At 71.1% G+C, this 226,073-nt stretch carries 206 protein-coding genes and 1 tRNA gene (2 of these 207 cut by a window edge); 110 read left to right on the top strand and 97 right to left on the bottom strand.

Features of this window, described 5'->3' with window-relative positions; genetic code table 11:
* Positions 1-723, top strand: the 3' portion of a protein-coding gene (locus tag ACSQ18_RS13190; protein WP_436037872.1) for a sulfite exporter TauE/SafE family protein. Its footprint begins 21 nt before the window's first position; the window shows 723 of its 744 coding nt (coding positions 22-744); the start codon falls outside the window, past its left edge; the stop codon is at positions 721-723.
* 70 nt (positions 724-793) lie between these two features.
* Here ACSQ18_RS13190 and ACSQ18_RS13185 read toward each other — a convergent pair whose 3' ends face one another.
* From ACSQ18_RS13185 to ACSQ18_RS13175, 3 genes are all read right to left on the bottom strand, one after another.
* Positions 794-1,468, bottom strand: coding sequence for a Type 1 glutamine amidotransferase-like domain-containing protein (locus ACSQ18_RS13185; RefSeq protein ID WP_436037871.1), 675 nt, complete (start codon positions 1,466-1,468; stop codon positions 794-796).
* A gap of 32 nt (positions 1,469-1,500) precedes the next feature.
* On the bottom strand, positions 1,501-2,172 hold the full coding sequence (locus tag ACSQ18_RS13180; RefSeq protein WP_436037869.1) for a VIT1/CCC1 transporter family protein: 672 nt from the start codon (positions 2,170-2,172) through the stop codon (positions 1,501-1,503).
* 757 nt (positions 2,173-2,929) lie between these two features.
* Positions 2,930-3,667: a TetR/AcrR family transcriptional regulator gene (locus ACSQ18_RS13175; protein ID WP_436037868.1), complete on the bottom strand. Its 738-nt coding sequence runs from the start codon at positions 3,665-3,667 to the stop codon at positions 2,930-2,932.
* 117 nt (positions 3,668-3,784) lie between these two features.
* Here ACSQ18_RS13175 and ACSQ18_RS13170 point away from each other — a divergent pair, with 117 nt between their 5' ends.
* Genes ACSQ18_RS13170 through ACSQ18_RS13155 form a run of 4 tightly spaced genes read left to right on the top strand, consistent with a single transcriptional unit; the run spans position 3,785 to position 8,093 of the window.
* Complete coding sequence (locus tag ACSQ18_RS13170; RefSeq protein WP_436037867.1) at positions 3,785-5,065, top strand: extracellular solute-binding protein; 1,281 nt, start codon at positions 3,785-3,787, stop codon at positions 5,063-5,065.
* Positions 5,066-5,071: 6 nt separating this feature from the next.
* Positions 5,072-6,013, top strand: coding sequence for a carbohydrate ABC transporter permease (locus ACSQ18_RS13165; RefSeq protein WP_436037865.1), 942 nt, complete (start codon positions 5,072-5,074; stop codon positions 6,011-6,013).
* 1 nt (position 6,014) lies between these two features.
* Positions 6,015-6,905 (top strand): carbohydrate ABC transporter permease, encoded by an 891-nt coding sequence (locus ACSQ18_RS13160; RefSeq protein WP_144806317.1) that lies wholly within the window; start codon positions 6,015-6,017, stop codon positions 6,903-6,905.
* Positions 6,906-6,926: 21 nt separating this feature from the next.
* Positions 6,927-8,093 carry a family 1 glycosylhydrolase gene (locus ACSQ18_RS13155; protein ID WP_144806316.1) on the top strand — a complete coding sequence of 389 codons (1,167 nt, stop codon included), beginning with the start codon at positions 6,927-6,929 and terminating at the stop codon, positions 8,091-8,093.
* Positions 8,094-8,872: 779 nt separating this feature from the next.
* On the opposite strand, the gene ACSQ18_RS13150 is transcribed toward ACSQ18_RS13155, so the two are convergent.
* A complete protein-coding gene (locus tag ACSQ18_RS13150) occupies positions 8,873-9,475 on the bottom strand; it encodes a TetR/AcrR family transcriptional regulator (protein ID WP_436037864.1) in 603 nt (200 codons plus the stop codon).
* 66 nt (positions 9,476-9,541) lie between these two features.
* Between ACSQ18_RS13150 and ACSQ18_RS13145 the strand changes: the two genes are divergently transcribed.
* The gene (locus tag ACSQ18_RS13145; protein ID WP_436037862.1) at positions 9,542-11,650 is read left to right on the top strand and encodes a beta-galactosidase; all 2,109 of its coding nucleotides are present in this window, start codon (positions 9,542-9,544) and stop codon (positions 11,648-11,650) included.
* Positions 11,651-11,662: 12 nt separating this feature from the next.
* Positions 11,663-12,262: a DUF1349 domain-containing protein gene (locus ACSQ18_RS13140; RefSeq protein ID WP_436037861.1), complete on the top strand. Its 600-nt coding sequence runs from the start codon at positions 11,663-11,665 to the stop codon at positions 12,260-12,262.
* A 103-nt stretch (positions 12,263-12,365) separates the two neighbouring features.
* Here the strand turns inward: ACSQ18_RS13140 and ACSQ18_RS13135 are convergent, their stop codons facing one another.
* The gene (locus ACSQ18_RS13135) at positions 12,366-12,971 is read right to left on the bottom strand and encodes a fasciclin domain-containing protein (RefSeq protein WP_436037860.1); all 606 of its coding nucleotides are present in this window, start codon (positions 12,969-12,971) and stop codon (positions 12,366-12,368) included.
* Between the two features lie 207 nt (positions 12,972-13,178).
* Here ACSQ18_RS13135 and ACSQ18_RS13130 point away from each other — a divergent pair, with 207 nt between their 5' ends.
* Complete coding sequence (locus tag ACSQ18_RS13130) at positions 13,179-14,168, top strand: NADP-dependent oxidoreductase (protein ID WP_436037859.1); 990 nt, start codon at positions 13,179-13,181, stop codon at positions 14,166-14,168.
* Positions 14,169-14,361: 193 nt separating this feature from the next.
* Here ACSQ18_RS13130 and ACSQ18_RS13125 read toward each other — a convergent pair whose 3' ends face one another.
* The 6 genes from ACSQ18_RS13125 to ACSQ18_RS13100 are packed head-to-tail and all read right to left on the bottom strand — an operon-like array spanning position 14,362 to position 20,797.
* Positions 14,362-15,813, bottom strand: a complete 1,452-nt coding sequence (locus tag ACSQ18_RS13125) for a rhamnulokinase (protein WP_436037857.1) — start codon at positions 15,811-15,813, stop codon at positions 14,362-14,364.
* A complete protein-coding gene (locus ACSQ18_RS13120; protein WP_436037856.1) occupies positions 15,810-16,379 on the bottom strand; it encodes a hypothetical protein in 570 nt (189 codons plus the stop codon). The genes ACSQ18_RS13125 and ACSQ18_RS13120 overlap by 4 nt, the downstream gene beginning before the upstream one ends.
* Positions 16,376-18,412: a bifunctional aldolase/short-chain dehydrogenase gene (locus ACSQ18_RS13115; protein ID WP_436037855.1), complete on the bottom strand. Its 2,037-nt coding sequence runs from the start codon at positions 18,410-18,412 to the stop codon at positions 16,376-16,378. Before ACSQ18_RS13115 ends, ACSQ18_RS13120 begins: the two co-directional genes overlap by 4 nt.
* A gap of 9 nt (positions 18,413-18,421) precedes the next feature.
* Positions 18,422-19,261, bottom strand: a complete 840-nt coding sequence (locus ACSQ18_RS13110) for an alpha/beta hydrolase (protein ID WP_436037854.1) — start codon at positions 19,259-19,261, stop codon at positions 18,422-18,424.
* Positions 19,262-19,265: 4 nt separating this feature from the next.
* Positions 19,266-20,432 (bottom strand): L-rhamnose isomerase, encoded by a 1,167-nt coding sequence (gene rhaI / locus ACSQ18_RS13105; RefSeq protein ID WP_436037852.1) that lies wholly within the window; start codon positions 20,430-20,432, stop codon positions 19,266-19,268.
* Complete coding sequence (locus tag ACSQ18_RS13100) at positions 20,429-20,797, bottom strand: L-rhamnose mutarotase (RefSeq protein WP_436037851.1); 369 nt, start codon at positions 20,795-20,797, stop codon at positions 20,429-20,431. The genes rhaI and ACSQ18_RS13100 overlap by 4 nt, the downstream gene beginning before the upstream one ends.
* A gap of 135 nt (positions 20,798-20,932) precedes the next feature.
* Between ACSQ18_RS13100 and ACSQ18_RS13095 the strand changes: the two genes are divergently transcribed.
* Complete coding sequence (locus tag ACSQ18_RS13095; RefSeq protein WP_436037850.1) at positions 20,933-21,931, top strand: LacI family DNA-binding transcriptional regulator; 999 nt, start codon at positions 20,933-20,935, stop codon at positions 21,929-21,931.
* A 210-nt stretch (positions 21,932-22,141) separates the two neighbouring features.
* Here ACSQ18_RS13095 and ACSQ18_RS13090 read toward each other — a convergent pair whose 3' ends face one another.
* Complete coding sequence (locus tag ACSQ18_RS13090) at positions 22,142-23,152, bottom strand: LacI family DNA-binding transcriptional regulator (protein WP_436037849.1); 1,011 nt, start codon at positions 23,150-23,152, stop codon at positions 22,142-22,144.
* Positions 23,153-23,321: 169 nt separating this feature from the next.
* Here ACSQ18_RS13090 and ACSQ18_RS13085 point away from each other — a divergent pair, with 169 nt between their 5' ends.
* Genes ACSQ18_RS13085 through rhaS form a run of 4 tightly spaced genes read left to right on the top strand, consistent with a single transcriptional unit; the run spans position 23,322 to position 28,060 of the window.
* Complete coding sequence (locus ACSQ18_RS13085; protein ID WP_436037848.1) at positions 23,322-24,875, top strand: sugar ABC transporter ATP-binding protein; 1,554 nt, start codon at positions 23,322-23,324, stop codon at positions 24,873-24,875.
* Entirely contained in the window at positions 24,872-25,903 is a 1,032-nt protein-coding gene (locus tag ACSQ18_RS13080) for an ABC transporter permease (protein WP_436037847.1), read from the top strand. The genes ACSQ18_RS13085 and ACSQ18_RS13080 overlap by 4 nt, the downstream gene beginning before the upstream one ends.
* On the top strand, positions 25,900-26,958 hold the full coding sequence (locus ACSQ18_RS13075; protein WP_436037846.1) for an ABC transporter permease: 1,059 nt from the start codon (positions 25,900-25,902) through the stop codon (positions 26,956-26,958). Before ACSQ18_RS13080 ends, ACSQ18_RS13075 begins: the two co-directional genes overlap by 4 nt.
* Before the next feature lie 58 nt (positions 26,959-27,016).
* A complete protein-coding gene (rhaS, locus tag ACSQ18_RS13070; protein ID WP_436037845.1) occupies positions 27,017-28,060 on the top strand; it encodes a rhamnose ABC transporter substrate-binding protein in 1,044 nt (347 codons plus the stop codon).
* Positions 28,061-28,265: 205 nt separating this feature from the next.
* Here the strand turns inward: rhaS and ACSQ18_RS13065 are convergent, their stop codons facing one another.
* Together ACSQ18_RS13065 and ACSQ18_RS13060 are read right to left on the bottom strand one after the other, a co-directional pair.
* Positions 28,266-30,632 (bottom strand): beta-galactosidase, encoded by a 2,367-nt coding sequence (locus tag ACSQ18_RS13065; RefSeq protein ID WP_436037844.1) that lies wholly within the window; start codon positions 30,630-30,632, stop codon positions 28,266-28,268.
* Entirely contained in the window at positions 30,629-31,633 is a 1,005-nt protein-coding gene (locus tag ACSQ18_RS13060) for a serine hydrolase domain-containing protein (protein ID WP_436037843.1), read from the bottom strand. The genes ACSQ18_RS13065 and ACSQ18_RS13060 overlap by 4 nt, the downstream gene beginning before the upstream one ends.
* A 283-nt stretch (positions 31,634-31,916) precedes the next feature.
* Here ACSQ18_RS13060 and ACSQ18_RS13055 point away from each other — a divergent pair, with 283 nt between their 5' ends.
* The 11 genes from ACSQ18_RS13055 to ACSQ18_RS13005 all read left to right on the top strand — a co-directional run bounded on the left by ACSQ18_RS13055 (position 31,917) and on the right by ACSQ18_RS13005 (position 44,534).
* Entirely contained in the window at positions 31,917-33,008 is a 1,092-nt protein-coding gene (locus tag ACSQ18_RS13055) for a Gfo/Idh/MocA family protein (protein ID WP_436037842.1), read from the top strand.
* A gap of 653 nt (positions 33,009-33,661) precedes the next feature.
* Positions 33,662-34,945 (top strand): ABC transporter substrate-binding protein, encoded by a 1,284-nt coding sequence (locus ACSQ18_RS13050; protein ID WP_436037841.1) that lies wholly within the window; start codon positions 33,662-33,664, stop codon positions 34,943-34,945.
* 38 nt (positions 34,946-34,983) lie between these two features.
* Positions 34,984-35,976, top strand: coding sequence for a carbohydrate ABC transporter permease (locus tag ACSQ18_RS13045; RefSeq protein ID WP_436037840.1), 993 nt, complete (start codon positions 34,984-34,986; stop codon positions 35,974-35,976).
* Entirely contained in the window at positions 35,973-36,899 is a 927-nt protein-coding gene (locus ACSQ18_RS13040) for a carbohydrate ABC transporter permease (protein WP_436037839.1), read from the top strand. The genes ACSQ18_RS13045 and ACSQ18_RS13040 overlap by 4 nt, the downstream gene beginning before the upstream one ends.
* Complete coding sequence (locus ACSQ18_RS13035) at positions 36,896-37,588, top strand: hypothetical protein (RefSeq protein ID WP_436037838.1); 693 nt, start codon at positions 36,896-36,898, stop codon at positions 37,586-37,588. The genes ACSQ18_RS13040 and ACSQ18_RS13035 overlap by 4 nt, the downstream gene beginning before the upstream one ends.
* Positions 37,589-37,762: 174 nt before the next feature.
* Positions 37,763-38,890, top strand: a complete 1,128-nt coding sequence (locus ACSQ18_RS13030; RefSeq protein ID WP_436038445.1) for a Gfo/Idh/MocA family protein — start codon at positions 37,763-37,765, stop codon at positions 38,888-38,890.
* Between the two features lie 21 nt (positions 38,891-38,911).
* Positions 38,912-40,162 (top strand): dihydrodipicolinate synthase family protein, encoded by a 1,251-nt coding sequence (locus ACSQ18_RS13025; protein WP_436037837.1) that lies wholly within the window; start codon positions 38,912-38,914, stop codon positions 40,160-40,162.
* 382 nt (positions 40,163-40,544) lie between these two features.
* Positions 40,545-41,420 carry a sugar phosphate isomerase/epimerase family protein gene (locus ACSQ18_RS13020; RefSeq protein WP_436037836.1) on the top strand — a complete coding sequence of 292 codons (876 nt, stop codon included), beginning with the start codon at positions 40,545-40,547 and terminating at the stop codon, positions 41,418-41,420.
* Positions 41,417-42,457 (top strand): LacI family DNA-binding transcriptional regulator, encoded by a 1,041-nt coding sequence (locus tag ACSQ18_RS13015; RefSeq protein ID WP_436037835.1) that lies wholly within the window; start codon positions 41,417-41,419, stop codon positions 42,455-42,457. Before ACSQ18_RS13020 ends, ACSQ18_RS13015 begins: the two co-directional genes overlap by 4 nt.
* A complete protein-coding gene (locus ACSQ18_RS13010) occupies positions 42,454-43,575 on the top strand; it encodes a glycerate kinase (protein WP_436037833.1) in 1,122 nt (373 codons plus the stop codon). The genes ACSQ18_RS13015 and ACSQ18_RS13010 overlap by 4 nt, the downstream gene beginning before the upstream one ends.
* An 80-nt stretch (positions 43,576-43,655) precedes the next feature.
* Positions 43,656-44,534, top strand: coding sequence for a DNA-formamidopyrimidine glycosylase family protein (locus tag ACSQ18_RS13005; RefSeq protein WP_436037832.1), 879 nt, complete (start codon positions 43,656-43,658; stop codon positions 44,532-44,534).
* 142 nt (positions 44,535-44,676) lie between these two features.
* Here ACSQ18_RS13005 and ACSQ18_RS13000 read toward each other — a convergent pair whose 3' ends face one another.
* The 4 genes from ACSQ18_RS13000 to ACSQ18_RS12985 all read right to left on the bottom strand — a co-directional run bounded on the left by ACSQ18_RS13000 (position 44,677) and on the right by ACSQ18_RS12985 (position 49,473).
* Positions 44,677-45,096: a GIY-YIG nuclease family protein gene (locus ACSQ18_RS13000; protein ID WP_436037831.1), complete on the bottom strand. Its 420-nt coding sequence runs from the start codon at positions 45,094-45,096 to the stop codon at positions 44,677-44,679.
* Between the two features lie 263 nt (positions 45,097-45,359).
* Positions 45,360-46,724: a pyridoxal phosphate-dependent decarboxylase family protein gene (locus tag ACSQ18_RS12995; protein ID WP_436037830.1), complete on the bottom strand. Its 1,365-nt coding sequence runs from the start codon at positions 46,722-46,724 to the stop codon at positions 45,360-45,362.
* Complete coding sequence (locus ACSQ18_RS12990) at positions 46,721-48,448, bottom strand: amidase (protein WP_436037829.1); 1,728 nt, start codon at positions 48,446-48,448, stop codon at positions 46,721-46,723. Before ACSQ18_RS12990 ends, ACSQ18_RS12995 begins: the two co-directional genes overlap by 4 nt.
* Positions 48,445-49,473: an agmatine deiminase family protein gene (locus ACSQ18_RS12985; protein ID WP_436037828.1), complete on the bottom strand. Its 1,029-nt coding sequence runs from the start codon at positions 49,471-49,473 to the stop codon at positions 48,445-48,447. The genes ACSQ18_RS12990 and ACSQ18_RS12985 overlap by 4 nt, the downstream gene beginning before the upstream one ends.
* Positions 49,474-49,539: 66 nt before the next feature.
* Between ACSQ18_RS12985 and ACSQ18_RS12980 the strand changes: the two genes are divergently transcribed.
* On the top strand, positions 49,540-50,190 hold the full coding sequence (locus tag ACSQ18_RS12980) for a TetR family transcriptional regulator C-terminal domain-containing protein (protein ID WP_436037827.1): 651 nt from the start codon (positions 49,540-49,542) through the stop codon (positions 50,188-50,190).
* Here the strand turns inward: ACSQ18_RS12980 and ACSQ18_RS12975 are convergent.
* The 4 genes from ACSQ18_RS12975 to ACSQ18_RS12960 all read right to left on the bottom strand — a co-directional run bounded on the left by ACSQ18_RS12975 (position 50,187) and on the right by ACSQ18_RS12960 (position 56,337).
* Positions 50,187-52,007 (bottom strand): hypothetical protein, encoded by a 1,821-nt coding sequence (locus ACSQ18_RS12975; RefSeq protein WP_436037826.1) that lies wholly within the window; start codon positions 52,005-52,007, stop codon positions 50,187-50,189. The two genes, ACSQ18_RS12980 and ACSQ18_RS12975, sit on opposite strands and share 4 nt — an antisense overlap.
* A gap of 31 nt (positions 52,008-52,038) precedes the next feature.
* Complete coding sequence (locus ACSQ18_RS12970; RefSeq protein WP_436038444.1) at positions 52,039-53,400, bottom strand: NAD(P)/FAD-dependent oxidoreductase; 1,362 nt, start codon at positions 53,398-53,400, stop codon at positions 52,039-52,041.
* Positions 53,400-54,770: an aspartate aminotransferase family protein gene (locus ACSQ18_RS12965; protein WP_436037825.1), complete on the bottom strand. Its 1,371-nt coding sequence runs from the start codon at positions 54,768-54,770 to the stop codon at positions 53,400-53,402. The genes ACSQ18_RS12970 and ACSQ18_RS12965 overlap by 1 nt, the downstream gene beginning before the upstream one ends.
* A gap of 79 nt (positions 54,771-54,849) precedes the next feature.
* Entirely contained in the window at positions 54,850-56,337 is a 1,488-nt protein-coding gene (locus ACSQ18_RS12960; protein ID WP_436037824.1) for a CoA-acylating methylmalonate-semialdehyde dehydrogenase, read from the bottom strand.
* 80 nt (positions 56,338-56,417) lie between these two features.
* Between ACSQ18_RS12960 and ACSQ18_RS12955 the strand changes: the two genes are divergently transcribed.
* Positions 56,418-58,022, top strand: coding sequence for a PucR family transcriptional regulator (locus ACSQ18_RS12955; RefSeq protein ID WP_436037823.1), 1,605 nt, complete (start codon positions 56,418-56,420; stop codon positions 58,020-58,022).
* 16 nt (positions 58,023-58,038) lie between these two features.
* Here the strand turns inward: ACSQ18_RS12955 and ACSQ18_RS12950 are convergent, their stop codons facing one another.
* From ACSQ18_RS12950 to ACSQ18_RS12915, 8 genes are all read right to left on the bottom strand, one after another.
* The gene (locus ACSQ18_RS12950; RefSeq protein WP_436037822.1) at positions 58,039-58,497 is read right to left on the bottom strand and encodes a cupin domain-containing protein; all 459 of its coding nucleotides are present in this window, start codon (positions 58,495-58,497) and stop codon (positions 58,039-58,041) included.
* Between the two features lie 12 nt (positions 58,498-58,509).
* Entirely contained in the window at positions 58,510-59,946 is a 1,437-nt protein-coding gene (locus tag ACSQ18_RS12945) for an NAD(P)/FAD-dependent oxidoreductase (protein ID WP_436037821.1), read from the bottom strand.
* Positions 59,947-59,959: 13 nt separating this feature from the next.
* A complete protein-coding gene (locus ACSQ18_RS12940; protein WP_436037820.1) occupies positions 59,960-61,630 on the bottom strand; it encodes an amidohydrolase in 1,671 nt (556 codons plus the stop codon).
* Entirely contained in the window at positions 61,630-62,490 is an 861-nt protein-coding gene (locus ACSQ18_RS12935; RefSeq protein ID WP_436038443.1) for an ABC transporter permease, read from the bottom strand. Before ACSQ18_RS12935 ends, ACSQ18_RS12940 begins: the two co-directional genes overlap by 1 nt.
* 44 nt (positions 62,491-62,534) lie before the next feature.
* Positions 62,535-63,455 carry an ABC transporter permease gene (locus ACSQ18_RS12930; protein ID WP_436037819.1) on the bottom strand — a complete coding sequence of 307 codons (921 nt, stop codon included), beginning with the start codon at positions 63,453-63,455 and terminating at the stop codon, positions 62,535-62,537.
* The gene (locus ACSQ18_RS12925; RefSeq protein ID WP_436037818.1) at positions 63,448-64,635 is read right to left on the bottom strand and encodes an extracellular solute-binding protein; all 1,188 of its coding nucleotides are present in this window, start codon (positions 64,633-64,635) and stop codon (positions 63,448-63,450) included. The genes ACSQ18_RS12930 and ACSQ18_RS12925 overlap by 8 nt, the downstream gene beginning before the upstream one ends.
* Before the next feature lie 57 nt (positions 64,636-64,692).
* Positions 64,693-65,859, bottom strand: a complete 1,167-nt coding sequence (locus ACSQ18_RS12920) for an ABC transporter ATP-binding protein (protein ID WP_436037817.1) — start codon at positions 65,857-65,859, stop codon at positions 64,693-64,695.
* Between the two features lie 255 nt (positions 65,860-66,114).
* Entirely contained in the window at positions 66,115-66,273 is a 159-nt protein-coding gene (locus tag ACSQ18_RS12915; RefSeq protein WP_174236258.1) for a hypothetical protein, read from the bottom strand.
* Positions 66,274-66,468: 195 nt separating this feature from the next.
* On the opposite strand from ACSQ18_RS12915, the gene ACSQ18_RS12910 reads away from it, so the two are divergent.
* Together ACSQ18_RS12910 and ACSQ18_RS12905 are read left to right on the top strand one after the other, a co-directional pair.
* On the top strand, positions 66,469-66,744 hold the full coding sequence (locus ACSQ18_RS12910) for a hypothetical protein (protein WP_436037816.1): 276 nt from the start codon (positions 66,469-66,471) through the stop codon (positions 66,742-66,744).
* A gap of 61 nt (positions 66,745-66,805) precedes the next feature.
* Positions 66,806-67,132, top strand: a complete 327-nt coding sequence (locus ACSQ18_RS12905) for a DUF7882 family protein (RefSeq protein WP_301038137.1) — start codon at positions 66,806-66,808, stop codon at positions 67,130-67,132.
* Positions 67,133-67,202: 70 nt separating this feature from the next.
* On the opposite strand, the gene ACSQ18_RS12900 is transcribed toward ACSQ18_RS12905, so the two are convergent.
* Positions 67,203-67,562, bottom strand: a complete 360-nt coding sequence (locus ACSQ18_RS12900) for a DUF7882 family protein (RefSeq protein ID WP_436037815.1) — start codon at positions 67,560-67,562, stop codon at positions 67,203-67,205.
* A gap of 243 nt (positions 67,563-67,805) precedes the next feature.
* Between ACSQ18_RS12900 and ACSQ18_RS12895 the strand changes: the two genes are divergently transcribed.
* Positions 67,806-68,678: an SDR family oxidoreductase gene (locus tag ACSQ18_RS12895; RefSeq protein WP_436037814.1), complete on the top strand. Its 873-nt coding sequence runs from the start codon at positions 67,806-67,808 to the stop codon at positions 68,676-68,678.
* 39 nt (positions 68,679-68,717) lie between these two features.
* Here the strand turns inward: ACSQ18_RS12895 and ACSQ18_RS12890 are convergent, their stop codons facing one another.
* Both ACSQ18_RS12890 and ACSQ18_RS12885 read right to left on the bottom strand, forming a co-directional pair.
* Positions 68,718-69,419 carry a GTP pyrophosphokinase gene (locus ACSQ18_RS12890; protein ID WP_436037813.1) on the bottom strand — a complete coding sequence of 234 codons (702 nt, stop codon included), beginning with the start codon at positions 69,417-69,419 and terminating at the stop codon, positions 68,718-68,720.
* 163 nt (positions 69,420-69,582) lie between these two features.
* Positions 69,583-70,149 (bottom strand): flavin reductase family protein, encoded by a 567-nt coding sequence (locus ACSQ18_RS12885; protein WP_436037812.1) that lies wholly within the window; start codon positions 70,147-70,149, stop codon positions 69,583-69,585.
* Between the two features lie 151 nt (positions 70,150-70,300).
* Between ACSQ18_RS12885 and ACSQ18_RS12880 the strand changes: the two genes are divergently transcribed.
* Positions 70,301-71,158 (top strand): sulfurtransferase, encoded by an 858-nt coding sequence (locus ACSQ18_RS12880; RefSeq protein WP_436037811.1) that lies wholly within the window; start codon positions 70,301-70,303, stop codon positions 71,156-71,158.
* Positions 71,159-71,322: 164 nt separating this feature from the next.
* Here the strand turns inward: ACSQ18_RS12880 and ACSQ18_RS12875 are convergent, their stop codons facing one another.
* The 3 genes from ACSQ18_RS12875 to ACSQ18_RS12865 form a co-directional block, all read right to left on the bottom strand.
* Positions 71,323-72,690, bottom strand: a complete 1,368-nt coding sequence (locus ACSQ18_RS12875) for a DUF222 domain-containing protein (protein WP_436037810.1) — start codon at positions 72,688-72,690, stop codon at positions 71,323-71,325.
* A 764-nt stretch (positions 72,691-73,454) separates the two neighbouring features.
* Positions 73,455-73,958 carry an NADPH-dependent FMN reductase gene (locus ACSQ18_RS12870; protein ID WP_436037809.1) on the bottom strand — a complete coding sequence of 168 codons (504 nt, stop codon included), beginning with the start codon at positions 73,956-73,958 and terminating at the stop codon, positions 73,455-73,457.
* A gap of 69 nt (positions 73,959-74,027) precedes the next feature.
* Positions 74,028-74,546 carry a DUF4395 domain-containing protein gene (locus tag ACSQ18_RS12865; RefSeq protein ID WP_436037808.1) on the bottom strand — a complete coding sequence of 173 codons (519 nt, stop codon included), beginning with the start codon at positions 74,544-74,546 and terminating at the stop codon, positions 74,028-74,030.
* A 240-nt stretch (positions 74,547-74,786) separates the two neighbouring features.
* On the opposite strand from ACSQ18_RS12865, the gene ACSQ18_RS12860 reads away from it, so the two are divergent.
* From ACSQ18_RS12860 to ACSQ18_RS12850, 3 genes are read left to right on the top strand one after another with little or no spacing between them, the layout of a single operon-like run.
* Complete coding sequence (locus tag ACSQ18_RS12860) at positions 74,787-75,773, top strand: pyridoxal-phosphate dependent enzyme (RefSeq protein WP_301038126.1); 987 nt, start codon at positions 74,787-74,789, stop codon at positions 75,771-75,773.
* Entirely contained in the window at positions 75,770-76,927 is a 1,158-nt protein-coding gene (locus ACSQ18_RS12855) for a cystathionine gamma-synthase (protein ID WP_436037807.1), read from the top strand. The genes ACSQ18_RS12860 and ACSQ18_RS12855 overlap by 4 nt, the downstream gene beginning before the upstream one ends.
* A gap of 19 nt (positions 76,928-76,946) precedes the next feature.
* Positions 76,947-77,927, top strand: coding sequence for a Gfo/Idh/MocA family protein (locus ACSQ18_RS12850; RefSeq protein WP_436037806.1), 981 nt, complete (start codon positions 76,947-76,949; stop codon positions 77,925-77,927).
* A gap of 52 nt (positions 77,928-77,979) precedes the next feature.
* Here ACSQ18_RS12850 and ACSQ18_RS12845 read toward each other — a convergent pair whose 3' ends face one another.
* Positions 77,980-78,570 carry a DUF1992 domain-containing protein gene (locus tag ACSQ18_RS12845; RefSeq protein ID WP_436037805.1) on the bottom strand — a complete coding sequence of 197 codons (591 nt, stop codon included), beginning with the start codon at positions 78,568-78,570 and terminating at the stop codon, positions 77,980-77,982.
* A gap of 120 nt (positions 78,571-78,690) precedes the next feature.
* Here ACSQ18_RS12845 and ACSQ18_RS12840 point away from each other — a divergent pair, with 120 nt between their 5' ends.
* From ACSQ18_RS12840 to ACSQ18_RS12815, 6 genes are all read left to right on the top strand, one after another.
* A complete protein-coding gene (locus tag ACSQ18_RS12840; RefSeq protein WP_144808870.1) occupies positions 78,691-79,293 on the top strand; it encodes a PadR family transcriptional regulator in 603 nt (200 codons plus the stop codon).
* The gene (locus tag ACSQ18_RS12835; RefSeq protein WP_144806267.1) at positions 79,290-80,006 is read left to right on the top strand and encodes an ABC transporter ATP-binding protein; all 717 of its coding nucleotides are present in this window, start codon (positions 79,290-79,292) and stop codon (positions 80,004-80,006) included. Before ACSQ18_RS12840 ends, ACSQ18_RS12835 begins: the two co-directional genes overlap by 4 nt.
* 26 nt (positions 80,007-80,032) lie before the next feature.
* On the top strand, positions 80,033-82,879 hold the full coding sequence (locus tag ACSQ18_RS12830) for an FtsX-like permease family protein (RefSeq protein WP_436037803.1): 2,847 nt from the start codon (positions 80,033-80,035) through the stop codon (positions 82,877-82,879).
* A 135-nt stretch (positions 82,880-83,014) separates the two neighbouring features.
* Positions 83,015-83,875 (top strand): sulfurtransferase, encoded by an 861-nt coding sequence (locus tag ACSQ18_RS12825; RefSeq protein WP_436037802.1) that lies wholly within the window; start codon positions 83,015-83,017, stop codon positions 83,873-83,875.
* A 201-nt stretch (positions 83,876-84,076) separates the two neighbouring features.
* Positions 84,077-85,111, top strand: coding sequence for a zinc-binding dehydrogenase (locus ACSQ18_RS12820; protein WP_436037800.1), 1,035 nt, complete (start codon positions 84,077-84,079; stop codon positions 85,109-85,111).
* A gap of 188 nt (positions 85,112-85,299) precedes the next feature.
* Complete coding sequence (locus tag ACSQ18_RS12815; protein WP_436037799.1) at positions 85,300-85,914, top strand: hypothetical protein; 615 nt, start codon at positions 85,300-85,302, stop codon at positions 85,912-85,914.
* A 124-nt stretch (positions 85,915-86,038) separates the two neighbouring features.
* Here the strand turns inward: ACSQ18_RS12815 and ACSQ18_RS12810 are convergent, their stop codons facing one another.
* The 7 genes from ACSQ18_RS12810 to ACSQ18_RS12780 all read right to left on the bottom strand — a co-directional run bounded on the left by ACSQ18_RS12810 (position 86,039) and on the right by ACSQ18_RS12780 (position 94,360).
* The gene (locus ACSQ18_RS12810; RefSeq protein WP_436038442.1) at positions 86,039-86,884 is read right to left on the bottom strand and encodes an NAD-dependent epimerase/dehydratase family protein; all 846 of its coding nucleotides are present in this window, start codon (positions 86,882-86,884) and stop codon (positions 86,039-86,041) included.
* A gap of 158 nt (positions 86,885-87,042) precedes the next feature.
* Entirely contained in the window at positions 87,043-88,056 is a 1,014-nt protein-coding gene (locus ACSQ18_RS12805; RefSeq protein ID WP_436037798.1) for a LacI family DNA-binding transcriptional regulator, read from the bottom strand.
* Positions 88,053-89,585 carry a sugar ABC transporter ATP-binding protein gene (locus ACSQ18_RS12800; RefSeq protein ID WP_436037797.1) on the bottom strand — a complete coding sequence of 511 codons (1,533 nt, stop codon included), beginning with the start codon at positions 89,583-89,585 and terminating at the stop codon, positions 88,053-88,055. Before ACSQ18_RS12800 ends, ACSQ18_RS12805 begins: the two co-directional genes overlap by 4 nt.
* A 58-nt stretch (positions 89,586-89,643) precedes the next feature.
* Positions 89,644-90,675: an ABC transporter permease subunit gene (locus ACSQ18_RS12795; protein ID WP_174236257.1), complete on the bottom strand. Its 1,032-nt coding sequence runs from the start codon at positions 90,673-90,675 to the stop codon at positions 89,644-89,646.
* Positions 90,672-91,700: an ABC transporter permease gene (locus ACSQ18_RS12790; protein WP_436037796.1), complete on the bottom strand. Its 1,029-nt coding sequence runs from the start codon at positions 91,698-91,700 to the stop codon at positions 90,672-90,674. Before ACSQ18_RS12790 ends, ACSQ18_RS12795 begins: the two co-directional genes overlap by 4 nt.
* Complete coding sequence (locus ACSQ18_RS12785) at positions 91,697-93,265, bottom strand: sugar ABC transporter ATP-binding protein (protein ID WP_436037795.1); 1,569 nt, start codon at positions 93,263-93,265, stop codon at positions 91,697-91,699. Before ACSQ18_RS12785 ends, ACSQ18_RS12790 begins: the two co-directional genes overlap by 4 nt.
* A 114-nt stretch (positions 93,266-93,379) precedes the next feature.
* Complete coding sequence (locus ACSQ18_RS12780) at positions 93,380-94,360, bottom strand: ABC transporter substrate-binding protein (RefSeq protein WP_436037794.1); 981 nt, start codon at positions 94,358-94,360, stop codon at positions 93,380-93,382.
* 259 nt (positions 94,361-94,619) lie between these two features.
* Between ACSQ18_RS12780 and ACSQ18_RS12775 the strand changes: the two genes are divergently transcribed.
* The 4 genes from ACSQ18_RS12775 to ACSQ18_RS12760 all read left to right on the top strand — a co-directional run bounded on the left by ACSQ18_RS12775 (position 94,620) and on the right by ACSQ18_RS12760 (position 100,023).
* A complete protein-coding gene (locus tag ACSQ18_RS12775) occupies positions 94,620-95,618 on the top strand; it encodes a LacI family DNA-binding transcriptional regulator (RefSeq protein WP_436037792.1) in 999 nt (332 codons plus the stop codon).
* A gap of 258 nt (positions 95,619-95,876) precedes the next feature.
* Positions 95,877-97,487 (top strand): xylulokinase, encoded by a 1,611-nt coding sequence (locus tag ACSQ18_RS12770; protein WP_436037791.1) that lies wholly within the window; start codon positions 95,877-95,879, stop codon positions 97,485-97,487.
* 79 nt (positions 97,488-97,566) lie between these two features.
* Positions 97,567-99,069 (top strand): L-arabinose isomerase, encoded by a 1,503-nt coding sequence (gene araA / locus ACSQ18_RS12765; protein WP_144806254.1) that lies wholly within the window; start codon positions 97,567-97,569, stop codon positions 99,067-99,069.
* Positions 99,070-99,072: 3 nt separating this feature from the next.
* A complete protein-coding gene (locus ACSQ18_RS12760) occupies positions 99,073-100,023 on the top strand; it encodes an aldose 1-epimerase family protein (RefSeq protein WP_436037790.1) in 951 nt (316 codons plus the stop codon).
* A gap of 69 nt (positions 100,024-100,092) precedes the next feature.
* Here ACSQ18_RS12760 and ACSQ18_RS12755 read toward each other — a convergent pair whose 3' ends face one another.
* Positions 100,093-100,623, bottom strand: coding sequence for a hypothetical protein (locus ACSQ18_RS12755; protein ID WP_436037789.1), 531 nt, complete (start codon positions 100,621-100,623; stop codon positions 100,093-100,095).
* Between the two features lie 5 nt (positions 100,624-100,628).
* On the bottom strand, positions 100,629-101,039 hold the full coding sequence (locus ACSQ18_RS12750) for a DUF4383 domain-containing protein (protein WP_301038099.1): 411 nt from the start codon (positions 101,037-101,039) through the stop codon (positions 100,629-100,631).
* A 210-nt stretch (positions 101,040-101,249) separates the two neighbouring features.
* On the opposite strand from ACSQ18_RS12750, the gene ACSQ18_RS12745 reads away from it, so the two are divergent.
* Positions 101,250-101,681 carry a YdeI/OmpD-associated family protein gene (locus tag ACSQ18_RS12745; RefSeq protein ID WP_436037787.1) on the top strand — a complete coding sequence of 144 codons (432 nt, stop codon included), beginning with the start codon at positions 101,250-101,252 and terminating at the stop codon, positions 101,679-101,681.
* Positions 101,682-101,693: 12 nt separating this feature from the next.
* Here ACSQ18_RS12745 and ACSQ18_RS12740 read toward each other — a convergent pair whose 3' ends face one another.
* The 4 genes from ACSQ18_RS12740 to ACSQ18_RS12725 form a co-directional block, all read right to left on the bottom strand.
* Positions 101,694-103,502 carry a carbohydrate-binding domain-containing protein gene (locus ACSQ18_RS12740; RefSeq protein WP_436037786.1) on the bottom strand — a complete coding sequence of 603 codons (1,809 nt, stop codon included), beginning with the start codon at positions 103,500-103,502 and terminating at the stop codon, positions 101,694-101,696.
* Between the two features lie 80 nt (positions 103,503-103,582).
* On the bottom strand, positions 103,583-104,395 hold the full coding sequence (locus ACSQ18_RS12735) for a polyphosphate polymerase domain-containing protein (protein WP_436037785.1): 813 nt from the start codon (positions 104,393-104,395) through the stop codon (positions 103,583-103,585).
* Positions 104,392-105,006: a DUF4956 domain-containing protein gene (locus tag ACSQ18_RS12730; RefSeq protein ID WP_436037784.1), complete on the bottom strand. Its 615-nt coding sequence runs from the start codon at positions 105,004-105,006 to the stop codon at positions 104,392-104,394. Before ACSQ18_RS12730 ends, ACSQ18_RS12735 begins: the two co-directional genes overlap by 4 nt.
* An 80-nt stretch (positions 105,007-105,086) precedes the next feature.
* Positions 105,087-105,932 carry an SDR family NAD(P)-dependent oxidoreductase gene (locus ACSQ18_RS12725; RefSeq protein ID WP_436037783.1) on the bottom strand — a complete coding sequence of 282 codons (846 nt, stop codon included), beginning with the start codon at positions 105,930-105,932 and terminating at the stop codon, positions 105,087-105,089.
* Positions 105,933-106,067: 135 nt separating this feature from the next.
* Between ACSQ18_RS12725 and ACSQ18_RS12720 the strand changes: the two genes are divergently transcribed.
* Both ACSQ18_RS12720 and ACSQ18_RS12715 read left to right on the top strand, forming a co-directional pair.
* Positions 106,068-106,757 (top strand): asparagine synthase, encoded by a 690-nt coding sequence (locus ACSQ18_RS12720; RefSeq protein WP_436037782.1) that lies wholly within the window; start codon positions 106,068-106,070, stop codon positions 106,755-106,757.
* 73 nt (positions 106,758-106,830) lie between these two features.
* Positions 106,831-106,903: transfer RNA gene (locus ACSQ18_RS12715), tRNA-Arg, on the top strand.
* 101 nt (positions 106,904-107,004) lie between these two features.
* Here ACSQ18_RS12715 and ACSQ18_RS12710 read toward each other — a convergent pair.
* A complete protein-coding gene (locus tag ACSQ18_RS12710; protein WP_436037781.1) occupies positions 107,005-107,979 on the bottom strand; it encodes an NAD(P)-dependent alcohol dehydrogenase in 975 nt (324 codons plus the stop codon).
* Between the two features lie 61 nt (positions 107,980-108,040).
* Here ACSQ18_RS12710 and ACSQ18_RS12705 point away from each other — a divergent pair, with 61 nt between their 5' ends.
* Complete coding sequence (locus ACSQ18_RS12705) at positions 108,041-108,682, top strand: TetR/AcrR family transcriptional regulator (protein WP_436038441.1); 642 nt, start codon at positions 108,041-108,043, stop codon at positions 108,680-108,682.
* Positions 108,683-108,754: 72 nt separating this feature from the next.
* Here ACSQ18_RS12705 and ACSQ18_RS12700 read toward each other — a convergent pair whose 3' ends face one another.
* Complete coding sequence (locus ACSQ18_RS12700) at positions 108,755-110,536, bottom strand: glycoside hydrolase family 2 protein (protein WP_436037780.1); 1,782 nt, start codon at positions 110,534-110,536, stop codon at positions 108,755-108,757.
* Positions 110,533-111,507, bottom strand: coding sequence for a LacI family DNA-binding transcriptional regulator (locus tag ACSQ18_RS12695; protein WP_436037779.1), 975 nt, complete (start codon positions 111,505-111,507; stop codon positions 110,533-110,535). Before ACSQ18_RS12695 ends, ACSQ18_RS12700 begins: the two co-directional genes overlap by 4 nt.
* 179 nt (positions 111,508-111,686) lie before the next feature.
* On the opposite strand from ACSQ18_RS12695, the gene ACSQ18_RS12690 reads away from it, so the two are divergent.
* From ACSQ18_RS12690 to ACSQ18_RS12675, 4 genes are all read left to right on the top strand, one after another.
* Complete coding sequence (locus tag ACSQ18_RS12690) at positions 111,687-113,015, top strand: ABC transporter substrate-binding protein (RefSeq protein WP_436037777.1); 1,329 nt, start codon at positions 111,687-111,689, stop codon at positions 113,013-113,015.
* Positions 113,016-113,107: 92 nt separating this feature from the next.
* Positions 113,108-114,052 carry a carbohydrate ABC transporter permease gene (locus ACSQ18_RS12685; RefSeq protein WP_436037776.1) on the top strand — a complete coding sequence of 315 codons (945 nt, stop codon included), beginning with the start codon at positions 113,108-113,110 and terminating at the stop codon, positions 114,050-114,052.
* The gene (locus tag ACSQ18_RS12680; protein WP_436037775.1) at positions 114,052-114,933 is read left to right on the top strand and encodes a carbohydrate ABC transporter permease; all 882 of its coding nucleotides are present in this window, start codon (positions 114,052-114,054) and stop codon (positions 114,931-114,933) included. The genes ACSQ18_RS12685 and ACSQ18_RS12680 overlap by 1 nt, the downstream gene beginning before the upstream one ends.
* A gap of 28 nt (positions 114,934-114,961) precedes the next feature.
* Positions 114,962-116,173 (top strand): family 1 glycosylhydrolase, encoded by a 1,212-nt coding sequence (locus ACSQ18_RS12675; RefSeq protein ID WP_436037774.1) that lies wholly within the window; start codon positions 114,962-114,964, stop codon positions 116,171-116,173.
* 30 nt (positions 116,174-116,203) lie between these two features.
* On the opposite strand, the gene ACSQ18_RS12670 is transcribed toward ACSQ18_RS12675, so the two are convergent.
* The 4 genes from ACSQ18_RS12670 to ACSQ18_RS12655 are packed head-to-tail and all read right to left on the bottom strand — an operon-like array spanning position 116,204 to position 121,497.
* Positions 116,204-118,342 (bottom strand): glycoside hydrolase family 2 protein, encoded by a 2,139-nt coding sequence (locus ACSQ18_RS12670; protein ID WP_436037773.1) that lies wholly within the window; start codon positions 118,340-118,342, stop codon positions 116,204-116,206.
* A 6-nt stretch (positions 118,343-118,348) separates the two neighbouring features.
* Entirely contained in the window at positions 118,349-119,215 is an 867-nt protein-coding gene (locus ACSQ18_RS12665) for a carbohydrate ABC transporter permease (protein WP_436037771.1), read from the bottom strand.
* A 3-nt stretch (positions 119,216-119,218) separates the two neighbouring features.
* Complete coding sequence (locus ACSQ18_RS12660) at positions 119,219-120,136, bottom strand: carbohydrate ABC transporter permease (protein WP_436037770.1); 918 nt, start codon at positions 120,134-120,136, stop codon at positions 119,219-119,221.
* The gene (locus tag ACSQ18_RS12655; RefSeq protein ID WP_436037768.1) at positions 120,133-121,497 is read right to left on the bottom strand and encodes an ABC transporter substrate-binding protein; all 1,365 of its coding nucleotides are present in this window, start codon (positions 121,495-121,497) and stop codon (positions 120,133-120,135) included. The genes ACSQ18_RS12660 and ACSQ18_RS12655 overlap by 4 nt, the downstream gene beginning before the upstream one ends.
* Before the next feature lie 77 nt (positions 121,498-121,574).
* On the opposite strand from ACSQ18_RS12655, the gene ACSQ18_RS12650 reads away from it, so the two are divergent.
* The 8 genes from ACSQ18_RS12650 to ACSQ18_RS12615 all read left to right on the top strand — a co-directional run bounded on the left by ACSQ18_RS12650 (position 121,575) and on the right by ACSQ18_RS12615 (position 132,272).
* A complete protein-coding gene (locus tag ACSQ18_RS12650) occupies positions 121,575-122,588 on the top strand; it encodes a LacI family DNA-binding transcriptional regulator (protein ID WP_436037767.1) in 1,014 nt (337 codons plus the stop codon).
* A gap of 64 nt (positions 122,589-122,652) precedes the next feature.
* Entirely contained in the window at positions 122,653-122,844 is a 192-nt protein-coding gene (locus ACSQ18_RS12645; protein WP_144806237.1) for a hypothetical protein, read from the top strand.
* 302 nt (positions 122,845-123,146) lie between these two features.
* Positions 123,147-126,032: a glycoside hydrolase family 3 N-terminal domain-containing protein gene (locus tag ACSQ18_RS12640; protein ID WP_436037765.1), complete on the top strand. Its 2,886-nt coding sequence runs from the start codon at positions 123,147-123,149 to the stop codon at positions 126,030-126,032.
* Positions 126,033-126,087: 55 nt separating this feature from the next.
* The gene (locus ACSQ18_RS12635) at positions 126,088-128,526 is read left to right on the top strand and encodes a glycoside hydrolase family 3 C-terminal domain-containing protein (protein ID WP_436037764.1); all 2,439 of its coding nucleotides are present in this window, start codon (positions 126,088-126,090) and stop codon (positions 128,524-128,526) included.
* Positions 128,526-129,152, top strand: a complete 627-nt coding sequence (locus tag ACSQ18_RS12630; protein WP_436037763.1) for a hypothetical protein — start codon at positions 128,526-128,528, stop codon at positions 129,150-129,152. Before ACSQ18_RS12635 ends, ACSQ18_RS12630 begins: the two co-directional genes overlap by 1 nt.
* Positions 129,149-130,171, top strand: coding sequence for a glycosyltransferase family 2 protein (locus ACSQ18_RS12625; RefSeq protein WP_436037761.1), 1,023 nt, complete (start codon positions 129,149-129,151; stop codon positions 130,169-130,171). Before ACSQ18_RS12630 ends, ACSQ18_RS12625 begins: the two co-directional genes overlap by 4 nt.
* Positions 130,172-130,233: 62 nt before the next feature.
* On the top strand, positions 130,234-130,956 hold the full coding sequence (locus tag ACSQ18_RS12620; RefSeq protein WP_436037760.1) for a LytR/AlgR family response regulator transcription factor: 723 nt from the start codon (positions 130,234-130,236) through the stop codon (positions 130,954-130,956).
* On the top strand, positions 130,953-132,272 hold the full coding sequence (locus ACSQ18_RS12615; RefSeq protein WP_436037758.1) for an ATP-binding protein: 1,320 nt from the start codon (positions 130,953-130,955) through the stop codon (positions 132,270-132,272). Before ACSQ18_RS12620 ends, ACSQ18_RS12615 begins: the two co-directional genes overlap by 4 nt.
* 9 nt (positions 132,273-132,281) lie before the next feature.
* On the opposite strand, the gene ACSQ18_RS12610 is transcribed toward ACSQ18_RS12615, so the two are convergent.
* Together ACSQ18_RS12610 and ACSQ18_RS12605 are read right to left on the bottom strand one after the other, a co-directional pair.
* Complete coding sequence (locus tag ACSQ18_RS12610) at positions 132,282-132,725, bottom strand: hypothetical protein (RefSeq protein WP_436037757.1); 444 nt, start codon at positions 132,723-132,725, stop codon at positions 132,282-132,284.
* Between the two features lie 10 nt (positions 132,726-132,735).
* Entirely contained in the window at positions 132,736-134,667 is a 1,932-nt protein-coding gene (locus tag ACSQ18_RS12605) for an alpha-amylase family protein (RefSeq protein WP_436037756.1), read from the bottom strand.
* A gap of 132 nt (positions 134,668-134,799) precedes the next feature.
* Between ACSQ18_RS12605 and ACSQ18_RS12600 the strand changes: the two genes are divergently transcribed.
* Positions 134,800-135,165 (top strand): VOC family protein, encoded by a 366-nt coding sequence (locus ACSQ18_RS12600; protein ID WP_436037754.1) that lies wholly within the window; start codon positions 134,800-134,802, stop codon positions 135,163-135,165.
* A gap of 24 nt (positions 135,166-135,189) precedes the next feature.
* Here the strand turns inward: ACSQ18_RS12600 and ACSQ18_RS12595 are convergent, their stop codons facing one another.
* Entirely contained in the window at positions 135,190-135,756 is a 567-nt protein-coding gene (locus tag ACSQ18_RS12595) for an AAA family ATPase (RefSeq protein ID WP_436037752.1), read from the bottom strand.
* A 40-nt stretch (positions 135,757-135,796) separates the two neighbouring features.
* Here ACSQ18_RS12595 and ACSQ18_RS12590 point away from each other — a divergent pair, with 40 nt between their 5' ends.
* Positions 135,797-137,269: an L-serine ammonia-lyase, iron-sulfur-dependent, subunit alpha gene (locus ACSQ18_RS12590; protein ID WP_436037751.1), complete on the top strand. Its 1,473-nt coding sequence runs from the start codon at positions 135,797-135,799 to the stop codon at positions 137,267-137,269.
* 272 nt (positions 137,270-137,541) lie between these two features.
* Here the strand turns inward: ACSQ18_RS12590 and ACSQ18_RS12585 are convergent, their stop codons facing one another.
* The gene (locus ACSQ18_RS12585; protein ID WP_436037750.1) at positions 137,542-138,519 is read right to left on the bottom strand and encodes a hypothetical protein; all 978 of its coding nucleotides are present in this window, start codon (positions 138,517-138,519) and stop codon (positions 137,542-137,544) included.
* 438 nt (positions 138,520-138,957) lie between these two features.
* On the opposite strand from ACSQ18_RS12585, the gene ACSQ18_RS12580 reads away from it, so the two are divergent.
* From ACSQ18_RS12580 to ACSQ18_RS12555, 6 genes are all read left to right on the top strand, one after another.
* On the top strand, positions 138,958-139,413 hold the full coding sequence (locus ACSQ18_RS12580) for an Hsp20/alpha crystallin family protein (protein ID WP_144806225.1): 456 nt from the start codon (positions 138,958-138,960) through the stop codon (positions 139,411-139,413).
* A 202-nt stretch (positions 139,414-139,615) separates the two neighbouring features.
* The gene (locus ACSQ18_RS12575) at positions 139,616-140,599 is read left to right on the top strand and encodes a DUF2804 domain-containing protein (protein ID WP_436037749.1); all 984 of its coding nucleotides are present in this window, start codon (positions 139,616-139,618) and stop codon (positions 140,597-140,599) included.
* 14 nt (positions 140,600-140,613) lie between these two features.
* Entirely contained in the window at positions 140,614-141,237 is a 624-nt protein-coding gene (locus ACSQ18_RS12570; RefSeq protein ID WP_436037748.1) for a TetR family transcriptional regulator, read from the top strand.
* A 25-nt stretch (positions 141,238-141,262) separates the two neighbouring features.
* The gene (locus ACSQ18_RS12565; RefSeq protein ID WP_144806222.1) at positions 141,263-141,553 is read left to right on the top strand and encodes a DUF4287 domain-containing protein; all 291 of its coding nucleotides are present in this window, start codon (positions 141,263-141,265) and stop codon (positions 141,551-141,553) included.
* Between the two features lie 58 nt (positions 141,554-141,611).
* Positions 141,612-142,337, top strand: coding sequence for an ABC transporter ATP-binding protein (locus ACSQ18_RS12560; RefSeq protein ID WP_436037746.1), 726 nt, complete (start codon positions 141,612-141,614; stop codon positions 142,335-142,337).
* Positions 142,334-143,068: an ABC transporter permease gene (locus ACSQ18_RS12555; RefSeq protein WP_436037745.1), complete on the top strand. Its 735-nt coding sequence runs from the start codon at positions 142,334-142,336 to the stop codon at positions 143,066-143,068. The genes ACSQ18_RS12560 and ACSQ18_RS12555 overlap by 4 nt, the downstream gene beginning before the upstream one ends.
* 58 nt (positions 143,069-143,126) lie before the next feature.
* On the opposite strand, the gene ACSQ18_RS12550 is transcribed toward ACSQ18_RS12555, so the two are convergent.
* On the bottom strand, positions 143,127-143,558 hold the full coding sequence (locus tag ACSQ18_RS12550; RefSeq protein WP_436037743.1) for a MarR family winged helix-turn-helix transcriptional regulator: 432 nt from the start codon (positions 143,556-143,558) through the stop codon (positions 143,127-143,129).
* A gap of 36 nt (positions 143,559-143,594) precedes the next feature.
* Between ACSQ18_RS12550 and ACSQ18_RS12545 the strand changes: the two genes are divergently transcribed.
* A complete protein-coding gene (locus tag ACSQ18_RS12545) occupies positions 143,595-145,376 on the top strand; it encodes a DUF2207 domain-containing protein (protein ID WP_436037742.1) in 1,782 nt (593 codons plus the stop codon).
* A 75-nt stretch (positions 145,377-145,451) separates the two neighbouring features.
* Here the strand turns inward: ACSQ18_RS12545 and ACSQ18_RS12540 are convergent, their stop codons facing one another.
* Positions 145,452-146,897 (bottom strand): DUF222 domain-containing protein, encoded by a 1,446-nt coding sequence (locus ACSQ18_RS12540; RefSeq protein ID WP_436037740.1) that lies wholly within the window; start codon positions 146,895-146,897, stop codon positions 145,452-145,454.
* 597 nt (positions 146,898-147,494) lie between these two features.
* Here ACSQ18_RS12540 and ACSQ18_RS12535 point away from each other — a divergent pair.
* Positions 147,495-148,151, top strand: coding sequence for an NADPH-dependent F420 reductase (locus ACSQ18_RS12535; RefSeq protein ID WP_436037738.1), 657 nt, complete (start codon positions 147,495-147,497; stop codon positions 148,149-148,151).
* Between the two features lie 26 nt (positions 148,152-148,177).
* Here ACSQ18_RS12535 and ACSQ18_RS12530 read toward each other — a convergent pair whose 3' ends face one another.
* Together ACSQ18_RS12530 and ACSQ18_RS12525 are read right to left on the bottom strand one after the other, a co-directional pair.
* The gene (locus ACSQ18_RS12530) at positions 148,178-148,807 is read right to left on the bottom strand and encodes a hypothetical protein (RefSeq protein WP_436037736.1); all 630 of its coding nucleotides are present in this window, start codon (positions 148,805-148,807) and stop codon (positions 148,178-148,180) included.
* 38 nt (positions 148,808-148,845) lie between these two features.
* Positions 148,846-149,814: a lytic transglycosylase domain-containing protein gene (locus ACSQ18_RS12525; protein ID WP_436037735.1), complete on the bottom strand. Its 969-nt coding sequence runs from the start codon at positions 149,812-149,814 to the stop codon at positions 148,846-148,848.
* Between the two features lie 264 nt (positions 149,815-150,078).
* Between ACSQ18_RS12525 and ACSQ18_RS12520 the strand changes: the two genes are divergently transcribed.
* A complete protein-coding gene (locus tag ACSQ18_RS12520; RefSeq protein ID WP_436037734.1) occupies positions 150,079-152,205 on the top strand; it encodes a glucose PTS transporter subunit IIA in 2,127 nt (708 codons plus the stop codon).
* Here ACSQ18_RS12520 and coaBC read toward each other — a convergent pair.
* Positions 152,202-153,440, bottom strand: a complete 1,239-nt coding sequence (gene coaBC / locus ACSQ18_RS12515; RefSeq protein ID WP_436037732.1) for a bifunctional phosphopantothenoylcysteine decarboxylase/phosphopantothenate--cysteine ligase CoaBC — start codon at positions 153,438-153,440, stop codon at positions 152,202-152,204. The genes ACSQ18_RS12520 and coaBC overlap by 4 nt on opposite strands.
* A 51-nt stretch (positions 153,441-153,491) precedes the next feature.
* Between coaBC and ACSQ18_RS12510 the strand changes: the two genes are divergently transcribed.
* The 5 genes from ACSQ18_RS12510 to ACSQ18_RS12490 all read left to right on the top strand — a co-directional run bounded on the left by ACSQ18_RS12510 (position 153,492) and on the right by ACSQ18_RS12490 (position 156,853).
* Positions 153,492-154,208: an NRDE family protein gene (locus tag ACSQ18_RS12510; protein WP_436037730.1), complete on the top strand. Its 717-nt coding sequence runs from the start codon at positions 153,492-153,494 to the stop codon at positions 154,206-154,208.
* 35 nt (positions 154,209-154,243) lie between these two features.
* On the top strand, positions 154,244-154,912 hold the full coding sequence (locus tag ACSQ18_RS12505) for a YdeI/OmpD-associated family protein (protein ID WP_436037728.1): 669 nt from the start codon (positions 154,244-154,246) through the stop codon (positions 154,910-154,912).
* 371 nt (positions 154,913-155,283) lie between these two features.
* On the top strand, positions 155,284-155,688 hold the full coding sequence (locus ACSQ18_RS12500) for a hypothetical protein (protein ID WP_436037726.1): 405 nt from the start codon (positions 155,284-155,286) through the stop codon (positions 155,686-155,688).
* Between the two features lie 2 nt (positions 155,689-155,690).
* Positions 155,691-156,110, top strand: a complete 420-nt coding sequence (locus tag ACSQ18_RS12495; RefSeq protein WP_436037724.1) for a hypothetical protein — start codon at positions 155,691-155,693, stop codon at positions 156,108-156,110.
* Entirely contained in the window at positions 156,026-156,853 is an 828-nt protein-coding gene (locus tag ACSQ18_RS12490) for a CPBP family intramembrane glutamic endopeptidase (RefSeq protein WP_436037722.1), read from the top strand. The genes ACSQ18_RS12495 and ACSQ18_RS12490 overlap by 85 nt, the downstream gene beginning before the upstream one ends.
* Before the next feature lie 77 nt (positions 156,854-156,930).
* Here ACSQ18_RS12490 and ACSQ18_RS12485 read toward each other — a convergent pair whose 3' ends face one another.
* A complete protein-coding gene (locus tag ACSQ18_RS12485; protein WP_436037720.1) occupies positions 156,931-158,502 on the bottom strand; it encodes an FAD-dependent oxidoreductase in 1,572 nt (523 codons plus the stop codon).
* 66 nt (positions 158,503-158,568) lie between these two features.
* Here ACSQ18_RS12485 and ACSQ18_RS12480 point away from each other — a divergent pair, with 66 nt between their 5' ends.
* The gene (locus ACSQ18_RS12480) at positions 158,569-159,123 is read left to right on the top strand and encodes a helix-turn-helix domain-containing protein (RefSeq protein ID WP_436037718.1); all 555 of its coding nucleotides are present in this window, start codon (positions 158,569-158,571) and stop codon (positions 159,121-159,123) included.
* A 177-nt stretch (positions 159,124-159,300) separates the two neighbouring features.
* Here ACSQ18_RS12480 and pgi read toward each other — a convergent pair whose 3' ends face one another.
* From pgi to ACSQ18_RS12455, 5 genes are all read right to left on the bottom strand, one after another.
* Positions 159,301-160,983, bottom strand: coding sequence for a glucose-6-phosphate isomerase (gene pgi, locus ACSQ18_RS12475; protein ID WP_436037717.1), 1,683 nt, complete (start codon positions 160,981-160,983; stop codon positions 159,301-159,303).
* Positions 160,984-161,059: 76 nt separating this feature from the next.
* Entirely contained in the window at positions 161,060-161,932 is an 873-nt protein-coding gene (locus ACSQ18_RS12470; RefSeq protein WP_436037716.1) for a hypothetical protein, read from the bottom strand.
* Positions 161,929-162,615, bottom strand: a complete 687-nt coding sequence (locus ACSQ18_RS12465) for a LuxR C-terminal-related transcriptional regulator (RefSeq protein ID WP_436037715.1) — start codon at positions 162,613-162,615, stop codon at positions 161,929-161,931. The genes ACSQ18_RS12470 and ACSQ18_RS12465 overlap by 4 nt, the downstream gene beginning before the upstream one ends.
* Positions 162,603-163,889 (bottom strand): histidine kinase, encoded by a 1,287-nt coding sequence (locus ACSQ18_RS12460; RefSeq protein WP_436037714.1) that lies wholly within the window; start codon positions 163,887-163,889, stop codon positions 162,603-162,605. The genes ACSQ18_RS12465 and ACSQ18_RS12460 overlap by 13 nt, the downstream gene beginning before the upstream one ends.
* 194 nt (positions 163,890-164,083) lie before the next feature.
* Positions 164,084-165,253: an RtcB family protein gene (locus tag ACSQ18_RS12455; RefSeq protein WP_436037713.1), complete on the bottom strand. Its 1,170-nt coding sequence runs from the start codon at positions 165,251-165,253 to the stop codon at positions 164,084-164,086.
* Between the two features lie 306 nt (positions 165,254-165,559).
* Between ACSQ18_RS12455 and ACSQ18_RS12450 the strand changes: the two genes are divergently transcribed.
* Complete coding sequence (locus ACSQ18_RS12450; protein WP_436037712.1) at positions 165,560-166,390, top strand: aldo/keto reductase; 831 nt, start codon at positions 165,560-165,562, stop codon at positions 166,388-166,390.
* A gap of 110 nt (positions 166,391-166,500) precedes the next feature.
* On the top strand, positions 166,501-166,692 hold the full coding sequence (locus ACSQ18_RS12445) for a hypothetical protein (protein WP_301038048.1): 192 nt from the start codon (positions 166,501-166,503) through the stop codon (positions 166,690-166,692).
* Between the two features lie 23 nt (positions 166,693-166,715).
* On the opposite strand, the gene ACSQ18_RS12440 is transcribed toward ACSQ18_RS12445, so the two are convergent.
* Both ACSQ18_RS12440 and ACSQ18_RS12435 read right to left on the bottom strand, forming a co-directional pair.
* A complete protein-coding gene (locus ACSQ18_RS12440) occupies positions 166,716-167,684 on the bottom strand; it encodes a DNA-3-methyladenine glycosylase family protein (protein WP_436037711.1) in 969 nt (322 codons plus the stop codon).
* Positions 167,685-167,746: 62 nt separating this feature from the next.
* The gene (locus ACSQ18_RS12435; RefSeq protein WP_436037710.1) at positions 167,747-168,454 is read right to left on the bottom strand and encodes a winged helix-turn-helix domain-containing protein; all 708 of its coding nucleotides are present in this window, start codon (positions 168,452-168,454) and stop codon (positions 167,747-167,749) included.
* Between the two features lie 394 nt (positions 168,455-168,848).
* Between ACSQ18_RS12435 and ACSQ18_RS12430 the strand changes: the two genes are divergently transcribed.
* The 4 genes from ACSQ18_RS12430 (at position 168,849) to ACSQ18_RS12415 (ending at position 170,365) form a co-directional block, all read left to right on the top strand.
* Entirely contained in the window at positions 168,849-169,427 is a 579-nt protein-coding gene (locus ACSQ18_RS12430; protein WP_436037709.1) for a toxin, read from the top strand.
* Complete coding sequence (locus ACSQ18_RS12425) at positions 169,424-169,717, top strand: GNAT family N-acetyltransferase (protein ID WP_436037708.1); 294 nt, start codon at positions 169,424-169,426, stop codon at positions 169,715-169,717. The genes ACSQ18_RS12430 and ACSQ18_RS12425 overlap by 4 nt, the downstream gene beginning before the upstream one ends.
* A 91-nt stretch (positions 169,718-169,808) precedes the next feature.
* Positions 169,809-170,087 (top strand): hypothetical protein, encoded by a 279-nt coding sequence (locus tag ACSQ18_RS12420; protein WP_436037707.1) that lies wholly within the window; start codon positions 169,809-169,811, stop codon positions 170,085-170,087.
* A complete protein-coding gene (locus ACSQ18_RS12415) occupies positions 170,084-170,365 on the top strand; it encodes a hypothetical protein (protein WP_436037706.1) in 282 nt (93 codons plus the stop codon). The genes ACSQ18_RS12420 and ACSQ18_RS12415 overlap by 4 nt, the downstream gene beginning before the upstream one ends.
* A gap of 10 nt (positions 170,366-170,375) precedes the next feature.
* On the opposite strand, the gene ACSQ18_RS12410 is transcribed toward ACSQ18_RS12415, so the two are convergent.
* Positions 170,376-171,212 carry an alpha/beta fold hydrolase gene (locus ACSQ18_RS12410; protein ID WP_436037705.1) on the bottom strand — a complete coding sequence of 279 codons (837 nt, stop codon included), beginning with the start codon at positions 171,210-171,212 and terminating at the stop codon, positions 170,376-170,378.
* 193 nt (positions 171,213-171,405) lie between these two features.
* Between ACSQ18_RS12410 and ACSQ18_RS12405 the strand changes: the two genes are divergently transcribed.
* The 4 genes from ACSQ18_RS12405 to ACSQ18_RS12390 are packed head-to-tail and all read left to right on the top strand — an operon-like array spanning position 171,406 to position 176,173.
* Entirely contained in the window at positions 171,406-171,612 is a 207-nt protein-coding gene (locus ACSQ18_RS12405; protein ID WP_436037704.1) for a hypothetical protein, read from the top strand.
* Positions 171,613-171,670: 58 nt separating this feature from the next.
* Entirely contained in the window at positions 171,671-171,985 is a 315-nt protein-coding gene (locus tag ACSQ18_RS12400) for a DUF2277 domain-containing protein (protein WP_436037703.1), read from the top strand.
* A gap of 55 nt (positions 171,986-172,040) precedes the next feature.
* Positions 172,041-173,195 carry an exonuclease SbcCD subunit D gene (locus ACSQ18_RS12395; protein ID WP_436037702.1) on the top strand — a complete coding sequence of 385 codons (1,155 nt, stop codon included), beginning with the start codon at positions 172,041-172,043 and terminating at the stop codon, positions 173,193-173,195.
* The gene (locus tag ACSQ18_RS12390) at positions 173,192-176,173 is read left to right on the top strand and encodes an AAA family ATPase (RefSeq protein ID WP_436037701.1); all 2,982 of its coding nucleotides are present in this window, start codon (positions 173,192-173,194) and stop codon (positions 176,171-176,173) included. Before ACSQ18_RS12395 ends, ACSQ18_RS12390 begins: the two co-directional genes overlap by 4 nt.
* A 64-nt stretch (positions 176,174-176,237) precedes the next feature.
* Here ACSQ18_RS12390 and ACSQ18_RS12385 read toward each other — a convergent pair whose 3' ends face one another.
* Together ACSQ18_RS12385 and ACSQ18_RS12380 are read right to left on the bottom strand one after the other, a co-directional pair.
* Positions 176,238-176,897 carry a response regulator transcription factor gene (locus tag ACSQ18_RS12385; protein ID WP_301038035.1) on the bottom strand — a complete coding sequence of 220 codons (660 nt, stop codon included), beginning with the start codon at positions 176,895-176,897 and terminating at the stop codon, positions 176,238-176,240.
* On the bottom strand, positions 176,897-178,405 hold the full coding sequence (locus tag ACSQ18_RS12380) for a sensor histidine kinase (protein WP_436037700.1): 1,509 nt from the start codon (positions 178,403-178,405) through the stop codon (positions 176,897-176,899). Before ACSQ18_RS12380 ends, ACSQ18_RS12385 begins: the two co-directional genes overlap by 1 nt.
* 90 nt (positions 178,406-178,495) lie before the next feature.
* Between ACSQ18_RS12380 and ACSQ18_RS12375 the strand changes: the two genes are divergently transcribed.
* Together ACSQ18_RS12375 and ACSQ18_RS12370 are read left to right on the top strand one after the other, a co-directional pair.
* The gene (locus ACSQ18_RS12375) at positions 178,496-179,713 is read left to right on the top strand and encodes a phosphotransferase (RefSeq protein ID WP_436037699.1); all 1,218 of its coding nucleotides are present in this window, start codon (positions 178,496-178,498) and stop codon (positions 179,711-179,713) included.
* A gap of 83 nt (positions 179,714-179,796) precedes the next feature.
* Positions 179,797-180,234, top strand: a complete 438-nt coding sequence (locus ACSQ18_RS12370) for a hypothetical protein (RefSeq protein ID WP_436037697.1) — start codon at positions 179,797-179,799, stop codon at positions 180,232-180,234.
* Between the two features lie 92 nt (positions 180,235-180,326).
* Here ACSQ18_RS12370 and ACSQ18_RS12365 read toward each other — a convergent pair whose 3' ends face one another.
* Positions 180,327-181,256, bottom strand: a complete 930-nt coding sequence (locus ACSQ18_RS12365) for a hypothetical protein (RefSeq protein WP_436037696.1) — start codon at positions 181,254-181,256, stop codon at positions 180,327-180,329.
* 199 nt (positions 181,257-181,455) lie between these two features.
* On the opposite strand from ACSQ18_RS12365, the gene ACSQ18_RS12360 reads away from it, so the two are divergent.
* Entirely contained in the window at positions 181,456-182,043 is a 588-nt protein-coding gene (locus ACSQ18_RS12360; RefSeq protein ID WP_436037695.1) for a hypothetical protein, read from the top strand.
* Positions 182,044-182,102: 59 nt separating this feature from the next.
* On the opposite strand, the gene ACSQ18_RS12355 is transcribed toward ACSQ18_RS12360, so the two are convergent.
* Positions 182,103-184,178: an NAD(+) synthase gene (locus tag ACSQ18_RS12355; RefSeq protein WP_436037693.1), complete on the bottom strand. Its 2,076-nt coding sequence runs from the start codon at positions 184,176-184,178 to the stop codon at positions 182,103-182,105.
* A 117-nt stretch (positions 184,179-184,295) separates the two neighbouring features.
* Between ACSQ18_RS12355 and ACSQ18_RS12350 the strand changes: the two genes are divergently transcribed.
* Together ACSQ18_RS12350 and ACSQ18_RS12345 are read left to right on the top strand one after the other, a co-directional pair.
* The gene (locus ACSQ18_RS12350; protein ID WP_436037691.1) at positions 184,296-187,949 is read left to right on the top strand and encodes a TM0106 family RecB-like putative nuclease; all 3,654 of its coding nucleotides are present in this window, start codon (positions 184,296-184,298) and stop codon (positions 187,947-187,949) included.
* Between the two features lie 34 nt (positions 187,950-187,983).
* Positions 187,984-188,295, top strand: coding sequence for a DUF3467 domain-containing protein (locus ACSQ18_RS12345; RefSeq protein WP_436037690.1), 312 nt, complete (start codon positions 187,984-187,986; stop codon positions 188,293-188,295).
* Positions 188,296-188,350: 55 nt separating this feature from the next.
* Here ACSQ18_RS12345 and upp read toward each other — a convergent pair whose 3' ends face one another.
* On the bottom strand, positions 188,351-188,983 hold the full coding sequence (upp, locus tag ACSQ18_RS12340; protein ID WP_144806176.1) for a uracil phosphoribosyltransferase: 633 nt from the start codon (positions 188,981-188,983) through the stop codon (positions 188,351-188,353).
* A gap of 32 nt (positions 188,984-189,015) precedes the next feature.
* Between upp and ACSQ18_RS12335 the strand changes: the two genes are divergently transcribed.
* Entirely contained in the window at positions 189,016-189,489 is a 474-nt protein-coding gene (locus ACSQ18_RS12335; RefSeq protein ID WP_436037688.1) for a nucleoside deaminase, read from the top strand.
* 20 nt (positions 189,490-189,509) lie between these two features.
* On the opposite strand, the gene ACSQ18_RS12330 is transcribed toward ACSQ18_RS12335, so the two are convergent.
* Both ACSQ18_RS12330 and ACSQ18_RS12325 read right to left on the bottom strand, forming a co-directional pair.
* On the bottom strand, positions 189,510-189,827 hold the full coding sequence (locus tag ACSQ18_RS12330; protein WP_436037687.1) for a hypothetical protein: 318 nt from the start codon (positions 189,825-189,827) through the stop codon (positions 189,510-189,512).
* A gap of 67 nt (positions 189,828-189,894) precedes the next feature.
* On the bottom strand, positions 189,895-191,007 hold the full coding sequence (locus ACSQ18_RS12325) for an alpha/beta fold hydrolase (protein WP_436037685.1): 1,113 nt from the start codon (positions 191,005-191,007) through the stop codon (positions 189,895-189,897).
* Between the two features lie 185 nt (positions 191,008-191,192).
* Between ACSQ18_RS12325 and proC the strand changes: the two genes are divergently transcribed.
* Entirely contained in the window at positions 191,193-192,029 is an 837-nt protein-coding gene (gene proC / locus ACSQ18_RS12320; protein WP_436037684.1) for a pyrroline-5-carboxylate reductase, read from the top strand.
* Positions 192,030-192,039: 10 nt separating this feature from the next.
* On the opposite strand, the gene ACSQ18_RS12315 is transcribed toward proC, so the two are convergent.
* Both ACSQ18_RS12315 and ACSQ18_RS12310 read right to left on the bottom strand, forming a co-directional pair.
* Positions 192,040-192,711, bottom strand: a complete 672-nt coding sequence (locus ACSQ18_RS12315) for a potassium channel family protein (RefSeq protein ID WP_144806172.1) — start codon at positions 192,709-192,711, stop codon at positions 192,040-192,042.
* Positions 192,704-194,134, bottom strand: a complete 1,431-nt coding sequence (locus tag ACSQ18_RS12310; protein ID WP_436037682.1) for a TrkH family potassium uptake protein — start codon at positions 194,132-194,134, stop codon at positions 192,704-192,706. Before ACSQ18_RS12310 ends, ACSQ18_RS12315 begins: the two co-directional genes overlap by 8 nt.
* A 69-nt stretch (positions 194,135-194,203) precedes the next feature.
* Here ACSQ18_RS12310 and ACSQ18_RS12305 point away from each other — a divergent pair, with 69 nt between their 5' ends.
* From ACSQ18_RS12305 to ACSQ18_RS12285, 5 genes are all read left to right on the top strand, one after another.
* Positions 194,204-194,605 (top strand): metalloregulator ArsR/SmtB family transcription factor, encoded by a 402-nt coding sequence (locus tag ACSQ18_RS12305; protein ID WP_144806170.1) that lies wholly within the window; start codon positions 194,204-194,206, stop codon positions 194,603-194,605.
* Positions 194,606-194,744: 139 nt separating this feature from the next.
* A complete protein-coding gene (locus ACSQ18_RS12300) occupies positions 194,745-194,936 on the top strand; it encodes a helix-turn-helix domain-containing protein (protein ID WP_144806169.1) in 192 nt (63 codons plus the stop codon).
* A gap of 82 nt (positions 194,937-195,018) precedes the next feature.
* The gene (locus ACSQ18_RS12295) at positions 195,019-195,117 is read left to right on the top strand and encodes a 30S ribosomal protein bS22 (protein ID WP_003792170.1); all 99 of its coding nucleotides are present in this window, start codon (positions 195,019-195,021) and stop codon (positions 195,115-195,117) included.
* A 408-nt stretch (positions 195,118-195,525) separates the two neighbouring features.
* Positions 195,526-195,789 (top strand): glutaredoxin family protein, encoded by a 264-nt coding sequence (locus ACSQ18_RS12290; RefSeq protein WP_436038440.1) that lies wholly within the window; start codon positions 195,526-195,528, stop codon positions 195,787-195,789.
* A complete protein-coding gene (locus ACSQ18_RS12285) occupies positions 195,786-196,088 on the top strand; it encodes a Dabb family protein (protein WP_301038020.1) in 303 nt (100 codons plus the stop codon). Before ACSQ18_RS12290 ends, ACSQ18_RS12285 begins: the two co-directional genes overlap by 4 nt.
* A 10-nt stretch (positions 196,089-196,098) precedes the next feature.
* Here ACSQ18_RS12285 and ACSQ18_RS12280 read toward each other — a convergent pair whose 3' ends face one another.
* From ACSQ18_RS12280 to aspS, 6 genes are all read right to left on the bottom strand, one after another.
* On the bottom strand, positions 196,099-196,278 hold the full coding sequence (locus ACSQ18_RS12280) for a YegP family protein (RefSeq protein WP_436037680.1): 180 nt from the start codon (positions 196,276-196,278) through the stop codon (positions 196,099-196,101).
* A 95-nt stretch (positions 196,279-196,373) separates the two neighbouring features.
* Positions 196,374-197,489 carry an ABC transporter ATP-binding protein gene (locus tag ACSQ18_RS12275; protein WP_436037678.1) on the bottom strand — a complete coding sequence of 372 codons (1,116 nt, stop codon included), beginning with the start codon at positions 197,487-197,489 and terminating at the stop codon, positions 196,374-196,376.
* On the bottom strand, positions 197,486-198,292 hold the full coding sequence (locus ACSQ18_RS12270; RefSeq protein WP_436037676.1) for an ABC transporter permease: 807 nt from the start codon (positions 198,290-198,292) through the stop codon (positions 197,486-197,488). The genes ACSQ18_RS12275 and ACSQ18_RS12270 overlap by 4 nt, the downstream gene beginning before the upstream one ends.
* A complete protein-coding gene (locus ACSQ18_RS12265) occupies positions 198,289-199,137 on the bottom strand; it encodes an ABC transporter permease (RefSeq protein ID WP_436038439.1) in 849 nt (282 codons plus the stop codon). Before ACSQ18_RS12265 ends, ACSQ18_RS12270 begins: the two co-directional genes overlap by 4 nt.
* A gap of 74 nt (positions 199,138-199,211) precedes the next feature.
* Positions 199,212-200,360 (bottom strand): ABC transporter substrate-binding protein, encoded by a 1,149-nt coding sequence (locus tag ACSQ18_RS12260; RefSeq protein WP_436037675.1) that lies wholly within the window; start codon positions 200,358-200,360, stop codon positions 199,212-199,214.
* A gap of 161 nt (positions 200,361-200,521) precedes the next feature.
* Complete coding sequence (gene aspS / locus ACSQ18_RS12255; protein ID WP_436037674.1) at positions 200,522-201,862, bottom strand: aspartate--tRNA(Asn) ligase; 1,341 nt, start codon at positions 201,860-201,862, stop codon at positions 200,522-200,524.
* Between the two features lie 97 nt (positions 201,863-201,959).
* On the opposite strand from aspS, the gene ACSQ18_RS12250 reads away from it, so the two are divergent.
* The 6 genes from ACSQ18_RS12250 to ccsB all read left to right on the top strand — a co-directional run bounded on the left by ACSQ18_RS12250 (position 201,960) and on the right by ccsB (position 207,485).
* Complete coding sequence (locus ACSQ18_RS12250) at positions 201,960-202,616, top strand: DedA family protein (protein WP_436037672.1); 657 nt, start codon at positions 201,960-201,962, stop codon at positions 202,614-202,616.
* A 75-nt stretch (positions 202,617-202,691) separates the two neighbouring features.
* Positions 202,692-203,336 carry a histidine phosphatase family protein gene (locus ACSQ18_RS12245; RefSeq protein ID WP_436037671.1) on the top strand — a complete coding sequence of 215 codons (645 nt, stop codon included), beginning with the start codon at positions 202,692-202,694 and terminating at the stop codon, positions 203,334-203,336.
* Positions 203,336-203,944 (top strand): TlpA family protein disulfide reductase, encoded by a 609-nt coding sequence (locus ACSQ18_RS12240; RefSeq protein ID WP_436037670.1) that lies wholly within the window; start codon positions 203,336-203,338, stop codon positions 203,942-203,944. The genes ACSQ18_RS12245 and ACSQ18_RS12240 overlap by 1 nt, the downstream gene beginning before the upstream one ends.
* Complete coding sequence (locus ACSQ18_RS12235) at positions 203,941-204,681, top strand: cytochrome c biogenesis CcdA family protein (RefSeq protein ID WP_436037669.1); 741 nt, start codon at positions 203,941-203,943, stop codon at positions 204,679-204,681. Before ACSQ18_RS12240 ends, ACSQ18_RS12235 begins: the two co-directional genes overlap by 4 nt.
* A complete protein-coding gene (gene resB / locus ACSQ18_RS12230; protein WP_436037667.1) occupies positions 204,662-206,440 on the top strand; it encodes a cytochrome c biogenesis protein ResB in 1,779 nt (592 codons plus the stop codon). Before ACSQ18_RS12235 ends, resB begins: the two co-directional genes overlap by 20 nt.
* A 4-nt stretch (positions 206,441-206,444) precedes the next feature.
* Complete coding sequence (gene ccsB, locus ACSQ18_RS12225; RefSeq protein WP_436037666.1) at positions 206,445-207,485, top strand: c-type cytochrome biogenesis protein CcsB; 1,041 nt, start codon at positions 206,445-206,447, stop codon at positions 207,483-207,485.
* Between the two features lie 192 nt (positions 207,486-207,677).
* On the opposite strand, the gene ACSQ18_RS12220 is transcribed toward ccsB, so the two are convergent.
* Together ACSQ18_RS12220 and ACSQ18_RS12215 are read right to left on the bottom strand one after the other, a co-directional pair.
* Positions 207,678-209,909: a YhgE/Pip family protein gene (locus ACSQ18_RS12220; RefSeq protein ID WP_436037665.1), complete on the bottom strand. Its 2,232-nt coding sequence runs from the start codon at positions 209,907-209,909 to the stop codon at positions 207,678-207,680.
* Complete coding sequence (locus ACSQ18_RS12215; RefSeq protein WP_436037663.1) at positions 209,909-212,791, bottom strand: MMPL family transporter; 2,883 nt, start codon at positions 212,789-212,791, stop codon at positions 209,909-209,911. Before ACSQ18_RS12215 ends, ACSQ18_RS12220 begins: the two co-directional genes overlap by 1 nt.
* Before the next feature lie 143 nt (positions 212,792-212,934).
* On the opposite strand from ACSQ18_RS12215, the gene ACSQ18_RS12210 reads away from it, so the two are divergent.
* Complete coding sequence (locus tag ACSQ18_RS12210; RefSeq protein WP_436037661.1) at positions 212,935-213,567, top strand: TetR/AcrR family transcriptional regulator; 633 nt, start codon at positions 212,935-212,937, stop codon at positions 213,565-213,567.
* A gap of 16 nt (positions 213,568-213,583) precedes the next feature.
* Here the strand turns inward: ACSQ18_RS12210 and ACSQ18_RS12205 are convergent, their stop codons facing one another.
* On the bottom strand, positions 213,584-214,579 hold the full coding sequence (locus tag ACSQ18_RS12205; protein ID WP_436037660.1) for an o-succinylbenzoate synthase: 996 nt from the start codon (positions 214,577-214,579) through the stop codon (positions 213,584-213,586).
* 81 nt (positions 214,580-214,660) lie between these two features.
* On the opposite strand from ACSQ18_RS12205, the gene ACSQ18_RS12200 reads away from it, so the two are divergent.
* Genes ACSQ18_RS12200 through metH form a run of 3 tightly spaced genes read left to right on the top strand, consistent with a single transcriptional unit; the run spans position 214,661 to position 219,721 of the window.
* The gene (locus ACSQ18_RS12200; RefSeq protein ID WP_436037659.1) at positions 214,661-215,011 is read left to right on the top strand and encodes a PadR family transcriptional regulator; all 351 of its coding nucleotides are present in this window, start codon (positions 214,661-214,663) and stop codon (positions 215,009-215,011) included.
* Between the two features lies 1 nt (position 215,012).
* Complete coding sequence (locus ACSQ18_RS12195) at positions 215,013-215,993, top strand: permease prefix domain 1-containing protein (protein ID WP_436037657.1); 981 nt, start codon at positions 215,013-215,015, stop codon at positions 215,991-215,993.
* 53 nt (positions 215,994-216,046) lie between these two features.
* Positions 216,047-219,721, top strand: a complete 3,675-nt coding sequence (metH, locus tag ACSQ18_RS12190) for a methionine synthase (RefSeq protein WP_436037656.1) — start codon at positions 216,047-216,049, stop codon at positions 219,719-219,721.
* Between the two features lie 15 nt (positions 219,722-219,736).
* On the opposite strand, the gene ACSQ18_RS12185 is transcribed toward metH, so the two are convergent.
* From ACSQ18_RS12185 to ACSQ18_RS12170, 4 genes are read right to left on the bottom strand one after another with little or no spacing between them, the layout of a single operon-like run.
* Complete coding sequence (locus tag ACSQ18_RS12185) at positions 219,737-220,138, bottom strand: glucose-6-phosphate dehydrogenase (RefSeq protein ID WP_436037655.1); 402 nt, start codon at positions 220,136-220,138, stop codon at positions 219,737-219,739.
* Positions 220,135-220,533 carry a VOC family protein gene (locus ACSQ18_RS12180; RefSeq protein ID WP_436037654.1) on the bottom strand — a complete coding sequence of 133 codons (399 nt, stop codon included), beginning with the start codon at positions 220,531-220,533 and terminating at the stop codon, positions 220,135-220,137. Before ACSQ18_RS12180 ends, ACSQ18_RS12185 begins: the two co-directional genes overlap by 4 nt.
* Entirely contained in the window at positions 220,527-223,439 is a 2,913-nt protein-coding gene (locus tag ACSQ18_RS12175) for an ATP-binding cassette domain-containing protein (protein WP_436037653.1), read from the bottom strand. The genes ACSQ18_RS12180 and ACSQ18_RS12175 overlap by 7 nt, the downstream gene beginning before the upstream one ends.
* The gene (locus tag ACSQ18_RS12170) at positions 223,436-223,978 is read right to left on the bottom strand and encodes a hypothetical protein (protein ID WP_436037652.1); all 543 of its coding nucleotides are present in this window, start codon (positions 223,976-223,978) and stop codon (positions 223,436-223,438) included. The genes ACSQ18_RS12175 and ACSQ18_RS12170 overlap by 4 nt, the downstream gene beginning before the upstream one ends.
* Before the next feature lie 65 nt (positions 223,979-224,043).
* On the opposite strand from ACSQ18_RS12170, the gene ACSQ18_RS12165 reads away from it, so the two are divergent.
* Together ACSQ18_RS12165 and ACSQ18_RS12160 are read left to right on the top strand one after the other, a co-directional pair.
* On the top strand, positions 224,044-224,961 hold the full coding sequence (locus tag ACSQ18_RS12165; RefSeq protein WP_301037997.1) for a 1,4-dihydroxy-2-naphthoyl-CoA synthase: 918 nt from the start codon (positions 224,044-224,046) through the stop codon (positions 224,959-224,961).
* A gap of 64 nt (positions 224,962-225,025) precedes the next feature.
* Positions 225,026-226,073, top strand: the 5' portion of a protein-coding gene (locus ACSQ18_RS12160; RefSeq protein WP_436037650.1) for an AMP-binding protein. 152 nt of this gene lie beyond the right edge of the window; only the first 1,048 of its 1,200 coding nucleotides appear in the window; its start codon is at positions 225,026-225,028; its stop codon lies beyond the right edge, outside the window.

Genomic DNA, 226,073 nt, shown 5'->3' with positions numbered 1-226,073 from the left:
GCCTGGGCGCTGCTGGCGACGGGCGCCGTGATCGTCGGACTGTCGAAGACGGCGATCCCGGGTGCCGGGTCTCTCGCCGTCGCGGTGTTCGCTGCCGTCCTCCCCGCCCGCACCTCGACGGCCACGCTGCTCGTGCTGCTGATCGTGGGAGACGTGCTCGCCCTCGCGCTCTACCGGCGCCACGCTGACTGGGCCACCCTGCTGCGCCTCGCGCCCGCGGTCGTGCTCGGGATCGTCGTCGGCGCCGTGTTCCTCGCCGTCGCCGACGACACGGGGGTGCGTCGCGTGATCGGTGTCATCCTGCTCGCGCTCGTCGTGACGACGCTGTGGCTCCGCCGCCGCGCCGCACCGACCTCAGCGGGTCGCGGCGCGGTCGCCCTCGTCGGCTACGGCACGCTCGGCGGCTTCACGACGATGGTCGCCAATGCGGGCGGGCCCGTGATGGCGATGTACTTCCTCGCCGCACGCTTCGACGTGAAGGCGTTCCTCGGCACCGCGGCCTGGTTCTTCGCGATCGTGAACGTGTCGAAGGTGCCGATCGCGGTGAGCCTCGGGCTGCTCACGCCGCAGAGCCTCCTTGTCGACCTCGTGCTCGTCCCGGCGGTGCTGGTGGGCGGGGCGATCGGCTGGCGGATCGCTGGGCGGCTCAGTCAGCGTGCGTTCGACCGCATCGTGCTCGTCCTGACGACGCTGACAGCGATGTACCTCATCGTCGCGCCGTGACGCCGCGCCCGCTCACGCGGAAGCGGGTGGTGCGGGAGGTCGCTGTGCGGCCAGGGGGCGAGGCGGGGTTTCAGTCCGCGTCGCGGTCGAACCGCTCCCAGGCGCCCTCCGAGACGACGGTGACGGCGTCGCCGTCGACCGAGATCGCTGTCTGGTCGTCGATCGCGTAGGCCGGACCATCGATGCCCGCGGCCCAGCGGTGCGCGGCATCCGTCGTGTTGCCGTCCCACCCGGGATAGTCCAGGTGGGGGAAGATCGAGAAGTCGACGAGGCCCAGCGTGCGGTCGTCGCCGGAGCGCCAATCCACGAACTGGTCGCCGATGCGCGGAGTCATGACCATGCTGCCGGCGCTCACGCCCACCCACACGAGGTCGAGCGCGGGGAGCATCGTGTCGAGGCCGGACTCCCTCATCCAGTGCGCGAGAAACACCGCCTCCCCGCCGTCGACGAGGAGCACATCGGCATCCTGCACCCAGGGAGTCCAGCGCTCCGTGCCGATCGAGGGCAGCGCCGTGAGCTCCAGGATGCCGACGGAGGCCCAGCCGTGCTCCGTGAGGGTCGTCAGACCCGGCCAACGACCGGATGCCGAGCGCCACACCGACTGCGGACCGCACATCGGATGACCCCACTGCGCCGTCGGAACGAACAGCGCGTGCGCCTCTTCGATGGGCTTGCCGAGCAGGCGTTCCAGTTCGGCGCGGATGCTCGCGTTGGTGATCCCCCCGGACGTCAGCAGCAGCTTCACGGCACAACTCCCCTTCGCGCGATGCCGGGGCGCTATGCGATCCCGGTGCCGAACAGCGTACCCACGAGGAACGTCGCACCGAGCGCGATCGCGCCGCCGGTGACCGTGCGGACGACCGCGCGGGCGCGACGGGCGCCGCCGATCCACGCGGCCACGTAGCCGGTGACGGCGAGGGCGAACAGCACGGCGATGAAGGTGGCGACGATCCGCGCCGGCGACGGCAGCAGGAGGATCGTCGCCATCGGCAGCAGGGCGCCGACCGTGAAGGCGACGGCGGATGCCAGGGCCGCATGCCACGGGCTGACCACATCGTCCTGGTCGATGTTCAGCTCCACCGACAGGTGCGCCCGCAGCGCGTCCTTCTCGGTGAGCTCGGTCGCCACCGCGGTGGCGGTCTGCTCGCTGAGCCCCTGCTGGCGGTACAGGCCCACGAGTTCGATGAACTCGGCATCCGGGTCGTCGCGCAGTTCGCGACGCTCCTTCTCGATGAGCGCCTGTTCGGTGTCGCGCTGGCTCGACACCGACACGTACTCGCCGAGTGCCATCGAGATCGCGCCACCGACGAGGGCCGCCGATCCCGCGAGGAGCACCGGAAGCGTCTCTCCCGTCGCGCCGGCCACACCGACGACGACCGCCGCGGTCGACACGATGCCGTCGTTGGCGCCCAGCACCCCCGCGCGCAGCCAGTTGAGGCGCTGCGCCATGCCCGCGCTGTGCGGCTCAGCTGGGTGGCTTGAGTCGGGGTGCGGCTCGGCCGGGTGGCTTGAGTCGGGGTGCGGCTCGGCCGGGTGCGGCTCGCCGGGGTGTGGCTCGCCGGGGTGCGTCGAATCCGTCGTGCTCATGGCCTCACCGTACGCCCGGCGTCGACGGTCCGCCACGAAGGTGAGGCGTCCCTGACCGTCGCCGTTTTCGAGGCCGAGAAGGTGGCGCAACGCGCGGCTTCGCGGCCTCGAAAGTGGCGCGACACGCGGGTTCGCGGCGGGTGTGGCCGCCGATTGCGTCACCTTCGCCGGCATCCGCGCCTTCGCCGCGCGCCTTCGCCCCGCGCCCGCCCTCGGCGAGGTGGCGCAAGGCGTGGGTTCGCGCCCGCGAAGGTGGCGCAAGGCGCGGCTTCGCGCCCGAGAAAGTGGCGCGACACGCGGGTTCGCGGCGGGTGTGGCCGCCGATTGCGTCACCTTCGCCGGCATCTGCGCCTTCGCCGCGCGCCTTCGCCGCGCGCCCGCCCTCGGCGAGAGTGGCGCAATGCGCGGGTTCGCGCCCGAGAAGGTGGCGCGATGCGCGGGTTCGAGGCCGAGAAGGTGGCGCAACGCGCGGCTTCGCGCCCGAGAAAGTGGCGCGACACGCGGGTTCGCGGCGGGTGTGGCCGCCGATTGCGTCACCTTCGCCGGCCGCCCGCGAAGGTGGCGCGATGCGCGGGTTCGCGCCCGAGAAGGTGGCGCAACGCGCGGCTCCGCGACGGGGTTAGCCGCCGATTGCGCCACCTTCATCCGCATCCGCACCCGCACCCGCATCCGCATCCGCATCCGCGCCCGCGTCCGCATCCGCACCCTCGACGGGGGCGGGGATCTCGAGCAGGTGCAGGAAGTCCTCGAAGAGGCCCACCATGTCGACCTGGTCGGGATCGAGGAGCCACTGCAGCTGCAGACCGTCCATCATCGCGGTCACGAGCTGTCCGATGCGGCGCGGATCGAGGTCGGCGCGCAGCTCGCCCTCCTCCTGAAGCCGGGCGAACGCGACATCGTCCTGATGCCGGAGGTTGCGGTAGCGGTCGCGGAACGACGCGTGCGCGGGATGCTGGGGGTCGGTCGCCTCGGCCGACAGCACGACGTGGAGGGCCACGAGCCCGGGGGAGTGCGCGTTGCGCGCGACCTGGTCGCGCATGGTGTCGACGAAAGCGACGCCGTGAGACTCCGCCTCTTCGCGACGCACCCGGTCGATCTCGTCGCGCTCGGCGATCGTCGCCGCCAGCAGGCCCGTCTTCGATCCGAAGTGGTGAAGGAGACCGGCATCCGAAATGCCGACTCGCCTGGCGATTTCCCGCAACGACGTGCCGCGGTAGCCCTGCTCGCCGAAGAGGTCGACGGCGGCGCCGAGGATGCGTTTGCGTCGCACGTCTCCCCGCACGCGGCGCTGGTCGGCGCGGGCGATGGGGGGCGTCTCCGCGTCGGGCTGTGCCGCGCGGACGTCGTCGTCGGTCATTCGCTACTCCCTTGCGAGCGATTGCGTCACAGTCTATGGTGAACAAACTAAGCAAGCAGTTGCTAGGTTTGTTTCGAGGGCAACGATACGCCCTCGACGACTCGATGAGGAGACACCATGAAGATGGGACGGAAGATGATCGCGCTCGGCGCGATCGGCGTCGTCGGGATGCTGGCGCTTTCCGGCTGCGGCCGCACCGACGACACCCCGACCGGCGAAGGTCCGTCGGCCGAGGCGATCGACGACTCGCCCGCCACCGGCGAGATCACGATCTGGGCGATGGGTGAAGAGGGCGAGAACCTCGGCGACTTCGCCGACGCGTTCGTCGCAGACAACCCCGACGCGACCGTCACCGTGACCTCGATCCCGTGGGCCGACGTCATGACCAAGTACCAGACCGCCGTGGCGGCAGGCACGGTCCCGGATGCCATCATGATCGGCTCTTCGCTGTTGCCGTCCATGGTTGCCGCCGGCGGCCTCGCACCGGTTCCCGACGGTGTCGTCGACGCCGCCACGCTCAACGAGACCGCCGAGGAGTCCACCCAGGTCGAGGGTGTCTCGTACGCCGTGCCGTGGTACGTCGAGACGCGTGTGCTCTACTACCGCAGCGACCTCGCCGAGGCGGCGGGCATGTCCGCTCCGACCACGTGGGACGAGTTCACCTCGTTCGCCGAGGGCTTCCGCAGCGAGGGTGCGCAGTACGGCATCCAGCTGCCGATGGGTGACGCCGAGGACTCGACGCAGGTCATCCTGCCCTTCTACGCGCAGGCCGGCGGCGAGGTGCTCAACGATGCGGGCGACGGCTACGCCTGGAACCACGACGCGCTCGTGGCCGCCCTCGACTACTACGGCTCGTTCTTCACCGACGGCCTCGCCCCCACGTCGGGCTACGGCGACTCGCAGACGTCGTCGTTCGTCGACGGTTCCAACCCCGCGTTCATCTCCGGACCGTGGATGGTCTCGGTGCTGGCCGACATGGAGGATGCCGACTGGGTCGCCGACAACGTCGCCACCGTTCCCGTGCCCGCCGGTTCCGCCAACAACGACTCGTACCTGGGCGGCGGTCACCTCGGCGTCTTCGCGGATGCCAAGAACGCCGACGGCGCGTGGAAGCTGATCCGCTGGCTCGCGCAGGCTGACACGCAGGAAGCGTGGTTCGAGCGGACGAGCGGCCTGCCGGCCGTCACGTCGGCGCTCGAGGGCTTCACGTCGGACCCGCGCGTGTCCGTGCTGAACGACCAGCTCCAGAACACCGTCGCCCCGCCGTCGGTGCCGAGCTGGGACGAGATGTCGGCGTTCATCGAGACCGAGGCCGAGAAGGTCGCCAACGGGTCGAGCGCCGAGGACGCGGCCACCGCCATCGAGGCGAAGGCCGAGTCGCTCGGGACGGGCTGGTAAACCACCATGTCGCTCACCGCGACGGGAGGGGCGCCCCGCACGGCGGCGCCCCTCCGCGGAGGGATGGCGGGCCAGCGTCGCCGCACGGCGCTCGTCGCGTGGCTGTTCGCCCTGCCGTTCCTCGTGATCTTCGCGGTCTTCATGCTGGGGCCGGTGATCGGATCGTTCGCGATGTCGTTCACCGACCTCGGCGTGAAAGACCTCCGTTCGCCGTTCGCCGTCAACTTCATCGCGTTCGACAACTTCGTCGCGCTGTTCCAGGACGAGCTGTTCGTCAAATCGATCGTCAACACGTTCTACTTCGTGCTCGTCGGCATCCCCCTGACGATGGCGCTCGGACTGCTGCTGGCCGTCGCCCTGAACTCCGGCATCGAGCGGTTCCGCGGCGTCTTCCGCGTGGGCTTCTACACCCCCGTCGTGACCTCGATCGTCGCGGTGGCGGTCGTGTGGCGGTTCATCCTGCAGGACACCGGGCTCATGAACACCGTGCTGTCGTGGGTCGGCATCAACGGCCCCGACTGGCTCAACGACCCCTTCTGGGCCATGCCGTCGATCATCGTGATGGGCGCCTGGCGCAACATGGGCACGCTCATGATCATCTTCCTCGCCGGCCTCCAGGCGATCCCGCGCGACGTCTACGAAGCCGCCGAGGTCGACGGCGCCGGAGCCTGGCGCCGGTTCACGGGCATGACGCTGCCGCTCATGCGGCCGACGCTCCTCCTGGGCGCCGTGCTCCTGTCGGTCGGCTTCCTGCAGGTGTTCGAAGAGCCCTTCGTCATGACGCAGGGCGGCCCGCTGAATTCGACGCTCACCATCAGCTACTACGTCTACAGCCAGTTCGGCTACGGCGACTACTCGCTGGCATCCGCTGCCGCCTACGTGCTGTTCGCGTTCATCGCGGCGCTGTCGGCGGTGCAGTTCCGACTGCTGCGTTCGAAGGACAACTGACATGGCCACACTCGCCACCGACACCGTCCGCCCGGCCGTCGACACGCCCCCGCGTCGCCGCCGTCGTCCGGCCGGCGCGCAGTGGTCGCGCGCCGCGACCTACATCGCGCTCACCGTGGGGCTCATCCTCACCCTCATGCCGTTCCTGTGGATGCTGCTGGGCAGCTTCAAGACGCAGGGAGAGCTGCTTCAGCGTCCCATCACCTGGTGGCCGGAGCAGGCCACCCTCGACAACTACTCGCGCTGGCTCACCCAGCTGGACTACGGACAGTTCTTCTTCAACTCCGTCGTCGTCGCGCTCGTCGTCGTCGTGGGCAACATCGTGTTCTGCTCGATGGTCGCCTATGCGCTCGCGAAGCTCGACTTCCCCGGGAAGAAGGTGCTCTTCGCGCTCGTCCTCCTGATGCTCATGGTGCCCGGCGTCGTCACCCTCGTGCCGATGTTCGTGCTCGTGGCCAACATGGGGCTCGTCAACACCTACCCGGCGCTGATCCTCCCGTTCCTCGCCGGCCCGCTGGGCGTCTTCCTCATGCGGCAGTTCATCATGGGCGTCCCCGACGCCCTGCTGGAGGCGGCGCGGATCGACGGTGCGGGGGAGTTCCGCATCTTCCTGCGCGTCGTCATGCCGCAGTGCGGCCCGGCCGTCGCGACCCTCGCGATCCTCACGTTCCTCGGGTCGTGGAACAACTTCCTGTGGCCGCTCGTGGTCGCCCAGACCGAGAAGATGTACACCCTCCCGGTGGCGCTCTCGCTCTACTCGGTCGGGTCCAACGGCACCTACTACGGCCTGCTCATGGCCGGATCGGTGCTCGTGGTCACTCCCATCCTCGTCCTGTTCCTCTTCCTCCAGCGGTACTTCGTTCAGGGCATCACCATGACCGGGCTCAAGTAGGCCCAGACAAGGACGTCATCCATGACTTCGCTCTCGTTCCCCGACGGCTTCATCTGGGGCGCCGCGACCGCCGGCCACCAGATCGAGGGGGGCAACGTCAACAGCGACTGGTGGCCTCGCGAGGTGGCCCCGGACACCGACATCCCCGAGCCCTCGGGAGATGCCGCCGACAGCTACCACCGGTTCCGCGAGGACATCGAGCTGCTCGCCCGCGCAGGGCTAGACACCTACCGGTTCTCCCTGGAGTGGTCGCGCATCGAGCCCGCCGAGGGCATGGTGTCGCGGGCGGCGCTGGACCACTACCGTCGCGTCATCGACTGCTGCCACGAGTTCGGCGTCGCGCCCGCCGTGACGATCTACCACTTCACGACGCCCCAGTGGTTCGCCGCCGACGGCGGCTGGCGCAACCCGGCATCCGTCGACCGGTTCGCCCGGTTCGTGGAGATCGTCCTGCCGCTGCTGACGACGGCATCCCACGTCTTCACGATCAACGAGCCGAACATCCTCGCGATGATCTTCGCCGGCAAGGAGGGGAACCAGCAGATCCAGGCCGGGTCGCTTCCCGAGCCGGATGCCGTCGTCACCGAGCACATCATCGCCGCGCATCGTCGCGCCGTCGAGCTCGTCCGCACGACCGGGCGTCCCGTCGGGTGGCCCGTCGCGCCGCAGCAGTTCTACGCCGACCCCGGTGCGGAGGAGGTGCTGCGGGAGTACGCGTACCCGCGCGAGACGATCTTCCTGGAGGCGTCGCGCGGCGACGACTTCATCGGCGTGCAGGCCTACACCCGCACCCGCATCACGAAGGACGGACCGCTGCCGGCCCCCGACGACGTCGAGCAGACCCTCACCGGCTGGGAGTACTACCCGCCGGCGATCGCCGAAGCGGCGCGCCTGGCCCACGACGTCACCGGCCTTCCGGTGTTCGTGTCGGAGAACGGCATCGCGACCGCCGACGACAGCCGGCGCATCGACTACACGCGGGGCGCGCTGCGGGCGCTGCACGCCGAGGTCGAGGCCGGACTTCCGCTGATCGGATACCTGCACTGGTCGCTGCTGGACAACTACGAGTGGGGGTCGTACCGGCCGACGTTCGGGCTCATCGCCTGGGACCGGGAGACGTTCGAACGGCATCCCAAGCCGAGCCTCGCCTGGCTGGGCTCCGTCGCCCGCGCCAACGCCGTCGACTGAGGTTGCGGGGGCCGCGCGGCGGTGATGCGCTGGGGCGGGGGCGCGCTGGGGCGGGGGCGCGCTGGGGCGGGGCATGTCCCAGTTCCGGCAGGGTATGTCCCAGTTCCGGTGGGGTGTGTCCCAGTTCAGGTTGGGCATGTCCCAGTTCCGGTTGCTTTGAGGGGTTTGCATCGACCGAAAGTGGGACATGCAGTCCGGTGCAGGCGCTGATGCCCGTGCGGGATGCCGGTGACCCCTGCCGGCGAGTCGGCTTCCGGTTGGGCATGTCCCAGTTTCGGCAGGGCATGTCCCAGTTCCGGTTGGGCATGTCCCAGTTCAGGTTGGGCATGTCCCAGTTCCCGTTGCTTTGAGGGGTCTTAATCGACCGAAAATGGGACATGCAGTCCGGTGCAGGCGCTGATGCCGGTGGCCGGATGCCGGTGACCCCTGCCGGCGAGTCGGCTTCCGGTTGGGCATGTCCCAGTTTCGGCAGGGCATGTCCCAGTTTCGGCAGGGCATGTCCCAGTTCCGGTTGCTTTGAGGGGTCTTAATCGACCGAAAATGGGACATGCAGTCCGGTGCAGGCGCTGATGCCGGATGCCGGATGCCGGATGCCGGATGCCGGATGCCGGTGCCGATGCCGATGCCGGATGCCGGTGCCGATACCGGGTGCCGGAAGTCGACACCGGATGCCGGAGTCGGCACCGGTTCAGGTGCCGCCCGCCCCAGCCGCCCGCCCCAGCCGGCCCAGCCCGCCCCAGCCGCCGGCCCCAGCCCGCCCCAGCCCGCCCCAGCCTGGGTCAAGCCCCGGCGACCGGGTGCAGGAGCGTCTCCAGGAGGGTGCGCATGGCGGCGACGGGGTCGGTGTCGTCGGCGAGCCACCGGATCTGAATGCCCTCCCACCCGGTCACGACGAGGCCGGCGAGGACGAGCGCATCGCCGTCGCCCGCGAGGCGGCCCGCGCGCCGGTCGTGCTCGATGAGGTCGGCATACTCCGTGACGACGGCGGCGTAGCGGGCCCGCAGCCAGTCGTGCGCCTCGTGGCCCGGGTGGGTGGCTTCGGCGGAGACGATCGAGAACATGCGCACGAGCTCGCGGCGCTGCAGATTGCGTTCCACGATCGCGAGCACGCTCGGGACGAAACCGTCGCGGCGGGAGCGGACCGGGAAGTCGGTGTCGGCGGCATCCTCCTGCTCCAAGACGGCCGACAGCAGCGCCGCTTTCGTCGGGAAGTGGTGCATGAGTGTCGTGAGGCTGAGGTCGAGCTGCTTCGCGATCTGGCGGAGCGAGCCGCCGCGGTAGCCGTGCTCGCTGAAGACGGCGGTGGCCGTCTCGATGATGCCGTTGCGGCGCTCCGCGGTCTTCGCGTAGGGGCCGCGACGGGCGGGCGGGGCATCGCTCATGCGACGAGCGTAACCGGTTCGCGCAGAAACCGTGCAACTGCACGGGTTTTGCTCTACGCTGGACGCGTGACTTCCCCCGCATTGACCGACGTCCGCCCCCGCTGGGTGAAAGACGGCGCCCTCGGCGCCGGCCGCTTCCGCTACGGCGCCGATTACAACCCCGAGCAGTGGCCGCGCGACGTGTGGCAGGAGGACATGCGCCTCATGCGCGAAGCGGGGGTCAACATCGTCTCCCTCGGCATCTTCTCCTGGGCGCTGCTGGAGCCCCGGCCGGGTGAATGGGACTTCTCGTGGCTCGACGAGGTCATGGACCTCCTCCACGAGAACGGCATCGACGTCGACCTCGCCACGGCCACCGCCAGCCCACCGCCGTGGCTCACGCGCCTCCACCCCGAGGTGCTGCCGCAGACCGCCGACGGCACAGTGCTCTCGCCGGGCGCGCGCCAGCACTGGCGGCCCACCTCGCCCGTGTTCCGCGAATACGCGCTGCGTCTGACGCGCGCGATCGCCGAGCGCTACGCCGGCCATCCCGCCCTCGTCGCGTGGCACATCTCCAACGAACTCGGATGCCACAACATCTACGACTACTCCGACGACGCGGCACGGGCGTTCCGGGTGTGGCTGCAGGAGCACTACGGCACCCTCGACGCCCTCAACGACGCGTGGGGCACCGCCTTCTGGTCGCAGCACTACGGCGCGTGGGACGAGATCCTGCCGCCGCGCGTCGCTCCCACGCAGCGCAACCCCGGCCAGCAGCTCGACTTCGAGCGGTTCTCCTCCGACGCCGTGCGCGACCACCTCCGCGCCGAGGCGGCGGTGCTGCGCGAAGTGACCCCCGACGTCGCCTACACGACGAACTTCATGGTCGCCCAGAACGTCCGCGACATCGACTACGCCACCTGGGTCGACGATGTCGACTTCGTCTCCAACGACCACTACCTGCGCCCCGGAGAACTCGGCCGCGACGACCTCTCCTTCTGGGCCAACCTCACCGGGAACCTCGCCGGCGGTCGCCCCTGGTTCCTCATGGAGCACGCGACGAGCGCCATCAACTGGCGCGAGGTCAACCCGCCCAAGCGGGCCGGTGAGCTCGTGCGCGACGCCCTCACCCACGTCGGTCACGGTGCCGACGCGGTCTGCTACTTCCAGTGGCGCCAGTCGCGCGCCGGTGGCGAGCGCTACCACTCCGGCATGGTGCCGCACGCGGGACGCGACAGCCGGGTCTTCCGCGACGTCGTCGCCCTCGGCGCGGAACTCGACGCGCTCGCCGCCGTCACCGGTTCGCACCGCGAGAAGGCCCGCGTCGCCGTGCTGTTCGACTACGAGTCGTGGTGGGTGAGCGGCCGAGACTCCCACCCGACCGAGGCGCTCCAGTACGACGCGGAGCAGCTCGCCTGGTACCGGGCGCTGCTCGACCTCGGCATCCGTGCCGACGTGCTGCCGCTCGCGGCATCCCTCGACGACTACGACGTCGTCATCGCGCCCATGCTCCACGTCGTGACCGACGAGGTGCGCAGGCGCCTCGAGCACGTCGTCCGCGACGGCCGCCACGTCGTCGTCAGCTACTTCTCGGGCATCGTCGACGGCCACGACCGGGTGTGGCTCGGCGGCTACCCCGGCGCGCTGCGCGACCTGCTCGGCGTCACGGTCGAGGAGTTCGTGCCGCTGCTGCCGGGCCAGCCCGTGACCCTCGGGTCCGGTTCCGTCGCCACCACCTGGACCGAGCGGATCGTCCGCCTCGCCGACGGCGTCGACGTGCTCGACACCTACGCCGACGGCGACCTCGCCGGCGCCCCCGCCGTCACCCGCCGCCGCGCGGGCGCGGGCTCGGCCACCTACGTCTCGGCCGACATCGGCCGTGACGGCGTCGCCGGCGTACTCCGCGGTCTCTCCGTCGACATCGACGCGCTCGCCGCAGACCCCCTCGCCGCCGACGGCCGCGTCGAGGTGCTGTCCCGCACGAACGGCGCCGAGCGGTTCGTGTTCCTCGCCAACCGCACCGACGAGTCCGTGCTCCTGCAGCTCGACGGCGACGCGATGGGTTCGACGGAGACGGATGCCGACGGCACACTCGCCCTCGCTCCGCGTGCCGTGGCCGTCGTCCGCCAGGATGCCGCCGTCCTCGCCGCCGCGGCGGCCGACGGCATCCGCTCGTCGTCCACCGCCCGCGCCTGAAAGGCTGACCGCATGAGCCACCACCCCGACGCGATCGAGACCGTCGTCTGGTCCGACGGCACGTGGACGACCCCGCCGGCCGCCGTCCGTGCCGACGGCGACGCCCTGCGCGTGACCGCCGCCGAGGGCAGCGACGCGTGGCGCCACACCGCCTACGGCTTCGTGCACGACACCGAGCACGCGCTCCTGGCGCCGCTGCCGGTCGGGCAGGCGATGGAGGTCGTGTTCGTCGCCGACTTCACCGAGCAGTTCGACCAGGCCGGCCTGTTCGTGCGCGCCGACGAGGAGCACTGGATGAAAGCCGGCGTCGAGTTCGCCGACGGCATCCTCCAGGCGGGCGCCGTGGTCACCGACGTGCGCTCCGACTGGTCGGTCGGCCCCGTGCCGGAGTGGTCCGGGCGCCGCGTGCGCGTGCGCGTGAGCCGCGGCGACGACGCCCTCACCGTCCGCGCGGGCGTCGACGACGAGCCGCTCCGCCTCGTGCGGGTCGCGCCGTTCCGAGGCGACGTCGACGCCTCCGCCGGTCCGCTCGTGTGCGGACCGATGCGGCCGGGCCTCGAGGTCGTCTTCCTCTCGTGGCACCGGACACCCGCCGACGGCTCGCTGCACTGACGCCCGCGCGTTCCGCCTGAGGCGCACGGGTTCGCTTGGACGCACGGTGGCCCCGGCCGGAATCGACCGGGGCCACCGCGCGACGGGGTCGGGCGGGCGGGTATCAGGCGGCCGGGACGAGCACCCGGTCGATCGTGTGGATCACGCCGTTGGATGCCTGGATGTTCAGACCCCAGAGCACGAGACGCGGGTCCTTCAGCGACGGCGTCTCGTCACGCAGGGTGAGGCCGCGCGGCTTCACGATGCCGCCGTTGGCCATCGTCAGCGACTTCGACGTGAGCACCTTGATCGGGCCGAGTTTCTTCCCCGCGACCACGTGGTACAGCAGGATGTCGGTGATCTGCTCGGGCGTGAACGCGCCCACGATGGTCTCGAGCGCTGCCGCCTCCGACTCCGGACGCGTGCCGGTCAGGTCGGTCACCAGCCGCAGGAACGCCCGGTCGTTCGGGGCGAAGACGGTGTACTTCGTGCTGGTGTCGGCCAGGGCGGAGTCGAGCCCGGTCGCGACGACGGCCTGCACGAGGATGTCGTAGTCCCACGGGTTGTGGTCGGGCGTTCCGCCGCCCGACGCGGCCACTGCGACGTCGACGATCGTGCCCTTGGGGGCGGTCGATCCGCCGCTCCCACCCCACGCCTGAGCGGGTGCGGCGGTCAGGGCCAGCGCAGCCGCGGCGATCACGGCGACGGTGAGGCGCACTCGGTTCTTCATCGGTCACTCCTTCGTTCAGATGAGGCGTCCGGGCTCCACGGCCGGGGCGTCAACCGTATGTACGCCGCGAAGCGCCTCGGCGGATGCAGGTCGCGCGATCGAATCTGACTCATTCGTGTGCATCCACCGCAGGCCCCGGCGACGAACAACGGAAGAGAGCGGTCGCCGACACGTCCACTCGGGCCGGCCCGGAGGAAGGGGTACCCCATGAAACGGCACGACGAGAACAGGGTCGTGGAATACGACCGCCCCGGTGATGCGGACGTGCTCGAGCTTCGCGCGCGGCCCCTCCCGGCGCCCGGGCCGGGTGAGGTGACGGTCGAGGTCATCACGTCGGGCATCAGCCACATCGACGGCTTCATCCGCTCCGGCCGGGAGGATGCCTGGGGCGACGACCCGTGGCCGCGCCGATCCGGGAGTGACTTCGCGGGCATCGTCGTCGCGGTCGGCGACGGGGTCACCCGGTGGCGACGCGGCGACGACGTCGTCGGACACGTGCGCGCGGGCGCTCACGCCGCGTACGTCACGGTGCCGCAGGCCACCCTGGTCGCCAAGCCGCGCGGCGTCACGTGGGAGACGGCTGGCGGTCTCTACCTCGCCGGGGCCACGGCGCTGGACACACTCGACGACGTCCGCGTCGGCGCCGACGACGTCGTCGTCATCTCGGCCGCCGCCGGCGGCGTGGGCAGTATCGAGGCGCAGATCGCCCGCCACCGCGGCGCCACCGTCATCGGCACCTGCGGCGACCGCAACTTCGACTACCTGCGCCAGGTCGGCATCACACCGGTGCGGTACGGCGAGGGGATCGCCGACCGCATCCGCGCCGCTGCGGGGAAGCCGGTCACGGTCATGATCGACAACTTCGGACAGGACGGCCGTGCGCTGGCCGACGAGCTGGGCGTGCCCGAGACGCGCTACCGGTCCAGCGAAGACCGACGTCGCACGGAGCTCGGCCTCCTCGCCGACGATGCCGAGGCGCTCTCGCGCGGCACCCGCCTGCTGGAGGAGGTCGTGCGCCTCGCCGAGCGGCGGGCCTTCACCGTGCTCGTGTCGGGCTTCTACCCCCTCGCCGAGATCGCCGAGGCCTATCGCGACCTCTCGCGCCTGCACGCGCGGGGCAAGGTGATCCTCGGCACACGCCCCGTGACGACCGTGCGATCGCTGAAGGCGCGCGACGTGTTCGAGGCCGCCCGCTGAGGGTCTGTCGGGCTCGCGCGCGCCGGTGGCGGCGGGCGGTCGGGGTGTTTCGAATACAGGGAAAACCGGCCTCCGCGGGTGGTGGCGACGGTGGTGGCGTCGGTTTCCCCTGTGCGCGTAACGCCGCGAGCCAGGCACCACCGCGGCGCACGGTAACGTCCGCGGGCGGACCCGGCGGCCCCACGCGAGCGGTTCAGGCGCGCGGCAGGTACCGGCGGGGCGCGTGGGTGCGGGCGACGAGGTCGCGGAGAGACTCCAGCGAGCCCGACACGAGCCCCACGGCACGGGCCTGCACGAGCACGTTGCCGAGCGCCGTCGCCTCGACAGGACCGGCGAGCACGGGGATGCCGGAGCGATCGGCGGTCCGCTGGCACAGCAGCTCGTTGAGGGCGCCGCCGCCGACGATGTGGATCGTCCGCACGTCGACGCGGCCGAGGCGCCCGGCCGCCGCCACGGTGTCGGCGAACGCCTGCGCGAGCGACTCCACGATCGACCGCGTGTACTCGGCGCGGCTGCCCGGGGCGGCGACCCCGTGCTCGGCGCACCACGCGTCGATCCGCGCCGGCATGTCGCCCGGGGGCAGGAAGCGCGGGTCGTCGACATCGAAGACGGGAACCGCGGATGCCGGAACCGCGGCGGCCGCCGCCAGCAGCTCCCCGAGGTCGACCGCGCCGCCGCCGTCGGCGCGCTCCCACCCGCGGACGGTCTCGCTCAGCACCCACAGCCCCATGACGTTGTGCAGCAGTCGCACGCGCCCGTCGACGCCGCCCTCGTTGGTGAAGTTCGCGGCGAGGGCCTCGGGGGTGAGCACGAGGCGGTCGACCTCGACGCCGACGAGCCCCCACGTGCCGCAGGAGATGTACGCGGCGGCGTCGGCCCGCATCGGCACCGCGACCACGGCCGAGGCGGTGTCGTGCGATCCGACGGCCGTGACGTCTACGCCGGTCGGGGCGCCGAGGGCGGCGGCGACCTCTCCCCGCAGCGCGCCGATGCGTTCGCCCGGCGCGATGAGCGGCGGCAGCAGCCGGGCCGGGATGCCGAGGGCGTCGGCCAGCGCGATGTCCCAGCGGCCGTCCGACCAGCGGAGGAGTCCCGTCGTGGAGGCGTTGGTGAGTTCGGCGCGGGCGCTGCCGGTGAGCCAGTAGGCGACGAGGTCGGGGATGAGCAGCGCCGTGTCGGCGAGGCTGCGCACGGCCGGGTCTTCGGCGGCGAACTGGTAAAGCGTGTTGAACGGCAGGAACTGCAGTCCGTTCCGCTCGTACAGTTCGGCGTGCGGCATCGCCGCGTGCACGGCCTCGACACCGCGGGCGGTGCGCTCGTCGCGGTAGTGGAACGGCTCGCCGAGGAGGCGGCCCTCCGCCCCGTCGCGCGCTCCGCGCAGCAGTCCGTAATCGACGGCCCAGGAGTCGACGCCGATCGAGCGGATGCCGTCGGCCCCCGCCTGGGCGAACGCCTCGCGGAGGCCGGCGAGGACCGCGCCGTACATGCCCAGGAGGTTCCAGTGGAGGCCGTCGCCGGCGATGACGGGCTCGTTGGGGAACCGCGCCACGGTGACTGTCTCGAGGGTGTCGGGGCCGACGCGCCCGGCGATGACGCGTCCGCTCGTGGCCCCGAGGTCGACCGCGGCGACGGTCCCGCCCGTCATCGTGCCCCCTCGCGGGGTCGCGTCGTTTCGTCTCGCTCCGCTCGCTCAACGTCCGGCTTGTCCCGGTTGCCGAATCGCAGCGTCTCTTCCCGGTCGTTGAGCGAGGAGCGCAGCGACGAGACGGTACGCGTCGTGCTCCGCTGTGCCCCCTCGCGGGGTTGCGTCGTTTCGTCTCGCTCCGCTCGCTCAACGTCCGGCTTGTCCCGGTCGCCGAATCGCAGCGTCTCTTCCCGGTCGTTGAGCGAGGAGCGCAGCGACGAGACGGTACGCGTCGTGCTCCGCTGTGCCGCCTCGCGGGGTTGCGTCGTTTCGTCTCGCTCCGCTCGCTCAACGTCCGGCTTGTCCCGGTTGCCGAATCGGAGCGTGTCTTCCCGGTCGTTGAGCGAGGAGCGCAGCGACGAGACGGTACGCGTCGTGCTCCGCTGTGCCGCCTCGCGGGGTCGCGTTGTTTCGTCTCGCTCCGCTCGCTCAACGTCCGGCTTGTCCCGGTCGCCGAATCGAAGCGTCTCTTCCCGGTCGTTGAGCGAGGAGCGCAGCGACGAGACGAAACGCGTCGACGCGGTCATCGGAGGAAGGCGGCGGCGACGCCGGAGTCGACGGGGATGTGGAGGCCCGTGGTCCGGGACAGCTCCGGGCCGGTGAGGACGTAGACGGCATCCGCGACGTTCTCGGGAACGACCTCGCGCTTGAGGATCGTGCGGTTGGCGTAGTACTGGCCGAGCTCCTCTTCCTTGACACCGTAGGTGGCGGCGCGGTTGGCGCCCCAGCCGGCGGCGAAGATGCCGGAGCCGCGCACGACGCCGTCGGGGTTGATGCCGTTCACGCGCACCCCGTGCTCGCCGAGCTCGACGGCCAGGAGGCGCACCTGGTGGGCCTGGTCGGCCTTGGTGGCCGAGTAGGCGATGTTGTTGGGGCCGGCGAACACCGAGTTCTTCGACGAGATGTAGATGACGTCGCCGCCCATGCCCTGCGCGATGAGCGCCTTCGCGGCGGCCTTCGCGACGAGGAACGAGCCCTTGGCCATGACGTCGTGCTGCAGGTCCCAGTCCTTCTCGGTCGTCTCCAGCAGCGGCTTGGACAGCGAGAGTCCCGCGTTGTTGACGACGAGGTCGATGCCGCCGAAGGCGAGGACCGTCGCGTCGATCGCGGCCTGCACGCCCTCGGCATCGGCGACGTTCGCCGCGACGCCGATCGCGACGTCGGTGCCGCCCAGCTCGGCGGCGGCGGCCTGTGCCTTCTCGAGGTCGAGGTCGGCCACCACGACGCACGCGCCCTCCGCGGCGAGGCGGGTGGCGATGGCCTTGCCGATGCCGGATGCCGCGCCGGTGACGAAGGCGATGCGGCCCTGATGGGTCTTCGGCTTCGGCATCCGCTGCAGCTTGGCCTCTTCGAGCGCCCAGTACTCGATGCGGAACTTCTCGGCATCCGAGATCGGCGCGTACGTCGACACCGCTTCGGCGCCGCGCATCACGTTGATCGCGTTGACGTAGAACTCGCCGGCGACGCGGGCCGTCTGCTTGTTGGCGCCGTAGGAGAACATGCCCACACCCGGCACGAGCACGATGAGCGGGTCGGCGCCGCGGATGGCGGGGCTCTCGGCCGTCGCGTGCGCGTCGTAGTAGGCCTGGTAGTCGGCGCGGTACGCGGTGTGGAGCTCACGCAGGCGGGCGATCGTGTCGTCGACCGACGCGGATGCCGGCAGGTCGACGATGAGCGGCTTGACCTTCGTGCGCAGGAAGTGGTCGGGGCAGCTCGTGCCGAGGGCGGCGAGGGCCGGCGCCTTCTCGGAGGCGAGGAAGTCGAGGACGACGTCGGCGTCGGTGTAGTGGCCGACGACGGGCTTGTCGGTGGACGCGAGTCCTCGGATCGTGGGGGCGAGGGCGGCGGCCTTCGCACGACGCTCGGGCTCGGGGAGGGCGGTGTAGCCGTCGCGAACTCCTCCGAACGGGTCGGCTTTGCCGTGCTTTTCGAGGTATTCGGCGGCCTTCGCGATGATTTCAGAGGAGTTCGCCTCGGCCTCCGCCGACGTGTCGCCCCAGGCCGTGATGCCGTGGCCACCGAGGATCGTGCCGATCGCCTGCGGGTTGGCGGCCTTGATGGCGGCGATGTCGAGGCCCAGCTGGAAGCCGGGGCGGCGCCACGGCACCCACACGACCCGGTCGCCGAAGATCCGCCGGGTGAGTTCTTCGCCGTCGGCGGCGGTCGCGATCGCGATGCCCGAGTCGGGGTGCAGGTGGTCGACGTGCGCGGCATCCACGAGGCCGTGCATCGCGGTGTCGATCGAGGGGGCCGCCCCGCCCTTGCCGTGCAGGCAGTAGTCGAATGCGGCGACCATCTCGTCCTCGCGGTCGAGCCCGGGGTACACGTCGACGAGGGCGCGCATGCGGTCGAGGCGGAGCACGGCGAGCCCCTCCGGCTTGAGCGTGCCCAGGTCGCCGCCGGAGCCCTTCACCCACAGCAGCTCGACGGGCTCGCCGGTCACCGGGTCGGTCTCGGTGCCCTTCGCGGAGGTGTTGCCGCCCGCGTAGTTCGTGTTCTTCGGGTCGGAGCCCAGCCGGTTGCTGCGGGCGATGAGGTCGGCGACGGCGGAGTTCGTCATGGGGTGCTTTCAGGATCGAGGTGAGGCGGGGATGAGGGTGAGGAGGCGGTCGGCGAACCGGCCGATCGAGACGGATGCCGCGGCCTCCTCGGGACGGTTCAGGTGGCCGTGCTGCGTGCCCGGCTCGGTCACGACGGTGACGTCGACGCCCGCGTCGTGGAGGGCGGCGGCGAAGGCCTCGCCGGAGACGCGCAGTTCGTCGGTGTCGCTGTTGACCATGAGCACGGGCGGGAAGCCGGCGAGCTCGTCGCTCGTGGCGCGTCCCGGGACGGCGTAGACGTCGGCGTCGTCGACCGGGCCGCCGAGGAGGTTCTCGTACATCGCGCGGACGATGTCGGGGCCGAACCGGTCGGCGACGGCGTCGGCATCCAGCGCGGCCCGCAGGGCGGCGTCGGGGGCGGGCTGCACGGCGAGCAGGGTCGGGTAGGCGAGGGCGACGAGCGCGGGAAGGTCAGCGGCGTCGCCGGTGTGGAGCATGCGGAGGGTGGCGCCCGTCGCGAGGTTCGCTCCCGCGCTGGCGCCGCCGATCGCCCACGGCCCGGGGGCGAGGTCGGCGCCGCGGGCCCAGGCGAACGCGAAGCCCACCTCTTCGGAGGCGACGGGATGCCGCACCCCGTCGGCGCCGGGGGTGAGCGGCGCGAGCCGGTAGTCGACCGACACGACCGTGATTCCGCGTTCGGCGAGGCCGCGCGCGACCCCGTCGGCCTCGGGCATGTCGAGGTCGCCCGCCGCGAAGCCGCCGCCGTGCGCCCACACGAGCCCGACTCCGGACGCGGATGCCGGACGGTAGAGCCGCACGCGGAGCGGTCCGTGCGGACCGTCGAGGGTGTCGTCGGTGACCGTCGTCATCGGCTCACGCGCCCCAGCCCGCCTGCGTGCCGCCCACGCGGTCGGCGGCGATCCGCTGCTGGTAGCCGCTCGCGGCGTACGCGGCCATCGGGTCGGCCGGCAGCCCGCGGGAGGCGCGCCACTCGGCGAGGGCGGGGCGGACATCGGTGTAGAAGGCATCCATCAGCACGGCGTTGGCCCCCAGCACGTCGTTGGCCTCCTGCGCGGCGGTGAGCGCGGCGCGGTCGACGAGCAGCGCGCGCGCCGTCATCTCCTGCACGTTGAGCACGGAGCGCATCTGCCCGGGGATCTTGTCCTCGATGTTGTGGCACTGGTCGAGCATGAACGCGACGTCGGGGTTGTTGAGGCCGCCGCCGCGGACGACCTCGACGAGGATCCGGAACAGCTGGAACGGATCCGCGGAGCCGACGATGAGGTCGTCGTCGGCGTAGAAGCGCGAGTTGAAGTCGAACGAGCCGAGCTTCCCGAGGCGCAGGAGCTGCATGACGATGAACTCGATGTTCGTGCCGGGGGCGTGGTGACCGGTGTCGAGGCACACCATCGCGCGCTCGCCGAGCGAGGCCACCTGCGCGTAGGAGGTGCCCCAGTCCGGAACGTCGGTGTGATAGAACGCGGGCTCGAAGAACTTGTACTCCAGCACGAGGCGCTGCTCGCCCGACAGACGCGCGTAGATCTGCTGCAGCGAGTCCTGCAGCCGGTCCTGACGGCCCCGCATGTCGTTCTGGCCCGGGTAGTTCGAGCCTTCGGCCAGCCAGATCTTCAGGTCGCGGGAGCCCGTGGCATCCATCACGTCGATGCACGCGAAGTGGTGGTCGATCGCCTTCCGGCGGATCGTCTCGTCGTGGTGGGTGAGGGCGCCGAACTTGTAGTCCTCGTCCTGGAACGTGTTGGAGTTGATCGTCCCGAGGGTCACGCCCAGGTCTTCCGCGTGACGGCGGAGGGCGCCGAAGTCGTCGACCCGGTCCCACGGGATGTGGAGGGCGACGCTCGGGGCGAGGCCCGTGTACCGGTGCACCTGGGCGGCGTCGGCGATCTTCTCGAACGGGTCGCGCGGGGTGCCCGCCGTGGGGAACACTCGGAAGCGCGTGCCGGAGTTGCCGAACGCCCAGCTGGGCAGCTCGATGCCCTGCTGGGCGAGGGCGGACTGGACGTCGGGGGAGAGCGTGCTCACGATGCGTCGCTTTCGTGGTCGGTGACGGATGCCGTCAGCTGGTCGTGCAGGTTGAAGACTTCGGCGAGGGGGGTCGCGGCCTGATCGGGGCGACCATCGAGGCCCACGAAGAAGGGCGCCATCGATGCCTCCCACTCCGCGGCGACCGGTGAGGCGGCGAGGTAGGCCTGCGCGGCGTCGTCGTCGTCGGTCTCGTAGTAGCCGAAGAGGCGAGCGTTGTCGCGATCGAGGAAGAGCGAGTAGTTGCGGCGACCGGCGGCGGCGATCTCGGCGAGCATCTCGGGCCAGACGGGGCTGTGGCGGGCGACGTACTCGTCGACGCGGTCGGGCGCGATCTGCAGCTGGAAGGCGACGCGGACGGTCATGGCACTCCTTCGTGGCGGTTCGCGGGTGGATCGCGGGTGGTCGGGCGTATGGGCGGTCGAAGGTCGGGTCGGACCGCGATGTGAAACGATTCAAACTGTAGTGTGGGGACCACGATCCGTCAAGACAGGCAGGCCATGGCAGTCAGCGTGAAGGACGTCGCGGCAGCGGCATCCGTGTCGGTGGGCACCGTGTCCAACGTGCTCAACCGTCCGGAGAAGGTCGCGCCCGAGACCGTCGCCCGCGTGCAGGCGGCGATCGGACGCCTCGGGTTCGTGCGCAACGACGCCGCGCGGCAGCTGCGCGCCGGACGGAGCCGCAGCATCGGGCTCATCGTGCTCGACAGCGCCAACCCGTTCTTCGCCGAGGTCGCCCGCGGCGCGCAGGAGCGCGCGGCGGACCAGGGCATCTCCGTGCTCCTGGGCAGCAGCGACCAGAGCCCCGACCGCGAGAACGCCTACCTCGACCTCTTCCGCGAGCAGCGCGTCAACGGGGTGCTGCTGACGCCCCAGCTCCTCGACGAGGCGCGGGCCGAGACGCTCATCGACGCGGGCCTTCCCGTCGTGCTCCTGGATGCCGAGTTCGATGGCGGCGGGCTGCCCTCGGTCGCCGTCGACGATGTCGAGGGCGGGCACCTGGCCGTCGCCCACCTCCTCGCGCAGGGGCGCCGACGGGTCGCGTTCGTCGGCCCGACCTCCATCCGCCAGGTCGCCGATCGTCTCGAGGGTGCCCGCCGCGCCCTCGCCGAGGTCGCCGGCGCGACGCTCGAGGTGATCGAGACCGACGCCCTCACCGTCCTCGACGGCCGGACGGCGGGTGAAGCGATCGCCGGCCGCGCGCGGAACGACAGGCCGGACGCCGTGTTCTGCGCCAACGACCTCCTCGCCGTCGGCGTGCTGCAGGGGGCGGCGATCCTGGGGTCGATCCGCGTTCCCGAAGAGATCGCGCTCGTCGGCTACGACGACATCGAGTTCGCGCAGTCGACCGTCGTCCCCTTGAGCTCGGTGCGTCAACCCGCGCGGGCGATCGGCGCCGCCGCGGTCGACGTGCTCTTCGAACGGCTGGACGACCCGGCATCCGCCCCTCGCCACGTGCGGTTCCGTCCCGAACTGGTCGTTCGCGCCTCGAGCCGCTGAGTCGCGGGCTGTCGCCGCCGCTTGTGCTGGGCGCCGGTGCCGGGCGCATCTGCCGCCGTTCGCTCGAAACCACAACATTTCGCCGAAACCACATCCTGCATGCGCGGGAGGCGTGTTGTTTCGCGGAAGGCGTGTTGTTTCGGTGAAGAGGTGTTGTTTCGGCAGGCGGCAGGCGGCAGACGGCGTGCGGCGTGCGGCGGGCGGCGGTGCTCAGCGGGCGGCGGTGGAGCGGCGCACCACCAGCTCCGGCTGGAACACCGTCTGGCGAGGGATGAGCTCGGGATCGTCGCACTCTTCGAGGAGGATGCGCAGCGCCGTCCGCCCGATCATGCCGCTCGGCTGGCGGATCGAGGTGATCGGCACGGCGGCGGCCGAGGCGAAGGAGATGTCGTCGAAGCCGATGAGGGCGATCTCGTCGGGCACGAGCATGCGGCCGCCGACCACGAGCGACTGCAGCAGACCCAGGGCGATGAGGTCGTTGGCCGCGAACATCGCGTCGGGCCACTCGCGGCGCGGCCGGCTCAGCACCTTCGCGCCGACGGCGACGCCCTGTTCGACGGTCATGGCATCCGTCACGAGCACTTCGAGCTCGACCGGGTCGAGGGCGTTGTCGGCGGCGACGCGTGCGCCGGCCAGGCGGTCGGTGACCTGCCGCATCTCCAGCGGCCCGCCCACGAAGGCGATGCGTCGGCGGCCGGTCTCGATGAGGTGCTCCACGGCCATGCGGCCGCCGGCGACGGAGTCGACCGACACCGAGCTGAACCGGCTCGTCCCGCCGAAGCGGTCGACGAGCACGGCGCGGATGCCACGAGACCGCAGCCGTTCGAGCCGCGGGAGGATGTCGCCGTAGGGGGAGATGAGCACGCCGCGCACCTGCTGCTCCTCGAACAGGTCGAGGTACATGCGCTCGCGGTTGGTGTCTTCGTCGGTGTTGCCGTAGAGCACGGCGATGCTGTGGCGGGAGGCCTCGTCCTCCGCGCCGCGCACGACGTCGGCGAAGAACGGGTTCTGTCCGTTGAGCACGACGAACCCGACGGTCGTGCTCACTCCGGCGCGCAGCTTGCGGGCCGCGTCGTTCCGGACGTAGCCGAGATCCTCGATCGCACGGAGCACGCGCTCCGCCGATTCGGACGACACGGTCTCGGGGCGGTTGAGCACGTTGGAGACCGTGCCGACAGAGACGCCCGCGGACAGCGCGACGTCTCTGATGCTCACCACCATGGGGCGCTCCTTCGCAGCCGGGGAAGATCCGAGGTCGTATCCGGACCGTGACTTGACCGGTGCGGATGTGATGCCTACAGTATCCATGAATCCGACCTGAATCGATTCAGATAGTTTCAGAATCCTTCAGATCGCTTCCGTCCCATCCACCCTCAATGAGGAGGCGCACGTGCCCGTCGCTGACGCACCCGTCGTGCTCGAGCTGTCGAAGGTCGTGAAATCCTTCGGCGCCGTCGTGGCCCTGCGCTCGGGCAGCCTGCGCCTGCAGGCGGGCTCGATCCACGCCCTCATCGGCGAGAACGGCGCCGGAAAGTCGACGCTCGTCAAGATCGTCGCGGGCCTCTATCGCCGCGACGGGGGCGCGTTCCAGCTCGACGGCGAAGACGTCGACTTCACCTCGACCGCGCAGTCCAAGGCCGCCGGCATCGCCGTCATCTACCAGGAGCCGACGCTCTTCCCCGACCTCTCGGTCACCGAGAACATCTTCATGGGCCGCCAGCCCGTCGGACGCCTGGGGCGCATCGACCGCAAGGCCATGCGCCACGAGGTCGAGCGCCTCTTCACGCGCCTCGGGGTGACGATCGACCCCGACCGCCCGGCCGAGGGCCTGTCGATCGCCGACCAGCAGGTCATCGAGATCGCGAAGGCCGTCTCGCTGGATGCCAGGGTGCTCATCATGGACGAGCCCACCGCGGCGCTGTCCGGCGTCGAGGTCGAGCGCCTGTTCGCGATCGCGCGGAGCCTGCGCGACGAGGGGCGCGGGCTCATCTTCATCTCCCACCGCTTCGACGAGGTCTTCGCGCTGTGCGACACCGTCACCGTCATGCGCGACGGCGCCTACATCGCCACGACCCCCATCGCCGAGACGACCCCCGCCGAACTGGTCCGCCAGATGGTCGGCCGCGACGTCACGGAACTGTTCCCCAAGCAGGAGACGGCGATCGGCGAGCCGCTCCTGCAGGTCGAGAACCTCACGAGCCCCGGGGTCTTCCACGACATCTCCTTCACGGTGCGCGCGGGCGAGATCGTCGGGCTTGCCGGGCTCGTCGGCGCCGGCCGCAGCGAGGTCGCCCGCGCGGTGTTCGGCGTCGACGGCTACCGCGAGGGCACGGTCACGATGAAGGGAAAGCGCATCGCGCGTTCGCGTCCGACCGACGCGATGCGGGCGGGTCTCGCGCTCGTTCCCGAAGACCGCCGCAAGCAGGGGCTCGTCATCGAGTCGGGCGTCGGGCGCAACATCACGACCGCGATCCGCCGTCAGCTGTCGAAGTTCGGGCTGCTCACGACCGGCATGGAGAACCGCGCGGCGCGCGAGTGGGCGAGCCGCCTCGAAGTGAAGGCGCACGCGCTCGACACCGTCGCCTCCACCCTCTCCGGCGGCAACCAGCAGAAGGTCGTGCTCGCCAAATGGCTCGCGACCCAGCCCGACGTCCTCATCATCGATGAGCCCACGCGCGGCATCGACGTGGGCACCAAGTCGGAGGTGCACCGCCTCCTCTCCCAGCTCGCGGGAGAGGGCATGGGCATCCTCATGATCTCCTCCGAGCTCCCCGAGGTGCTCGGCATGGCCGACCGCGTGCTCGTCATGCGCGAGGGGCGCATCACGGCCGAGATCGACCGAGCGGATGCCACGTCCGAGAACGTCATGTTCGCCGCCACCCACGCCACCTCCAACGCTGCCGCCGCCAACGCTGCCACGACCGACGCGGGAGAGAACTCGTGACCTTCACGTCCACCACCCGCATCCCCGTCTCGGGCCTCACCCGGCGCATCGGCGCCCTCGGCAAAGCGCGCGAGTTCGGCATCCTCATCGCCCTCGCGATCGTCGTGATCGCCGCGACGGCGAAGAACCCGGCGTTCCTCTTCAGCCCCGACGGCTGGCGCGACCTGCTGCTGACCCCGTCGATCCTCGTACTCGTGGCCGTGGGCCAGGCCTTCGTCATCATCACCCGCAACGTCGACCTCTCGGTCGGGTCGGTGATGGGGCTCTCGGCCTACCTCACGGGGAGGCTCTTCATCGACGTCCCCGGCATCCCGATTCCCGTCGTCGTGCTGCTCGCGGTGCTGTTCGGCGGCGTGCTGGGCCTCATCAACGGTGCGCTGGTCGCGATCGCGCGGGTGCCGGCGATGGTCATCACTCTCGGCACGCTGTATGCCTACCGCGGCATCAACGTCATGTGGGCCGGCTCCAGCCGCGTGAACGCGTCCGACATGCCGCGGGAGTTCCTCGCGCTCGGCACGGGACAGCTGCTGTGGATCCCCGTGCTGTCGATCGTCGCCTTCGTCGTGCTCGCCATCGCCGCCTGGTACATGCGCAACACGCGCGGCGGCCGCGAGTACTACGCGATCGGTTCCGATCCGGCCGCCGCCGAGCTCTACGGCCTGAAGGTGACGCGCCGCGTGCTGACCGCCTTCGTGCTCTCCGGTGCGCTCGCCGGCCTCGCGGGCGTCTTCTACGCCGCGCGGTACGGCTCGGTGAGCTCGCAGGCCGGTGCCGGATGGGAGTTGGATGCCGTGGGCGCTGCCGTCATCGGCGGCGTCGCGATCACCGGCGGGGTCGGCACCGTGTGGGGCGCGGCGATCGGTGCCGTCCTGCTCATGACGATCAACCGGGCGCTGCCGATCCTCGGCATCCCGGACTTCTGGCAGCGCGCCGTCGTCGGCGTGCTCATCATCGGGGCGATCGTGCTGGACCGCTGGCTGGCCGTGCGGCAGAGACAGCGCCTCATCGAAGCGAGGGACGAGTCATGACCACCCAGACCTCTCCCGCGACCGCCTCGGTGCGGGTCGCGCGCGACTTCGAGAAGCCGTTGTGGCGTCGCGTGCTGCTGTCGCGCGAAACGGCGATCGTCGCCCTGCTGGTGCTGGTCGTCGTCGTGTCGGCGGCCACCGTCCGCGGCTTCGCGCAGCCGATCACCGCGAACTACCTCCTGCTCGACATCGCGCCCATCCTGCTGATCGCCCTCCCGATGACGCTCGTCATGATCACGGGCGAGATCGATCTGTCGGTGGGCAGCATGGTCGGCCTCGCGAGCGTCGTCACGGGCGTGGCCGTCGAAGCGGGGGTCCCGTTCGAGGCGGCCGCGCTGCTCGCCCTGCTCGTCGGTGTGATCGGCGGCGCTGTCAACGGCTTCCTCGTGACCGTCGTGGGCCTGCCGTCGCTCGCGGTCACGATCGGCACGCTCGCCCTCTTCCGCGGGCTTGCGGTGGGCCTCCTTGGCACGACCGCGGTCACCGACTTCCCGGAGGCGTGGACGGCGCTCGCGAAGGCGAAAATCGCCGGCACGACGATCCCGTACATCATGGTGCCGTTCCTGATCCTGCTCGTGATCTTCGTGATCGTGCTGCACTTCACCCCGTTCGGCCGCGGCATCTTCGCGATCGGACTGTCGAAGGATGCCGCCCGGTTCTCCGGCGTGCACGTGGAGCGCACGAAGTTCATCCTGTTCGTCGTCGCCGGGCTCGTCTCGGCCTTCGCCGGGATCTACTACACGCTGCGCTTCGGCAGCGCCCGCGGCGACAACGCGACGGGACTCGAGCTCCAGGTGATCGCCGCCGTCGTGCTCGGCGGGGTATCCGTCTTCGGCGGCCGGGGACAGCTGTACGGGGTGGTCGCCGCGGCCCTCCTCATCGGCACGCTCTCCAGCGCGCTGCGCCTGGCCAACGTCACCTCCGACGTCATCAACATCATCACCGGCGTGCTGCTGGTGCTCTCCGTCGTGGCCGCGAGCGTGCTCGCCTGGCTGCAGCGCGTGCGCACCCGCCCCGCTCGCCCCTCGCACTCCGCAGCGCGAACCGCACCATGACCTGCTGCGCGACCCCGGCCGACGACATCCGTCGCGGCGCACCCACGAAAGGAAAACAATGATGTTTGCACGCACACGCGTCGCGGCCGTCGCGGCCGTCGCCGTCGTCGCCGCGCTCGCGCTCGCCGGCTGCGCCGACACCGGCACGACGCCCGCGCCGGGTTCGACGGGCGACGGCGGCGACACCGCCAACCTCGCGATCACGTTCCTGCCGAAGAACCTGGGTAACCCCTACTTCGACACCTCCAGCAAGGGCGGCAAGACCGCCGTCGACGAGCTCGGCGGCACCTTCGCCGAGGTGGGACCGGCCGAGGCCACCCCCGACGCTCAGGTCAGCTACATCAACACCGCGACCCAGCAGGGTGTCGGCGCGCTGGTCGTGTCGGCCAACGACCCGCAGGCGATCTGCGACGCCCTCAACGAGGCGCGCGACGCCGGCGTCAAGGTCGTCACGTTCGACTCCGACACCAACCCCGACTGCCGCGACCTGTTCATCAACCAGGCGACCGCCGACGGAATTGCCAAGATCCAGGTCGACCTCATCGCGGAGCAGATCGGCGACGAGGGCGAGATCGCGATCCTCTCGGCATCCGCCAACGCGACCAACCAGAACGCGTGGATCGAGACGATGAAGGAGATCCTCGCGGCCGACCACCCGAACATCACCCTCGTCGAGACGGTCTACGGCGACGACGACGACCAGACGTCGTTCGACAAGACCGCGGCGCTGCTGCAGTCGCACCCGAACCTGAAGGGCATCATCTCGCCCACCACGGTCGGTGTCGCCGCGGCGGCCCGCTACCTGTCGACGTCGGACTACAAGGGCAAGGTCGCACTGACCGGCCTCGGCACCCCGAACCAGATGCGCGAGTACGTCGAGGACGGCACCGTCACCGCGTTCGCGCTGTGGAACCCGGAGGAGCTCGGCTACCTCGCCGCCTACGCCGCCGCCGCCCTCATCAAGGGCGACATCACCGGCGCGGAGGGCGACAGCTTCGAGGCGGGCGACCTCGGCTCCTACGAGGTCGGCGCGGACTCCACCGTGCTGCTCGGCGACCCGTACGTCTTCGACAAGGAGAACATCGGGAACTTCGACTTCTGAGTCACCCCGCAGCGCCCCCGGATGCCGATCTCGCGTCGGCTCCGGGGGCGCTTCCGCGCGCATGCGCTTCCGCTCCTGCCGACACCGCACGCTTCCGCTCCTGCCGAAACCGCACGCTTCCGCCGAATCCACACCCTTCGCGCGCGGCGAACATGTTGTCTGGGCGGAGACGTGTTGTCTCGGCGGGAGCGGCGGAGAACCCCGCTCACCCGACCGGATGCCACGGCCTGCGGATGCGGAGGGCGACGGCGTCGACGGCCACCAGCGACTCCGCGGCGGCGGCGCGGCGGGCGGCCGCTTCCGGGGGGAGCCACACGGTCGACCTCCTCGACAGGGGGAGTACGCGGAGCGTCAGCACGCTGTCCGGGGTCGCCCCCACGTCGGGGAGCGAGACCGACCAGCGCTCACCGTCCCAGAACCTGTCGTCGACGACCTCGCCGTCCACGCAGAGCTGCGCGACGTCGCCGGCCCAGTCGATGTCGAGCACGGCGTCCCCGTCCCACGCACCGACCTCGAGCGCGAACACCGCGGCGCGCTCCGCGAGCATCTCGGCGGAGGGGGCGCTGTGTCGCCGACCCCCGAAGCCGTAGTCGTCGGGAACGTCGCCCGCGGCGCGCACCGCGGTCACCACGACGGCGCGTGGCGGGGCGGGCGCCAGCGACGGCGCGACGGCGACATCGACCCACGCTCCCGCGACGCGGTCGTACCGGCGGAGCCACGTGGCATCCCTCACCGCGACCCCCGCGTCGCCGGTCGCGAGTTCGCCGTCCGTCTCGAACACCTCGTGGCCGTGCACCCACACCCGGTCCGCGTCGGCGACCACGAGCAGCCGCCCGTCGCCCACCCGGTGCGTCCCGACAGGCACGTCCCGCGGCTCCTCGCCCTCGACGCACACCTCCACGGGGATGCCGGGGGTCGCGGCCACGACGAGCGTCGCCTCTGTGGCGGCTGTGGCATCCGTCGCCGTGGCATCCGTCGCCGCGTGCGGCGCAGGCGGAAGCAGCGTGAGGGCGGATGCCGTCACCCACCGCAGCCGCGTCGCTCCCGGGGCCGCGCCGAGCCGCAGCCCCACGGGCCAGCGCGCGAGGGTGCCGGCGGGGATGTCGATCGGGCGCGAGGGGATCGTGACGACCTCGGTGTCGGTGTCGGTGTCGGCATCCCCGTCGGCCTCGGCGTCGGCCTTGAGTGCGAGCGTGAGCTGCACGCCGCGCACGGCCTCGACCTGTTCGTACGGCTGATGGTGGCTTACGACCACGAACGCCTCGTCGCCGTCGGAGCGCAGCGCCCACCGGAGTGTCGTGCGATCCGCGAACCCGCCGGGGCCCGCGTCCGGAAGCGACGACGTCATGCCGCCGAGGCGGTCGCCGAAGGCCGCGAGGAACGCGTGCTGCCCGCGCAGCTCGTGCGCCGACGTGTGCAGGTCGCCGGACTGACCGATCGGGGCGTGGAAGTCGTAGCTCCACTCCGGCAGGTCGTTCGGGTAGCCGGTCGCCTGACTCTCCTGCAGTCCGGCACGGGGATTCCGGCCGCCCACGTACATGTAGTAGCCCTGCCAGGCCGAGCCGTTGCCGATCTTCACGTGCGCGAGCGCCGCGATGTCGCGTGCCGAGAGCACCGGGCGACGGTGGTAGGCGGTCGCCATCCCGGAGCCCAGCTCACACGTCGCGGGCGGGAAGCCGTGCAGGTCGGCGCGGCGGCTCGCGGCGTGAGCGTCGGCGTCGGCATCGACAGCGGCTTCGTCCCCGTCGACGGCGGCGAAGCCCTGTGTCGCACGCACGTCCTCGCCGACGCCGGGGTCGTCCCAGTCGTGCGACGGGAAGAAGTGCGCGCGGAAGTTCCGCTGCCACCCGCCCTCCGGATCGACCCAGAAGCCGTCGGCGTACCCGCCGAACAACGGCACGACCTCGCCGGCGGGGAGCTGCGCGCCGCCCCACGCCGTCGCCGTCCACAGCGGTGCCGACATGCCGGCCTCGCGGGCCAGGCCGATGAGGGTCGAGATGTGCTCCGGCCGGTCGTAGAGCTCGTTCTCGATCTGGATCGCCACGATCGGACCGCCCGCACGCGCACGTCCGTCCAGGGCGGCCGCGAGCTGGGCGAACCACTCCCGAACGAGGTCCAGATAGGCGGGGTCGTCCGTCCGATGTGCCACGTCGGCATCCTGAACCCAGTCCGGGAATCCGCCGTTGCGTGCCTCGCCGTGCGCCCACGGCCCGATCCGCAGCACGAGCTCGAGCCCGGTCGCGGCCACCTCGTCGATGAAGGCGGCGACGTCGAGGTCGCCGTCGAACCGCGGGCGCCCGCGCTCGGCGACGTGGTGGTTCCAGAAGACGTAGGTCGACGCGAGCGTCACGCCGCCGGCGCGGAGCTGCCGCAGACGTTCGCCCCAGCGGGCCCGGGGGAGTCGGCTGTAGTGCAGTTCGCCCGAGACCGGGACGAACGCCGTGCCGCCCCGCAGCACGGCGCGGTCGGTGAGGGTCAGGCCGCGTGCGACCTCGGACGCGATCGGCAGGGCCGCCGGCGATGCGGGCGCCGGCCACGGGCGGTGCCGCACGGTGTGCGCGGGGAGGTTCATCGCGCCGACACCACCGCGTTGTCGAGCAGGTCGATGTCGACGCCGGGGCGCTCCGCCTGATTGGTGAGGAACACCCACGCGACGCCCGCGGACGGGTGCACCCAGAGCTCCGTGCCCGACCAGCCGCCGTGGCCGTACACGTCGCGGTCGATGAGCCCCGGCGCCCGCGTGCGGAGGTTCCACGTGAAGCCCCAGTCCTGACCGCGCTCGGCGGTGTACGGCTCGAGGCGCGGGATGTCGCCGGTGAGGGGGCGCCGCATCATCTCGAGGGTCGCGGGGCGCAGGATGCCGTCGCCGGCTCCCGCGTGGATGCGCAGCAGCTCCGACCCGACGCGGAGCAGATCGTCCGCGCGCCCCGAGAGGCCGGCGCCCGGTGCGCGGGTCGCGACGAAGCGGGCCATGTCCACCCCTGCCGCCGCAGCGTCGGGCACGGCCACCGCGTCGTCGGGGTCGAGCGTCAGCCCCGTGGCACCGATCTCGGCCGCCCACTGCGCGACACCGGCATCCCACGTCGTTCCCGTCGCGTGCTCGTGCAGCGCCGCGATGCCCTCGAAGGCGATCGTCGAGTAGCGGGATGCCGTGCCCGCCGCGAAGTCCCTCCCGCGGTGCAGGAGCTCGTGGCGCAGCGGAAGGGCCGTGTCGAGGGCGGGTTCGGAGATCCCGGACGTGTGGCTCACGAGGTGCGACAGGCGCACCGTGTCGTCGCGCTCGGCACCGAACGCGGGGAGCGCCTCGGCGAGCGGCGTCTGCAGCGAGAGGAGGCCCCGTTCGACGGCGCGCGCGGCGGCGATGCCCAGGAGGGGCTTGGTCACCGAGAAGAGGCGGAAGGTGTCGTCGACGGTGACGGCGCGAGTGGTGCCGGAGTCGAGTGCCGCCGTGCCGAACGCGTCGAGGGCGACCGTGCCCTCGGCGGTGGCGATGCCGAGCACCGCGGTGGGCAGGCGACCGGATGCAACGTGGCCGCGCGCGATGTCGAAGGCCGCGGCGTAGGAAGTGCTCATTCGCCCAGCCTAGGTCGTTCGCGAGTGCGGCGGATAGCGCTTTCCCGAAGAAGGCTCTATCGTGGACGCGACGACGACGCGGCGCGGTGACGGCGGCGGCGACGGCTTGACGAGGGCTCGGCGACGAAACTTCGGAGAAAACGCAAAAGAGCGGATGCCTCGGCGATATTGCTCCGCTTTTCGCGCGAATCTCCGAAATCCTGCGCGGTCACCGCCACCGCCACCACCACCGCCACCGCCACCGCCACCCCACCCGCCGCCACCACCGCGAGGAGTTCCGCGCATGACCACCACACTCCGCTGCGCGATCGTCGGCACCGGCGCCGTCGCGCACCTCCACGCGCGCGCCGTTCTCGCCCACCCGCATGCGGTCCTGGTGGCCGTGACCGATCAGACGCGGCCCACCGCCGAGGCCTTCGCGGCCGAATGGGCACGCGGCGCCGCGCCGACGGTCTACGACTCGCTCGACGTGCTGCTCGCGACCGAGCGGCCGGATGTCGTGCTCGTCTGCACGCCGCCCGGCGCGCACCGCGAGCAGACGCTCGCCGCGTTCGCCGCCGGATCTCACGTCATCGTGGAGAAGCCTCCGGCGCCGTCGCTCGACGAGCTGGACGAGATGCGCGCCGCCGCCGACGCGGCTGATCGGCGTCTCGCCGTGGTGTTCCAGCAGCGCACGGGCACGGCCGCAGCGCACGTCCGCAGCCTGCTGCAGTCGGGGGCGTTGGGGCGTCCGCTCCTCGCGGTCTGCCAGACGCTCTGGTACCGCGACGAGGAGTACTTCGCCGTCCCGTGGCGCGGGACGTGGGAGACCGAGGGTGGCGGCACGACGCTCGGCCACGGCATCCATCAGCTCGACCTTCTGGGCTTCCTCCTGGGCGACTGGGCGAGCGTGCAGGGACGGCTGTGGCGCCTCGATCGCGACACGCAGACCGAGGACACCTCCACCGCGACGATCACCTTCGCCAACGGGGTCGTCGCGCAGGTGGTGACGAGTGCCGTGTCGCCGCGACAGACGAGCTCGGTGCGCATCGACACGCAACGCGCGACGGTGACGGTCGACCACCTCTACGGCCACGGTCACGAGAACTGGGTGATCACGCCCGCGCCGGGCTTCGAGGACGACGCCGACGACTGGGACCTCCCCGCGATCGAGGAGCGCAGCGACCACGCACCGCTCCTGCGGGACGTCTTCGACGCCCTGTTGTCGGGGTCTCCCCTTCCCCCGACGGCGGAGGAGCCCGCCCGCGCGCTCGAACTCGTCGCCGCGATCTACGCCTCCGCCGCCGCCGACGGCGCGGTCGTGACGCCCGCCGACCTGGCCGCGCACCCGACGCACCGGTCCGGTTTCGCGAGCCCCGTCACCGACATGCGCTGATCGCCGCCGCTGCGCCGCGGGGCGTCTTCGCCGGTGGGGGCGTAGTGGTTCGAGGGCGTCGTTGTGCGGGTGGGTGGCGGTGGCATTCGCGATTCGCCGCGGGTGAAGCGGCTGGCTGGGCGTGGTGGCGGGGGTGTGGTGGTGGTTCGAGGGCGTCGTTGTGCGGGTGGGTGGTGGTGGCATCCGCGATTTGCCGCGGGTGAAGCGGCTGGCTGGGCGTGGTGGCGGGGGTGTGTGGGTTCGGGGGCGTCGTTGTGCGGGTGGGTGGTGGTGGCATCCGCAACGTGGCGCGGGTGAAGCGCGGGCGAGGGCGCGACGGGGCGACGCGACAGGGCGGGCCGCGAAGCGACGCGGGGGAAGGAGTGCGACGAAGGGGTGCGGATGCCACGGCGCGGCGGCCCTGCGGGTCGATACGATGGCGGGGGCTGTGACCGGTACCAGCGGCGCGGAGATCACGGGCGGAAAGCGATTTCCGGAATCTGTTGCAAAACGTTTCAACGCGTAGTACGGTAACCGGCAAGCGCTTTCCCGATCTGGAAACACCTGCACGAGGACTCCTGGAGAACTCGACCCGCACGGGCGGCGCGCACCGCACACAAGGACAACGGACGTCCGCGGCACACGGAACACGGGCGTTCGAAGAGAGGACAAGGATGTTCAGCACCAAGCGGGCCCTGGCCGCCGTCGCCGTCGTGACCGGCGCCGCCCTCGCTCTCGCCGGCTGCGCCGGCACCAGCGAGCCGGCGTCGTCGTTCGACCCCAACGAGAAGGTCACCCTGAACTTCACGTGGTGGGGCAACGACGACCGCGCCGCACGGTACGACGCGCTCATCGCGGCGTTCAACGAGGAATACCCCAACATCACGATCAACGGTCAGTTCACCGACTTCCCGAGCTACTGGGAGAAGCGTCAGACCGAGGCGGCCGGCGGCGGGCTCCCCGACGTGTGGCAGTTCTCCGACAGCTACCTGCGCCAATACGGCGAGCCCGGCTACGTGCTCGACCTCGCCACGGTGGCCGACTACATCGACTTCGACACCTTCGACGAGGCGCTGCTGGGCACCGGTCAGCTGAACGGCACGCAGTACTCGCTGCCGACCGGCTACAGCGCCTGGGCCAACTTCGTCAACGACGACCTCATCGCCGCCAACGACCTGACCGCGCCCGAGGGCGGGACGTCCTTCGAGGACTTCACGGCGTGGATGAAGAGCGTGACGGATGCCACGGGCGGCAAGGTCTACGGCGGCACCGACGTGACGCAGCGCATCCAGACCTTCGAGCTCGTGCTGCGCGCCGACGGCAAGAACCTCTACACCGAGGACGGCAAGCTCGGCTTCACCGAGGACGAGCTGAAGGCGTTCTGGGAATCGGGAGCCGCCGCGCGCGACGGCATCACGGTCCCCCAGAACAAGCTCGAGGAGATCACCCCGAAGTCGGGCTTCGGCGGCAACCTCACCGCGAGCGAGACGAGCTGGAGCAACTTCCTCGGCGGCTACCTCGCCGACTCGGGCGCCTCGTCCATCTCGCTCATCGCACCGCCGACGGCCAAGCAGGGCTCCAAGGACCTCTACCGCCAGGCCGGTCTGCAGATGGCGATCTCCGCCGACACGGAGCACCCGGAGGCGGCGGCCATCTTCCTCGATTACGTCGTCAACAGCGAGAAGGCCGGAGAGATCTTCGGCACGACGCTGGGCTTCCCGGCATCCTCCTCGAAGCTCGCCGGCGCCGTGCTGGAAGGTGCCGACAAGCAGGTCGCGGACTACCTCGACTCGGTCGCCGACCGCATCGGTGACGCCCCGCCCGTGCCGGTCGTCGGCTACGGTGCGCTCGAGCAGAAGTTCTGGGACCTCGGCAAGGCGCTGGGCCTCGGTGCGATCACCGTGGACGACGCCGTCAAGCAGTTCTTCGACGAGGCGAACGTCGTCCTGCAGGGCTGAGCCCCGCCGTCGAGCACGCAGTCGAGTAAGGAGAGATCATGGCAACGGATTCGGTCGCGACCGCGACGCGACAGCCGCAGGCCGAACCGGCCTCCCGTCCGGCGGGTAACCGTCGGACGGGAGGTGCCCCCCGCCGCGGCAGCAGCCTGCGACGGCGCGAGAACGCGGCGGGGTATCTCTTCCTCTCGCCGTGGCTCATCGGGTTCTTCCTGCTCACGGCGGGACCCATGCTCTTCTCGCTCTACCTCGCGTTCACGAACTACAACATCTTCGCCCCGCCGAAGTGGATCGGCCTCGGCAACTTCGAGCGGATGCTGCAGGACGACGTGTGGTGGGACTCGGTGCGCATCACCCTGCTCTACGTCGTGGTGGGCACCCCGATCAAGCTCGCCGCGGCCCTCGGGGTCGCGATGCTGCTGAACTTCCGCAGCAGGGGCACCGGGTTCTTCCGCTCCGCCTTCTATGCGCCCTCGCTCATCGGCGCGAGCGTCAGCATCGCGATCGTGTGGCGGGCGATGTTCTCCACCGGCGGCCCCGTCGACAGCTCGCTGAGCCTGTTCGGCATCGACATCGGCGGCTGGGTGGGCGTGCCCGCGCTGATCCTGCCGATGATGATCCTGCTGGCGGTCTGGCAGTTCGGCGCCCCGATGGTCATCTTCCTCGCGGGCCTCAAGCAGGTGCCGCAGGAGCTCTACGAGGCCGCGTCGGTCGACGGCGCGGGCCCGTTCCGCAAGTTCCGCAGCGTCACGCTGCCCATGCTCTCGCCGGTGATCTTCTTCAACCTGCTGCTGGAGATGATCCACGCGTTCCAGATCTTCGCGTCGGCCTACATCATCGGCTCGGGCACGGGCGGACCGGCCGGGGCGACCAACTTCTACACCGTGTACCTCTACACGCGCGCCTTCACGAACAGCCAGATGGGCTACGCGTCGGCCATGGCGTGGGCGCTGCTCCTCGTGGTCGCCGCCATCGCCTTCATCATGTTCCGCACCTCCAACTCGTGGGTGCACTACGCGGGAGACAACCGATGAGCGCCTCCGTCCAGCCCGCGACGGGCCTCGAGACCATCACGGCCGTGCTGCCCAAGGGCGTCACGCCCCCGCGTCGGCGGTTCGGGAAGCGCAAGACGTGGCAGACGGTCGTCTGGGTGATCGCGATGATCGCGCTGACGGCGATCATCCTCTACCCGCTCGCATGGATGTTCTCGGCGTCGTTCAAGCCGACCGCCGAGTTCGGCGCGAACCAGGGCTTCTTCCCGAACAAGCCGACGATCGACAACTACTTCAAGGTGCTCGCCGGCGTCGGCGGGGTGCCGCTGTGGCAGTTCTTCGTGAACTCGTTCATCCTCGCGATCGGGTCGGTGATCGGCACGGTCATCTCGGCATCCCTCGCGGCCTACGCCTTCGCCCGCGTGAAGTTCGCCGGCAGCGGCGTGTGGTTCGCCGTGATGATCGGGACGCTCCTGCTCCCGTTCCACGTGCTGATCATCCCGCAGTACATGCTGTACCGGAACCTCGACCTCGTCGACACCTTCGTGCCGCTGCTGCTGGGCAAGTTCCTCGCCACCGAGGCGTTCTTCGTCTTCCTCATCGTGCAGTTCATCCGCGCGCTCCCGCGCGACATGGACGAGGCAGCGCGCATCGACGGCTGCGGGCACTGGCGGATCTACTGGTCGATCATCCTGCCGCTGGTCAAGCCCGCGCTGGTGACGGCATCCATCTTCGCGTTCATCTGGAGCTGGAACGACTTCCTCGGGCCGCTGCTGTACCTGAACTCGACGGACATGTACCCGCTGCCGCTCGCGCTCCGGGTGTTCAACGACCAGACCTCCACCTCCGACTACGGGGCGACGGTGGCTGTCTCGGTGCTCGCGCTCCTGCCGATCCTGCTCTTCTTCATCGTCTTCCAGCGCTTCCTCGTCGAGGGTGTGTCGACGCAGGGGCTGAAGGGATGAGCCCGCGTCGCGGCCGCGCGTCCCGACCGGCGCGCGCCGAGGCAGACGGCAGCGTCCTGCGCTGGCCCGGTGCGGCGCAGCGGTTCGCGCTGTTCGGCGAGGTGCTGTGGATCGGCGCGCTCATGGCGGTCGTGTGCCTCCCGGTGGTGACGTGGCCCGCCGCGGTCGCGGCCGGTTCCGCGCACCTGCGCCGCTTCCTCGCGGCCGAGGCCACACCGGCATCCGGGTTCTTCCGCGACGCCGTGCGCGCTCTCCCGGGCGGCATCGGGGTGGGGGTCGTGACGACGGCGCTCGGCACGATCGTCGCCGTCGACGTCGCACTGACGGCCGAGGGCACGGTGCCGGGTGGGATGCTGGTGGCCGTCGTGGTCGCGACGATCGGCCTCGCGGCGCTCGTGGGGGCGACGATCGCGTCGTCGCTGTGGACGCCGGGCGCGTCGTGGCGCGACCTCGTGAGGATCACCCCTCGCGTCGCGCGGGCGGACCTTTCGGGAACGGCGTACACCGTCGTCGCGCTCGGCCTCGCCGCGACGATCGTGTGGCAGTTCCTGCCCCTCGTCATCCCCGTGCTGGGGCTCCTCTCCTTCGCGCTGGTGTCGATCGGGGAGCGCCGCATGGTGCGTCTGACGGCCGCTGCCGCGCGTCGCGACGCCGGCGGCCCCCGAGGCGCAGTGGAGGGCCTGACCTAGTCCCGATTGCACGCCACGGGTTGCGGAAAGCGCATTCCGGATGTCATCATGAGTGAAGCGGAAAGCGCTTACCGATCTTAAGGAACGACCGTGTCAGAGACGACGACCCGACCCACCACCACTTCGACCCCCGCCGCCGTCGACGCCCCCGCCGTGCGCGAGGTCGGCATCATCATGAACGGCGTCTCGGGACGCATGGGCTACCGCCAGCACCTCGTGCGCTCGATCCTCGCCATCCGCGACCAGGGCGGCATCGAGCTTCCCGATGGCACGCGCCTGACGGTCAAGCCGCTCCTCGTCGGACGCAGCGCCGCGAAGCTCGCCGAGCTCGCCGCGCGTCACGGCATCGAGGACTACACCACCGACCTCGACGCCGCCCTCGCCGACCCGCGCTGGGAGATCTACGCCGACTTCCTCGTCACGAAGGCCCGCTCCTCGGCGCTGCGCAAGGCCATCGCCGCCGGCAAGACGATCTACACCGAGAAGCCCACGGCCGAGACGGTCGCCGAAGCGCTCGAACTCGCCAGGCTCGCGGATGCCGCGGGGGTGAAGACCGGTGTCGTGCACGACAAGCTCTACCTCCCGGGACTGCAGAAGCTCAAGCGGCTCATCGACTCCGGCTTCTTCGGCCGCATCCTGTCGGTGCGCGGCGAATTCGGCTACTGGGTGTTCGAGGGTGACTGGCAGCCGGCGCAGCGTCCGTCGTGGAATTACCGTGCCGAAGACGGCGGCGGGATCATCGTCGACATGTTTCCGCACTGGAACTACGTGCTGGAGAACCTGTTCGGCGAAGTGAAGAGCGTCTACGCCCAGGCGGCGGTCCACATCGCCGACCGGTGGGACGAGAACGGCGCCCACTACACCGCCACCGCCGAAGACGCCGCCTACGGCGTGTTCGAGCTCGACGGGGGAGTGATCGCGCAGATCAACTCCTCGTGGACCGTGCGGGTGAACCGCGACGAACTCGTCGAGTTCCACGTCGACGGCACGCACGGGTCGGCCGTCGTCGGGCTGTTCGGTGCGAAGATCCAGCACCGCAACCAGACTCCCAAGCCCGTGTGGAACCCCGACGTCGCCGACGATCACGACTACGACGCCGACTGGGCAGAGGTTCCCACCAACGAGGTGTTCCAGAACGGGTTCCGGCAGCAGTGGGAGGAGTTCCTCCTCTCCTACGCGGAGGGCACCGACTACCCATTCGACCTGCTGTCCGGTGCGCGCGGCGTGCTGCTGGCCGAAGCCGGTCTGCGCTCGTCGGCCGAGGGTCGCAAGGTCGAGCTGCCCACGCTCAGCCTGGACTGAGCCCGGCCCGAGGACACCACCATGACCGACCTCCCCCTCCTCTCGCCCCACGGCGCCGTGTCGGTGATCCCGCTCGCCGATGCGCCCGCGTTCGCCCGGCCGACCGCGCCGCTGCGCACCCGCATCGCGTACGCTGCGGCGCACGTCGTCCCGAAGCCCCACGCGGACAACACCCCCGGTCGCCCGGCCGAGATCGACTGGGATGCCACGCTCGCCTTCCGCCGGCACGTGTACGGGTGGGGGCTCGGCGTGGCCGATGCGATGGACACCGCCCAGCGCAACATGGGACTGGATGCCGCGGCCACGCGCGAGCTGATCGCGCGCTCGGCCGAGGTCGCCCGCGAGGAGGGCGGTTCGGTGGTCGTCGGCGTCAACACCGACCACGTCGACGCGGAACGTCTCACCCTCGCCGAGGTGATCGACGCGTACGTCGCACAGTTGCACTTCACCGAGGAGCAGGGCGCCGGACCGGTGCTCATGGCATCCCGGCATCTCGCGCGGGTCGCCGAGACCGCCGACGACTACCGCCGCGTGTATCGCGCGGTGCTGCGGGAGGCGACGACCCCCGTCGTGCTGCACTGGCTGGGCACCGCGTTCGACCCGCAGCTGGAGGGCTACTTCGGGTCGACCGACTGGCGCACCGCCGCCGACGTGCTCCTGGAGATCATCGGCGAGAATCCCGATCGGATCGCGGGCGTGAAGATGAGCCTCCTGAACGCCGAATCGGAGGTGTCCGTGCGTGAGCGCCTTCCCGAGAGCGTGCGGATGTTCACGGGTGACGACTTCAACTACGTGGGCCTCATCGGGGGCGACGCGTTGTCGTCGGGCGAAGCGGGCGCCGCGGGAACGACGGCGGATGCAGCGGGGTCGCCGGTGGGGGCTGCGGGGTCGAGGTCGGGTGCTGCCCGGGGGTACTCGGATGCGCTGCTGGGCGCGTTCGCGGCGATCACACCGGTCGCCTCCGCAGCGATCCAGGCGCTCGATGCGGGAGACACTGCGGGCTACCTTCGCATCCTCGGTCCGACCGAAGACCTCAGCCGTCAGGTGTTCGCCGCGCCGACCTTCTACTACAAGACGGGTGTCGCGTTCCTGTCGTGGCTGAACGGTCACCAGTCCGCCTTCCAGATGGTCGGCGGGTTGCACTCGGCGCGCAGCCTGCCGCACCTGTCGCGCATCGTCGAACTCGCGAACGCGTCGCAGGCGCTGGAGCGCCCCGAACTCGCCGCGGCGCGCTGGTCGGATCTCCTCCGCCTGAACGGACTCCTGCCGTGACCATGTCCCACTTCCGGCGGCCCATGTCCCACTTTCGGCAGAGCATGTCCCGAGTGGGGTTGACCATGTCCCACATTCGGTTGTTTGACCACCCCCGAAGCGACCGAAAGTGGGACATGCGGCCGGGGCGGCTGCCCCAGACCGACCGAAAGTGGGACATGCCACCCGGGCACCGGCCCCGGAGCGACCGAAAGTGGGACATGCCGCCCAACCGGCGGCCCATGTCCCGAATGCGGTTGACCATGTCCCACTTTCGGCGGCCCATGTCCCGAGTGGGGTTGACCATGTCCCACATTCGGTTGTTTGACCACCCCCGAAGCGACCGAAAGTGGGACATGCCACCCGGGCACCGGACCCGAACCGACCGAAAAGGGGACATGCGATGACGGCCCCGGATCCGCGCCTGTCGATCAACCAGGCCACCATCAAGCACGCCGACCTCGCGACCGCCCTCGCCGTGACGGCCGAGGCCGGGATCGAGGCCATCGGCCTCTGGCGCGAGCCCGTGCAGGAGGTCGGCCTCGCCACCGCCGCGCGCCTGTTGGCCGCGTCGGGACTGCGCTTCACGACGCACTGCCGCGCCGGCTTCTTCACGATGCCCGAAGGTCCGGCGCGCCGCGCGGCCATCGACGACAACCGCCGCGCGATCGAGGAGGCGGCCACTCTCGCCGCGGCGGGGGCGCCCGGATCGACGGCGGTGCTCGTGCTCGTCGCGGGCGGACTGCCCGACGGTTCGCGCGACCTCGTCGCGGCGCGCGGGCGGGTGCGGGATGCGTTGGAAGAGCTTGTCCCGGATGCCGAGGCCGCCGGTGTCACGCTGGCGATCGAGCCGCTGCATCCGATGTTCGCCTCCGACCGCTGTGTCGTCTCGACCCTCGGTCAGGCGCTGGATCTCGCGGCGGGGCTGCCCGCGCACGCGGTCGGGGCGGCGGTAGACACGTTCCACATCTGGTGGGACCCCGACGTGCTGTCGGCGATCGACCGCGCGGGCCGCGAGGGGCGCATCGCGACCTATCAGGTGTGCGACTGGAAGACGCCGCTCCCAGCCGACGTGCTGCTCAGCCGCCACTACCCGGGCGACGGGATCATCGATTTCGCCTCGCTCACCCGCGCGGTCGTCGCCACCGGCTATGACCGCGACATCGAGGTGGAGATCTTCAACGAGGACATCTGGGCGACCGATCCGGCCGAGGCGGTCCGCCGCACCGCAGAGGGCTTCGCGGCGGCCGTGTCGCCGCACCTAGAATCACGAGCATGACCGACGACGCTCCCGTGACCGTGCGCAGCGGCGCCGTCACCCTCGATGACGTCGCGCGCGAGGCGGGGGTGTCGCTGGCGACCGCGTCGCGGGCGCTGAACGGCTCGACGCGCAAGGTCGCCGACTCCTACCGCGCCCGCGTGGAGGCGGCCGCCACCCGTCTCGGCTACACGGCCAACCTCTCGGCGCAGGCGACCGCGCGCGGCACGTCGGCGATCATCGCCCTCCTCGTCGCCGACATCGCCGACCCCTACTTCGGACAGATCGCGTCGGGGGTCGCACGCGGCGCCGACGAGGCAGGTCTCGTCGTGACCGTCGCCATCACGGAGCGCGATCCCGAACGCGAGGTGCGGCTCGTGAGGGCCCTTCGCGGCCAGCGCCCGCGTGGGCTGATCCTCGCGGCATCCCGTACGTCGTCGGAGCTCTCGACGGAGCTGGCCGCCGAAGTCGAGCACCTCGCGGCCAGCGGCGGGCGCGTCGTCGCCCTCGGCGCCGGGGTGCCGGGCGTGCGCTCGGTGACGGTGGACAACCGCGGCGGCGCCCGCGAACTGGGTGCCGCGCTCGCGGACCGCGGCTACCGGCAAGCGGTAGTCCTGGCCGCCGCGGAGGGCACCGTGACGAGCGACGAGCGCGTCGGCGGTTTCGTCACGGGCTTCACGACGGGCGGCGGCGCGGAGCCTCGCGTGCTGCGCGGCACGTTCAGCCGCGAGTCGGGGCACGACCTCATGCGCGACGCGCTCGCCGACGGCGTCGCGCCGGGCACGGTGGTCTTCGGCATCAGCGATGTCGTCGCGATCGGGGCGCTCGCCGCTCTCCGCGAGGCCGGGCGAACGGTCGGTGACGACGTGGCGCTCGCCGGCTTCGACGACATCCCGACCGGACGTGACGTGACTCCGGCGCTCACGACGGTGCGCATCCCGCTCGACGAGGTCGGCTATCAGGCTTTCCACGCCGCGACGGATGCCGAGTGGCAGCCGGCCGATGAGACGCTGCGTCTCGAGGTGCTGCTGCGCGAGAGCACGCCGCCTCGGTCATGACCCGCGTCGTCGTCGCCCTCGACAGCTTCAAGGGTTCGATCGGCGCCGCCGCGGCGGTCGATGCCGTCGCGCACGGCTGGCGAGAGGTGGACCCGGACGCGGTGGTGCGGAGCCGCCCGATGGCCGACGGCGGCGAGGGCACGCTCGACGCGTTCGCCGCCGCCGTTCCCGGCGCGACGCGGATGCCGGTGACGGTGCGCGGTCCGCACGGCCGCGATGTCGCGGCATCCTGGCTGCTTCTTCCCGATCGCAAGGGTGCCGGCGCGAGCGAAGGCACCGGCGCGACCGGGGTCGTCGAGCTCGCGTCGACGAGCGGGATCGAGCTGCTCGGTGCCGAGCGCTGCCCGTGGGATGCCGACACGTTCGGCTTCGGGCAGGCGATCGCGGCGGCGCTGGATCACGGTGTCGACCGGCTCGTGCTCGGGATCGGCTCGTCGGCCTCCACCGACGGCGGTGTGGGACTGCTCGTCGCGCTCGGCGCCGCGTTCGTCGACGCGGACGGGCGTGCGGTCGCACCCGGCGCGCGCGGGATGGCCGAGGTCGCCGCCGTCGATCTGACCGGGCTGCGCCCGCTGCCGCCGGGCGGCGCGATGGTGCTCACCGACGTCACGAATCCTCTTGTCGGGCCGCGGGGCGCGGCGGCGGTGTTCGGTCCGCAGAAGGGGGTGACCGGCGACGAAGTGCCGGTCGTCGATGCCGCTCTCGCCCGACTGGCGGGTGCAATGGGCGGTGACCCTGCGGCACCGGGCGCGGGCGCCGCGGGCGGCACGGGGTTCGCGCTCGCCCGGTGGGGGGCGCGGCTGCGGCCCGGTGCCGACGATGTCGCCGCGCTCATCGGGTTGGACGAGGCGCTCGCGGATGCCGACCTCGTCATCACCGGTGAGGGGTCGTTCGACGGACAGTCGGCCGCGGGCAAAGTGCCCTCTCTCGTGGCGTCGCGCGCCCGCGCCGCAGGGGTTTCCGTCGCGCTCGTCGCCGGACGCGTCGCACCTGATGCCGACACGTCCGCCTTCGTCGCCGTCGTGGCGCTGGCCGAGCTCGCGGGGAGCGCCGAGGCGTCCTTCGCCGATCCCGCGCCCTGGCTGCGCGCCGCCGGCAGGTACCTCGCCTCCCGGTGACGCGCCGCGCACCGCGATTCCCGGACACTCACTCACCGGCCCCGCTGGACCCTGCACGGCCCGCGGGGGAGGATGGGCGCATGCCGGAGTCTCCCGAGGTCGAGGTGCTCGCGCGGTTCGTGCGCGACCGGGCCGCGGGTCGTCGCATCGATGCGGTAGAGCTCGACGAGTTCCGCGCCCTGAAGACCCGCGCGCGGCCGCTCGGAGAGCTCTCGGGGCGCGCCGTGACCGACGTCACCCGTCACGGCAAGCACATCGCGGTCGCCACCGACGGTCCTGTGCTCCTCGTGAGCTTCGGCCGTGCCGGGTGGCTGCGGTGGGAGCCGGCCGGGGAGGCTGCGGCATCCGCGGGTCTGCCGGCCGACGCTGCCGCCGACACTGCCACCGACGCCCCGCCCGCCGCGCCGATCGGCCGACTGACGCTCGACGACGGCGACGCGTTCGTCTTGACGGATGCCGGAACGTGGCTGTCATTCGGGCTCTCGGTCGTCGATGAGGCGGCCGACGTGGCGGCCATCGCGAAGCTCGGACCCGATCCCCTCGGCGATGCCTTCGCCCTCGCCGACCTGGAGCGGGTCGTGGCGGGTCGCCGCAAGCAGCTGAAGGCGGTGCTGCAGGAGCAGGAGTCGCTCGCCGGCATCGGGAACGCGTACTCCGACGAGATCCTCCACGTGGCGCGGCTGTACCCGCTGCGGCATGCGGGCGATCTGGGCGAGGGGGAGCGCGCGCGGCTGTTCGCCGCGATCCGAGAGGTGCTCACGGGGGCGCTGGCCGACCGGTCGGGTGCACCGATCGCCGAACTGAAGGCGCGGAAGGTCGCGTCGATGAGGGTGCACGGTCGCACGGGCGAGCCCTGCCCCGTGTGCGGAGGCGTCGTGGCCGACGTTCCGGGATCGAAGGGCGCGGCGCAGTACTGCCCCGTCTGTCAGCCCGACGGGGAGCACCCGCCCGCGTCCTGACGACGCCTGCTGCCGCTCCTGCCTTCCGGTCAGGCGATGTGCGACGTCACGCGAGCAATGCCCCGCAACTGACGGCGCACGTCTCGCGCCAGGCGTCGTCCTCGGCATCCGAAGAGGGTACGACCGCTCCCGCGACGTCAGCTCACCGGCGGTAGGCGTCGGCGACCCAGCGGGCGTAGGCGTCCCACGGGGGGATGCCGCCGGCCACCGCGGCGATGTGCGCCAGCAGCCGCGGGTCGGCGGTGAACCACTCGCCGCCCTCACGGAGGTCGGCGAACTCCCGGTGCCGTCGCTGTTCGAGTGCGCGGTCGCCCGGTTCGAACGCGAGGAGCTCCTCGTGGAGGATCGCCGCGAGGCGCTGACGCGGCCGGTGCGACGTGCCGATCTTGATCCGCTCCCGCCAGCGCAGGTAGTAGACGACGTCGACGCGCGGCGGCGGCAGGTCGGGATCGGGCGCGTCGCCCACTCGCCAGTCGCAGACGGCGCAGTGCCACTGACCGTCGCGACGGATGCCCGCGGTCGCGCCGCACAGGAGGCAACGCTGCGGCAGGGGGTCATCCACTCGGCGAGGCTAGCGCCGGGCACCGACACGGCATCCGGGGCTCCCGTCCGCGCGCGTTCGTCGCCGAGCATGTAGCAGCTCGGAGCCCGCGGAGTCAACGGGTGCGCTGACACTCTTCCAGGCGCCTAGCCTGGACATGCAACATCGGGTGGGATGCGGTAGAGGCGATGTCGTTCGGGTCGCTGTCGACTCCCGCATCTTCCGGAGAGGGTTCCGCCGTACGGGCTTCGGCGGGGCCCTCTCCTGCATTCGTCCCTCCAGCCTCACGCCGTCGTGTCGAGGATCCTCGTCAGGTGCGCGAAGGTCGTGCGGGGGTTCACGAGCGCGAAGCGGGCGTTGGTGCGCCCGCGGTGACCGCTCGGCGTGACGAACGCGTGCTGGTCGTCGAGGAGCCGCGCCGACCAGGCCTCGTAGTCGGCCTTGTCCCACCCGTCGCGCTCGAACACCACGACCGACAGCTGCGGACGCCGCACGAGGCGGAGACCCGGGCGCCGTTCGATCTCGTCGGCGATCTGCTGTGCGAGGTCGAGGGATGCCGTCACCGCCTCGCGGTACACGCCGGCGCCGTAGGTGGCCAGCGAGAACCACAGCGGGAGGCCCCGGGGACGCCGGGTGAGATGGGCGGCGTAGTCGGACGGGCTCCAGTCGCTCTTCTCGGTGAGGGTGTCGAGGTACTCGGCGTGCTGTGTGTGGGCGCGTCGCCCGAGCTCGGGATCGCGGTAGAGCAGGGCGCACGCGTCGAAGGGCGCGAAGAGCCACTTGTGCGGGTCGACGACGAGCGAGTCCGCGTGCTCGACGCCGGCGAACAGCGGTCGCGCCCGCGGCGACAGCATGGCCGCCAAGCCGTAGGCGCCGTCGACGTGCAGCCAGAAGTCGTACCGCTCCTTGAGCGCCGCGATGCCGGCGAGGTCGTCGACGATCCCGAAGTTGGTCGAACCGGCGGTCGCGACCACCGCGAACACGCTCGCGCCGTACTCCTCCAGGGCCGCGGCCACGGCATCCGCCCGCAGCACCCCGTCGTCGGTGGGAGCCACGGCGACGACCTCGATGTCCATGACGCGTGCCGCCGACGCGATGGAGGAGTGCGCCTCCGCGCTGCACACGACGCGCCAGCGGTCGGGGCGCGGGCGCGTGTCGATCGCGTGGGCGCGCGCGGCGACGAGCGCCGAGAGGTTGCCGAGGGTGCCGCCCTGCACGAACACGCCGCCGGCGCCGGCGGGGAGCCCGAACTCGGAGCCGAGCCACCGCAGCACTTCGTTCTCGGCGTGCACGGCCCCCGCGCCCTCCAGCCACGAGCCGCCGTAGAGGGCGCTCGCCGAGACGACGAGGTCGAACGCCGCGGCGGCCTTCGACGGCGCCGACGGGATGAACGACAGGTACTGCGGGTCGTCGGTCGTGATGCACGCCGGAGCCAGCACGTGCTCGAAGACCGACAGCGCCTTGCGCGCGCCGATCCCGTCCTCGTCGATCGTGCGGCCGGCCAGCCGAGAGAGCTCCGGCGCCGACAGCGGCTTGTCCAGCGGCGTCTCGCGCGAGAGGAGGCGGCGCCGGGAGTAGTCCAGGACGAGGTCGACGATGGTCGCGGCCTCTTCGCTGACCTCGTGCATGCGAACGGCGTCGGCGGTCATGATGTCTCCGTCTTCAGGGTCGAGAGGGGCAGAGCGGGGGTGCGCGGGGGCGCCACACGGCGGCTCCCGGTCGCCTCGAAGGCGATCGCAAGGCGCAGCAGCGCGGTGTCATCGTAGGCGCGCCCGGCGAACGTGAGGCCCACCGGCATCCCGATGTCGGGCAGGAGACCCATCGGGACGGTGACCGTGGGGATGCCGAGGTGGCGGATGGCGAGGTTGCCGTTCGCGATCCACGTGCCGTTGCGCCAGCCCACGTCGGCCGAGGCGGGGTTCACGTCCATGTCGGCCGGCGCGATGTCGGCGACGGCGGGAAAGACGACGGCGTCGAGCCCGTGCGCGTCGAGCCACTCCTCGAGGTCGATGCGGCGGGTCTCTTCGAGTCCGCGGAGTCCGTCGGCCAGTTCCGGCATGTCGTCGAGCGTGGCACCGGGGTGCGTCCGCACCCACTCGGGGTACTCGGCGATGTCGTCGTCGAATCCCGTGTAGCGGTCGGGGAGGGCGCCCTCGGGGTGCGGGAAGATCGCCTCGCCGTCGACGGCGGCGAGCGACGAGAGGGCCGGGTCGCGGTTCGCGGCGAGGAAGTCCTCCCACGCCCACGCCGACAGGTCGACGATCTCCCGACGCAGGTAGGCGGGGGAGACGAGTCCGCGCGTGAGGATCGTGGGGGCACCCGCACGGTCGCCCTCGTAGTTGCTCACGACGGGGAAGTCGACCTCGACGACCTCGGCGCCAGCCGCCTCCAACGCGGCGCGCGCCGCCTGCCACAGGGTGAGCACCGTCGGGCGGGTGACGATGGGCTCGCCCGTCGGACCGCCGACGCCGCGCGAGCCGGTCCCGGCATCCGGGTCTGCGCCGATGTACATGCGAGGGATGCCGAGGCGCACTCCCCGCAGGTCGGCGTCCGCCGCGAGGGTCGGGTACGACGCGGGCCGCACGGTCGAGGCGGCCGGCACCGGCACCCACGGCTGCACGCGCCAGAAGTCCCCGCGGGTGCGGGGGTCGTCGGCGACGATGACGTCGAGCACCTCCAGGAGGTCGGCCATCGTGCGCGTGTGGGGCACGACGACGTCCATCGTGGGGACGAGCGGCCAGTTGCCCCGCACCGAGATCACGCCGCGGGACGGGGTGTAGGCGCACAGCGCGTTGTGGGATGCCGGTCCCCGCCCGCTCGACCAGGTCTCCTCGCCGAGCCCGAAGGCCGCGAAGCTCGCGGCCGTCGCCGTGCCGGAGCCGTTGGAGGAGCCCGACGCGAACGGAGCCGTGAGGTACGCCGCGTTGTACGGGCTCTCGGCCCGGCCGTAGAGGCCGCGCTGCATGCCGCCGTTGGCCATCGGGGGCATGTTGGTGAGTCCCAGGCAGATCGCGCCCGCCGCCCGGAGGCGTTCGATCGTGAAGGCGTCGCGCTGGGCCACCAGGTCGGCGAACGCGGGCGACCCGGCCGCCGCCGTCAGCCCGGCGACGAGGTAGCTGTCCTTCGCGGTGTACGGGATGCCGTCGAGCGGGCCGCGGGTCGCGCCGTGCGCCCGGCGGGTGTCGCTGGCGGCCGCTTCTGCCCGCGCTGCGGGGTTGCGCACGACGACGGCGCGCAGCGCGGTGGGCGTGTCGGGGCCGTCGTAGGCGTCGATGCGGGCGAGGTAGGCGTCGACGAGCTCGACGGCGGTGGTCCGTCCGGCTTCCAGTTCCGCCCGCAGGTCGGCGATCGACGCCTCGACGACGTCGATCACGGGGTGACCGCCGGCTGCTGCTGGGTGATGCAGTGGATGCCGCCGCCGCGGGCGAACAGGGGGCGTGCGTCGACCGTGACGACCTCGCGACCGGGGTACGCGGCGGCGAGGATCTCGACGGCCTGCGCGTCGGCGCGCGGCTCGCCGAACCCGCACGCGATCACCCCGCCGTTGACGACGAGGTGGTTCACGTAGCTCCAGTCGACGAAGCCCTCGCCGTCGCGCAGGGTCTCCGGCGCGGGGAGGTCGATGATCTCGAGACGTCGGCCCGCGGCATCCGTCTGCTCGGCGAGCAGGGCGCGCAGCTCGGAGGTCACGACGTGGTCGGGGTGGCCGGGGTCGCGCTGGTCGTGGAGGAGGAGCCTGCCGGGCGAGGCGAGCGTCGCGACGATGTCGACGTGACCGTTGGTGCCGAAGTCGTCGTAGTCGCGGGTGAGGCCGCGGGGCAGCCAGATCGCTGTCGTGGCGCCGACGGTGCGGGCCATCTCGGCCTCGACCCGCGCCCTGTCGGCGAAGGGGTTCCGGCGGGGGTCGAGCTGCACGGTCTCGGTGAGGAGCACAGTGCCCTCGCCGTCGACGTGGATGCCGCCGCCCTCGTTCACGAGGGTCGAGCTCACGAGCTCGGCTCCGGTCGCGGCCGCGACGAGGCGCGCGTGCTCGGCGGACTTCCGCCACGACGCCCACACCGGGGCGCCCCAGCCGTTGAAGATCCAGTCGACGGCACCGAGCGCGCCCGTCTCGTCCACGACGAACGTGGGTCCGGAGTCGCGCATCCAGAACTCGTCGACCGGCGCGTCCAGGAGTTCGACCTCGCTCGGGAGCATGCGGCGCGCCCGCGCATGCTCGGCGGGATCGACCACCATCGTCACGGGCTCGAACCGGGCCACGGCGGCGGCGACCTCCGCCCACGCCGCGTAGCCCTCGTTGCGCAGCGCGTCGGTGTCGCCGAGGGTCTCGCCCTCGGCGGGGAAGGTCATCCACGTGCGCTCGTGGGGCGCCGTCTCGGCGGGCATGCGCCAGGCCATGGCATCTCCTCGCGGTTCGGACTACAGTATTGATCAAGCGATCAACAAGGGGAGCGTACCGACCTCATGACCGGCCCGTCAACTGCACGCCCCCGTCCTGCACGACCCCGTGCCGCGCGCACGTCTCCCGACCAGCGCCGCGCTCAGGTCGCCGAGGCGGCGCGAGCGATCGCGCTCGAGGCGGGCCTGGATGCCGTCACGCTCCGCGCCGTCGCCGCCCGCATGGCGGTCGCCCCCGCCCTCGTCGCCCACTACGCGCCGCGCATGGACGACCTCGTCGCCGACACCTTCGGCGCGCTCGTGGCGGCCGAGCGGCACGACGTCGCGACACTCCTCGACACCGCCGCAGAGCCTGCGCGACGCCTCGGCATCCTGCTGGAGACCCTCCTCGACGGCACGCGCGACGACATCACGCTCGTCTGGGTGCAGGCGTGGGCGATGGGGGCGCGCTCGGAAGCGCTGGCCTCACGTGTGCGCGACGAGATGGATGCCTGGCAGACCGCGATCGCGCGCGAGGTGCGTCACGGCATGGATGCCGGTGTGTTCGATGCGGGCGACGAGGCGGCGATCGCGTGGCACCTGCTCGCGATGATCGACGGGTTGAACGCCCACTCGCTCGTGCGGTGGAACGCGCATCCCGACCGTCGCGCTCTCACGGCGCGCGCGGTCGCCGGGCTCCTCGGGGTGAGCCCGGACGACCTCGCGCCGCAGGGTTAGGGCGAGACCTGCAACTGGAACGAGATGCGGGTACCGCCGTCGATCATGACGGGGGCCGGCAGCGGGATCGTCCGCGTCGACCGGATGCCGTTGGTCTTGACGTAGGAAGCGGTCCGCTCCACGACGTCGGCGCGTGCGTTGGCGTTGAGCGCGGCGATCAGCTCGTCGAAGGATTCCGCCTCCATCACTGGGTCGTCCCACTGCTCGGTCGGCGGCGACACCGTCAGGGTCATCGTCCGCTTCACCGTCGAGGGGACCGTGACCGAGAACGGCACGTACTGCGTGCCGCTGACGGCGCCCGGAGCGGCCTTGAGCACGGTGCGGAAGTCGTACGTCTTGCCGCGGGTCGCCTTCATGACGCTGCCCGGCGCGACGTTCTTCCACGTCCCGGACTGACGGATCTGCAGCGCCGACACCCGGCCGACGCGATATCCCTCGGCGAAGCGCGATGTCGCCTTGACGCTCACGATCGTGACGTCGTCGAAGGGGTTGGCCTGCAGTTGCGCGATGTCCTCGGAGACGTCCCACCCGACGAGCTCGGTCAGCATCTCGCGGCTGGAGTAGGTGTTGACGTTGTGGAGCGTGGACACGCGACCGTCGCGCTCGTACTCGATCCGCCACGACACCTTCGCGGTGCCTTCCCAGGCGTTGTCGAGCGTGCGCAGCACGTCGGTTCCGAGCTGGGCAGCGACGGCCGGCGCGAGCAGGAGCTCCTCCGAGATGTGGCTGACGGCCGTGCTCGTGTTGCTCCCCGCGATGCTCACCGTGGTGACGGGCACGGTCGGCGCGCCGGCGCCGAGGACACCGCGGATGCCGGCGAGGCGGTCCTGCACGAGGTGGCCCTTCACCTTGCCGATGGCGCTGACCATCTTGTACGACTGGCCCAGGTCGGGAACGATCCGTGCGGCGGAGGCGCCGTGGATGTTCACCGAGAGCGAGGAGTTCTGCTCGTTGGGGTGGCCGAAGGCGTACACGTCGTCGCCGCACACGGCGGTGACCGTGCCGACGCTGGCGGACCCGACCGCACCGTAGCCGTAGGAGACGGCGATGTTGCCTCCCGTGACGATCGGGTAGTCGGCGCCGTCGTCGGCGCCGCCGCCGATCGCGAGACCGCGGGAGGCGACCGGGCGGTACCCGTCGACCTCCTTCGAGAGGCGGCTTGCCACGGCGTCGAGCGTCGCGGCCGTCGTGCCGACGGTCACCCGCACGGGCCGGAGCTGCCGGATCGACGCCGTCGAGGATGTCGTGGGAGCGGGCTCGCCCGCGAGCGTCGCGATCTGCTTCTGCGCCGACAGGGTGAGGCTGCGTGACAGCGGCAGGTCGCCGATCGCCTTCATGTAGGCGGCGGGCGTGACACCGGCGACATTGTCGGCGAGCGAGCTGAAGCCGTACGACACGGCGCCGATGAGGGCACCGTCGGCGTCGTACACGGGCGATCCCGACGCGCCGGCCCACACGCCCGCCGCGGGGGTGCCCGACGCGCCGTCTACCTCCGGTCCGGAGAGCCGCACGAGCAGGAGGTCGCGCGGGTTGCCGTACGCGTCGTACCCGAGACCGTTGTCGAGCTTGCCGATGTACTCCCCGGTAAACGTCGTGGGCGTGGTGCCCTTCACGGTCGACAGCCACGTGACCGCCTGCCCGTCGCTGAGCCCCGAGATGGGTGCGATCGCAAGCTCCTGTCCGGGCACCTCGCAGAACATGTCTGCCGGATCGTCCGCCTGAGCGGGCGCCGCCGTGAGCGCTCCGAGCAGCGCAGCGATGGCCGCGACGGTGGTGGCGGCGCGCAGCCTCGCGCGCGTGGTGCCGGTGGTGGTCATGGTGTCCCCTCGATCGTCACTGACAGGAGTATCAGTGGCCTCGCCCCGATACGACGTCGGCGACGCGAGCCAACGGCGATGTCAGCGTACCGCCCCGGCGCTCCTGTCGATCGGCGACACCGTAGGCGGCATAGAGGCCGCGGACGGCGAGCCACCGCAGGGGCTCCACCTCCCACCGGCGCGCACGTCGACCCACCCACGGGAGGGCGGCGAGGTCGGTCTCGCGGCCGAGCACGAGGTCGGCCAGCGTCCGGCCGGCGAGGTTCGTCGTCGCCACACCGGTGCCGACGTAGCCGCCGGCCCAGCCGAGACCCGTCGCGGGGTCGAGGCCCACGGTCGCCGACCAGTCGCGCGGAACACCGAGCACTCCCGACCAGGCGTGGTCGATCGGGGCTTCCGCCGCGCGGGGGAAGAACTCGCGCAGGAGCGACGTCAAGGCGCGCACCGTCCGCTCCTGCGTGCCGCCGTCGGTGTCGACGCGCGAGCCGTAGCGATAGGGGATGCCGCGGCCGCCGAACGCGATCCGGTCGTCGGCGGTGCGCTGCGCGTACATGTACACGTGGGCGAAGTCGCCGAGGGTCGCGGCATCCGCCCACCCGATCTCGTCCCACACCGCCGCGGGCAGCGGAGCGGTGACGATCATCGACGAGTTCATCGGGAGCCACGTGCGGTGCTGGCCGGCGAGCCCCGCCGTGAAGCCCTCGGTCGCGCGGAGTACGTGCGTCGCGCGCACGGTGCCGCGGTCGGTGACGGCTCGTCCCGGTTCGATGCGCGAGACGGTCGTCTCCTCGTGGATCGTCACGCCCAGCCGCTCGACCGCCGCCGCGAGCCCGGCCACGAGCTTCGCCGGGTGCACCCGGGCACAGTGCGGATGCCAGAGCCCGCCGAGTGCGCCGTCGACCCGCACGTGCGCCGCCGTCCGACGCGGGCCCCAGAGCTCGACATCGGTGTGGGGCCAGGACGCGTCTTCCGCGTGGGCGGCGGTGAGCCGGGCGAGCTGCGCGGGGGTGCGGGCGACGTTCAGCTCGCCGCCCTTGCGGATGTCGGCGTCGATGCCCTCCGCGGCGGCGACGCGGATGACCTCGTCGACGGTGTCGTTCATCGCCGCCTGCTGGCGCGCGCCACCCTCACGGCCGTACTGCGCGCGGCCGCCGGTCACGCTGTTGGTGAGCCAGCCGCCGTTGCGTCCCGATGCACCGAACCCGGCGAAGCGCTGCTCGAGCACGACGACCCGCAGATCGGGTTGGAGCTTCTTCAGGTAGTAGGCCGCCCAGAGGCCGGTGTACCCCGCGCCGACGATGGCGACGTCGGCGTCGCGGTCGCCGGGCAGGGGCGTCCGCGGCGACGGAAGACCGAGCTGCTGCCACCAGAACGAGACGCCGCCGTTGCCCATCATGCCGCGGGCGTCCTCGCCTTCATCGCCTCGTCGGCGACGTCGAGCGCGCGGTCGATGATGTCGAGCCCGCGGACGAGGTCGTCTTCGGAGATCACGAGCGGCGGAGCGACGTGCACCCGGTTGAAGTGGGTGAAGGGCCACAGGCCCGCCTTCTTGCACGCGGCGGCGAACGCCGCCATCGGCGCGGCATCCGCTCCGCTCGCGTTGAACGGCACGAGGGGCTCCCGCGTCTCGGGGTCGGCGACGAGCTCGATCGCCCAGAACAGTCCGCGACCGCGCACGTCGCCGACGGACGGATGCCGGGCGGCGATCTCGGCCAGACGCGGCGCGACGACGCGCTCGCCGAGGTCGCGGACCCGCTCCAGGATGCCGTCGCGCGCGAAGACCTCGAACGTGGCGACGCCGGGGGCGCACGCGAGCGGGTGCCCCGAATAGGTGAGGCCGCCGGGGAAGGCGACGGTGTCGAAGTGCGCCGCGATGGCATCGGAGATGACGACGCCGCCGAGCGGCACGTACCCCGAGTTGACGCCCTTCGCGAAGACGACGAGGTCGGGGGTCACGTCGAACGCCTGGAAGGCGAACCACTCGCCGATGCGTCCGAAGCCGACCATGACCTCGTCGGCGATGTAGACGATGCCGTACTTGTCGCACAGCGCGCGCACACCGGGCAGGTATCCCGGCGGGGGCACGAGCACCCCGTTCGTGCCGACCACCGATTCGATGATGATCGCGCCGATGGTGGAGGCGCCCTCCAGGACGATGGTCTGCTCCAGGTGGGCGAGCGCGCGTTCGGCCTCTTCCTCGGGCGAGGTCGAGTGGAACGGCGAACGGTACGCGTACGGCCCGAAGAACTTCGCGACCGAACCGTCGCCCGGCTCGTTCGGCCACCGGCGCGGGTCGCCCGTGAGCGAGATCGCGGTGCTCGTGTTGCCGTGGTAGCTGCGGTACATCGACAGCACCTTGCGCTTGCCCGTGTACAGGCGGGCCATCCGCACGGCGTTCTCGACGGCATCCGCCCCGCCGTTGGTGAAGAACACCTTGTTCATGCCCTCGGGGGCGACCTCGGCGATGCGCCGGGCGAGGTCGCCGCGCACGTCGTTGGCCATCGAGGGCTGGATCGTCGCGAGCCTGCCCGCCTGCCGCTGGATCGCCTCGACCAGGTCGGGGTGCTGGTGCCCGAGGTTGAGGTTCACGAGCTGCGACGAGAAGTCGAGGTACGTGTTGCCCTGGTAGTCCCAGAAGCTCGCACCCTCGCCGCCCGCGACGGGAAGCGGGTCGATGAGCGCCTGCGCGCTCCACGAGTGGAAGACGTGGCCGCGGTCGTCGGCGCGCACCAGCGCGTCGGCTTCGGGGTCGATGACGGTCATGATGAGGTCCTCTCCGGAATGAGCGAGCGAGCGCCGCCGCCGGTCGTCGAGCGAGCGCGGCGAGTCGACGCGGCGCGGGTCAGTGATTGCTCGGGAACCCGAGGCTGATCTGGCTCTCGCTGGGGTCGGGCCAGCGGGTCGTGACCACCTTGCTGCGGGTGTAGAAGTGGATCGACTCGGGGCCGTAGATGTGCGAGTCGCCGAACAGCGAGTTGCGCCAGCCGCCGAACGAGAACGCGCCCACGGGCACGGGGATCGGCACGTTGACGCCGACCATGCCCACCTCGATGTCGAACTCGAACTGGCGCGCCGTTCCGCCGTCGCGGGTGAAGACGGCGGTGCCGTTGGCGAAGGGGCTGTCGTTGACGAGCGTCACGGCCTCGTCGTAGCTCGCGACCCGCACGACCGACAGCACCGGGCCGAAGATCTCCTCGTCGTACACCTTCATCCCGGGGCGCACGTGGTCGACGAGCGAGACGCCGAGGAAGAATCCGTCGCCGTCGAAGCTCTGCGCCGTGCCGTCGACGACGACCGTGGCGCCCTCGCCCGGCGCGCCCTCGATGTACGAGGCCACCTTGTCGCGGTGCTCCCGCGTGATGAGCGGCCCCATCTCGCTCTCGGGATCGGTGCCGGGCCCGATCTTCAGCGCCGCGACGCGGTCGGCGACCTTGGCCACGAGCGCGTCGGCGACGTCGTCGCCGACCGCGACCAGCACCGAGACGGCCATGCAGCGCTCGCCGGCCGAACCGTAGGCGGCCGACACGGCGGCGTCCGCCGCGGCATCCAGGTCGGCGTCGGGCATGACCACCATGTGGTTCTTCGCGCCGCCGAGGGCCTGCACGCGCTTGCCGTTCTCGGCTGCGCGGGCATAGATGGAGCGGGCGATGGGCGTCGAGCCGACGAAGCTCACCGCGCGCACGGCGGGGGCGTCGAGCAGCGTGTCGACGGCGACCTTGTCGCCCTGGACGACGTTCAGCACGCCCGCGGGCAGGCCCGCCTCTTCGTAGAGGCGCGCGAGGAAGAGGGCGGCCGACGGGTCTTTCTCGCTCGGCTTCAGCACGACCGTGTTGCCGCACGCGATGGCGGATGCCGTCATCCACAGCGGCACCATCACGGGGAAGTTGAAGGGGGTGATGCAGGCGACGACGCCGACGGGCTGCTTCACGGAGTGCACGTCGACACCGCGGGAGACCTGCTCGGCGTGCTCGCCCTTGAGCAGGTGCACCAGGCCCGCGGCGAACTCCACGTTCTCGATCCCGCGGCTGATCTCGCCCTTGGCGTCGGAGAGCACCTTGCCGTGCTCGCTCGTGATGATCGCGGCGAGCTCGTCGGTGCGTTCGACGAGGAGGTGGCGCAGCCGGAAGAACACATCGGCGCGCTTGATGAGGCTCGTCGCCCGCCACGCGGGGAGCGCGGCGGCGGCCGCGGCGATGGCCGCCTCGGTCTCGGCGACCGAGGCGAAGGCGACCTCGTGCTGCGGGCGTCCCGTCGCGGGGTCGAACACCGTCCCGGTGCGGGCGCCGTCACCGGATTCGGTGCCGGCGATGTGGTGGCGGATGAGGGACATGGGGGCCTCCCGGACAGAACGACCGACGTCGTCTAGGCTGTGACGAGTCCCAGTGTTGCAGAGGCAGAGGGGTCGCTACGGTGGCTGAACGTCGCGAAGAACGAGCGATCCAGACGGATCGTCCGACCGCCCACGAGAGTCTCCCGACGGTGCGCGAGGTGCTCACTCTCGACGCGGTCGAGGCGGGGATGCCGGACATCCTCGTCGGCGGCGACCGCCTCGACGCCCGCGTGCGGTGGGTGCACGTCTCCGACAGCGCCGGTGTGGCCCGCCTCCTCGACGGCGGGGAGCTGCTGCTGTCGACCGGCTCGTCGTGGCCCGACGATCCCGCCGAGCTCGCCGCGTTCGTCCGCGGGCTCGTCGAAGTGGGGCTGTCGGCGCTCCTGCTGGAGCTCGGCACCCACTACCGCTATGCCCCGGCCGTCGTCGTCGAGACGGCCCGCGCGCACGGTCTGCCGCTCGTGGTGCTGCGCCGCGAAGTGAAGTTCGTGACCGTCACCGAAGCGGTGCACCGGCGCATCATCGCCGAGCAGACCGCCGCCCTCCGCGCCCGCGACGACGTGCGGGCGCGGTTCACGGCGCTCGCACTGCGCGGGTCGCCCGCCGACTTCATCGTCCACCAACTGGCGCAGACGCTGGGTGCGCCCGTGATCCTCGAGTCGCTCGCGCACGACGTCGTGGTCGCCGACGTGCCGCCCTCCCGCGAGGAGGAAGTCCTGGCGCGCTGGGAGGTGCGCTCGCGCATGGCGCACCGCGACGCGCGCACCGAGTGGCTCATCGTGCCCGTCGAGGCCCGCGGCATCCGTTGGGGGTATCTGATCGCCCTCCCGGGTCCGGTCCATCCCGCCGGGCGGGCGGCGGTGCTGGAGCAGGGCGCCATCGCGCTCGCGCTCGGGCGGCTCACCGACGGTCAGGCCGACGAGTGGGCGCGCATCGGGCAGCGCCGCCTCGTGGACGGTCTGCTCGCGGGCCGGTTCGCGAGCCACGGCGGCGCGCTGGCCCGGCTGGAGGCGGCGGGGCTCCCGGTGGAGGGTGCTCGCCTGCTGGGCGTGGTCGCCGCAGGGGTCGACGTCGACCCGGATGCCGCGGCGGCGGCCCTGTCGGGCGTCGGCGGTCGCGTGCTCCTCGGCGGTATCGTCGACGGCGCGGGGGTCACGATGCTCGTCTCGCTGCCGGCGCGTGCCGTGTTCGACGAGGCCGCCGCTCTGCGGTTCGCGGAGGCGCTGTCTCCGCTGTCGTCTCGCCTCGTGGTGTCGATCGGGTCTCCCGAGCAGGGGGTGGAGGGGGCGCTGGCCTCGTTGCAGGAGGCGATCGATCTCGCGCGGACGCCGCTGCAGCGCGCGGGTCGCGGCCCGCACGTGCGCCGCGCCGAGGATCGGCCGTTGGCGCGGCTCGTGACGGCGCTGCGCGACGACCACCGCGTGCTCGACCACGGAGAGCGGATGCTCGCGCCGCTCATCGAGTACGACCTGTCGCGCGGCGGCGATCTGCTCGACGTGCTCGCGGCGATGCTCGCCCACCCGGGCAACCGCACGGCGGCGGCCACGGCATCCCACCTGTCGCGCTCGGTGTTCTACCAGCGGATCGCGCTCATCCAGGACCTTCTGGGCGTCGACCTCGACGACGGCGAGATCCAGACGGCGCTGCACCTGGCCCTGCTCGTGCGGCGCTCCGCGAGCCGCTGACCTCCGTCAGGCCCCGTCAGGCGAGATAGACCTTGCGGAGTGTCTCGCGCACCGTCCACACGGTCTGCATCCCGGCCTCGAGGCGCACGATCGCCCCCGGCCGGAGTTCGATCGAGGGCTGGGCGGGCTTCACGAACTCGACGGTCGCCGACCCTGCCACCACGACGAACACCTCGTCGATCTCGACGTCGCGCATCGCGCCCGGGGTCATCTCCCAGATGCCGAGCCCCATGTCCTCGTCGAGATCGATCGACCCCGTCGCGGGATCGCCGGCGACGACCTGCGCCGCGGCGACGGGCGTCAGGGGAACGGGAACCGCGGATGCCGTGTACACGACGCCCGGGTCGAGCTCCCCGCCCAGGTCTCCGACACCGCCGGCACCGCCGACACCGCCGACACCGCCGACACCGCCGACACCGCCGTCACCGATGCCTCCCGCATCGCCGCGGCCACCCAGCGAGATCACGTCATTCATGCGACCAGCCTGTCACGAGTCGAAGCCGAGGCCGAGCGCGTCGAGGGTCTTCAGCAGCAGGTTGCGTCGGCCCCCGTTGTGGTCGGCGCGGTCCATCGACCACCGCGTCGCCTGGATGCCGAGGGCGGCGGCCGGTTCGGGCGGGAACGGCAACGGCCGCGTGCGCACCATCTTGAGCGACGTGCGCTCCGAGTCGACGCCGTCGAGGAGGTCGAGCATGACGTCGCCGGCGAACCGGGTCGAGCCGACGCCGAGCCCCGTGAACCCGGCCGCGTAGGCGACGCGGCCGCCGCGGGCCGTGCCGAAGAATGCCGTGAACTGCGTCGAGCTGTCGATCGCTCCCGCCCACTGGTGGCTGAAGCGCAGTCCCTCCAACTGGGGGAACGTCGTGAAGAAATGGCTCGCGAGCTTCTCCCACACGTCGGGGCGGTCCTCGTAGCGGGGGTCGACGCGCCGCCCGTAGTGGTAGAGCGCGTCGTAGCCGCCGAAGAGGATGCGACCGTCCTGCGACGGCCGGTAGTAGTGGAACTGGTTGGCCATGTCGCCGATGCCCTGACGGTCGCGCCAGCCAATGGCATCCCACTGCTCGGGCGACAGCGGCTCCGTCATGAGCGCGTAGTCGTACACGGGCACCGTCATGAGGCGGTTGCGGCGCAGCAGCGACGGGAACACGTTGGTCGCGAGCACGGCGTGGAGGGCGTCGACGCGTCCGCCGTCGGTGACGACCGACACGCCGGTGCTCGTGGTCTCGAGCGCCTTCACACGGGAGCGCTCGAAGATGACGACGCCGCGCTCCTCCGCGGCCCGTGCGAGTTCGGCGGCGAGGCGCGCGGGGTGCACGAGCGCGCACGTGTTCTTCTCCCACATCGCCGCGAGATACGTGGGGGAGGCGACGGAGGCGCGCACGGATGCCTCGTCGAGGTAGACGACGTCGGGGTCGCCCGCGGCCTCCTCGCGCCACTCGTCGAGCCACGCGAGCTGGTGCGGCTCGACCGCCGGGGCCAGCTGCCCCGTGCGCTCGAACTGCACGTCGAGGCCCAGCTCCTCGACGGTCGACTCGATCGCGTCGAGGTTCTCGAGGCCCAGACGTTCGAGCGTGTCGATCTCGTCGGGCCAGCGGCGCGCGCCGTTCTCGTGTCCGTGGGTGAGGCTCGCCTCGCAGAAGCCGCCGTTGCGACCCGACGCGGCCCAGCCGGTGCGGTTGGCCTCGACGACCACGACGCGACGGTCGGGGTCGCGGAGCTTCGCGAGCAGGGCGGTCCACAGGCCCGTGTAGCCCGCGCCGACGATGACGAGGTCGGCGCCGTGCTCGCCGCGCAGCGGCGGCCGGTCGGGTCGGAGGGCGGCGGGCAGGTCGTCGATCCAGAACGACCCGGTGCGCGTGCCGGTGAGGCTGTGCGAGACGACGGATGCCGGTGCCGGCATCCGTTCGAAGACGGTGGTTCCCACGAGAGGTCCCTTCTCAGGCGTCGGAGGCGCCGTACACGCGCGCCCCGTCGACGAACGTCTGGAGCACGCGGGTCGCGCCGATCTGATCGGCGGGCCCCGCGAACGGGTCGCGATCGAGCACGGCGAGGTCGGCGTACTTGCCCACCTCGATGGTCCCGGTCGCCTCGTCGAGGTGATTCACCCACGCCGACCCGGCGGTGTACGCGGTGAGCGACGTGGCGAGGTCGATCGCCTGCTCCGGGAGGAACGGCTCGTAGTCCCCCTCCTCGTAGCCCGGGGCCGCCTGTCGGTTCACGGCGGTGTGGATGGCCGCGAGCGGATTGGGTGAGGAGACCGACCAGTCGCTGCCTGCGGCGAGCACGGCGCCCGCGCGCAGCAGGTCGCCGAACGGGTACTGCCACGCGTCGCGGGGCGCCCCGAGGAACGGCAGCGTGAGATCGACCATCTGGGGCTCCAGCGTCGCCCACAGCGACTGCATGTTCGCCGCGACACCGAGCGTGCGGAAGCGCGGCACGTCGTCGGGGTGCACCACCTGAATGTGCGCGATGTGGTGGCGACCGTCGCCGCGGCCGTTGCGGGCGATCGCGTGCTCGACGGCATCCAGGCACTCGCGCACGGCCCGGTCGCCGATCGCGTGGAAGTGCACCTGGAAGCCGAGGGCGTCGAGCTGCGGCACCGCCTCGTTCAGGATCTCCGGCGTGACGAACGAGATGCCCGAGTTGTCGGTGAAGTGCCCGTGGCCGTCGTGGTACGGCTCGAGCATGGCGGCGGTGAAGTTCTCGGCCACGCCGTCCTGCATGACCTTGACGCTGGTCGCCTGGAAGCGGCCGTGGCTGAAGCGCTCGCGGCGCTCCACGAGCGAGGGGATCTGCTCGAGCCCCTTCGTTCGGTCCCACCACAGGGCGCCCACGACGCGGCCGGTCAGCGTGCCGTCGATCGCGGCCTGCCGGTACGTCTCGCCCTGATCGACGAGGTCGCTGTAGTCGCCGATGATGGCGTCCTGCCAGGCGGTGATGCCGTAGGAGTGCAGGTAGCGCTGGCCCTCGACGAGCGCATCGCGGAGGAACTCGGGCGTCGGGTCGGCGATGAGCCGGTTGACGAGCGACATCGCGCCCTCGTGGAGCGTGCCGGTCGGGTTGCCGTCGGCATCCCGTTCGATGCGCCCGTCCGCGGGGTCGGGCGTGTGCCGGTCGATGCCCGCGCGCCGGAGCGCCTCGGAGTTCACCCACGCGCCGTGGCCGTCGCGGTTGGGGAGGAAGGCGGGCCGGTCGGGCAGCACGCGATCCATCGCGGATGCCGTCGGCGTGCCGCCCGGGAAGGCCGACATCGCCCAGCCCCCGCCGAGGATCCACTCGGAGCCGTCGTCCTGCCCCGTCGGCGGGTGCGCGGCGGCGTAGGCCGCGATCGTCGCCAGGTACTCGTCGGCCGTGGAGCCCTCGCCCAGGTCGCAGCGCAGCAGCTCGAGCCCGCCCGAGACGGGGTGCACGTGCGCGTCCTGGAAGCCGGGGACGAGCAGGCGTCCGGCGAGATCGACGACCTCGGTGCGCGGTCCGATGAGGTCGCGGATGCCGTCGCCGCCGACGGCGACGATCCTTCCGCCGGAGACCGCGACCGCCGACGCACGGGAGCGCACCGTGTCGGCGGTGAAGACCGGGCCACCCGTGAAGACGAGATCGGCGTGCATCAGGCGCCGCCCATCGTCCGGGCGATGTCGGTCGCGGAGTCGCCGGCGCGTCGCAGGACGAGCGCCACGAACGCGAGGGCGATGAGGGTCAGTAGCAGCATGATCGTGGAGACGGCCGCGACCTCGGGACGCAGCCCCGATCGCACGGCGGACAGCACGTACACGGGCCATGGGGTCGTGCCGGAGACCTGCACGAACGCAGCCACGATCGTGTTGTCGAGGCTCAGGGTGAACGCGAGGAGGAAGCCGGCGAGCACCGCGGGCATCGCGAGGGCCAGTGTCACGCGCCGGAACGTCGTGAACGGGACGGCGTAGAGGTCGCTCGAGGCCTCCTCGAGGTTCGCCTCCTGCCCGACGAGCCGGGCGCGGACGAGGTACGACACGACGGCCGTCGCGAACAGCGAGCTGCCGATCGAGAGGCGCACGATGCCGTCGTTGAAGATCGGCATCCCCCAGTCCTGGCCGAGCGTGACGAACCAGGGGAGGAGGGCGACGGCATCCACGATCTCCGGGGTCACCGAGACGAGCAGGAGCAGTCCGAGGAACCACCAGACCCACCGCCCGGGATGCCGCGCCATCGCGATGCCGGCCAGGGTGCCGAGGGTCGTCGCGATGATCGCGGAGATGAGCGCGGTGATGAGCGAGACGCGCACGGCGTTCTGCACGGCGGGTTTGTCGAGGATCGTGCGGAACGCGTCGAGTCCGAACCCGTCGAACGACACGAGGAGGCGCCCCGTGTTGAACGAGTAGATGACGATCACGATGATCGGTGCGAAGAGGAACAGGATGACGAGGACGCCCCAGACGTTGAGGGCGACGTCGGTCCACGAGCGGTGGGAGCGCTTTCCGCTGCCCAGCATCGACCCGTCGCGCTGGCGCAGGATCGTCTCGGTCTTGGTGGTGCTCATCGCGCAGCCTCCTCTCCCAGCACGAGGCGATTTCGGGTGCGGAAAGGGAGCGCGACGAGCCACAGGAGTGCGGCGGCTGCGGCGATCGTCAGGGCGATCACCAGCATGAGCACGACGGCCATCGCCGATCCCAGCGCCCAGTTCTGCGCGGTCTGGAACTGGCTGGCCACGAGCTGGCCGACCATGTTGCCCTTCGCCCCGCCGAGCACCGTCGCGGTGATGTAGTCGCCCATGAGGGGGATGAACACGAGGAGCACGCCCGCCACGACACCCGGCCGCGACAGCGGGAGGGTGACGCGGAAGAACGTCGTCACCTTTCCGGCTCCGAGGTCTTTCGAGGCCTCCCGGACGGCGGGGCCCACCCGGTCGAATGCGACGAACAGCGGGAGGATCATGAGAGGCAGGTAGTTGTACACGACGCCGATCAGCACGGCCGTGCGCGTGTACAGCAGGTCGAGCGGGCCGTTCAGGAGGCCCAGAGTCTGCAGCCCCTGCGACAGCCAGCCCTCCGGTGCGAGGATCACCTGCCAGCCGATCGTGCGGATGAGGAAGTTCGTCCAGAACGGGATCAGGACGAGGGCGATCAGCAGCCCGCGACGCTCGGGGCGCACCTTGAAGGCCATCCAGTACGCGACGGGCGCGCCGATGAGGAAGCAGAGGGCCGTGCCGAGCAGGCCCACCCACAGCGTGTTCACGAACGTCGTGAAGAACGTCGGCGAGAGGGCTTCGACGTAGCGGTCGAGGGAGAGGATGTCGTTGGCGTGCGTGCCGAAGATCCCCGGCTTGTAGCCGAAGCTGAACCAGATCACCATCCCCACGGGGGCGACGAAGAAGATCGCCAGCCACACCCAGGCGGGCACCGCGAGCAGACCGCCCAGCGACCGGCGGGCCGCGGGCGGGGCGGAGCGATCAGGCACCCGCGGCGGCCTTCATCTCGTTCCAGATCTCGACGCGCACCGTCTGGGAGTCGTTCAGCTCCTGCTCGTGCATTGCGGCCAGCTGCTCCTCCGAGAAGAAGATGAGGTCCGTCAGCTCCATGCCGGACTCCTCCGCGGCCGCCTGCATGTCCTTGCCGCCGACGTTGTAGCCGATGTAGTCGAGGTTCAGCGAGAGGTTCTCGGGGGTCATCGAGAAGTTGATGAAAGCGTGGGCGGCTTCGGGGTTCGGGGCCCCGGTCGCGATGGCCCAGTTGTCCATCCACAGCTCCGTCACCGGCCCCGGGAGTACCCACTGCCAGCGGTCGGGGTCGGGCGACTCGAGCAGGCCGAGGCGGGCGTCGCCGTTCCACGCCTGCATGAGCACCTGAGTGCCCTGCGGGATCGCGTTGGTGCCGGGGTAGGAGTCGAACGCGGCGATGTGGGGGGCGATCTCCTCCACGAGGAACTTCCGGCACGCCTCCAGCTGCTCGGCGTCCTGCGTGTTCCAGTCGAGGTCGTTGGCCCAGAAGTAGGCGCCGATGATGCCGGCGGGGTCGTCGGACATGCTCGTCTTGCCGCTGGCCTCGTTCTTGGCCGCGTCGAAGAAGTCGGCCCACGTCGACAGTTCGCGCGTGATCACGGTCTTGTCGTAGACGAAGCCGGTCGTGCCCCACGCCTTGCACACCGAGTACTCGTTGTTCGGGTCCCATGCGCGACCCAGCGCGCTCGGGTCCATGTTCGACAGGTTGGGGAGGAGGTCCTTGTTGAACTTCGTCAGCAGGCCGTTCTCGATCATCTGCGGGATGAACACGCCCGTCGGCACGACGATGTCGAAGCCCGAGGTGCCCTTGGCGGCGATGAGCTTCGCAATGAGCTCCTCGTTGGAGCTGTAGGAGTCGAGCGTCACCTTCGGGCCGAGCTCCGACGTGAAGTTGGCGACGACGTCGGGGGAGTCGTAGTCACCCCACGTGTACACCGACAGCGAGCTCTCCAGCGCGCCGCCGGAGGCCTGCGAAGTGGGGCTGGTGCTCGTGCCGCCGGGGGCGCACGCGGCCAGCAGGGCGCTGCCGCCGGCGAGCGCGGCGAGGGAGAGGAACCGTCGGCGGGACAGTTCGGCGGCGATCCTCGGGACGGCGCTCTCGTGGGCCAGGATGCGCAGCGGGGTGCGGGACTCGGTCATCGGGGGCCTCCAGCTCGGGTTCGGGTGGTGATGCGGGAACGTCTCTTCGGTGGGCTGCTACTCGGTCGGCGGCGCGATGTAGCCGCCGTCGGCGGCGGCGTCGTCGGCGGGGAAGAGCAGCACGTGCTCGGGCGACCACGTGCAGACCACGGCGTCGCCCACGCGCAGGTTCGGCGCCTCCGGTGTGGGACGGCGTGCGATGAGGCTCTGGTCCTCACCGAGCCGCACGAGGTACTGCATGGTCTCGCCGAGGTGCGAGACGCCGATCAGTTCGCCGCGGACGCTGTTCGTGTCGGTCGCGGTACTGGCATCTGCGGGTGCCGCCGCGACGCGCACGTTCTCGGGGCGGACGGCCGCTTCCGCGTTGCCGCTCCCTGCGAGCGGCGTCGCGGAACGGACGACGACGTGCGGGGATGCCACGGCGTCGCCGCCGGTGAGCGTTCCGCGGAAGAAGTTCTGCTGGCCGACGAAGGCGGCCACGTATGCGGAGGACGGGCGCGCGTAGACGGTGTCGGCATCCGCGAGCTGTTCGATGCGCCCTTCGCGCATGATCGCGATCCGGTCGCTCATGGAGAGCGCCTCACCCTGGTCGTGCGTGACGAAGACGAAGGTGATGCCGAGACGCGACTGCAGGAGCTTGAGCTCGAGCTGCATCTCCTCGCGGAGCTGGCGGTCGAGCGCTCCCAGCGGCTCGTCGAGCAGGAGCACCGACGGACGGTTGACGAGGGCGCGGGCGAGCGCGATGCGCTGCTGCTGACCGCCGGAGAGCTGGGTGGGCTTGCGGTCGGCGAACCGTCGCATCTGCACGAGGTCGAGGGCGGCGGTGACGCGCTCGCGGACCTCCGACTTCGGCGTACGGCGCTGCTGCATGCCGTAGGCGATGTTCTCCGCGACGGACATATGCGGGAACAGCGCATACGCCTGGAAGACCGTGTTGACGTCGCGCTTGAAGGGCGGGGTGCCCAGGACGCTGCGGCCCGAGATGAAGATGTCTCCCGCGTCGGGATGCTCGAAGCCAGCGATCATCCGCAGGGTCGTCGTCTTGCCGCAGCCCGACGGTCCGAGGAGCGAGATGAACTCGCCCGGCTCGATCGTGAGCGACAGGTCGTCGACGGCGAGCTGCTCGCCGTAGTGCTTGGTGATGCCGTCCAGCACCACGGCTCCGGCCTTCGCCGGCTCCGCAGAGCCGGGCCGGTCGATCGTCGTTTCGGGTGCCGACGTCACGCGTGCTCCGCTCCCCGCGCCTCGGTGGCGCGTGTGTGCGGCCATTCAATACGTCCGATGGGGAGCGCGCAATGATCGCGTGGCCCCACCGGACGAACCCTCCCGGCATCCGCGCCGCTCCGACAGATCGTCCGGACGGGCGTAACGGCGCGGTAACACCGCCGTCGATCCGGCGACCCGAGCGTGTGCGCGGGCCCGCGGATCACGCGTGGAGTCGCGGGTCAGGCGAATTAGCGGGTCACGCGAACGAGCGGGTCAGGCGTTTCGTCGGACGATGCGCATGAGCCAGGCGATCACCGCGACGATGACGATGACGAGGCCGATCCACAGGAGGATCTTGGCGGCCTCGACGAAGACGCCGACGAGCAGAAGCGCGATGCCGATGACGAGCAGGATGACAGCGAGAGTGGTCATGCATCGAGGATCCGCGTGCAGGGGGTCTCGGCTCAACCCCTTGACAGTGACGCGCCGGGTGTCCTATCCCGGGGATCGCCGGTACCCCCGTGCTGGTGGCCTGTCAAGGGGTGGCGCCCGATGTTCCGCGGGAGTTGACTCGAACCATCCCGCCGACGACCGCGCACAAACGACCGCACGCTTGAGGTTCCTGACATGAAAGACATCCTGATCGACGGCCACCGGCTCCTGACGACGAACGAGATCGCGGATGCGGTGATCGACTACGCGCGGCTCCTGCACGGCACGTTGAGGACGGATGTCGTCGAGTTCCCGACGCTGCACGACGGGGAGTTGTCGCAATGCTCGCTGCTGTTGAGCGCCCACGTGGGCGTCGCGGTGCTCGACGCGGATGCCGTGCTGGCTCCCCTCATGCCGGGGGCGGAGATGGCGTGCGCGGAGATCGAGCGCCGGGCGGCGACTCTGCGTTGAGCCCGAGGTAGGTTACCGTCGCTGTAGCGCGATCATCGCGCGCGCACGGCGGAGGTCACTGTTGGGGAAGTTCATCTACGAGGGCTCGGTGACCGTCGACTTCGACGATCGCGTCCTCGCTCACGTCCAGATCGTCATCGGACAGAAGCTCCGGCGCGGCGAGGCGTTCCACTTCACCTGGCGTGAAGACCCGAGCCTCGGCGACGGCCGCACGTCGGTGTGGCTGCACCCCTCGGCATCCCTCGTCTACAAGTACTTCGGCAGCCGTCAGCCGAGCCTCAACCGTGCGTGGCTCGAGGCGCTCACCTACACGGCGAACTCCACGGGCGGCCTCCACATCGTGCCGGAGCCGCCGGAGTCCAGCGCCTCCGAGCCGACCGTCGACTAGCGAGGTCCGACACCGGGCGGGTCTGGCCGATCCGCGTCAATCGCGCGAGACCGTCAGTCACGCGAGACCGTCAGTCGCGCGAGACCTCGACGGCCTGCGGTGAGGTGTCTTCGGGCTCGTCGTCTCCGTTTTCGATGTGCTCGGCGACGAGCATCATTCCGCCGGACGAGTTGGCGGTCTGCGCGAGCTCTTCGAGCCATTCCCGGCTGAGCTCGGGGCTCTCGGGCTCATCGAACACGAATCTCAGCGGGATCGACGGATGCAGCCAGATGGTGCTGCGTCCTCGCTCCTCGTCCTCCGGGTGCTTCCACGAGAGGGTGAAGCTCTCGCCGCGCCGCAGCTTGGTCGCGACCACGACCTTCAGGTGCGCGAGCGCGCGGTCGTCGATGTGGATCGGTGTCGCCGATCCGCCGTAGTAGATGGTGCCCACGGTCGCACACTCTACGCCGAACGCCGTGTCACGGCCCTCGTGACGCGCTCTCGGATTTCGTTGCGCGACGATACGTCATCCGTCGACCGGCGGCAACCCCGTGCGGAGCACTGCGGGTCGCGGCTTAGCGTGGCACCCCGACGATTGCGGCATCCCGACGGACGCGGCATCCCGACGGACGCGGCATCCCGACGATTGCGGCATCCCGACGATTGCGGCATCCCGACGAGAGGAACCCCGACCATGAGCGATCCCCGCCACGCCTACCACGAGGGCGGCTTCCCCGACCAGGAGCAGGACCAGCCCGGACTGACATCCGAGACCACGCCGACCCCCGACCACGGCGAGGACACCTACCGCGGCAGCGGACGCCTCGACGGTCGACGTGCACTCATCACGGGCGGCGACTCGGGCATCGGGCGCGCGGTGGCGATCGCCTTCGCCCGCGAGGGTGCCGACGTCGCGATCGCGCACCTGCCGGAGGAGCAGGAGGATGCCGATGCGACCGTCGCCCTGATCGAGCATTCGGGTCGGCGCGGGCTCGCCTTCGCCGGCGACGTGCGCGACGAGAAGTTCTCGACCTCGATCGTCAACGATACGGCGGAGGCGTTCGGCGGACTCGACATCGTCGTGCTCAACGCGGCGTATCAGAAGGACCGCGACGGCATCGGCACGCTCGAGACGGCGGAGTTCGATCGCGTGTTCCAGACGAACCTGTACGCGATGCTGTACTCGGCGCGCGCGGCGGTGCCGCTCCTGAAGCCCGGCGCATCGATCATCGTCACGTCGTCGATCCAGGCGTCGAACCCGTCGGCGGGCCTCATCGACTACGCCATGACGAAGGCGGCGCAGGTCGCGTTCGTGAAGGCCGCCGCCGAGGAGCTGGGGGAGTCCGGCATCCGGGTCAACGCCGTCGCTCCCGGCCCGATCTGGACGCCGCTGATCCCCGCGACGGGGTGGGATGCCGAACGCCTCGCCACGTTCGGTGAGGACACTCCGCTGGGCCGTGCGGGGCAGCCTGCCGAACTCGCCGGTGCCTACGTGTACCTCGCCTCGGACGACGCGAGTTTCGTCTCCGGTGCGGTGCTCCCGGTCACGGGCGGCAAGGGGCTGTAGCCGGGAGTCGGCCCGGCGCTGGCGTCGGGCGCGATGTCGTCAGGCGGCGACGATGCGGCCCGGCCGGGGGCCGTGGAGTTCGCCGTGGAGCCGCTCCATCCGCGCGTCGAGTTCGGCGGCGGTCTGCGCGGCATCCTTCAGTTCGGCGAGCAGCCCGTCGGGAACCGCGCCGGCGTACTTGTAGTAGATCTTGTGCTCGAGGCTCGCCCAGAAGTCCATCGCGATGGTGCGGAACTGCACCTCCACGACCACGTCGATGCGTCCACTCGAGAGGAACACGGGCACCTCGACGATCGCGTGGAGGCTCTGGTAGCCGTTGTCCTTCGGCTGTGCGATGTAGTCCTTCACTTCGCGCAGCGTGATGTCGTCCTGCGCGGTGAGCAGGTCGAAGAGGCGGTAGGCGTCTTTCGCGAAGCTCGTCGTGACTCGAACTCCGGCGATGTCGGTGATGCCGGCGCTGATCGCCGGGAAGGTCGGTTCGATCCCCTTGCGCACGACCTTCTCGATCAGGCTGTCGGCCGACTTGACGCGACTCGACACGTGCTCGATCGGGTTGTAGTCGTGCGTGAGGTGGAACTCGTCGCGAAGGATGCCGATCTTGGTCTCGACTTCACGCAGACCGAACTGGTAGCCCAGGAGAAACCGCTGGAACTCGTCGCGCATCGCGCGGAGCTCGTCGGGTGAGAAGGTCGCGACGCCCTCCTCGGTGAGGACGGACAGGGGCCGCGGCGTCGCTTCCATGGTCTGACCGTATCGGGGCAGTTTCAGGAGTCGCTGTGAGTGCGTTGGGGACTCGCCAGGCCGCGATCCGCCGGGTCGGGACTGGCGGTCGGGACTCGCCGGGCCGCGATCCTCCGGGTCCGGACTCCACAGGTCGGGACTCGAATCGGGGAGTGTTCGCCGGTCAAGACTCGATGCGGGAGTGCTCGCCGAGGCGGTGCCACGTGCGGTTGTGGTACACCAGCGCGTCGCCGGGCTCGCCGGGCGTGACGTCGCGCGCGACCTGCGACTGGAGCGCGTGGGCGGCGATGACGGTGGACGACCCGGCATCCATGCGGCCGATGACGGCGCAGCGCACCCACGCGCGGACGTCGTGGTAGACGGGTTCGCCGGTGACGAGACGTGACCACTGGTCGCTGTCGGCGAAGCGGTCCACTCCGCTCGTGGCTCCCAGGCGGGCGACGTCGAGGTCGTGCGCATCGAGGAGGTGGACGACGATCGTCTCTGCCCGGGAGAGCACGTCGGATGCCGACGACAGCGTCGAGATGGAGAAGATCAGCAGCGGCGGATCGGCGCTGACCGACGAGACGGAGGTCGCCGTGAGGGCGACCGGGCCGTCGCCCGCGTCGGCGGTGATGACGGCGACGCCGCCGGGGTGTCCCCGGAAGAGCGCTTTGAACTCGTCGGCGGACAGCGACGACGCGAAGCGGTGGTCGGGGGCGTCGAAGCGTGCGGCGGGCGAGGAGGTCACCCTTCGACGGTAACCCCGCGCGGAGGGGGCGAGGGTCGAGTGTGTTGCCGTGTGACCCCGTGTGAACGAATGTGACGGCGAAGCCCCGCAGCGTGACCTCGTGTTGCGACGCGCCGGGCAGGGGGAGTGGCGCCTCGGGGACCATGAGGTCATGTCGTCCCCCCTCGTCGCCGCCGCACGGCTGCACGCCGAACTGGAGAGCTCCGCGCCGCCGCGTCTCCTCGACGTGCGCTGGCGCCTGAACGAGCCCGAAGGCCGGCCGGCATACCTGGAGGGGCACCTTCCCGGGGCGGTGTACGTCGACCTGGAACGGGAACTGGCTCGCCCGGGCCGGCCGGAGGAGGGCAGGTACCCGCTCCCGGAGCGCGCCGAGCTGGAGTCGTCGGCGCGACGCTGGGGGCTGCAGCCGGGCGAGCGGGTGGTCGCGTACGACGACAACGACGGTGTCGCCGCGGCTCGCGCGTGGTGGCTCCTGCGCGGGTATGGGGTCGACATTCGCGTATTGGATGGCGGTTTCCGGGCGTGGCTGGCTGCGGGGTACGACCTCGCGCGAGGCGATCATGCGCCGCCCCCGGGGAGCGTGCGACTTCCCGCCTCGACGGTCGTGGTCGCGTCGATCCAGGATGCCGCGGTGGCTCCGCGCGAGGGTGTGCTCGTGGACGTTCGTGCGCCGCAGCACTACCGCGGTCAGGTCGCCGGTCTCGACCCCGGTGCAGGACACATCCCGGGCGCCGTGAACATTCCGACGGTGTCGCACATCGCGTCCGACGGGCGGCTGCACCCCCCGGAGCGGCTGCGCGCCGCGCTCGCCGGACACGGCATCCGTCCGGGCGTGAGCGTCGTGCTGTACTGCAACAACGGGATCGCTTCGGCGCATTCTGCGCTCGCCCTCGCGGTCGCTGGTATCGACGCGCGCGTCTATCCCGGCGCGTGGAGCCAGTGGACCCGGTCGCCCGGCCGACCGATCGCCCGCGGCGCGACTCCTGCCGAGGTCATCTCCGCGGTGTGAGTGGGTGGCCCGGTGTGGTGGGCATGCGGTGGGCATGCGGGCGGGGGTGCGTGTGGTGCGGTGGGGGATGTCGTGAGCTCGATCGGCGGGTGGTGCGGTGAGCTCGATCGGCGGGCGAGGGAGTCCCGTCCGCAGAGCAGGGAGTGGGGACTGCGCCGGCCGGGTCAGAACGGCGGCTCGGCGGGTGGATCGGGATCTCCATGAGTGTCGACCCTCTCCGTGGTGAACACGAGGGTGCGGGCGGGGTGGTCGGGGTAGGTGCGTCCGGTGGGGCTGGTCCAGTGGAGGATGCCGTCGGGTGTCTGCCGGACGCGCCACGCTGAGTGGTGTTTCAACGTGTGGTGGCGGCGGCAGAGGTGGGCGAGGTTGGTGAGTTCGGTGGGGCCGTCGTGTTCGCGGGCGGTGGTGTGGTCGATGTCGGACCGGCCGGTGGGCATGCGGCAGCCGGGGAATCGGCAGTGTTCGTCCCTGACGCGGAGGGTGCGTTTGAGGTGGTCGCTGGGCCGGTATCGGTCGATGGCGAGGACGGTGCCGGTGACGGGGTGGGTGAGCACCCGGTCCCACCCTGTGGCGGTGCCGGCGAGGCGGAGGGCGGTCGCGGTGTCGATGGGGCCTTTCCCGATGAGTTCGGCGGGGGCGTCATCGTGTCCAGCCGCGGTGAGGGCGGGGACGGTGACCTGCACCCGCGCGATGATCGCTTCCCCGGCGGGGATCGCGTCGTTCGAGACGTCGGGTGAGGCGTGCCCGGTGAGGAGGAGGTCGGCGAACACGTCGGCCCGCACCTCGCTGACGCGGCGGGTGTCGGTGGGGCGCGTGTTGGTGGAGTTCGTGTCGGGATGGAGGGACCCGTCGGTGGTGCCACCCGGGCTCGCTCCGCCGCCCGCGCCTCGGGCGTCCATGACGCGCCTCGCGTATTGGTCGAGGCGGTCGCGGATGCCGTGGGCGATCGCGGCGGGCAGGATCGCGATGAGTTCGGCCATGCCGTCGTCGAGGTCACGCACCCACACCTCCCGCGCAGTCGCGGCAGCCGTGTGGCGTTCCTGCAGCGGGATCGGGTGCAACCGTGCGGCGAGGATCCGTGCGGCGGGCTTGAGCCGTCCTGGTGTCTCCCGCTGCGCGACCTCCAGCGCCGCGTCTTCGAACACGGCGCGTGCCGCATCGTCCTTTATCGCCGCGCCCGTCTCGACGAGAACCCGCGCATGCCCGCGTGACACGTCCCCAGCGGCCCACGCGGCGAACGTCGCCGGGAACCGTTCGACGAGTACGACGGCATCGGACATGTGCTTCTGCACCGTCCGGTCCGACACGCGCGCGGCGGCCCCGATCTGTGCCGCAAGCGACCGGATCGGGATGTCCGCCACGGACGTCGGGCCACCGGCATCCTGTGCCATCGCGTGGGCGATCTCGACTGCCTCGGCCAGCAGCGCGACCTCACGGGCCTGGGCTGCGGCGGCGTCGCGGCGGGCGTCGGCGAGCGCGTGGAGCAGCGTGTCGATGCGCTGTTGCCATGCGGTCGGCGTGGTTCCTGTCATGCTCCGATTCTTCTCGGGGCCACCGACATTCAGGTCGACAAAACCCAGATCACGGGTGCTTCCTGTGGACAACTGCCGACACGCCGAGGCTGTGGAGGAGGGTGCAGCGTTTCGTCTCGCTGCGCTCGCTCAACGACCGGATGGGCGGGTGCGGCGTTTCGTCTCGCTGCGCTCGCTCAACGACCGGATGGGCGGGTGCGGCGATTCGTCTCGCTCCACTCGCTCAACGACCGGGGGTGACGGTGTGGTCCGGTCGTTGAGCGAGGAGCGCAGCGACGAGACGAAACGTCGATCCCGATTCGGTGCGCCGTTTCGTCTCGCTGCGCTCGCTCAACGACCGGGGGAACGACCGGGCGGGGGCGGCGTTTCGTCTCGCTTCGCTCGCTCAACGACCGGGGGTGACGGTGTGGTTCGGTCGTTGAGCGAGGAGCGCAGCGACGAGACGAAACGTCGATCCCGATTCGGTGCGCCGTTTCGTCTCGCTGCGCTCGCTCAACGACCGGGGGAACGACCGGGCGGGTGCGGCGTTTCGTCTCGCTGCGCTCGCTCAACGACCGGGGGGTGACGGTGTGGTTCGGTCGTTGAGCGAGGAGCGCAGCGACGAGACGAAACGTCGATCCGGGCAGGTGCGGCGTTTCGTCTCGCTCCACTCGCTCAACGACCGGGGGAACGACCGGGAGGGTGCGGCGTTTCGTCTCGCTACGCTCGCTCAACGACCGGATGGGCACCGGCGGCGCTGCGCTCGCTCGACGACCGGGGGTGCATCACGCGAGGGCGTGACGCAGGCGCGGCCACTCGGCATCCGCCCACTCCGCGATGATCTCCGCGCGCCGGTCCACCTGCCCCGCGGGGAACGCGATGCCGCGGGTGGGCACGGACGCCCCCAACTCGACCAGCAGGGGACGCAGCGCCACCTCCACGGCGAGCGCGTGCGCGGGTCCGCCGATCGTCAGCAGCGGCACGGCGGTCATGTGCTGCAGCGATCCCGTGTCGAACCGGTCGAGGAAGGCCTTGAGCAGCCCCGTAAAGGTCGCCTTGTAGGTCGGGCTCGCGACGATCGCGACGTCGGCGGCGAGCACGCGCGCGCGGGCGTCGTCGACAGCGGGGCTCGGATGCCGGAACAGCTCGTCGGCGATCTCCGCCAGTTCGATCGTGGGTTCGACAGTGGCTCCGGAGCGCCGGGCGAGCTCGGCGGCGACCGTCTCGGCGACGGCACGCGTACGCGAGTCGGGCTGCGGGTTGCCGACGACGACGATGACGGATGCCACGACTACGCCCCCGCTCCCGAAGTCGAGCCCGGCGTCGCAGCGGCGTCGAAGGTGTCGGTCACGAGCGGATCAGGCTCCCACGAGTCCGCCCGAAGGGCGAAGGAGGCCGATGCGTGCGAGCCCCAGGTAGATCTGGCAGCCGAGGCAGAACGCGAAGACCGCGTTGAGGAAGGCGGCGACGAACGCGGCTGCGCCGGCGACCGGCAGCGCCCACGGCACGCCGGCCAGGTGCAGCACGAGGCCGATCGTGACGACGACGAAGCCGACGCCCTGGGCGAACCGGGGCGGGCGGGGGTCTTCGAGCTCGGCCGGCGCGGTCAGCCGCGGACGCACCACCGTGCGGAACAGCACGCCCCACGGAGCGGTCGACGGCGACAGGACGCCCCACACGAAGAGGGCGTCGACGAGCGCGAGCACGAGGAAGCCGGGATCGGCGACGCGTTCGGTGAGTGTCGTCCCCGTCCGGGTTGCGGCGCCCAAGAGCGAGAGGAACGTGCCCACGAGCAGCAGCACGCTCGTGATGGCGGCGGTCACGCGCGGTCCGCGCGGGTCGATGCCGGCGGGGCGGGCGGTCGGGTCGGTGGCCATGCCGGAACACTAGGCGACGCCGAGCCGGAACCGGATGCCGGGGCCCCGGCATCCGTCATACAGCGACATGCAGCGCCGGCCGCGGACGCCGGCAGACGACTTGCCCGGTCGCGCGGGGCGGGTTACGGTGGTCGCGTGCACCTGACCTGTCGTTGTTGTCGCTGAGCGCTCGCGCGCACCTTCGACGACCCCGACAACCGCCGTGCCTCTGCGCGCACGGCTCGAACACCAGGACACCCCATGCGTTACGCATCCCACATCGCCGATCTCGTCGGCAACACGCCCCTCGTCCGGCTGAACAGCGTCACCGACGGCATCGGTGCCACGGTGCTCGCGAAGATCGAGTACTTCAACCCCGGCAGTTCCGCGAAGGACCGCATCGCGTCGCGGATCATCGACGCCGCCGAGCGCGACGGGCTGCTGCAGCCCGGCGGCACGATCGTCGAGCCGACGAGCGGCAACACCGGCGTGGGCCTCGCGCTCGTCGCCCTGCAGCGCGGCTACCGGATGGTCTTCGTCGTCCCCGACAAGTTCGCGGGGGAGAAGGTCGCCGTGCTGAAGGCGTACGGCGCCGAGGTCGTCATGACCCCGACGAGCGTGCCGCCCGAGCACCCCGACTCCTATTACTCGGTGTCCGACCGACTGGCGCGCGAGATCCCGGGGGCGTTCAAGCCGAACCAGTTCGGCAACCTCAACGGCCCGCGCGGACACTACGAGACGACGGGCCCCGAGATCTGGCGCGACACCGACGGGCGCATCACCCACTTCGTCGCCGGGATCGGCACGGGCGGCACGATCAGCGGCACGGGACGCTTCCTGAAGGAGGCCAGCGCGGGCGAGGTCGTCGTGGTCGGGGCCGACCCCGAGGGATCGATCTACTCCGGCGGGCCGATCCACGGTTACGCCGTCGAAGGGGTCGGCGAGGACTTCTGGCCCGCGACGTTCGACCCCGCCGTCGTCGATCGCTACGAGCGCGTCGGCGACGCGGAGTCCTTCGCGATGACGCGCCGTCTGGCGCGCGAGGAGGGGCTGCTGGTCGGCGGCTCGTCCGGCATGGCGGTGACGGCCGCGCTGCGCGTCGCACGCGACCTGCCCTCCGACGCCGTGCTCGTCGTGCTCCTCCCCGACCACGGCCGCGGCTACCTCAGCAAGATCTTCGACGACCAGTGGATGACCGACCACGGTCACGACGCCCTCCTCACCGACACGACGGGAACCCTCGCATGACCGCCTCCGACGCCGCCCGCGGATTCGCCAGCCTCGCCGTCCACGCCGGCCAGGAGTTCGACCCCACGACGGGGGCTGTCATCCCTCCCGTGCACTTCTCCACGACATATGCCCAGGACGGCATCGGCGGGCTGCGGCAGGGATACGAGTACGGCCGCAGCGGCAACCCCACACGCACGGCGCTGCAGACGCAGCTTGCGGCGATCGAGGGCGGCGCGCACGCGTTCTCGTTCGCGTCGGGCCTCGCCGCGGAGGACGCGCTCCTGCGCGCCGTGCTGCAGCCCGGCGACGAAGTGCTCCTCGGCAGCGACGTGTACGGCGGCACGCACCGCCTCATCTCCCGCATCCTCGGCCCCTGGGGTGTGCGCCTGCGGGTGGTCGACATGAGCGACGCGGATGCCGTGCGGGCGGCGCTCAGCGAGCGCGTTCCGCGCATCCTCTGGGTCGAGACCCCCTCCAATCCACTGCTCCGCATCACCGACATCGCCGAACTCGCGGCGATCGGCCACGACGCGGGGGCGCTCGTCGTCGTCGACAACACGTTCGCGACCCCGGCGCTGCAGCAGCCGCTCGCCCTCGGTGCCGACGTCGTCGTGCACTCCACGACGAAGTACCTCGGCGGGCACTCGGACGTCGTCGGCGGCGCGCTCGTGCTCAACGACGACGCCCTGGCCGAGAAGATCGGCTTCCTCCAGTTCGCTGTCGGCGCCGTCTCGGGACCGCTGGACGCATGGCTCACCACGCGCGGGATCAAGACGCTCGCCGTGCGCATGCAGCGCCACAGCGAGAACGCGGCCGCGATCGCCACATTCCTCCACGGGCATGAACGTGTCGCCCGCGTGTACTACCCGGGGCTGGAGGCCCACCCGGGCCACGCGATCGCGGCCCGTCAGATGCGCGGATTCGGCGGCATCGTGTCGCTCGCACTCGAGTCGGGGGAGGCGGCGCGCCGCTTCGCCGAGTCGACGCGGCTCTTCCAGCTCGCGGAGTCGCTCGGCGGCGTCGAGTCGCTCGTCAACTACCCGGATGCCATGACGCACGCCTCCGTGCGCGGCACCGAGGCGGCCGTGCCCGTCGAGGTCGTGCGCCTCTCGGTCGGCATCGAGGACGTCGACGATCTCCTCGCCGACGTCGAGCAGGCCCTGCACCCGTAGGCCGCGCTAGCGTGTGGGCATGACCGACCTCGCACGCTGGGCGATTCTGGGCGCGGGAGGCATCGCGCTCGACTTCCTCACGGGACTTCCGGAGTCCCGCACCGGACGGTTGCACGCCGTGGCCGCACGCGATGCGTCGCGGGCCCGCGCGTTCGCCGACGCTCACGGCGCACCGGTCGCGGGCACCTACGCCGACGTGCTGGCGCGCGACGATGTCGACGCCGTGTACGTCGCCACCGTCCACCCCGCCCACGCCGATCTCGTGCACGCGGCACTGGATGCCGGGAAGGCCGTGCTGTGCGAGAAGCCCCTCACGGTGACTCCCGCCGACACCGACGCGCTGCTCGCGCACGCGGCCGCAGCGGGCCTTCCGCTCGTGGAGGCGTTCAAGTACCGGTTCGGTCCGTTCGCCGACCGCGTGCGCGAGGTCGTCGCCGAGGATCTCGGGGAGCTGCGGAGCATCGAGGCGTCGTTCGGCTTCGCGGCGGGCGCCCGCACGGGACGCCTGTTCGACCCGGCCACCGCCGGCGGCGCGATCTTCGACGTCGGGTGCTACCCCGTCTCGTATGCCGTCGGCCTCGCCGCCGTCGCCGGGCGCGACCTCACGGCATCCGCCGTCGTCGAGGCGACGGGCGTGCGCGGCGACACCGGCGTGGACGAGACGGCATCCGTGACGCTCGACCTCGACGGGACGCGCGCCGTGCTGCACACCTCGATCGTCGAGGATCAGACCGCCGCCGCCCGTGTGACGGGTGCGCACGGGGTGCTGGAGATACCCGACGTGTGGGGGAGTCGCTCCGAGAGCCCGACGGCGGCGACGCTGCGCCGCGCCGACGGGACGACGACGCAGATCGTCACGCCCGCCGTGCAGCCCATGGCCGCCGAAGCCGACGCCGTGATCGACGCCCTGCGCGCCGGGCGCACGGAGGCCCCCGAAATGCCCTGGGCGGAGTCGGCGGTCATCGCCCGTCTGCTCGACGACTGGCTCGCCGGCTTCTGACCGCGGTGTTCTCGCTGTCCGTGCCGCCGTGCCGCCGCGCCGCCGTGCGCGGTCAACGGCGTCGAAGCCGGCCCAGGATGCCACGTCGTCGCGGTGCGGGTTCGTCGGCCGGCGGTGGCGTGCGCGCGCTGCGGCGCTCCCGCCACGCGGCGACCTCCTCCTCGACATCGCGCGTCGGGGTGACGACGGGCGGGCCGCCCTGCAGTTGGCGCCGCGCCTCGATCACGCGCCGCGTGAAGTCGGCGACGTAGTCCCGGACGTCCTGCTCCCGGTGCATCGCGTCGACGTGCGCCTCGAACTCGGCGTGCTCGACGCGCAGCCGCAGCGCCGGCGGACCGAGACCGGTGAGCTGCTCCGTCTGGATCTTCCGGCGTATCCACCAGTCGGGGTCGTGGTGGTCGCCCAGGCCCTCGAGCGGCTTGCCGGAGCCGGGGAGATCGTCGAAGTCGCCGCGGCGGATCGCCTGCTGGATCGCCGTCTCGACGTACAGCGCGCGCTCGTGGGCCGTGCTCGCGGCGGCGCCGGCGGAGGCTCGAGAGGAGTCCGCGACAGAGTGCTCGTCGGCATCCGTGTCCTCGCCCGCGGCACGCGCCGCCTGACGTGCGCGGTAGCGGGCGGCCTCCAGCCGCGGATCGTCGGCCATGCCTCCACCCTACGGCGACCCTGAGGCGGCGCGCCGGGGAAAGGCTCGGTTGACGAGGCCATACCCGACATGCATATACTCGGTAATCACATACCGGGTATGCCCATCGAAGGAGACGCCGTGTCGGTACGACAGAGCCTGCTGGCGATCCTCGACCAGGGACCCTGCTACGGCTATCAGCTCCGCGCCGAGTTCGACCGGCGCACGGGATCGACCTGGCCCCTCAACGTTGGCCAGATCTACAACACGCTCGACCGTCTGGAGCGCGACGGACTCGTCGCCAAGGGCGATGTCGACGATCAGGGGCACGTCTACTGGCAGATCACGGATGCCGGTTCCGCCGAGGTGCGGGCGTGGCTGACCTCGCCCGTCGAACGCAATCAGGGCACGCGCGACGAACTCGCGATCAAGCTCGCCGTCGCCGCGACCCTCCCGGGCGTCGACGTGGGCGATGTCATCCAGACCCAGCGGCTGGCGTCGCTGTCGCAGCTCCAAGAGCTCAACCGCGCGAAGTACGCCGGCGCGAACCCGGACGGACCCGAGGAACTCGCCTGGTCGCTCGTCGTGGACTCCATGATCTTCGCCGCCGAGGCCGAAGTGCGCTGGCTCGACCACACCGAGCAGCGCCTCGCGATGCACCCGGGGCACGCGATGGCCCTCGAACTGTCGACGGAGCGCCCCAAGCGTGGACGCCCGGCCGCGGTCCGGGAGGCGCGGGCGTGAGCGGCATCCTGCAGCTCGTCGGCGTCACCCAGCAGTACGGCGAGGGCGCGACCAGCGTGTCGGCGCTGTCGGGCGTCGACCTCGAGGTGGACAAGGGCGAACTCGTCGCCATCATGGGGGCGTCCGGCTCGGGTAAATCCACGCTGCTGTCGATCGCCGGGGGCCTGCAGAAGCCGACGACGGGCGAGGTCATCGTCGAGGGCACCTACCTGTCGACCGCGTCGACGCGCGAACTCGCGCAGCTGCGCCGACGCTCCCTGGGATTCGTGTTTCAGGACTTCAATCTCATCCCGACCCTCACGGCTCTCGAGAACGTGACGCTGCCGCTGGAGCTCGACGGCTTCCGAGCCCGCGCAGCACGCCGTGCGGGTCGGGATGCGCTCGCCTCCGTCGGACTCGACGCGAAGTACGACTCCTACCCCGACGACCTCTCCGGAGGTCAGCAGCAGCGCGTCGCGATCGCGCGCGCCGTGGTCGGGGGCCGCCGCCTCATCCTGGCCGATGAGCCGACCGGCGCGCTGGACTCGGTGACGGGGGAGGCGGTCATGAAGATGATCCGCTCACGCGTGGACCAAGGTGCTGCCGGCATCCTCGTCACGCACGAGGCGCGCCATGCGGCCTGGGCGGATCGCATCGTGTTCCTGCGCGACGGTCGCATCGTCGACCAGTCGCAACGGGCGGGAGCGGACTCGCTCCTGGCGGGCACGCGGTGACACGCCGACGGGAGCGTGCGGAGTCCGTGGGGACGGTTCCGCACGCCCCGGCGTCGGCCGCCCGCACCCGGCGGGAGGGCTCCCGGTGGTCGCGCTGGCGCGTCGCCGTGCGACTCGCGCGTCGTCAGGTGCGCCGTACGTGGGTGTCGAGCCTGCTGATCGCGACGCTCGTGGCGCTTCCCATCGCCGGGCTCGCCGGCGCCGCGGTCTTCGTCGACAGCATGATGGGCAGTCCGGAGGAGAAGGCGTCGGTCGAACTCGGCCGGATGCAGGCGTGGGTGCAGCCGGTGGGCGTTCCCGGGGCGGGTATGTGGCAGATGCCGACCGAGCCGCAGTGGACCGGCTACGCAGCGCAAGGCGAGGCCGGGTGGGTCGAACCGGAGGGCGAGATCCCGACCGACCCGTTCGACGCGCTCCCCGCCGGCACCGAGTCGGTTTACGTCGGTGAAGGCCGGGTGCGCATCGAGACGGCGGCGGGCCTGGCCCCCGTGCAGGCGTGGTCCGGGGCGGTCTGGGACTCGCGATTCGCGGGACGCTACGACATCGTCGACGGGCGCGCGCCCACCGGCGAGCGCGAAGTGATGGTCACCCCGGCGACCCTCGCCCGCGCGGGAACGGCCGTCGGCGGCACGATCACCGACGCCGACTCGGGCGACGAGTACCTCGTCACCGGCACGATCGACGCGGCCACCCTGTCGGATGCCGAGAGCGCGATCGCCTTCTACGACGCCGATCGCTTCCCCGGCCGGTGGTACCTGCCCGAGCTCCGTCTCGACTGGGCCGGCGTGCAGCAGCTCAACGAGGGCGGTGTCATCGCCTACTCCCGCGAGGTGGTGCTCGACCCGCCGGTGTTCTCGCCCGACGGCATGAACGTGAGCGACCCCGAGTACCAGGCGCAGATGAACCGGCTCGCCCTCGTGGCGACGCTCGCCGCCGCGGGCGTCGCCGCCGGCTACATGGTCGTCATGCTCGCCGGGGCCGCGTTCGCGGTGAGCGCGCGACGGCAGCAGCGGGCGCTCGCGATCGCCGCGAGCGTCGGCGCCGACGCGCGCGACCTCCGGCGCACCGTGCGGCTGCAGGGAACCGTGCTCGGTCTTGTCGGGGGCATCGTCGGCACCGCGCTCGGCGTCGGCGTCGCGGCCCTCGCGATCCGCTTCCTCGACGACGGTTCCGCCGTGCGCTTCTGGGGCTTCCACGTGCCGTGGCCGCTGCTGGCCGGCATCCTCGTGTTCGCCGTGCTCGTCGGCACCGCCGCCGCCCTCATGCCGGCGCGCGGCGTGGCCCGATCGGATGCCATGAGCGCGCTGCGCGGCGCGCGTCGCCCGCAGCGGGTGACGGCCGCCCGGCCGCTGTGGGGTTCGCTCATGCTCGTGGTCGGCGTCGGGATCACCGTCGTGTGCGGACTGCTCGCGGCGGCGCTCGCGACGAACTCCACCGTGCCGTGGGACTCGCCCCTGCGGTGGCTCCCTATCGTCGGGATCATCGGCGGGCCCATCCTCGCCCAGCTCGGCATCGTGCTGTCGGGACGCTGGCTCCTGTGGCTCACCTCGCTCGCCCTCGCGAAGCTCGGGATCGCGGCGCGCATCGCCTCGCGCGACGCCGTGGCCAACGGCGCGCGCACGGTTCCGGCTTTCGCGGCGATCGGCGCGACCGTGTTCGCGGGCGTCTTCGCGATGGGCATGGTGAGCATGAGCACCGGCCTGTCGGAGCGCACCTGGACCTACTCGGCGCCCGTCGGCACCGCGATCGGCACGCTCTACTCGCGCGGCCCCGACGCGCTCACGACCGAACAGGCCGACGAGGCGGCCGCCGCGACGATCGACATCTTCCGCGACGTCGGGGTGTCGCAGACGGCGGTGGCGCTGCGTCAGTCGACCGTCTGGGCCGACTCCGAGGACGGCGTCCCCGCCGATCTCGTACGGGCGACCGCCCTCGTACCGCAGAGCGCGCTCCTCGACGCCGACGACGCTCGCGCCTTCGGCGGCTACGGCGAGCTCTCCGACCCGCAGAACAACATCACGGTCCTCGACGTCGACGACATCGAGGTGGCCACCGGCATCCGCCTCGACCGCGCCCAGCGCGCCGCGTACGAGGGCGGAGCCGCGCTGGTCACCCAGCCCGCGCTCGTCACCGACGACACGATCGAGGTGGCCGCCTGGTCCGAACGGCAGTGGCAGTTCGGCAGGGCCCCGAACAACGTGTTCGTCCCGCCCGAAGGGCTCGAGGCCGAGCCGCCGCTGTGGACGAAGACGGTCGACGCCTTCGTCGTGACGGCGCGCGAGCAGGCCATCGTCGTGGCGATGTCGCCCGCCACCGCCGACGCCGTCGGACTCGTGATGCAGCCGCACGTCGTGTTCGGCGCGTTCGACACGCCCCCGACGACCGACCAGCGCGACCGCCTGTTCGCCCTGGGCGAGGGCGTACAGAACGACGCGTACGCGGCATCCGTCTGGATCGAGAGCGGACCGACGGGCGCCGAGGTGTGGATCGTGCCTCTGCTCGCCGCGATGGCGGTGCTCGTCGTCGGGGCCAGCGCCGTCGCGCTCGGGCTCGCCCGGTTCGAGCGGCGCCCCGATGATGCCACCCTCACCGCCGTCGGAGGCACGAATACGCTCCGCCGACGGATCGGGTTCTGGCAGGGGCTCGTCATCGTCGGGTTCGGCACGGCCGCCGGTGCCGTTGCCGGCATCCTGCCGCCGATCGGCTTCATGCTGCAGTCACAGGGCGACATCGGCCGGGAGCTCTCGCTGGCGGACGTGCCGTGGTGGCTGCTCGTCGCCCTCGCCGTCGTGCTGCCGCTCGTCGTCGCCGTCGCCAACGCGATCGTGCCGCCGCGCCGACCGGAACTCACCCGCCGCACGGCCATTGCCTGACGCGGGACGCCGAATCCACACGCTTTCGCCGAAACCACACGCTTCTCGCGTGCGTGGCGTGTGGTTTCGCCGTAAAGGTGTTGTTTCGGATGCCGGCGACCGCCATCGGCAATCGGAGCGCGAACCAGGCGGGGGATGCGGAGTAGCGTCGAGAACGTGACCCACCCCCTCGTCTCCGCCACCGACCTCGCCGACCTGCTACGCGCTGACCGGCCGCCGATCGTGCTCGATGTGCGGTGGCGGCTGGATGCGCCCGACGGCCGGGCCGCGTTCGAGAGCGGGCACGTGCCGTCGGCGCAGTACGTGAGCCTGGACGACGAGCTCGCCGCGCACGGCGAACCCACCGATGGCCGGCATCCGCTTCCGGAAGCGGAGACCTTCGCCACCACGGTGCGCTCGTGGGGCATCGATGAGGGGGACACGGTCGTCGTGTACGACGACTGGCTGTCGTACGGCGCGGCGCGCGCCTGGTGGATGCTGACGGATGCCGGGGTGCCCGCCCGCGTGCTCGACGGCGGCCTGAGCGCCTGGCGGTCCGCGGGACTGCCGCTCGAGGAGGGGCCGTCCCCGGCCCGCCCGGCCGGCACGGTGCAGCCGACGTCGGGCCTCCTGCCGCGGCTGACGATCGACGAGGCAGCCGCCCTTCCCCACGGCGGTCTGCTGCTCGACGTGCGCGCGCCGGAGCGCTACCGCGGCGACACGGAGCCGCTCGACCCCCGGGCGGGCCACATCCCCGGCGCCCTCAACGCGCCGACCGTCGACAGCAACGATGCCGACGGGCGGTTCCTGCCGCCCGAGGAGCTCCGGGCCCGCTTCGAAGCCGTCGGCGCCCAGCGCGACGTGCCGGTCGGGGTGTACTGCGGATCGGGGGTGTCGGCATCCCACGCGGCGCTCGCCCTCACGCTCGCGGGATTCGCCCCGGCCCTCTACGCCGGGTCGTGGAGTCAGTGGTCGAACCACCCCGACCGGCCCGTGGCCGTCGGCGCCCGCCCCTGACCGCCGGCGACCGCCTCCCAGCCCCGTCGCCTCCCTCCCATCTCCGCCGTCTCCCTCCCGTCGCCGCCGAAACAACACTCCTTCTGCGAAACAACATGACTCGCACGCGTTTTGGGTGTGGGTTCGGGCAAAGCGTGTTGTCTCGGCGGAACCAGCGGCGGCGCGGAAGCGGAAGCGGCACGGAAGCGGGAGACTGGAAGCATGCGCGCTGCCTACATGTACGGACCCGGTGACGTCCGGGTGATCGATGCCCCCGAGCCCGTGATCGAAGAGCCGACGGATGCCGTGCTCCGCACCCTCGTCGCCTGCGTCTGCGGCAGCGACCTGCACCCGTATCACTCCATGCCGCCGAGCGAGGACGGCCGCTCGATGGGGCACGAGATGATCGGCGTCGTCGAGGAGGTCGGCGCCGAGGTTCGCCACGTCCGACCGGGCGACGTCGTCATCGTGCCGTTCGTGTGGTCGTGCGGGGTGTGCGACTTCTGCCGCGCGGGCCTGCAGACGTCGTGCCGCGTCGGTGGCATCATGAACGGCCCGCGCACCGGCGGAGCCCAGGCAGAGTATCGCCGCGCGCCGCTGGCCGACGGCACGCTCTTCCGGGTCGACGTGGCCGAAGACGACGAGCGGATGCCGGGACTGCTCACCCTGAGCGACGTCTACGGCACGGGTTACCACGCCGCGGTCACCGGCGGTGTCGTCCCCGGGGCGACGGTGACGGTCATCGGCGACGGCGCCGTGGGGCTGCTCGCGGTGCTGTCGGCGCGGCAGCTGGGCGCCGAGCGCATCGTCCTGATGGGGCGGCACACGGCCCGCACCGACCTCGGGCGCCGCTATGGGGCGACGGACGTCGTGTCCGCCCGCGGCGAGGAGGGCGTCGCCCAGGTGCGCGACCTCACCGACGGCGACGGGACGCAGGTCGTCATCGACGCCGTCGGGCACCTGCCCGCGTTCGAGCAGGCGCTCGGTGTCGTCCGCGACGGCGGCGTCGTCACTCGGGTGGGCGTGCCCCAGTACGAGACCGGACCGATCGGCCGCGAGCAGTTCGCGCGCAATGTGACGATCACGGGCGGGGTCGCGCCGGTACGCGCCTACATCGACCGGCTGCTCCCCGGCATCCTCGACGGCTCCGTCGACCCCGGCGCCGTGTTCGACCGGACGCTTCCCCTGGCCGACACCGCCGAGGGCTACCGTCTGATGGACGACCGTGAGGCGCTCAAGGTGCTCCTCCGCCCCTGAGCCGCTGCCACCGGTTCGGGGTTCTCAGACATTTCCCAGACAGCGGCGTTCTGCCCGTCCTGGCGGGCTTTTCGACACGCGATCGGAGGTGCGCGGACGCCCCTTCGGCGCGCAGGACCCATCCGATCTCTCGGTCCTTCCGGATGACACCACGTGCGGACAACGCACCGAACGGAAGGAAACAACCGATGCACACGAACACGAAGCGAGTAGGAGTCTTCACTGCGGCGGGACTGGGCGCGATCGCGCTCGCCGCAGGTGTTGCACTGCCGGCCCAGGCCGATGACGTGGTGACCAACGACGAATCCTCCACCTCCACCGACGTCGCCGGTTCGCTCGACGCCCTGCAGACGTCGATCCGTGACGCTATCGATGCGGGCCTCACCACCGGAGACCTGTTCGACGGCGGTCTCGTCAACGTCGGCGACATCGGGAGTGGAGCGATCCTCTCCGGCAACGACACCCCCATCGGCTCGGGCAACTCGGTCGACGCGCCGATCGGATCCGGCAACGACGTGAGCGTCGATGCTCCGGTCGGCAGTGGTAACGAGGTCGGCAGCGGGAACGAGGTCGGCAACGGCAACGAGGTGAGCCCCGAGGTCGGCAACGGCAGCGCCAACGGCACCGCCGGTGGGAACAACACGAGTGTGGGCGACGTGGGCGCCGACGTGGGCGACATCGCCGGCGACGTCTCGTCGGAGGTCGGCGACGCGACAGCCGACATCGGTGCGACGGTCGAGGACGCGGTGGGCGATGTCTCCGCCGACGTGGACGACCTGCTCGACGGCGTTCTGGGCGACTGACGCCCGATCCTCAGCGGACAGTGAGCGGCGTCGGGGACATCCCCGGCGCCGCGTCGTCTGTCCCCACCCTCGTCACCGCCCGATCTGTACCGACCGGAGCGAAGCGGGGACGTGGATGCCCGGCTCAGACCTCGTCGCGCCAGGAGTGCTGCGGGCGGTAGTCCAGGAGGCGCTGCGCCTTGGCCGTGGAGAACAGCGACTCGTTGACGCCCAGGTCGCCGCGTACCTCGACGTCCGGGAACACGTCGGCGACCAGGTCGGCGTTCGGCCGCGACATGACGGTGTCCGCGGCGGCGATGAGAAACCGGTCGAAGCCCGCCGGTGCGTTCTCGAGCGCGCGCAGGACCGCCTGGGCGCCGTCGCGGGCGTCGATGTAGCTCCACAGATTCCACTTGCGCAGGCGCGCGTCGGCGTCGAACGAGGGGAACTCCGCGTAGTCGGCGGGCACCATGACGTTCGAGAAGCGCAGCGCCGTGATCGACACCTCCGGATGCCAGCGCACCAGCTCGATCGCGAGCTGCTCCTCGAGGTGCTTCACGAGCGAGTACACCGACTCGGGCCGCGCCGGATAATCCTCGTCGACGGGGATGTAGGGCGGTGGGACGTCGAACGGCAGCCCCTGCACCGTCTCGCTCGACGCGTACACGATGCGCGTGAGACCGAGGCGCAGCGCCGCCCAGAACACGTGGAAGGTGGAGAGGATGTTGTTCTGGAAGGTGGCCACGTCGGGGCGGATGCCGGGGGCGGGCACCGCCGCGAGGTGCACGAGCGCGTCGACGCCGTCGTGCTGGTCGTTCACCGCCGTGAGGGCGTCGACCACCTGGCCGTAGTCGGCGAGGTCCACCTCGACGAAACCGGGGCCGCGTCGCCCCGTCCGGTCGAGGCCGATGACGTCGTGCCCGGCGGCGCGCAGCTCCCGGACGACGACGGTGCCGAGCTTGCCTGAGGATCCTGTGACGGCGATGCGCATGGCATCCACCCTGTCACGATCCACTCCCCGCCGCGCCGTTCGCCCACCCACGCGACGAATCCACGCGACGAAAGTGGCGCAACACGCCGCTACGCGCGAGCGGATGCCGCGGGGTGCGCCACTTTCTCGGGCAGAACTGGCGCCAGAACCGGCGCCCGTCAGTCGACGGGGCGGGTGGATTCGCGCACGATGAGGTGGGTGGCGATGGGCGTGTCCTCGGTGAGCTCGCCCGGCTCCTCGACGGCCAGGAGCGCCTTCTGCATGATGAGCTCGCCGAGCGCCTGGAAGTCCTGACGGACGGTCGTGAGCGGAGGCAGGAGGTACGCCGCTTCGGGCACGTCGTCGAAGCCCACGACGCTCACGTCGTCGGGCACGCGCAGTCCGCGGCTCCGCAGCGCCGAGACGAGACCGATCGCCATGTGGTCGTTCGCGGCGAACACGGCGGTGCCGCGCTCGACGTCGAGCGAGGTGCCGATCTGGAACCCGCTTGCGGCGGACCAGTCGCCGTGCGGCGGCTCGACCGCCACGAGTCCCCGGGCGGCGAGCTCGTCGCGCCACCCCCGCAGCCGCTCGAGACTGTCGGGGTTCGACGGGGGCCCTGCGAGGTGGAGGATGCGAGTGTGCCCGAGCTCGGCGAGGTGCCGCACGGCGGCCCGGGCGCCGCGGTACTGGTCGATGGAGACGAGATTCGGATGCCGGCGCTGCGTCGCGGCGGCGGCCACCACCGGCACGCTGAGCTCCAGTCCCCGCACGACCTCCAGCACGCCGATGTGGTTGACGATGAGCACGATCGCGTCGACCCGCTGACGAAGGAGGCCCTCGATCACCGTCCGCACCGAGGCGGGATCGGGGTCGGGGGAGGTGACGGCATCCACGGAGTAGCGTTCCGCGCGCGCGGCGACGTTGAAGTGCATCGCGATCGACGTCGGCCCGAAGTCCGCCGTGCCCGGGGTGACGAGTCCGATCGTGCGGGTGCGGCGGGTCACGAGCGCGCGCGCCGCCGGCGACGGGCTGTATCGCAGCTGCGCGATGGCCTGCTCGACACGCGCGCGGGTGGCGGGGCGCACATTCGGCAGGTCGTTGAGCACGCGCGACACCGTCTGGTGGGAGACGCCCGCGAGGCGCGCGACGTCGAAGATGTTCGCGGACTTCGCGCCGCGCTCCTCGCTCACGGAGTGTCCTCCGGGCGGGTGACGAGCGCGAGGAGCGAATCGACCGTGAGCTCGTCGGCCGGGAGCGTGTCCACGATCCGCCCGCCGCGGAGCACCGCGATGCGGTGCGAGACCCGCAGCACCTCCTCGAGCTCCGCCGAGATGAACACCACCGACAGGCCGTTGTCGGCGAGCTCGCCGACGAGGCGCTGGATCTCCACCTTCGCCCCCACGTCGATCCCGCGGGTCGGCTCGTCGAGCACGAGCACCCGGGGCGACAGCGCCAGTAGCCGCGCCAGCAGCACCTTCTGCTGGTTGCCGCCCGACAGGGTGCCCGCGGGCCGGTCGGGGTCGGCGGGACGGATGTCGAGCGCCTCGATCCAGCTCTGCGCGAGCTCGCGCCGGCGAGCGGTCCCCAGGCGGTGCAGCATGCCGCGCTCGGCCTGCAGTGCGAGGGTGATGTTGTCCTGGACGCTGAGGCCCTCGATGATCCCCTCGGTGCGCCGGTTCTCCGACGAGTAGACGACCCCGAGCGCGATGGCCTCCCGCGGCGCGCGCGGCTCGACGGTGCTCCCGGCCAGGCGGATCTCGCCGGCATCCGTCGGGTCGACCCCCGTGAGAGCGCGCGCGAGCTCAGTCCGGCCCGAGCCGAGGAGCCCCGCGAAGCCGAGCACCTCGCCCTCCGCGAGGCGCACGTCGGCATCCAGGATGCCGGCCCCGGCCGTCACCCCCGTCGCCTCCAGCAGGGGGGTGCGTCCTGCGAGCGCCGCTTCGCCGCGGTCGTGGACGGCCATCTCCTCCGCCGACCGGCCGAGCATCTTCTCGACCAGGCCCACCCGCAGGAGCTCCGTGGGCACGTACTCGCCGATGAGGCGGCCGCCGCGGAGCACCGTGATCCGGTCGCAGATCTCGTACACCTGGTCGAGGAAGTGCGAGACGAAGAGGATCGCGACCCCCCGTTGGGTGAGCTCGCGCATGACGCGGAACAGCTCCGCCACCTCGTCGAGGTCGAGGCTCGACGTCGGCTCGTCGAGCACGAGCACCTTCGCGTCGATCGACACGGCGCGCGCGATCGCGACGAGCTGCTGCACCGCGAGGGAGTGGGTGGCGAGCACCGACTGCGGGTCGATGTCGACGCCGAGGTCGGCGAGCGCCTCGCGGGCACGGGCGACCATCGCGCGCCAGTCGACGGCGCCGAACCGGCGGGGCTCGCGGCCGAGGCAGATGTTCTCGGCCACCGTGAGGTTCGGGAGGAGGTCGATCTCCTGGTAGACGGTGCTGATGCCCGCCGCGATGGCGCCCGCCGGGGTCGTGTACCCGGCGCGCTCGCCGCCGACGCGGATGACGCCCGCGTCGAGGTGGAGCACGCCGGTGAGCGCGCGGATGAGGGTCGACTTGCCGGCGCCGTTCTCGCCCATGAGCGAGTGGACCTCGCCGGGGAACAGGCGGAAGTCGACGCCTTCGAGCACGGTCTCGGCCCCGAAGCGCACGGTCGCTCCGGTGACCTCGACGACGGGGGCGATGCCGCCCGCGTGCTCGCGTGGATCCATGGTGACCATCATGCCCGGCGTGCGAGGCCGCGCGCGTTCACGGGACGCCGCCGCGCCGTCAGCGCCGCTGGGCGCCGGTGCGCGCGACGATCACCCGCTGCATCACGACGAAGACGAGCAGGATGACGCCGATGATGATGCGCGTCCACGACTGCTCGGCGCCGAGGAAGGAGATGACCGTCTTGATCGTGCCGTAGACGAACACGCCGATCATCGACCCGAGCACGAAGCCGCTGCCGCCCGACAGGAGGGTGCCGCCGATCACGACCGCCGCGATCGTGTCGAGCTCGGTGCCGACGCCCGTCAGCGGGTAGGAGGCGCCCGTGTAGGCGGTGAAGACGACGCCGGCCAGGCCCGCGCACACGCCGCTGATGACGTAGACGAGGAGCTTGGTGCGCACGACGGGGAGCCCCATGAGGCGGGCGGACTGCTCGTTGCCGCCGATCGCGTAGACCGTGCGTCCGAAGCGCGTGTACTGGAGCACGAGGATGCCGATGAGCACCACGGTGAGGGCGAGGATGCCGGTCGGGGTGAGGTAGAAGGTGCCCGGGGCGCCCTGCAGGCGCGTGGACTGCAGCCAAAGGATGGCCGGGTCCTCGACCTTGATCGACGACAGGCTCACCATGAACGCGAGACCGCGGGCGGCGAACATCGCCGCGAGCGACGCGATGAAGGGCTGCACGTCGAAGAACTGCACGAGCACGCCGACGGCGAGGCCCAGGAGGGCGCCGAGCACGATCATGACGGGCACCACGACCACGGTCGGGAAGCCCTGGCTCAGCAGGCTCGCGCCCATCATGCCGGTGAAGGCCATGACGGCCCCGACGGAGAGGTCGATGCCGCCCGTCAGGATGACGAACGTCATGCCGACCGCGAGGATCAGCAGGTAGGCGTTGTCGAGCAGCAGCGCCGACAGCACGCGCGGGGTGAGGAAGTTGCCGAAGTAGGCCTGCGCACCCACGAGCATCGCGACGAAGATCACGAGCGCCGCGAAGACGGGGATCCACGAGGCGTGGCGGCTGCGGAAGCGCCGTACGAGGTCGACGACGGGGGATGCCGTGGCGGCGGGCTCAGCGGTCAGGGTGCTCACGAGGCCACCGCCTTCGAGTCGGTGCGGACGGTTCGGACGAGGCGCAGCAGGTGGCCGCGCGTGCGGGGCGACTGGACGAGCACCACGACGACGACCACGACGGCCAGGAAGAGCGGGCTCACCGCGGGCGGGACGCCGAGGAAGGTGATGGTCGACTTCAGCGTCTGGATCGTGAAGACGCCGACGACGGTGCCGGCGAGGGAGAACTTGCCTCCCATGAGCGAGGTGCCGCCGAGCACGACGGCGAGGATCGCGTCGAGCTCGATGTACAGGCCGGCGGCGTTCGCGTCGGCGGCCATGATGTTCGAGCTGTAGAGGATGCCGGCCATGCCCGCGAGCAGTCCGCTGGCGGCGTAGGCGCCCCAGATGATCCCGCGGGAGCGCACGCCGGCCAGCCGGCTCGCCTCCGGGTTGATGCCGACCGCCTCCGTCAGCACGCCCAGGGCCGTGCGGCGCTCCAGGAGGGCGACCACGGCGATCGCGATGACCGACACGAAGAAGGCGAACGGCAGTCCCAGCATGTAGCCCTGCGCCATGAACTTGTAGGGCTCGCTGTTGATCGTGGTGATGAAGCCGCCCGTGATGAGGAGCGCCACGCCGCGGCCGGCGAGCATGAGCACGAGGGTCGCGATGATCGGCTGGATGCCGACCACGGCGACGAGGAACCCGTTCCACACCCCCAGCACGAGGGCGACGCCCACGCCCAGGAGCACGGCGATGATGACGGTCGGGATGCCGTTGGGGTCGTCGGAGCCGGCGATGAAGGTGAGGGCGACGGCGCCCGACACCGCCATGATCGCGCCGACCGACAGGTCGATGCCGCGGGTCGCGATGACGAGCGTCATGCCGAGCGCGACCAGCATGAGCGGCGCGCTGTTGCGGAGGATGTCGATGAGGGGCCCGTAGAGCTGCCCGTTCTGCACCGTGATCGAGATGAAGGACGGCCGCGCGATCGTGTTGATCACGACGAGGGCGAGCAGGGCCGCGACCGGCCAGAACAACCGGTGCTTGAGGATGGCGTTCATGCCGCGTTCTCCGGCTTCAGCTGAGACGGCGACGTCTCAGCGGTGATCGAGGGGGCTTCTTGGGCGATGACCTCGACGAGGTCGTCGACCTGGATTCCGGACGAGTCGAGTTCGCTGATCTTACGACGATCGCGCAGCACGACGATGCGCTGCGAGATGCGCACGACCTCCTCCAGTTCGGAGGAGATGAAGATGACCGACAGTCCCTGCGCCGACAGTTCGGCGACCTTGCGCTGGATGTCGGCCTTCGCGCCGACGTCGATGCCGCGGGTGGGCTCGTCGAGGATGAGCAGCTGCGGTGCGGTGGCGAGCCACCGCGCGAGGAGCACCTTCTGCTGGTTCCCTCCCGACAGGTTCTTCAGGAGCGCGTTCGGGTTGGCGGGACGGATGCCGAGGGCGGCGATGTACTCGTCGACGATGGCATCCTGTTCGGCCTTGCCGATCTTGCGGAGCGCGCCGCGCTGGGCCTGCACGCCGAGCACCATGTTCTCGGCGACGGTGAGGTCGGCGATGATCCCCTCCGCGCGGCGGTCCTCCGACGAGAACGCGATCTTGCGGTCGATGGCGTGCCGGGGGTTCGTGATGCGGGCGTTCGTCCCGCGGACGGCGACGTCGCCGGCATCCGCTCGATCGGCGCCGTACAGTAGCCGGACGAGCTCGGTGCGGCCCGAGCCGAGGAGGCCGGCGATGCCGACGACCTCGCCGTCGTACACGTCGACGTCGACCGGCTCCAGCACGCCCTTGCGGCCGACACCGGCGGCGCGCAGCACCGGGATGGCGCTGCGGTCGATGTCGCGGTCGGCGGCGCGGGAGATCGCGTCGAGCTCGTCGAGCTCCCGGCCGATCATCTTGGCGATGAGCTCGCCGCGCGGGAGTTCGGATGCCAGGTGCTCGCTCACGAGGCGGCCGTTGCGGAGCACGGTCAGCCGGTCGGAGATCTCATAGACCTGGTCGAGGAAGTGGGTGACGAAGAGGATGGCGACGCCGCGGCCCCGGAGGTCGCGGACGACGGCGAAGAGCTGCTCGACTTCGCCGCGGTCGAGGCTCGAGGTGGGCTCGTCGAGGACGAGCACGCGCGCGTCGGTGACCATGGCGCGGCTGATGGCGACCAGCTGCTGCACGGCGATGGAGTGCGAGCCGAGCGCGGAGTGGGTGTCGATCGTGACGCCGAGCGCGCTGAGGTGCCGTGCCGCTTCGCGGTGGGTCGCGCGCCAGTCGATGCCGCCGAGTCGCCGCACCTCGTGGCCGAGCATGACGTTCTCGCCGACCGACAGGTTCGTGCAGAGGTTGACCTCCTGGTACACGGTGGAGATCCCGGCGGCCTGCGCGTCGGCGGTGGACCGGAAGACGCGCTCTTCGCCGGCGACGACGATGGTCCCGGCCGAGACGGAGTAGACACCGGTCAGCGCCTTGATGAGCGTCGACTTGCCGGCGCCGTTCTCGCCCATCAGCGTGTGGACCTCGCCGGCGCGGAGGGTGACGTCGACGTTGTCGAGCGCTTTCACTCCGGGGAATTCGACGGAGATCCCGCGCATCTCGACGACGGCGGGGGGAACCTCGGTCATGGCAGCAACTTCCTGTCCGCGTGGGCGGTTCGACGTAAGGGGAGGGAGGAGGGGGCCGGCCGGAGCCGGCCCCCTCGTGGTGGGGATCCTGCGGTGAGGACCCTCAGGTGAGGATCAGTACGGACGCGAGTCCAGGACTTCCTTCGCCTGCTCCTGCGTGAACGACTGGTCGGGCACGATCGTCTTCTTCTCGACGGTGTCGCCGGCGATGACCGCCTTGACGAGGTCGGCCGCCTTCTCGCCGAGCAGCGGGTTGCACTCGACGATGAAGTTGAACTCGCCGTTGGCGAGCGCCGTCATGCCGTCCTTGACGGCGTCGATCGTGACGATCTGGATGTCCTTGCCGGGGGTGAGACCGGCGGCCTTGATGGCATCCAGGGCGCCGAGACCCATGTCGTCGTTGTGGGCGAAGAGGACGTTGATGTCCTTGCCGTACTTCTGGAGGTAGCCCTCCATGACCTTCTTGCCGCCGTCGCGGGTGAAGTCACCCGTCTGCGAGTCGAGCACGTTGATGTCGGTGCCCTCGATCGCCTCGCCGAAGCCGGTGGCGCGGTCGAGTGCCGCGGACGAACCCGTCGTGCCCTCGAGGATCACGAGGTTCGCGCCCTTGCCGTCGAAGTTCTCCTTGACCCACTCGCCGGCCGTACGGCCCTCCTGCTCGAAGTCGAGGCCGACCCACGACGCGTACAGGTCCTCGCTGGCGGAGACCGTGCGGTCTTCCAGGATCACGGGGATCTGCGCGTCCTGCGCCTCCTTGAGGACATCGTCCCAGCCGTCGACCGTGATGGGCGCGATGACGATGGCATCCACGCCCTGGTTGATGAAGCTGCGGACGGCGGCGATCTGCGCCTCCTGCTTGTTGTCGGCGGCGTTGAAGACGAGTTCGAAGCCGTTCGCCTCGGAGAACGCCTCCTTCATCGACTCGGTGTTCGCCGAGCGCCAGCCCGACTCCGAGCCGGTCTGTGCGAAGCCGACCTTGATCAGGTCGCCGTCGCCGGTGGTGCCGCCGGGCTCCTCGGTCGTGGTGGAGCACCCGCTGACAGCCAATGCCAGCGCGCCCAGCAGGGCGACGCCGGCGAGCATCTTCTTGTTCATCCCAGAAACCTCCTCGTTCGGGACCGACGGTGCGACGTCGGTGTCGTAGTACAGGTCTGCCGTGACCCTGTGCTCGGAATGTTAGCCTTCACAATCCACATCGACGCAACATGTGAGCGATAACATTCTGGTAACAGAGGCGCACCTCGGGGTGGTTGCGGTCGGGCTTAGTCCTGGCGGATAGTGCGTGTGAGTGAGCGATCACATTTGACGTTGTGGTGACCGTGGCATCCGTCGTGTGCGCGCTAGCCTGGCCCGCATGAGCGATCGAGGCGCGCGGGGTGCGCGGGTGGGAGTCCGCGAGGTCGCCGCCGCGGCGGGGGTGTCGACGCAGACCGTCTCCCGCGTCCTGAACGGTCACCCCCACATCCGCCCCGAGACGCGCCGCCGCGTCGAGGAGGCGATCGCACGCCTCGACTACCGCATGAACAACGCGGCCCGGGCGCTGGGCACCGCCACGACCCGCACGCTCGGCATCGTCGCCAGCGACGCCGCCCTCTTCGGACCCGCCGCCGGCATCGCCGCGCTCGAAGCGGCCGCGCGCGCGACGGGTCGCTGGATCACGACCGCGTACGCAGACGGCGCGGAGCCGGATGCCGTGGCCGAAGCCGTCGACCACCTCCTCGCGCAGGGCGTCGACGGGATCGTCATCGTCGCCCCCCACACGGGCTCCTTCGAGCGGCTCGCGCGCGCCGGCCTCGGCGTGCCGCTCGTGGCCCTCCACGGTGGCACCGGAGCCGAACGGCAGGCGGCCGGCGCCGCTCTCGCCGTCGATCACCTCGTCGAGCGGGGGCATCGCCGCATCGCCGTGCTCGCAGGGCCGGCGGCGTGGAGCGAGGCGACCGTGCGCGCCGACGGCGTGGCATCCGCTCTGGCCCGACACGGCCTGACCGCGGTCGCCACGTGGGAGGGCGACTGGTCGGCCGAGAACGCGGCCGGCCGCGCGGCCGAGGTGGCGGCGGCCGTGCGGTCGCCGGAGGGGCCGACGGCGATCGCGGTCGCGAACGACCAGATGGCGCTCGGCCTCATCGCGGGGCTCCGGGAGCACGGGGTGAGGGTGCCCGACGACGTCAGTGTGACCGGCTTCGACGACAATCCGGATGCCGGCTTCTACCTGCCCGCGCTCACCACCGTGCGCCTCGACCTCCCCGGCGAGGCCCGCCGCTGCGTCGACGAGCTGCTCGGCGTCGCCGAACCCGCCGACGGACGCCCCGCCGAGCTCGTCGTCCGCGCCTCCGTCGCCGCGCCCGCCGCGTGAGCGGGGCGCCGCGGTTCGCGCGCCGAAACCACACGTTCCCGCCGAAACCACATCACCGCCGCGCGCAAGGGGTGTGGTTTCGGTGGAGGGGTGTGGTTTCGGTGGCGGGGTGTGGTGTCGATGCGGAGCCGCCGCGCCGTCCGCACTAGCGCCTGCCGTGTGTTACCGGTAACATCACCCCAGGGCCGCGCGCGACACACCGCGCGCCGAGCCCGCGAGACCCACCGCACGACCCCGCACGAGACCAATGGAGGAACCGTGACCCCGCACGAGCAGGATGCCGACGGCACGCGCCCGCTGGCCGACACCGTCCGCACGGGACGCACGGCCCTCGGCATCGAGCTCGGGTCGACCCGCATCAAGGCGTGCCTCGTCGACGCCGACGATCCGTCCCGCGTGCTCGCCGTCGGCGCGCACGAGTGGGAGAACGCGTACGTCGACCGCGTGTGGACCTACGCCGTCGACGATGTGTGGGCCGGCGTGCAGGCGGCCTACGCCGCGCTCGCCGCCGAGGTGCGCGAGCGCTCCGGCGAGGAGCTGCAGACGATCGGCGCGATCGGCGTGTCCGCGATGATGCACGGCTATCTGGCCTTCGACGAGGCGGGCGAGCTCCTCGTCCCGTTCCGCACGTGGCGCAACACCTCCACCGGTCCGGCCGCGGCGGAGCTCAGCGACCTGCTCGGTACGAACATCCCGCTCCGCTGGTCGATCGCCCACCTGCGTCAGGCCGAACTCGACGCGGAACCGCACGTCCCCCGCATCCGTGCCCTCAACACGCTCGCCGGCTACGTCCACGAGCGGCTCACGGGACGTCGCGTGCTGGGCGTCGGCGACGCGTCGGGCATGTTCCCGATCGACTCGGCGACAGCCGACTACGACGCCGAGCTCGTCGCGCGCTACGACGCCGTCGCGGCCACGCCGCCGCTGACCGAACTGCTCCCGCAGGTGCTCGTGGCGGGGCAGGATGCCGGTGCGCTCACCGCCGCCGGAGCCGCGCTCCTCGATCCCACCGGCGCGCTCCAGCCCGGCATCCCGTTCTGCGCGCCCGAGGGCGACGCGGGCACCGGGATGGTCGCCACCGGCGCCGTCGCCCCCCGCACCGGCAACGTGTCGGCGGGCACGAGCATCTTCGCAATGGTGGTGCTGGAGCGTCCGCTGGCCGCGCAGCACCACGAGCTCGACCTGGTCACGACCCCCGCGGGCGACCCGGTCGCGATGGTCCACTGCAACAACGGTGCGAGCGAGCTCGCCGCGTGGGCGGGACTGTTCACGCGGTTCGCCGAGGCATCCGGTGCGCCCCGCGACCCCGACGAGGTGTACGGCACGCTGTTCGCGGAGGCTCTCGACGGAGAGCCGGATGCCGGTGGTCTCCTCGCCTACAACCACCTGGCGGGGGAGCCGATCGTCGGCACCTCGGAAGGTCGTCCGCTCGTGGTGCGCACGCCCGACAGCCGCCTCACGCTCGCGAACTTCATGCGCGCGCAGCTGTACGGCGTGTTCGCGACCCTGAGCCTCGGCATGCGCGTGCTCGACGGCGAGGGCGTCGCCCTCGACCGTATGTTCGCCCACGGCGGCATGTTCCGCACCGCGGGCGTCGCCCAGCGGTTCCTCGCCGGGGCGCTCGGCGCGCCGGTGGCCGTCGACGCGACCGCCTCCGAGGGCGGCGCGTGGGGGATCGCGGTGCTCGCGGCCTACCGCATCGCCGGCGGCGACGCCGCGCTCGGCGACTACCTCACCGACACGGTCTTCGCGTCCGCCGACGTGCGGGTCGTCGACCCCGACCCCGCCGATGTCGCGGGCTATGCCGCATTCCTCGACCGCTACGCCGCCGGCCTCGACGCCGAACGCGCTGCCGTCGCCGCGCTCTGACCGGCATCCCCCCCGTCACCTCCCCTCCACCGACGCTCGATCCACTCCGACCCACCCCGGCATCCCGAAAGGACCCGCCATGCCCCTCTCCACCTCTCTCGATGCCTACACCGTGTGGTTCGTCACCGGCAGCCAGAACCTCTACGGCGAGGAGACGCTCCGCCAGGTCGCCGAGCAGTCGCAGGCGGTCGTCGCGGGCCTCGACGGCCTCCCCGTGAAGGTCGAGTGGAAGCCGGTCCTGAAGGATGCCGACTCGATCCGCCGACTGGCGCTGGACGCCAACGCCGACGACTCCGTCATCGGCGTCATCGCGTGGATGCACACGTTCAGCCCCGCGAAGATGTGGATCTCCGGCCTCGACGCGCTCGACAAGCCGCTCCTCCACCTGCACACGCAGGCCAACGTGGAGCTGCCCTGGGCCGACATCGACTTCGACTTCATGAACCTCAACCAGGCCGCCCACGGCGACCGCGAGTTCGGGTACATCCAGACGCGCCTCGGTGTGGCCCGCAAGACCGTCGTCGGCCACGTCTCCAACCCGGCCGTGCGCGGACAGATCGAGGACTGGGAGCGCGCCGCCGCCGGCTGGCAGGCCGTCCGCACGCTCAAGCTCGCCCGCTTCGGCGACAACATGCGCTACGTCGCGGTGACCGAGGGCGACAAGACCGAGGCGGAGCTGCGGTTCGGCGTGCAGGTGAACACGTGGGGCGTGAACGAGCTCGCCGAGGCGGTGGCCGCGGCATCCGACGCCGACATCGACGCGCTCGTGCAGGTGTACCTCGACGAGTACGACGTCGCCGACGAGCTGCTGCCGGGAGCGGAGCGCCATCAGTCCCTCCGCGACGGCGCGGCGATCGAGATCGGCCTCCGCACGTTCCTCGAGGCGGGCGGCTTCGGCGCCTTCACCACGTCGTTCGAAGACCTCGGCGCCCTCACCCAGCTGCCCGGTCTCGCCGTGCAGCGCCTCATGGCCGAGGGCTACGGCTTCGGCGCCGAGGGCGACTGGAAGACCGCGATCCTCGTGCGCGTCGCGAACGTCATGGGGGCAGGGCTCCCGGGCGGCGCGAGCCTCATGGAGGACTACACGTACGACCTCGTCGCCGGCGACGAGAAGATCCTCGGCGCGCACATGCTCGAGGTGGCGCCGTCGCTCACGACCGCCAAGCCGCGCCTGGAGATCCACCCGCTGGGCATCGGCGGCAAGGACGACCCGGTGCGCCTCGTCTTCACCGCCGACCCCGGCCCCGCCGTCGTGGTGGCGATGAGCGACATGCGCGACCGGTTCCGCCTCGTCGCGAACGTCGTCGAGAACGTCGAGGCCCCCGACCTGCCGCAGCTGCCGGTGGGCCGGGCCGTCTGGAAGCCGGCGCCCGATTTCGCGACGAGCGCGGCGTGCTGGCTGACGGCCGGCGCCGCGCACCATACAGTCATGTCGACGGCCGTCGGCATCGAGGTGTTCCGCGACTTCGCCGAGATCGCCCGTACCGAGCTCCTCGTCATCGACGAGGCGACGACGGTCCGCGACTTCCAGCGGGAGCTCCGCTGGAACCAGGCCTACTACCGACTCGCACAGGGACTCTGACGCATGGCACGCACCCCCCTCTCCGGCACGCAGCACACGCTCCGGGCGGGTGACGACGCGGCGGTCATCGCCGCCGTCGGCGCCTCGCTGCGGTCGTACCGCCACGACGGCCGCGACCTGGTGGTGCCCTTCGACGCCGACGAGGTGCGGCCCGGCTATCGGGGCGCCACGCTCGCGCCGTGGCCGAACCGCATCGTCGACGGGGCGTACGCGTTCGGCGGCACGTCGTACCGGACGGCGCTCACCGAGCCCGAGCGCGGGCAGGCGCTCCACGGGCTCGCCGCCTGGCTCGACTTCGTGGCCGTCGACCTCGGACCCGATCATGTGACCCTCGCCGCGACGATCGAGCCCCAGCTCGGCTACCCGTGGCGCGTGCGGATCGAGACGACCTACGCGCTGTCGGCGACGGGCCTCACCCAGACCGTGACCGCCACGAACGAGGGAGTGGATCCCGCGCCGTTCGGCACGGGTCCGCACCCGTACCTGGTGGCCGGGCCGAACCCGCTCGACTCGTGGACGCTGACGCTTCCCGCCGACGAGGTGCTGGAGACGACGCCCGACCGCCTCTCACCGACGGGCCTCGCCCCCGTGACCGCCGACGCCGAGCGCTTCGACTTCCGCGAGCCGCGCCGCATCGGCGCCGTCGAGATCGATCACGCCTTCACCGGCCTGACGAGGGATGCCGAGGGCACCGCGGCCGTGCGGGTCGTCGACGAGGCCGCCGGCACCGGGGTCGAGATCGTCTTCGACGGCGCGTGCCCGTGGGTGCAGATCCACACGGCCGACCAGCCCGACGGTGCCGCCTCGCCCGCCCACCGAGCAGGGCTCGCGGTCGAGCCGATGACGTGCGCGCCCGACGCGTTCAACGACGACGCCTACCCGTTCGACACGGGACTGCTCGTCCTCGAGCCGGGGCGGTCGCTGTCGGCATCCTGGCGTATCGCGGCCCTGTAGCGACCGCCCTCTGCGCACCGGTCAGGCGCCGACCGGGAGCCGGGCGCTCGCGGGGCGCTCGCCGAGGGGTCAGTGGTCGTGCGGCTCCACGACGAAGAGATCGTGGCTGCTGTGGTCCGGGGCGAGGCGTCCGGCCTCGGTCGATGCCAGCGCGGGGGTGACGAGACCCGCGACCGCGACGGCACCGAGGACGAATCCGATCACGGGAGGAACGCCCGCGACGACCGCGTGCGGCGACGGAGCACGCCTCGTACGCGGCCGCCGCGAGCGTCCGATCGTGACGCCGATCACCGCGTCGAGCGCGATCGCGACGGCGACCGCCGCGACACTCGTACGGGCGGGATCGGCGAGGAGCGCCGTGCCGGTCGCGATCACGCCGATCAGCGCGACGCCCAGCCCGGTGCGGTCGAAGGTACGGCCGGCCATGCGCAGAGCGCCCCAGCCGAGGGATGCCGCACCGACGACGACGAGGAGGATGCCGGCCGCGCGCGGCGCGGCATCCGTCCCCGTCAGGATGCCGGCGCCGAGCGCGAGCTGGATCAGCCCTGCACCCCAGGCCGCCAGCGGCGGCCAGGAGCGCGTGAGCCCGGCGGTGGACATGATGGTCAGGCCGTCGCGATGCGGCCGGTGGTGCGCTCGGCGCCGATGCCGACACCCAGGAGCACGAGAGCGCTCGCGAGGTGCAGGAAGTGGTCGAACGTGTTGAGCGCGAGGATGTTTGCGGCGGTGCCGACGAGGAAGAACCCGACGACGCCGAGCAGCAGGTAGGCGGCACCGACGATGGTGTTCACCGTCTTGGCCGCGCGCGCCGAGGCGAGGCCCGCGATCAGCAGCGCCGCGCCGATGAGGAGGTGGGCGACGTTGTGCAGCGGGTTGACCTCGAAGATGCCGAGGAGGAGACCGCCCGAGGTCGACAGGAAGCCGACGCCGCCGGTGACGGCGAATCCGAGCAGACCGACGAGCAGGTAGACCGCTCCGAAGATGGTCGCCACGAGACGGTTGGGTGACGTGCGCATGAGTTACTCCGTTCTGAACGCGGCGGTCACCGCGTCTCCAGATGGTTCGGAGACGTCGCCGGAACGGATGGGTGCGGATCGGTTCCGCGCCCGAGGCGATCGTCTGCGTGGTGGGACACCCCCCGGCTTGGGGGGAACACCACCGTAGAAGCGCGCGTCCGTCGGAAGACAGGGGTTGCTCCCGCGGCGTGCGGATGGTAACCACAGGGCATGCGCTTCGAGACGGTCATGCGGCAGCAGGGGAACAACACGGGCATCGAGGTGCCGGCGGAGGTGATCGACGCGCTCGGCGGCGGCAAGCGTCCGGCCGTGGCCGTGACGGTCAACGGCTACTCCTACCGTTCGACGGTCGGCGTGATGGGCGGGAGGTTCCTCATCCCCTTCAGCTCCGACAAGCGCGCGGCATCCGGGCTCGCGGGCGGCGATGCGCTCACGGTCGACCTCGAGCTCGACACGGTCCCGCGCACGGTCGAGCTTCCCGACGACCTCGCCGCCGCGCTCGACGGCTCCGGCGTACGCAGCGCATTCGACGCGCTCTCGCCGAGCGCGCGCAAGGCGCACGTCACCAACGTGGAGAACGCGAAAGCCGCCGAGACGCGGACACGACGGATCGGGGCCATCGTGTCCGCGCTCGGCGGCTGAACCGCGAGAGCGTCAGGGGCGCTGGCCGCCGGGGCCGCCCATCCCGCCGCCCATCTCCGACGAGGTCTGCTCGCCCGCCACTCCGGTCGCGACCGTCGTCGAGCCGCTGCTCCCCACCTCGGCCAGTCCGCCGAGGATCGTGTCGCCGACTGACCCGCCCGACACGAGGGTGTACGTCTCGCCGTTGACGATCGTGTCCGCGGAGTAGACGACGCTCTGGGCCTGCTTCGACGTCGTGAACGACGCGACGGCGTCACCCGACGAGTCGACGACCGTGAGCACCGTCCCGGCGGCGATCGTGCCCGAGACCGTGAACTGCACGGTCGCCTGGTCGGAGTCGGCCGACGGCGCGACCGCCATGCCCGACGAACCCGCCGCCAGCAGCACGCCGCCGGAGATCGTCATCCCCCCGTCGGCGTCGAGCGCGCCGTTGTTGTTGGCGGTCGGTCCCGACACGACGACCGTGCCACCGGTTTGCGTGATGGCGCCCTGGTTGACGTCGAGGCCGTCGCCCCCGGCATCCACGAGCAGCGTGCCGCCGCTGATGAGCATCGTCATCTCGGCCGAGCCTTCGTCGGGTGCCGTCACGTTCGTGCCGTCGTCACTCGCGGTGACCGACGTGTCACCGCCGGAGATCGTGATCTGGCCGCCTTCGAGGCCCTCGACGGACTCCGTGATCGTCGCGGTTCCCGCGGAGACGACGAGCTGCAGATCGGCGTGCACGCCGTCGTCGCCCGAGGCGAGAGTGAGCGCCGCGCCCGCGAGGTGCGCGTACGCGCTCGCGTTGATCGCGTCGTCGGCGGCGTCGACGCTCAACTCTCCCGCCTCGAACACGGCGATCACGCCGGCGGTGACGCCCTTCGCGCCGCCGTCGGAGGCCCCGGTGGAGGCCCCGCCGCCTGCGACGATCGACACGCTCCCGCCGGTCGTGACGACGTCGGTCGCCGCGTCGATCCCGTCGTCGCCGCTGGTGAGGGAGACGGTGCCGCCGGCGACGAGCACGTAGCCGCGTTCGGCCGCCTCCTCGTTGTCGGACTTGAGGCCGTCGCCGCCGGCGTCGACGGTCACCTCGCCGTCGCGGATGACGAGGTAGTCCTTGCCGCGGATGCCGTCGTCCACCGCCGTCACGTCGATCGTGCCCGATTGGATGACGAGGCCGTCGGCGGAGGCGATACCGTCGTTGCCGTTCCCGGTCACCGTGAGCGCGCCGGTCCCGGTGATCGTCAGATCGGCCGCGCTGTACAGGGCGGCGTTGGCGGTGGCGTCCTCGGCGTACGACGAGGCATCGCTCAACGTGTTGGTGGAGCCGTCGGCGAGGATGACGACCGCTTCGTCGGCGGCCTGCACGTCGATCGCGGCCCCGGCATCCGTCGCGATGTCGACCCCGTCGAGCACGAGTCGCACCTGCCCGTCGGCGTCGCTGGTGACGACGATCTGGCCGGTGTAGTCGCCGGAGAACACGTAGGTGCCCGGCTGGGAGATCACGACGGTCGCGCCGTCCACGGCCGCGCCGTCGCCGGTCACGGTCGCCGACGACCCCGACAGTTCGACGGTCGTCGCCTCGGCGGCATCCCACTCGTCGTCGTCGGTCTTGTCGTGCGTCTCCTGGTTCGCGGCGAGCACGTCGGCGGCGGTCTGGGTCGCGTCGGTCGCACCCGTGAGGCTGGAGGTGGTCTCGGTCGTCGCCGCCTCCGCGGTCGCGACGGATGTCGCGCCGGTGGTGGCGGTGGTGGCCGCCGAGCAGCCCGCCAGAGTGAGGGCGAGCGCGAGGGCGGGCGCCGCGACGAGCCAGAGGCGGCGGGGGTTCTTCGGAGAAGTCATGAGAGAGGTCCTTTCGGGAGGGCCGGGAGGGCCGGTCGGTCTGAGAGACGGAGGGTTCGGTGGATGCCGGGCCGTGCGGGTCAGGCGGCGTCAGCGGGAACGAGCGGGGATGCCGCGGCGAAGTGCCGCGTGAGGGCGCGACGCCACTTGTGCGACGGCAGAAGCGGGTAGAGCGCCGCCATGCCCGTGCCGTACTTCGACAGCGAGGCGGGGCGGTGGCCGTGCCGCCACAGGGTGCGGTCGAGGGCGCCGGCGCGCTGGCCGGACTTCGTCTCGACGATCACGGAGCGGGGGAGGGTGAGTCCCCGCCCGTCGGCGGCGATCCACGACAGGTCGAGATCGATCGTCGCCCGCGACGCGTCGCCGCGGTCGTCGGCCGGCAGCAGCAGGGTGGCGCGGCGGTACCGGGTGACGAGCACGGGCGTGAGAGCAGCGGCGAGGTGACCGGCATCCGGGATGCCGGCACCGGTCAGCATGTCGGCGGCGTACGCCACGGCGTCGTCGTCGAGTTCGTCGCCGGCCACCGGCACGCGTTCCTTCACCGTGGCCGAGCGGGACCCGCGGGTCTTGACCTCGAGGAAGGAGCCGCCGGAGTCGACGTAGGTGCGGGCGCGCACCTTGAAGCGGCGCCGGCGTCCGCGTGCGGCGCCGAAGTAGCTGTCGAGGTCGGGGGTGTCGAAGTACTGCGACGCGTACCGCAGGGCGTGCTCGCCGTCGATCTCGAGCACCTCGCTGCCCGCCGGGAGGTCGGCGAGCACGGCGGGCAGTGCCGACGCCGGCAGCAGGTATTTGCGGTCGACGCGCGTCTGGAGCTCTGCTTCGGCGTTCAGCCGGTCGAGTCCGACGGTGTCGAGTGCTCCGAGGCGGTCGAGCACGCGGGTGCGGGCGCTCATCGGGTCACCTGCGCGATCGACTCGTGCGCGGGGGATGCCGTGGCCGCGCCCCGCCGCGACGCGCTGTCGGGGCGGGCGCTGTAGCGGATGTCGACCGTCGTCGTGTCGGAGACGAAGTCGAGGTTGCGGATGGTGAGGCGGTGCACGGGCGCGTGGAGGAGTGCTTCGACGGCGATGCGGGCGTCGGCCTCGTCGGGGTAGGCGCGGTCGAGCACGAGCGTCTGCTCCCGGGAGCGCCGCAGCAGGGCGGGGCTGTCGACCACCGCGAGCACGCCGACGACGAGCAGCATGATGCCGGCCGTGGTCCACGTGATCGTCGTCGACAGTCCCGCGACGAGCCCGAGGGCGAGGGCGGCGAGGTAGTACGCCATCTCGCTCTGCTCGATCTCGCGGGAGCGGAGGCGGATGATCGAGAGGACGCCGAAGAGGCCGAGCCCGAGGCCGGCGCCCACGGTCGTGTCGGCGAGCACCATCGAGACGGCGAGCACCCCCACGTTGACGCCGACGAAGGCGACGGCGAGGTCGCGACGGCGGTGGCGGGGGTAGTACACGCCGAAGGCGAGCACGACGATGGCGACGAGGTCGACGGCGATGACGGCGAACAGATTCATGGGCTTCTCCTGACGTGGGGTCCGGAGAACCATTGAGCCGCGGGGCCCTATGCGGTTCCTATGCTCCGCATCGGCTGCGTTTACGAATCCTGGAGCGGTGTCGTCGTGTCCGTCGCCTCCCGGAGGGGGCCGCGCATGACGCGCCAGTACCCGGCCGGGGCGAGCCGGGCGAGCACGTCGACGAGCCGCGCCTCCCGCCCGACCATCGTGCGCGGACGGCGGCCGACGGTGGCCGCGACGATGCGGCGCGCGGCATCCTCGGGTTCGGTGTGGTACATCCGCGCCTGCGCTTCGGCGGCCCGCCGCGCGATCGCGGGGTCGAGGGCTGCGGCGACGCGACCGTGGAGGATGATGCCGGTCTTCACGCCCGCCGGATAGATCGCGCCGACCGTGACCGTGCTGCCCTCCAGCTCGTGTCGGAGCGCCTCGGTGAACCCGCGCACGGCGAACTTGCTCATCGCGTAGGGGATGCGCCCCGCCGGTGCCGCCAGGCCGTAGATCGAGACGAGGTGGGTGACGTGGGCGGCCGGTTCGCGGCGGAGGGCGGGCAGCAGGGCGCGGGTGATGTTGACCGTTCCCCAGAGGTTCACGTCCATGAGCCAGCGCATCTCGGCCATCGTCAGCTGGTCGATGCTGCCGAGCATCGACGACCCGGCGCACGTGATGAGGGTCTGCACCCGCGGATGCCGTGCCGCGATGTCGTCGGCGAGGCGCTCGACGGCGGCGTCGTCGGCGAGGTCGACGACGTGCCGCGTGTGTCCCTCGCCGGCGAGCGTCGCGGCGACCGCGTCGAGGCCCTCCGGGTTGCGATCCACGAGCGCGATGCGCGCGCCGCGCGCGGCGAGCTGCCGGGCGACCTCCGCCCCCATGCCGCTCGCGGCGCCGGTGATGACGCTCGTCGCGCCTCTGACATCCAGTTCCGGCATCCTCGCCGCTCCTCGTCGTCCTCGTCGTCCGGTGCTCGTCCGGTTCGTCGGTGTTCTTCCGCGGGCCGCCGTCCTGCCGCCGTCGCGCCGCTGGTTCGGCACGATTTGTTCCGCCCCTGCGGTCGATTCTGTCCGATGAGGTTCCGTAGGATCGAGAGCGGGAGTGTCGTGGCGGAGAAGCGGAAGCGGGTGCGCACCCGCGATGTCGTCGCCGAGGGTCTGTACATCGCCTCGGCGGCCACTCGACTGAGCCTGAAGAACCGCATGCTCGTGCACATCCTGGCCGAGGGCGAGGACTTCGACGTCGAACGCTACGAGGCCGAGGCTCGCGAGGCGCTGCTCACGCTCGCCGACGAGGCGCAGGCCGATGCCGAGCGCACCGAACGGCAGCGCAAGCGCGCCCGCCGCCGCCACAGCGAGTCCGACGGCACGCACGACTACCGCAGCCGCGACGTGGGCAACCTGCGTCGCAGGCAGAAGCAGTCGCTCCACGTGGCCCGTGAGCTCCGCGCTCGCGCCGACGACGTCGAGGAGCTGCGCAAGCTCATCAACGACGCGCGCGACGTCGCGTGGGTCGAGGTGGCGAAGAACATCGACCGCACCCTCCGCATCGAGGCGGCGCGCCCCGACCTCGAACCCGATTACGAGCGCATGCGGATCGCGCGCATGCAGGCGCTGCGGCTCGTCGACCTCCCCAAGCTCACGTCGCGGCGTCGCAGCATCGCGAAGCAGAAGGAGCTGCGCGACAAGGGCGAGCTCCCGGAGGCGACGACGGATGCCGGCCGACCGGCATCCGTCGACTTCGACCCGGCCGAGCTGGAGTAGCGGCCGCCTCGATTCGGTCGAACCGGCCGCGTCATGTAAGCTGGTCGCTGGCCTTCGCGAGAGCGGAAGTCATGCGCCCGTAGCTCAATGGATAGAGCATCTGACTACGGATCAGAAGGTTAGGGGTTCGAGTCCCTTCGGGCGCACACTGTGTTGAGACAGTACGCCGAAAGCCTGCGGATTCCGCAGGCTTTCGTGGTTTCCGGGCGCGGGGCGTGCGCCGCTCGCGGCGATGACGGCGCGATTCTCAGCACGTGAGATCGATGACGACTTTGCCCCGCACGTGGCCGGACTCCAGCATCGCGAGCGCCTCGGCGTAGTCGGCGAGTGCGAACGTACGCGCGATCTCCGGGCGCACCGTGCCGTCGCCGAGCCAGCCGGCGATCGCCGCCAGGTCGTGGGCGCGCACAGTGGCGAACACTCCGCGAGCGGTGACGCGATGCAGCGCCCCCGCGACCGTGCGGCTCAGCAGGCTCGTGGCGGGGCCCAGCAGCCGTCCGCGCGACACCGAGCCGACGGTGACGAGGCGTCCGTGCGGCGCGAGGTGGCGCGACAGGCGTCGCACCGGCACGGTGGCAGCCGTGTCGACGACGACGTCGTAGGGGCCCGCGGATGCCGGAAGCTCCGCCGTCCGGTCGAAGATCGCGTCGGCGCCGAGATGCCGAAGGAAGTCGACGTGGCGGGCGGAGGCGACGGCATCCACTCGGCGTGCGCCGAGCGTGCGGGCGATCTGGACGGCGAGGTGGCCCACTCCTCCCGAGGCTCCCCACACCAGCACGCGCTCGCCGTCGGTGAGCGAGCCCGTGTCGCGCAACGCCTGCAGTGCGGTGAGCGCGGCCATCGGGACGGCGGAGGCCGCGGGGAACGACGTCTCGTCGTCGATGCGCGCCAGCCGATGCGGCTTCGTTCGTGCGACCTCGGCGAGCCCTCCCGACCCGATCGATCCGAGCACTCGGTCGCCCGGCGCCCATCCCGAGTCGGCGGGCGCGCTGCGCACCGTGCCCGCGATGTCGGCGCCGACGATGCGCGCCTCGCGCACGCGCCAGCCCTCGCTCGCGCGGAGCACCCACGGCTCGCCGCGGTACATGTGCCAGTCGAAAGGGTTGAGGCTCGCGGCGGCCACGTCGACGAGCACCGTGTCGGGGCCGGGCTCGGGCTCGGCGACCTCTTCCAAGCGAAGACCTGATGCGGGCGTGTAGCGGTCATAGACGACGGCCTTCATGGCATCCTCCGTATTTACACTGTAAGTCTGGCGATCACTTTATACTTACGACGTAAGCCGAATCAAGGAGACCTTCATCGCTCGTACCCGCCTGACGCGTGACGCGATCGTCGACGTCGCGTTCGCTCTCGCCGACCGCGACGGCATCGATGCGCTCTCGATGCGGCGGGTGGCCGGGGAGCTCGGGGTCGAGGCGATGTCGCTCTACAACCACGTCTCCGACAAGGGAGACCTCGAGACCGCCCTGGTCGGCCGGGTATGGGCGGCCGTCGACCTCGCGCTCGACGAGCCCGACGGGCGGAAGGCTCTGCACCGGCTCAGCGGGTCGGCGCACCGGGCGCTGCGTGCGCACCCGTGGTTCTTCCGTCTCTCGCTGCCGCGCAACGGCGGAGTCGAGCGGCTCACGGTCATAGAGGCGACGCTCGGTCACCTCGCGCGGCTCGGCCTCGACGACGGGCTCGTCTTCCACGCGCTGCATGTGATCGACGGCTTCGTCTACGGCTACTCGTGGCAGGCGAGCGAGTTCGACGGGGTCGACGAGCCCGCGGACGCCGACATCGAGCGGATGCTGGAGCCGTACCCGCGAATCCGCGCGCACGCCGCCCAGCACGGCAGTGGTGACATCGCCGGCGACGGGTTCGACATCGGCCTCGACCTGCTGCTCGACGGGCTGCTGCTGCGCGCGCAACCCGGCGTCGGCTAGGCCGCGTGGATCTCGTCTGATGCGTTGCAGGTCAGCGGCGACGCTGACGTCGCCTGGGTAGCCGCGGCCGGGCTATTGGCCGAGCACGGCCGCGCGGATCGCGGCGATCGGCACCTTCGGCGACCGGTCGTCGTACAGCAGGCCGTTGGTCTCCTGCCCGGTGTCGGTGAGCTGGGTGTAGCAGAAGCCGCTGAGCGGTACCGCGGACTCCGCGGCGGCGATGAGGGCGCACACCCGATCACCGAACTCCTCGGGGGTGTCGGCCGTGGAGTAGCCCCAGTCGGTGCCGTTCGCGGGCCGCAGGCTGACGCCGCCGAACTCGGTCAGCATGATGGGCTTGACGCCGGTGTCGCCGTCGACGGAGATGCGGCGCCCTGCCGGCCCGAACCCGGCGATCATGGCGTCGAGGGAGGCGGTGTCGCCGTAGCGCGAGGCGAGCACCTCGGGGTGGGCCTCGTAGTCGTGGATCGTCCAGATGTCGGAACGGGTGTGCTCCCAGCCGTCGTTGGAGATGACCGGTCGCGAGCCGTCGAGCGCCCGCGTGATGTCGGCCACCGAGCGGCTGAGCGCCCGCTGGCGCGGATCGTGCGCGATGTGCTGCACGCCCCAGCTCTCGTTGAGGGGAACCCACACGATGACGCTCGGGTGCGACGTGTCGCGCGCGACGAGACTCGTCCATTCGGAGACGAGGTTGGTCACGGCCCGACGGTCGAACGCGTAGGCGCTGGCGGTCTCGGCCCACACCATGAGGCCCAGGCGGTCGGCCCAGTAGAGGAAGCGGGGGTCCTCCGCCTTCTGGTGCACCCGCGCGGTGTTGAAGCCGAGCTCGCGGATGAGCTCGACCTCCCGGCGGAGCGCGTCCGCGCCGGGCGCGGCCAGGTGCGACTCGGGCCAGTAGTTCTGGGCGAGCACGGCCCGGAGCTTGGTCGGCCGGTCGTTGAGGAGGAACGCGGTCCCGTCGGTGCCGACGCTGCGCATGCCGAGGTAGCTCGCGACGGCATCGCCGCCGCGCGGCGACTCGAGCCGTATGACGGCGTCGATCAGCCGCGGGTGCTCGGGGCTCCAGAGGAGCTCCTCGTGCTGCTGCCCGTTCGTCTGGCGCGGCAGCGTGAGTCGCACTGTCTCGAACCGCGACAGGACCTTCGTGCGGGCCTGGGCGAGGACCTCGCCATCGTGGTGCAACTCGACGTACAGCCAGGCGTCCTCGTCGACGGGGCCGGACAGCTCGACGTCGACGCTCACGCCGGCGGCGGGGATGTCCGAGGCCCAGGCGAGCGCGGTGACCGCCGTGCGCGGCACGGCCTCCAGCCACACGGGCTGCCAGATGCCGGTCGTGCGGTGGTACCAGATGGCGTGGGGCTGGTCGCGCCAGTCCTGCTTGCCGCGCAGGATCGACACGTCCTCGGGGTCGTCGATCGCGTGGACGACGATCTCGTCGGTGCCGTCGGCGCGGAGCACGCCAGTGATGTCGGCGGTGAACGGCGACTGTCCACCGCGGTGGGTGGCGACGACGACGCCGTTGACCCAGACGGTCGCCTCCCAGTCGACGGCTCCGAAGTGCAACAGCATCCGGCCGCCCGGCTCGCCGGCGGCGTCCAGCTCGGCGGCGGTGATCCCGCGGCGGTACCAGACCGAGTGCAGCATGCCGGGCTCCTCGAGCCCGGAGGCGGCCGACTCCGGCGGGAAGGGCACCAGGATCGTGCGGTCGAAGGCGACGTCGGTCGGCTGCGCGCCGGGGGCGCCGAGCGCGAAGTCCCACGTCCCGGTGAGATCCGCCCAGTCCCCCCTCATCAGCTGGGGCCGTGGATACGTCCCGTCCTGCGTCGATGCGACGGGAAGCGGCGTGGCGCTCACGTGTGTCCTCCTGTGCTCGCCCGGTCGGCGATCGTGAACGGGATCGGCGGCGACCCTGCCGTCGACGGGGTGATCAGCAGATCGATCGCGGCGCGCGCGAGGGCGCGCGTGTCGGGGGCGACCGAGCTGAGGGCGGGGGTGCTGTAGCTGGCCTCGTCGATGTCGTCGAAGCCGATCACGGCGACCTGCTCCGGCACGCTCACGCCGCGCGCGCCCAGCACGTGCAGGGTGCCGAGGGCGAGCAGATCGTTGAAGGCGAAGATCGCATCGAACTCGACGCCGGTGTCGAGGAGGTGCGCCGCGGCGGCGGCGCCGTCGGCGCGGTGGTATCCGTCCACCACACCCACGAGGGCGGGGTCGAACGGGATGCCGGCCGCCTCGAGCGCGGCTCGATAGCCCGACAGGCGGAGCACGGACGTCTCGTTGGGTCCGTCCTGCTGCATACCGATCGCGGCGATCCGCCGGCGTCCCCGCGAGAGCAGGTGCTCGACCGCGGCGCGGGCGGCCGCGGTGTTGTCGACCGCCACGTGCGGCAGTGAGGTCTCGCCGATGTGCTCGCCGAGGAGGATCAGGGGCGTCGTGTCTTCGCGGTGCTCGAGGTCGGCGGCCGTCAGCGCGAGCGGGCTCAGGATGAGTCCGTCCATGAGAGGCAGATCGATGCCGTGGGCGATGCGCTCCTCGGCATCCTTCCGTCCGTCGGTCTGGTTGATGAGAACGGTGATCGACCGCTCCTGCGCGGCGCGCACGAGGTCCGAGGCGAGTTCGGCGAAGTACGGCTGGCTGAGGTCGGGGAGGGCGACGGCGACCATGCCGGTGCGTCCGCTGCGCAGGTTGCGTGCGGCGACGTTGGGCCGATAGCCGAGGTCGACGATGGCGGCCTGGACGCGAGCCTTGAGCTCGTCGGTGACCCACCCGGTGCCGTTGACCACGTTGGAGACCGTCTTGGCCGAGACGCCTACGCGCTCGGCCACGTCCTTCAGGGTCGTCCTGCCCACTCGGTCCACCTCCCTCGATGCGTTCGTGCGACTCACAGTGTCACACCCGGGATCATCATTCAACGATTACCGAAAGGGTCTTGTTCAACGATTACCGATTCAGGTATAACAGATTGCACCCCGCACGTTCAACGTTGAACTAGAAAGGAAGATCGATGGAGACACAGCACTCACCGCGACGCCGCCTCACCCGCGGCATCCGCCTCGCCACCGCCGGCGCCGGCATCCTGGCACTCGCCCTCACCGGCTGCGCAGGACAGGGCACCTCGGGCGACGGCGACAACGGCGACGGGGGCGACGGCAAGATCACGCTCACGTTCTGGAACGGCTTCACCGGGCCCGACGGTCCCGCGCTCGAGAAGGTGATCGAGGACTTCAACGCGTCGCAGGACGGCGTCGAGGTGAAGGCCGAGATCATGCCCTGGGACACGCTCTACCAGAAGGTGCTGACCGCGGTCGCCGGCAACGACGGCCCCGACATCATCGCCATGTCGGCCGCGCGGATGCCGCAGTTCGCCAAGCAGGGCATGTTCCTCCCCGTCGACGACTACTACGAGGATGCGGCGAACGACTCCGGCGCGCTCGCCGAGGCCGCCATCAACGCGTCCGTGTTCGACGGCGTGAACTATGGGGTCCCCGTCAACTACACGCCGATGATGATGTATTACAACAAGGACCTCTTCGAGGCGGCCGGTCTCGACCCCGAGGCCCCGCCCACGACGTGGGACGAGTTCGCGGCGATGGTGCCCAAGCTCACCGTCGACGAGAACGGCGACGGCAAGCCCGAGCAGTACGCCACGGCTCTCGGCGACCACGAGACGGTCCCGGTGTTCCCGGCGCTGCTGTGGGGCACCGGCGGGGGAGTCGTCTCCGACGACGGCACGACCTCGATGCTCGGCGACGACGCGAGCCTCGACGCCCTGAACTTCTGGGTCGACCTCGTGAAGAACCAGAAGGCCTCGCCGATCGGCCTGTCGGGCGCGGATGCCGACAAGCTCTTCCTCACCGGCAAGGCGGCGACCGAGATCGTCGGCCCGTGGATGACGACCGGCTTCGAGGACGCGGGGCTGAACTTCGGCATCGCTCCTCCGCCCGCCGGCCCCACGAGCGACGCGGTGCTCGCCGACGTCGTCTCGATGGGACTGCCCGCCGGAACGGACGACGCGACGAAGGCGGCCGCCTACGAGTTCTTCGCCTATTGGAACTCCGCCGAGGGCCAGACCACCTGGGCCGACGGCTCGGGCTTCCCGCCGAACCGGGCCGATGTCGCCGACAAGGTGACCGCCAGCCCCTACCCGGCGATCTTCGGGGATGCCGCTGTCGCCAGCCGTGCGAAGATCCTGCTGGCGGGGGTCGCTGCCGGCGGCACCATCACCGAGACGATCTTCTGGCCGTCGCTGCAGAAGGCGCTCAACGGCGACGGGACGGTCGACACGATCTTCCCCGCCGCCTCCGAGCAGGTCCAGGCAGAACTCGACAAGTGAGCCCGCGTGCGGGCCGGGCGGCGACGCTCCGGCCCGCACGTCCGGCCCGCCCCTCCGGCCGCACGCCCGGCCGCAGCCCTAGGAGATCCCCGATGACGGTCACCGATCTGGCCCCGTCCGCCACATCCGCCGCCATGTCGGCACCCCGCCGCCGCGGTCGCGGCCCGGCATCCCGCCGGCAGCTCACCGCGTGGCTGTTCCTCACCCCCGCGCTCGTCGTGCTCGTGGCGTTCACGCTCTACCCGATGGCGCAGGCGGTGTACCTGTCGCTCACGAACTACAACCTCATCTCGGCCGCCGAGTGGATCGGGCTCGACAACTACGTCGAGCTGGCCGGCGACCCCGCGTTCTGGAACGCCTTCTGGAACACCGTGCTGTACGCCGTCGTCGTGGCCCCGGTCACGGTCGTCCTGGCACTCGTGTTCGCGGTCATGCTCAACCAGGCGTTCTTCGGGCGCACCTTCGTGCGGACCGCCATCTTCCTGCCCTTCATCGTCTCGCTCGGCATCATCGCCATCGCCTGGTCGTTCCTCCTCGACCCGAACATCGGCCTCCTCTCCTACTGGTTCGGACAGCTCGGCATCGTCACCGAGCAGGGCTGGCTGAGCGACCCGCGGTTCGCCATGCCGGCGGTCATGATGGTCGGGGTCTGGAAGTTCGTCGGCTTCTACATGGTGATCTACCTGGCTGGGCTCCAGTCGATCCCTGCCGAGCTCTACGAGGCGGCGAAGATCGACGGCACCACCGCCTGGCAGCGCTTCCGCAACGTCACCCTTCCGCTGCTGTCCAACCAGACCCTGCTCGTCTCGGTGCTCGCCCTCATCGCCACCCTCCAGGCCTTCGATCAGATCTACGTGATGACCCGCGGCGGCCCCTACTTCAAGACGGAGACGCTCGTCATGCTCATCTACCGCGAGGGGTTCCAGGAGCTCCGGTTCGGGTACGCCTCGGCGATCTCGTTCGTCCTGCTGCTGTTCGTCTTCGCCCTCTCGATGATCCAGTACGGCTGGCTCCGGCGCCGGGCGGTGACGTACTGATGACCGCCACCCTCGACCGTCCCGTCGCCCGCGACCTCGGCGCCCTCGACCGCCGCCGCCTCACGCTCTACCGGGCGTCGACGTGGGCGCTCGCGATCATCGCGATCCTCATCGCGCTCCTCATGCTGCTGCCGATCGTCTGGCTCGTCTTCACGGCCTTCAAGCCCGAATCGGACATCGTCACATACCCGCCGACCCTGTGGCCGCGCGAGTTCACGCTCCAGCACTTCGTCGACGTGTGGGAGCGCATCCCGTTCGCGCAGCTGTACGTCAACACGATCGTCTTCGCCGGGGGCGTGACGCTCATCTCGCTCCTGCTCGACTCGATGGCCGCCTATGCGCTCGCTCGGCTGCCGTTCCGCGGGCGCGGTGTCGTGATGGTGCTGATCCTCATTCTGCTGATGCTGCCGTTCCAGGTGACGCTCATCCCGCTCTACGACATGCTCAACGGGATGGGGCTCACCAACACCCTCCCGGGCCTCATCATCCCGAGGATGACGAACGCCTTCGGCATCTTCTTCCTGACGCAGTTCTTCCTGTCGCTGCCGCGCGACCTCGAGGAGGCGGCGCGGGTCGACGGCGCATCCGAATGGCGCATCTACCGACAGATCGTGATGCCGCTCGCCAAGCCCGCCCTCCTGACGCTCGGTCTCTTCCATTTCCAGTACAACTGGAACGACCTGCTGTGGCCCCTCGTCATGTCCTCGAGCCTCGAGTCATCGACGCTGCCCGCGGGCCTCGCCCTCTTCATGGGCCAGCACGTCGTGGAGTACGGACTCCTGATGGCCGGATCGCTCCTGGCGCTTCTGCCGGTCGTCGTCTTCTTCCTCCTCATCCAGCGCAGCTTCGTCGCCGGCATCGCCACGACCGGGCTCAAGTAACGCGCTCGTCCGCGCACGAAAGGAATCCATGGACCGCTGGTACGACGACGGCCGCCTCCGCTACGGCACCGGCATCGAAGACACCTTCATCCCCCAGACCAGGCCCGGCCACCGCCGGCTCGACGAGTACGAGCTCACGCAGCACTACACGCACTGGCGGGAGGACCTCGACCTTGTGGCCGAGTCCGGTGCCGAGTTCGTCCGCTGGGGGGTGCCCTGGTATCTCGTCGAACCCGAGCCGGGCGTCTTCGACTGGTCGTGGACCGATCAGGTCGCCGAGCACATGGCGGCCCGCGGCATCCGATGCATCGTCGACCTCATGCACTACGGCACGCCCACCTGGCTCGACAACGCGTTCCTCAACACGCAGTACCCCGAGCGCGTCGCCTCGTACGGCCGCGCGGTCGCCGAGCGGTACCGCGGAGTGTGGACCGACTTCACGCCGCTGAACGAGCCCATCGTCAACGCGGAATGGTGCGGTGAGATGGGCAACTGGCCGCCGTACCTGACGGGCATCGACGGGTTCCTCACGGTCACCAAGGCCCTGGCGCGCGGGATGGTGCGCACCCAGCAGGAGATCGCCGAGGCCAACCCGGATGCCGTCTTCGTCCACGTCGACGCCGGCTTCCGCTACGAGGGCGAGACGACGCCCCTGCCGCGGGAGATCCTGGACGAACGCCGGTTCCTCGCGCTCGACCTCATCACCGGGCGGGTCGACGCCGATCACCCGCTGCGGTCGTGGCTCGGGGCGCACGGCTATACCGACGACGATCTCGCCTGGTTCGCGGCGAACGCCGTCACCCCCGACGTGCTCGGCGTCAACTACTACCCGGCCTTCACGACGATCCGGATGGATGCCGACGGCGTGAAGTCGCCGGTCGTCGCCGGCACGGCCGGACTCCGCGACCTCGTCGAGCTCTACAGCTCCCGCTACGCGCTCCCCATCGTCATCACCGAGACCTCGCTCGTCGGCACCCCCGACGAGAAGATCGCGTGGCTGCGCGAGTCCGAGGCCGAGGTCGAGACGCTGCGCGCCGAGGGCATCCCCGTCGTCGGATACACCTGGTTCCCGTTCCTCGACCTCGTCGACTGGCTGTACCGCTTCGACGACAAGCCCGTCGACCACTGGATGCTCGACTTCGGACTGGTCACCCTCGTCCGCGGGGGCGACCAGCAGCTCGCCCGACGGAAGAACGCAGCGTTCGACGTCTTCCAGGAGATCGCGCGCCGCCACCGCTGAGCGGTGACGGCGACCCTCGCACGCAGCCGGTCAGTCCTCCGGCACGCCCGGCTGCGTGTGCCCGACGAACTCGCCGGGGCGTGCGCCGCGACGGTTCACGGTCTCCACCGGAGCCGCGTCGAGGTAGGCGCGCGCCCGGACGGCACCAGCGGCGTCCACGAACCACAGGCCGTAGCGCCCCGCTGTGGGGTGCGCCGGCACGGCGATCCGGGCGGACTCCGACAGTCGGAAGGGCGAGGCCGTCAGCGGAGCCGACGCGACGACCGTGCCCGTCTCGGGCGCGGGCGGCACCGCGGGAACCGGGGCGTTCGCGGCAAGCCACGCACCGACGACCGTTCCGCTCACGGCATCCGCGTCATGGTGCGACACGTGCACCGCGACGGTCATCTCGTGCTCGGGCGGGGCGATGTCGGCACCCGCCGCGCGCGGGATGAGATCGATGACGATCACCGTCGGCGCGTTGACGTCACGCGGATCGAGACCCGCGCCGTCCTTGCGTCGACGGTCGGTCGTGAGGAGCCCGGCGGCCTCGTGCTCGACGTCGGCGAACTCGGTGTAGACGTAGCCGGCGTAGCGGTCGTGACGGCGCAGCTCCTGCGTCTCCCACCGAAGGTGCCAGGCGCGCTCGAGGCTCGTGAAGCCCTCGCCGTACTCGCTGTTGATGAGCGGGATGCCGGTGCGCGGCACGTCGTCGGAGCCGTACAGCGACTTGTCGACGATGAAGTCCGGCCCGAGACGCACGGGGAAGGACTCCTGCGCACCGTCCGCCAGCGCACCCACCGCCCGCGCCCACTCGCCGAGGTCGGGCTCGTAGTAGTGCCAGTCGAGGAGATCGGTCTTCACGTGCGACCACCCGGAGTTCTCCACGATCGGCCGGGAGTCGTCGAGTGCGCGGAGCCGGTCGTAGGCGGCGCGGGCCGCCTCCGCGCGAGCGGGGCTCCCCGGGATGTCCCAGTCGAGACCCCACTCCTCGTTGTAGAGGCCCCAGATCACGATGCTCGGGTGGTTCCCGTCGCGCTCGACCATGCCCTCCAGCTGCGCCTCGAACGCGGCCGCGGATGCAGGGGAGTAGCGGCTCGGGCACGCGGGCTCGGCCCAGACGAGCATCCCTCGGCGGTCCGCTTCGGCCAGCCACAGCGGCTCCTCGAACTTGAGGTGCTTGCGCACGAGGTTGTAGCCGAGGTCGGCCGCCCAGGCCACGTCGCGGAGGAGGTCGTCGGCGGTGGGGGCGGTGAGGCCCGTCTCCGGCCAGTAGCCCTGGTCGAGCACGCCGCGGACGTAGATCCGCTCGCCGTTCAGGTAAAGCTCCTCGCCCCGCGTCTCGATGCGGCGGAGCCCGCCGGTGACGGTGACGAGGTCGTCGCCCGTGCGCACGCGGAGGTGATACAGGTGGGGATCGGCGGGAGACCACAGCCGCGGTGCGCTCACCGGCATCCGTCCCTCGGCGACGCCATCGGCGCCGGCGACGAGCCGGAGCCGCTCGGCTGGGCCCGTCTCGTCGCCGGGGCTGTCGAGCTCGATCTCGATCTCCGCGCCCGACGGTCGGTCACCGGCGAGGACGACCCGCACGTCGAAGCCGTCGAGGCTGTCGCCGCGCACCGTCACCGACTGCGCGAACGTGCGTCCGCGCGCCTCGAGCCACACGCTCTGCCAGATGCCCGACGTGGGGGTGAACGAGACGCCGTCGTAGTCGTCGCGCGGGATCGAGCGCTGCTTGCCGTGGGGGATGTCACGCTTGTCGGCGGGGGCGTGGACGGCGACCGAGACCTCGCCCGGTTCCTCCGTGCTGCCGACCGCATCGGTGATGTCGAACTCGAAGTACTCGTATCCGCCGCGGTGCTCGCCGACGCGGATGCCGTTCACCTCGACGACGGCGTGGTGGTGGACGGCGCCGAAGCAGAGCACGATCCGCGCCCCGCGCCACTCGGCCGGGACGTCGAGGTCCCGGCGGTACGTCGCGCGCTCCAGCCAGGTGCGTTCGACGCCCGAGGCCGCCGTCTCCCAGGCGAAGGGGACGGTGATGCGCGCGGGGGCGCCCTCGGCCTCGAACCGCCACTCGCCGTTGAGGGTCAGCCAGCGCTCGGAGCGGTCGCGGTCGGGCCGCGGGTACTCCGCCCGGGGAACCGTCGGCGTGGCGGTGCGCGTCGCGTCGGGGATGGTCGTCGTCATGTGTGGTCAGCCCTTCACGCTGCCGGCGAGGATGCCGTTGATGAAATGCCGCTGCAGAGCCATGAAGAGGATGAGCAGCGGGATGAGTGCGACGGAGCTCGCCGCGAGGAGTTCTGCGGTCACGGTCGCGTAATCGGCGCCGACCCGGTTGCCGCTGATCGTCGAGGCGAGCCCCGACAGCACGACCTGGATGGTGGCCATCTGCTCGGTGTTCGCAACGATCACCGGCCAGACGAAGTCGTTGTAGATGTTCATGATCGTCAGCACGGCGAGCCCGGCGAGACCCGGACGGATCACCGGCAGGACGATGCGCAGGAAGATGCCGAACTCGGAGCAGCCGTCGACGCGCGCGGCATCCACGAGTTCGTCGGGAACCGCCGAGATCACCTGCCGCATCCAGAAGATCGCGAACGCGTCGATCGCGCCGGGGAGGATGAGCGCCTGATACGTGTTGATCCACCCGAACGCCTTCATCTGCAACAGCAGCGGGATGATCAGCACGATCGTCGGGAGCATCAGGGTGATCAGCACCGCGCCGAAGATGACGTTCTTCCCCCGGAAGTCGTACTTCGCGAACGCGAACCCGGCCAGCGGCGCGAAGAACATCGTGATGCCGCCCTTGAACAGCAGCACGATGGCCGTGTTCATGAACCCCGTGCCGAGCGGGACGTCGTGGAAAACCCGCACGAAGTTCTCGACGGTGAACGTCGACGGGTCGAACAGGAGCGGGTAACGGATGATGTCGGCCGGCTGCTTGAACGACGAGAGGACCGCCCACACGACGGGTCCCAGGAAGCCGAGGAGGAGCAGCACGAGGAAGAGGTGCGAGACGCCGTTGCGGAGACGGTCGGGACGCGTGATCGAGGTGGCCATGACTCAGTCCTTCGCTCGCAGCAGGCGGACGAAGCCGAGCGAGAGGGCGAGGACCAGGATGACGAGGAGGAACGAGTTCGCCGCGCCGGTGCCGAGGTCCGCCCGGGTGATGTGGTTGTAGAGGTAGTAGCCGGCCGTCGTCGTCGAGGAGTACGGACCGCCCTGCGTCATCACGTACGGCTCGGCGAACATCTGGAAGACCGCGAGGGTCTGCAGGACGACGCAGAACATGATCGTGCGCCGCAGGAGCGGCACCGTGATGCTCCAGAGCTGCCGCGGGCGGCTCGCGCCGTCGATCGCGGCGGCCTCGTAGATCGAACCGTCGATCGACTGCAGACCGGACAGCAGGATGATCACGATGAACCCGGTCGTCTTCCAGAGGAAGAGGAGCGCGAGGGTGGGCTTGGCCCACACGGTCGTCGTCAGCCAGCCCACCTCCGGGAGCCCGAAGAGGCCGAGCACCGCGTTCACGGCGCCGTAGCCCTGGTCGAACAGCACGATCCAGATCTGCGCGATCGCGACGAGCGGGGTGACGAAGGGCACGATGTACGCGATCCGGTACATCCCGCGGAACTTCAGGGTGGCGGAGTTCAGGAGCACCGAGATGACCACGCCCACGACGAGCTGGATCGGCACGATGAGCAGCCACAGCACCGCCGAGTTGCCGATCGACGACCAGAACTGCGGGCTCGTGAGCAGGTACGTGTAGTTGCCGAGACCGACCCACTCCGCCGCCCCCGATCCGCGCCAGTTCGTGAAGCTGAGGCGGAGCGTGTAGATCAGGGGGTACACGCTGAACGCGAGGAAGATCGCGATGAACGGCAGCACGAAGACGTACGGGGCTGTGAGCCTCCGGACGCGTGCGCCGGACAGGCGTCGCCTGCGCAGCGGGGTGGCGGAGCGGGTGGTCACAGCGGTCACTGCCGGTCGATGAGGTTCGTCTGGATCTGCTCGGTGGACTGCGAGATCACCTCGGCGGGGTCGAGGTCGCCGTCCAGCATCCGCTGCAGGTCGTTGCCGAGGTAGTCCACGGCGCCGCCCCACCAGGTGGGGATGGGTCCGGCGGCGGGGATCTCCGCACCGGCCGACGTCGCGACCTCCCACAGGTCCTGGCCGCCGAGCGCCTCGACCTCGCCGAAGAGCGGGCTCGAGGGGTCGGCCGCGGGCAGGTAGCTCGGGATCGAGGTGTTCAGACCGTTCGGGTAGACGTCGTTCGGACCCCACACGGCGGAGTAGCCGGCCTCGTCGAACATCAGGAACTCGTAGAACAGCCACGCCAGGTCGGAGTTCTCGCCGTCCTTCGGCAGGACGAACGACGAGCCGCCCATCGCGCCGCTGCGCGCGCCGCCGGCATCCCACGCGGGCAGCTCCATCGCGCGCCAGTCGCCGCTCGTCTCGGGGAGGAGCTGCTGCGGCGCGAAGCTGAACCAGATCGCCCACGGGTAGAACACCTGGTTGCCGTTCTCCAGCTCGCCGATGTCGGTCGGGCTGAGGTACTCGGCGCGGGTGCCGAGCCCCTCGTCGTTCACGGTGTCGAGGAACTTTAGAATCCGCTCGTACTCCGGGCTGTCGAGGCGGAGCTCGCCCGCCTCGTCGCCGAGCGAGGTGCCCAGCTGGTTCGCGTACATCTCCAGCTGGAGCTGGGCGAGGAACGGCGCCTGCTCGAGGTGGATCGGCCGTGCGCTCGGCACGGCCTCCTGGTAGGCGCGCGCGGCATCCAGCAGGTCGTCGTAGGTCTCGATCTGCGTCGCGTCCACTCCCGCCTTCGTCAGCGCCGCCTCGTTGTAGTAGAGCAGGCCCGGGTCGAGGTCGAACGGGATGCCGTAGATGCCGTCCGCCGCGGTGTTCACCGCGAGCTTCTGCGGCGCGATGTCCGCTGAGTACGGCTCGAGCACGTCAGAGAGGTCCCACAGGAAATCGGTGAAGCTCGACACCCGCGCGTCGTCGAGGAACACACCGTCGGGCACGTCGGTGCCGGTGATGAGGGTGTTCTGGAGCTTCGCGTCGATGTCGACCGCGACGTGGTTCACCGTGATGTCGGGATACTTCTCGTTGAACTTCGCGATCGTGTTCTCGAAGACGGTGAACAGGTCACCCTCTCGGTCCCAGATCGTGATCTCGCCCGACGGGCTCTCCTCGGTGGGAGCCTGCAGGACGTTCGGGTCCGATGATTCGGCGGGCGCCGAGATGTCGGGACCGCAGGCGGTCAGGGCCACGGTGGCCAGGACCGCTGCTGCGCCGGCCGCTGCCGTGCGCACCGTTGCTGTGCGGGTGAGGTGCATCTCACACTCCTTCGTGTTTGCCAACGATGCAAACACTAGCCTGACGTTTGCACACGTTGCAAGCATAGAATGTGGGCATGCCTGCCACGCTCCGCGACGTCGCCGACCGCGCCGGGGTGTCCGTGCGCACGGTCTCGAATGTCGTGAGCGGCTACACCCACGTCAGCGAGCAGATGCGCGAGCGCGTCATGCGCGTGATCGAGGAGCTCGACTACCGCGCGAACCCGGTGGCCCGGACCCTCCGCACCGGCCGGACCGGTGCCCTCGCCCTGGTCGTTCCCGAGATCGACGTTCCCTACTTCAGCGAACTCGCGCGCGATGTGATCGACGCCGCCGCCGTCCAGGGGTACCGCGTCATGATCGATCAGACCGGCAACGACCACCAGCGCGAGCGCGAGCTGCTCCTCGGCGAGGACCGCACGATGCTCTTCGACGGCATGCTCTTCAGCCCGCTCGTCACCTCGTCCGAGCTGCTCGAGATGAAGCACTCCCGCAGCGGCGTGCCCCTCGTCCTCCTCGGCGAGCACGAGTTCGACGGCCGATTCGACCACGTCGCGATCGACAACGTCGCCGCCGCCCGCGAGGCCGTCGCGCACCTCATCGCGACGGGCCGCCGCCGCATCGCCGCGATCGGCGCCCAGCCTGAGGAGGAGTACGCCACGCCCCGCCAGAGGACCGCCGGTTACGAGGCGGCGCTCACCGAGGCCGGCCTCCCTGTCGATTCCGCGTGGATGCTCCCCGCCCCCCATTACAGCCGCGCCGACGGCTACCGCGCCGCGATGGAGCTGTGCGAGCGGCCGACGAAGCCCGACGCCATCTTCTGCTTCTCCGACCTGCTCGCCGTCGGCGCGGTTCGAGCGATCTTCGACGCCGGCCTCAGCGTGCCCGAGGACATCGCCGTCATCGGCATCGACGACATCGAGGAAGGACGTTACGCCCGCCCCTCGCTCAGCACGGTCTCCCTCGACACGCCGTTCATCGCCCGTGAGGCGATCGGCCGCCTCCTCGCCCGGATCGACGACCCGGAGGAAGCCGCGCAGAGGATCGTCGCCCCCCACCGACTGGTCGTGCGCGAGAGCACCTCAGCCTGAGCGGAGCTTCGCAAGGAGCCTCGCGCTCCTTTCGTCCACGCCGGCGGTGTGGAAGGATCGCGCCATGACCTCCGAATCAGCGAACAAGCGCCCCACCTTCTGGACCCGCGTGCGCCACGCCATCTTCGGAAAGCCGCTCACCCACGAGCAGATGCGGGGGATGACATCCTCCGAGGTGTCCGCGCAGCGCGTCGACCCCGCCGCGCGTGCCAGCCAGACGTCGCACACGAACTCCGGCTACATGGGCGGGTTCTGAGCGGTACTCCAAGGAGGAGTCGCCGAGAAGGCCGGCCAGGAGTCATCCCGCCGTGGGAGGCGAGGCCGGTGCTCTTGCGCGCCCTCCTGTGTTCGCCGATGAGCCCGAGCGCTGCCAGCATCTCGCGCCCGACGACAGATCAGCCGCGCAAATCGACAGGTTGCGCATCCGCGCCGAAGAGGTGAGGACAGAAGGATTCAAATGGATGCGAAGGGCGGCGTCGTGCCCGCCTTCCGCCTCCAGAGTGGGAGGCGTTGCACACAGAGGAGACAGCAGTGAGTTCTCACGCGGCTAAGGCGCCGATGTCGAATAAGAAGTTCCTGGCGATCTGGATCCCGATCGTGGCGGTCGTGGCCATTCTGGCCGTCGGCGTCAACGTCGGGATCGGGATGTTCCGAGGGGCGATCGAGTCCTACATGGGCACCGGCACCTACACGGTGAACAAGGCGGAGGGGACGGCCGACCTCGACACCGACTACTACACGGCCGATTACTCGACGGTCGACGACGCGAAGGCTGCGTCGTCGAAGCTCGTGGAGCAGATCGCCGACGAGGGCATGACCCTCGTGAAGAACAACGGCACCCTGCCGATCGCCGTCGGAGCCGTCACGCTCCTCGGGCGCGGCGCCGCCGACCCCGTCTACGGAGGCTCCGGCTCGGGCACGGCCGACACCCGCACCGCGGTCAACATCCGTCAGGGGATCGAGGCTGCCGGCTTCACCGTCAACGACACCGTGTACCAGCAGCTGGCCGACTTCGCCGCGGCGAACCCCGCTGCCGAAGGCGGACGCACCAACATCGTCATGGACGACCCGGCGAAGTCGAACTACAACATCGGCGAGATGCCGGTGGCCGACTACTCGCAGGCTTCGCTCGACAGCTTCGCCGACTTCTCCGACGCGGCCGTGATCGTCGTCGGCCGCGGCGGCGGTGAGGGCGGCGACCTCGCCACCAACATGGAGAAGTGGGACGAGAACGCCGAGCCGGGTCAGCACCAGCTCGAGCTCAACAAGGACGAGAAGGACCTCCTCGCCCTCGCGAAGGCGAACTTCGACACCGTGATCGTCGTCGTGAACGCCTCGACGTCGATGGAGCTCGGCATCCTCGAGGACGACGCCGACGTCGACGGCATCCTGCTCGCCGGCTCGCCCGGCGCCGCCGGCTTCAGCGCACTCGGACGCATCCTCTCGGGCGACGTGAACCCGTCGGGTAAGACGGTCGACATCTTCTCGGCCGACTTCACCGCCGACCCGACGTTCGTCAATGTCGGCGACTTCGCCTACTCCAACATCGAGGGCGGCTACTTCGTCGACTACGAAGAGGGCATCTACTCGGGTTACCGGTACTACGAGACGGCTGCCGAGGAGGGCTTCATCGACTACGACGAGGCCGTCGTGTACCCCTTCGGCTACGGCCTGAGCTACACCGACTTCTCGTGGTCGCTGGCCGGCCAGGAGCTCGGCGGCGTCGACGGCGACATCTCGGTCGACGTCGAGGTCACCAACACGGGCGACGTCGCCGGCAAGGACGTCGTGCAGGTCTACTACACGGCTCCCTACACCGACGGCGGCATCGAGAAGGCGCACGTCGTGCTCGCCGACTTCGCCAAGACCGGTCTGCTGGAGCCGGGCGCGTCCGAGACGGTGACCCTCACCTTCGCGGTCGAGGACATGGCCTCCTACGACAGCACGGGCGACGGCGCCTACGTCCTCGAAGAGGGCGACTACGCCATCAAGGTGCAGACCGACTCGCACACCCTCGCCGACGGCATCGACCCGATCGCCTACTCGGTGGGCTCGACGGTCACCTACACCGACGGCCGCGCCAGCGACGCCGTGCCCGCCACCAACCGGTTCGCCGACGTGACTGCGGAGTTCACCGACGGGGCGCGCACCGCGTTCTCCCGCGCCGACTTCGCCGGCACTTTCCCGACCGCCCCGACCGGTGACGACCTCGCCGCCAGCGACGCGACCGTCGCCTCGTACGAGACGTACGACGCCGCGGCGGCGGCGGAGGCCTCGGATGCCGAGGAGCCGACGTGGGGTGCCGACAACGGCCTCTCGCTCATCGACCTCCGCGGTCTCGCGTGGGACCACCCGGCGTGGGAGCAGCTGCTCGACGAGCTCGACAAGGACGAGGTGCTCGCGCTCCTCACCTCCGGCGCGTACAACACGGCCGCCCTGGAGGACATCGGCAAGATCCGCACGGACGACCTGGACGGCCCGGCCGGCTTCAGCTCGTTCATCAACCCCGACCTGTGGACCGGCACCGCCTTCCCGTCGGAGTACCTCATCGCCCAGACCTGGAGCACCGAGCTCGCCCACGACATGGGCGTCGCGATCGGCAACGAGGCGCTGACGATGGGCTCCAACGGCTGGTACGCGCCGGCGGTGAACCTCCACCGGTCGCCGTTCGCGGGCCGCAACTTCGAGTACTACTCGGAAGACCCGCTGCTGTCCGGCACGCTCGGCACGTCGGTCGTCGACGGCGCGCTCACCAAGGGCGTCTACAGCTTCACGAAGCACTTCGCGATGAACGACCAGGAGACCAACCGTGTCAACGGCAAGGGCCTGTCGACGTGGGCGACCGAGCAGACGATCCGCGAGCTCTACCTCAAGCCGTTCGAGCTGATCGTGAAGGATGCCAGTGGCGAGCTGACGTACTTCGACTCCGAGGGCGAGGCGCAGACGGCCGAGATCGGCAGCACCGCCGTCATGAGCTCGTTCAACCGGATCGGGGCGACCTGGGCCGGCGGATCGGCCGCGCTCATGCACGACGTCCTGCGTGAGGAGTGGGGCTTCCGCGGCATGGTGATCACGGACTTCAACCTCTACGACTACATGTATCCCGACCAGGCGTGGGCAGCGCAGGGCACGGACCACATGCTCACGTTCGAGAACTTCAAGACCGTCGAGGATGCCGACAGCGCTTTCGCGCAGCAGAACCTGCGTTTCGCGATCCACAACATCCTGTACACGGTCGCGAACTCGAACGCGGTCAACGGCATCGCACCGGGGGCGTCGTTGACGTACAACCCGGCCGGGTGGGAGATCGGCGTGCAGATCCTCACGATCGCGCTGTGGGTACTGGTCGCCGCCGGCGCCGCGTGGATCGTGGTGCGCGTGCTGCGTCACCGCCGCCGTGCGGAGAGCGCGCCCGTGGTCGTCGACGGCGAGTCGGCGGTCTGAGGACAGCCTGCGAGCGGGTGGCCGGGGCGACCCGGCCACCCGCGAAGGAAGTGACATGACTGACATCGAGACGCTCGTCTCCGAGCTCACCCTCCTCGAGAAGGCCGCCCTGCTGAGCGGCGACAACACCTGGCAGACCCGGCCGATCCCGCGCGTGGACCTGCCCGCGGTGTGGATGTCGGACGGGCCTCACGGCATCCGCAAGCAGCTCGGCTCGGCCGACCACCTGGGCATCGCCGGCTCCGAGAAGGCGACGTGCTTCCCCACGGCGGCGACCGTCGCCTCGAGCTGGGACGAGTCGCTCGCCGGCGAGATCGGCGCGGCGCTCGGCCGCGAGGCGTCGGCCCAGGGCGTGCACGTGCTGCTCGGTCCCGGCCTCAACATCAAGCGCAGCCCCCTCGGCGGCCGCAACTTCGAGTACTTCTCCGAAGACCCGGAGCTCGCGGGTCGCCTCGCGGCGGCGTACGTGCGAGGCATCCAGTCGGAGGGCGTCGCGGCGACGCCGAAGCACTTCGCCGTCAACAGCCAGGAACTGCGCCGCATGGTCAGCGACTCTGTCGTCGACGAGCGGACCCTCCGCGAGATCTACCTGACCGCCTTCGAGATCGTGGTCCGCGAGGCGCAGCCGTGGGCGATCATGTCGGCCTACAACCTCATCAACGGCGCCTACGCGCACGAGAACCCGCACCTGCTGCGCGACATCCTGCGCGATGAGTGGGGCTTCGACGGCGCCGTGATCAGTGACTGGGGCGGCGGGAACGACGCGGTCGCCGCGGTCGCTGCGGGCGGCACCGTCGAGATGCCCTCGCCCGGGTTCGATTCGGCGCGCGCGATCGTCGCGGCCGTCGAGGCGGGCGAGCTGTCCGAAGCCGACGTCGACGCCCGGGTGGCCGAGGTCGTCGCGCTCGTCCGCCGCGTGACGGCCCGCGCCGAGGCGGCGGTCGTCGACCTCGACGCCCACCACGCCCTGGCTCGCCGGGCCGCCGCGGAGTCCGCCGTGCTGCTCAAGAACGACGACGCACTGCTGCCGCTCGCGGCGGGCACGAGCGTCGCGCTCGTCGGCGACTTCGTCCGCCGCCCGCGCTACCAGGGCGCGGGATCTTCACTCGTGAACCCGACGCGCCTGTCGACGCTCGCCGAGAGCGCGATCGCCTCGCCACTGGACGTCGTCGGGGTCGCCGACGGGTTCCGCCGCGACGGCGCCCCCGACACCCGGCTCCTCACGGAGGCCGTCGGCCTGGCATCCCGTGCCGACGTCGTCGTGCTCGCGCTCGGGCTCCCCGAGATCGCCGAATCGGAGGGGCTCGACCGCTCGTCGCTCGCCCTTCCCGCCGCGCAGCTCGAGGTGCTGCGGGCCGTCCGCGCCGTCAACCGCCGCACCGTGGTGGTGCTCGCCGCGGGCGGCGTCGTGGAGACCCCGTGGCTCGAGGATGCCGCGGCCCTCGTGCACGCCCACCTCGGCGGGCAGGCGGGTGCCGAGGCGCTCGTCGACGTGCTGACGGGTGCGGTCGATCCCGGCGGACGTCTGGCCGAGACGATGCCGGTCGCCCTGTCGGACACGGCGACCGCCGCCCGCTTCCCGAGCACGCGCCGCACCGCCGAGTATCGCGAGGGCCCCTTCGTCGGCTACCGCTACACCGAGACGGCCGGCGTGCCGGTGGCGTTCCCCTTCGGCTTCGGCCTGAGCTACACCTCGTTCGCGCTGTCCGATGCCGAGATCACCGCGGAGGGCGTCACCGTGACGCTCACCAATACGGGCGCCCGCGCGGGCAGCGATGTCGTGCAGGTCTACGTCGGGCGCGTCGGCGACAGCCGCGTACCCCGCCCCGGCGCCGAGCTCGCGACGTTCGCGAAGGTGCACCTGGATGCCGGAGCCTCCGCGCGCGTGCACCTGCCGTTCGGAGAGCGCGCCTTCCGCTACTTCGACGTGCCGACCGACACCTGGCAGGTCGAGAGCGGTCGCTACCGCGTCACCGTCGGCCGTCACGTGCAGGACCGGGCCCTCGCCGCCGAGCTCGACATCGCGGGCACCGTCGCGGCGGGAACACTCGATCCGGTGCTCGCGCCCTACCGCGACGCGCGGCTGTCGGAGGTCACGGATGCCGTGTTCGCCCGGCTCCTCGGACGCCCCGAGCCGCCGTCGGACTGGCCGGCCGGCCCCCTCGGCATCAACGACCCCATGGACCGTCTCGCCGGTGCGCGCAGCGCCCTCGCGCGCGGCGCGTTCGGCATCCTGGATCGACGCCGACGGGCCGCTGAAGCCAAGGGCACGCCCGACCTCAACATCCTCTTCCTCTTCAACGGGCCGTTCCGCGTCATCTCGAAGATGAGCGGCGGCCTGGCCACCCGGCGCCTCACCGACGCCCTCCTCACCCTCGTGAACGGTCAGACGTTCCGGGGGATCGGGCGGGTCGTCGCGGCGTTCTTCGGCGGGCGGCGGGCGGAGAAGCAGACTCGCGAGGCGTTCCGCGTCGCCTCGGAACGGAGCAACTGATGTTCACCGCGATCACGACCTGGTGGGCCCGATTCCAGGAGAAGCACCCCGAGCTGTCGAAGTTCGGGATGTTCCTCCTCCTCTCCAACGGCGTCACGGTGCTGCAGCTGGCGCTCATGCCGCTCGCCCGCTGGTACTTCGACAGCGCGACGGGGCTCACCGACGTCGGCTTCCAGGTGCTTCCCGTCGGCACGAACATCGACGGCAGCACGTACTACATGTTCGACTACGCGGCCGGTGCGCTGCCCGAAGGCGGCGGGGGACTGTCGTACTTCCTCGCCGTGCAGCTCACCCTGCTCATCGCGCAGGTGATCAACTTCTTCCTGCAGCGCAACATCACCTTCAAGTCGAACACGTCGCCCTGGGTCGCCGCCGGCTGGTACGCGGCCGCCTACGTCGTCATCACGTTCCTCGCCGCCGCGGCGCAGGGCTTCTACAAGGCGCCGATCTACGATCTCCTCATGAACATCTGGGGCTGGGGGGCGACCGGCCAGGTCGTCGCCGACGTCGTCACGATGATCATCAACTCGGCGATCTCGTTCTGGGTGTTCTACCCGATCTTCAAGCTCATCTTCCGCCAGCAGCCGGTGAAGACGGAGGCGGAGAGCGGGGCGGTCGCCCCGTGACACTGCTCACCGTCGTCGTCCCCGCCTTCAACGCGCAGGACTACCTCCACCGCGCCCTCGACCCGCTCCGCGACGCGGACGGCGTCGAGGTCGTGGTGGTCGACGACGGGTCGACGGATGCCACGGCGGCGATCGCCGATGCCTACGCGGCGGGCATGCCCGAGCGGTATCGCGTCATCCACCAGCGCAATGCCGGTCACGGCGGCGCGATCAACGCGGGCGTCGCCGCGGCGCGGGGTACCTACCTAAAGGTGCTCGACGCTGACGACTGGCTCGACGCCGAGGCCCTGGGGCGCGTACTCGACCACCTCGCCGAGCTCGAACGCGAAGGTGGCGTGGACGCGCTCTTCACCGACTACGTCCACGAGCGGCTCGGGAAGTCGACGAAAGCGATGCGCTTCGGCTCGGTGTTCCCCGCCGGCCGGATCTTCGCGTGGGGAGAGGTGGAGCGGTTCGCGCGTCGGCAGGTGCTGATGATGCACGCGATCGTGTACCGCACCGAGGTGCTCCGCGCGTGCGGTCTGCGCCTGCCCGAGCACACGTTCTACGTCGACAACCTGTTCGTCGTGACGCCGCTCGTCCACGTCCGGCGCATGGCGTACCTGCCCGTCGAGCTGTACCGCTACTTCATCGGCCGCGTCGACCAGTCCGTCAACGCCTCGGTCATGGTGCGACGGGCCGATCAGCACCTGCGCGTGAACCGGCTCGCGCTGGCCGCCCTGCCGGGGCCGGATGCCGTGGCATCCGGTCACGTGCCGCCGGAGCTCTACGCGACCCTCGTGCACTACCTCGAGGCGGTGTGCGCCGTGACGTCGGCCACGCTCGCCCGCGGCGGCACCCCCGAGCACCTCGCCGCTCGCGACGAGTTCTGGCGCGACGTTCGTGCCGAGAGCCCGTGGCTGTACACGCGCATGCGGCGCTCGCTCATGGGCGCCAGCGCCAATCTCCCGGGTCAGGCGGGCCGCCGGGTCACCTCGCTCGCCTACCATGTTGCTCGGCGCGTCGTCGGTTTCAGCTGACCCGCCGCCGCTCGCGGCTTCCGATCCGAGCGGCATCCCCCCCGATCCTCGAAGGTGGTTCCGTGATCCGTGTCGGTGTGATCGAGGACGATCCGCACAGCATCGACCGGCTCCTCTCGCACCTCGACCGGTTCCAGCGCGACCAGGGCGAGCGGTTCCACGTCGGCGCGTTCTCCGACGGCGCCGACATCATCGCCGACTACCGGCCCGATTGGGACGTGCTGTTCCTCGACATCCAGATGGCTCACGTCGACGGGATGACCGCCGCCCGCCGCATCCGCGAGGTCGACTCCGAGGTCATCATCGTCTTCGTGACGAGCTCTCCCCACTACGCGGTGAGCGGCTACGAGGTCGACGCGCTGAGCTACCTCCTCAAGCCCGTGACGTACGCCGCGTTCGAGCAGGAGATGCGTCGCGTGCGGGTACGCCTGCAGCAGCGCACGCGTCGGGAGCTCCTGTTCACGGCGGTCGACGGGGCGCACCATCGGGTCGCCGTCGCCGACATCCTCTACATCGAGAGCGTCAAGCACCGCATCGAAGTGCACACCCTCGACGCCGACTACGCGGTCGTCTCGACGCTCAAGGCCATGGAGGCCGAGCTCGCCGCCGACGGGTTCATGCGCTGCCACAGCGGACTCCTCGTCAACCTGCGACACGTCACCGGCACCGAGGGCAACGACTGCCGGGTGCGCGGCGGCACGAAGCTGCCGATCAGCCGTCCCCGTAAGAAGGAGTTCCTCTCGGCCCTCGCCGCCCACATCGGATCGCGCGGGATCACGGCGTGAACGGCGCCGAGGAGATCGTCGCCGACATCCCCCGCCACCTCACGGCGCTCGCCGAATGGGGCGCGTGTCTCGTGTACGTGCTCATCCTCGGTCGCCGCTGGCGGGCGGGGGGCACGATCCTCGTCGCCGCTGCCGGACTCGCCGCTCTCCTGCTGACGCAGTGGTGGGCCGGCACCCTGCCGCTCGCGCTCTGGATCCCGGGCATGCTCGCGGCGGCGGCGGTGATGTACGGCTTCCTCTCGGCGGCGCTCGCGGTGACGCCCCTGGGCGCCGGGTACATCGCGGCGCGCGCGTTCGTGCTCGGGGAGCTCGCGGCGTCCGTGTACTGGCAGCTCGATCGCTTCTACGCGGAGGAGATTCCGCCGCTCGCGCAGGCGCTCCTGTGCGTCGCCGTCTACACCGTCGTCTTCGCGCTCGCGTGGGCGGCGGAGCGGGGCACCTTCGGACGCGTCGACGTGCTGCGGGTGTCCGGGCGCGACCTCGTGGGCGCGGCGGCCATCACCGTCGCGACCTTCGCGATCTCCAACCTCAGTTTCATCAGCGCGAACACCCCGTTCAGCGGACGCTTCGGCACCGAGATCTTCTACATCCGCACGCTCGTCGACTTCGCGGGCTTCATCGCCCTCTACGTGCAGCACCGGGTGCACAACGAAGCGGTCGTGCGGCGAGACGCCGACGCCATGGCGCACTTGCTGCGCAGTCAGCACGAGCAGTACGAGCTCACCCGCCGCTCGATCGACGACGTCAACCGCAAGTACCACGACATGAAGCATCACCTCGATGCGCTGCGTGCGGAGCAGGATGCCGCCGCCCGCAGCCGCATGGTCGACGAGCTCGAAGACTCGATCCGCGGGTACGGCGCGGTGGTCCACACGGGCCACCACGTGCTCGACGCGGTGCTCACGGCCAAGCGGGCGTACGCCGCGGAGAACGACGTCGAGGTGTCTTACGTCGCCGACGGGGTGCTGCTGGAGTTCCTGCGGCCGCTCGACCTGACCGCCATCGTCGGCAACGCGATGGACAACGCCGTGCAGGCGGCGGCCCGGCTTCCCTCGCCCGATCAGCGCCTCGTGCGCCTCGCGCTCTTCGCGCAGGACGACTTCGTCATGCTCCGCGTGGAGAACACCTACGACGGCATCGTGCGCCGGGAGGGCGAGCGCATCGTGTCGCGGCAGACCGCCGAGGGGCACGGGTACGGCCTCCGCAATATCGAGACCGCCGCGACCGCCTACGGGGGTGCCGTGTCGATCGTGCACGACGAGCGGTGGTTCTCGCTCCGCATCCTGTTCCCGAGGGGCGCCCGCCGCGAGAGCTGACCCGCGCGGTCAGCCGCCGCAGGTCTGCGAGAACCGCACGGCCGCGTCCTGGAGGTCGCCTCCCGACGCGGCGAACGCCTCCGTCGCCGCCTCCGGGTCGTCGCTGGCCGATGCCTCGGCGACCGCGTCGCGCACCGACTCGATCGACGTGCGGAGCGCGGTCATGATGGGTCCGACCTCCGCGTTGGTGACCTCTCCGGCGCGCTCGCCGAGAGAGTCGGCGGCGGCGGTGGGGCTCTCGCCGAGGGCGTCGAGGTCGCCGGCGGCCAGCGCGGTGTTCGCGTCGGCGATGTCCTGCTGCACGGCCTCGAGGCTCTGCGCGACGACGATGCAGGCGTCGGTGCGGCTCTGACCCGATGCGCTGCACGCGGTGACGGATGCCGTGGCGACGACGAGCGCGAGCGCGACGAGGGGGAGGCGGGAGGGGCGCGGGAGGCGGGAGAGTGCCGGCATGATGCTCCGCTCAGGCGAGAGGGGTGACGCGCAACCACACGAAGCCGTGCGCGGAGAGGGAGAGGCCCTCGTCGAGGTCGAGGTCGACATCGTGGAGCAGGTCGCGCGCGATGCGCGCGAAGCCCGACAGCGTGAGCGGATCGATCGCGATGGGCGCGTCGCCGACGTTGCCGAGCACGAGCACGCGCGTGCCGTGCGGCGCGGCATCCGAGTCGTCTTCGAGGGGACGCTGGTAGCCGACCACGCTCGCGTGCGGGGTGTGGAAGGGGAGCAGCGCGTTGCCGGCGAACTCGGGCGTCGTCTGCCGCACCGAGATGAGCTTCGTCAGGCGACGGAAGATGCGCCCCGGCGTGGTCGTGGGGTCGTCGCGATCCGCGTACCGGTCGCGGGGCCGCTGGCCCCGGTGCACCCACCGGCTGTCGCCGCGGCGGACGGGATCGTCGGCGAACGTCGGGTCGTTCAGCTGCGCCACCTCGTCGCCGAGGTACAGCAGCGGCACCCCGCCGGTGGACAGCGCGAGGGCGTGCGCGAGCACGACGCGGTCTTCACCGCCGGGGTCGCCTGCCTCGATGCCGGCGAGCGACGCCGTCGTGCCAGCGACGCGGGCATCGCCCGTGCGGGGGTTCTCCTGGAACGGCACGCCCCGCGCGAAGGTGCCCTCGTGGCGGCCCACGTAGAAGTCGTTGAGGAAACGGCGGTGGCCGTAGCCGTCGATACCGAGCTCGGCGGCATCCTCGTCGGCGAACGTCCACCCGATGTCGTCGTGCGAACGCACGTAGTTCACCCATGCCGTGCCCGGCGGGAGGGCGTGGCGACGATCGAGCGCCTGCTGCAGGAGCCGCGCATCGCGGGTCGCCAGCGCTTCCCACGTGAGCGCCATCTGCAGCGGGTTGTACGAGAGGCGGCACTCCTCGGGGGACAGATAGCTCACGACCTCGTCGGGGTGGACGATCGCCTCCGACTTGAACACGAGCCCGGGGGCGGCCATCGCGAGCACCGCGTTGAACGCCTGCAGCAGCAGGTGGGCCTCGGGCAGCGACTCGCACGCCGTGCCGAGCTGCTTCCAGATGAACGCGACGGCATCCATCCGCAGCACGTCGACGCCGAGGTTCGCGAGGAACAGCATCTCGCCCGCCATCGCGCGGAACACCCACGGGTTGGCGTAGTTGAGGTCCCACTGGAAGTGGTAGAACGTCGACCAGATCCAGCGGCCGTCCTCGAGCTGCACGAACGAGCCGGGGTGGTCATCGGGGAAGATCTCGCGGGTGGTCTGCTCGTACGCGTCGGGCATCGTCCGGTCGGGGAAGATGAGGTAGAAGTCCTCGAAGTCGGGGTCGCCCGCGACGGCCTTCTGTGCCCATTCGTGCTCGTTGCTGGTGTGGTTGAAGATGAAGTCCAGCACGAGCGAGATCCCCGCGAGGCGCAGATCGGCGGCCAGCTCGGTGAGCTGGGCGATCGTGCCGAGGCTCGGGTCGACGCGGCGGTAGCTCGAGACCGCGTAGCCGCCGTCGTTGTCGCCCTCGGGTCCGGCGAACAGCGGCATGAGGTGCAGGTAGGTCAGCCCCAGTTCCCGGAAGTAGGGGATCTGGTCGCGGATGCCGGCGAGGTTGCCGCCGTAGCGGTCGACATAGCAGACGCCTCCCAGCATCCGCTCCGACTGGAACCAGTCAGGATCGCCCGTGCGCACACCGTCGCGCACCTTGAGGTCGAGGGGGCGGGCGTTCCACGACCCGGATGCCAGCGCGATCGTCTGCGCGAGCGCGTCGCGTCCGTCGGGACGGTCGGCGTACAGCCGCTGGAACAGGGCGTGAAGCCGCGGGAACTGCTCGTCGAACCGCGCCCGGAACCCCTCGTCGACGCGTCCCGCCGCCTCGGCGGCCGCCCAGGCGGCCTCGCGGTCGTCGTCGACCGCCCCGAGCGGTGCGCTCTCCGGAACGATCATGATGCCTCTCCGTTCCCGGCGGCGCGCCGCGTGAACCACGAGCATCCGGCGCCGCCCTCCACTCAGCCTAGGCGCTGCGAGCCTCGCCCCCGAGGGTTACAGTGGCCTCACTCGCAACGAAGGGTTCTGCCGATGCGCCTGGTCCAGATCGCCCAGCACGTCGACGACCTCGATCGGGCCGCCGACTTCTACACGGTGCTCCTCGGCGAACCGCCGACGGCGCGTTTCGACCCGCCCGGACTGCTCTTCTTCGACCTCGACGGGGTGCGCCTGCTGCTCGACCGCGCCGCGCCGTCGGCGCTCGTGTACCTGCGGGTGGACAACGTGCACGAGGCGCTCGAGCGGCTCGCGGGGCTCACCGACGTCGTCACCGCGCCGCACCTCATCTTCACGCACGACGACGACACCCTCGGCCCGACGGGCTACGAGGAGTGGCAGGCGTTCGTGCGCGACAGCGAGGGCAACACGATCGGGCTCATCTCCTTCGTGCGCCCGTAGTCGAGAGGTCAGCTCGTCGACGCGTCAGCTCCCGGACGGCGACCCACCCGACACGCGCCGGACCAGCCGCTCCAGCTCCGCGAGCCGGGAGGCCCGGTCGCCACCGAGGTCGGCGACCACCACGGTCTCGCCCACGACGTCGGGGTCGTCGATGAGGTCGAGGAGCACATCGTCCATCGCGGCACGCAGCTCGGGATCCTCGTCGTCGCCGACCGGCGGGAGATCGGGGGTCAGCGGCAGGACGACGAGGATGTCCACGTCCTCGAGCGCGCTCGCCGTCCACGAGCCCGCCCGCACGAGCAGTTCGGCGGGCAGCCGACCGCCGGAGAGCTCGGCCGCGGCGGTGAGGTACGCGAGGAAGTCGATCGGGCCGCGTTCGGCGATGACGTGGTCGCCCCCCTCGTGCGCGATGAGGCGCTGCGCCGAGAGTCGCAGCTGCGCGGTGAACATCTCGACCCCGTCGAGGTCCCAGGACTCGTCGAGCAGGTCGAAGGGGTCGCCGAGCACCGTGTATTCGGGATGCCGCAGCGCGAAATCGGAGATCAGGGTGCTCTTGCCGGAGCCATGGGTGCCGGACACGACGATGCGCATGGCGGCGAGTGTAGACGGTGCCGCGCGTAGGCTCGGGGGTGTGAGCGCATACGTCTCGGCGTTCGAGCTGTTCTCCATCGGAGTAGGACCCTCGAGCTCCCACACGGTCGGCCCGCTGCGTGCGGCCCGGTCCTTCGCCGCCCTCCTGCGGCCGCAGCACAGCGCGGTCGCCCGTCTGGAGTGCGTGCTGTACGGCTCGCTGGGCGCCACCGGTATCGGCCACGGCACGCCCGACGCGATCGTCGCGGGGTTGCAGGGGCACGAGCCGGAGACCGTCGACCCCGCCGTCGTCCGCGGCGCGTGGACCGACTGGCGCGACGGCGACGCGCTGCTGCTCGACGGTGCGCACCCCGTGCCGTTCTCCCGCGGCGACATCGCCTTCGCCCCGCGGACGAGACTGCCGGGTCACCCGAACGCGCTCACGCTGCGGGCGCTCGACGCCCGAGGCGAGCTCCTGGCCGAGGAGACCTACTACTCGATCGGCGGGGGCTTCATCCGGCGCGACGGCGAGGACACCGCGCTCGCCACGGCATCCTTTCCCCACGCCTTCGACACGGCCGAGGCGCTGCTGGCCCTGTGCGACGAGCACGGCTGGACCATCGCCGAGGTCGCGCGGCGCAACGAGGAGTCGCGCCGATCGGAGGCCGAGGTCGCCGCGGGACTCGACGCCATCTGGGATGCCATGGCCGGCTGCGTCGAAGCGGGACTGCACGCCGACGGGGTGTTGCCGGGCATGCTCAAGGTGAAGCGGCGCGCCGGCGCGATCCGGGCGCAGCTCGACGAGGTCGAGAGCGATGGGAAGCGGGAGCTGCCCGGCGAGTGGCTGGGCGCGTTCGCGCTCGCCGTCAACGAGGAGAACGCGTCGGGGGGTCGGGTCGTCACCGCGCCGACCAACGGCGCGGCCGGGATCGTCCCGGCCGTCGCGATGTACTGGTGGCGCTTCCTCGCCGATTCGGGTCTCGGCTCCGGCAACGCGGTGACGCCCTACGGCGAGCTCGTCGGGTCGGCGCTCCTGGGCATGCATCCCGCCGACCCCGTCGCCGACGACGACCTCACCGTGGAGGCCAACCGCCGTCGCGGCATCCGGCGTTTCCTGCTCACGGCTACGGCGCTCGGTTCGCTGTTCAAGGCGAACGCGTCGATCTCCGGCGCGGAAGGCGGCTGCCAGGCCGAGGTGGGGTCGGCGTGCGCGATGGCGGCCGGGGGGCTCACGGCGGTGATGGGCGGCACGAACCGTCAGATCGAGAACGCCGCGGAGATCGCGATGGAGCACCACCTGGGCCTCACGTGCGACCCCGTGGGCGGACTCGTGCAGATCCCGTGCATCGAGCGGAACGCGATCGCCGCCTCCACGGCGGTGACGGCTGCGCGGCTCGCCCTCCGTGGCGACGGCAGTCACTACGTGTCCCTGGATGCCGTCGTCGAGACGATGCGGCAGACGGGCATCGACATGTCGCACAAGTACAAGGAGACGAGCGAGGGCGGCCTGGCCGTCAACGTCATCGAGTGCTGACGTTCGCGCCGTGAAGGTGTCGCACTCGGTGGTGTTCGCCTGTGAAGGTGGCGCACTCGGTGGTGTTCGCCTGTGAAGGTGTCGCACTCGGTGGTGTTCGCCTGTGAAGGTGGCGTAACCGGTGGTCTCTACCCGCGAAAGTGGAGCAATCGGCTGCCTCGACGACGCGGAAACCTCCTATTGCGCCACCTTCTTCGGACGGAGACCGCCGAGTGCGCCACAATCTTGCGCGGCGAACACCGGACACACGCCCGTGCGTGGGTGTGTGCAGGTCACTCGTGTCGGGCGAGCGCCGCGCGCACCAGGTCGACGGCGCGGCCCTGGCGCAGGTGCGTCGCGGTGATCCGCACGACCTCCCAGCCCGCGGCGGCGTAGGCGGCGTACTTCTCGAGGTCGCGATCCCACTGTGCGCGGCTCGTCCGGTGGTGATCGCCCTCGACCTCGACCACGACGCGATGTTTTCGGTAGACGATCTCGGAGATCCCCAGCAGCTTCCCCCGCGGGTCGCGAATCTCCACATCGAGGTCGGGGCGGGGAAGACCCGCCGCGTCGGCGTCCAACCGGAACGATGACTCCAGCGGAGAGCTGCTGCCCTCTCGGATGAGCGGCAGTGCTGCGCGCAGACGCGCGACGCCGCGCCGCGGACCGGCATCCGTGGCGGCGGCCAGCTGCGCGAGCGTGCCGATCCGCGCGTCGGGCAGCGGGATGCCGGAGCGCCCTCGCGGGATGCGCGCGATGGCGTCACCCACGATCACGAGCTCGCGCACCGAGAGGTCCCGCCCGAGTATCGCCCAGGTCGAGGCGGGGCTGCTCACGGGGAGTCCGTCGACGGTCCGCAGACGGACGAGATGGCCCTCGATCTTCACCCCGCGGATGCCGGCGCCTCGCGGCGCGCGGGAGGGCGCGACGACACCGACCTCGAGCCCGTCGCCCGGATCGAGGGGCAGACCGTAGAGGATCGCCGCGGTACGCCCCGTGAAGAACGCGGATGCCGGCATGACCGTGGCGTACGCGATCGCGCTCCGCAGCGTGCGCTCCCGGACCGCTCGGTCACGTGCGGACGGGTCGTCGACCGGCACGGCATCCGCTTCGTGCGCGCTCGGCTGCGGCACCCTGGTGCGGACGCCGTGGAACGGCGCGATCAGGTCGCGCGATCGGAGACGCGAGGCCGAGACTCCCGCCTGGATGCCATCGCGAACGCGGAACGCGTCGCCGAGTGAACGGGGGAGCGGGGCGGGTGGTCGCGGCATCCCTCACTCTTGATCGCACGCGAGCCTCGCGACCCGCCGCGCCGTCGATCCGGGGACACTTGCCGAGCTGGCCCCCCTTGTGGAGGAGCCCTCGCCCGCCTATCTCGCCTCCTATTGCCCTGACCGCCCGAGAAGGTGGCGCGGTGTGCGGTGCCCGCCCGAGAAGGTGGCGCAATCGGTCGCCTCGACGGCGTGGATATCACCGTTCGCGCCACCTTCTCGCCCCGCATGCGCAGATTGCGTCACCTTCTCGGGTCGCTCGCGCCGCCCGCGTCGCACGCGTCGCACGCCCGCATGAAGAACCCCGGATGCCGCGGGCGTTCGCTGGTCGAGAACGCTTAGCACTCTCGCCCTTCGAGTGCTAATCTGGAGTCACTTGAGTCGATAGGGCTCAAGTTTGAGACCACGCAACATCACACGCACTAGAAGGAGAGAACCATGGCCACGTATGACCCGTTCCGTGACCTCGATCGCCTGGCATCGAGCCTCTTCGACGCGCGTCGGGGACCGCGCCGCATGCCGATGGACCTGTACCGCGACGGCGACCACTACGTCCTGTCCGCCGACCTGCCGGGGATCGACCCGGGCTCGGTCGACATCGACGTCGACGGCCAGCTCCTCACCATCCGCGCCGAGCGCACGCTCGCTGCCGGTGAGGGCGTCAAGTGGATCACCCGCGAGCGCGAGGCGGCGAGCTTCCTGCGCCAGCTGAACCTCGGTCAGGGCATCGACAACGACGGCATCGCCGCCACGTACAGCAACGGCGTGCTGACCGTCACCATCCCGGTGAGCGAGAAGGCCAAGCCGCGCAAGGTCGAGGTCGTCGCCGACGGCGCCGCGCCCACGATCCGCACCCACGAGAGCGCCGACGAGCCGCAGCCCATCGAGCAGTAACCCACCGAGCAGTAACCCACCGGGCCGCAGCCCACCGAGCAGTAACCCTTGGCGCGCTCGCGATCCGAACCGCCCCGGTCGCCACGACCGGGGCGGTTCGTCGTGCGCGGGCGTATGATCGGGGCACCCCGAACGGACCGTCTGCAAGGATGCCGATGACCGAGACCGCCGCGATGCGCACGCCGCCGCGCCCCGCCCTCGCATGATCGAGCGCGAGCTCACGCGGGTCGTCTCCCTCACGTCGGAGGACGGCTCGCTCAATCCGGCTGCGGTCGGCTTCGCGCGCAGGCCGCTCGTGACGACGGCGGGAATCGACGGTCGTCATCACTGGGGGCGCAACAAGCGCTGGGAGTACTGGAACATCATCACGCCCACGCATGTGCTGGCACTGACCGTCTCGTCGTTGGACTACGCCGCGGTGCACGAGGTGTGGGTGCTCGACCGCCGCTCGGGTCAGGAGCGCGGTCGGACGGCGACCGTCGTCCCGGCGCACGACGTGGACCTGCCTCCCACCCTCGGCGACGGCGCCGCGATCGCGCGGGCGAAAGACCTGGCCGTGTCGGTGACGCCGGGGGCCGACGCGTGGCGGCTGTTCGCCGAGATCCCCGACGTCTCCTTCGACGTGACGGTGGCCCGGCCGCCGGAGCACGACTGTCTCGCGGTCGTCGTCCCCTGGACGCGCCACCGGTTCCAGTACACCGTCAAGGATGTGGCGCTCCCGGCGACGGGCGTCGTCATCGTCGATGGCGTCGAGCATGCCGTCCCGGCCGGATCGTGGGCCGTGCTCGATCACGGACGCGGCCGGTGGCCGTACGACGTCCGCTGGAACTGGGGCGCTGGATCGGGCGTGGTCGACGGCCGGACGATCGGCCTGCAGGTCGGCGGTCGCTGGACCGACGGCACGGGGTCGACGGAGAACGGCATCCTCGTCGACGGCGAGCTCCACAAGATCTCGGAGGACCTCGCCTGGGACTTCGACGCGGCGGACATGTCTCGTCCCTGGCACGTGTCGGGGGGAGGGTTGGATGCCGCGCTCGTGCCCTTCCACGCGAAGCGGTCGGCGCGTCGCCTCGGTCCGCTCTCGTCGCGGACGGACCAGTGCTTCGGGGTCTGGTCGGGCACCTTCGAGGGGATGCTGTTCGAGGGACTCGTGGGATTCGCCGAAGACGTCCACAACCGCTGGTGACTTAGGCTGACGCCATGTCCGTGTCGCCGACGTCCGAGTCTGCGCCGTCGCCGCGCCGTCGGGGCCGGCCGCGGGGCGGGTCGGACGCGCGGGCGCGCATCGTGACGGCGGCGACGGAGGAGTTCGCCCAGGGCGGCTACGACGGGGCGACGATGCGGGCGATCGCGACGCGCGCGGGCGTCGACTCCGCGCTCGTGCATCACTACTTCGGGACGAAGGCCGATCTGTTCGCGGAGATCATCGGCGCCCCGCTGCGGCCCGACCTCGACATCCCCGCCCTGCTCGAGGGTGATCGTGACCGGTTGGGCGAGGGGATCGCGGCGTACGTGCTCGGCAGGTTCGAGACCCCGGACGTCCGCCGGCGCGGCGTGCTGCTGCTGCGCAACGCGATCGGCAATCGGCTCGCGACCCCTCTGCTGGCGGGGTTCCTGTCGCGGGAGCTGCTCAGTCGCATCACGGATGCCATCGGCGGCGACGACGCCGAGCTGCGTGCGAGTCTCGCGGCATCCCAGATCGCCGGGGTGCTTGTGGCCCGCTACATCCTCGCGCTGCCGGGGATCGCGACGGCTCCCGTCGACGACCTCGTCCGCTGGATCGGTCCGACGATCCAGCGCTACCTCACCGACGACGCGTCCTGACGCCCGTCATCCCGAAGGAGTTCGCATGTCGTTCCAGGCGTACCTCGACAACATCGAGGACAAGACCGGTGTGACGCCGCGGCGGTTCGTCGAGCTCGCCGCCGAGAAGGGCTTCGGTCCCGGGACGAAGGCGGGGGAGATCATCGCCTGGCTGGCCGAAGACTACGGACTGGGGCGCGGGCACGCGATGGCGCTCGTGCACGTCATCACGAAGGGCCCCAAGATCGACGCGAAGCACGTGGGCTCCGGCGGCGTCCACGCCGATGCGTCCGACACGCTCTGGCTCGACGGCAAGGCGTCCCGCCCGACCTCGTGACGGCCGTCTCGGTCGCACGCTCTTGACGGTGATGCCCCCGGAGCGCATAATTCACCGCATGATGAATAAATCGGATGCCGTCCGCATCCGCGGCCTTCGCGTTCGGCGGGGGCGCACCGACGTCTTCTCGGGACTCGACGTCGACATCGCGCGCGGCGCGATCACCGGCCTGCTGGGGCCGTCCGGCTGCGGCAAGACGACGCTGCTGCGGTCGATCGTCGGGGTGCAGAAGGTCTCCGGCGGCACCGTCACGGTGCTCGGCCGGCCGGCGGGCTCCGCGGACCTCCGTCGCCGGGTCGCGTACGACACGCAGGCGGCGTCGGTGTACGGCGATCTCACCGTGCGCCAGAACCTCCGTTCGTTCGGACGGTTGATCGGCGCTCCGGCATCCGACGTCGACCGCGTACTGGATGCCGTCGGCCTGCGCGCGCAGGCCGATCAGCTGGTGTCGTCGCTCAGCGGCGGGCAGGGGAGCCGCGTGTCTCTGGCGGTCGCGATGCTGGGCTCGCCCGAACTGATCGTGCTGGACGAACCGACCGTGGGGCTCGACCCGGTGCTGCGCGCGGAACTGTGGGAGGTGTTCCGGCGGCTCGCGGACGAGGGGGTGACCCTGCTGGTGTCGAGCCACGTCATGGACGAGGCGGCGCGGTGCGACCGGCTGCTGCTGTTGCGTGCCGGTCGGGTACTCGCGGATACGACGCCCGCGGGACTGCGGGAGGACACCGGCGAGGCGGACTTCGACGCGGCGTTCCTCGCGCTGATCAGACGGGAGCAGGCGGCATGAACGGGGGTCGGCTGCTCGCGGTCGCCGGTCGGGTGCTGCGTCAGCTCAGCCACGATCCGCGGTCCATCGCGCTCATGCTGGTGGCGCCGAGCCTGCTCGTCGGACTGTTCGCCTGGCTGTTCACCGATCGGGAGGGGGTGTTCGACCGGGTGGGCGGGCCGATCCTGGCGCTGTTTCCGTTCGTCGTGATGTTCCTCATCACGTCGATCACGACCCTGCGGGAGCGTCGGAGCGGCACCCTGGAGCGGCTCATGACGACGCCGCTCGGGAAGGCGGAGTTCATCCTCGGGTACGCACTGGCGTTCGGTGCGATGGCGACGCTGCAGGCTATCGTGACGGTGACGTTCGCGGTCGGCGTGTGCGGTCTGGATGTCGAGGGCGAGCTGTGGCTGCTGGGCCTCGTGGCGGTGGTCGACGCCCTGCTCGGCACGGCGCTGGGCCTGCTGGCGAGCGCGTTCGCCCAGACCGAGTTCCAGGCGGTGCAGTTCATGCCCGTCCTCGTGTTCCCGCAGATCATCCTCGGCGGACTGTTCATGCCGCGTGACGAGATGCCCGACGTGCTGTCGGCGATCAGCGACTGGCTGCCCCTCAGTCACGCGATCGACGCCGTGGATGCCGTGGCATCGGGCGCGGACGGCGCGGATGTCGTCCGGCCGCTCGTGATCGTCGCCGCGTTCACCGTCGCTGCGCTCGCCCTGGCATCCCTCACGCTGCGTCGACGCACGCCCTGAGCGCCCGCCTCACTCCGGCTCCTCGCGCTCACTCGTGCGTCGAACTGCGAGCGTCGCCTCAGCCGCGTTCGCGCAGCTTCGTCGTGATAGTGCGCAGCTGTTCGAGTTCGCTGTCGTCGAGCACGGACATGCGCTCGGCGATCGACTGGCCGTGGCGCGTCGCGATGCGGCGGAACGCGCTCAGGCCGTCGTCGGTGGCGCGCAGGAGGGCACCGCGGCCGTCGTCGGGGTCGGGGCACTTCGTGATGAGGCCGCGGGCGACCATGCGGTCGACGAGGCGCGAGACGCTGGGCTGGCTGATGAGCATGTTGGCCGTGACGTCCCGCAGTCGCGCGGCGTTCTGTTCGCCTCGTGCGACGGTCAGCATGACGTCGTATTCGGCCTGCGTGAGGTCGTCGCCGTGGAAGTCCTCGCTGATCTGGTCGAGCACCTCGTGCTGGGCGCGGAACAGACTCTCCCATGCTGCGATGGCGAGGCGTCGGTCCGTCATGGCGTCCACTTTAGCCCGCGGCCTAGGCTGGGCGACATGAGGCGCGTATGGAGGTCGTTGGCCGTTCTGGCGCTGGTGTGGGCGGCATCCGTGGGCCTTGCGGCACCCGCCGCGGCCGACGTCGACGACTTCTCGTTCGACAGCATGACGGTCGATTACACGCTCACGCGCGACGACGACGGAACGAGCCGTCTGCACGTCGTCGAAGTGCTGGTCGCGCGCTTCCCCGCGTTCGATCAGAACCGCGGCATCCGACGGTCGATACCCGACTCGTACAACGGTCAGCCGCTGCATCCGCGGGCGCTGTCGGTAACCGACGAGGACGGTCGCGCACGGCCGATGGAGACCGACCAGGAGGACGGGGTCTTCCAGATCGTGTCGCGGTCGGACGAGTATCTGCAGGGCGTGCAGACGTTCGTCGTGACCTACGAGCTGGAGAACGTGACGTGGGACTTCCCCGACACGGGACTGGAGTTCTACTGGGACGTGAACGGCGTCGATTGGGCACAGCCCTTCGGTGAAGTGACCGCCCGGCTGCACCTGGACGACGAGCTCGCGCGCGCTGTGACCGGACGAGTCGCCTGCTACGAGGGTCGGCAGGATGCCGCGACGCCGTGCGCAGGGATCGATACGGATGCCGGTACCGGGGGTGCGGTGGTGACGGCGCGGGCCGAGGGGTTGGGGCCGGGCGAGACGCTGACGATTGCCGTGGGGTTCTCCGACGGGACGTTCGTACCCTTCGACACGTCGTACCTGGCGTCGCCGTGGGGGTGGCTGCAGGGGGCGGCGGCGGTCGCGCTCGTCGCGCCGGTGCTGCTGGCGGTGCGCGCGCGCCGGCGGGGTCTCGCGGATGAGCCGGGCAGGCCGACGATCATCGCCGAGTACACGCCGCCGCCGAACGTCGATGCGCTCGAGAGCGCCGTGCTGCTCGGCAAGCAGTCGAAGGCGATTCCTGCCGAGGTGCTGGAGCAGGCGGTCGTGGGGTCGATCCGGATCGTGGAGGGCGAGCGGAGGTGGTTCGGCGGTCCGCGGCTGATCGCCGAGCTCGTCGATCCGGCGCGTGCGGACCGTGACGGACGCATGCTGCTGGAAGGCCTGTTTCCCGAGGGTGTGCCGGGGGAGCAGTACGAGTTCGGACGTCAGGACACGCGGGTGTCGAAGGTCGCGCAGAAGATCCTCGCGGCTGCCGATCGTGAGCTCACGTCGCGGCGACTGCGTCGCCGGGTGCCGTTCGGCACGCGGGCGTGGCCCGTCGTGGCATCCGTGCTCGTGTCGCTGGCGGTGTTCCTGTTCGGGGTCGGCGCGTTGACGGCGAGCGTCGCCCCGGCGGTGCCGGTGGTCGTCATGGTGGCGGCGGGGCTCGTGCTCGCGCTCGTCATCGTGCTGATCGCGAAGGTGCCGCTGACGGCGGCGGGAGCCGAGACGCGGGACCATCTCGCGGGGCTCAAGCTCTTCATCGAGTGGGCGGAAGCGGATCGCATCCGCATGCTGCAGTCGCCCGCCGGTGCGGAGCGGGTCGCCGTCGACGTGAGGGATCCGCGGCAGATGCTGCGCCTGTACGAGACGCTGCTCCCATACGCCGTCGTGTTCGGGCAGGAGCGGGAGTGGTCGGCGCAACTCGCCGTGCTGTACTCCGCCACAGGCGTCGCGGGACCGTACTGGTACGCGGGCACCGGAAGTTTCAACGCCTCCGCCTTCGCCTCTGGGATCGGTTCGTTGTCCGCCGCCGCCAGTTCGTCGTCGTCGACGTCGGGTGGGTCTGGCGGCGGTGGTGGCGCCGGCGGCGGTGGAGGGGGCGGCGGGGGCGGCGGGGTGTGACCGTCGCGGGGGTGTGACCGTCGCGGGGCTGTGGGCGTCGTGGGGCTGTGGGCGTCGTGGGACTGTGAGTTCTCATCAGAACGGCGGCGGGTCGCTCGCCTTCGAGGTGTTGCTGCCGGTGCCGGTCTGGATGTCGGCATCGGTCTGGATGTCGACTGCCGCATGTTCTGTGGTGAACACGAGGGTGCGTGCGGGGTGGTCGGGGTAGTGGCGTCCGGTGGGGCTGGTCCAGTGGAGGATGCCGTCGGGTGTCTGTCGTACTTTCCAGGCGGAGTGGTGTTTGAGGGTGTGGTGGCGGCGGCAGAGGTGGGCGAGGTTGGTGAGCTCGGTTGCACCGTCGTGTTCTCTGGCGGTGGTGTGGTCGATGTCGGACCGATAGGTGGGGGTGCGGCAGCCGGGGAACCGGCAGTGCTCGTCCCTCACCCGGAGGGTGCGTTTGAGGTGGTCGGAGGGCCGGTACCTGTCGATGGCGAGGACGTTTCCGGTGATGGGGTGGGTGAGTACCCGGTCCCACCCCGTCGCGGTTCCGGCCAGCCGGAGGGCGGTGGCGGTGTCGATCGGGCCTTTGCCGACCAGTTCGGCGGGGGTGTCGTCCGCCCCGAGCGCGGTGAGGGCGGGGACGGTGACCTGCACGCGGGCGATGATCGCCTCGTCCGCGGAGATCGCGTCGTTTGAGACATCGGGTGAGGCGTGTCCGGTGAGGAGCAGGTCGGCGAACACGTCGGCCCGGACCTCGCTGATCCGGCGCGTGTCGGTCGGGCGGGTGTCGGTGGGGTGGGTGTCAGCGCGGTTGGTGTCGGGAAGGAGGGCACCGTCGGTGGCGCCGCCCGGGCTCGCTCCGCCTCCACTGCCCGCGGCGCCGCGCTTGCCGACACCCCGCGCGTCGATCACGCGCCGTGCGTATTGGTCGATGCGGTCGCGGATGCCGTGAGCGATCGCCGCCGGGAGAATCGCGATCAACTCGGCCATCCCGTCGTCGAGGTCACGCACCCACACCTCCCGCGTGGCCGCGGCCGCCGTGTGACGTTCCTGCAACGGGATCGGGTGCAACCGCGCGGCGAGGATCCGTGCGGCGGGCTTCAGCCGTCCCGGCGTCTCCCGCCGCGCCACCTCCAGGGCCGCGTCCTCGAACACGGCCCGCGCGGCATCGTCGTCAATCCCAACCCCAGCATCCACCACCACCCGCACGTGCCCGCGAGAGATGTCGCCGGCCGCCCACGTCGCAAACGTCGCCGGGAACCGCTCCACGAGCACGACGGCATCCGACATGTGCTTCTGCACCGTCCGGTCCGACACGCGCGCGGCGGCCCCGATCTGCGCCGCGAGCGACCGGATCGGGATGTCAGCGACGGCCGACGGGGCCCCGGCATCCTGTGCCATCGCCTGGGCGATCTCGACCGCTTCGGCCAGCAACGCGACCTCGCGGGCTTGCGCCGCGGCGGCGTCGCGGCGGGCGTCGGCGAGCGCGCACAGCAGCGTTTCGATGCGCTGTTGCCATGCGGTGCCGGTGCTCCCTGTCATGCTCCGATTCTTCTCCGGGCCACCGACATTCCAGGCGACAAAACCCAGATCAACGATGCTTCCTGTGGATAACTTCCGACACGCCGCGCCTGTGGAGGAGGGTGCGCCGTTTCGTCTCGCTTCGCTCGCTCAACGACCGGGGGCGACGGCCGAGAAGGCCGCGCCGTTCCGACTCGCTGCGCTCGCTCAACGACCGGGGCGGCGCCTCGTCTCGCTGCGCTCGCTCAACGACCGGGGGTGACGGTGTGGTCCGGTCGTTGAGCGAGGAGCACAGCGACGAGACGAAACGTCGATCCGCGCGGGCCGCGCTTGCTCAACGACCGCTCGCTGCGCTCGCTCGGCGACCGGACAGAGTAAGGGCCGGTCGGAGAGGCTTCCGACCGGCCCTTGTCCCTTGCACCAAGAGTGTCCTGCAATCACATGTCGGTAGCTGCCACAGCAAAACAACTACCGTGCGAGCACTCTATAACGACGAGATAACGACGCACAAGCACTTCTCGTTATCTTTCTGTGATTCTTTTCTCATCCATAGCGATCGCCCAGAATCGCACCCAGAGGTTGGGGAATCCCGAGCGACCAGGGTGAGTTGACGTCGCTATGACAACCTTCGGAATCATCGGCGCAGGACACATCGGATCACAGCTCGCTCGGGCCCTCACCCGTCTCGGCGACGACGTCGTGATCGCCAACTCTCGCGGTCCGGAGACGCTCACCGCCCTCATCGACGAGCTCGGCCCGCACGCACGCGCCGTCACCGCCGAGGAGGCCGCCACGCTGGGCGACGTCGTGATCGTCACCGTTCCGCTCGCCGCCTACCGCACCCTTCCTGTCGCGCCGCTCGACGGGAAGATCGTGCTCGACACCAACAACTACTACTGGGAGCGCGACGGTCACATCGCCGAGCTCGACCGCGGCGAAGCCACCACGTCCGGCCTCCTGCAGCAGCACCTCGTCGGGGCGAAGGTCGCGAAGGCGTTCAACCACATCGCGGCGGCGGACATCACGACCACCGGAAGCCCGGCCGGCACTCCCGGTCGCCGCGCGCTGGGCACGGCATCCGACTTCCCCGACGCCGCCGCGTTCGTCACCGACCTGTACGACCGGCTCGGGTTCGACACGGTCTCGGCCGGTCCGCTCTCCGAGTCGTGGCGCCTCGAGCGCGACCGTCCCGCCTACGGCGTGCGACAGGATGCCGTGCAGCTGCGCGACAACCTCGCCGCCGGCTTCCGGGTGCGCCCCGAAGACGCCGCCTGAGCGAACCGCACCGCCGCCCGCCCGCGTTACGGCAGGGCGGCGGTGAGGTCGAGCGGCGTGCCCGCGGCGACGGTCGACTCCGGCGGTGCGTCGGCGTCGAGGCAGGTCGCTCCGCCGAGCGCCGGCGCGCCCCACGGATCGGCATCCTCCGTCGGGTAAGGCATCACCGCCACGGCGGTGACCTCTCCCGACTCGGTGCCGACGAGCAGATCCAGCCCGGCGACGGCGCCGTCGATCGCCGCCGTCGCCGAGATCCGCACCTGCGCCGAAGCATCCTTCGACCCGAGAACCTCGCACACCACGGCGACCGGCGCCCACCCGTTGTCACGCATCTCCACGACCAGCGCCTGGGCGAGCGGGAAGACGACGTCCCAGCCATCCTCGAGCGACGGGTCGGCGACGGAGTCGTCGAGCGGGAACGACGTGCGGATGCCGCCCCGCGTCGCGGTGCCGGGCGTCGCCTGCGACGCCTCCTGCGACGGGAAGCTGGACCAGGCCGCGCCGTACTCCGCCGCGTCGAACGGGGGAGCGGCCTCGAGGGCGGAGACGCGCCCGGCATCCACCTGCTCGGGCTCGTCGGCCGACGCCGTGCAGCCGCTGGTCAGCAGTGCGACGGCGACGGCTAGCGGGAGGAGGATGCCGGGGCGCGAGACCACGGTCCCGACCCTATCCCGGCCCCTCCCGCCGCTTGTGCTCAGTACCAGCCGACGGACTGCGAGTGGTCCCAGGCGCCGCACGGCGTGCCGTAGCGGCCGTCGATGTAGCCGAGGCCCCAGCGGATCTGCGTCGCCGCACTGGTCTCCCAGTCGCTGCCGGCGCTGCCCATCTTGCTGCCGGGCAGGGCCTGCGGGATGCCGTAGGCGCCGCTGGAGGAGTTGTACGCGCGGTAGTTCCAGCCCGACTCCTTCTGCCACAGCTTGTCGAGGCAGGAGAACTGGTCGGAGCCCCAGCCGCGGTCGGCCAGGAGGGCGCGCGCGGTCGCCTTCGCGCCGGCGACGGAGTTGTCACCCGACGAGGCGGCGGAGCCACCGCTGACCGACCCCGACGACGAGGACGACGCGGATGCCGCAGCCTCCTCGGCCGCCTTCTTCGCGGCGGCTTCGGCGGCGGCCTTCTTGGCGGCGGCCTTCTTCGCGGCGATCTCGGCGGCGCGCTTCTTCTCCGCCTTGTCCAGGCGGTCCAGCAGCGAGACGGTCGCCTTCTTCACCTTGGCGGTGTCGGCGGCGGCGTCGGCCGTGTTGTCGGGAAGCAGGAGCACCGGCGTGACGGCGATGGTCTCGAGCTGCTCGACGTGCTCCTCGAGAACGGTCGTGTCGACGGTGGTCGCACCGGCGATGTCGAGCTTCGACGACTTCACCTTCTTCGCCACCTTCGTCTCGGCGGCTTCGGCGGCGGCGATCGCGGCCTCCGCCTCGTCGAGCGCGGCCTCCGCGTCGTCGACGATGTCGTCGAGGGGCTCGGTCGACAAGGCGGCCGCCTCAGCGGAAACGAACGGCGCGATGGCCTCGTCCGCGGGGGCGACGTGCGCCACGGCGACGCGGGCGGTGGCCTGCGGAACCTCCGCGGCGTGGGCTGCGGTGGTCATGCCTCCCGCGATGGTCACGCCGAGCGCGAGGGCGACGGCGGTGGACAGGGTCGTACGGCGGGAGTGGTTCAAACGCATGCGTAACGATGTCTTTCAGGTGGCTTCTCGCGGCTCCGACCGGCTCCGAATCACGGGCTCCACGGTGCTGCGACGCGCCCTCGGGTGGGCACAAGTCCCCGAGTCTGCCTCTCGTTTCTGGACGAAACCTCCGTCCTTCCTGGACGAACCGTGCAAGCGGGGCCCCGAGGTTTCCTCCGGTCAAGGGCCTGTCGGGGCGTCTGGCGACCGGTATAGAGTCCGAGTGCAATCCCCCCAGAGCGGGCTCGCGAGAGGAGTCTCACCATGGCATCCAGTGTGGATTCGAAGGCAGCGGCGGACATCGTCGATGCGATCGGCGGACCCGAGAACGTCGCCAGTCTCACCCACTGCGCAACCCGTCTCAGGTTCCAACTCCACGACGGCGACAAGGTCGACAAGGAGCGCATGGAGGCGATCCCGGCGGTGATGGGAGCCGTGCCCCAGGCCGGCGACCGGTTCCAGGTCGTCATCGGCGGCGCCGTGCAGAACGTCTACAACGACATCATGGCGCTGCCGCAGATGGCGAACATCGACGCGCCCTCGGATGCCGATGTGAAGGCGGCGCAGCGGGCTCGCGGCCCCCGCGGCAAGGTCGCCTGGCTCGACTCGCTCTTCGAGTTCCTCTCCGACTCGTTCCGCCCGACGCTCGGGGCGCTCCTGGGGGCCTCGCTCATCATCACCTTCATGGCGCTGATGTCGACGCTGGAGGTGATCGGCAACTGGGCCGATCCGCGCACCGAGCTCCCGCCCTCCTGGCAGTTCGTCAACCTGATGTGGCAGTGCGTGTTCGTCTTCCTGCCGCTCATGGTCGCCTACAACGCGTCCAACAAGCTCGGCGCCGACCCCTGGGTGGGTTTCTCGATCATGGCGACGGTGATGCTGCCCGGCTTCGCGTCGCTCGCGACGCAGGAGGGCGCGCAGCAGATCGTGTTCCTCGGGTCGGAGATAACGACGATCCCGATCTTCGGCATCCCGCTGACGATCTTCAACTACAGCTCGCAGGTGTTCCCACCCCTGCTCATGGCGGCCGTGCTCGGACCGCTGTACAAGGGGCTCAAGCGCATCATCCCCGACAACCTGCAGCTGATCTTCGTGCCGTTCCTGTCGATGCTGGTCATGATCCCGCTGACGGCGTTCCTCCTCGGCCCGCTCGGCGTCTACGCCGGTGCCGCGCTCGCGCAGCTGCTCAGCTCGATCAACTCCTTCTCGCCGTTCATCTTCGCGATCATCATTCCGCTCGCGTACCCGTTCATGGTGCCCCTGGGGCTGCACTGGCCGATCAACGCGATCATGCTGCTGAACATCCAGACGCTCGGCTACGACTTCATCCAGGGCCCCATGGGCGCGTGGAACTTCGCGTGCTTCGGCGCGACCGCCGGCGTCCTGCTGCTGGCCTGGCGCGAGAACGACAAGCAGATGCGCCAGACGGCGACGGGTGCGCTCGCCGCTGGACTCCTCGGCGGCATCTCCGAGCCGTCGCTGTACGGCATCCATCTCCGCTTCAAGCGCATCTACCCGCGCATGCTGGTCGGTTGCCTCACGGGCGGCATCATCATCGGCGTCGGCAGCCTCGTGCTGGGCCTCGAGAACGGCATCACGACGAAGGCTTTCGTCTTCACGTCGCTGCTGACGATCCCCGCGTTCGAGCCGATCGGCCTGTACGCGATCGCGGTGCTGTCGGCCTTCGCCGTGTCGATGTTTCTCATCGTCATCGGCGGCTACAAGGACAAGGAGCCGGCGGTCGAAGAAGGCGCCGGCTATGTCGCCGCGACCGCGGGGTCGTCGGTCGTGGGTGCGGGCGCTGCCACGGAGGCGTCGGTCGCTGATGTCGCCGGTTCCGATGCGATCGCGGGCGCGCCGGCATCCGCAGCGGCCACGGCGCCGGTCGCGACCGCAACGGCGGAGCGCGCCGACACGGCCGACCTCGCCCTCGTGCAGGTCATGTCGCCGCTGGCCGGCACGGCCGTCGCGATCTCGGAGGTGCCCGACCCCGTGTTCGCGGGCGGTGTGATGGGGCCGGGAGTGGCGATCGAACCGTCCGGCGACACGGTCGTCTCACCCGGTGCGGGCCTCGTCGTCGCCGCGCAGCCGACGGGACACGCGTTCGGACTCCAGCTCGACAACGGCGCGGAGATCCTCATCCACGTCGGCATCGACACCGTGAACCTGAAGGGTGAAGGGTTCGACGTCAGGGTGAAGAACGGCGACCGGGTGGAGACCGGCACACCGCTCGTCGTCTTCGACCGCGCCGTCATCGAGAAGGCGGGCTACCCGCTCATCACGCCCGTGATCGTCCTCAACGGCGACTCGTTCGAGACGGTCGACCCGGTGGAGCTGGGCGAGGTGGCCGCCGGCGCGCCGCTGCTGGACCTCCAGAAGAAGGAGAGCTAGCCCCGGCGCCGCGCGCGCAGCGAGGCCACGGCATCCCACAGGGCGTCGGCGACGGCGCGCTTGGTCCCGGATGCCGTGGCCTCGGTGCCGTCCGCCGCGAGGAGGATGACGGCGTTGTCGTCGGCTTCGAAGCCGAGCCCGGCGCCGACACGATTCGCGGCCAGGAGGTCGGCGCCCTTGCGAGCGAGTTTGCGGCGGCCGCGGTTGCGCAGCTCGTCGTCGTCGGCGGCAGTCTCCGCGGCGAATCCCACGATGACCTGACCCGGCCGCCGCGCGGCGACGAGTCCCGCGAGGACGTCGGGGTTCTGCACGAGAGGAAGGGTGAGGGAGCCGTCGCCGTCTTCCTTGCGGATCTTCTCCGTCGACACCTCCGCCACCCGGAAGTCGGCGACCGCGGCGACCATCACCACGACGTCGCTGCCTGCGGCGGCATCGCGCATCGCGGCATCCAACTCGGCGGCGGTGGAGACGCGTTCCACCTCGACGCGCGGATGCCGCAGCGCCTCCGCCAGCACGCCCTCGTCGACGTGGGCCGCGACGAGCCGCACGTGCGCACCGCGCTCCGCCGCGGCGAGCGCGACGGCCGCGCCCTGCCGCCCGGAGGAGCGGTTGCCGAGGAAGCGCACCGGGTCGATGGGCTCGCGCGTGCCGCCCGTCGAGACGGCGACCGTCATCCCCTCGAGATCGGTGCGGTGCGCGGTCGCGTCGCCGGCGGGCAGGAGGGCCAGCGCCGCGGCGAGGATCTCGTCGGGCTCGGACATACGGCCGGGGCCGCTGTCGCCGCCGGTGAGCGGTCCGTCGGCGGGACCGATCACGTGGACGCCGCGGGCGCGCAGGGTCGTGAGGTTGTCGCGCGTGGCCGCGTGCTCCCACATCGCCGTGTGCATGGCGGGGGCGACGAGCACGGGCGCCGTCGTGGCCAGGAGGGTGACGCCCAGCAGGTTGTCCGCAATACCGGCCGCCATGCGGGCGAGCGTGTTGGCGGTGGCGGGAGCGACGATCACGAGGTCGGCCTGCGTGCCGAGTGCGACATGTCGGACCTCGGCGACATCATCGTGTACGGAGGTCGTGACAGGATGGCGGCTGACCGCCTCCCAGGTGGCGGTCCCCACGAACCGCAGCGCGTCGTCGGTGGGAATGACGTGCACCTCGTGACCGTTGGTGACGAGGGCGCGAACGAGCTGGACCGTCTTGTATGCGGCGATGCCGCCGCTGACACCCACGACAACGAACATGCCCCGATCCTCCCACGACGCTCGGAGGTCGGGCACGGAAGGGCTGAGCCGATGTGCACCGTGATCGTCCACGTTCCGGATGCCGTGGCGCCGACGAGCCCGGTGCGCGTCCTCGCGGTGCGCGACGAAGACCCGGCGCGCGCGTGGGACCCCCTCGGCGCCTGGTGGCCCGACGCCCACCCGGGTGTGATCGGGGTGCGTGACACGCGCGCCGGCGGAGCGTGGCTCGCGGCCGACCCCGACGGTGGTCGCCTCGCGGTCGTCCTGAACCGAGCGGAGCTGTCCGGCGTCGACCCCGCCACCCTCGGTTCGCGCGGCCACGTCGTGCTCGACGCCGTCGACGGCATCGCGCCGGGGGAGGCGCCCCGCGTCAACGGCTTCAACCTCGTCGAGGTCGACTCGGGCGGTGCCCACGTCACGATGTGGGACGGCACTTCGGTGCGCACGGAGCAGCTCGCCCCCGGCATCCACATGGTCGCGCACGACGACGTCGACGATCCGGCGACGGCGCGCATCGTCGCGTGGCGCGACGCGTTCCCGGAGCCCGGCGACGGTGCTGAGTGGTGGACGCCGTGGCTCGACGCGCTCGAGCACACCGCCGCCCTCGACCCGACCGATGAGCGCGCGATCGTGCGCGACAACCGGCCCTACGGCTACCCGACGCTGTCGTTGCTCGTCGTGGCCGCGTCGGTGTCGGCATCCGGTGTCGAGGCCGTGTACGGCGAGTTCGATCAGCCCGGCCAGTGGAACCGGCCCGAGCTGCACTGACGACGCGTGTCGGGGGTGCGCAGTATCGTCGCCTCATGAGCGACGCCCTCGACGATCTCCGCGACGAACGGCATTCGGCCGCCGAGCCGACGGTCGTGTTCTTCGCGGATGCCGAGGAGTTCCGCGACTGGCTCGAAGAGCACCACGAGACGGCGACGGAGCTGTGGATGGGGCTGTACCGGAAGGGTGATCCCGACCGGGGCATCACGTGGGACGACGCCGTGCCGGTGGCCCTGTGCTACGGCTGGATCGACTCGGTCAGCCAGCGGATCGACGAGCGCCGTCGGCGCCAGCGGTGGACGCCGCGCAAGCCGAGGTCGGTGTGGAGCGCCGTCAACATCGCGCACGTCGAGCGGCTCATCGCCGAAGGGCTCATGCGCCCCGCAGGCCTCGCCGCCTACGAGCGGCGTCCCGCCGGTACCGGCTACTCCTACGAGACCGCGCTCGCCGCCACTCCAGAGCAGCTCGCGGCCATCGCGGCGAATCCGGCCGCGCAGGCCTTCTGGGATGCCGCGACGCCGTCGTATCGCCGCGTCGCGTCGAACTGGGTGCAGACCGCCAAACGCGAGGAGACGCGCGCCGCCCGCCTCGCGACGCTCGTCGCCGACTGCGCTGCGGGACGCCTCATTCCGTCGCAGCGGTACGGCGACACCCCCGCCTGGGTCGCCCGGGCCGCCGAGGCCGCCGCAGCCGCCGGCGGCTGACCGTCTTCGTCGGGAAGCAGGGATCGGCAGCTCGAGGCGGCAGACGAGTCACATGTTCGGAGTGCCTCGCTTGTGGTGACCGCCACCTTTGTCGGCCGTTTACACACCCGCACCGTTGACGTCGACCGTGCCACGTGTCTCCCCTTTGCGAGGGGGCAACGTCGCGCGCCTTGCCTGGATCTCGCTGGATTCCGTGGAGAAAAGCGATCCGGCCGACGGTCTCTCGATACGTGACTTGGCGCGCGCAGATCGCCCTGCTTCAACCCGGGGAATGAACGAGCCGCCACGGCTTCTGGGGTAACGACTGACTCGCGCTATGCCGTATCCCTAGTCGAACGGATTGTCAGCGGTCCGCGACTGGAGGTTCCGAGATGAAGCGACAAGACAGAGTCATGTCGGCGGTGGCCGGGCTATTGATCACATTGACGCTCATCGTGGGGTGTGCTTCGGCAGAGATTTCTCCCCCGATTGAGAGTTGTCACTCCTACAGCGTGAACTCGGGTTACGGCCGATTCAGCATCCAGCAGAGCGCGAAGGGACGCTCGATTCAGTGGGGCGCTTACCCCAACGCAACCTACTCCGGCACGCTCTATAGGGTTGGCGTGTACGCGAACGGTGTGAAAATCGACTCGAAGAACCAGACTTACGCGCCCCACGGAAGCGTGAGCGCGTCGCGTGCCACCAAGTACTCGGGGAAGATCCTGCAGATCTCGGGGAATGTGACGCGTGGGAAGGATGTCGTCTTGGTCTTCAACATGCAGTGCAAGATCATGTGATCGTGAGTGATCGCATCCACCTGCTGCTTGAGGCGCTGTCGGCCGACCTCTTGACTTCTGGAATCCCCTTGACTGTGGCCCTGTTCGATCCTCGTCGCGGCTGGCTATCTTTTGGACCTGCACCCGCGACGCCCGAGGGATTTGCCGACGAGGATGTCGTCGTTGTCCTCCCTGGTCGCGAGATCGCCGTGGGACGTGATGGGGACGATCCTGACGCGGTGGCACTCGCGGAGGCAGTGTGCGATTGGGTGATGGACGAATCAGGGCAGGGGTGGCCGGAGCTTACCAGTCACGACGGGGCCTTCATTGCTCTGCTGCGCCCGAAGGAGATAGAAGGATGGCTCTTCTGGGAAGGCGGGGGAACTACAGTGCCGATCGGCCAGCTGTCTACGGTCCGATTGGCTCCTTCGTCTTTTCCGTGAGACGTCCTCGTGAGCTGATGTGCCTGCGCCCTATCGCATTGGCTATCTCGCTCAGCCTCCTGGTGGTCGCGCGATATCAATCTGCGTTCTTGATCGCTATGTTCACCGTCCTTGGCGTTGCCACTGCGACCCGGACCTCGACCCGAGGTGCTGTAGCGACGCTTGGACTCTTGACGCTCGTTGGCGTGCCGTGGATTGCCTCTGCCTCTATCTCCGGTCTGATCTGGTTTGTACTTGAGAACCAGAAGCGGGCGCTCGACGTGGTCAAACGCGGCATTCGGCGGTCTACAGCTGCGGGCTTCGCGCTCGCCTCGCTACTTGGGCTTTTGGCGGGGAGCATGGTTGTCCCTTTAGTGCAAGCGCAGGTGCGCGACGCTCCCGTGCAGATTCCAATCATCGCCCCGCCCGCGTGGGTTGTGGCCCTTGCGGTCGTCGCGTTCGCGCTAGCCAACGCTATTGGGGAGGAACTGCTCTGGCGGGGCGCCATCCTGTCCGAGTCTAGTCAGCTCGGATTGCCGATGATCTTCGTTGTTCAGGCAGCCTCGTTCGGGCTGGCTCATCTCGGTGGCCTTCCGGGAGGGTGGGCTGGGTGTCTCCTCACAGGACTAGCGTCGGTTCTCTTTGTATTGATCCATCGACGATTGGGGATGGTGGCATCGGTCGCTGCTCACCTTCTGGCAGATCTCGCAATCTTCACGAGCGTGGCCCCACTCGTTCTCTTCACCGGTTGGTCAGCCGGATAGTGTGCGGGAACCGTCCGTACGCTCCTGCAGGTATGTCGGGACGACGCCCAGCCCCACGAACTGAACACCCCCCTGCCTCACCCCCGTCGGAGCAGCAGCACGCCGTCGTCGAGGTGAGCCGGCGAGCCGTCGGGGGCAGCGGTCTCGCGCGGCACGATCTCCACCCGCTCCGCGCTCCACCCCTCGTCGAGCTGCAGCTGCGCGAGTTCCTCGGCGGGGCTGAGGAGTATCGGCCGCTCGTGCTCCGCGTGCGTCGACCACGGCGGCGGTGCTGCGTGCGAGACCGCGAGCATCCGCCCGCCCGGCGCGACGCGGCTGGCCGCATCCCGCAAAATGCCGATCCGCGGGAAATCACCTTCCCACGAGTGCAGGAAGCTCGACACCACCAGGTCGAACGGCCCGTCGGGCAGGGCGTCCACAGCATCCGCCACGACGAAGTGCACCCGATCGGCGACGCCACGCTCCACGGCGGCGGCACGGGCCCGCTCGATCGCCGAGGCGGAGACGTCGACCGCCGTCACCTCCCACCCCTGCTCGGCGAGCCACACGGCATCCGCTCCCTCACCGCAGCCGACCTCCAGAGCCGTGCCCCGCGCGGGGAGCCCGCCGACGACGGCCGCCGTCGTCGCGTTCACGCGGCCCGACCAGAACCGGGTGTTCTCGGCGTACCGCTGCTCCCAGTGGGCGTTGCGGGCAGCGCGTCGCTCCCGCACGGCGCGGGCGGCGTCGTCGGCCACCAACGCCGCGTTCACCGCGGCGCCCGCCATCGACCCCGCGCCCATCGACAGCGGCACGTTGCCGAACGGCGCGGTCACGTTGCCGGCGGCCCACACCCGGGGGTGGCTCGTCGCGCCGAGCGGGTCGACCGCCAGCGGCGACCCCGGCTGGTCTGCGCGCGCCAGCGCCAGGCCGGCGACGAACTCCAACGGAACCTCCGGCACGGGGCCGACGAACACGGTATCCGCGGGGTGGGTCACGCCGTCTTCTGTGACGAGACCCGCCAGTGCGCCGCCCCGCACCGCCACCGCTGCCGCCCGCTGAGTCACGACGCGGATGCCACGGGCCGCCAGCCGCGCGGACACGTCCGGCGCCACGGGGCCGAGGTCGGCGGTGAAGGCCGTCACGTCGTCGCTCCACTGCCGCACGAGCTCGATCTGGTGGAGGCTCGCGGGCGACGTCGCGACGACCGCCAGCCGCCGATCGGCGACCTCCCAGCCGTGGCAGTAAGGACAGTGGAGCACCGAGGTTCCCCAGAAGTCCCGCAGCCCGTCGATGTCGGGGAGCACGTCGCGGATGCCGGTGGCGATCACGACCGCGCGGGTGCGTTCGACGGCGCCGTCGGCGCGGAGCACACGCAGTCCGTCGCCTTCGTCGGCGCCCTCCTCCGCGACCTCCGCGACCTCGCCGGTCTCGACAGTGACGCCGTAGGTTGCGAGTTCGGCGCGGCCGCGGGCGAGCAGGTCGGCGGGGTCGAGCCCGTCGTGGCCCAGCACGCCGTGCATGTGGGCGGCGAAGCGGTTGCGCGGCGCGCCGCCGTCGATCACGAGCACGCGTCGGCGTGCACGCCCCAGCATGAGCGCGGCGCTCAGTCCCGCTGCCCCGCCGCCGATGACGACGGCATCCCATTCGTGGTCGTTGTTCGTTCGCATGCGTCCACCCTCGACGGTGCGGCGCAAGGTTGGCAAGCTCGCTTGCGGAAATGGCAAGATGGGAGCATGCGCACCGAACTCGACCACGTCGGACCCCGCCTGCGCGCCGCGCGGCAGTCCCGCGGCTGGACGCTCGACGACCTCGCCACCCGCGCCGACATCTCGCCGAGCACGATCTCGCGGCTCGAGTCGGGCAAGCGGCAGGCGACGCTCGAACTGCTGCTGCCATTGACCAGGCGCCTCGGCATCCGCATCGACGACCTCCTGCCCGCCGAGACCGCCGATCCCCGCGTGCGGCGGGCGGTCGAACGTCGCGATGGCATGGTGATCGCGCCGCTCACCCTCGAGAACGCGCCGGTGAAGACCTACAAAGTGACGTACGCGCCGGCCACCGCGGCTCCGGCCGCCCGCGTGCACGACGGGTACGAGTGGCTCTATGTGCTGAGCGGTCGCATCCGGCTCGCCCTCGACGGCACTGAGCACCTCATCGAGCGCGGCGAGGCGGCCGAGTTCGACACGACCGTGCCGCACAGTATCAGCGCCACCGCCGACGGCCCGGCCGAGATCCTCAGCATCTTCAGCGCCGCCGGCGAACGCATCCACACCCGCGTCGGCGACTGACTGCCGCCTCCGCCGGAGGGGCTTCGCGCCGCGGCGTGGGCAACTCCTTCGATCCGGTGCGGCTGCGGGTTCCGGTCCCCGGAAACACGCGGGTCGAGGGGATCGGTGGCGCCGGATCGAAGGAGTTACCGACGACCGGCCGCGCGCACTCCGGACATTCGCCCGCCGCGGCGGCGGCTACGGCGTGCGGTGCTCGCGGTAATAGGCCAGGAGAGCGCGGGTCGAGGCGTCCTGCGCGTCGATCGCGGCCGCATCGCCCTCGATCGCGGGCGCGATCTGCAGGGCGAGCTGCTTGCCGAGCTCCACACCCCACTGGTCGAAGGAGTTGATGCCCCAGATGACGCCCTGCGTGAAGGTGATGTGCTCGTACAGCGCGACGAGTTCGCCCAGCACGCGCGGGGTGAGCGCGGGCGCGAAGATCGACGTCGTCGGACGGTTGCCGGCGAACGTGCGCGCCGCCACGAGCGGCCCCGTCGTCCCCTCGGCCTCGACCTCGGCCACCGTCTTGCCGAAGGCGAGCGCCTTCGTCTGGGCGAGGAAGTTCGCCAGGAACAGGCCGTGCACGTCGCGGCCGTCGTCCTGGAGCGGGTAGGCCGGGTTCACGAACGCGATGAAGTCGGCCGGGATGAGCCGGGTGCCCTGGTGGATGAGCTGGTAGAAGGCGTGCTGGCCGTTGGTGCCCGGCTCGCCCCAGAAGATCTCACCCGTGTCGCTCGTGACGGGGGAGCCGTCCCAGCGCACGGACTTGCCGTTGGACTCCATCGTCAGCTGCTGCAGGTAGGCGGCGAAGCGGCTGAGCTGCTGCGCGTAGGGCAGCACGGCGTGCGACTGGGCGCCCAGGAAGTTCGTGTACCAGACGTTGAGCAGTCCCATGAGCACGGGCACGTTCCGATCGAGGGGCGTGGATGCCACGTGCTCGTCGACCGCGTGGAACCCGGCGAGGAGTTCGCGGAAGGCGTCCGGTCCGAGGGTGATCACGAGCGACAGGCCGATCGCCGAGTCGACGGAGTAGCGGCCGCCGACCCAATCCCAGAACCCGAACGCGTTCGCGGTGTCGATGCCGAAGGCGGCGACCTTGTCGAGCGCTGTCGACACGGCGACGAAGTGGTGGGCCACGGCATCCGTCTTCGCCTCGTCCGATCCGTCGATCGCGCCGGCTTCGGCCAGTCCCGCCCACAGCCAGTCGCGCGCGAGGCGGGCGTTGGTGAGGGTCTCGAGGGTCGTGAACGTCTTCGACGCGACGATGAAGAGGGTCGTCTCGGGGTCGAGGTCGGCCGTCTTGTGCGCCAGGTCGAACGGGTCGATGTTCGAGACGAAGCGCGCGTGGATGCCGGCATCGGCGTACGGTTCGAGGGCTTCGGAGATCATGACCGGTCCGAGGTCGGACCCGCCGATGCCGATGTTGACGACGTGCGTCACCTTCTTGCCCGTGACACCCACCCATTCGCCGGAGCGCACACGATCCGCGAACGCGCTCATCGCCTCGAGCACCGCCTGGACGTCGGTGTCGATGTCTTGACCGTCGACGACGAGGGCCGGGCTGGCGCCGGCGGGACGCCGGAGCGCGGTGTGGAGGACGGCGCGGTCCTCCGTCGTGTTGATGTGCTCGCCGGCGAGCATGGCCGCGTAGCGCTCGGCGACGCCGGTCTGTTCGGCGAGGCGGACGAGGGAGGCGAGGATGCCGTCGTCGACGAGGTTCTTCGACAGGTCGACGCGCAGGTCGGCCAGGTCGAAGGTGAGGCGCTCGACGCGTCCGGCGTCGGCGGCGAACCACCCGCGGAGGTCGGGGGTGAACGAGTCGCGGGCGGTGGAGAGCTCTGCCCAGGCGGCGGTGGCGGTGGCATCGATCGGAGTGGTCACGGAGTCCACGCTAGCGCTGAACGCGCCGGGCCATGGGGGTGTGTGACGGACAAAACGGCAGCGCCCGCGTCGCGCCTCAGTCGGCGGGGCGCAGCACGACCGACCCGGCCGACACCGTGACGTCGACGCGATGCGGGGACGTGGGGTCGACGGTGAGGTCGTGCCGGAATCCGCCGGCGGACACGTCGCTCGTGAGCGCGTAGGCACCCTCGGGCACGGCGAGGTCGAGACGCCCGGCGCTCACGTCGACGACGATCGACGACGGCGTCGGTCCTGTCAGCGCACCGTCCACCGACCCGGCGCTGATGGCGAACCGTGCGTCGACGACACCGTCGAGGTCGAAGCGGGCCGAGCCGGCGTTGATCTCCGACGTGAGGTCGGATGCCGTGCCCGTCACCCGCAGCGAGCCCGCGTCGAGGGTCACCGCGAGGTCGCCGAAGTCGCCCTCGGCGCGCAGCGAGCCGCTGTCCAGATCGAGATCCGCGTCGAGCCCGGCGGCGGAGGCGGGAAGCACGAGCTCGATGGTCTCGGGCTGGCGCAGCCACCCCCAGCGGGCCCAGATGTCGCGATCGGATGCCACGACGAGGCGGTCACCGGTGCGCTCGAGCGTCCAGTCATCGGCGCCCGACCCGCCGCTCACCCGCAGGGTCGCCTCGGAGACTGCCCCGAAGCTGACGGTGACCTGTGCCGCACTGGCATCCAGGTCGAGGGTGCGCACGCCTGCGGCGGAGGCGGTGACCTCGCCCGTGTGCACGCTCGCCGCGCGCAGGATCGACACGCCGCCGGTGACGACGGTGCCGAGGATCAGCACGGCGCCGGCGCAGATCGCGAGGGTCGAGACGACCTTCGACGAGGTGCGGCGGGGCGCGGACGCTGCGGCGGACGGGGAAGCGGGGGCGGTCGCCACGGCATCCGGCGGGGTGGTCGTGGGGATCTCGGGGTAGGTCATCGGACTGCTCCGTTTCGGGGAGTGTGGTCGGGGTCGCCGCCGTGCTCCAGGTGCACGAGGGCGGCGAGCACGCGACGGTTGCCGTGCTCGTCCTGTTCGAGGTCGAGCTTCTGGAAGAGCGACGTGATGTGCTTCTCGACGCTGGCCTCGCTGACGAAGAGCGTCTGCGCGATGGCCTGGTTGCTCTTGCCTTCCGCGATGAGGGCCAGCACGGTCCGCTCGCGGTCGGTGAGTCGTGCCATCCGCTCGTCGCGGGCGCGACGGGTGAGGAGCTGGGCGACCACTTCGGGGTCGAGCACGGTCGCACCGGCGCCGATCTGCTCGATCGACTGGAGGAAGTCCCGCACGTCGGCGACCCGATCCTTGAGGAGGTAGCCGAGCGCGGCGCCGTGCGAGGTGATGAGGTCGCTCGCGTAACGCTCCTCGACGTACTGGCTGAGCACCAGCACGGGCAGGTCGGGGTGGGCGGCGCGCAGCGCGAGCGCGGCGCGGATGCCCTCGTCGGTGAACGTCGGCGGCAGCCGAACGTCGAGGATGCAGAGCTCGGGCTCGGAGTCGGCGACGACGGCGGTGAGGCCGACGGCATCCGTCAGGGCGGCGACCACGACGTGGCCCGCGTCTTCCAGCACGCGGACGAGTCCCTCGCGCAGCAGGGCGGAGTCTTCGCAGATCAGGATGCGCACGGGACGCTCACCTCCAGGGCGGTCGGTCCGCCGGTCGGGCTGTCGAGGCGGGAGGTGCCTCCCGCGGCGACGATGCGATTGACGATGCCGTCGAGACCGCCGCCGGCGATGACGCGCGCCCCGCCCACGCCGTTGTCCTCGACGCGCGCCCACAGGGTGACGGCGCCGGACTCGGTGTCGGTGCGGCGGCGCACGGTGACCCGGCATTCGCTCGCGCGGGAGTGCTTTGCGGCATTGGTGATCGACTCGGCGATCGCGAAGTAGAGGGCGGCTTCCGCGGTGCGGCTGCACCGTCCGTCGAGGCGTACGTCGAGCACGACGGGAACGGGGGAGCGCCCCGCGAGGGCCGACAGGGCCGCGTCGAGTCCGCGGTCGTCGAGGACGGACGCGTGGATGCCGCGGGCCAGCTGGCGCAGTTCGGTGATCGCCGCTTTCGTCGACGTGTGGGCTTCGTCGATGAGCGCCTTGGCGGCAGCGGGGTCGCTGTCGATCTTCTGCTGGGCGAGGCCCAGCGTCATCCCGACGGACACGAGTCGCGGCTGGACCCCGTCGTGCAGGTCGCGTTCGAGCCTCGTGCGTTCCACTTCGCTCGCCCGCACCGCACCGGCGCGCTGTTCGCCCGCGGCGCGGGCGCGTTCGCCTGCGTCTCGGGCCTCGGCGGCGAGGGCGGCTTCCTGCGAGGGGACGAGGATCGCCCGCGTGAGGGTCGCGTGGAGCACGGCGATCCCGAAGAGGAGCGCGAGGCTCGCGAGGATGCTCAGGATGCCGACGAGCACCGACCACGTCGTGTCGATCTGCAGGTCGGTCCACGGGAGCCGGGCGACGCCGGTGAGCGGAGCGAACAGCAGTCCCACACCGGAGACGAGGCCCGCGAGCAGCGGGAGGACGAACCAGCCGAGGATCGTACTGATGGCGGCGCTGGAGACCCCGCGCCACATCGTGCCGTCGACGAACTGGCGCCAGAGGGTGCGCAGCCAGCCGCCGAATCCGGGCCCGGCGCTCGGCCGAAGCCGCAGGAGCGGGAGACCGTAGCCGTAGAGGCCGTCGACCCGCTCGTATTCGACCCAGGCCGTCGCCCACAGGACGTACACGAAGGCGACGAGGAAGAGGAGGCCGATGCCGAGCACCGGGATGAGTCCCACCCCGACGCTCAGGAGGGTCAGCAGGATCGTGAAGGCGACGACGCCGGCGATACCGAGGGCGGCGAGCTGGGCGATCGCCCCCAGGTGGGGGAGGATTCCGGGCCGTCGGCGCGGGGGTGCTGCGGTGGTCATGACTCCACGGTAGGACCGCGTCCCGCCCGCCGGTGCCGAGGTGGCCGGACAACGCTCTTCGGGATAACCCGAACGGGTCATGTCCCACTTTCGGTCGGTCTTCGCCGTGCGAAGCGACCGAAAGTGGGACATGGGTGCCAGCGGCCCGGCGCGCGGCGGAGGGGCCCGGCCCGCGGTGAGGGCGGGCCGGAGCCTCAGTCGCCCTTCACGTTCACGAGCTGCCGCAGCGTGTGCCGCACCTCCACGAGGTCGGCCGCGTCGGCCATCACCCGGTCGATCGGCTTGTAGGCCGCCGGGATCTCGTCGATGAAGGCGTCGGTGTCTCGGAACTCGATCCCCACCATCGCCTCCCGCAGCTGCTCGTGCGTGAACGTCCGCCGAGCGGCCGTCCGCGAGAACTCCCGCCCCGCACCGTGCGGCGAGGAGTGGAGCGACAGCGGGTTGCCGAGGCCGGACACGACATAGGATGCCGTGCCCATCGACCCCGGAATGAGGCCGGGCCTGCCGGCATCCGCCTGGATCGCGCCCTTCCGCGACACCCACACCTGCTTCCCGAAGTGCTTCTCGCTCTCCGTGAAGTTGTGGTGGCAGTTGATCCGCTCGAGCTCCTGCACGTCCTCGCCCATCGTCTCCGACAGCTGCCGCGCGACCCGGTCCATCATCTCCTCACGGTTGAGGAGAGCGAAGTGCTGGGCCCATCGCAGTTCCGCGATGTAGCGCCGGAACTCCTCCGTGCCCTCGACGAGGTAGGCCAGGTCGGGGTCGGGCAGGTCGATCCACCACTGCTTCGCGAGCCGCTGAGCGACGGCGATGTGGTGCGTGGCGATCTTGTTGCCGACCCCTCGCGAACCCGAGTGGAGGAACATCCACACGGCATCCGTCTCGTCGACGGACACCTCGATGAAGTGGTTGCCCGACCCGAGCGAACCGAGCTGGTTGCGCCAGTGCCCGGCGTAGCGGGCGGGGTCGAACCCCTTCTTCTCGGCGAGCTCCTCCAGCTCGGCGATGCGCGGCTCGGCGGTCGCGACGATTTTGCGGTTGTCACGACCCGCCGACAGCGGGATGGCGCGCTCGATCTGCTCCCGCAGTGCCGAGAGGTCGCGAGCGAGCAGCTGCGACTTCGTGAACTGCGTGCGGACGGCGATCATCCCGCAGCCGATGTCGACACCGACGGCGGCCGGCATGATGGCACCGAGGGTCGGGATGACCGACCCCACGGTTGCCCCCTTGCCGAGGTGCGCGTCGGGCATGAGCGCCAGGTGCGGGTAGATGAACGGCATGCGCGACGAGGTGCGGGCCTGCTCGACGGTCTTCTCGTCGATGAGGCTCGCCCACGACAGCAGCCTGTTCGTGAGCTTCTCCATGGTTCCTTTCCTTCGTGGAGAGTCCGGGGGAGACCACGTGCGGAGAGGACACACGGAAAACGCCCCGGACCTGTGCGGTGCGGGGCGTGTGACGGTAACGGTGTCAGACGGCGCGCGCCGGAGGGTACGACTCGTAGCGGAAGCTGGGCTGTGCCAGATTCCGGTGCAAGAGATCACGCGAATGCGCGGTCATGTCGTCCTCCGATGGGATGCTGTGCCGGTCGGCGCAGCCTTGACACGTTAGCGGTGGCACGATGCCGCGTCAAGCGAGCGTGGTGGCGACGCGACGGGCGTAGCGTGGCAGGCATGGTCACGATCCCCACTCTCGCGCTCAACGACGGCACCGACTTCCCCGAGCTCGGCCTCGGCACCTACAACCTCCGCGGCGAGGACGGTGTGGATGCCATGGTCGCCGCGATCGAGAACGGCTACCGGCTCCTCGACTCGGCGGTCAACTACGAGAACGAGGCGGAGGTGGGCGACGCGGTGCGACGCTCCGGCATCCGCGATCAGCTGATCGTCACGACGAAGGTGCCCGGCCGCGACCACGGCTTCGACGAGACGGTGCGCAGTGCGCGCGGCTCGCTGGAGCGGCTCGGGCTCGAACGGATCGATCTGTACCTGATCCACTGGCCGAACCCGCGCGTCGACAAGTACGTCGACACCTACCGCGCCATGGTCGCGCTGCGCGACGAGGGTCTCGTGGGGTCGGTCGGGGTGTCCAACTTCACGGAGAAGATGCTGACGCGGCTCATCGACGAAACGGGCGTCGTGCCCGCCGTGAACCAGGTGGAGCTGCACCCGTACTTCCCCCAGACCGCGCTGCGCGCCTTCCACGACGCTCACGGCATCCGCACCGAGAGCTGGAGCCCGCTCGCGCGTCGCAGCGAGTTGCTCACGGAGCAGACCGTCACCGACGTCGCCGCCGCCCACGGCGTCACCCCGACCCAGGCCGTGCTCCGCTGGCACACGCAGCTGGGTTCGACGCCCATCCCGAAGTCGGCCGACCCCGAGCGCCAGATCGAGAACGCCGACGTCTTCGGCTTCACCCTCAGCGACGCCGAGATCGCCGCGCTGAGCGGGCTCGAGCGCGGTCGCCTCTGGGACGGCGACCCCGACACGCACGAAGAGATGTAGCCCGCGGCGCTACCGGGCCGGCGGTCGCGGGTCAAGGGGCGTGGCATCCGGGGCTCGCACGCGTAGCGTGACGCACCACGTCGTCGGACGGCGACGGGAAAGGCCCTCTCATGACCAGCAACCCCACCGGCGACGTGCCGGCCGACTCCGATCTCGACAGCGACGACACCGACGTCAGCGAGAAGGCGGGTGGTCTCGGCGAAGACGGCACCATCCCGCCCGACCCCGACGGTGTCGCCGCGGGGCACACGGGCGAAGCATCGACTTTCGAACCCGAAGAGGACGAGGGCGCTCCCGCCTGACCCGCATCGCCGCACCGCCGCGGTCAGCGGTCGCGGTGGTCTTCGGGGGCGAGGCGCGGTCCACGGCGCGGCTCCCGCACGCCGCTGAGTCCGATCAGGCGGATGACGCGCTGGCGCTGCCCTCGCCACGGCTCCAGGAGCTCCAGCATGCCGTCGTCGTCGACGCGGTGCCCCGTGAGCGCGTAGCCCACCTCGTGAGCGACGTGATAGTCGCCGACGCTGACGGCATCCGGGTCTCCGTAGGCGCGAATGCGCGTCTCGGCGCTCGTCCACAGGCCGACGCCGCGCAGGCTCGTCAGCACGCGATCGCGCGCGTCACCGGATGCCGCGGCGTCGGCCGCGCGTTCCACCGACTCCCGTCTGGTCGCGGCGGCGACGAGCGTGCGCGACTGCGGAGGCTCCAGGCCCGCGCGATGCCACGCCCAGCTGGGGATGCTGTGCCAGTCCGCGGGCGGGGCGAACATCGGTCGCGGCGTGGGTCCGGGGGCGCGCTCGCCGTAGCGGGTGAGGATGGCGCGCCATGCGCCGAATGCCTGCAGGCCCGTCACCTTCTGCTCGAACACGGCGCTCGCGAGCGCGTCGAAGACGAGGTCGGTGCGACCGAGGCGTAAGCCGGGATGACGATGGTGAGTCGCGGCGATGAGCGGATGCCGTGAGGCGTCGAAGTCGCCGGGGTCGTCGTCGGCGCCGCACAACCGGGGGAGCTGGGCGATGGCCCACTCGGCGCCGGGTCCCCACGCCGCCGCACGGATGCCGTGACGTTCCGCCCGCACGGCGATCGTCGTGATGCCCGCCGGGGTGCGACTGGCGCGCCAGATGACCCCACCCGCCGTCAGCTGCGCGGGGTCGTGCGCGCCCCGCTGCTGGAACGCGATCGCCCGCTGCGCCTCGATCGGCGTCGACGGTCGGTAGACGGTCTCGACGGGCCGCCCCGCGTCGGGGACGACATCGCGCGGTGGCCGCGGCATCCGTCCTCGTGCGAGCGTCGTCATGCCGTCACCCTACGTGACCACCACCGACATCGGACCCGCGGCAGCGAGCGCGACGGTGCGGGTCAGAAGCGGTCGGGCGAGGGGGTGCCGTGGCCGTAGCGGATCACGACGTCGGCGTGTCGGTCGAACCGGTAGCCGATGCCGCGCACCGTGCGCACGATGTCCTCGTACCGACCGAGCTTCGACCGCAGGCGGCGCACGTGGACGTCGATCGTCCGCTCGCCCGGGGCGTCCTCGCCGTCGGCGTGACTCCACAGCGAACCGACCAGCTCCGTCCGCTCGATCGTGCGACCCTCGCGCAGCACGAGATACTGCAGCAGCTCGAACTCCTTGAACGTCAGCGCGGCGGCCTCGCCGTCGATGTGCACGCGGCGGCGGGAGATGTCGATCGTGACACCGCCGGGAACGTGATCGTCTTCCGGCTGGTCCTGCTTGGTGCGGGCGACCGCGCTCGGCTCGTGGAGGGCGAGACGCACGACGTCGACGTCGCGACCGCCGGCGCCGACGGGAGCGAGGGCGACGGTCGCGTAGGTCTCGGCGTGCGGTGCGAGCTCGCTCAGGGTACGGCGCAGCGCCTCGACGAGCGTCGAGAGCGACACGCCGTCGGCGGCGGCACGCGCCTCGTCGATGCCGACGTAGAGCGCGAATCCGCGGGGAGCGGTGCCGGCGGGAAGAGGCCGGGATGCCGGAGCCGGCGCCGGCGCGATGTCTTCGACGGCGTGGAGGTGGCGGGCGGTGGACGGACGGGTGAGAAGAGCGGTGTTCGACATGGTTGATGTCCTTCAGGTGGAACCCGGGGCGAAGGGCCCGGAGCGGGTTCGGCGTGCGGCGATTCGGCCGGAGCGGCCGGTGTGCGAGCGGACGGGACCGCGTCGTGGGCGGTCATCCGATGCTCGTGGGGTGAGGCCGCGCCCTGGAGAGAGGGCTGAGGCGGTCGCACCCGGCGGGGTCACCGTGTCGGTGACGGCATCGCAGGAATCAACACATTCGGCAACACATGGCAACGCGCGGCATCATGATGCCGGCAGATCCGTTCGCCTCCCGGGCGGACAGAATGCGTGCGTTGTCAGTCATGGGGTTGATTATGACGAAACGTGTCCGGATGTGTCAAACCGCCCGCCGCATGCGTCTTCTCTATGACGCAATGTGACAGATTGCTCAATCATGACCCGGTCACACCCCCGACGGCTTCGCATCGTGGGCACCTCCGGCTCCGGTAAGTCCCGTCTCGCACGCCAGGTGGCCGCCGCTCGGGGACTGCCCCATCTCGAACTCGACGCCGTGTTCTGGGCGGAAGGGTGGGAGTACCGCGATCTCGACGAGGCGCACGCTCTCGTCCGTGCGTTCGTCGAGGCCCATCCCGACGGGTGGGTCATCGAAGGGAACTGGACGTCGCGGCTGGGAGGACTGCTCGACCCCGGCACCCCTGACGCGGCCGACGCGTACATCTGGCTCGACCACCCGCGCCGCGTCGTCATGCGGCGGGTGATCGGGCGCACGGTGCGGCGCGGGGTGATGCGCGAAGAGCTGTGGCACGGCAATCGCGAGCGGCCGTCGAGCTGGTTCCGGTGGCGCCCCGAGGAGAACATCGTGCGCTGGGCGTGGACGGATCATCCGGTGATGCGCGCGCGCATGATCGCGCGCATCGACGCGGGGTGGCCGGTGATCCGGCTGCGCGGACAGCGGGAGGTCGACGCGTGGCTCGCCTCGCAGTCGGCGGACGGGCGTAGCGTGGAGGGATGACCGATTTCCGCTTCGCGAACGAGCCGGACGCGTCGCGCTACACGCTCCACCGCGGCGACGACCTCGTGAGCGTGATCGACTACCGCGACGACGGCCGCACGCTCGCCATGACCCGGGTGTACACGGTGCCGACCTTCCGAGGGAAGGGCTTCGCCGCCGAGGTCGTCGACAGGGCCGTCGCCGAGTTGGAGCGCCGCGGCGACCGCGTCGTGCAGCCCGTCTGCTGGTACGCGGCCGACTGGTTCGAGGCGCACCCCGAGCGCACCGGCATCCTGGCCCGCCGCGACTGAATACCGTTCGCGCCGCACGCCGTCAATCCCCTCGACCTCCGGGGCCGTAGCCGGGAGGGTGGACTCGCCCCAGAGTCTCCGAGGAGGAGCCATGACGCGAGACATCCCCGACGACATCGTCGATGCCGAACCCGCCGGCGGCTGGACCAGCGGCGAGACGGCCGACAGCGTGACCGCGGAGTCGTCCGCGGCCGCCGCGCGCGAGATCCAGGAGGAGGGGCCCGACGTGGAGACCCCGAGCGACAGCCCTGCGCCCGACGGTGCCGCCGTCGACGCCACCGAGCGCGCGTCCGATCCTTACGTCGAGAGCGCCGAGATCCAGCAGGGGCTCGATCCCGATCTCGTCACCGACGAGCAGGCCGACCGATGAGCCACGGTGCGAACGAGTTCGAGGAGCCCGGCGCCAACTATCCGGATTCGGCACAGGCGGCCCCCGCTCCGACGGGAACCCAGGATGCGCCGGCGCTCGACCAGAACCTCCCCACCGACATGGAACGTCTCGACGGAGTGGTCCAGCAGGTGCGTGCCGATGTCGGTGGCGAGGACGTCGCGATCGTCGAGAAGTCACTGCGTCGGCGGCTCACCGACACCGGGATCGTCGTCGCCGACGACGAGGTGTCCGCACTCGCACGCGACATCGCGGGCTGAGGCGGATCGCCTACTCCGGGCGACCGGACGTCGTAGCGAGGAAGCGCCGGATCGCCTCGGCAGCGGGCGCGGCATCCCTGATGAGGGTCTCGTGCCCATGGCCGGGGATCTCGACCGCGCGCGCGTCTGGTAGCGCGGTGACGACTTCGGCGCACCACTCCCGGGGTGAGACCCGGTCGCCCTCGCCGCGGATCACGAGCGTCGGCGCCGACACCCTCGGGTAGGCGCGCTCGGGGCGGTGAGTGAGCATCGCTGTCATCTTCCGTCGCAGGTACGGTCCGGCCCGCAGATACTCGCGCGCGCCGAGGAGGAGTACCTTCGGGCTCTCGTCGAGGAGGTCGATACCGAGGCGGATCAACTGGGTGAGCGCCCGGCGGTGGTGCCGGTCGACGGTCGGGGCGACCAGGACGAGGCGGGCAACGGTCTCGGGGTGACGCACGGCCACCTCGGTCGCGACCTGCGTGCCCATCGAGTGGCCCAGGAGCACCACGGGACCGCGGTCGATCTTGCGCAGGTACGCGGCGACGAGGTCGGCGTTGCGCTCCATCGTCGGGGTGCGCGGCGGCTCGGGGGCGTCGCCGTACCCCGGGAGGTCGACGGCGATGACCCGTGCCGCGCCCACGAGCCGGAGCGCGAGGTCGGCGAACACCTTCCGGCCCATCCCGATCCCGTGGACGAGTACGAACGTCGTCTCGGACCGCTCGGGACCGCCGGCCTCGGCGACGAGCGTCATGCCGGATGCCGTGAAGCGCTCGATGTCGCCGTCGTCGGTGGGGACGCCCGTCAGCTCGTCGATCGCGTCGTCGACGGCGTCCGCGGCGCGCTCGAGCGGATCGGGGTCGGCCATCCTTCGAGCGTATCCGGCCACGGTCGGCGTCTTCCACCGACCGTGTACCGGCGACTAGGGCGGCAATCGCGCGGTCCCTTTCCTCGCCAGAATGCGGGGGAGTGGGCGAGTCGGGGGACGTTGGTCTGATGCGACCGTTCGGACCTGCCTACGATGCTGGCTTTCGTGATGCCATCTCATGAAGGAGCGGAACATGAAGCAGTCACGACGTCGCCCCGTCGCGGATATCGCGGCATTCACGGCGCTGGCCGTGGTGGCTCTCGCCACGAACCTCTGTCTCTCGCTATGGACGGATGCCGTTCCGCTGATGCGATGGCTCGTCACTGTCGCGGCCGGCATCGTCGCCGCAGCTACGACCTACGCGATCGTGTCGCGTCGGCGCCGCTCGGCGGACTCGTGACGACATCTCTCCTGCGGGCCGGTTCTGCTCGCGCGGGGCTCGGCGTACCGTAGCGGCCATGTGCCGCAACATCGTTCCGCTCCACAACTTCGAACCGGCCGCGACCGATGACGAGTGCCACGACGCCGCCCTCCAGTTCGTGAGGAAGATCACCGGCACCACGAAGCCGTCGAAGGCGAACCAGGAGGTGTTCGACCGCGCCGTCGCGGAGATCGCGCACGCGACGCGTCACCTGCTCGACGATCTCGTCACCGCCGCGCCGCCGAAGAACCGCGCCGAGGAGGCGAGCAAGCGCCAGGCCCGTTCCGCCGACCGGTACGAGGCGCTGCGGGCTTTCCAAGAGCAGAAGAAGGCGGCCCGCGCCGCGTCGTGAGCGGTCCGCGGCGGGCCTCGCGGCCGATGTCGGGGGCCGCTCGTACCGTGGGGGCATGCGCATCCTGCACACCTCCGACTGGCACATCGGGCGGACCTTCCACGGTCACTCCACGCTCGATGCGCTGCGCGGTGTGCTCGACGCGCTGATCGCCCAGGTGCGCGAGCACGACGTCGATGTCGTCCTCGTCGCGGGTGACGTCTTCGACTCCGCGGCGCCGGCTGCCGACTGCTACACGCTGCTGTCCGACACCCTGCGCGGCCTCCGCGACGCGGGTGCGCACGTCATCGTCACGAGCGGCAACCACGACTCGGCGGCGCGGCTCGGATTTCAGGCGGCGCTGCTGCGCGACGGCATCCACGTCCTCACCGACCCGCTCGCCGTCGGCACGCCCATCACGGTCGCCGACGAGCACGGCCCCGTGCACATCTACGGCATCCCCTTCTTGGAGCCCGCGCTGTTGCGCCACGTGTGGCCGGGCATCCGCACCCAGGAGGCGGCGCTCACCCACGCGATGGATCTGGTGCGGGCCGATCTCTCCGCTCGCTGTGCCGGGGCGCGATCGGTCGCCGTGGCGCACTGCTTCGCGGCGGGAGTCGAGCCGACGCCGCTGCTCGAACGCGACATCCAGCAGGGCGGACTCGACGTCGTTCCGATCGCCGCGTTCGACGGTGTCGACTACGCCGCGCTCGGGCACATCCACGGGCGGCAGCAGCTCGCCCCGCACATCCGCTACGCGGGCGCACCGCTGCACTACAGCTTCGGTGAGGGCGACAAGCCGCGCGGGTCGTGGCTCGTCGACCTGGATGCCGATGGCCTCGCCGACGTCACGTGGCTGCCCCTTCCGGTGCCGCGCCGCGTCGTCACCCTCACGGCGCCGCTGGAAGAACTGCTGGCCGACCCCCGCTTCGCCGACGCCGAGGATGCGTGGGTCTGCGCCGAGTACACCGACGACCTGCCGCAGCGCGACCCGCTGCGCCGGCTGCAGGCGCGCTTCGCGCACTGCGCCAAGGTCGTTCACGCACCGGCACGCGTCGGCGTGTCCGACTCGCGCACGTACGCCGAACGGGTGCGCGCGGCTCGCTCCGACCGCGAACTGGTCGACGCGTTCCTCGTCCACGTCCGCGACGGCGCGGGCGCCACCGATCGCGAACGGGAGCTCATCGACGACGTGCTGGCCGACCGCGTTCGCGTGGAGGCCACCGCGTGAAGCTCCACCGTCTCGACCTGACCGGATTCGGTCCGTTCCGCGAGCATCAGCGGGTCGATTTCGACGCCTTCGACGGCGACGGCGTCTTCCTCATCTCGGGGCGCACGGGAGCGGGCAAGTCCAGCATCCTCGACGGGGTGAGCTTCGCGCTCTACGGCACCGTCCCCCGGTACGAGGGCGGTGAGCGTCGCCTCCGTTCGGATCACAGCTTCCTCGGCGACCCCACGGAAGTCCGACTGGAGTTCACGGCCGGCGAGCGGCGCCTGCGCGTCACCCGCGCGCCCGAGTACGACCGTCCCGCCAAGCGGGGCGGCGGCCTCACGACGGAACCGCAGCGGGCCGAGCTCGAAGAGCTCGTCGGCGACACGTGGATCGGTCGCGCGGCCAAGCCGCGCGAGGTGGCGCTGCTGCTCGACGAGATCCTGGGCCTCAACGCGCAGCAGTTCCAGCAGGTGATCCTCCTCGCCCAGAACCGGTTCTCGCGTTTTCTCCTCGCGACGGCCGCCGAGCGGCAGACGCTGCTGCGCACGCTGTTCGGCTCCCGCCGGTTCGAGAAGTACCGCGACGACCTCGAGCAGCGCCGGAAAGACGCGCAGCGTTCGCTCGACACCGCCGGTGAACACGCGCGCACCCTCCTCGACCTGGCCGAGAGGCTCATCGAGCAGCAGGGCCTGCGAGGCGAGGGAGAGGCGGCGGACGACCTCGCCGCCCGCCGCGCCGCCGTCACCCTCGCCGGCCAACGCGCCTCCTACCGCCTCGACACGCGCGCGCGGGAACGTGCGGCAGCAGAGGAGACGGCGGTCGCCGCCGAGCGCGCGCTCGCCGATGCGACCGCTCAGGCCGAGCGACTGACACAGCTGGCCGCAGCGCGTGCCGAGCTCGCGGAGCGCGAAGCCGACGCACCGCGCATCGCGGAGGACAAGGAACGTCTCACCCACGCACGCTCCGCCGAGGCGTTGCGCGCCCCCATCGACACCGCCGCGCGAGCACAGCGGGCGCGCGACGAGGCGGTCGAGGCCGAACGCGCCGCCCGTGAGGAGTGGGAGACGGGCGGCGGTCTCGCCGACGACGACCTCCACGCCATCATCGACGCGATCACGGGAGACCTGGCACTGTGGGCTGCGGCGGCCGAGCAGGAGGCCGCGCTGCCCGCCGCCGAGGTGAAGCTGTCAGCGACCGAGCGCGCCGTCGTGGCCGGCACGGCACAGGTCGCCGAACTCGACGCCCAACAGGCGCTCCTGCCCGCCGAGCGCGAGCGGATCGATCGGGAGCTCGGCGACGCGCGCGTGCGTGCGGCCCGCGCCGACGACCTCCGCGCGGAGTGCCAGGCGGTCGAGCTCCGGCGCGCTGCGGCCGAACAGGCAGCCGCGCTCGCCCCGGTCGCCTCCCGCGCCGAAGCCGACCACGCGATCGCGAGCGCCGCGTCCGCCGAGGCCGCCACGACGGTCACGGCGCTCCTTCAGCAGCGGCTGCGCGGGCACGCCGCCGAGCTGGCGACCCGCCTGGTCGACGGGGAACCGTGCGCCGTCTGCGGCGCCACCGCGCACCCGCACCCCGCCGAAGCGACCGACGAGCCGGTCACCGATGACGACCTGACGGCCGCGGAAGAGGCCCGCGACCGCGCCGCCGAGCACGCGCGCCGCGTCGGCGAAGCGGCTCGCGAGGCCCGCGACGCGCTCACCGAGGCCCTCGCGCGGGCCGGCGGCGACGATCTCGACAGCCTCGACGCCGCCCTCACCGACCTTCGCGGCCGTCTCGCCGCCGCGGAGGCTGCGCAGGATGCCGTGGCCACGCTCGAACGTCAACGCGCCGAGCTCGACGACCTCGCGACCACTGCCGCCGCCGAGCGCGACGCCCTCCGGGAGCGCGTCGAGGAAGAAGCGCGCCTCCTCGCCGCGGAACGGGCCACGCTGCACGCCCAGTGCGCCCAGGTCGAGGCGGCCCGGGGAGGCCACGCGTCGGTGGCGGAGCGCGTCGCCGAGGCGACCGCCCGTCGCGACCGCGCGCGCGCCCGCCTCGCCGCGCAGGAGCAGCTCGCCGAACGCACCCGCGCCGCCGATGCGGCCGTGCGCGACCGCGATGAGCGCGTGGCGGCATCCGCCTTCGCCGATGTCGACGCCGTCACCGCCGCCCTCCTGGGCGCCGCCGAGCAAGATGCCCTCGACGAGCGGATCGTCGCGCACGCGCAGGCGCTGGGCGCGGTGCGCGCCCGGCTCCTCGATCTCGAACTCGCCACCGTCGACGCGACGGAGGTCGACCTTCCGGCTGCGCAGGCCGCGCGCGATCAGGCGGCGGCAGCCTTCACCGCCGCGATCGAGGCGGAGCGCGACGCCCGGGCCGCCGCTCAGCAGCTCGACGACCTCCTGCGCCGGATCGACGACGCCTACGCCGACGTGGCGGCCGTCGCCGACGACGCCGACGTCGTCACACGCCTCGCCGACACCGTGGCCGGTCGCGCCCCCAACACGATGAAGATGGACCTCGAGACGTTCGTCCTCGCCGCGGAGCTCGAGGAGATCGTCGCGGCCGCCAATCTGCGCCTCACCGAGATGTCCGCCGGCCGCTACACCCTGCACCACTCCGACGCGAAGGCGTCGCACGGCCGGGCGTCAGGGCTCGGCATCGACGTCCTCGACGCGCACACCGGCCGGTTGCGCTCGCCGCAGTCGCTGTCGGGAGGGGAGACCTTCCTCGCCTCGCTCGCCCTGGCCCTGGGACTCGCCGAAGTGGTGACGAACCGGGCCGGCGGCCTGCGCCTCGACACGCTCTTCGTCGACGAAGGGTTCGGCTCGCTCGATCCCGAAACCCTCGACCTCGCCATGCGCACCCTCGACGAACTGCGTGCCGGCGGTCGCACCGTCGGGGTGATCAGCCACGTCGAGGCGATGAAGGAGCAACTGCCCGCGCAGGTCATCGTCGAGACGATGCCCGAAGGCCCGAGCATCATTCGCCAGGACATCCCCGCGCCCGTCGCCTGACGCGGACCACGCGGCCTCGCCTGGCCAGGCGACCGCTGCCCGCGCGACCGGCGCCCGAGACGCGTCAGACGAGGCGGTAGCCCGCGCCGCGCACCGTCTCGATCCGGTCGGCGCCGAGCTTCTGCCGCAGGTAGCCCACGTAGACGTCGGCGACGTTCGAACCGGGGTCGAAGTCGTACCCCCACACCCGGCTCAGCAGCTGCTCGCGGCTGAGCACCTGCCCGGCGTTGCGCACGAACTCCTCCGCCAGCGCGAACTCCCGCGACGACAACTCGACGCGGCGACCGTCGAGTCGGGCTTCGCGGGTGCGCACGTCGAGGCTGAGGTCGCGATGTGCGAGCGCGGCGACGCTCCCCGTGTCCTCGTCCTTGCGCATCCGCAGCCGGATGCGAGCGAGCAGCTCGTCGAAGCGGAACGGCTTCCCGAGATAGTCATCGGCGCCGCCCTCGAGGCCGGCGACCGTGTCGTGCAGCTCCACGCGCGCCGTGAGGATGATCACCGGCATTCGTGACCCGCCGCCGCGCAGGTGCTCCAGCACGGCGAAGCCGTCCATGCCGGGCAGGTTCACGTCGAGCACCATCAGGTCGAATTCGTCGGACTGGGCAAGTTCCAGCGCGGACGGTCCCGTCGAGGCGACCCGCGTCGCGAAACCCGCCGACCGAAGCCCCTTCTCGATGAACCCCGAGATCCGCGCCTCGTCCTCCGCGATGAGAATGGATGCCATCACGCACCTCCCGCTGTCGTGACCGGCTCCCGCGCCGGCTGCGGAGGCAGCGGCGGCTTGGGCGGCACGGCGGGCTCCTCCCGCGGCGACGCGCCCGCCAAGGGCACCGCGATCACGAAGAGAGCGCCGCCCCCGGGGGCGTCCTCGACCCGAGCGGCCCCGCCGTGCGCACGCGCGATGACCTGGACGATGTTGAGCCCCAGACCGCTGCCGCCATGACGGGCGTCGCCGCGGTGGAAGCGTTCGAAGACGCTGAGCTTGTCGGCATCCCGCACACCCGGGCCGTGGTCGCGCACCCAGAGTTCCAGCGTGTCGCCGACGACACGGCTGCCGGCGTCGATGCGACCGCCGCCGTGGGTGACGGCGTTCTGCGCGAGCTGGAGCATCGCCTGCGTGATACGACCGGGGTCGAGCTGAGCGACGACGTCGGCGACGGCTCCGGTCGACACCGTCGCGCCCTCGATGCCCTGCATCTTGCGGACGATCTGGTGCATGAGCTCGCCCGCGTCCAGCCGCGCGGTGGTCACGGGCGACGGGCCGTGGAGGGCGGCTGCGGCGCTGAGGTCCTGGACGAGGCGGTCCATCCGCTCGAGTTCATCGATGGCCAATGCCTGAGTCTCGCGCACGTCGGCGGGGTCGTCGACATCCATGACCTCCAGGTTGCCGCGCACGATCGTGATGGGGGTCTTCAGCTCGTGGCCGACGTCGCTCAGCAGCTGCCGCTGCGAATCGAGGGCGCTGTCGAGCCGGTCGAGCATGTCGTTCATCGTGCTCGCCAGCTCCGACACGTCGTCACGGCCCTGCACCGGCAGGCGCTCGTTGAGAGACTGCGCCGACACCCGCTCGGCGGTCTCGCGCATACGTCGGAGGGGCCGGAGCAGCCGCGTCGACACGATGGTCGCGACGGCGGCGATGACCAGCAGGGCGAGTGCCGCGGCGATGAGATAGGCCTGGGCGGTGCCGTTGATCTCGGCGAGCTCGGCCGTCACGTCGTACGCCATCGCGAAGATCACTTCTTCGGCCTGTGCGCCGCCGGCGACCGCGATCGGCGCGGCGAGGTAGCGCCACACGACGCCGTCCTGGGCGTAGGTGCCGATCAGTGGATCGCTGCCCGTCACGGCGTCGGCGATGTACGGCACGAACCCGGGCGCGCTCGTCAGGTCGACGTCGAGCTCGACCGCCGACCGCCACACCGCCTTGCCGTCGATGATGCCTACGGCGCCCGTGTTGTCGTCGGGGCTCATCCGCTGCACGACGGCCTTCAGCGCCGCGTCGGCTCCCGCCCATTCGCCGCTATCCGGCCCCTGCGCGACGATGACGCGCGCCGATTCGAGGTTGTCCTGCAGGCGGCCCTCGATGGCCTCCAGTGAAAGAGCCCGCTCGACGAGGTAGACCGTCGCGCCCACGGAGATCAGGCCGACCGCCGCAACGAGCGTGATGACGGCGACGATGCGGGTGCGCACCGACATCCGGCGGCGTCGGTCGGCGGGCGGGGGCGGGCTGGTCACCCTCCCAGTATCGCGATGCGCTGCACCCGCCCGCGCGACCCTAAGAGATGTCTCATCCCCTTCTTCGCGACCCCGTGCTGGAATCGAAGGATGGATGCCACGGCCGACACACTCGCCGGCGACGCCCCCGCGGCACGGACGGACGATCCGGAAGCGGACCTCCTCATCGAGGCCCTCGACCTGCCCGACGCGTCGGTGCTGGTCTTCTCGCGGGAGCCGCTGGGTCGGGGGACGGTGGCGGGGTTCACCCTGGAGCCCGAGGCGGCCTCGGCATCCGGGCTTCCCTCCGACGCCGTCGCCTACGTCGACACGTCGCTGCTGCCGGTCGCACAGGAGACGGGGCTCGCCCTCCCCGGTGTCGGGCGCGTGTGGGTGCACCCCGCCGATCCGCATCTGCCCGCGCTCGCGCCCGCCGCGTTCAGCGATGCGATCGCGGTGCTCCTCGCCCGCCTGGGCGTGACGGATGCCGCGCGTCCCGAGATCGTCGGCTACCGCCCCGGACGCCGGGCCGTCCTGCGCGTTGTGACGGCGGAGGGGGTGCTGTGGGTCAAGGTCGTGCGCCCGAGCCGCATCGAGCGCGTGGTCGAGGCGCACACGGTCCTGCGATCCCACGGCCTTCCCATCCCCGTCGTGCGAGGGTGGTCGCCGAGTGGACTCCTCGTGTTGGAGAGCGCCGTGGGCACCGCCGCCACCGACACCGCGGCGATCGCATGGCACCCGGAGCGTCTGCTGGATGCCGCGGGTGCGCTGCGGGAGGTGATGGCGGCGACCGTCACGACCTGGCCCGCGCGCACCTCGCTCGCGGAGCGCCTGCCCTGGTACGTCGACAGGCTGCGCGGGGTGCTGCCGGCGGCAGACGCGCGCGTCAGCGCGATCGCCTCGCGGATCGACGACGCGCTGCAGAGCGCCCCTCCGGCATCCGTCACGATCCACGGCGACCTTCACCTCGGTCAGCTCTTCCTCGATGCGGAAAGCACGATCACGGGACTCATCGATGTGGACACGGCAGGGCTTGGCGACCCCGCTGACGACGCGGCGGCCTTCATCGGGCACGCCGTCGCCAGTGCGCTGCTCACCCGGCACCACGGGGGAGACGCTGCGCGCGTGGCCGCGCTCGCCGATGCCGCCCACGAGCGATGGGGGCACGAGCCGCGTGCCGGCGCCCTCACGGGCGTGCACCTGCTCGGGCACGCCCTGGCCGCCGCGTCCGGCGGTGACGACGCTCGCGGCGGGCACCTTCTGGCGGCCGCCGAGCGCGCGCTCTCCGACCATAAGAGCCCTCTCATGGCCGATTTCGAGGGGTCTTAGCGGCGATCGGCAGAGTGAATGCCATGCGGTCGTCCGATCGCATCCCCCGCGGACACCACGCACACCCCACCTGGAGGAACCAAATGAAGAAGAAGTGGATCGCCTACGGTGTGACCGGCGCGGTCGGGCTCGGCCTGGTCGCCGGCGGCGCGACCGCCATGGCCTCGGCGATGGACCTGCGCACCACCGACGGCACCGTCGTCCCCGGCGGCGCCATCACCGGCAAGAACGGCTCGGTCCTCGACCGTCCGGTCACCCTGAGCGTCAGCGACACGTCCGTCACGGTCGTGTCCGCCGTCACCCCGACGGTCGTCACCCCGGCCACCCCGGCCACCGCGCCGACGCCCGCCACGGCGCCGACCCCGGCCACCTCCCCGTCGCCCGTGACCCCGGCTTCGCCGGCGACCCCGGCCTCACCCGTGACCCCCGCGTCGCCCGTGAGCGTGGCCTCGCCGACGACCCCCGCGTCGCCCGTCACGCCCGCGTCGCCCGTGAGCGTGGCGTCGGCCGCGTCGAACTGATCGCCGCGCCGCGCGACAGCGGCACCTCGAATCAGGCACACGAGAGAGGCCCCCGGATCGCTCCGGGGGCCTCTCTCGTGTGTGCGGGAGGGTTACTCCTGCAGGTGCGCCTGGGCGGCGTCGTAGATCGCGTCGACGAACCGTGCGGCCGTCTCGTCGTCGAAGCCGCTGTCGCCTCCGGCGATGAGCGACTCGATCATCGCGTCACGGCCCGAGTCGCCGAGGAGCAGCATGCTCTTCCCGGCGGCGATGAGCGCATCGTCGGGGAACACCTGGTCGACGACCTCCTGGGATGCCGCGGGGTCGATCTCCTGGAAGACGTCGAGGATCGCGGGTCGCGCCTCGGCGAGGAACGCCGCTTCGTCGTACTCGCCCGCGGGCGTCTCGCCCTCGGTCTCCTCGCCGTCGGTGTCGCCGGGAGCCACCGAGCTGGTCTCGCTGGGCGCCGGGACCTCGCCAGCGCTCGAGGACGACGTGATCGCGGTGAGGGCGATGCTCACGAACAGTGCGACCGCCCACAGGCCGCCGCCGAGCACGGCGACGACGAGCGCGATGATGCTGAAGGGCTTGCCGCCCTGCTTGCGGCTGGCCAGCGCCACGATCGACAGCACGAACGCGACGAGCAGCAGCAGGCCGCCGATGACCACCGAGACCAGACCGATCCAGGGCACGGGGACGAACCCGACGCACGACAGGATGACACCGAGCACCGCGAGACCGAGCGACACCCAGGCGAGCGTCTTGGGACGCGTGTCGGGGGCGGAGGGGCCGGGGGCTGCGGCATAGGCGGGCTGCGCGTACTCGGGCTGACCGTACGGCGCCTGCGGTGCGGGTGCGTAGGCGGGTGCGGGCGGCTGACCGTCTACGGGGGCCGGCGGCACGGGCGGCGCGGCGGGCTCTGCGGGCGGATATGCCTGCGTCGGCGCGTCGGCGGCAACGTCGGGGTAGGCCTGCGTAGGCGCATCGGAAGGAGGCGGCGTGGGCTGCGAGGCGTCGCCGGCGGGATCGTTGGGGGTGGACATGGCACTCCTCGTCGTCGGTGGCCGCGCGGTCGACACGGCAGAACTCCCACCCTAGGGGAACGGGTGGACCGGATCGGGGGCGGTGCCCGGCCGGGGGAGGTCGGCGTTGCGCTCACACCGCATTAGTCACGACGAAGAGGGATGCCGTGGCACCCCCTCCTGAGACATGATGAGTGCATCGGCCCTGCGAAGGAGTGACATGTCTCTGAACACGGTTCCGTTGGACGCCCCCTCGGGCATCTCGGCGCGTCTCGGCTGGGATCCGGGAACGACGGTGCACGACCGCCGCCGGATCATCGCGAAGGAGCTCATCGCCGCCCGGCTCGGTTGCGAGACCACCGACGTGCGGATCGAGCGCGAGGCGCCGCGCGGTTTCGGCTACCACACCCGCCTCATCGCGTCGCGCGACGGGCAGGAACTGCCCATCGCCATCATCACCGCCAGCTACCGCGCCGCGACCGTCGTGGCGATCTGCGACCCCGCACTGCCCGTGGGCATCGACATCCGCGACCTCTCGCCGGAGCCGGCCGACATCAAGCGGATGCAGAAGCACTCCCGTCTCTTCGACGAGAACGACATCCCCGACCTGCTGCAGCACTGGGTGCGCGTGCAGGCCGTCCTCGAAGCGGACGGGCGCGGGGTGCGCGTCGCGCCCGAGCATGTGCGACTCGACGCCGGACGTCACAAGGGCTGGATCCCCGACCGCAACATGAAGTACACACTCGTGGACGCTTCCCGCGACGGCTGGGTGATCACGATCGCCACCGGCATCCTGCCCACGGCCTGACGGCCTGACGGCCTGACGGCCTGACGGCCTGACGGCCTGACGGCCTGACGCCCGCGACGTCAGCGACCGGTCGACTCCGGCAGCGCGGCGTCGAGTTCGGCGAGCCACGCCGCGGCGTTGCCGTCCGACGGGGCGCGCCAGTCCCCGCGCGGTGACAGCGACCCGGCGGCGGTGACCTTCGGACCGTTGGGGATCGCCGAGCGCTTGAACTGGGCGAAGCCGAAGAACCGCTTCAGGAACACGCGAAGCCAGCGCGTGACGGTGTCGAGGTCGTAGGCATAGCGCTCGTCGTCGGGGAATCCGGGCGGCCACGCGCCGGTCTCGGCATCCGCCCACGCCCGCTCGGCCAGGAACGCGATCTTCGACGGGCGGTAGCCGTAGCGCAGCACGTGGAACAGGGCGAAGTCGTGCAGCGCGTAGGGCCCGATGGTGTCCTCGGTCGACTGCACCTTCCCGTCCTGACCGGCCGGCACGAGCTCCGGACTGATCTCGGTGTCGAGCACGGACTGCAGCACGCGCTTGGCCTCGTCGTTGAGGGAGGTTCCGGTCTCGTCGTCGGCGGAGTGGGCGATGACCCACCGGATGAGGTGCTGGATGAGCGTCTTGGGCACGCCGGCGTTGACGGCGTAGTGACTCATGTGATCGCCGACGCCGTACGTCGCCCAGCCCAGCGCCAGCTCGGACAGGTCGGAGGTGCCGACGACGAACCCGCCGTGCTGGTTCGCGAGGCGGAAGAGGAAATCGGTGCGCGCGCCGGCCTGGACGTTCTCGAACGTCACGTCGTAGACGGGCTCGCCGCCAGCGAACGGATGCCCGATCCCCTTGAGGATCTCCGTCGCCATCGGGCGGATGTCGATCGTCTCGATCGACGCGCCGATCGCCTCCGCGAGGGCGATCGCGTTCGACTTGGTGTGGTCGCTCGTGGCGAACCCGGGCATCGTGTAGGCGAGGATGTCGCTGCGGGGACGCCCCATCCGGTCCATCGCCCGGGCAACGACCAGCAGCGCGTGCGTCGAGTCGAGGCCGCCGGAGACGCCGATGACGGGCTTCGGCGCCCCGATCGCGCGCATCCGCTGCTCGAGCCCGGACACCTGGATGTTGAAGGCCTCGTAGCAGTCCAGGTCGAGCCGTGCCGGGTCGTCGGGCACGAACGGGAACCGGTCGAGCGTGCGGCGGATGCCGATGTCGGATGCCGGCGGGTCGACGGTGAAGGGGATGCGCTGCCCCGTGCTCCACGTCGCGCGGCGGTTGTCGTCGAAGGTGCCCTGGCGGAGGCGGTCCTGACGGAGGCGATCCAGGTCGACGTCGGCGATCGCGAACCGCGGTCCGTCGGGGAACCGCTCGGTCTCCGCGAGGAGGGCGCCGCCCTCGTAGATCATCGTCTGACCGTCCCACGACACGTCGTTCGTGGATTCGCCGAGGCCCGCCGCGGCGTACACGTACGCCGCGAGGCACCGCAACGACTGCGACTGGGTGAGGATGCGCCGGTCCTCGGCGCGCGCGATCGTGATGGGGCTGCCGGAGAGGTTCAGGAGCACCGTCGCGCCCGCGAGCGCCGCGGTCGACGAGGGCGGCACCGGCATCCAGACGTCTTCGCAGACCTCTGCGTGCACGACGAGCCCCGGCACGTCGGTCGCCTCGAACAGCAGATCGGTTCCCACCGGCACCCGATCGCCCGCGAGCTCGACCGCGTCCGGGGCGTCCACGCCGGACGCGTACCACCGCTGCTCGTAGAACTCGCGATAGGTCGGCAGGTACGACTTCGGGGCCACCCCCAGGACGGCGCCGCGGTGGATCACGACGGCGCAGTTGTACAGCCGGGAGTCGATCCGCAGGGGAGCGCCGACCACGAGGAGCGGACGCAGCTCCGCGGATGCCGAGGCGATCCGCGCGACGGCATCCCGCACCGCGTCGAGCACGGCATCCTGTTGCACGAGGTCGTCGATCGCGTACCCGGTCAGGCACAGCTCCGGGAAGACGGCCACCGCGACGCCCTCGTCGTGGAGCTCCCGCGCCGCCGCGAGCACGGCGTCCGCGTTGCGCGCGGGGTCGGCGATGGCGACGGGGATCGTGCAGGCGGCCACACGCGCGAAGCCGTGGCGGTAGACGCTCTCGAACGGCAGGTTCTGGCTCACGGCACCAGTCTGGCATCCGTCGTGCCCCGCGGCACGGCCGGCGTGCGAGGCGCCCGCGCCGCGAGGACCGACCGGGGTGTCGGTGACCGCGGTTAGGGTCGGAGACGGAAGGGTGACATGCGATACATCGAAGACGAGGGCCGGATCGTCTGGAGCGCGAGCGACCTCAAAGCCGCCGCCGAGTGCGAGTACGCGTGGCTGCGCGCGATCGACGCGAAACTCGGGCGCGTGCCGGCGGTCGACGATCCGGAAGACGCGACCCTGGAGCGGGCGGGTCGGCTCGGCACGCAGCACGAGCTGCGGGTGCTCGCCGACTACCACGAGGCTCGGCCCGGTGCCGTCGTCGAGATCCCGGCGGCGCGTTCGTCCGACGCCGTGGCGCTCGCCGACGCCGTCGCACGCACCACCGCCGCGCTGGCCGATCCCGCCGTCACGGTCGTCTACCAGGCGGCCTTCTCGACCGACGAGTTCGTGGGCTTCGCCGACTTCCTCGTGCGCGACACGAACCTGCCGGGCGCCCCGTGGCTCGTGCAGGACACGAAGCTCGCCCGTCACGCGCGCGTCACCGCGCTCATGCAACTCGCCGCCTACGTCGACCAGCTCGACCGGCAGGGCGTGGCGCGATCCGATCGGGTCGAGCTGCTGCTCGGCGACGGGTCGACCTCGGAGCATCGCGTGCGCGACCTGCTGCCCGTGTTCGCCCTGCGCCGCGAGCGGCTGCGCGCCCTCATCGCAGACCGCGACATCGCGGCCGGTGCTGCCGGGGCGCCGATCGCCTGGGGCGACGAGCGCGGCGATCTCCGCGTCGTCGCGTGCGGGCGGTGCGCCACGTGCGATCTCGACGTCGTCGGCCATCGCGACCTCCTCCTCGTCGCCGGTATGCGCCCCCTCCAGCGCGAGCGTCTGCGGGCCGCGGGCCTGCGCACGATCGACGATCTCGCCCACGCGTCCGAGGCCCCGGCCCGCATGTCGGCCGACACGTTCTCGCACCTGCGCACGCAGGCGCGGCTGCAACTGACGAGCCCGGCGGGCGGCGTCGAGACCGCGCCGCTCGCCGCGGACGACGCGCCCGCGCTCCCCGCGCTGCCGGCGGTGCCGACGTACGAGGTCGTCTTCCCGCAAGCGCTGGGCGCCCTCCCGCGTCCCGACCACGGCGACCTGTTCTTCGACTTCGAGGGCGACCCGCTCTACACCGAGACCCCGAGCGCGGGGTCGCCGGCGCAGTGGGGGATCGACTACCTGTTCGGCTGGGTCGACACGGCGAGCCGCTACACCCCGCTGTGGGCCCACTCGTTCGCCGAGGAGAAGGCGGCCCTCGAGCGGTTCCTCGAGATCGTCGCCCTCCGGCGCCGCACCCACCCGGGCATGCACATCTATCACTACGCGCCGTACGAGCCCACGCATCTGCTCGCGATGGCCGCGAGGCACGGCGTCGGCGAGGCGGCCGTCGACCGACTGCTGCGAGAGGGCGTGTTCGTCGACCTCTACCCGATCGTCCGGCGCGCCCTCCGCGTGGGATCGCGCTCGTACTCGATCAAGAAGCTCGAGCCGCTGTACATGGGCGCCGACGTGCGCACGAGCGACGTGCAGCGCGGCGACGACTCCATCGTCCGCTACGTCGAGGCGCGCGCTCTCGCCGACGCGGGAGACGCCGAGGCGGCGGGCGTCGTGCTCGACGACCTGGCCGACTACAACCGCTACGACTGCGTCTCCACCCTCAAGCTCCGCGACTGGCTCGTCGACCGTGCCCGCGAGGCGGGTCTGCGTCCGTCGATCGACGCGGAGGCCCTCGAGTTCTCGTACGAACCGTCGGTGCGGGCCGAATCGCTCGGCCGGCTCGCGGCATCCGTGCCCCCCGAGGGGCGCTCCGGCGCGGGGGATGCCTCAGAAGCCGTGGCCGAAGCGCTGCGCCTCGGAGCCGCGGCGATCGACTACTACCCGCGCGAGGTCAAGACGTTCTGGGCGACCCACTTCCTGCGCCTGCGCGAGCCGGTGTCGGTATGGGAAGACACCCGTGACGTCGTCGTGGTCGACGGCGAGCGGTGCCGGGTGATCACCGACTGGCACCTCCCCGAGGGCGCCCGCGTGCAGCGCCGCGTCGTCGAGGTGCGGGGCGACCTCGCGCCGGGCACTCGCCTCACGGTCGACAGCGCGCCCTTCGCGCTGTACGAGATCCCCGCGCCGTTCCCCGTGGAGACCAACCCGCGCTGGATCCATGCGGCGCGCACCGTCAAGGTCGTCGAGGTTCTCGACGACGGCGCGGTGATCGAGGAGACGTCCCTGCAGGGCTTCACGTGGCAGGAGCTCCCGGTCGCGCTCACCCCCGTCGCGCCGCCTCAGGCGGGCAGCCAGCAGGCCGCGATCGACGAGTGGGCCGACGCCGTGCTCTCCTCCGCCGATGCGGGGCCGCATGGCGTGCCGACGTTGCCGGCGGATGCCGCGAGCGATCTGCTCCTGCGCCGCCCGCCCCGCACCCGCAGCGGTGCGCTCACCCGCGGCCGGGGCACCGACGTCGCCGACATCACCGCCACGCTGCTCGACCTCGACCGCAGCTATATCGCCGTGCAGGGCCCTCCCGGCACGGGGAAGACGTACGTCGGCTCCCACGTCGTCGCCGCGCTCGTCCGCGATCACGGCTTCCGGGTCGGGGTCGTCGCGCAATCGCACGCGGTCGTGGAGCACATGCTCGACCGCGTCGTGGAGGCGGGGGTTCCGAAAGCCCAGGTGGCGAAGGCGCCGAAGGCGTCCGGCAGCGGCGACGGCGCGGAGCTCTCCTTCACGCCGATCGCCAAGAACGGGATGGCCGCCTACATCGGCGAACAGCAGGGCGGCTTCGTCGTCGGCGGCACCGCGTGGGACTTCACCCACACGGGGCGGATCGCCCGTCGCGGTCTGGATCTGCTCGTGATCGACGAGGCGGGGCAGTTCTCGCTGGCCTCGACGATCGCCGTCAGCGCCGCGGCGAGCAGGCTCCTGCTGCTGGGCGACCCGCAGCAGCTCCCGCAGGTGAGTCAGGGTACGCACCCTGAGCCGGTCGACACGTCGGCCCTCGGCTGGATCATGGACGGCGCGGCCGTCATCCCCGCCGACCGCGGCTTCTTCCTCGCGCAGTCGCGGCGCATGCGTCCCGAGGTCGCCGCTCCCGTCTCCGATCTCTCCTACGAGGGGCGCCTGGAGGCGTACGCCGGCGCGGCGGCCCGTCACCTCGACGGCATCCCCGCCGGGGTCGTCCCCGTGCCGCTGGGGCACACCGGCAATGCGACGCAGTCGCCCGAGGAAGCGGCCCGCGTGGTCGAGATCGTCACAGACCTCGTCGGCCGGCGCTGGACGGCCGACGACGGCATCCCCGCCCGCCCGCTCCGCGCCGACGACCTCATCGTGGTCACCCCGTACAACGCGCAGCAGCTGCTCGTGGAGGAGGCACTCGCGGCGGCAGGATTCGCCGACGTTCCCGTCGGAACAGTCGACCGCTTCCAGGGGCAGGAGGCCGCTGTCGCGATCGTGTCGCTCGCCGCCTCGTCGGGAAGAGACGCCCCCCGCGGGCTCGAGTTCCTGCTCCTCCAGAACCGGCTCAATGTGGCGGTCTCCCGCGCCATGCACACGGCCTTCATTGTCTTCGGCACGGGCCTGCTCGACGACCTGCCGCGCACCCCCGACGGCGTCGCGCGCCTCAGCGCGTTCGCGCGCCTCGTGGGCGCCGACCACGGGGCGCTACGGAGCGGCGCCGACAGCGTTCAGCCCGAGGGCGTCGCGCTCGTGCGCAGTCCGTAGACTCGCGGGACCACGACAGCGAGGAGGAGCGGACATGGCCGAAGAGGCACCGCGTCAGTTCGAGATCGAGATGCCGCCGGAGACCGTGGCGGGCAGCTTCGCCGACTTCGCGAACGTGTGGCACACGCCCGATGTGTTCGTCATGGACTTCGTCTCGCTCGTCCGTCCCCCGCACGAGGCGACGGATGCCGACGGCAACACCGTGACGGTCGTCCCCGGCCGCGTCGTGCAGCGCGTGCGCATCCCTCCGGAGCAGGTGTTCGAGCTCTCGAAAGCCCTCACTCAGCAGCTGGAGTTCTGGGAACGCGAGAACGGTCGCCGCACGGGCGACGATCTCGCCGGCTGACGCATCCGCGCGCAGCGAGGGTCAACGCGCGACGCGGACGTCGCCGTCGGCGGTGTCAGACCGTTCCGTACAGCCGGTCACCCGCGTCGCCGAGCCCGGGCACGATGTAGCCCTTCTCGTTGAGGCGCTCGTCGAGCGCACCGAGGACGAGCGTCACGTCGCGGTCGCCCACCTGCTTCTCGATCGCGGCGACACCCTCGGGTGCGCCGAGGATGCAGATGGCGGTGACGTCCTGAGCGCCGCGGGCGAACAGGAAGTCGATCGCCGCGCCGAGCGAACCGCCCGTCGCGAGCATGGGGTCGAGCACGAAGCACTGCCGGTCGCTGAGGTCGGCGGGCAGACGCTCGGCGTAGGTGACCGGCTCGAACGTCTCCTCGTCGCGCGCCATGCCCAGGAAGCCGACCTCCGCCGTGGGAAGCAGCTTGACCATGCCGTCGAGCATGCCGAGCCCGGCGCGGAGGATGGGCACGACGAGCGGGCGGGGCTCGCTGATGCGCACGCCCACGGTCGTGGTGACGGGGGTGCGGATCTCGAGGTCCTCCACGCGCACGCTGCGGGTGGCCTCGTACGCCAGCAGCGTCACCAGCTCTTCGGTCAGCTGTCGGAACACCGGCGAGGGTGTGCGCTCGTCGCGCAGCACCGTCAGCTTGTGGGTGATGAGAGGGTGGTCGGCCACGTGCACGCGCATACCCCCAGGTTAGCGGGGCGTACGCTGGCCCCGTGAGCCTGCCCGCCAGACAGACCGACCTCGACGCCATGGTGCGGGCGAGGGAGCTCGCTGCCGAGGCGGCCGCTCACGGTGACATCCCCGTCGGAGCGGTCGTCACCGATGTGTCGGGGGCGGTGCTGGGGGAGGGGCGCAACCTCCGCGAGCTCACGCACGACCCGCTCGCGCACGCCGAAGTGGTGGCGCTGCGGTCCGCGGCCGAGACGCTCGGCTCGTGGAACCTCGAGCACTGCACTCTCGTCGTCACGCTGGAGCCGTGCCTCATGTGCGCCGGCGCGATCTCACAGGCCCGTGTGGGCCGCGTCGTGTTCGGCGCGTGGGACGACAAGGCCGGCGCCGCGGGGTCGCTGTACGACGTGTTGCGCGACCGCCGCCTGCCCCACCGCTCGGAGGTGATCGGCGGCGTGGATGCCGAGGAGGCGGCGGCGCTGCTGCGCGCGTTCTTCCTCGCGCGCCGCGATCCCTGACCCGGCAGCTCGGGTCGCCGTCAGTCGCTCGAGGCGAGGACGATCGTCTCGGTCGCCGGTCGCGAGTCGCGCGCGGGCAGGCCGATTCGCGGTTCCACGCACACCCGTTCGGCGGCGGGTACGAGCTCGCGGACGCGCTCGTCGATCTCCCGCAGCACCAGGGCGACTTCGCCGAAGAGAAGGTCGGGCGGGAACGACACCGTGACCATCACGACGAGGCGGTCGTCGTGCAGCCGGCGGATCGTGACGTCGAGGATGCGGTGCGTCTCGGACTCTTCGCAGAGCACCTCGGCAACGGCCTCGCGGATCGTGGGAGCATCCAGAAGAACGGCGGTCATACCGCCGAGCGTACGGCGCCGCGCCGGACGGAGTCCGACGTTCTCGCCGTGCAAATGTCCGGGCTTCTCAGTCCGACGAGCTGAGGATGATCGCCTCGGTCGGCGGGGCGGGGAAGGCGGGCTGACCGAGGTAGCCCATGACGGCCAGCAGTGCCTGCCGAACAGCCCCCGGACGCTCCAGGTGGGGGGCGTGTCCGACGCCCTCGATCTCCAGCTCCACGACCTCGCCTCCTGCCTCGCGGTACGCCGCGAGCACATCGCGCGTCTGCGACACCATCGGCTGCGCGGGCGCGACCTCCTCGCCGGGCCAGCCGGGGATGATCCCGAGTGCGCCGAGATGATTGAGGTCGAAGAACGACGCGTCGGAGACGATGGCATCCGCTGTCCCGTGCACCCACAGGATGGGCGGCTTCACGTCCAGGTCGACGATCCCCGACGTGTCGAACCAGCGGGGCGCCATCGTATTGAGCACGCCCGTGCGTCCGGCGGCGAAGCCGGGCCAGTTGTCGCTCGCGACGCCGTCGCCGGGGTAGTTGCCGTCGGCGGTCGAGGTGGTGAGCATCGACTCGACCCACAGATCTTCGTTGCGCCCGTCGTACTCGGGGGAGACGTATCCGGTGCGGAAGACGGTACGCGGCGACGTCGGCGCCTCGTCGCTCGTGTCGTGCTCGGCGAGGCGGCGCACGAAGTCGGGGTTCGCGCCGCCGCCACCACAGCCGGCGTCGTCGTCGGTGAGCCGGGAGCCGTCGCGCCGCGTCCCGCCGAAGCCGTACGGCGAGACGGGGGCCTGCAGCGTCAGCGACAGCGCGGGGTGATCGAGTGCGTACTGCAGCACCACTCCGCCGCCCATCGACCAGCCCATGAGGTGCGCCGTGGGGATGCCGAGATTCGTCAACGTGGCGTGCACGTCGTCGCTGAAGTCGCGGACACCGCGGGTCGCGTCGACCGGGGCGTGCTCGGACGTGCCGAATCCGCGGAGGTCCACGGCGATCACGCGGAGGTCGCCGGGGAGATCCTGCATGAACTCCTGCCAGAACAGGCTCGACGACACGTTGCCGTGGATGAGCACGAGCGTGCGCTCCGGCGGCGCGGCGGAGTCGTCGCCCTCGCGTTCCAGGATGCCGACCGCGATCCGGTCGGTGTCGATCACTCGGGAGATGATGCCGTCGAGGAGGGTCATGACGAGTCCTTCGCAGTCGCGACGGGGCGGCCACGCCTCCGTCGCTGTCGACTATAGCCCGGCGGCATCGGCCGTCGAGAGGCCTCTCAGCAGGCTCTTACCGAGGAGGTCGTCGTCGCTCGGTGTTCGCCCGGTCGCCACCTCCCGAGCACCCGTCCGTGGGCCGCGGATGAGAGGATGGAGGGATGGCTGACGACATGCTCCCCGCTATCGCGATCCTCGGTGCCGGCTCCATGGGAGGCGCGATCCTGCAGGGACTCGTCCGCTCCGGTGTTGCGCCGTACGTGACCGTCACCAACCGCACCGTCGCCCGGGCCGCCACCGTCGAGGGCCTTCCCGGGGTCACGAGCCTCGCGCTGGAGACCACGCCCGACGCCAACACGACCGCCGTCGCTGCCGCCGACATCGTCCTGATCGGAGTGAAGCCGATCATGGTCCCCGACCTCCTCCGAGAGATCGCGCCGGTGCTCCGCCCCGGCACGGTGCTGGTGAGCCTGGCCGCGGGCGTGACGATCGCGACGTTCGAAGGGATCGTCGGCGACGGCATCCCCGTCATCCGCTCGATGCCGAACACCCCGGCCGTGGTCGGCAAGGCCGTCACCGGACTCGCCGTGGGCCCGTCGGCATCCGACGCCGATCTCGCCGTCGTGCGACGACTGTTCGAGACGTGCGGCGCGGTCATCGACGTGACCGAAGACCGGATCGACGCGCTGTCGACGATCTCCGGCTCGGGTCCGGCCTACGTCTTCCTGCTCATCGAGGAGCTCACCGAGGCGGCGCGCGGGAAGGGCTTCTCGGAGGCCGACGCTCGGCTCATGGCGGAGCAGACCTTCATCGGCGCCGCGGCCCTGCTGGATGCCACGGGCGACGACCCCGCCGAGCTGCGCCGTCGGGTGACCAGCCCGAAGGGCACGACCGAACGTGCCATCTCGGTGCTCCAGGGTGCGAACCTCTCGGGCCTGTTCGCCGAGGCGACCGACGCCGCGCTCGCGCGCGCGCAGGAGCTGGCCGCCGGCGCGTAGGCCGTCGGCGTCAGCGGTCCAGGGCCGCGAAGCGCTCGATGTCGGAGTTCGTGCCGGACACGATGATGAGGTCGTGGTTCGTGACGACCGTGTTCGCCTCGGCGTAGCGGAACGGCTTGCCGGGACTCTTCACACCGACCACGGTCACGTTGTACTTCGTGCGCACGCCCGACTCGTTCAGTCCGACTCCCCGGATGAACTTCGGCGGGTACATCTTCGCGAGCACGAAGTCGTCGTCGAAGCGGATGAAGTCGAGCATGCGTCCGCTGACGAGGTGCGCGACGCGCTCGCCCGCCTCTCGCTCGGGGTAGATGACGTGGTTCGCGCCGACGCGGGCGAGGATCTTGCCGTGCGACTGCGAGACGGCTTTCGCCCAGATCTGCGGCACCTTCAAGTCGACGAGGTTCGCGGTGATCAGCACCGACGCCTCGATCGACGAACCGGTCGCGACGATCGCCACCTGGAAATCCTGCGCGCCGATCTGCTTCAGCGCTTCGAGATTGCGTCCGTCGGCCTGCACCGCATGGGTCACGCGCTCCGACCACTTCTGCACGAGCTCGAGGTTCGCGTCGATCGCGAGCACCTCGCGGTCGAGGCGGTCCAGCTCGCCGGCGCACGCCGCTCCGAAGCGGCCGAGGCCGATCACGAGCACGGGGGCGTCATTGCGGATCTGCTCAACCAACGATCGGCCTTTCCACGGGCAGCGAGTAGTGCTGCGATCTGCTGGTCGCCGCCACGGCGGCGGCGAGGGTCACTGTACCAATGCGGCCCATGAACACGGTGGCCGCGAGCACATAGACCGCCGGATCGGGCAGCTCTGCGGTCAATCCGGTGGACAGGCCGACCGTGCCGAATCCGGAGATCACGTCGAAGAGCACTTCTTCGATGGACCGCTGGGTGATCTGGGCGATCGTGATCGTGGCCACCGCGACGATCGTCGATCCCCAGGCGACGACCGAGAGCGCGACGCGCTGCACGTCGCTGGGGATGCGGCGCCCGAAGGCCTCGACGCTCTGGCGCCCCTTCGCCTCCGAGAAGACGGCGAGGGCGAGCACGGCGAGCGTCGTCACCTTGATGCCGCCGGCGGTGGAGGCCGAGCCGCCGCCGACGAACATCAGCATCGAGCCGACCACGAGGGACGACCCGTGCAGCTCGCCGATGTCGACGACCGAGAAGCCACCCGATCGGGTCATGGCCGAGAGGAAGAACGCCTGGAACGTCGTGTCCCATGCGTCCATCGAACCGAAGGTCTCCGGGTTCTCGTACTCGAGGAGGAGGAACACGCCCGCACCGGCGAAGAAGAGCACCGTCGTGGTGATGAGGGTGAGCTTCGCGTGGAGCGACCAGCGCCTCACGTGGAAGTGGTGACGCCAGAGCGTGTAGATCACGGGGAAACCGATGGACCCGAGGAAGACCCCGACCATCAGCAGCGTGAGCATCAGGTAGTTCGTCGCGAACGGCTCGAGCCCGCCGACGTTGGGGGTGAAGCCCGTGTTCGTGAAGGCCATCGCCGCGTAGTACGGCGCCTCCCACAGCGCGGTCAGAGGGTCGACATCGCTCAGCAGCAGCGTCGGATAGAGCAGAACAGCGAGGATGCCTTCGATGACGAGTGTGGACAGTGCCACGGTGGACAAAAGCTGGCCCACCTCGCCGAGACGCACGGTCTGACCTTCGTTCACGGGCCCGCCGTGCGCACGCAGCGGATTGGAATCGCCCGCGGCGATGAGTTTGGCGCGCAAGCCGAGTCGCTTGGAGATGACGAGCCCCAGGATGGATGCCAGCGTGAGCACGCCCATGGCCCCGATGTTGACGCCGGCGTAGATGATCACCTTCCCGAGCGGCGACCAGTGCGTGGCCATGTCGACCGTCGCCAGACCTGTCACGCAGATCGTCGAGACAGCGGTGAACAGAGCGTCCGCGAGAGGCGTCGGTCGTCCGTCGGCGGCCGCCGCGGGGAGCGACAGCAGTGCGGTGAAGACGAGGACCAGGGAGCTGAAGACCAGCACGGCGAATCGAGAAGGAGAGGACGTCGTGAGGTCCCGGAAGCCCTGCGACCAGCCCCTGAGGCGCCGGAGCGCGCGTACGACGACGGTCTCGCCCGTCATGTCGCGCCCCTCTCGCCGAAAGAATCGTTGTCATGGTACTCCGACGCGCGCGCGGGCTAACCTAAGGTCATGGCGGACATCTTCGACGTGATCGCCGACGGCACCCGTCGGGACATCCTGCAGCTGCTGCGCGAACGCGGAGCGGGCGGTCGCGGGACGAGCGTGTCGCAGATCGTCTCGGAGCTCGGCGTGAGCCAGCCGACCGTGTCGAAGCATTTGAAGGTGCTGCGCGAGGCAGAGCTCGTCTCGGTGCGGGAAGAGGGCCAGCACCGCTATTACAGCCTCTCCCCGGCGCCCCTCGACGCCGTCGACGAGTGGCTCATGCCGTTCATCGTCGACGACGAGCCACTGTCGATCGGAGCGGGTGCTCTGCCGGACTCCGCTGCCGCCGCCGCCGACCTCGTGGGCCGTGCCGCCGCGTCGACGAAGCACGCGTTCGAGAACGTGCTCAAGCGCATCCCGGGCCGCTGAGCTCCGGCATCCGTTCATCACACAGACCACACAGGTTTACACGCGTCCCATACACCCTCTAGGGTTGAGGCAATCGCACGTCTGGGAACACGTGCGACCACTTGTGCAGCATTGCTGGGATGAAAACTGGGGAGATGGGATGCCGGAGTTGTCTGACGTGCGCTTTCTGACGGTCGCCGAGGTGGCCGACTTGATGCGCGTCTCGAAGATGACCGTGTACCGACTGGTGCACGCCGGCGAGCTGCCCGCGGTCCGATTCGGTCGCAGCTACCGTGTCCCCGAGACGGCCGTGACGGCTGCCCTGCAACGGCCTATCGCCGACGTCGGCTAGACTGACCTGAGGCATTTTTCGACGTGCCTGATCCCGGACGCGAAACGATCGCGTCCAGACCCCTGACGTAGTGAGGTTTTCCGTGGGTTCTGTCATCAAGAAGCGCCGCAAGCGCATGGCGAAGAAGAAGCACCGCAAGCTGCTTCGCAAGACTCGCCACCAGCGCCGCAACAAGAAGTAAGCGGCCGAAACACCGAGCGCCCCGATCCGAACGGATCCGGGCGCTTCGTGTTTTGCGCCAGCGGATCGTGTCCGGCTCTCTGCTGTAGCCGGGGCCATGTCCCACTCTCGGTTGGCCATGTCCCACTTTCGGCTGGGCATGTCCCACTTTCGGCTGGGCATGTCCCACTTTCGGCTGGGCGTGTCCCACTTTCGGCTGTTTGAGAGACTTCGCAGCGACCGAATGTGGGACATGCCTCTTGCCGCACGACCGAATGTGGGACAGGCCACCGCCGCAGCGACCGAAAGTGGGACATGCCGCCACCGCCGCAGCGACCGAAAGTGGGACATGCCTCCACCGCCACAACGACCGAATGTGGGACATGCCGAAGCGCGGCCCGAGGGTCGGGCGATGCGCGAAGATGGGATCGTGACGACCCTCACGATCATCTCCAAGCCCGACTGCCACCTCTGCGATGTGGCGCGCGAGGTCGTGGAGACGGTGGTCGCCGACCTGCCCGACGAGAACGACGTCGAGATCGAGGAGCGATCGATCCTCGATGACCCGGCGCTCTACGCCCAGTGGTGGGAGAAGATCCCCGTGATCCTGCTCGACGGGCGACTCCACGCGCACTGGCGCGTCGCTCCCGACCGCCTGCGCCACGCGCTCACATCCCCCGAGGAGATCCGATGACCCTTCGCCACGTCGTCGCCTGGAAGCTCGCCGCCGAAGACGAGGAGGTGCGCGCCGAGCAGGCGGCCGAGGTCGCCGCTCGACTGCGAAGCCTCGTCGGCGTCGTCCCCTCGATCCGCGAGCTGTCGGCCGGCCCGAACGCCGCCTACGCGCACGCCAATGTCGACGTGGCGGTCGTCATCGACTTCGACGACGTGCAGGGGCTCGACGACTACCAGACCCACCCCGCGCACCAGGAGGTCGCGGCGTACATCCGCAGCGTCGTGGCGGGCCGGATGGCCGTCGACTTCGAGGTGTGAGCCGCGGCTCTCACTCGCGTTCGACGACCTCCGCACCTGGAGCATTCGTGCGGACCGACTCGATGCCGTTGAGAGCGCTCGACTTCGAGGAGTACCCCTCGCTCGAGGCGATGATCTGCCCGTTGGATGCCTTGAGATTGAAGCGCCATTGACCGCCCTTGTCGGTGAACAGCTCGAACTTTCCCGTCATGGTGGGTTCCTTCGATGCGGAGCGGCCCCGTCGCCGCTGCTGGCCACACGTTAGCGAGCCGAACCCGGCGGCACCAGTGGCCCGGCGGTGCGCGGTCAGCCCTCCGGTCGCGGCCGCACGACGACGGGCACCTCGGCGAAGGCCACCCGCACGAGGTCGTCGTACGCGATGCGATCGCCGGCGGCGTGCTGAACGGTGAGGAGGGTGCCGTCGGCGGCGCGCACCAGCGTGCGGCGGAACCCGCCCAAGAACGTGGTTTCCTGAACGGTGGCGGGCACACCGCCCTCGGAGACCAGCCGCACGTTCTCGGGCCGGATGAAGGCGTCGACCGAACCGTCCGCGACGGTCGAAGGCGACGACAGCCGCTGGCCCCACACGTGCACGGCGCCGCCGGCGACGACACCGGGCACGACGCTGGAGACTCCGACGAACGCTGCGACGTACGGGCTGGCCGGGCGCAGGTAGAGGTCTTCCGGACTCCCCACCTGCTCGATCCGCCCCGCGTTCATGACCGCGATGCGATCCGACACGGCGAGCGCCTCCTCCTGGTCGTGGGTCACGAATACGGTCGTGATCCCCAGTCTCAGCTGGATGCGACGGATCTCGTCGCGCAGTTGGACGCGCACCTTGGCATCCAGGGCCGAGAGCGGCTCGTCCAGCAGGAGCACGCGGGGCTCGGTCACGAGGGCGCGTGCGAGCGCCACCCGCTGCTGCTGCCCGCCGGACAGCTGGTGGGGGAAGCGATCGGCGAGGTGGCCGAGGCCGACGAGTTCGAGCGCGTCGGCCGCACGGCGTGCCGCGACGCGCTTCGCCACCCGCCGTCGGCGCAGTCCGAAGGCCACGTTGTCGATCACGCGCAGGTGCGGGAACAGCGAGTACGACTGGAACACCATGCCGATGTCGCGTCGATTCGTCGGGATGCCGGAGACATCGCGCCCGCCGAGGAGCACCGCGCCCCCCGTCGCCGATTCCAGGCCCGACAGCACGCGCAGCGCCGTCGTCTTGCCGCAGCCGGAGGGTCCGAGGAGGGAGACGAACTCGCCGGGGGCGATGTCGAGGGCGAAGTCGTGCAGCACGCGAGTGGTGCCGTAGTCCTTGACGACACCGCGGAACTCGACCCTCGTCCCCTCGCCCGCATCGGCCAGGAGGGCGTTGTCGGACGTGCGCGGCAGCGCACGGGGGGTGACGGCGGCGAGGGGATCGGTGGTCACGGACGGGCCTTTCGGGAACGCACGCGGGCGGCGCGCGAGATGACGAGCAGGAGGAGGAAGACGAAGGCGAGCGAGAGAAGGGTGAACATCGCCGACGCGTAGGGGTCGATCTTGTTCGACACGACGAGGGCCGTCTGGAGCACCTGACGATTGAGCAGCGAGGCGATCGTGAACTCGCCCAGCACGACGGCGACCGAGATGAGCGACGCGGCCAGGAGACCTTGGCGCAGATTCGGCACCAGGACGTGAACGATGACGTCGAAGCCGTTGGCGCCGAGCGATCGTGCCGCTTCGGACAGGGTCTTCACGTCGATGGCGTCGATCGACGCCTTGATCGATCGGTAGGCGAAGGGCAGCACGGTCACGCCGTAGGCGAAGGCGAGGGTCCACGCTCCCGTGCCGAGCGTGCGACCGATCTGCAGGTAGATCGGGGCGAGGCCGACGACGAGGACGATCGCGGGAATCGAGATCGGCAGGAGCGCGAGGAACTCGAAGGGCCGCGCGAGGCGGGGGAATCGCAGTTCGATGAGGATGAGCGTCGGCAGCAGGAGGAGCAGGACGATCGCCACGGTCACGACGGCCAGCACGACCGAGTTGCCGAGCCCGGCCCAGATCGGACCGAGCACCTGCGTATTGGCCGGATCGAAGACCCGCGTCCAGTTGGCGAGCGTCACACCCCCCGACGTGCTGTCGCGGAACGTGTACAGCACCGTGGATGCCAGGGGGATCGCGAAGAGGATGCCGACGACGATCCCGATCACGGCGCGCGTCGTGCGGGACGGAGCGAGGCCGGAGACGCTCATGCCTGCCACCGCGCCGCCCGGCGCTGGATCGCTGCATAGAGGGCCATCACGACGCCGACGACCACGATCATCCCGAGCGCCAGCGCACCCGCCAGGTTCTCCCGCCCGAGCACCGTCTCGCTCGTGAGGGCGGCGCGGATCTGGAGCGGAACGATCTGCGAGCCCTGGCTGGCGAGGGCCGCCGCGGTCGCATACGAGGAGAACGCGTTGGCGAACAGCAGCAGGAAGCTGGCGAGGAACGACGGCGCGAGCACGGGAAGGCCCACGCGCGTCCAGAACGACGCGCGGGTGCCGCCCAGCACGAGGTTCGCCTCCGTCCATTGCGGCTTGAGCGCAGAAAGAGCCGGCAGGAACGTGATCACCATGAGCGGCACCTGGAAGTAGATGTAGGGGAGGATGAGGCCCGGCAGCGAGTACAGCCAGGACCCGGGCTGGAGGTCGACGCCGAAGGAGTCGCGCAGGAACACGGTGACGACGCCCTGCACGCCGATGGTGGCGATGAAGACGAACGCGAGCATCACCCCGCCGAACTGGGCGAGCACGCCGGCGGCGGCGTCGAGCATGCTGCGGACGAGCCCCGTGGGAGGCAGCCCCAGCGCGGCGTAGCAGACGAGCGCTCCGAGCACCGCTCCGACGGCCGCCGTCAGCGCGGAGAGCCACGTCGTGTTGGCGAACGTGGTCAGGATGACGGGGTCGACCAGCGCCGCGACGTTGGCCCATGTGAAGGCGCCGTCGCGGTCGAAGAAGCCGGTCCCGATCGCGAGGGCGGTGGGGAGGGCGAGGAAGAGACCCAGGTAGACGGCGAACGGCACCAGCCCAAGCCACGCCCACGACCGCGTGCGCACCGCGCCCCGAGGAGGAGCGGCCTGCTCCTCCTCGGGGCGGGTGTCCCGCGGCGTCGCCACGAGCGCTGCGGAGGTCACTGGACCGCCGCAGCCCACTTCTCACCGAGCAGCGTGCCGGCGGCGGTGCTCTGTGCTTCGGTGGGGACGACGGTCGTCCCGGGAGCGGCCGGGAGGGCCGCCGCGAGGTCGGCGTCGATCGTGCCGGCGGCGGTCATGGCATCCATGCGGGCCGGGCGGGCGCCGCCCTTCAGCCACAGGTTCTGCACCTCGTCGCTGTAGAGGAACTCCTGCCACAGGCGCGCGGCGGCCGGGTGGGGAGCATCCTTGTTGATGGCCTGGTTGTAGTACGCGGCGTAGCCGGTGCCGTCGAAGACGCGGACCTTCCAGTTCGGGTTGGTCGACGTGTGCGTGGCGTTGAGGTAGTCCCAGTCGAAGACGACGGGGGTCTCGCCGCTGCTGATCGTGCCGGTGGTGACGTCGACCTTCAGCAGGTTGCCCGCCTTCTGGAGCTCACTGAAGAAGTCGATGCCGGGCTGGAAGTCGTCGAGCGTCCCGCCGTTCTGCACGGTCGCCAGCCCGACGGCCGCGAAGGCGGCACCGGCCTGGGTCGGGTCGCCGTTGATGGCGACGGCACCCGCGTAGTCGGCCCCCAGGAGGTCGGAGAGTTCCGCGGGCTCGTCGTAGCGGCTCGAGTCGTAGCCGACCGACATGTACCCGCCGTAGTCGCCGACGAACAGTCCCGACGACTCCTTGAGCGCGTCGGGGATGTCGTCCCACGTGGCGACCTTGTACGGCGCGAACACGTCGGTGTTCTGCAGGGCGACCGTGAGGCCGAGGTCGAAGACGTCGGGCGCCGTATCGAGGCCCTCGTTGGTTTTCGCTGCCTGGATCTCCTCGGCACTCGAGACGTCGGGCGACTGCTCGTTGATCGTGATCTCGGGGTAGCGGTCGGCGAACAGGTCGAGGATCTCGCCGTAGTTCGCCCAGTCGCGCGGCAACGCGATGACGTTGAGCGCGCCCTCCGCCGTGGCGGCGGCCTCGAGGTCTGCCAGGGTGCCGAAGTCGGCGAGGCTCGTGGCGGTCGCCGCGTCCGCGGATGCCGCACCGTCGGTGCCTCCGGCGCCCGGGGTTCCCGCCTCGGCGGCACAGGCGGTGAAGGCGAGGGCCGCGGCCGTCATCAGGGCGAGAGCGACGCCCAGGCGTCGCGTACGGGTATTGCGCATGTGATTCCTCTCGGGTGTCGCACGCGCGCGCCGATCGACGCGCTCGTGCGGGGACGAGAGGAAACTACGGATGCCGGATGACGACTCGGCGGGATGCCGGTGAACCCGCGGTGACGCTCACGGGTCGTGGGCGTGACGCGGCCCCCGGCATCCGGGGTCGGCTACGGCGCGAGACGCGTGGGACCGCGGAAGAGGTAGGTGACTTCGCGGATGGAGTCCTGGCCCAGCAGCAGCATGAGCACGCGCGCGAGGCCCATGCCGAAGCCGCCGTGCGGCGGGGCGCCGTAGCGGAAGAAGTCGAAGTAGAACGCGAGGTGCTCCGGGTCGAGACCCTTCTCGCGCGCCTGCACCTCGAGCACGTCGACGCGGTGCTCGCGCTGCGCGCCGGTCGTGATCTCGACGCCCTTGAACAGGAGGTCGTACGACTTCGTGAGCCCGGTCTCGGGGTCGCGCATGTGGTAGAACGCGCGGATCTCGGGGTGGTAGTCGGTGATGAAGACGAACTGGTGGCCGTAGGTCTCCTCGACGTGCGCGGAGATCTGACGCTCGCCCTCGGGGTCGAGGTCGCCGTCGGTGCGGGGGATCTCATACCCGCGCGCCTTCACGATCTCGCGCGCCTCTGCCAGCGGAATGCGCGGGAAGGGCACCGCGGGCACGACGACGTCGATGTCGAAGAGCTCCTTGATCTCGTCGCCGTGCTTGTCCTTGACCGCCTGGATCGCGGTCTGGAGCAGCTCCTCCTGCATCGCGGCGACGTCTTCGTGGGAGTCGATCCAGCTGATCTCGGCGTCGACCGACGTGAACTCGGTCGCGTGACGGCTCGTGAACGACGGGTCGGCGCGGTACACGTCGCCGATCTCGAAGATCTTGCCGAACCCGGCGGACTGCGCCATCTGCTTGAAGAACTGCGGCGACTGCGCGAGATACGCGGTCTTGTCCTCGAAGTAGGGCACTTCGAACAGTTCGGCGTTGGACTCGGATGCCGAAGCCATGAGCTTGGGCGAGTGGATCTCGATGTAGTCGCGGTCGATCCAGTAGCCGCGCATCGCGTGCTCGAGGGTGGTCTGCACGCGGAAGATCAGGTTGTTGCGACGCTGACGCAGGTCGAGGAAGCGCCAGTCCATGCGCTTGTCGAGTCCGCTGTCGGCGGCGATCGGGGTCTCGGGGAGAGCCGCCGCGGCGATTTCCAGCGCACCGATCTTGATCTCGACCCCGCCGAGCTTGACGCGCTCGTCGTGCTTGAGGTCTCCCGTGACGGTGAGGAACGTGCCGGTGGTGAGTTCGGAGATGAGCGCCGTGAGCGCGAGGGCGCCGGCATCCTGGCTCTCGGCCTCCGGGTCGGGCCGCGTCGCGGGGTTCACGAGCTGCACCGCGCCGGTCTCATCGCGCAGGATGACGAACTGCACCTTCTTCTGATCGCGGACGGTCTCCACCCATCCGGACACCGAGACGGCGCCGTCTTCACGGGAATGCAGCTGGCTGACGAGAACGCGTTCACTCACGATCGACCAGTCTACGGGCCGCGAGCCGCGCCGCTTGCGGGGCGTCTGCTCGGCGTCCGCACAGGTTCCGGAAACGTCCTCCCCGTACCGTCGAAGGATGGCGGTGGCAGCGGACGGTTCCTGGCTCACGACGCTCGTCGACGCCGTCGTGTCGCTGATGGAGGTCATCGGCGCTCCGGGGGCCGGCATCGCGATCGCCGCCGAGAACCTCTTCCCGCCGCTGCCGAGCGAGGTCATCCTCCCGATGGCGGGGCTCGCGGCATCCCGTGGTTCCTTCGGACTCGTCGAGGCGCTGCTGTGGACGACGGCAGGGTCGGTCGTCGGCGCCCTGCTCCTGTACGGCCTCGGCGCATGGCTGGGGCTGCGCCGGCTGCGCGCCGTCGTCGCGCGAGTCCCGCTGCTGCACGTCGAAGACGTCGATCGCACGGTGGCGTGGTTCGCGCGCCACGGCGGCAAGGCGGTGTTCTTCGGGCGCATGATCCCGATCTTCCGAAGCCTCATCTCGATCCCCGCCGGAGTCGTGCGGATGCCGTTGTGGCGCTTCGTGCTGCTGACCCTCGCGGGCTCGGCGGTGTGGAACTCCGTCTTCGTGCTCGCCGGGTTCTTCCTGGGTGAGTCGTGGCACGTCGTGGAGACCTACGCCGACATCCTCCAATACGTCGTGATCGTCGGCGCCGTGGCGGGGGTGACGTGGTTCGTCGTGACCCGCGTGCGCCAGTTGCGCGACCGACGTCCCGACCTCGACGCCGCCTGACTCCTCGACCCGTCGTGGCCGCGGGCGCGTCACCTCCCAGCCCGCCCACAGATCGTGCCGCCGTAGACTGGGGGCGTGCCCGCCGAACGCCTCCACCTCGTGCGCCACGGCGAGGTCCACAACCCGCAGCGCGTGCTGTACGGGCGGCTCCCGAACTTCCGGTTGAGCGACGACGGCCGGCGCATGGCGCAGAGCGCCGCAGAGCATGTCCGCGACCTCGGCCGGCCGATCGCATCGATCACCGCCTCGCCCTTGCAGCGCGCGCAGGAGTCCGCCGAGCCCTTCGCCGACCTGTTCGGACTGCCCGTGGCTACGGACGAGCGCATCATCGAGCCGACGAACGTCTTCGAGGGCCGCCGGATGCGGCAGGCGCTCATGAACCCGATGAACTGGCGCCACCTGCGCGCGCCCGCGATCCCCAGCTGGGGCGAGCCGTACCTCGACGTCGTCGCCCGCATGCTCGCCGCGATGCGCGACGCGTCGGAGGCCGCACCGCTGGTCGACGGCGTCGCGGGCGACGTCGTGCTCGTCTCGCACCAGCTGCCGATCTGGATCACGCACCTCTCGCTGACCGGCGCGCCGCTGCGTCACGACCCGCGTCAGCGCCGGTGCGCGCTGTCGTCGGTCACGACCTTCGAGCGCGACGGCGACGGGTGGCGCGAGATCGCCTATGCCGCGCCGGCCGCCGCCGCCGGCGCCGTCGATGTGGGAGCCGTCTGATGAACTCCACCCCCCGCCGCCTCCTGGCATCCGTCGCCGCCCTCGTGCTGGCCGTCTCGCTCGCCGCCTGCACGAACACCGCCACGGGCATCGCCGGCCAGTACCAGCAGGGCACGAACAAGGGCTACGTGAGCGGCGACGGCAGCGTCCAGGAGATCCCCGCCGACGAGCGTGGCGAGGCGGTCACCTTCACGGGCACGGCCGTCGACGGCTCCACGGTGTCGAGCGCCGACTTCGCGGGAGACGTGCTCGTGCTCAACTTCTGGTACGCCGGGTGCGGGCCGTGCCGGGTGGAGGCGCCGATCCTCGAGTCGGTCGCGGGTGAGACGAAAGATGCCGGTGCGCACTTCCTCGGGGTCAACATCTACGACGGGCCCGAGCAGGCGACGGCTTTCGAGAAGACGTACGGCGTGACCTACCCGTCGCTGCTGGCGCGCGAGGATGCCGATCTGAAGCTCGCGTTCGCCTCGTGGACCCCGCTCAGTGCCGTGCCCATCACCCTCGTCCTCGACGCGGAGGGTCGCGTCGCCGCGCGGTTCATCGGCGCGGTGCAGAGCGAGTCGATCCTCCGGACCGTCGTCGACGACGTGCTGGCGGAGAAGGCGTGAATCCCGGCGAGGTCGTCTTCGACGGCGCCCTGTGGATCGCGATCCCCATCGCGGCGCTCGCGGGGCTCGTCTCCTTCCTCTCCCCGTGCGTGCTCCCGCTCGTGCCCGGGTACCTGGGCTTCCTCGGCGGCGCCACCAGCGCCCGCCCGGCCCGTGAGGGTCGTCGACGCCTCCTCCTCGGCGTCGCGCTGTTCATCCTCGGCTTCACCCTCGTCTTCGTCGCGATGGGGGTGCTCGCCGGCACGCTCGGCCGCTTCTTCCTGCAGTACGGCGACATCCTCACGCGCGTGCTCGGCGTGGTCGTCATCGTCATGGGGCTCGTGTTCGTCGGTGTCTTCGGCGTCGCCCAGCGCACCCTCAAACCGCAGGTGCGTACGGGGCTCGGCCTCGTGGGGGCGCCGCTCCTGGGCATCGCGATGGGCATCGGTTGGGCGCCCTGCATCGGGCCGACCTACACCGCGATCCTCTCCATCTCGCTGACCCAGGCCGATCCGTGGCGCGCCGTCGTGCTCGCCGTGGCGTACTCGCTGGGCCTCGGCATCCCGTTCCTGCTCATCGCGCTCGGAGTCGGCTGGGCGGCGCGCTCGACCGCCTTCTTCCGCCGGCACATCCGTGTCGTCAACATCGTCGGAGGCGTGCTGCTGATCGTGCTGGGACTTCTCATGGTCACGGGTGTGTGGACCGCCGTCATGTCGTCGCTGACGGGGGTGATCGGCAGTGTCCAGCTCCCGCTCTGACGTCAGCGACCCCCTGCGGCCCGATGATCACGCGGACCACGCTGACTCCGCCGACCCCCGCGAAACGATCTCGCAGCCGCGGCTCGGACCCGTCGGGTGGCTGCGCTGGGGCTGGCGGCAGCTGACGAGCATGCGTACGGCGCTCGTGCTGCTCCTGCTCCTCGCGATCGCCGCGGTGCCCGGGTCGATCGTGCCGCAGCGCACCGCCGACCCGAACGGCGTCACCCAGTGGCGCACCGACAATCCCGACCTGTACCCGGTGCTGGACAAGCTGCAGCTCTTCGACGTGTACACGTCGGCGTGGTTCTCGGCGATCTACATCCTGCTGTTCATCTCGCTCATCGGCTGCGTCATCCCGCGTACGCGCCACCACTGGAACGCCATGAAGGCGCGGCCGCCGCGCACGCCCGTGCGCCTATCGCGGCTCGACGACCACGCCGAGGCGACGGTCGCGCTCCCGTCCGGCGCGGACGCCGCGGATGCCGAGGCGGCCGCGGCCGATGCCGTGCAGCTCGCCGAGGCGCAGTTGAAGGCCTCCGGCTACCGCGTGGAACGCTACGACGGGCGCGGCACGGCATCCGTCTCCGCGGAACGCGGGTACCTCCGCGAGACCGGCAACCTCGTCTTCCACGGAGCGCTCGTCGGGGTGCTGCTGTCCGTCGGGATCGGCGGCGGGCTCACCTACACGGGACAGACCGTCATCACCGAGGGCGACAGCTTCGTCAACTCCATCGGGCTCGGGTACACATCGTTCAACCCCGGCCGCTTCGTCGACGTCGAGAACCTGCCGCCCTACGCGCTGACCCTCGACCGCTTCGACGTCACCTACACGGCGCTGGGGGAGGCCGGTCAGGGGCAGGCGGGCGACTTCGCGGCGAACCTCACCGTCACCGAGCCGGGCCAGGCGCCCCGACCGGGCGTCGTGCGCGTCAACCACCCGCTCGAGCTCGCGGGCGATCGCATCTACCTCATGGGCAACGGCTACGCGCCCACCATCACGGTGCGCGATGCGGACGGCGAGATCGTCTTCCGTGAAGACGTCGAGTTCCTGCCGCAGGATGCCAACATGACCTCCCTCGGGGTTGTGAAGGTGCCCGACGGGCTGGCCCAGCAGATGGGGCTCGTCGGCTTCTTCTATCCGAGCGCCGCCGACCTCCACAGCGGGGCGATGACGTCCGCGTTCGGCGACCTGCTCAACCCCGTGCTCACCCTCGACGTCTACGTCGGCGACCTCGGCATCGACGACGGCACGCCGCGCTCCGTCTACGCGCTCGACACGGGCGACATGGAGCAGCTCACGGGACGCACGATCGATGTGGACTCCCTCGAACTCGCCCCCGGCGACACGGTCGACCTGCCGAACGGACTGGGCACGGTCACCTTCGAGGACGCCACCGCCGACGGGGCGCCGGAAGCGGTCAAGCGCTACGTGTCGCTCTCGGTGCACCGTGACGTCGGAGCACCGTTCGTGCTGGTGTTCGCGATCCTCGCGCTCGCCGGCCTCCTCGCGGCCCTGTTCATCCCTCGACGCCGGATGTGGGTGAAGGCGACGCCGGTCGAGGTCGACGGCATCCGTTCCCTGCACCTGGAGTACGCGGGGCTCGCCCGCGGGGAGGACCCGGCGATCGCGGCCGCCGTCGCCGAGTTGGTCCGCCGTCACGGCAGCGCCGTCGACGACCTCCTCGCCTCGTCGCCCGACAAGGCCGGTCCCTCCGCCCCTTCCCCCGCGGACTCGTCCGCCGACCCGAAAGTAGACTGACCGCATGCCCGACACCGGCCTGCAGCTCGAAGACGTCTCGTTCCTCCTGGTCTGGACGGCCGTCGCCATCTACGCGCTCGCGTTCATCGCCTACGCGATCGATCTGGCGCGCCGCAGCGACCTCGCCGTCAAGGCGAAGGATGCCGTGTCCGAGCGGGTGCTCGTCGGCGCGGGCGGCGGCAGCTCGATCGACCGCGTGCGCGCCGAGGAGGCCGCGGCGCTGGCCGACCTGGAGGCGCCGTTCGCGTCGCGGAAGCGGTACCTGTGGGCTCGGATCGGCACGTCGCTGACGGTGCTCGGATTCCTCTTCCACCTCGGCGGCGACGTGCTCCGCGGGATCGCCGCCGGCCGCGTGCCGTGGGCGAACAACTACGAGTTCGCCCTCACCGGCACCCTCCTCATCGTCGCCGTGTACCTCGTCGTGCTGCTGCGCTACGACCTGCGCTTCCTCGGGTCGTTCATCACGGGCCTCATCGTCGTCTTCCTGGGCGGTGCGGCGCTCGCGTTCCACGTCGACGTGACGCCGCTGGCTGACCCCCTCAAGAGCGTGTGGCTCGTGATCCACGTGTTCGTGGCATCCCTCGCCACCGCCTTCCTCGCCCTCGCGTTCGCGCTGTCGGTGCTGCAGCTGCTGCAGGACCGCCGGGAGCGGCGCGCGGTCGTCGCGGCGCGCGAGAGCGACGCCGACGACGCCCCGGCCGGTCGGATGCGCTTCCTGCGCACGATCCCGAGTGCCGACGCGCTCGAGTCGCTCGCCTACCGCTTCGCGATCGTGGGCTTCATCTTCTGGACCTTCACCCTCATCGCGGGCGCCATCTGGGCCAACGACGCGTGGGGTCGCTACTGGGGCTTCGACACGAAGGAAGTCTGGACCTTCGTCATCTGGGTGCTGTACGCCGGCTACATCCACGCACGCGCGACGCGTGGCTGGCGCGGCACCCGCTCAGCGTGGCTGTCGATCGTCGGATTCTCCGCTGTGCTGTTCAACTTCGTGGTGGTCAACATGTTCTTCAAGGGCCTGCACGCCTACAGCGGCCTGAGCTGAGCCGCCCCGCGGCATCCCGCGCTGCTGCCCGGCATCCCGTGCTCGCGTGCCTGACCGTGCGCAAGACTTCGGAGATGTGCCGAATCGCGGAAGCGTGAGTCGGGTTCGCTCCGTCATCGTGCACATTTCCGAAGTTCTGCAACCCCCTGCACCGCCCCTGCACCGAAATCCGGCGCAGGGGGCGGTTGCGGGTCAGGCGGGGGATGCCAGCAGCGCGCGGGCGCTCGTGGTGCGACGCCGGGCCACCGCGACCACGGTCGCGATGAAGCCGAGCGCGGCCCAGACGAGCAATCCGACGACGCCGGCCGCGACGCCGCCAGCGGGGGTGAGTGCGGCGAGCAGGGCGTTGTAGGCGGGCGCGGTCGGCATGAGCCCGGCGACGGATGCCAGCACGCCCGGCACGGTGGAGACGACGCCCGTCGCGACCGCGAGCACTCCGATGAGCGCGGCGATCCAGCGACCGGCTCCGCCGAACACGGCCACGAGCGCCTGATTCACGGCGGCGAAGGCGACTCCCGCGACGACGGCGAGGACGGCGAACACCGACCAGTCGCCCCAGTCGTATCCGGCGGCCAGCTGCACGACGCCCGCGACGAGCAGTCCCTGGAGGGCGCCGATGCCCGCGGCGGGAGCGAGGTTGCGTGCCGCCAGCAGCGCCGACGGCCGGCGCGAGCTGAGCGCATGGCGCGGCACGGCCTGGAGCGCGATGAACGAACCGAGCGAGCCGAACCAGAGAGCCAGCACCGCCAGGAGCGGCACCGCCGACGCGCCGAACAGCGACGTGCCGATGCCCTCGGCGGACACCGGGTTCGCCACGACCGTCGCCAGGTCGGTGGCCTGCTGGTCGGTGTAGGACGGGATGCCGTCGGTCGCCTGCCCCAGCCCGTCGGCGAGCTCGTCGGTGCCGTCGGCCAGCTTCCCGACGCCATCGGCGAGGTCGTCGGCGCCGCTCGCCGCCGCGTCGGCGCCCGACGCGAGGTCGTCGGCTCCGGAGGCGGCCGTGGCGGCGCCGTCGGCGAATGCACCCGCCCCGGCGGAGAGCTGCGCTGCGCCGGAGGACAGCTGCTGCGCCCCGTCGGCGAGGTCGCCGGCGCCGGAGGCGAGCTCGCCCGCGCCCGACGCGAGGTCACCCGCGCCGGCGGCGGTCGCGTCGATGCCGTCACCGATCTGTCCGAGGCCCGTGCCGAGCGTGCGCACCGACTCGGCGATCGTCGTGAGCTGCGCGGCGAGCTCCTCCGGCGCCTCCGCGGCGAACTGGTCGAGACCGCCGGACGTGTACCCGGCGAGGGTCTCGGTGCCTGCGGCGGCCTGCGCCGAGCCGTCGGCGGCGGTCTGGAGCTCGGCGAGCTGGTCGCAGAAGGCGGGGTCGGCGCCCGCGTCGAGGCACTGGTCCGACAGAGCGTCGAGCCCCGATGCCACACCGTCGGCCGCCGTGGCCGCGGTCGCGGCGGTGGTGGAGGTCTGCTGGGCGAGGTCGGTCAGGTCCGTGGGGACGATGCCGTTCTCCCGCAGGTCGTCGGCGCCGCCGTCGACGCCGGCCGCGATCTGCTGCGCCCCGCTCTGCGCGTCGTAGGTGGCGGCCGCCAGCGCGCCCAGGCCGTCACCCAACGCGTCCGCCCCTTCGCCGAGCGCGTCGATGCCTCCCGCCTCCTGGCTCGTGCCGTCGGCGATGCCCGACGCGCCCGAGGCGATGCCTCCCGCGCCGTCGCCGAGTTCGGCCGCACCGGACGACAGGTCCCGGATGCCGGACGCGAACTGTCCGGTGCCGTCGGCGAGCTGCGTGACGCCGTCGGCGAGCGACACGGCACCGTCGGCGGCGCTGCCCGCACCGTCGGCGAGGTCGCCCGCGCCGTCGGCTGCCTCTCCCAGCTTGTCGCCGAGGGTGGTGAAGCCGAGGAAGACGTTCTCGAGGTACGTCTCCGACAGCTGCTGGCCGAGCACGGTGGCGGCGGTCTGTGTGACCTGCGCCGTGATGGCGTCGTCGACGATGAGGCTGTCGGGCGCCGTCGCGACCTGGATCGTCGCCTGCTCGGGGGTGCCGCCGGGGGCCGTGGAGGTCGCCGCCGCCGAGAAGTTCTCGGGAATCGTGATGACGGCGTCGTACGTGCCGTCGGCGAGGCCCTCGCGGGCATCATCGGTGTTGGAGATCGTCCAGTCCAGGTTGCTCTCGAGCTCGTCGGAGCCCTCGACGAGGCCGGCGCTCAGCTGGCGCCCGAGCGGCACGTACTGATCGTCGATCGTGACGGGCTCGTCGTTGTTGACGATCGCGGCCCGCATGCTGTCGAGGCGGTCGACCGGGTTGTAGAGCGCTGCGACGAGGATGCCGCCGATGAGCACGGGCAGCAGCAGCACGCCCACGATCGTCACCCACGTCACGGGGCGGGTGGAGCGGGCGCGCTCCAGGGGGGTGGTCGAGCTGGTCATCACTGCATCACCTGCGTGTCGGAAGAGAGATCGGAGGGAAGGTCGGAGGAGGGGGTGTGCCGGGAGTCGGTGGCGGCATCCCTCCCGGAGAGCGCGAGCGGCGTCACCGAGGGGCGGTGCGCATCGTTGAGGAGGTCGAGGGCGGGTCCGTCGCGTCGCACGGTCGCGACGACCGTGAGCGGCGAGCCCGCGTCGCCGCGGCGCTCGCGCAGGGCGGCGGCGGCATCGCGCAGCAGGGCGGCGGCCTGGTCGCGCTCGCCGCCGGTGAGGAGGTCGAGCCCGTCGATCACGACGAGGCGCGTGCCGCCGGCCAGAGCGCGCCGGAGCTCCCGCAGCGGCTCGGTCGAGCCGTCGAGCAGCGCGACCCCCACGTGAGCGCGGACCCAGGCCGCACGCCCCGGCAGGAGGTGTCCCGCGACCCGCAGCCGGCCCTCGTTCGGAGCCACCCGTCCGGCGACCATGAGCGCGAACGTGCGACCGACCCGGGGATCGGGGTGCGACGCGACGAGCGTGCCGCCGTGGGGCAGGCGGAAGTCGGCATCCGCGAAGACCGTGACGTCCTCGTCGACGGTGGCGCCGTCGGCGCGCACGCCCACGCCCTCGCCCACGAGCGGTGTCGTCGCGGCATCCTCGGGCCACTCGGCCAGCGCGAGCTCGCGTTCGACCGCTTCGCCCTCGATGTCGAAGTGGGGGAGCAGGCGGTCGAGCCAGCGCGGCATCCACCACGCCTTCTCGCCGAGGAGCGCCATGACGGCGGGGACGAGCGTCATGCGCACGATGAAGGCATCGACCGCGATGCCCACGGCCAGGCCCAGCGCAATGGGTTTGATCGACGAATCCCCCTCGGGGACGAACGCCGCGAAGACCGCGAACATGATGACGGCCGCGGCCGTGACGACGCGTGCGGATGCCGTGAAGCCGCTGCGGACGGCGCCGATCGCCGTCGCGCGCTCGCCGCGTCCGTCGCGGGAGCGGTTGGCGTGCACGAAGTCCTCGCGCATGCGCGAGACGAGGAAGACTTCGTAGTCCATCGCGAGGCCGAACAGCACGCCCATGAGGATGATCGGCATGAAGCTGATGACGGGGCCGGTGCGCGTCACGTGCAGCAGGTCGGCGAACCAGCCCCACTCGAAGACGGCGGCGACGACGCCGAACGCGGCGGCGACCGACAGGAGATAGCCGGCGGCGGCCTTGATCGGCACCCAGATGGAACGGAAGACGATCATGAGGAGGACGAGGGAGAGCCCGACGACGAAGAGGCCGAACGGCAGGAGGGCGGCGCCCAGGCGGTCGGAGATGTCGATGCCGACGGCCGTGAAGCCCGTCACCTTCAGGTCCACGCCGTACTCGTCGAGCAGACGGTCGTGCTGGGCCCGGAGGTCGCGCACGAGCTGTGCCGTGGCGGGGTCGTCCGGTGCGGTCTCCGGGACGATCTGGATGAGTCCCGTGTCGGCGGTCTCGTTCGGCGTCGCGAGGGCGACCTCCCGCACGCCGGGAACCTTCTCCACCTCGGCGGCGAGGTCTTCCATGAGCCCGAGCGGATCGGTCGACGTGACGATCGTCCCGGTCATGATGAGCGGCCCGTTCGAGCCGGGGCCGAAGTGCTCCGCCGTCAGGTCGTAGGCCTGGCGGGCTTCGCTGGACTTGGGCTGGACGCCCGCGTTGGGCAGGGCGAGGTGGAGGCTCGCGGCGGGGATCGCGACGATGCCGAGACCGACCACGACGGCGAGGGTGGTGACGATCGGGCGGCGGGTGACGGCGGTGACCCAGCGCTCGGCGAAGCCGCGCCGCGGTCGCGCCGTGCGGCCCCGGCCGCGACGGGCCGCACGGGGGGCGCGGCGGGACCACCCGCGGACGCGTTCCTTCGCGAATCCGAGCAGGGCCGGTGTGAGCGTGAGGGCGACGACGACGGCGATCGCGACGGCCGCCGCCGCGGCGATGCCCATCGTGGTGAGGAAGGGGATGTTGGCGAAGCCGAGTCCGATGAGGGCGATGAGCACCGTGACGCCCGCGAAGACCACCGCCGATCCCGCGGTGCCCGTCGCGCGGGCGGCGGACTCCTCCGGCTCGATCCCGGCGCGCACCTGGTCCTGGTGGCGGGCGACGATGAACAGCGCGTAGTCGATGCCGACGGCGAGCCCCAGCATGAGGGCCAGCATCGGCGTGGTGGAGGAGATCGACGCGAAGGCGCTCGACATGTAGATGAGGGCGATCGCCAGGCCGACCCCGATGAGGGCGCTCGCGAGCGGGAACCAGGCGACGGCGATCGAGCGGAAGGTAACGATGAGGACGAACAGGGCGATGAGCACGCCCACCGCCTCGATGAGCGAGAGCGCGGGGACGGAGGTGGAGAAGAGGTCGCCGCCGATCGCGACCTGCGACCCGGCGGGCATTGCCTCCCGGGTCTGCGCGGCCACGTCGGTGAGTGCCGCCTTCGTCTCGGCGGAGACGTCGGTGGCCTGGCCGTCGAACTGCAGGCGGACGATCGCGGCCTGCCCGTCGTCGGAGACGAGGCCCGTGACCATCTCGTCGAAGGGGTCGGTGACGGCCAGCACGCCGTCGAGGCCCTCGAGGTCGTCGATCGCGTCGCCGATGATGCCCGACACCGGCGCGTCGTCGACCCGGTCGCCCTCGGGGGCGACGATGACGAGCTGCGCGCTCGTGCCGCTGGCCTGCGGGAACGTGCGGTCGAGGAGAGCGATGCCCTCCTGGGCTTCGGTGCCGGGGATCGAGAAGGAGTTGTCGGTGCCCTTGACGAAGCCGGTCGCGATCCCGGCTCCCACGGCGCCGCCGACGACGCCCAGCACGAGGAGCCACGACACGAGCACGCGCCACGGGTGGCGGTACGACCAGCGGCCGAGGGAGTACAGCAGAGTGGACACGAGCGCTCCGGTTCAGATCAGGGACGGATCCGTGAGGACAGTTCGATACAACGCTGTATCCGATACATAGATGTATCGTATGAGGGAGCTCACCCGCAAGGCTGAGGAGTTGGTGTGAACCGGACACGGAGAGGAAGCCCGCGATGACGGATCTCGAGTCGCGCCCGGCATCCCGCCGCCGCGAGCAGACGCGGGCCCGCCTGCTCGACGCGGCGCACGAGGTGTTCGGCGAGGTCGGGATGGATGCCGCGTCGGTCGAGGCCATCTGCGAGCGGGCGGGATTCACCCGCGGAGCGTTCTACTCCAACTTCGAGTCGAAGGACGAGCTGTTCCTCGCACTCATCCGGCAGCTCGCGGAGGCGAAGCTGGAGGAAGTGGCGCTGCGCGTGCGCGAGCTCGACCCCACGGAGCTGCGCGATCCGGGGACCGTGGTCCGGAAGGTCGTCGGCGCGAGTCTCGGCGAGCGCATGGAGCCGCAGCTCGTGAGCGAGATCCGCACGCAGGCGCTGCGCGATCCGCGGCTCGCGGGCGCCTATCTCGCGTGGCGCGATGCGCTCCGGTCACGCGTGGAGGACATCATCGGCCACGTGGTGGATTCCTTCGGGCTGCGCCTGCGGCTCCCGCTGGAGGAGACGGCACAGTTGCTCGTGGACGTCTCCGACGACACGTGCGCACGCGCGACGCTGGAGGGCCGTTCCCAGGCGGAGGTGAACGAGGTGCTCAACCAGCGCCTGGAGCGCCTCGTCGGAGCGCTCGTGGAGCCCCCGGCATCCTGAGTGATGCTCGCGGCGGTCAGGATGCCGCGTCGGCGTCGAGCAGCCGACGGCAGCGGCCCAGGCGCGCGAGCCACCAGTCGTGCCGCTCGGCGGGGGCCGCGTGCCGGTCGAGGAGGGCCGGCGACGCGACGACGCGGCGCACGGGGATCGCACCACCTTCGGGCAGGAGCGGCTCCTCGGTGATGTCGGCGGCGAGGAGTGCGGCGGTGCCGAGCCCGCAGTCGTAGTCGAGCTCGGTCGCGGCGGCCGCCAGCAGCGCCCCCATCGACAGGCCGATGCTCGTGTCGAGGGCGCTCGAGACGACCGCCGGCAGGCCCGTGGCGGCGACGATCTCGAGGGCGCGCCGGATGCCGCCGAGCGGCTGCGCCTTGATCACGAGGAGGTCGGCCGCGCCCGCGCGCGCGACGGCGAGCGGGTCGGATGCCTTCCGCACGCTCTCGTCGGCGGCGATCGGGATGTCCCAGTCGCCGATCCGGCGTCGCAGTTCGGCCAGTTCGGCGACGCTCGCGCAGGGCTGCTCGGCGTACTCGAGGTCGAAGGGGGAGAGGTCGTGGAGTGCGTGCTCGGCCTCGTCGACGTTCCAGGCACCGTTGGCATCGATCCGGATGCGTCCCTCCGGGCCGAGCGCGTCGCGAACGGCCCGCACGCGCGCGACGTCGTCGGCGAGCACCTGGCCGCGCTCGGCCACCTTCACCTTGGCGGTGCGGCATCCGGGGAATCGGGCCAGGACGGCGCCGACGTCGCCGGCGGGCACGGCCGGAACGGTCGCGTTCACGGGGATCGCGGTGCGCCGTGCGGGCGGCTGCCGGTTCCAGCCGAAGTCGATCGCTGCGGCGAGCCACACCGCGGCCTCCGCGTCGTCGTACTCGACAAAGGGGGAGAACTCGCTCCAGCCCTCGGGGCCCTCCAGGAGCAGTGCCTCCCTCGTGTCGAGGCCGCGGAAGCGGGTCGCGAGGGGAAGGCTGACGACGCGCGCCGTCGCGAGGAGGTCGTCGAGGGCGGGGAGGCTCATGGCATCCATCCTGGCCCGGGATGCCGTCCGGTCATGCCGTGTGATTGACGATACTGTGTGACACACACTATAGTGTGACGCATGAATCCAGGAAGCGACGACGGCGCAGACGGACAGGCGATCCACCTGCAGGAGCTGCGTCGCGGCACGGTGGTGCTGGCGTGTCTGCGGTTGCTGGCCGAGCCGGGGTACGGCTACGGCCTCCTCGAAGACCTGCAGGCGCGCGGCTTCGACACCGACGCCAACACGCTCTACCCGCTCCTGCGACGACTCGAGAAGCAGGGCCACCTCACGAGCGAGTGGAACACCGACGAGGCGAGGCCGCGCAAGTTCTACCGCACCTCCGCCGAGGGAACGCTCCTCGCGCGGGCTCTCACCGACGAACTCCGCGCGATCGCCGACGCGATCGACGCCCTCCCGGAAGGGGACTGACATGACCGATTCCCGCACCGAGGCGACGAGCCTCAGCGACCGCTACATCCAGGCGGTCGTCCGCACGATCCCCGAGGCCCAGCGCGACGACGTCGCCGCCGAACTGGGCGCGTCCATCGCCGATCAGCTCGACGCCCGCCTCGCCGCCGGGGAGGCGCTCGAGACCGCCGAGCGCGAGGTGCTGACGGCCCTCGGCGACCCCGACGCGCTCGCGGCGGGCCTCGCCGACCGCCCCCTGCAGCTCATCGGCCCGCGGTACTACCTCGACTGGCTGCGGCTCCTGAAGCTGCTGCTGTGGATCGTCCTGCCGCTCGCGGCCTTCGGCGTCGCGCTCGGCCAGACCCTCGCCGGTGCCACGATCGGGGGCATCGTCGGCACGACGATCGGGACGGCCGTGTCGGTCGTCGTCCACGTGGCCTTCTGGACGACCCTCGTGTTCGCGCTTCTCGAGCGCTCCGACGACGCGCGTCGGACGACGGCGTCCTCCCGGCGTTCCTGGTCGCCCGACGACCTGCCTCACCCCCACGCGGCAGGCACCACGTTCGCCGACATGATCGTCAGCATCGCGTTCCTCATCGTCGGTGCCGCGGCCGTCGTCTGGGATCAGATGGTCGGTCTCGTCTACCTCGACGGGCGGTGGATGCCGTTCCTGTCGCCCGCGCTCGCGCCCTGGTGGCTCGGGGGTCTGCTGCTGCTGATGGCGATCGAGGTCGGCTTCCAGGTCGTCCTCCACGCGCGACGCCGCTGGACGCCGTCGCTGGCGGCGGTCAACGTGGTGCTGAACCTCGCCTTCCTGCTCCCGGCGCTGTGGCTGCTGTCGCAGGACATGCTGCTCAACCCCGAGTTCTGGGAGGCCGTGATCCCGGAACCGGATGCCGACAAGGTCTTCGGCATCCTGTCGATCCTCACCGGGTTCGGCATCGCGGGCATCGCGATCTGGGACAGTATCGACGGCTACCTCAAGGCCCGCCGCTCCCGCTGACTCGCGGCGTCTTCCCGCGCCGGGTGCCCGCGCCCGCGTGGGAGAATCGGCCAGTGACCTCGACCACCCCGCTTCGCCACCCGCTCGACATCGGAGCAGTGGACAGGCCCGCTCGGTCGCAGGCTCTCCTCGACGCGCTCGCCGCGCGCGTCGTCATCGCCGACGGGGCGATGGGAACGATGCTCCAGCGCTACGAGCCGACCCTCGACGACTACCGGCAGCTCGAGGGATGCAACGAGATCCTCAACGTGTCGCGCCCCGACCTCATCGCGCGCATCCACGACGACTACCTCGCCGTCGGAATCGACGCGATCGAGACGAACACCTTCGGGGCGAACTGGTCGAACCTCTCCGACTACGCGATCGACGACCGCATCCACGAGCTCGCCGAAGCGGGCGCCCGCATCGCACGGGAGCGGGTCGAGGCCGCGGAGGCCCGCGACGGGCGGATGCGCTGGGTGCTCGGGTCGATGGGGCCGGGGACGAAGCTCCCCTCGCTCGGGCACACGACCTACGCGCACCTGAAGGAGACGTTCGCCCTCCAGGCCGAGGGTCTCATCGACGGGGGAGCCGACGCGTTCCTCATCGAGACCTCGCAGGACCTCCTGCAGACCAAGGCGGCCGTCAACGGCTGCAAGCAGGCCATCGTCGCCCGCGGCATCCGGCTGCCCATCTTCGTCGAGGTCACGGTGGAGACCACCGGGACGATGCTCATGGGCTCCGAGATCGGCGCGGCGCTCACCGCGCTGGAGCCGCTGGACGTCGACGCGATCGGGCTGAACTGCGCCACGGGCCCCGCCGAGATGAGCGAGCACCTGCGGCACCTGTCGAAGCACTCGCGCGTCACGATCGCGTGCATGCCCAACGCGGGCCTCCCGGTGCTCACGGCCGACGGTGCGCACTACCCGCTGACGCCCGCCGAGCTCGCCACGGCGCACGAGCAGTTCGTGCGGGAGTTCGGCATCGGACTCGTCGGAGGATGCTGCGGCACGACCCCCGAGCACCTCGCCGCCGTCGTCGAGCGCCTCGCGCCGCCGCGTGAGACCGGCGGCTCCGTCGATCGCGCCCCGCGGGACGACACGCGTCGCACGGTCACGATCGAACCCGGCGTGGCATCCCTGTACCAGCACGTGCCGTTCCAGCAGGACGCGTCATACCTCGCGATCGGCGAGCGCACCAACGCGAACGGGTCGAAGGCCTTCCGCGAGGCGATGCTCGAGGGGCGCTGGGACGACTGCGTCGAGATCGCCCGCAACCAGATCCGCGTCGGCGCGCACCTCCTCGACGTGTGCGTCGACTACGTGGGCCGTGACGGCGTCGCCGACGTCCGCGAGGTCGTGTCGCGCTTCGCGTCGGCATCCACCCTGCCGCTGGTCATCGACTCGACCGAGCCGGCCGTGATCGCGGCGGGCCTGGAACTCATCGGCGGCCGTCCCGTCGTCAACTCCGTCAACTACGAGGACGGCGACGGTTCCTCGTCGCGTTTCGGCCGGATCATGCCGCTCGTGAAGGAGCACGGCACCGCGGTCATCGCCCTCACGATCGACGAGCAGGGTCAGGCGCGGACGGCGGACGACAAGCTCCGGATCGCCTCACGCCTCGTCGACGCGCTCGTCGGCGAGTGGGGCATGCGGGTCGAGGACATCATCGTGGACTGCCTCACCTTCCCCATCGCGACGGGGCAGGAGGAGACGCGCCGCGACGCGATCGAGACGATCGAGGCCATCCGGCGCCTCGTCGCGAAATACCCCGGCATCCACACGACGCTCGGCGTCTCCAACGTGTCGTTCGGCCTGAACCCGGCGGCTCGCTCCGTGCTCAACTCGGTGTTCCTCCACGAGGCGACGCAGGCGGGCCTGAACTCGGGGATCATCGACGCCGCCAAGATCGTCCCGCTCGCCTCGATTCCCGACGACCGCCGCCAGGTGGCGCTCGACCTCGTGTGGGACCGCCGTCGGTACGACGACGAGGGCAACCTCGTCTACGACCCCCTCGCGGTCATGCTCGACATGTTCGCCGGCGTGGACACCGCCGCGCTGCGCGACCAGCGTGCCGCCGAGCTCGCCGCCCTTCCCGTGGGCGAGCGGCTGCAGCGACGCATCATCGACGGCGAGCTGAAGGGGCTGGAGGCCGACCTCGACCTTGCCCGCGCCGGCAGCCCCGACACCCCCGCGCTCGCGCCGCTCCAGATCATCAACGACCACCTCCTGGAGGGGATGAAGGTCGTCGGCGAGCGTTTCGGCTCGGGGCAGATGCAGCTACCGTTCGTGCTGCAGTCCGCCGAGGTCATGAAGACGGCCGTCGCGCTGCTCGAACCCCACATGGAGAAGACGTCCGCGTCGGGGAAGGGGCGGATCGTGCTGGCGACGGTGCGCGGCGATGTGCACGACATCGGGAAGAACCTCGTCGACATCATCCTCACCAACAACGGGTACGACGTCGTCAATCTGGGCATCAAGCAGCCGATCGCCGACATCATCGCGGCGGCCGAAGAGCATGACGCCGACGTCATCGGCATGTCGGGCCTGCTCGTGAAGTCGACGGTCGTCATGAAGGAGAACCTCGAGGAACTCCAGTCCCGGGGCCTCGCGGGGCGCTGGCCGGTGCTGCTGGGCGGTGCGGCCCTCACCCGCGCGTACGTCGAGGACGACCTCGCGGGCCTCTTCGACGGCGAGGTGCGCTACGCGAAGGACGCGTTCGAGGGCCTCGCCCTCATGGAGCCTCTCGTGCGCGTCGCGCGGGGGGAGTCCCCGGATGCCGTCGGCCTCCCGCCGCTCAAGAAGCGCATCCATCGCGAGGGCTCGCTCCTCACCCTCACCGAGCCGGAGGCGATGCCGGCGCGGTCGGACGTGGCATCCGACAACGCCGTGCCCGCGCCGCCGTTCTGGGGGACGCGGATCGTGCGGGGTGTCGCCCTCGCCGACTACGCCGCGTTCCTCGACGAGCGCGCGACCTTCATGGGGCAGTGGGGGCTCAAGCCCGGCCGCGGCGACGACGGACTGTCCTATGAGCAGCTCGTGGAGACCGAGGGGCGCCCGCGGCTGCGGTACTGGCTCGACCGCATCCTCGGCGAGGGGATGCTCGATGCCTCGGTCGCCTACGGCTACTTCCCCGTGGTCTCGGAGGGCGACGACCTCGTCGTGCTGCACCACGGCGACGATCCGCGCGGGCTCGTGGGGCCGGCCGGGCTCCTCGCGCCCGACGGAGGTTCGGGTGGTCCCGTCGGCACCGATCGGCTGCGGTTCTCGTTCCCGCGCCAGCGCCGCGATCGGCACCTGTGCCTGGCCGACTTCGTGCGCGCGCGCGAGTCCGGCGTCGTCGACGTGCTGCCGGTGCAGCTGGTCACGGCGGGTGCCCGCATCGACCAGGTCACCGCGAAGCTGTTCGCCGAGGACCGGTACCGCGACTACTACGAGCTCAACGGCCTCGTGATGCAGCTGACCGAGGCGCTCGCCGAGTTCTGGCACGCCCGCATCCGCGCCGAGCTGGGATTCGCCGCGGAAGACCCGGCCGACACGGCGGGACTGTTCAAGCTCGACTACCGCGGCGCGCGGTTCTCCCTCGGCTACCCGGCGTGCCCCGACATGGAGGACCGCCGGAAGGTGGTCGAGCTGCTGCGGCCCGAGCGGATGGGCGTCGAGCTGAGCGAAGAGCTGCAGCTGCACCCCGAGCAGTCGACCGACGCGTTCGTCTTCCACCACCCCGAGGCGAAGTACTTCTCCGTCTGAGGATCGAGGGTGCGGTCAGCTCACGCGCTGGCCGCACATGCCGCAGACGCCCGTCGCGGGCACCTCGACGAAGCAATCCGGGCAGAACACCGCCGGCCGCTCGGGGATCGTCGGGGCGGCGACGCGTGTCGACGACGACGTGCTCGGCGCACGGCGCGCGCGGGGCGCTTTGGCCGGGGCGGGCTCTGGCCGGGGCGCGACGACCGGCCGGTGCTCGAGGCAGTAGAACCGGACGAACCCCGCCGGGTTGTTGGGATGCCGGTGCTTCACGACCCACAGGTCTTCGCGCTCGCGCAGTTCCGAGCCGGGCCCGCAGGTGGCGCAGCGGGTGGGCTCGCCGGGAACGGCATCCTCGGCGCGCAGCGGTGTGTCGAACGGGAGCGCGTCGCGCCAGTCGGAGGAGGTCCTGATCTTCATGACGACTCCAGCTTCCCACGGTGCGCGGCCCAGCCGGTCCAGTCGGCCGCGTCGATGACGCAGAACCTCACGCCCTCGGGGTCTTCCATGATGAGGTAGTCCGCGTCGTCGGGCCGCTTGTCCCAGGGGACGACCCGCGCACCGAGGGCGGTGAGCCGCTTGACTTCTGCGGCCTGGTCGTCGGCGTAGAGGTCGAGGTGGATGCGCGGCGGAAGGGTGCGCGGTGCGGGCACGGCGTCGAGCGAGACCGAGGGGCCGGTGCCGGTGCGCGGGCGCAGCAGCGCGAAGTCGGGCGCGGCGGGTTCCCGCACGACGTAGTCCAGGGCCCGCGTCCAGAAGGCGATCTGGGCGTCGAGGTCGTCCACCCGGATGACGATCGATCCGACGATCAGCATGAGGCCTCCGCCGGCAACGGTACCCGGCTCGCGCGCGTCGGTGAAGCGGGGGCGGCGACGGGCTTCGCTCGCCGCAAGGACGCGAGCACGGCGCGCCCCACGAGCGCGATGCCGACGACCGTCGTCACGGCGCGCAGAGTGTCCCACGTGGCCGTCGACGTCACGAGCGTGTAGACGAGGAAGTTTCCGAGGTTCTCGCCCAGCGGTCCGCCGGGCACGTACGAGATGCTCGTGTCGCCGGCGACGGCGAACGGCCAGAACCACAGGTTCATGACGAGGCCGAACAGATACGACGCCAGGATGCCGTAGACGCACAGCATGACGATCTCCGCCGCCCCGCGCAGGCGTCGGGGCAGCAGTCCCGCCCCGGCGGCCACCCAGCCGCACGCGAACATCTGGAACGGGAGCCACGGGCCGACTCCGCCCCACAGCAGCGCCGACAACGCGATCGAGGCCGCTCCGAGAAGCAGCCCGAAGCGTGGGCCCAGCGCGCGCCCGGCGAGGATCAGCAGGACGAAGAGCGCCTCGACGCCGCCGACGCCGGTGCTCGCGATCCGCACCGCGGCCCCGATCGCGGCGAGCACGGCCAGGAGGGCCAGCGTGTGGGCCGAGCGCACCGAGGCGTCGAGCGCGGCGAGCACCACGACGACGGCCAACGGCGCCAGCGACAGGGCGATGACGGGAACGGCATCCTGGGCCTGCGCTGGCACGGCCGCCGCCGCGAGCGGCCACGCGAAGGCGGCGATCGCGGCCACCTGACCGACCGCGAGGGCCACCGTGCGCCACGACGCACCCCGGCGGGACGCAGCTCCCGGGTTCTTCGGGGCGGAAGGGGTCGTCGGGATGGAACGGGTCGAGCGCGTGGCGGCGAGCGGTGCGGGGGCGTGCGTGGTCGTGGGCGCGGCAGGGGAGGGGGCCGGGGTGTGTGTGGTGGTCTGCGTGTCGGCGGTCAGTAGCCCGTCGCGCAGGTGGAGGACGCGATCGGCCAGCGCTGCGACGAAAGCGGCATCGTGGGTCGCGACGAGCACCGCGGTGCCCGCGTCGGCCTGCGCCTCCAGCGCGCGCCGCACGAGCTCGCGGGCGCGCGGGTCGAGACCTCGCGTGGGCTCGTCGACCAGCAGCACCGCCGGGCGGTGGGCCGTCTGCAGCGCGATCGCGAGGCAGCGTCGCTCACCCGCCGACAGATCGCGCGGATGCCGTCTGCCCCACGCGTCGAGAGCCGCCTGCTCGGGCACCCGACCGGTCGTGTGCTCGGTGGTGGCCCGGCCGGGTGACTGATCCGTGCGTCCGAGGAGGCGGGCGAAGCGTGCGAGGGTGGTTCCGGGCGTGGCGGAGGCCCGCCGGTCCGCCCGCCGGCACTCGGCCGCGACCGTGTCTCGCACGAAGAGGTCGTCCGAGGCGTCGGGGACGAGCGCCACGCGGCGCCCGGGCGCGGGGGCGCCGCCGGTGCCGGTGGCGAGGGCCACGAGCAGACTGGACTTGCCCGCACCGTTGGGCCCCGTGAGGGCCACGCACTCGCCGGCGTGCAGGGCGATCGAGGCGGCGTCGACCGCGACCCGCTCGCCGTGGCGCACGGTGACGGCATCCGCCCGGAGCGCGACGGCAGGGTTCGGTGTCGCGCCTGCTCTGTCGGCATTCCGGCCAGCGATGGGTTGCCGCTCGCCCGCGGGCGCCGTCTCGACAACGCCCGCACCCTCGACGACACCTGCAGCTTCGACGACCCCCGCACCCTCCACGACCAGGAGACGGTCGGCGATACCCGCCAGTGCGTCGATCCGGTGCTCGGCGACGACGACGCACATGCCCGCGTCGTGCGCGAGAGCTCCCAGGAGCGCGACGATGCGCGCCCGGGTCGCGTGATCGAGGTCGGCGAGCGGCTCGTCCACGAGGAGCAGGATCGGGTGCTCCACGATCGCCGCGGCGATGGCCACGAGGGTCGCCTCCCCGGCGGAGAGGTCGCGCACGCGACGGTCGAGGAGCCCGATGATGCCGACCCGCTCGGCGACCTCGCGCACGCGCGCCGCGCGCAGGACGGATGCCACGCCCCGCAGCTCCAGGCTGAGGCCGATCTCCTCGTCGACGCGGCCCGCGGCGAACGACTCCCTCGGCTGCTGGAGCACGACGCCGACCGTGCGGGAGGTGTCACGCGGCGGCGTCGTCCGCCGATCGAGCCCGACGACGTGGATCGTCCCGCTCGCCCAGCCGCCGTCGACGTGCGTGTGCAGTCCGCTGAGGGTGCGCAGCAGCGTGGACTTCCCGGCGCCCGTCGCGCCCGCGACGGCGACGAGCTCGCCGGGGGACAGGGTGAGCTCGGGCACCGTGACGACGGTGCGGTCGGCGAAGCCGGCGGCGGCATCCCGCACGACCACGGGGTGCGCGCAGTCGCCGTCGAGGCCGCGCCCCGCGTAGCCGCGCAGTTCGAGGGCGGCGGCGAGGGCCGTCGCCCGCTCGATGGTCCGCTCCAGCACGGGCGACAGTACGCGCAGCCCTCCTCGGTCGCCGCGCAGCCGCTGCGCGAAGCGCACCGCGCGCACGCCGTCGACCAGCGCCGGCAGTGTCGCCCACGCGACGGCGAGGGCGCGCGCGAGCCCGTGGAACGGGCCGGATCGCGCCCCGCGGGCGAGCAGTCGCGGCAGGTCGACGAGGGCGTTGAGCAGCCCGAACGCGAGGATCACCGCCGCGATCGGCACGGCCGACAGGGCGGCCGCCGCGAGTCCGCCGGTGGTCACGGGCCCGAGCAGCTCGACGTGGTCGAGCGGGGGCGGCATCCGGTATGCGGGAAGGTCCAGCAGCAGGATGCCGTCGCCGTCAACCCCGTGGAAGAGAACCCGGTAGACGACCCGGACGACGATGAAGCCGACGGCGAGCGCCGCGGCCGCACGCAGCGGTCCGGGTCGGAGAGTCACGACGTGGGTGCGGCCGGGGCGCCGTCGAGGGTGAAGAGGAGGCCGATGCTCTCGCCGGGCTGGGCGGTGAGCGTTTCGGCGCCTTCCTGCGCGTAGCCCCAGTCGCCGCCGGCGGGCTTGACCCAGAGGGCCCAGTAGCCGAACGCGGGCGACGACGTCTCGCACGTCTCGACGTAATCGGGGTCTTCGGTCGACCCGAGGGGTGCGTCGTCGGACGGGAGGCCGTTCACGCGGCAGATGAAGTCGGGGAACTCGGTACTGCCCTGCAGGGTGACCCCGGCATCCTCGAGGAGGTCGGTGACCGCGAGCGGCCCGTCGGTGGTGCGGCACCATTCCTGCGTCGATCCGCCTTCGAGGGCCGACGAGTCCACCGAGAGCGTGACCCCGGTGTCGTCGGTGCAGGCGCCTTCGGCGACGACGGATGCCGTAGTAGGCGAGGGTGTCGTGTCGGGCGTGTTCGAGGTGGCGGTGCACGCGGCGAGGGATGCCACGAGGGCGGCGGCCGAGGCGAGGGCGAAGAGGCGGGTCTTGACGGTCACCGATCCAGGCTAGGGGGTGGTGCGGGGGCGGTGTCGCCGCATGACGCTCCGCGTAGGCTGGGCGCATGGTCGAGTCCGAGCCTTCGCGGGTGTCCGAGCTGTTCGATCCGGCGCAGTGGTCGGCCGCGCCGGGGAGCGAGGCGTACACCGACATCACGGCGCACGTGTCGACCGACGGACGGATCGCCCGCATTGCGTTCGACCGGCCGGAGGTGCGCAACGCGTTCCGTCCGCACACCGTCGACGAGCTGTACCGTGCGCTCGACATCGCCCGGCAGGACCCGCGGATCGGTGTGGTGCTGCTCACGGGCAACGGCCCCAGCCCGAAGGACGGCGGGTGGGCGTTCTGCTCGGGAGGCGACCAGCGCATCCGCGGTCGCGACGGCTACAAGTACAGCGAGACGGATGCCGTGACCGACCCTGCTCGGGCGGGGCGGCTGCACATCCTCGAGGTGCAGCGGCTCATCCGCTTCATGCCGAAGGTGGTCATCGCGGTGATCCCGGGATGGGCGGCCGGCGGCGGTCACTCGCTGCACGTCGTGTGCGACCTGTCGGTGGCGTCGGCCGAGCACGGCCGCTTCAAGCAGACCGACGCCGACGTCGGGTCGTTCGACGCGGGCTACGGGTCGGCGTACATGGCGCGGCAGGTGGGGCAGAAGGTGGCGCGCGAGGTGTTCTTCCTCGCCGAGGAGTACTCGGCGCAGCGCGCGTACGAGATGGGCGCCGTGAACCGGGTCGTGCCGCATGCCGACCTCGAGCGGGAGGCGATCGCGATGGCGCGGACGATCCTGACCAAGTCGCCCACCGCCATTCGCATGCTCAAGTTCGCGTTCAACGCCGTCGACGACGGGCTCGTCGGACAGCAGGTGTTCGCCGGTGAGGCCACGCGCCTCGCGTACGGGACCGACGAGGCCGTCGAGGGACGCGACGCGTTCCTCGAGAAGCGCGACCCCGACTGGTCGGCTTTCCCGTACCACTTCTAGTGAGCGCGGCACTTCTGATGGACGCGGTACTTCTGATGAGCGCGGCACTTCTGACGGGGATGCCGTGAGGCTCGAGACCGTCGACGGCACCGATGCGCGCGCCGTGCTGCGCGGGCTGCGGGGAGCCGTGCTCGGCGCGGGTCCGGCGATCGTCCTCGGCGGCCGGCCCGGCGGCGCGGGGGTCTCCGCGCCGTCGCCGGGGGACCCCGACCGCGAGGTCCCCCCCGGGACGGCGGTCGTCGTGACGACGTCGGGCTCGACGGGCCTCCCCAAGTCGGTCGTGCTGAGCCGGTCGGCTCTCACGTCGTCGGCCCTCGCGACGGCCGAGCGGATCGGTTCCGGCGCGTGGCTGCTCGCGCTCCCGCCCGGTTACATCGCGGGGGTGCAGGTGCTCGTGCGCGCGCTCGTGAGCGGGCGTGAGCCGGCGATCCTCGCCGGGGCGTTCACGCCGCAGGCGTTCGCGGCGGCCGCGGGGGCCATGGCGTCGAGCGAGGGCGGGGTCGCGGTGCCTGCCTACACCTCGCTCGTGCCGGCGCAGCTGCAGACGCTGCTGGACGCGGAGGATGCCGGCATCCGCACGGGCCTCGGACGCTTCGCCGCCGTGCTCGTCGGGGGGCAGGCGCTCGCTCCCGCGCTCGCCGAGCGCGCCGCCACGGCGGGGGTGAGGATCGTGCGCACGTACGGGTCGAGCGAGACGAGCGGCGGCTGCGTGTACGACGGGGTGCCGCTGCGCGATGTCGCGGTGCGGATCGTCGACGGCGAGATCCACCTGTCCGGTCCGATGCTGGCCGACGGCTACGAGGGCGATCCGGAGCTCACGGCCCGGGCGTTCCCGCGCGACGGCGATGGTCGGCGCTGGTACGCGACGGGCGACGCCGGCTCCTTCGACGGCGGCGTGCTCCGCGTCACGGGCCGGCGCGACAACGTCATCGTCTCGGGCGGCATCAACGTGTCGCTCGATCGCGTGGAGCGTGTCGTGCGCGGGATGCCGGGGCTCGATGCGGCAATAGTCGTCGCGGTGCCCGATGAGCGGTGGGGCGAGGCATCCGTCGTCGTCCTTCCCGACCGCGCGCTCGCCGGCCGCGACTCGACCACCGTTCTTGCGGAGGTGC

The sequence above is a fragment of the Microbacterium sp. LjRoot45 genome (assembly GCF_964253325.1).
Taxonomy (GTDB): Bacteria; Actinomycetota; Actinomycetes; order Actinomycetales; family Microbacteriaceae; genus Microbacterium.
This window is presented reverse-complemented; position numbering and strand designations above follow the sequence as displayed.

Excerpts from the sequence above, each read along its gene's own strand:
- ACSQ18_RS13180 (WP_436037869.1), bottom strand. The coding sequence starts at position 2,172 with ATGGCGCAGCGCCTCAACTGGCTGCGCGCGGGGGTGCTGGGCGCCAAC.
- ACSQ18_RS13175 (WP_436037868.1), bottom strand. The coding sequence starts at position 3,667 with ATGACCGACGACGACGTCCGCGCGGCACAGCCCGACGCGGAGACGCCC.
- ACSQ18_RS13170 (WP_436037867.1), top strand. The coding sequence starts at position 3,785 with ATGAAGATGGGACGGAAGATGATCGCGCTCGGCGCGATCGGCGTCGTC.
- ACSQ18_RS13165 (WP_436037865.1), top strand. The coding sequence starts at position 5,072 with ATGTCGCTCACCGCGACGGGAGGGGCGCCCCGCACGGCGGCGCCCCTC.
- ACSQ18_RS13160 (WP_144806317.1), top strand. The coding sequence starts at position 6,015 with ATGGCCACACTCGCCACCGACACCGTCCGCCCGGCCGTCGACACGCCC.
- ACSQ18_RS13155 (WP_144806316.1), top strand. The coding sequence starts at position 6,927 with ATGACTTCGCTCTCGTTCCCCGACGGCTTCATCTGGGGCGCCGCGACC.
- ACSQ18_RS13150 (WP_436037864.1), bottom strand. The coding sequence starts at position 9,475 with ATGAGCGATGCCCCGCCCGCCCGTCGCGGCCCCTACGCGAAGACCGCG.
- ACSQ18_RS13140 (WP_436037861.1), top strand. The coding sequence starts at position 11,663 with ATGAGCCACCACCCCGACGCGATCGAGACCGTCGTCTGGTCCGACGGC.
- ACSQ18_RS13135 (WP_436037860.1), bottom strand. The coding sequence starts at position 12,971 with ATGAAGAACCGAGTGCGCCTCACCGTCGCCGTGATCGCCGCGGCTGCG.
- ACSQ18_RS13130 (WP_436037859.1), top strand. The coding sequence starts at position 13,179 with ATGAAACGGCACGACGAGAACAGGGTCGTGGAATACGACCGCCCCGGT.
- ACSQ18_RS13125 (WP_436037857.1), bottom strand. The coding sequence starts at position 15,813 with ATGACGGGCGGGACCGTCGCCGCGGTCGACCTCGGGGCCACGAGCGGA.
- ACSQ18_RS13120 (WP_436037856.1), bottom strand. The coding sequence starts at position 16,379 with ATGACCGCGTCGACGCGTTTCGTCTCGTCGCTGCGCTCCTCGCTCAAC.
- ACSQ18_RS13115 (WP_436037855.1), bottom strand. The coding sequence starts at position 18,412 with ATGACGAACTCCGCCGTCGCCGACCTCATCGCCCGCAGCAACCGGCTG.
- ACSQ18_RS13110 (WP_436037854.1), bottom strand. The coding sequence starts at position 19,261 with ATGACGACGGTCACCGACGACACCCTCGACGGTCCGCACGGACCGCTC.
- ACSQ18_RS13100 (WP_436037851.1), bottom strand. The coding sequence starts at position 20,797 with ATGACCGTCCGCGTCGCCTTCCAGCTGCAGATCGCGCCCGACCGCGTC.
- ACSQ18_RS13095 (WP_436037850.1), top strand. The coding sequence starts at position 20,933 with ATGGCAGTCAGCGTGAAGGACGTCGCGGCAGCGGCATCCGTGTCGGTG.
- ACSQ18_RS13090 (WP_436037849.1), bottom strand. The coding sequence starts at position 23,152 with ATGGTGGTGAGCATCAGAGACGTCGCGCTGTCCGCGGGCGTCTCTGTC.
- ACSQ18_RS13075 (WP_436037846.1), top strand. The coding sequence starts at position 25,900 with ATGACCACCCAGACCTCTCCCGCGACCGCCTCGGTGCGGGTCGCGCGC.
- rhaS (WP_436037845.1), top strand. The coding sequence starts at position 27,017 with ATGATGTTTGCACGCACACGCGTCGCGGCCGTCGCGGCCGTCGCCGTC.
- ACSQ18_RS13065 (WP_436037844.1), bottom strand. The coding sequence starts at position 30,632 with ATGAACCTCCCCGCGCACACCGTGCGGCACCGCCCGTGGCCGGCGCCC.
- ACSQ18_RS13060 (WP_436037843.1), bottom strand. The coding sequence starts at position 31,633 with ATGAGCACTTCCTACGCCGCGGCCTTCGACATCGCGCGCGGCCACGTT.
- ACSQ18_RS13055 (WP_436037842.1), top strand. The coding sequence starts at position 31,917 with ATGACCACCACACTCCGCTGCGCGATCGTCGGCACCGGCGCCGTCGCG.
- ACSQ18_RS13050 (WP_436037841.1), top strand. The coding sequence starts at position 33,662 with ATGTTCAGCACCAAGCGGGCCCTGGCCGCCGTCGCCGTCGTGACCGGC.
- ACSQ18_RS13045 (WP_436037840.1), top strand. The coding sequence starts at position 34,984 with ATGGCAACGGATTCGGTCGCGACCGCGACGCGACAGCCGCAGGCCGAA.
- ACSQ18_RS13040 (WP_436037839.1), top strand. The coding sequence starts at position 35,973 with ATGAGCGCCTCCGTCCAGCCCGCGACGGGCCTCGAGACCATCACGGCC.
- ACSQ18_RS13035 (WP_436037838.1), top strand. The coding sequence starts at position 36,896 with ATGAGCCCGCGTCGCGGCCGCGCGTCCCGACCGGCGCGCGCCGAGGCA.
- ACSQ18_RS13030 (WP_436038445.1), top strand. The coding sequence starts at position 37,763 with ATGAACGGCGTCTCGGGACGCATGGGCTACCGCCAGCACCTCGTGCGC.
- ACSQ18_RS13025 (WP_436037837.1), top strand. The coding sequence starts at position 38,912 with ATGACCGACCTCCCCCTCCTCTCGCCCCACGGCGCCGTGTCGGTGATC.
- ACSQ18_RS13020 (WP_436037836.1), top strand. The coding sequence starts at position 40,545 with ATGACGGCCCCGGATCCGCGCCTGTCGATCAACCAGGCCACCATCAAG.
- ACSQ18_RS13015 (WP_436037835.1), top strand. The coding sequence starts at position 41,417 with ATGACCGACGACGCTCCCGTGACCGTGCGCAGCGGCGCCGTCACCCTC.
- ACSQ18_RS13010 (WP_436037833.1), top strand. The coding sequence starts at position 42,454 with ATGACCCGCGTCGTCGTCGCCCTCGACAGCTTCAAGGGTTCGATCGGC.
- ACSQ18_RS13005 (WP_436037832.1), top strand. The coding sequence starts at position 43,656 with ATGCCGGAGTCTCCCGAGGTCGAGGTGCTCGCGCGGTTCGTGCGCGAC.
- ACSQ18_RS12995 (WP_436037830.1), bottom strand. The coding sequence starts at position 46,724 with ATGACCGCCGACGCCGTTCGCATGCACGAGGTCAGCGAAGAGGCCGCG.
- ACSQ18_RS12985 (WP_436037828.1), bottom strand. The coding sequence starts at position 49,473 with ATGGCCTGGCGCATGCCCGCCGAGACGGCGCCCCACGAGCGCACGTGG.
- ACSQ18_RS12980 (WP_436037827.1), top strand. The coding sequence starts at position 49,540 with ATGACCGGCCCGTCAACTGCACGCCCCCGTCCTGCACGACCCCGTGCC.
- ACSQ18_RS12975 (WP_436037826.1), bottom strand. The coding sequence starts at position 52,007 with ATGACCACCACCGGCACCACGCGCGCGAGGCTGCGCGCCGCCACCACC.
- ACSQ18_RS12970 (WP_436038444.1), bottom strand. The coding sequence starts at position 53,400 with ATGGGCAACGGCGGCGTCTCGTTCTGGTGGCAGCAGCTCGGTCTTCCG.
- ACSQ18_RS12965 (WP_436037825.1), bottom strand. The coding sequence starts at position 54,770 with ATGACCGTCATCGACCCCGAAGCCGACGCGCTGGTGCGCGCCGACGAC.
- ACSQ18_RS12960 (WP_436037824.1), bottom strand. The coding sequence starts at position 56,337 with ATGTCCCTCATCCGCCACCACATCGCCGGCACCGAATCCGGTGACGGC.
- ACSQ18_RS12950 (WP_436037822.1), bottom strand. The coding sequence starts at position 58,497 with ATGAATGACGTGATCTCGCTGGGTGGCCGCGGCGATGCGGGAGGCATC.
- ACSQ18_RS12940 (WP_436037820.1), bottom strand. The coding sequence starts at position 61,630 with ATGCACGCCGATCTCGTCTTCACGGGTGGCCCGGTCTTCACCGCCGAC.
- ACSQ18_RS12935 (WP_436038443.1), bottom strand. The coding sequence starts at position 62,490 with ATGCTGGGCAGCGGAAAGCGCTCCCACCGCTCGTGGACCGACGTCGCC.
- ACSQ18_RS12925 (WP_436037818.1), bottom strand. The coding sequence starts at position 64,635 with ATGACCGAGTCCCGCACCCCGCTGCGCATCCTGGCCCACGAGAGCGCC.
- ACSQ18_RS12915 (WP_174236258.1), bottom strand. The coding sequence starts at position 66,273 with ATGACCACTCTCGCTGTCATCCTGCTCGTCATCGGCATCGCGCTTCTG.
- ACSQ18_RS12910 (WP_436037816.1), top strand. The coding sequence starts at position 66,469 with ATGAAAGACATCCTGATCGACGGCCACCGGCTCCTGACGACGAACGAG.
- ACSQ18_RS12895 (WP_436037814.1), top strand. The coding sequence starts at position 67,806 with ATGAGCGATCCCCGCCACGCCTACCACGAGGGCGGCTTCCCCGACCAG.
- ACSQ18_RS12890 (WP_436037813.1), bottom strand. The coding sequence starts at position 69,419 with ATGGAAGCGACGCCGCGGCCCCTGTCCGTCCTCACCGAGGAGGGCGTC.
- ACSQ18_RS12880 (WP_436037811.1), top strand. The coding sequence starts at position 70,301 with ATGTCGTCCCCCCTCGTCGCCGCCGCACGGCTGCACGCCGAACTGGAG.
- ACSQ18_RS12875 (WP_436037810.1), bottom strand. The coding sequence starts at position 72,690 with ATGACAGGAACCACGCCGACCGCATGGCAACAGCGCATCGACACGCTG.
- ACSQ18_RS12865 (WP_436037808.1), bottom strand. The coding sequence starts at position 74,546 with ATGGCCACCGACCCGACCGCCCGCCCCGCCGGCATCGACCCGCGCGGA.
- ACSQ18_RS12860 (WP_301038126.1), top strand. The coding sequence starts at position 74,787 with ATGCGTTACGCATCCCACATCGCCGATCTCGTCGGCAACACGCCCCTC.
- ACSQ18_RS12855 (WP_436037807.1), top strand. The coding sequence starts at position 75,770 with ATGACCGCCTCCGACGCCGCCCGCGGATTCGCCAGCCTCGCCGTCCAC.
- ACSQ18_RS12850 (WP_436037806.1), top strand. The coding sequence starts at position 76,947 with ATGACCGACCTCGCACGCTGGGCGATTCTGGGCGCGGGAGGCATCGCG.
- ACSQ18_RS12845 (WP_436037805.1), bottom strand. The coding sequence starts at position 78,570 with ATGGCCGACGATCCGCGGCTGGAGGCCGCCCGCTACCGCGCACGTCAG.
- ACSQ18_RS12825 (WP_436037802.1), top strand. The coding sequence starts at position 83,015 with ATGCGGAGTAGCGTCGAGAACGTGACCCACCCCCTCGTCTCCGCCACC.
- ACSQ18_RS12820 (WP_436037800.1), top strand. The coding sequence starts at position 84,077 with ATGCGCGCTGCCTACATGTACGGACCCGGTGACGTCCGGGTGATCGAT.
- ACSQ18_RS12815 (WP_436037799.1), top strand. The coding sequence starts at position 85,300 with ATGCACACGAACACGAAGCGAGTAGGAGTCTTCACTGCGGCGGGACTG.
- ACSQ18_RS12810 (WP_436038442.1), bottom strand. The coding sequence starts at position 86,884 with ATGCGCATCGCCGTCACAGGATCCTCAGGCAAGCTCGGCACCGTCGTC.
- ACSQ18_RS12800 (WP_436037797.1), bottom strand. The coding sequence starts at position 89,585 with ATGGATCCACGCGAGCACGCGGGCGGCATCGCCCCCGTCGTCGAGGTC.
- ACSQ18_RS12790 (WP_436037796.1), bottom strand. The coding sequence starts at position 91,700 with ATGAACGCCATCCTCAAGCACCGGTTGTTCTGGCCGGTCGCGGCCCTG.
- ACSQ18_RS12785 (WP_436037795.1), bottom strand. The coding sequence starts at position 93,265 with ATGACCGAGGTTCCCCCCGCCGTCGTCGAGATGCGCGGGATCTCCGTC.
- ACSQ18_RS12780 (WP_436037794.1), bottom strand. The coding sequence starts at position 94,360 with ATGAACAAGAAGATGCTCGCCGGCGTCGCCCTGCTGGGCGCGCTGGCA.
- ACSQ18_RS12775 (WP_436037792.1), top strand. The coding sequence starts at position 94,620 with ATGAGCGATCGAGGCGCGCGGGGTGCGCGGGTGGGAGTCCGCGAGGTC.
- araA (WP_144806254.1), top strand. The coding sequence starts at position 97,567 with ATGCCCCTCTCCACCTCTCTCGATGCCTACACCGTGTGGTTCGTCACC.
- ACSQ18_RS12760 (WP_436037790.1), top strand. The coding sequence starts at position 99,073 with ATGGCACGCACCCCCCTCTCCGGCACGCAGCACACGCTCCGGGCGGGT.
- ACSQ18_RS12755 (WP_436037789.1), bottom strand. The coding sequence starts at position 100,623 with ATGTCCACCGCCGGGCTCACGCGCTCCTGGCCGCCGCTGGCGGCCTGG.
- ACSQ18_RS12750 (WP_301038099.1), bottom strand. The coding sequence starts at position 101,039 with ATGCGCACGTCACCCAACCGTCTCGTGGCGACCATCTTCGGAGCGGTC.
- ACSQ18_RS12745 (WP_436037787.1), top strand. The coding sequence starts at position 101,250 with ATGCGCTTCGAGACGGTCATGCGGCAGCAGGGGAACAACACGGGCATC.
- ACSQ18_RS12740 (WP_436037786.1), bottom strand. The coding sequence starts at position 103,502 with ATGACTTCTCCGAAGAACCCCCGCCGCCTCTGGCTCGTCGCGGCGCCC.
- ACSQ18_RS12735 (WP_436037785.1), bottom strand. The coding sequence starts at position 104,395 with ATGAGCGCCCGCACCCGCGTGCTCGACCGCCTCGGAGCACTCGACACC.
- ACSQ18_RS12730 (WP_436037784.1), bottom strand. The coding sequence starts at position 105,006 with ATGAATCTGTTCGCCGTCATCGCCGTCGACCTCGTCGCCATCGTCGTG.
- ACSQ18_RS12725 (WP_436037783.1), bottom strand. The coding sequence starts at position 105,932 with ATGCCGGAACTGGATGTCAGAGGCGCGACGAGCGTCATCACCGGCGCC.
- ACSQ18_RS12720 (WP_436037782.1), top strand. The coding sequence starts at position 106,068 with ATGAGGTTCCGTAGGATCGAGAGCGGGAGTGTCGTGGCGGAGAAGCGG.
- ACSQ18_RS12710 (WP_436037781.1), bottom strand. The coding sequence starts at position 107,979 with ATGAAGGCCGTCGTCTATGACCGCTACACGCCCGCATCAGGTCTTCGC.
- ACSQ18_RS12690 (WP_436037777.1), top strand. The coding sequence starts at position 111,687 with ATGGAGACACAGCACTCACCGCGACGCCGCCTCACCCGCGGCATCCGC.
- ACSQ18_RS12685 (WP_436037776.1), top strand. The coding sequence starts at position 113,108 with ATGACGGTCACCGATCTGGCCCCGTCCGCCACATCCGCCGCCATGTCG.
- ACSQ18_RS12680 (WP_436037775.1), top strand. The coding sequence starts at position 114,052 with ATGACCGCCACCCTCGACCGTCCCGTCGCCCGCGACCTCGGCGCCCTC.
- ACSQ18_RS12675 (WP_436037774.1), top strand. The coding sequence starts at position 114,962 with ATGGACCGCTGGTACGACGACGGCCGCCTCCGCTACGGCACCGGCATC.
- ACSQ18_RS12670 (WP_436037773.1), bottom strand. The coding sequence starts at position 118,342 with ATGACGACGACCATCCCCGACGCGACGCGCACCGCCACGCCGACGGTT.
- ACSQ18_RS12665 (WP_436037771.1), bottom strand. The coding sequence starts at position 119,215 with ATGGCCACCTCGATCACGCGTCCCGACCGTCTCCGCAACGGCGTCTCG.
- ACSQ18_RS12655 (WP_436037768.1), bottom strand. The coding sequence starts at position 121,497 with ATGCACCTCACCCGCACAGCAACGGTGCGCACGGCAGCGGCCGGCGCA.
- ACSQ18_RS12650 (WP_436037767.1), top strand. The coding sequence starts at position 121,575 with ATGCCTGCCACGCTCCGCGACGTCGCCGACCGCGCCGGGGTGTCCGTG.
- ACSQ18_RS12645 (WP_144806237.1), top strand. The coding sequence starts at position 122,653 with ATGACCTCCGAATCAGCGAACAAGCGCCCCACCTTCTGGACCCGCGTG.
- ACSQ18_RS12640 (WP_436037765.1), top strand. The coding sequence starts at position 123,147 with ATGTCGAATAAGAAGTTCCTGGCGATCTGGATCCCGATCGTGGCGGTC.
- ACSQ18_RS12635 (WP_436037764.1), top strand. The coding sequence starts at position 126,088 with ATGACTGACATCGAGACGCTCGTCTCCGAGCTCACCCTCCTCGAGAAG.
- ACSQ18_RS12630 (WP_436037763.1), top strand. The coding sequence starts at position 128,526 with ATGTTCACCGCGATCACGACCTGGTGGGCCCGATTCCAGGAGAAGCAC.
- ACSQ18_RS12610 (WP_436037757.1), bottom strand. The coding sequence starts at position 132,725 with ATGCCGGCACTCTCCCGCCTCCCGCGCCCCTCCCGCCTCCCCCTCGTC.
- ACSQ18_RS12605 (WP_436037756.1), bottom strand. The coding sequence starts at position 134,667 with ATGATCGTTCCGGAGAGCGCACCGCTCGGGGCGGTCGACGACGACCGC.
- ACSQ18_RS12600 (WP_436037754.1), top strand. The coding sequence starts at position 134,800 with ATGCGCCTGGTCCAGATCGCCCAGCACGTCGACGACCTCGATCGGGCC.
- ACSQ18_RS12595 (WP_436037752.1), bottom strand. The coding sequence starts at position 135,756 with ATGCGCATCGTCGTGTCCGGCACCCATGGCTCCGGCAAGAGCACCCTG.
- ACSQ18_RS12585 (WP_436037750.1), bottom strand. The coding sequence starts at position 138,519 with ATGCCGCGACCACCCGCCCCGCTCCCCCGTTCACTCGGCGACGCGTTC.
- ACSQ18_RS12580 (WP_144806225.1), top strand. The coding sequence starts at position 138,958 with ATGGCCACGTATGACCCGTTCCGTGACCTCGATCGCCTGGCATCGAGC.
- ACSQ18_RS12575 (WP_436037749.1), top strand. The coding sequence starts at position 139,616 with ATGATCGAGCGCGAGCTCACGCGGGTCGTCTCCCTCACGTCGGAGGAC.
- ACSQ18_RS12570 (WP_436037748.1), top strand. The coding sequence starts at position 140,614 with ATGTCCGTGTCGCCGACGTCCGAGTCTGCGCCGTCGCCGCGCCGTCGG.
- ACSQ18_RS12565 (WP_144806222.1), top strand. The coding sequence starts at position 141,263 with ATGTCGTTCCAGGCGTACCTCGACAACATCGAGGACAAGACCGGTGTG.
- ACSQ18_RS12560 (WP_436037746.1), top strand. The coding sequence starts at position 141,612 with ATGATGAATAAATCGGATGCCGTCCGCATCCGCGGCCTTCGCGTTCGG.
- ACSQ18_RS12555 (WP_436037745.1), top strand. The coding sequence starts at position 142,334 with ATGAACGGGGGTCGGCTGCTCGCGGTCGCCGGTCGGGTGCTGCGTCAG.
- ACSQ18_RS12550 (WP_436037743.1), bottom strand. The coding sequence starts at position 143,558 with ATGACGGACCGACGCCTCGCCATCGCAGCATGGGAGAGTCTGTTCCGC.
- ACSQ18_RS12545 (WP_436037742.1), top strand. The coding sequence starts at position 143,595 with ATGAGGCGCGTATGGAGGTCGTTGGCCGTTCTGGCGCTGGTGTGGGCG.
- ACSQ18_RS12540 (WP_436037740.1), bottom strand. The coding sequence starts at position 146,897 with ATGACAGGGAGCACCGGCACCGCATGGCAACAGCGCATCGAAACGCTG.
- ACSQ18_RS12535 (WP_436037738.1), top strand. The coding sequence starts at position 147,495 with ATGACAACCTTCGGAATCATCGGCGCAGGACACATCGGATCACAGCTC.
- ACSQ18_RS12525 (WP_436037735.1), bottom strand. The coding sequence starts at position 149,814 with ATGCGTTTGAACCACTCCCGCCGTACGACCCTGTCCACCGCCGTCGCC.
- ACSQ18_RS12520 (WP_436037734.1), top strand. The coding sequence starts at position 150,079 with ATGGCATCCAGTGTGGATTCGAAGGCAGCGGCGGACATCGTCGATGCG.
- coaBC (WP_436037732.1), bottom strand. The coding sequence starts at position 153,440 with ATGTTCGTTGTCGTGGGTGTCAGCGGCGGCATCGCCGCATACAAGACG.
- ACSQ18_RS12510 (WP_436037730.1), top strand. The coding sequence starts at position 153,492 with ATGTGCACCGTGATCGTCCACGTTCCGGATGCCGTGGCGCCGACGAGC.
- ACSQ18_RS12505 (WP_436037728.1), top strand. The coding sequence starts at position 154,244 with ATGAGCGACGCCCTCGACGATCTCCGCGACGAACGGCATTCGGCCGCC.
- ACSQ18_RS12500 (WP_436037726.1), top strand. The coding sequence starts at position 155,284 with ATGAAGCGACAAGACAGAGTCATGTCGGCGGTGGCCGGGCTATTGATC.
- ACSQ18_RS12490 (WP_436037722.1), top strand. The coding sequence starts at position 156,026 with ATGGCTCTTCTGGGAAGGCGGGGGAACTACAGTGCCGATCGGCCAGCT.
- ACSQ18_RS12485 (WP_436037720.1), bottom strand. The coding sequence starts at position 158,502 with ATGCGAACGAACAACGACCACGAATGGGATGCCGTCGTCATCGGCGGC.
- ACSQ18_RS12480 (WP_436037718.1), top strand. The coding sequence starts at position 158,569 with ATGCGCACCGAACTCGACCACGTCGGACCCCGCCTGCGCGCCGCGCGG.
- ACSQ18_RS12470 (WP_436037716.1), bottom strand. The coding sequence starts at position 161,932 with ATGACCTACCCCGAGATCCCCACGACCACCCCGCCGGATGCCGTGGCG.
- ACSQ18_RS12460 (WP_436037714.1), bottom strand. The coding sequence starts at position 163,889 with ATGACCACCGCAGCACCCCCGCGCCGACGGCCCGGAATCCTCCCCCAC.
- ACSQ18_RS12455 (WP_436037713.1), bottom strand. The coding sequence starts at position 165,253 with ATGGAGAAGCTCACGAACAGGCTGCTGTCGTGGGCGAGCCTCATCGAC.
- ACSQ18_RS12450 (WP_436037712.1), top strand. The coding sequence starts at position 165,560 with ATGGTCACGATCCCCACTCTCGCGCTCAACGACGGCACCGACTTCCCC.
- ACSQ18_RS12445 (WP_301038048.1), top strand. The coding sequence starts at position 166,501 with ATGACCAGCAACCCCACCGGCGACGTGCCGGCCGACTCCGATCTCGAC.
- ACSQ18_RS12440 (WP_436037711.1), bottom strand. The coding sequence starts at position 167,684 with ATGACGACGCTCGCACGAGGACGGATGCCGCGGCCACCGCGCGATGTC.
- ACSQ18_RS12435 (WP_436037710.1), bottom strand. The coding sequence starts at position 168,454 with ATGTCGAACACCGCTCTTCTCACCCGTCCGTCCACCGCCCGCCACCTC.
- ACSQ18_RS12430 (WP_436037709.1), top strand. The coding sequence starts at position 168,849 with ATGACCCGGTCACACCCCCGACGGCTTCGCATCGTGGGCACCTCCGGC.
- ACSQ18_RS12425 (WP_436037708.1), top strand. The coding sequence starts at position 169,424 with ATGACCGATTTCCGCTTCGCGAACGAGCCGGACGCGTCGCGCTACACG.
- ACSQ18_RS12420 (WP_436037707.1), top strand. The coding sequence starts at position 169,809 with ATGACGCGAGACATCCCCGACGACATCGTCGATGCCGAACCCGCCGGC.
- ACSQ18_RS12415 (WP_436037706.1), top strand. The coding sequence starts at position 170,084 with ATGAGCCACGGTGCGAACGAGTTCGAGGAGCCCGGCGCCAACTATCCG.
- ACSQ18_RS12410 (WP_436037705.1), bottom strand. The coding sequence starts at position 171,212 with ATGGCCGACCCCGATCCGCTCGAGCGCGCCGCGGACGCCGTCGACGAC.
- ACSQ18_RS12405 (WP_436037704.1), top strand. The coding sequence starts at position 171,406 with ATGAAGCAGTCACGACGTCGCCCCGTCGCGGATATCGCGGCATTCACG.
- ACSQ18_RS12400 (WP_436037703.1), top strand. The coding sequence starts at position 171,671 with ATGTGCCGCAACATCGTTCCGCTCCACAACTTCGAACCGGCCGCGACC.
- ACSQ18_RS12395 (WP_436037702.1), top strand. The coding sequence starts at position 172,041 with ATGCGCATCCTGCACACCTCCGACTGGCACATCGGGCGGACCTTCCAC.
- ACSQ18_RS12385 (WP_301038035.1), bottom strand. The coding sequence starts at position 176,897 with ATGGCATCCATTCTCATCGCGGAGGACGAGGCGCGGATCTCGGGGTTC.
- ACSQ18_RS12375 (WP_436037699.1), top strand. The coding sequence starts at position 178,496 with ATGGATGCCACGGCCGACACACTCGCCGGCGACGCCCCCGCGGCACGG.
- ACSQ18_RS12370 (WP_436037697.1), top strand. The coding sequence starts at position 179,797 with ATGAAGAAGAAGTGGATCGCCTACGGTGTGACCGGCGCGGTCGGGCTC.
- ACSQ18_RS12365 (WP_436037696.1), bottom strand. The coding sequence starts at position 181,256 with ATGTCCACCCCCAACGATCCCGCCGGCGACGCCTCGCAGCCCACGCCG.
- ACSQ18_RS12360 (WP_436037695.1), top strand. The coding sequence starts at position 181,456 with ATGTCTCTGAACACGGTTCCGTTGGACGCCCCCTCGGGCATCTCGGCG.
- ACSQ18_RS12350 (WP_436037691.1), top strand. The coding sequence starts at position 184,296 with ATGCGATACATCGAAGACGAGGGCCGGATCGTCTGGAGCGCGAGCGAC.
- ACSQ18_RS12345 (WP_436037690.1), top strand. The coding sequence starts at position 187,984 with ATGGCCGAAGAGGCACCGCGTCAGTTCGAGATCGAGATGCCGCCGGAG.
- upp (WP_144806176.1), bottom strand. The coding sequence starts at position 188,983 with ATGCGCGTGCACGTGGCCGACCACCCTCTCATCACCCACAAGCTGACG.
- ACSQ18_RS12330 (WP_436037687.1), bottom strand. The coding sequence starts at position 189,827 with ATGACCGCCGTTCTTCTGGATGCTCCCACGATCCGCGAGGCCGTTGCC.
- ACSQ18_RS12325 (WP_436037685.1), bottom strand. The coding sequence starts at position 191,007 with ATGACCCTCCTCGACGGCATCATCTCCCGAGTGATCGACACCGACCGG.
- proC (WP_436037684.1), top strand. The coding sequence starts at position 191,193 with ATGGCTGACGACATGCTCCCCGCTATCGCGATCCTCGGTGCCGGCTCC.
- ACSQ18_RS12310 (WP_436037682.1), bottom strand. The coding sequence starts at position 194,134 with ATGACGGGCGAGACCGTCGTCGTACGCGCGCTCCGGCGCCTCAGGGGC.
- ACSQ18_RS12305 (WP_144806170.1), top strand. The coding sequence starts at position 194,204 with ATGGCGGACATCTTCGACGTGATCGCCGACGGCACCCGTCGGGACATC.
- ACSQ18_RS12300 (WP_144806169.1), top strand. The coding sequence starts at position 194,745 with ATGCCGGAGTTGTCTGACGTGCGCTTTCTGACGGTCGCCGAGGTGGCC.
- ACSQ18_RS12285 (WP_301038020.1), top strand. The coding sequence starts at position 195,786 with ATGACCCTTCGCCACGTCGTCGCCTGGAAGCTCGCCGCCGAAGACGAG.
- ACSQ18_RS12280 (WP_436037680.1), bottom strand. The coding sequence starts at position 196,278 with ATGACGGGAAAGTTCGAGCTGTTCACCGACAAGGGCGGTCAATGGCGC.
- ACSQ18_RS12270 (WP_436037676.1), bottom strand. The coding sequence starts at position 198,292 with ATGAGCGTCTCCGGCCTCGCTCCGTCCCGCACGACGCGCGCCGTGATC.
- ACSQ18_RS12260 (WP_436037675.1), bottom strand. The coding sequence starts at position 200,360 with ATGCGCAATACCCGTACGCGACGCCTGGGCGTCGCTCTCGCCCTGATG.
- ACSQ18_RS12250 (WP_436037672.1), top strand. The coding sequence starts at position 201,960 with ATGGCGGTGGCAGCGGACGGTTCCTGGCTCACGACGCTCGTCGACGCC.
- ACSQ18_RS12240 (WP_436037670.1), top strand. The coding sequence starts at position 203,336 with ATGAACTCCACCCCCCGCCGCCTCCTGGCATCCGTCGCCGCCCTCGTG.
- ccsB (WP_436037666.1), top strand. The coding sequence starts at position 206,445 with ATGCCCGACACCGGCCTGCAGCTCGAAGACGTCTCGTTCCTCCTGGTC.
- ACSQ18_RS12220 (WP_436037665.1), bottom strand. The coding sequence starts at position 209,909 with ATGACCAGCTCGACCACCCCCCTGGAGCGCGCCCGCTCCACCCGCCCC.
- ACSQ18_RS12210 (WP_436037661.1), top strand. The coding sequence starts at position 212,935 with ATGACGGATCTCGAGTCGCGCCCGGCATCCCGCCGCCGCGAGCAGACG.
- ACSQ18_RS12205 (WP_436037660.1), bottom strand. The coding sequence starts at position 214,579 with ATGAGCCTCCCCGCCCTCGACGACCTCCTCGCGACGGCGCGCGTCGTC.
- ACSQ18_RS12200 (WP_436037659.1), top strand. The coding sequence starts at position 214,661 with ATGAATCCAGGAAGCGACGACGGCGCAGACGGACAGGCGATCCACCTG.
- ACSQ18_RS12195 (WP_436037657.1), top strand. The coding sequence starts at position 215,013 with ATGACCGATTCCCGCACCGAGGCGACGAGCCTCAGCGACCGCTACATC.
- ACSQ18_RS12185 (WP_436037655.1), bottom strand. The coding sequence starts at position 220,138 with ATGAAGATCAGGACCTCCTCCGACTGGCGCGACGCGCTCCCGTTCGAC.
- ACSQ18_RS12180 (WP_436037654.1), bottom strand. The coding sequence starts at position 220,533 with ATGCTGATCGTCGGATCGATCGTCATCCGGGTGGACGACCTCGACGCC.
- ACSQ18_RS12165 (WP_301037997.1), top strand. The coding sequence starts at position 224,044 with ATGGTCGAGTCCGAGCCTTCGCGGGTGTCCGAGCTGTTCGATCCGGCG.